Source organism: Terribacillus saccharophilus (assembly GCF_002272075.1).
GTDB lineage: Bacteria > Bacillota > Bacilli > Bacillales > Amphibacillaceae > Terribacillus > Terribacillus saccharophilus_A.
The window spans coordinates 55,838-219,036 of sequence record NZ_NPBJ01000023.1 but is presented as its reverse complement, the minus strand read 5'-3'; the positions used below and the strand labels follow the sequence as shown (position 1 = coordinate 219,036).

At 43.1% G+C, this 163,199-nt stretch carries 155 protein-coding genes, 2 pseudogenes and 1 riboswitch (1 of these 158 cut by a window edge); of the genes and pseudogenes, 119 read left to right on the top strand and 38 right to left on the bottom strand.

The window, feature by feature from the left end:
• Positions 1 to 83 precede the first annotated feature (83 nt).
• The gene (locus CHH48_RS13285; protein ID WP_095219634.1) at positions 84 to 1,334 is read right to left on the bottom strand and encodes a hypothetical protein; all 1,251 of its coding nucleotides are present in this window, start codon (positions 1,332 to 1,334) and stop codon (positions 84 to 86) included.
• Positions 1,335 to 1,509: 175 nt separating this feature from the next.
• Here CHH48_RS13285 and CHH48_RS13280 point away from each other — a divergent pair, with 175 nt between their 5' ends.
• The 4 genes from CHH48_RS13280 to CHH48_RS13265 all read left to right on the top strand — a co-directional run bounded on the left by CHH48_RS13280 (position 1,510) and on the right by CHH48_RS13265 (position 5,139).
• Positions 1,510 to 2,055 (top strand): hypothetical protein, encoded by a 546-nt coding sequence (locus tag CHH48_RS13280; RefSeq protein WP_428848886.1) that lies wholly within the window; start codon positions 1,510 to 1,512, stop codon positions 2,053 to 2,055.
• Between the two features lie 99 nt (positions 2,056 to 2,154).
• Positions 2,155 to 3,039, top strand: coding sequence for a pyridoxal 5'-phosphate synthase lyase subunit PdxS (pdxS, locus tag CHH48_RS13275; RefSeq protein WP_095219632.1), 885 nt, complete (start codon positions 2,155 to 2,157; stop codon positions 3,037 to 3,039).
• Between the two features lie 19 nt (positions 3,040 to 3,058).
• The gene (gene pdxT / locus CHH48_RS13270) at positions 3,059 to 3,640 is read left to right on the top strand and encodes a pyridoxal 5'-phosphate synthase glutaminase subunit PdxT (RefSeq protein ID WP_095219631.1); all 582 of its coding nucleotides are present in this window, start codon (positions 3,059 to 3,061) and stop codon (positions 3,638 to 3,640) included.
• Between the two features lie 203 nt (positions 3,641 to 3,843).
• Complete coding sequence (locus tag CHH48_RS13265; protein WP_095219630.1) at positions 3,844 to 5,139, top strand: aldehyde dehydrogenase; 1,296 nt, start codon at positions 3,844 to 3,846, stop codon at positions 5,137 to 5,139.
• Between the two features lie 72 nt (positions 5,140 to 5,211).
• Here CHH48_RS13265 and CHH48_RS13260 read toward each other — a convergent pair whose 3' ends face one another.
• Complete coding sequence (locus CHH48_RS13260; RefSeq protein ID WP_095219629.1) at positions 5,212 to 5,586, bottom strand: hypothetical protein; 375 nt, start codon at positions 5,584 to 5,586, stop codon at positions 5,212 to 5,214.
• A 119-nt stretch (positions 5,587 to 5,705) separates the two neighbouring features.
• On the opposite strand from CHH48_RS13260, the gene CHH48_RS13255 reads away from it, so the two are divergent.
• Entirely contained in the window at positions 5,706 to 5,909 is a 204-nt protein-coding gene (locus tag CHH48_RS13255) for a zinc ribbon domain-containing protein (protein WP_095219628.1), read from the top strand.
• 52 nt (positions 5,910 to 5,961) lie between these two features.
• On the opposite strand, the gene pdxR is transcribed toward CHH48_RS13255, so the two are convergent.
• Complete coding sequence (gene pdxR, locus CHH48_RS13250) at positions 5,962 to 7,422, bottom strand: MocR-like pyridoxine biosynthesis transcription factor PdxR (protein ID WP_095231847.1); 1,461 nt, start codon at positions 7,420 to 7,422, stop codon at positions 5,962 to 5,964.
• 101 nt (positions 7,423 to 7,523) lie between these two features.
• On the opposite strand from pdxR, the gene CHH48_RS13245 reads away from it, so the two are divergent.
• Positions 7,524 to 8,048, top strand: a complete 525-nt coding sequence (locus tag CHH48_RS13245; RefSeq protein ID WP_095219613.1) for a hypothetical protein — start codon at positions 7,524 to 7,526, stop codon at positions 8,046 to 8,048.
• 6 nt (positions 8,049 to 8,054) lie between these two features.
• Here the strand turns inward: CHH48_RS13245 and CHH48_RS13240 are convergent, their stop codons facing one another.
• Both CHH48_RS13240 and CHH48_RS13235 read right to left on the bottom strand, forming a co-directional pair.
• Positions 8,055 to 8,348 carry an HPr family phosphocarrier protein gene (locus CHH48_RS13240; protein ID WP_095219612.1) on the bottom strand — a complete coding sequence of 98 codons (294 nt, stop codon included), beginning with the start codon at positions 8,346 to 8,348 and terminating at the stop codon, positions 8,055 to 8,057.
• A gap of 70 nt (positions 8,349 to 8,418) precedes the next feature.
• Positions 8,419 to 9,405: an aldo/keto reductase gene (locus CHH48_RS13235; RefSeq protein ID WP_176466442.1), complete on the bottom strand. Its 987-nt coding sequence runs from the start codon at positions 9,403 to 9,405 to the stop codon at positions 8,419 to 8,421.
• A 159-nt stretch (positions 9,406 to 9,564) separates the two neighbouring features.
• Here CHH48_RS13235 and CHH48_RS13230 point away from each other — a divergent pair, with 159 nt between their 5' ends.
• Positions 9,565 to 10,467: an AraC family transcriptional regulator gene (locus CHH48_RS13230; RefSeq protein WP_095219611.1), complete on the top strand. Its 903-nt coding sequence runs from the start codon at positions 9,565 to 9,567 to the stop codon at positions 10,465 to 10,467.
• A 101-nt stretch (positions 10,468 to 10,568) separates the two neighbouring features.
• On the opposite strand, the gene CHH48_RS13225 is transcribed toward CHH48_RS13230, so the two are convergent.
• On the bottom strand, positions 10,569 to 11,111 hold the full coding sequence (locus tag CHH48_RS13225) for a TetR/AcrR family transcriptional regulator (RefSeq protein ID WP_095219610.1): 543 nt from the start codon (positions 11,109 to 11,111) through the stop codon (positions 10,569 to 10,571).
• 225 nt (positions 11,112 to 11,336) lie between these two features.
• On the opposite strand from CHH48_RS13225, the gene CHH48_RS13220 reads away from it, so the two are divergent.
• Positions 11,337 to 13,517: an MMPL family transporter gene (locus tag CHH48_RS13220; protein ID WP_176466443.1), complete on the top strand. Its 2,181-nt coding sequence runs from the start codon at positions 11,337 to 11,339 to the stop codon at positions 13,515 to 13,517.
• Between the two features lie 176 nt (positions 13,518 to 13,693).
• The gene (locus CHH48_RS13215; RefSeq protein WP_095219608.1) at positions 13,694 to 14,458 is read left to right on the top strand and encodes a GTP pyrophosphokinase; all 765 of its coding nucleotides are present in this window, start codon (positions 13,694 to 13,696) and stop codon (positions 14,456 to 14,458) included.
• A 55-nt stretch (positions 14,459 to 14,513) separates the two neighbouring features.
• Here the strand turns inward: CHH48_RS13215 and CHH48_RS13210 are convergent, their stop codons facing one another.
• Complete coding sequence (locus CHH48_RS13210; protein ID WP_095219607.1) at positions 14,514 to 15,341, bottom strand: dihydrodipicolinate synthase family protein; 828 nt, start codon at positions 15,339 to 15,341, stop codon at positions 14,514 to 14,516.
• Positions 15,342 to 15,531: 190 nt separating this feature from the next.
• Between CHH48_RS13210 and celB the strand changes: the two genes are divergently transcribed.
• The 5 genes from celB (at position 15,532) to CHH48_RS13190 (ending at position 18,831) form a co-directional block, all read left to right on the top strand.
• Positions 15,532 to 16,845, top strand: coding sequence for a PTS cellobiose transporter subunit IIC (gene celB, locus CHH48_RS13205; protein ID WP_095219606.1), 1,314 nt, complete (start codon positions 15,532 to 15,534; stop codon positions 16,843 to 16,845).
• Between the two features lie 167 nt (positions 16,846 to 17,012).
• Entirely contained in the window at positions 17,013 to 17,597 is a 585-nt protein-coding gene (locus CHH48_RS13200; RefSeq protein ID WP_095219605.1) for a hypothetical protein, read from the top strand.
• 82 nt (positions 17,598 to 17,679) lie between these two features.
• A complete protein-coding gene (locus tag CHH48_RS13195; protein ID WP_095219604.1) occupies positions 17,680 to 17,970 on the top strand; it encodes a hypothetical protein in 291 nt (96 codons plus the stop codon).
• Positions 17,971 to 18,193: 223 nt separating this feature from the next.
• On the top strand, positions 18,194 to 18,355 hold the full coding sequence (locus CHH48_RS19595) for a hypothetical protein (protein ID WP_175074413.1): 162 nt from the start codon (positions 18,194 to 18,196) through the stop codon (positions 18,353 to 18,355).
• The gene (locus CHH48_RS13190) at positions 18,352 to 18,831 is read left to right on the top strand and encodes a GNAT family N-acetyltransferase (RefSeq protein WP_095219603.1); all 480 of its coding nucleotides are present in this window, start codon (positions 18,352 to 18,354) and stop codon (positions 18,829 to 18,831) included. The genes CHH48_RS19595 and CHH48_RS13190 overlap by 4 nt, the downstream gene beginning before the upstream one ends.
• A gap of 23 nt (positions 18,832 to 18,854) precedes the next feature.
• Here CHH48_RS13190 and CHH48_RS13185 read toward each other — a convergent pair whose 3' ends face one another.
• Positions 18,855 to 19,865 carry an STAS domain-containing protein gene (locus tag CHH48_RS13185; RefSeq protein WP_095219602.1) on the bottom strand — a complete coding sequence of 337 codons (1,011 nt, stop codon included), beginning with the start codon at positions 19,863 to 19,865 and terminating at the stop codon, positions 18,855 to 18,857.
• Positions 19,866 to 20,135: 270 nt separating this feature from the next.
• On the bottom strand, positions 20,136 to 20,984 hold the full coding sequence (locus CHH48_RS13180) for a YitT family protein (RefSeq protein WP_095219601.1): 849 nt from the start codon (positions 20,982 to 20,984) through the stop codon (positions 20,136 to 20,138).
• Positions 20,985 to 21,215: 231 nt separating this feature from the next.
• Here CHH48_RS13180 and CHH48_RS13175 point away from each other — a divergent pair, with 231 nt between their 5' ends.
• From CHH48_RS13175 to CHH48_RS13115, 14 genes are all read left to right on the top strand, one after another.
• The gene (locus CHH48_RS13175; RefSeq protein ID WP_095219600.1) at positions 21,216 to 22,214 is read left to right on the top strand and encodes an acrylyl-CoA reductase family protein; all 999 of its coding nucleotides are present in this window, start codon (positions 21,216 to 21,218) and stop codon (positions 22,212 to 22,214) included.
• 126 nt (positions 22,215 to 22,340) lie between these two features.
• Entirely contained in the window at positions 22,341 to 22,481 is a 141-nt protein-coding gene (locus CHH48_RS19590; RefSeq protein WP_175074410.1) for a hypothetical protein, read from the top strand.
• 139 nt (positions 22,482 to 22,620) lie between these two features.
• Positions 22,621 to 23,490, top strand: a complete 870-nt coding sequence (locus tag CHH48_RS13170; RefSeq protein ID WP_095219626.1) for a GAF domain-containing protein — start codon at positions 22,621 to 22,623, stop codon at positions 23,488 to 23,490.
• A gap of 289 nt (positions 23,491 to 23,779) precedes the next feature.
• Positions 23,780 to 24,577 carry an alpha/beta hydrolase family protein gene (locus tag CHH48_RS13165; RefSeq protein ID WP_095219599.1) on the top strand — a complete coding sequence of 266 codons (798 nt, stop codon included), beginning with the start codon at positions 23,780 to 23,782 and terminating at the stop codon, positions 24,575 to 24,577.
• Positions 24,555 to 24,971, top strand: coding sequence for a GNAT family N-acetyltransferase (locus CHH48_RS13160; RefSeq protein WP_095219598.1), 417 nt, complete (start codon positions 24,555 to 24,557; stop codon positions 24,969 to 24,971). Before CHH48_RS13165 ends, CHH48_RS13160 begins: the two co-directional genes overlap by 23 nt.
• Before the next feature lie 49 nt (positions 24,972 to 25,020).
• Positions 25,021 to 25,203 (top strand): DUF4177 domain-containing protein, encoded by a 183-nt coding sequence (locus CHH48_RS13155; RefSeq protein ID WP_095219597.1) that lies wholly within the window; start codon positions 25,021 to 25,023, stop codon positions 25,201 to 25,203.
• An 11-nt stretch (positions 25,204 to 25,214) separates the two neighbouring features.
• Positions 25,215 to 25,685, top strand: coding sequence for a GNAT family N-acetyltransferase (locus CHH48_RS13150; protein ID WP_095219596.1), 471 nt, complete (start codon positions 25,215 to 25,217; stop codon positions 25,683 to 25,685).
• A 23-nt stretch (positions 25,686 to 25,708) separates the two neighbouring features.
• Entirely contained in the window at positions 25,709 to 26,242 is a 534-nt protein-coding gene (locus CHH48_RS13145) for a hypothetical protein (protein WP_095219595.1), read from the top strand.
• Positions 26,243 to 26,473: 231 nt separating this feature from the next.
• A complete protein-coding gene (locus CHH48_RS13140) occupies positions 26,474 to 27,874 on the top strand; it encodes a cytochrome ubiquinol oxidase subunit I (RefSeq protein ID WP_095219594.1) in 1,401 nt (466 codons plus the stop codon).
• A complete protein-coding gene (gene cydB / locus CHH48_RS13135) occupies positions 27,861 to 28,877 on the top strand; it encodes a cytochrome d ubiquinol oxidase subunit II (RefSeq protein WP_095219593.1) in 1,017 nt (338 codons plus the stop codon). Before CHH48_RS13140 ends, cydB begins: the two co-directional genes overlap by 14 nt.
• Positions 28,877 to 30,598, top strand: a complete 1,722-nt coding sequence (cydD, locus tag CHH48_RS13130) for a thiol reductant ABC exporter subunit CydD (protein ID WP_095219592.1) — start codon at positions 28,877 to 28,879, stop codon at positions 30,596 to 30,598. The genes cydB and cydD overlap by 1 nt, the downstream gene beginning before the upstream one ends.
• A complete protein-coding gene (gene cydC, locus CHH48_RS13125; RefSeq protein ID WP_245840382.1) occupies positions 30,585 to 32,318 on the top strand; it encodes a thiol reductant ABC exporter subunit CydC in 1,734 nt (577 codons plus the stop codon). The genes cydD and cydC overlap by 14 nt, the downstream gene beginning before the upstream one ends.
• Before the next feature lie 94 nt (positions 32,319 to 32,412).
• Positions 32,413 to 33,273 (top strand): GRP family sugar transporter, encoded by an 861-nt coding sequence (locus CHH48_RS13120; RefSeq protein WP_095219591.1) that lies wholly within the window; start codon positions 32,413 to 32,415, stop codon positions 33,271 to 33,273.
• A 17-nt stretch (positions 33,274 to 33,290) separates the two neighbouring features.
• Positions 33,291 to 34,076 carry an SDR family oxidoreductase gene (locus CHH48_RS13115; RefSeq protein WP_095219590.1) on the top strand — a complete coding sequence of 262 codons (786 nt, stop codon included), beginning with the start codon at positions 33,291 to 33,293 and terminating at the stop codon, positions 34,074 to 34,076.
• Between the two features lie 36 nt (positions 34,077 to 34,112).
• Here CHH48_RS13115 and CHH48_RS13110 read toward each other — a convergent pair whose 3' ends face one another.
• From CHH48_RS13110 to murA, 3 genes are all read right to left on the bottom strand, one after another.
• Positions 34,113 to 34,853 (bottom strand): glucose 1-dehydrogenase, encoded by a 741-nt coding sequence (locus CHH48_RS13110; RefSeq protein ID WP_095219589.1) that lies wholly within the window; start codon positions 34,851 to 34,853, stop codon positions 34,113 to 34,115.
• A 5-nt stretch (positions 34,854 to 34,858) separates the two neighbouring features.
• Positions 34,859 to 35,365, bottom strand: coding sequence for a metallophosphoesterase family protein (locus CHH48_RS13105; protein WP_095219588.1), 507 nt, complete (start codon positions 35,363 to 35,365; stop codon positions 34,859 to 34,861).
• A gap of 93 nt (positions 35,366 to 35,458) precedes the next feature.
• Positions 35,459 to 36,739, bottom strand: a complete 1,281-nt coding sequence (gene murA / locus CHH48_RS13100) for a UDP-N-acetylglucosamine 1-carboxyvinyltransferase (protein ID WP_095219587.1) — start codon at positions 36,737 to 36,739, stop codon at positions 35,459 to 35,461.
• A gap of 319 nt (positions 36,740 to 37,058) precedes the next feature.
• Between murA and CHH48_RS13095 the strand changes: the two genes are divergently transcribed.
• The 4 genes from CHH48_RS13095 to CHH48_RS13080 all read left to right on the top strand — a co-directional run bounded on the left by CHH48_RS13095 (position 37,059) and on the right by CHH48_RS13080 (position 41,095).
• Positions 37,059 to 37,700 carry a TVP38/TMEM64 family protein gene (locus CHH48_RS13095; RefSeq protein WP_095219586.1) on the top strand — a complete coding sequence of 214 codons (642 nt, stop codon included), beginning with the start codon at positions 37,059 to 37,061 and terminating at the stop codon, positions 37,698 to 37,700.
• A 97-nt stretch (positions 37,701 to 37,797) separates the two neighbouring features.
• Positions 37,798 to 38,745 (top strand): AAA family ATPase, encoded by a 948-nt coding sequence (locus tag CHH48_RS13090; RefSeq protein WP_095219585.1) that lies wholly within the window; start codon positions 37,798 to 37,800, stop codon positions 38,743 to 38,745.
• Positions 38,745 to 39,929 carry a DUF58 domain-containing protein gene (locus tag CHH48_RS13085; RefSeq protein ID WP_095219584.1) on the top strand — a complete coding sequence of 395 codons (1,185 nt, stop codon included), beginning with the start codon at positions 38,745 to 38,747 and terminating at the stop codon, positions 39,927 to 39,929. The genes CHH48_RS13090 and CHH48_RS13085 overlap by 1 nt, the downstream gene beginning before the upstream one ends.
• Complete coding sequence (locus CHH48_RS13080) at positions 39,926 to 41,095, top strand: hypothetical protein (RefSeq protein ID WP_095219583.1); 1,170 nt, start codon at positions 39,926 to 39,928, stop codon at positions 41,093 to 41,095. Before CHH48_RS13085 ends, CHH48_RS13080 begins: the two co-directional genes overlap by 4 nt.
• Positions 41,096 to 41,128: 33 nt before the next feature.
• On the opposite strand, the gene dat is transcribed toward CHH48_RS13080, so the two are convergent.
• Positions 41,129 to 41,992 carry a D-amino-acid transaminase gene (gene dat / locus CHH48_RS13075; RefSeq protein WP_095219582.1) on the bottom strand — a complete coding sequence of 288 codons (864 nt, stop codon included), beginning with the start codon at positions 41,990 to 41,992 and terminating at the stop codon, positions 41,129 to 41,131.
• Positions 41,993 to 42,265: 273 nt separating this feature from the next.
• Here dat and queG point away from each other — a divergent pair, with 273 nt between their 5' ends.
• Both queG and CHH48_RS19890 read left to right on the top strand, forming a co-directional pair.
• The gene (gene queG / locus CHH48_RS13070; protein ID WP_095219581.1) at positions 42,266 to 43,414 is read left to right on the top strand and encodes a tRNA epoxyqueuosine(34) reductase QueG; all 1,149 of its coding nucleotides are present in this window, start codon (positions 42,266 to 42,268) and stop codon (positions 43,412 to 43,414) included.
• Positions 43,415 to 43,594: 180 nt separating this feature from the next.
• Positions 43,595 to 44,419, top strand: coding sequence for a methyl-accepting chemotaxis protein (locus CHH48_RS19890; RefSeq protein ID WP_095219580.1), 825 nt, complete (start codon positions 43,595 to 43,597; stop codon positions 44,417 to 44,419).
• 26 nt (positions 44,420 to 44,445) lie between these two features.
• Here CHH48_RS19890 and nfsA read toward each other — a convergent pair whose 3' ends face one another.
• Complete coding sequence (nfsA, locus tag CHH48_RS13060; protein ID WP_095219579.1) at positions 44,446 to 45,195, bottom strand: oxygen-insensitive NADPH nitroreductase; 750 nt, start codon at positions 45,193 to 45,195, stop codon at positions 44,446 to 44,448.
• Positions 45,196 to 45,440: 245 nt separating this feature from the next.
• Here nfsA and CHH48_RS13055 point away from each other — a divergent pair, with 245 nt between their 5' ends.
• The 5 genes and pseudogenes from CHH48_RS13055 to CHH48_RS13035 all read left to right on the top strand — a co-directional run bounded on the left by CHH48_RS13055 (position 45,441) and on the right by CHH48_RS13035 (position 50,420).
• The gene (locus CHH48_RS13055) at positions 45,441 to 46,292 is read left to right on the top strand and encodes an amidase domain-containing protein (protein ID WP_245840381.1); all 852 of its coding nucleotides are present in this window, start codon (positions 45,441 to 45,443) and stop codon (positions 46,290 to 46,292) included.
• Between the two features lie 55 nt (positions 46,293 to 46,347).
• On the top strand, positions 46,348 to 46,821 hold the full coding sequence (gene trmL, locus CHH48_RS13050; RefSeq protein ID WP_095219578.1) for a tRNA (uridine(34)/cytosine(34)/5-carboxymethylaminomethyluridine(34)-2'-O)-methyltransferase TrmL: 474 nt from the start codon (positions 46,348 to 46,350) through the stop codon (positions 46,819 to 46,821).
• 145 nt (positions 46,822 to 46,966) lie between these two features.
• Positions 46,967 to 47,182, top strand: a pseudogene (locus CHH48_RS13045) (helix-turn-helix domain-containing protein); the annotation flags it as partial.
• A gap of 77 nt (positions 47,183 to 47,259) precedes the next feature.
• Positions 47,260 to 47,345, top strand: a riboswitch (cyclic di-GMP riboswitch).
• A 58-nt stretch (positions 47,346 to 47,403) separates the two neighbouring features.
• Positions 47,404 to 48,426: an HD-GYP domain-containing protein gene (locus CHH48_RS13040; RefSeq protein WP_176466441.1), complete on the top strand. Its 1,023-nt coding sequence runs from the start codon at positions 47,404 to 47,406 to the stop codon at positions 48,424 to 48,426.
• A gap of 98 nt (positions 48,427 to 48,524) precedes the next feature.
• Entirely contained in the window at positions 48,525 to 50,420 is a 1,896-nt protein-coding gene (locus CHH48_RS13035) for a PrkA family serine protein kinase (protein WP_095219623.1), read from the top strand.
• A gap of 38 nt (positions 50,421 to 50,458) precedes the next feature.
• Here CHH48_RS13035 and CHH48_RS13030 read toward each other — a convergent pair whose 3' ends face one another.
• On the bottom strand, positions 50,459 to 51,229 hold the full coding sequence (locus tag CHH48_RS13030) for a sulfite exporter TauE/SafE family protein (RefSeq protein ID WP_342747550.1): 771 nt from the start codon (positions 51,227 to 51,229) through the stop codon (positions 50,459 to 50,461).
• A gap of 106 nt (positions 51,230 to 51,335) precedes the next feature.
• Between CHH48_RS13030 and CHH48_RS13025 the strand changes: the two genes are divergently transcribed.
• The 9 genes from CHH48_RS13025 to CHH48_RS12985 all read left to right on the top strand — a co-directional run bounded on the left by CHH48_RS13025 (position 51,336) and on the right by CHH48_RS12985 (position 68,936).
• A complete protein-coding gene (locus tag CHH48_RS13025) occupies positions 51,336 to 52,220 on the top strand; it encodes a LysR family transcriptional regulator (RefSeq protein WP_175074397.1) in 885 nt (294 codons plus the stop codon).
• A gap of 157 nt (positions 52,221 to 52,377) precedes the next feature.
• A complete protein-coding gene (locus CHH48_RS13020) occupies positions 52,378 to 58,155 on the top strand; it encodes a lamin tail domain-containing protein (protein WP_095219574.1) in 5,778 nt (1,925 codons plus the stop codon).
• Between the two features lie 307 nt (positions 58,156 to 58,462).
• Positions 58,463 to 61,309 (top strand): 2-oxoglutarate dehydrogenase E1 component, encoded by a 2,847-nt coding sequence (locus tag CHH48_RS13015; RefSeq protein ID WP_095219573.1) that lies wholly within the window; start codon positions 58,463 to 58,465, stop codon positions 61,307 to 61,309.
• The gene (gene odhB, locus CHH48_RS13010) at positions 61,306 to 62,571 is read left to right on the top strand and encodes a 2-oxoglutarate dehydrogenase complex dihydrolipoyllysine-residue succinyltransferase (protein WP_095219572.1); all 1,266 of its coding nucleotides are present in this window, start codon (positions 61,306 to 61,308) and stop codon (positions 62,569 to 62,571) included. The genes CHH48_RS13015 and odhB overlap by 4 nt, the downstream gene beginning before the upstream one ends.
• Positions 62,572 to 62,692: 121 nt before the next feature.
• Positions 62,693 to 64,183: a spore germination protein gene (locus CHH48_RS13005; protein ID WP_175074394.1), complete on the top strand. Its 1,491-nt coding sequence runs from the start codon at positions 62,693 to 62,695 to the stop codon at positions 64,181 to 64,183.
• Entirely contained in the window at positions 64,176 to 65,285 is a 1,110-nt protein-coding gene (locus CHH48_RS13000) for a GerAB/ArcD/ProY family transporter (protein ID WP_176466439.1), read from the top strand. The genes CHH48_RS13005 and CHH48_RS13000 overlap by 8 nt, the downstream gene beginning before the upstream one ends.
• Positions 65,282 to 66,400 (top strand): Ger(x)C family spore germination protein, encoded by a 1,119-nt coding sequence (locus tag CHH48_RS12995; RefSeq protein ID WP_095219569.1) that lies wholly within the window; start codon positions 65,282 to 65,284, stop codon positions 66,398 to 66,400. Before CHH48_RS13000 ends, CHH48_RS12995 begins: the two co-directional genes overlap by 4 nt.
• 81 nt (positions 66,401 to 66,481) lie before the next feature.
• A complete protein-coding gene (gene yhbH / locus CHH48_RS12990) occupies positions 66,482 to 67,645 on the top strand; it encodes a sporulation protein YhbH (protein WP_095219568.1) in 1,164 nt (387 codons plus the stop codon).
• 211 nt (positions 67,646 to 67,856) lie between these two features.
• The gene (locus tag CHH48_RS12985; protein WP_095219622.1) at positions 67,857 to 68,936 is read left to right on the top strand and encodes an undecaprenyldiphospho-muramoylpentapeptide beta-N-acetylglucosaminyltransferase; all 1,080 of its coding nucleotides are present in this window, start codon (positions 67,857 to 67,859) and stop codon (positions 68,934 to 68,936) included.
• Between the two features lie 7 nt (positions 68,937 to 68,943).
• On the opposite strand, the gene CHH48_RS12980 is transcribed toward CHH48_RS12985, so the two are convergent.
• Entirely contained in the window at positions 68,944 to 69,510 is a 567-nt protein-coding gene (locus CHH48_RS12980) for a beta-class carbonic anhydrase (protein WP_095219567.1), read from the bottom strand.
• A gap of 510 nt (positions 69,511 to 70,020) precedes the next feature.
• Here CHH48_RS12980 and CHH48_RS12975 point away from each other — a divergent pair.
• The 5 genes from CHH48_RS12975 (at position 70,021) to CHH48_RS12955 (ending at position 77,765) form a co-directional block, all read left to right on the top strand.
• Complete coding sequence (locus CHH48_RS12975) at positions 70,021 to 71,772, top strand: ABC transporter ATP-binding protein (protein WP_095219566.1); 1,752 nt, start codon at positions 70,021 to 70,023, stop codon at positions 71,770 to 71,772.
• Positions 71,769 to 73,802, top strand: a complete 2,034-nt coding sequence (locus CHH48_RS12970) for an ABC transporter ATP-binding protein (protein ID WP_095219565.1) — start codon at positions 71,769 to 71,771, stop codon at positions 73,800 to 73,802. The genes CHH48_RS12975 and CHH48_RS12970 overlap by 4 nt, the downstream gene beginning before the upstream one ends.
• Before the next feature lie 265 nt (positions 73,803 to 74,067).
• Positions 74,068 to 74,799: an RNA polymerase sigma-I factor gene (gene sigI / locus CHH48_RS12965; protein WP_245840379.1), complete on the top strand. Its 732-nt coding sequence runs from the start codon at positions 74,068 to 74,070 to the stop codon at positions 74,797 to 74,799.
• Positions 74,799 to 76,064, top strand: coding sequence for an anti-sigma factor domain-containing protein (locus tag CHH48_RS12960; protein ID WP_095219564.1), 1,266 nt, complete (start codon positions 74,799 to 74,801; stop codon positions 76,062 to 76,064). Before sigI ends, CHH48_RS12960 begins: the two co-directional genes overlap by 1 nt.
• A 138-nt stretch (positions 76,065 to 76,202) precedes the next feature.
• Positions 76,203 to 77,765: a bifunctional GNAT family N-acetyltransferase/carbon-nitrogen hydrolase family protein gene (locus CHH48_RS12955; protein ID WP_095219563.1), complete on the top strand. Its 1,563-nt coding sequence runs from the start codon at positions 76,203 to 76,205 to the stop codon at positions 77,763 to 77,765.
• Positions 77,766 to 77,805: 40 nt separating this feature from the next.
• On the opposite strand, the gene CHH48_RS12950 is transcribed toward CHH48_RS12955, so the two are convergent.
• Positions 77,806 to 78,042, bottom strand: coding sequence for a YhdB family protein (locus CHH48_RS12950; RefSeq protein ID WP_038559122.1), 237 nt, complete (start codon positions 78,040 to 78,042; stop codon positions 77,806 to 77,808).
• 155 nt (positions 78,043 to 78,197) lie between these two features.
• Between CHH48_RS12950 and CHH48_RS12945 the strand changes: the two genes are divergently transcribed.
• A complete protein-coding gene (locus CHH48_RS12945; protein ID WP_095219562.1) occupies positions 78,198 to 78,788 on the top strand; it encodes a YhcN/YlaJ family sporulation lipoprotein in 591 nt (196 codons plus the stop codon).
• A 29-nt stretch (positions 78,789 to 78,817) separates the two neighbouring features.
• On the opposite strand, the gene ltaE is transcribed toward CHH48_RS12945, so the two are convergent.
• The gene (ltaE, locus tag CHH48_RS12940) at positions 78,818 to 79,849 is read right to left on the bottom strand and encodes a low-specificity L-threonine aldolase (RefSeq protein ID WP_095219561.1); all 1,032 of its coding nucleotides are present in this window, start codon (positions 79,847 to 79,849) and stop codon (positions 78,818 to 78,820) included.
• A 219-nt stretch (positions 79,850 to 80,068) separates the two neighbouring features.
• Here ltaE and CHH48_RS12935 point away from each other — a divergent pair, with 219 nt between their 5' ends.
• The 4 genes from CHH48_RS12935 to CHH48_RS12920 are packed head-to-tail and all read left to right on the top strand — an operon-like array spanning position 80,069 to position 83,254.
• The gene (locus tag CHH48_RS12935) at positions 80,069 to 80,707 is read left to right on the top strand and encodes a class I SAM-dependent DNA methyltransferase (protein ID WP_095219560.1); all 639 of its coding nucleotides are present in this window, start codon (positions 80,069 to 80,071) and stop codon (positions 80,705 to 80,707) included.
• 13 nt (positions 80,708 to 80,720) lie between these two features.
• Complete coding sequence (locus tag CHH48_RS12930; protein WP_095219559.1) at positions 80,721 to 81,185, top strand: S-ribosylhomocysteine lyase; 465 nt, start codon at positions 80,721 to 80,723, stop codon at positions 81,183 to 81,185.
• A 9-nt stretch (positions 81,186 to 81,194) separates the two neighbouring features.
• The gene (locus CHH48_RS12925; protein WP_095219558.1) at positions 81,195 to 82,121 is read left to right on the top strand and encodes a PLP-dependent cysteine synthase family protein; all 927 of its coding nucleotides are present in this window, start codon (positions 81,195 to 81,197) and stop codon (positions 82,119 to 82,121) included.
• The gene (locus CHH48_RS12920; RefSeq protein ID WP_095219557.1) at positions 82,118 to 83,254 is read left to right on the top strand and encodes a bifunctional cystathionine gamma-lyase/homocysteine desulfhydrase; all 1,137 of its coding nucleotides are present in this window, start codon (positions 82,118 to 82,120) and stop codon (positions 83,252 to 83,254) included. Before CHH48_RS12925 ends, CHH48_RS12920 begins: the two co-directional genes overlap by 4 nt.
• 16 nt (positions 83,255 to 83,270) lie before the next feature.
• Here CHH48_RS12920 and CHH48_RS12915 read toward each other — a convergent pair whose 3' ends face one another.
• Positions 83,271 to 84,041, bottom strand: coding sequence for a type 1 glutamine amidotransferase domain-containing protein (locus tag CHH48_RS12915; protein ID WP_095219556.1), 771 nt, complete (start codon positions 84,039 to 84,041; stop codon positions 83,271 to 83,273).
• A 116-nt stretch (positions 84,042 to 84,157) separates the two neighbouring features.
• Here CHH48_RS12915 and CHH48_RS12910 point away from each other — a divergent pair, with 116 nt between their 5' ends.
• From CHH48_RS12910 to CHH48_RS12880, 7 genes are all read left to right on the top strand, one after another.
• A complete protein-coding gene (locus tag CHH48_RS12910; RefSeq protein WP_095219555.1) occupies positions 84,158 to 85,525 on the top strand; it encodes a dipeptidase in 1,368 nt (455 codons plus the stop codon).
• Between the two features lie 397 nt (positions 85,526 to 85,922).
• On the top strand, positions 85,923 to 86,798 hold the full coding sequence (locus CHH48_RS12905) for a DUF4097 family beta strand repeat-containing protein (RefSeq protein ID WP_095219554.1): 876 nt from the start codon (positions 85,923 to 85,925) through the stop codon (positions 86,796 to 86,798).
• 169 nt (positions 86,799 to 86,967) lie between these two features.
• A complete protein-coding gene (locus CHH48_RS12900; RefSeq protein WP_095219553.1) occupies positions 86,968 to 87,894 on the top strand; it encodes an ABC transporter ATP-binding protein in 927 nt (308 codons plus the stop codon).
• 45 nt (positions 87,895 to 87,939) lie between these two features.
• A complete protein-coding gene (locus tag CHH48_RS12895; protein ID WP_095219552.1) occupies positions 87,940 to 88,644 on the top strand; it encodes an ABC transporter permease in 705 nt (234 codons plus the stop codon).
• 164 nt (positions 88,645 to 88,808) lie between these two features.
• Positions 88,809 to 89,501, top strand: a complete 693-nt coding sequence (locus CHH48_RS12890; RefSeq protein ID WP_095219551.1) for a response regulator transcription factor — start codon at positions 88,809 to 88,811, stop codon at positions 89,499 to 89,501.
• A gap of 2 nt (positions 89,502 to 89,503) precedes the next feature.
• Positions 89,504 to 90,436: a sensor histidine kinase gene (locus CHH48_RS12885; protein ID WP_095219550.1), complete on the top strand. Its 933-nt coding sequence runs from the start codon at positions 89,504 to 89,506 to the stop codon at positions 90,434 to 90,436.
• 108 nt (positions 90,437 to 90,544) lie between these two features.
• A complete protein-coding gene (locus CHH48_RS12880) occupies positions 90,545 to 91,951 on the top strand; it encodes a SpoVR family protein (RefSeq protein WP_095219549.1) in 1,407 nt (468 codons plus the stop codon).
• A gap of 28 nt (positions 91,952 to 91,979) precedes the next feature.
• Here CHH48_RS12880 and CHH48_RS12875 read toward each other — a convergent pair whose 3' ends face one another.
• Positions 91,980 to 92,345 (bottom strand): thiol-disulfide oxidoreductase DCC family protein, encoded by a 366-nt coding sequence (locus CHH48_RS12875; protein WP_095219548.1) that lies wholly within the window; start codon positions 92,343 to 92,345, stop codon positions 91,980 to 91,982.
• A gap of 170 nt (positions 92,346 to 92,515) precedes the next feature.
• Here CHH48_RS12875 and CHH48_RS12870 point away from each other — a divergent pair, with 170 nt between their 5' ends.
• The 5 genes from CHH48_RS12870 to CHH48_RS12850 all read left to right on the top strand — a co-directional run bounded on the left by CHH48_RS12870 (position 92,516) and on the right by CHH48_RS12850 (position 95,539).
• Positions 92,516 to 92,821, top strand: a complete 306-nt coding sequence (locus CHH48_RS12870) for an MGMT family protein (protein ID WP_095219547.1) — start codon at positions 92,516 to 92,518, stop codon at positions 92,819 to 92,821.
• The gene (locus CHH48_RS12865; RefSeq protein WP_176466438.1) at positions 92,808 to 93,647 is read left to right on the top strand and encodes an alpha/beta hydrolase; all 840 of its coding nucleotides are present in this window, start codon (positions 92,808 to 92,810) and stop codon (positions 93,645 to 93,647) included. The genes CHH48_RS12870 and CHH48_RS12865 overlap by 14 nt, the downstream gene beginning before the upstream one ends.
• Positions 93,640 to 94,203, top strand: coding sequence for a nucleotidyltransferase family protein (locus CHH48_RS12860; protein WP_095219545.1), 564 nt, complete (start codon positions 93,640 to 93,642; stop codon positions 94,201 to 94,203). The genes CHH48_RS12865 and CHH48_RS12860 overlap by 8 nt, the downstream gene beginning before the upstream one ends.
• Positions 94,203 to 94,721 carry a GNAT family N-acetyltransferase gene (locus tag CHH48_RS12855; protein ID WP_428848885.1) on the top strand — a complete coding sequence of 173 codons (519 nt, stop codon included), beginning with the start codon at positions 94,203 to 94,205 and terminating at the stop codon, positions 94,719 to 94,721. The genes CHH48_RS12860 and CHH48_RS12855 overlap by 1 nt, the downstream gene beginning before the upstream one ends.
• 158 nt (positions 94,722 to 94,879) lie before the next feature.
• A complete protein-coding gene (locus CHH48_RS12850; RefSeq protein WP_095219543.1) occupies positions 94,880 to 95,539 on the top strand; it encodes a class I SAM-dependent methyltransferase in 660 nt (219 codons plus the stop codon).
• 28 nt (positions 95,540 to 95,567) lie between these two features.
• On the opposite strand, the gene CHH48_RS19350 is transcribed toward CHH48_RS12850, so the two are convergent.
• The gene (locus tag CHH48_RS19350) at positions 95,568 to 95,702 is read right to left on the bottom strand and encodes a small, acid-soluble spore protein L (RefSeq protein ID WP_141230074.1); all 135 of its coding nucleotides are present in this window, start codon (positions 95,700 to 95,702) and stop codon (positions 95,568 to 95,570) included.
• Positions 95,703 to 95,838: 136 nt separating this feature from the next.
• On the opposite strand from CHH48_RS19350, the gene CHH48_RS12845 reads away from it, so the two are divergent.
• The 4 genes from CHH48_RS12845 (at position 95,839) to CHH48_RS12830 (ending at position 98,146) form a co-directional block, all read left to right on the top strand.
• Positions 95,839 to 96,591 carry a C39 family peptidase gene (locus tag CHH48_RS12845; RefSeq protein ID WP_245840378.1) on the top strand — a complete coding sequence of 251 codons (753 nt, stop codon included), beginning with the start codon at positions 95,839 to 95,841 and terminating at the stop codon, positions 96,589 to 96,591.
• Positions 96,592 to 96,671: 80 nt separating this feature from the next.
• Positions 96,672 to 97,199 carry a mismatch-specific DNA-glycosylase gene (locus CHH48_RS12840; RefSeq protein WP_095219542.1) on the top strand — a complete coding sequence of 176 codons (528 nt, stop codon included), beginning with the start codon at positions 96,672 to 96,674 and terminating at the stop codon, positions 97,197 to 97,199.
• A complete protein-coding gene (locus tag CHH48_RS12835; protein ID WP_095219541.1) occupies positions 97,196 to 97,951 on the top strand; it encodes an SDR family NAD(P)-dependent oxidoreductase in 756 nt (251 codons plus the stop codon). Before CHH48_RS12840 ends, CHH48_RS12835 begins: the two co-directional genes overlap by 4 nt.
• A 78-nt stretch (positions 97,952 to 98,029) precedes the next feature.
• Positions 98,030 to 98,146, top strand: a complete 117-nt coding sequence (locus CHH48_RS12830) for a YjcZ family sporulation protein (RefSeq protein WP_095219540.1) — start codon at positions 98,030 to 98,032, stop codon at positions 98,144 to 98,146.
• 44 nt (positions 98,147 to 98,190) lie between these two features.
• Here the strand turns inward: CHH48_RS12830 and CHH48_RS12825 are convergent, their stop codons facing one another.
• Entirely contained in the window at positions 98,191 to 99,825 is a 1,635-nt protein-coding gene (locus CHH48_RS12825) for a hypothetical protein (RefSeq protein WP_095219539.1), read from the bottom strand.
• Positions 99,818 to 100,540 (bottom strand): ABC transporter ATP-binding protein, encoded by a 723-nt coding sequence (locus tag CHH48_RS12820; RefSeq protein ID WP_095219538.1) that lies wholly within the window; start codon positions 100,538 to 100,540, stop codon positions 99,818 to 99,820. The genes CHH48_RS12825 and CHH48_RS12820 overlap by 8 nt, the downstream gene beginning before the upstream one ends.
• 145 nt (positions 100,541 to 100,685) lie before the next feature.
• Here CHH48_RS12820 and psiE point away from each other — a divergent pair, with 145 nt between their 5' ends.
• Together psiE and map are read left to right on the top strand one after the other, a co-directional pair.
• Positions 100,686 to 101,108 carry a phosphate-starvation-inducible protein PsiE gene (gene psiE, locus CHH48_RS12815; RefSeq protein WP_095219537.1) on the top strand — a complete coding sequence of 141 codons (423 nt, stop codon included), beginning with the start codon at positions 100,686 to 100,688 and terminating at the stop codon, positions 101,106 to 101,108.
• A gap of 97 nt (positions 101,109 to 101,205) precedes the next feature.
• Entirely contained in the window at positions 101,206 to 101,961 is a 756-nt protein-coding gene (gene map, locus CHH48_RS12810; protein ID WP_095219536.1) for a type I methionyl aminopeptidase, read from the top strand.
• Positions 101,962 to 101,997: 36 nt separating this feature from the next.
• Here the strand turns inward: map and CHH48_RS12805 are convergent, their stop codons facing one another.
• Complete coding sequence (locus tag CHH48_RS12805) at positions 101,998 to 102,858, bottom strand: cation diffusion facilitator family transporter (protein WP_095219535.1); 861 nt, start codon at positions 102,856 to 102,858, stop codon at positions 101,998 to 102,000.
• Between the two features lie 43 nt (positions 102,859 to 102,901).
• Here CHH48_RS12805 and CHH48_RS12800 point away from each other — a divergent pair, with 43 nt between their 5' ends.
• The 6 genes from CHH48_RS12800 to CHH48_RS12775 all read left to right on the top strand — a co-directional run bounded on the left by CHH48_RS12800 (position 102,902) and on the right by CHH48_RS12775 (position 107,816).
• Positions 102,902 to 103,201: a hypothetical protein gene (locus tag CHH48_RS12800; protein WP_141230073.1), complete on the top strand. Its 300-nt coding sequence runs from the start codon at positions 102,902 to 102,904 to the stop codon at positions 103,199 to 103,201.
• A gap of 89 nt (positions 103,202 to 103,290) precedes the next feature.
• A complete protein-coding gene (locus CHH48_RS12795) occupies positions 103,291 to 104,550 on the top strand; it encodes an MFS transporter (protein ID WP_095219533.1) in 1,260 nt (419 codons plus the stop codon).
• Between the two features lie 82 nt (positions 104,551 to 104,632).
• A complete protein-coding gene (locus CHH48_RS12790; protein WP_095219532.1) occupies positions 104,633 to 104,872 on the top strand; it encodes an IDEAL domain-containing protein in 240 nt (79 codons plus the stop codon).
• A 121-nt stretch (positions 104,873 to 104,993) separates the two neighbouring features.
• Positions 104,994 to 105,833 (top strand): M15 family metallopeptidase, encoded by an 840-nt coding sequence (locus CHH48_RS12785; protein WP_095219531.1) that lies wholly within the window; start codon positions 104,994 to 104,996, stop codon positions 105,831 to 105,833.
• A 315-nt stretch (positions 105,834 to 106,148) separates the two neighbouring features.
• The gene (fumC, locus tag CHH48_RS12780) at positions 106,149 to 107,534 is read left to right on the top strand and encodes a class II fumarate hydratase (RefSeq protein ID WP_095219530.1); all 1,386 of its coding nucleotides are present in this window, start codon (positions 106,149 to 106,151) and stop codon (positions 107,532 to 107,534) included.
• Positions 107,535 to 107,621: 87 nt separating this feature from the next.
• Entirely contained in the window at positions 107,622 to 107,816 is a 195-nt protein-coding gene (locus tag CHH48_RS12775; RefSeq protein ID WP_095219529.1) for an alpha/beta-type small acid-soluble spore protein, read from the top strand.
• A 45-nt stretch (positions 107,817 to 107,861) separates the two neighbouring features.
• Here CHH48_RS12775 and CHH48_RS12770 read toward each other — a convergent pair whose 3' ends face one another.
• Positions 107,862 to 108,743, bottom strand: coding sequence for a PucR family transcriptional regulator (locus CHH48_RS12770; RefSeq protein WP_095219528.1), 882 nt, complete (start codon positions 108,741 to 108,743; stop codon positions 107,862 to 107,864).
• An 88-nt stretch (positions 108,744 to 108,831) separates the two neighbouring features.
• On the opposite strand from CHH48_RS12770, the gene CHH48_RS12765 reads away from it, so the two are divergent.
• The 8 genes from CHH48_RS12765 (at position 108,832) to CHH48_RS19945 (ending at position 117,743) form a co-directional block, all read left to right on the top strand.
• On the top strand, positions 108,832 to 109,959 hold the full coding sequence (locus CHH48_RS12765) for a DUF445 domain-containing protein (protein WP_095219527.1): 1,128 nt from the start codon (positions 108,832 to 108,834) through the stop codon (positions 109,957 to 109,959).
• Between the two features lie 72 nt (positions 109,960 to 110,031).
• Complete coding sequence (locus CHH48_RS12760) at positions 110,032 to 110,382, top strand: YlbF family regulator (RefSeq protein ID WP_095219526.1); 351 nt, start codon at positions 110,032 to 110,034, stop codon at positions 110,380 to 110,382.
• A gap of 114 nt (positions 110,383 to 110,496) precedes the next feature.
• Positions 110,497 to 111,726, top strand: coding sequence for a metallophosphoesterase family protein (locus CHH48_RS12755; RefSeq protein WP_095219525.1), 1,230 nt, complete (start codon positions 110,497 to 110,499; stop codon positions 111,724 to 111,726).
• Positions 111,723 to 114,548: an AAA family ATPase gene (locus tag CHH48_RS12750; RefSeq protein WP_095219524.1), complete on the top strand. Its 2,826-nt coding sequence runs from the start codon at positions 111,723 to 111,725 to the stop codon at positions 114,546 to 114,548. The genes CHH48_RS12755 and CHH48_RS12750 overlap by 4 nt, the downstream gene beginning before the upstream one ends.
• An 84-nt stretch (positions 114,549 to 114,632) precedes the next feature.
• Positions 114,633 to 115,181: a GbsR/MarR family transcriptional regulator gene (locus CHH48_RS12745; protein WP_095219523.1), complete on the top strand. Its 549-nt coding sequence runs from the start codon at positions 114,633 to 114,635 to the stop codon at positions 115,179 to 115,181.
• Between the two features lie 66 nt (positions 115,182 to 115,247).
• On the top strand, positions 115,248 to 116,195 hold the full coding sequence (yhaM, locus tag CHH48_RS12740) for a 3'-5' exoribonuclease YhaM (RefSeq protein ID WP_095219522.1): 948 nt from the start codon (positions 115,248 to 115,250) through the stop codon (positions 116,193 to 116,195).
• Positions 116,196 to 116,233: 38 nt separating this feature from the next.
• On the top strand, positions 116,234 to 117,499 hold the full coding sequence (locus tag CHH48_RS12735) for an MDR family MFS transporter (RefSeq protein ID WP_095219521.1): 1,266 nt from the start codon (positions 116,234 to 116,236) through the stop codon (positions 117,497 to 117,499).
• Positions 117,500 to 117,563: 64 nt separating this feature from the next.
• Positions 117,564 to 117,743, top strand: coding sequence for a sporulation YhaL family protein (locus CHH48_RS19945; protein WP_095219520.1), 180 nt, complete (start codon positions 117,564 to 117,566; stop codon positions 117,741 to 117,743).
• Positions 117,744 to 117,995: 252 nt separating this feature from the next.
• Here CHH48_RS19945 and CHH48_RS19940 read toward each other — a convergent pair.
• Both CHH48_RS19940 and CHH48_RS12720 read right to left on the bottom strand, forming a co-directional pair.
• A pseudogene (locus CHH48_RS19940) lies at positions 117,996 to 118,505 on the bottom strand (peptidylprolyl isomerase); the annotation flags it as partial.
• 314 nt (positions 118,506 to 118,819) lie between these two features.
• Complete coding sequence (locus CHH48_RS12720) at positions 118,820 to 119,356, bottom strand: DUF3267 domain-containing protein (protein WP_095219518.1); 537 nt, start codon at positions 119,354 to 119,356, stop codon at positions 118,820 to 118,822.
• A gap of 174 nt (positions 119,357 to 119,530) precedes the next feature.
• Here CHH48_RS12720 and CHH48_RS12715 point away from each other — a divergent pair, with 174 nt between their 5' ends.
• On the top strand, positions 119,531 to 119,878 hold the full coding sequence (locus tag CHH48_RS12715) for a DUF1878 family protein (protein ID WP_038565632.1): 348 nt from the start codon (positions 119,531 to 119,533) through the stop codon (positions 119,876 to 119,878).
• On the opposite strand, the gene CHH48_RS12710 is transcribed toward CHH48_RS12715, so the two are convergent.
• The gene (locus CHH48_RS12710; protein ID WP_141230072.1) at positions 119,875 to 120,348 is read right to left on the bottom strand and encodes a GbsR/MarR family transcriptional regulator; all 474 of its coding nucleotides are present in this window, start codon (positions 120,346 to 120,348) and stop codon (positions 119,875 to 119,877) included. The two genes, CHH48_RS12715 and CHH48_RS12710, sit on opposite strands and share 4 nt — an antisense overlap.
• A 308-nt stretch (positions 120,349 to 120,656) precedes the next feature.
• On the opposite strand from CHH48_RS12710, the gene CHH48_RS12705 reads away from it, so the two are divergent.
• From CHH48_RS12705 to CHH48_RS12695, 3 genes are read left to right on the top strand one after another with little or no spacing between them, the layout of a single operon-like run.
• Positions 120,657 to 121,853: a quaternary amine ABC transporter ATP-binding protein gene (locus CHH48_RS12705; protein ID WP_095219516.1), complete on the top strand. Its 1,197-nt coding sequence runs from the start codon at positions 120,657 to 120,659 to the stop codon at positions 121,851 to 121,853.
• Complete coding sequence (locus tag CHH48_RS12700; protein ID WP_095219515.1) at positions 121,846 to 122,697, top strand: ABC transporter permease; 852 nt, start codon at positions 121,846 to 121,848, stop codon at positions 122,695 to 122,697. The genes CHH48_RS12705 and CHH48_RS12700 overlap by 8 nt, the downstream gene beginning before the upstream one ends.
• 55 nt (positions 122,698 to 122,752) lie before the next feature.
• Positions 122,753 to 123,640 (top strand): glycine betaine ABC transporter substrate-binding protein, encoded by an 888-nt coding sequence (locus CHH48_RS12695; protein ID WP_095219514.1) that lies wholly within the window; start codon positions 122,753 to 122,755, stop codon positions 123,638 to 123,640.
• 264 nt (positions 123,641 to 123,904) lie between these two features.
• Here CHH48_RS12695 and CHH48_RS12690 read toward each other — a convergent pair whose 3' ends face one another.
• Both CHH48_RS12690 and CHH48_RS12685 read right to left on the bottom strand, forming a co-directional pair.
• Positions 123,905 to 124,276 carry a YtxH domain-containing protein gene (locus tag CHH48_RS12690; RefSeq protein ID WP_095219513.1) on the bottom strand — a complete coding sequence of 124 codons (372 nt, stop codon included), beginning with the start codon at positions 124,274 to 124,276 and terminating at the stop codon, positions 123,905 to 123,907.
• Positions 124,277 to 124,348: 72 nt separating this feature from the next.
• Positions 124,349 to 124,774 carry an HIT family protein gene (locus CHH48_RS12685; protein WP_095219512.1) on the bottom strand — a complete coding sequence of 142 codons (426 nt, stop codon included), beginning with the start codon at positions 124,772 to 124,774 and terminating at the stop codon, positions 124,349 to 124,351.
• Between the two features lie 441 nt (positions 124,775 to 125,215).
• Between CHH48_RS12685 and CHH48_RS12680 the strand changes: the two genes are divergently transcribed.
• Genes CHH48_RS12680 through CHH48_RS12670 form a run of 3 tightly spaced genes read left to right on the top strand, consistent with a single transcriptional unit; the run spans position 125,216 to position 127,894 of the window.
• A complete protein-coding gene (locus tag CHH48_RS12680) occupies positions 125,216 to 125,962 on the top strand; it encodes an ABC transporter ATP-binding protein (protein WP_095219511.1) in 747 nt (248 codons plus the stop codon).
• Positions 125,955 to 127,169: an ABC transporter permease gene (locus CHH48_RS12675; protein ID WP_095219510.1), complete on the top strand. Its 1,215-nt coding sequence runs from the start codon at positions 125,955 to 125,957 to the stop codon at positions 127,167 to 127,169. Before CHH48_RS12680 ends, CHH48_RS12675 begins: the two co-directional genes overlap by 8 nt.
• An 11-nt stretch (positions 127,170 to 127,180) precedes the next feature.
• Positions 127,181 to 127,894 (top strand): EcsC family protein, encoded by a 714-nt coding sequence (locus tag CHH48_RS12670; RefSeq protein ID WP_095219509.1) that lies wholly within the window; start codon positions 127,181 to 127,183, stop codon positions 127,892 to 127,894.
• Positions 127,895 to 127,929: 35 nt separating this feature from the next.
• On the opposite strand, the gene CHH48_RS12665 is transcribed toward CHH48_RS12670, so the two are convergent.
• A complete protein-coding gene (locus tag CHH48_RS12665; protein ID WP_095219508.1) occupies positions 127,930 to 129,093 on the bottom strand; it encodes a M20 family metallopeptidase in 1,164 nt (387 codons plus the stop codon).
• A gap of 124 nt (positions 129,094 to 129,217) precedes the next feature.
• Complete coding sequence (locus CHH48_RS12660) at positions 129,218 to 129,676, bottom strand: ferritin-like domain-containing protein (RefSeq protein WP_095219507.1); 459 nt, start codon at positions 129,674 to 129,676, stop codon at positions 129,218 to 129,220.
• A gap of 97 nt (positions 129,677 to 129,773) precedes the next feature.
• Between CHH48_RS12660 and CHH48_RS12655 the strand changes: the two genes are divergently transcribed.
• Positions 129,774 to 130,430, top strand: a complete 657-nt coding sequence (locus tag CHH48_RS12655; protein ID WP_095219506.1) for a phosphatase PAP2 family protein — start codon at positions 129,774 to 129,776, stop codon at positions 130,428 to 130,430.
• Positions 130,431 to 130,475: 45 nt separating this feature from the next.
• Here CHH48_RS12655 and CHH48_RS12650 read toward each other — a convergent pair whose 3' ends face one another.
• On the bottom strand, positions 130,476 to 130,970 hold the full coding sequence (locus CHH48_RS12650) for an antibiotic biosynthesis monooxygenase family protein (RefSeq protein ID WP_095219505.1): 495 nt from the start codon (positions 130,968 to 130,970) through the stop codon (positions 130,476 to 130,478).
• 167 nt (positions 130,971 to 131,137) lie between these two features.
• On the opposite strand from CHH48_RS12650, the gene CHH48_RS12645 reads away from it, so the two are divergent.
• The 4 genes from CHH48_RS12645 to hemY all read left to right on the top strand — a co-directional run bounded on the left by CHH48_RS12645 (position 131,138) and on the right by hemY (position 136,871).
• Positions 131,138 to 133,321 (top strand): transglycosylase domain-containing protein, encoded by a 2,184-nt coding sequence (locus tag CHH48_RS12645; RefSeq protein ID WP_095219504.1) that lies wholly within the window; start codon positions 131,138 to 131,140, stop codon positions 133,319 to 133,321.
• Positions 133,322 to 133,444: 123 nt separating this feature from the next.
• Positions 133,445 to 134,494, top strand: coding sequence for a uroporphyrinogen decarboxylase (gene hemE, locus CHH48_RS12640; RefSeq protein WP_175074363.1), 1,050 nt, complete (start codon positions 133,445 to 133,447; stop codon positions 134,492 to 134,494).
• A 15-nt stretch (positions 134,495 to 134,509) separates the two neighbouring features.
• Positions 134,510 to 135,457: a ferrochelatase gene (hemH, locus tag CHH48_RS12635; RefSeq protein ID WP_095219503.1), complete on the top strand. Its 948-nt coding sequence runs from the start codon at positions 134,510 to 134,512 to the stop codon at positions 135,455 to 135,457.
• The gene (gene hemY, locus CHH48_RS12630) at positions 135,450 to 136,871 is read left to right on the top strand and encodes a protoporphyrinogen oxidase (RefSeq protein ID WP_095219502.1); all 1,422 of its coding nucleotides are present in this window, start codon (positions 135,450 to 135,452) and stop codon (positions 136,869 to 136,871) included. The genes hemH and hemY overlap by 8 nt, the downstream gene beginning before the upstream one ends.
• Positions 136,872 to 136,982: 111 nt before the next feature.
• Here hemY and CHH48_RS12625 read toward each other — a convergent pair whose 3' ends face one another.
• Positions 136,983 to 137,540, bottom strand: coding sequence for a DUF6434 domain-containing protein (locus CHH48_RS12625; RefSeq protein ID WP_095219501.1), 558 nt, complete (start codon positions 137,538 to 137,540; stop codon positions 136,983 to 136,985).
• Positions 137,541 to 137,698: 158 nt separating this feature from the next.
• On the opposite strand from CHH48_RS12625, the gene CHH48_RS12620 reads away from it, so the two are divergent.
• The 4 genes from CHH48_RS12620 (at position 137,699) to CHH48_RS12605 (ending at position 141,393) form a co-directional block, all read left to right on the top strand.
• Positions 137,699 to 138,430, top strand: coding sequence for an MBL fold metallo-hydrolase (locus CHH48_RS12620; protein ID WP_095219500.1), 732 nt, complete (start codon positions 137,699 to 137,701; stop codon positions 138,428 to 138,430).
• 91 nt (positions 138,431 to 138,521) lie between these two features.
• Entirely contained in the window at positions 138,522 to 139,517 is a 996-nt protein-coding gene (locus tag CHH48_RS12615) for a lipoate--protein ligase (protein ID WP_095219499.1), read from the top strand.
• Between the two features lie 54 nt (positions 139,518 to 139,571).
• On the top strand, positions 139,572 to 140,741 hold the full coding sequence (locus CHH48_RS12610; protein ID WP_095219498.1) for a M48 family metalloprotease: 1,170 nt from the start codon (positions 139,572 to 139,574) through the stop codon (positions 140,739 to 140,741).
• A gap of 127 nt (positions 140,742 to 140,868) precedes the next feature.
• Positions 140,869 to 141,393: a competence protein ComK gene (locus CHH48_RS12605; protein WP_095219497.1), complete on the top strand. Its 525-nt coding sequence runs from the start codon at positions 140,869 to 140,871 to the stop codon at positions 141,391 to 141,393.
• Here the strand turns inward: CHH48_RS12605 and CHH48_RS12600 are convergent.
• Complete coding sequence (locus CHH48_RS12600) at positions 141,341 to 141,730, bottom strand: hypothetical protein (protein WP_095219496.1); 390 nt, start codon at positions 141,728 to 141,730, stop codon at positions 141,341 to 141,343. The two genes, CHH48_RS12605 and CHH48_RS12600, sit on opposite strands and share 53 nt — an antisense overlap.
• Positions 141,731 to 141,931: 201 nt before the next feature.
• Between CHH48_RS12600 and CHH48_RS12595 the strand changes: the two genes are divergently transcribed.
• The 4 genes from CHH48_RS12595 (at position 141,932) to addA (ending at position 150,517) form a co-directional block, all read left to right on the top strand.
• Entirely contained in the window at positions 141,932 to 142,579 is a 648-nt protein-coding gene (locus CHH48_RS12595; RefSeq protein WP_095219495.1) for a TVP38/TMEM64 family protein, read from the top strand.
• Positions 142,580 to 142,633: 54 nt separating this feature from the next.
• Complete coding sequence (gene lepB / locus CHH48_RS12590) at positions 142,634 to 143,176, top strand: signal peptidase I (RefSeq protein WP_095219494.1); 543 nt, start codon at positions 142,634 to 142,636, stop codon at positions 143,174 to 143,176.
• Between the two features lie 128 nt (positions 143,177 to 143,304).
• Positions 143,305 to 146,808, top strand: coding sequence for a helicase-exonuclease AddAB subunit AddB (gene addB / locus CHH48_RS12585; RefSeq protein WP_095219493.1), 3,504 nt, complete (start codon positions 143,305 to 143,307; stop codon positions 146,806 to 146,808).
• Positions 146,792 to 150,517 carry a helicase-exonuclease AddAB subunit AddA gene (addA, locus tag CHH48_RS12580; protein ID WP_095219492.1) on the top strand — a complete coding sequence of 1,242 codons (3,726 nt, stop codon included), beginning with the start codon at positions 146,792 to 146,794 and terminating at the stop codon, positions 150,515 to 150,517. Before addB ends, addA begins: the two co-directional genes overlap by 17 nt.
• Before the next feature lie 33 nt (positions 150,518 to 150,550).
• Here the strand turns inward: addA and CHH48_RS12575 are convergent, their stop codons facing one another.
• The gene (locus CHH48_RS12575; protein WP_175074357.1) at positions 150,551 to 151,870 is read right to left on the bottom strand and encodes a DUF2254 domain-containing protein; all 1,320 of its coding nucleotides are present in this window, start codon (positions 151,868 to 151,870) and stop codon (positions 150,551 to 150,553) included.
• Positions 151,871 to 152,044: 174 nt separating this feature from the next.
• On the opposite strand from CHH48_RS12575, the gene CHH48_RS12570 reads away from it, so the two are divergent.
• On the top strand, positions 152,045 to 152,320 hold the full coding sequence (locus CHH48_RS12570; protein ID WP_038559312.1) for a GNAT family N-acetyltransferase: 276 nt from the start codon (positions 152,045 to 152,047) through the stop codon (positions 152,318 to 152,320).
• 33 nt (positions 152,321 to 152,353) lie between these two features.
• On the opposite strand, the gene CHH48_RS12565 is transcribed toward CHH48_RS12570, so the two are convergent.
• Positions 152,354 to 152,968 (bottom strand): PH domain-containing protein, encoded by a 615-nt coding sequence (locus tag CHH48_RS12565; protein ID WP_038559315.1) that lies wholly within the window; start codon positions 152,966 to 152,968, stop codon positions 152,354 to 152,356.
• 116 nt (positions 152,969 to 153,084) lie between these two features.
• Between CHH48_RS12565 and CHH48_RS12560 the strand changes: the two genes are divergently transcribed.
• From CHH48_RS12560 to CHH48_RS12545, 4 genes are all read left to right on the top strand, one after another.
• A complete protein-coding gene (locus tag CHH48_RS12560) occupies positions 153,085 to 154,290 on the top strand; it encodes a DUF418 domain-containing protein (protein WP_095219490.1) in 1,206 nt (401 codons plus the stop codon).
• Between the two features lie 59 nt (positions 154,291 to 154,349).
• Entirely contained in the window at positions 154,350 to 154,730 is a 381-nt protein-coding gene (locus CHH48_RS12555; protein WP_245840377.1) for a DUF1516 family protein, read from the top strand.
• 116 nt (positions 154,731 to 154,846) lie between these two features.
• On the top strand, positions 154,847 to 156,694 hold the full coding sequence (gene asnB / locus CHH48_RS12550; RefSeq protein WP_095219489.1) for an asparagine synthase (glutamine-hydrolyzing): 1,848 nt from the start codon (positions 154,847 to 154,849) through the stop codon (positions 156,692 to 156,694).
• Positions 156,695 to 156,843: 149 nt separating this feature from the next.
• On the top strand, positions 156,844 to 157,692 hold the full coding sequence (locus tag CHH48_RS12545) for a YitT family protein (protein WP_038559323.1): 849 nt from the start codon (positions 156,844 to 156,846) through the stop codon (positions 157,690 to 157,692).
• A 33-nt stretch (positions 157,693 to 157,725) separates the two neighbouring features.
• On the opposite strand, the gene CHH48_RS12540 is transcribed toward CHH48_RS12545, so the two are convergent.
• Positions 157,726 to 157,989 (bottom strand): NifU N-terminal domain-containing protein, encoded by a 264-nt coding sequence (locus CHH48_RS12540; protein ID WP_095219488.1) that lies wholly within the window; start codon positions 157,987 to 157,989, stop codon positions 157,726 to 157,728.
• A gap of 129 nt (positions 157,990 to 158,118) precedes the next feature.
• Between CHH48_RS12540 and CHH48_RS12535 the strand changes: the two genes are divergently transcribed.
• The 4 genes from CHH48_RS12535 to CHH48_RS12520 form a co-directional block, all read left to right on the top strand.
• Positions 158,119 to 158,559: a hypothetical protein gene (locus CHH48_RS12535; RefSeq protein ID WP_095219487.1), complete on the top strand. Its 441-nt coding sequence runs from the start codon at positions 158,119 to 158,121 to the stop codon at positions 158,557 to 158,559.
• A gap of 84 nt (positions 158,560 to 158,643) precedes the next feature.
• Positions 158,644 to 160,212: a GGDEF domain-containing response regulator gene (locus CHH48_RS12530; RefSeq protein WP_095219486.1), complete on the top strand. Its 1,569-nt coding sequence runs from the start codon at positions 158,644 to 158,646 to the stop codon at positions 160,210 to 160,212.
• A 14-nt stretch (positions 160,213 to 160,226) separates the two neighbouring features.
• Positions 160,227 to 160,589 carry a response regulator transcription factor gene (locus tag CHH48_RS12525; protein ID WP_095219485.1) on the top strand — a complete coding sequence of 121 codons (363 nt, stop codon included), beginning with the start codon at positions 160,227 to 160,229 and terminating at the stop codon, positions 160,587 to 160,589.
• Positions 160,582 to 163,199, top strand: the 5' portion of a protein-coding gene (locus CHH48_RS12520) for an ATP-binding protein (RefSeq protein WP_095219484.1). 586 nt of this gene lie beyond the right edge of the window; the window shows 2,618 of its 3,204 coding nt (coding positions 1–2,618); it begins with the start codon at positions 160,582 to 160,584; the stop codon falls past the right edge of the window. The genes CHH48_RS12525 and CHH48_RS12520 overlap by 8 nt, the downstream gene beginning before the upstream one ends.

Genomic DNA, 163,199 nt, shown 5'->3' with positions numbered 1-163,199 from the left:
TCGAAGCGGTGCTCTAGAATAATATTCGGTTTTAAGCAATGGGAATTTAGTTATGTCCCAGTCTCTATTTGTAATTGAATTATTTAATTAGGATACAACACATGTGTACCATCAAAGAACATCCAGAAAGGATTTTCTCCCTTTTGTGTTAACTCTGTAGTAACCGTTATTTGGCCATCACCAAATACGAAGTGGATATCTCCCTGGTTGCCTTGACCGTCCTCATCATAATGGAGTGCAGCCTGGTTATCAGTGATCGTAATTGTTCCATCTACAGATGCCATGCGGATAGCGTTTGGTGGTTGGTCTGATGTAACCATCACCTGAGCTGTATTTTCATCCATTGCTTCAAAATTCATGTAAGGTGATCCATCGTTATTACCTGTGCTCCAGAAACCATTGTAGTCGGAAAGATTTATTGTAGTTTCTGATGCTGGCTCAGCAGTTTCTGCTTGTGTATCAGGTTCTTTCGCTTCTTCCGCATTCCCCAGAGTATTATCTTCTTCTGTTTCGGTTTCATTAGATACTTCTTCAACTGGCTCTTCCTCTGTTTCTTGATCTTCTGAAACAGTTGAATCACTTGCAGCAGCATCAGCATCAGTAGTCTCTTGTTCAGCAGTACTTTGTGTAAGCATACCGTTAACAGAGTTGACGCCTATCTCCCAATTGGTGCTATTAGTGAAAACATAAATCTTGTCTTCTTCTGCATCATATTCCGATATATTCTCAAAGTCATCTTCATATGTTGCTTGCAGAAGTGCTGCTGCTTCATCAGAAGTCAATTTAAGATTCTCTGTGGGTTGTTCGGATGACCAATCATCTAATTTTAACTCGTTCTTGTCATTAACTAGTTTTATCGTGTAGACATATGCATTATTGTCCATATCATTTCCAGCCGCTATTGCTGTCACAATATAGTTCTCATTTTCTTTTGTAATCTCTACCCGTGAATCGAAAGCGAGGTGTGGTTTGGGATTTGCATCACATTCACAATAGGTTGCTTCGGCTAATTCTGGCATTTTATCTTCTAAGAAACTTTCAGTTGCGATAGGTTGGATAATCTCTTTTAATTTCTCTATATCATAATTGCCTTTTACAAAATCATATTCTTCTTGTCCTTTTAGCAGTGCGGCATAAACCAGCTCCACACTTTTCTCTGCTGCTTCTTTAACTTCATCATCTGTGAATTCTTTTACTTTTTCTTCTTCTTTAGGAGCTGGTGTTTCTGCTGCAGCTTCCTTTTTTTCAGGGTTAATAATTTTTGTGTAAGTGTAATAACCGCCTGTACTAAGCACTGCAGCTGCTATTATTACAGTCAATATTTTTGTGAACATGCGTCTTTTATCCCTCTCCATTTCGTTTTTGGTCCATAATACCTACCTATTATAATGGGAAACATTTAATTAAAGTAAATAATTTTCCTTTTTTAATTAAAATTAGTAGATAATGAGTGCATGTATGCTCTGTACTGAATGAATAATAAATAGGAAAATATGGGGGGAGAAGAATATAACTACTCTTAACTTCAAGATGGAAACACAATATTGGCTTTCCAATGAGGAAGAAGATTTATGCTCACATGGACAAATTCATTTGGAAGTGGACGGGACAATTATTACACAAGCTGGCAAGGGAGAAGAATGGGGGATTAGTGAATCAGCGCTAGCATTACTTCGTACACTGGATGTGGACTATATAAGTAATCCAGAGTGCAAGGAAGGGTTAATCCTCCATGGATGTGGGATAATGCTGATGTCTGGGTGCCCAATCTCTATTCACTGGTCAGTTCAGCACAAAAGCGATGAAGTATTTTTGTCAGACTTTGTTAAATTTACAAGCACTAGTCTGGCAGAAGGAAAGATCGTATATCCAGATGTAAGTGTATCTGTTAAAAAGATTCAGTATGAACAACAGATCCTGCAATTTGCAAAACAAGCAAAAGCATTTTACGAGATTTCGAAAACGAAAAAGATTGAAGACGATTTCGACCAAGAAATGTATACAGAATTCTGGCAGGAATATAACTATCTCCTGCAAAAGCATACAATAGAATAAGTTGTTATACTCTAACCTTGCGTGTTATACCCCGATCCTATGTACAATACTCCTATCAAACTTTTCCGACAACGGGAAAGAAAAGCAGGAGGAGTCAACATGGCGAAAACAGGAACAGATTTAGTAAAACGTGGTATGGCGGAAATGCAAAAGGGCGGTGTCATCATGGATGTCGTGAATGCAGAGCAGGCAAAGATTGCGGAAGAGGCGGGCGCAGTAGCGGTTATGGCGCTTGAGCGTGTCCCTTCTGATATTCGTGCTGCCGGTGGTGTTGCGCGGATGGCGGATCCGACAATTACAGAAGAGGTATTGAATGCTGTTTCTATCCCGGTCATGGCTAAGGCTCGAATTGGACATATTGTGGAAGCACGGGTGCTGGAATCTATGGGTGTCGATTACATAGATGAAAGTGAAGTGCTGACCCCAGCGGATGAAGAATATCATTTGAACAAAAGTGAATTTACGGTACCGTTCGTCTGCGGAAGCCGAGATCTTGGTGAAGCTGCCCGTCGCATCGGGGAAGGTGCTTCCATGCTCCGGACGAAAGGAGAGCCAGGAACAGGTAATATCGTGGAAGCTGTACGACATATGCGTAAGGTGCAGTCCCAAGTACGCAAACTAATCTCCATGGATTTGGATGAAGTGATGACATTTGCTAAAGATCTTGGTGCACCATACGACGTATTGCTTCAGATTCGTGAAGCTGGCAAGCTTCCAGTTGTAAACTTCGCTGCCGGTGGTGTGGCGACTCCAGCAGATGCTGCACTAATGATGCAGCTTGGAGCGGATGGAGTGTTCGTTGGTTCTGGTATCTTTAAATCTGATAACCCAGCGAAGTTTGCTAAAGCTATTGTTGAAGCGACAACGCATTATCAGGATTACAAGCTGATTGCAGAACTTTCCAAAGGACTTGGCACGCCGATGAAAGGAATCGACATAGCAAGTCTATCTCCAGAAAACAGAATGCAAGAACGTGGTTGGTAAGGGAAGGGAGATCTGCTCTATGAAAATCGGTGTATTAGCACTTCAAGGTGCGGTGGTTGAGCATGCACGGACAGTAGAAGCTGTCGGAGCAGAAGCTATCCTAGTCAAGCGCGTGGAGCAGCTTGCTGAATTGGATGGACTGATTTTGCCAGGAGGCGAGAGTACGGCAATGCGCAGGCTTATCGATCGGTATGATTTCCTGGAGTCGTTAAGAGCTTTTGGCGCAGCTGGAAAACCAATCTTCGGTACTTGTGCAGGGATGATTCTGCTGGCAAAAAGAATTAACAACCAGCAGACGAGTCATCTTGGTTTGATGGATGTGACTGTGGAACGAAATGCTTTCGGCCGTCAGGTAGACAGCTTTGAAACAGAGCTTGAAATCAAAGGTGTGGCACAAGATTTCCCTGCAGTATTCATCCGTGCGCCTTATATTATCGAGGCAGGACCAGGTGTTGAAGTGCTGAGTGAAGATACAGGACGTATTGTAGCAGCAAGAGATGGACACTATTTGGCGACTGCTTTTCATCCGGAGCTTACTGCAGATACTAGATTGATGGGATATTTTGTTGAGATGGTAAAAGAAGCTGCTGTAAAAGCTTAAATAGTATTCTCACTGAAAAGAAGATCATTTTATGATCTTCTTTTTTGCATGCTATGTGGATTATTTTCCCTTTCTATCTTCAATTCGTATCTCTTGCAATCTAGTCTTTTGTGTATTATATTTTTCATCGTTGAATATTTGATACGTCAACTAATTGTATGCAATTTAATGAAACATCTCAAAATTGCAAAGGAGATTTTAAAATGGAGAACTATCAAGACCTTTTGATGAAACAGCGTACTTTCTTCAGAAGCGGACAAACGAAGGATGTACAATTTCGTATAGATACACTAAATAGATTGAAAGATTTAATCCAGAAGCATGAACAAAGCATTCTGGACGCAGTGAAGCAGGATTTGAACAAATCTGAATTGGAAGCTAAACGGGCCGAGGTAGGTCTTGTATTAGCTGAAATTAACTTCACTTTAGAGAATTTGGAGTCTTGGGCTGAAACGAAGGAAGTACCTACAGCAGCTTCGCATGAAGGAGCAAAAAGCTTCATCAAGCCAGAACCTTATGGGGCTGCACTCGTAATCGCACCATGGAACTACCCATTCCAGCTGGCGGTATCCCCACTGGTAGGAGCAATTGCTGGTGGAAATACTGCTGTATTGAAACCATCTGAATTGACGCCGAAAACGTCAGCAATACTTTCAACCATATTCAATGATAACTTCCCAGAAGAATATCTGAGTGTTGTTGAAGGGGAAGTGGAAACAAGTACTGCATTGCTCAAAGAAGACTTTGACTACATCTTCTTCACAGGCAGCACTGGCGTCGGTAAGATTGTGGCAGAAGCTGCAGCGAAGCATTTGACGCCAATGACACTGGAGCTTGGTGGTAAAAGTCCGACAATAGTCCATAAGGATGCGAATCTGGATGAAGCAGCTCAGCGAATCGCTCGTGGGAAATTCGCCAATGCTGGGCAGACATGTGTTGCGCCAGATTACCTTCTTGTTCATAGCAGTGTAAAAGAAACACTGTTGGAAAAACTGATAGACGTCATTACTGCAACATATGGAGACAACGTCGTCCAAAATCCAAACTTCGGACATGTGGTCAGTGAAAGACATTTTGATCGTCTGGCAGGCTTCCTGAACAACGGAACAATTGCAGCAGGCGGAAAATCCGACCGCTCCCAGCTAATAATAGAGCCGACAATTCTTGATTCTATTTCATGGGATGATCCAATTATGCAGGATGAAATCTTCGGACCAATCCTACCGGTTATCACTTATGATGATCAAGCTGATATCATTGATCAAATTGTGAGACGACCAAAACCACTAGCACTTTACCTGTTCTCTGAAGATGAAAACTTCCAGGATGAAATATTAAACAGGATTTCATTCGGCGGTGGTGCAATCAACGATACAATCAGCCAGATGACTTCCCACTACCTTCCATTCGGAGGAGTTGGTGCAAGCGGTATGGGAGCATATCACGGTAAAGCCAGCTTTGATACTTTTTCTCATTACAAGAGCATCTTAAAGCGTTGAAGTAAATAAAGGAAAGAGGAGTCAGTCAAAGGACTGACTCCTCTTTTTTTTTGTTTAATATGTATGGAAAATTCAACCTTTAACTCTATCTCTATCTTTTAGTTTTTTAGCTAACCGCATAGCAAATAACTGAGGAACCAAAAACAAAACACTAGCAAAGATTAATAATTGGTTTGGAGTGAGAGGCTTAAAATAGCCGCCCCATTCTTCATTCCAAGACATTTCATTTATGAAATAAAATGAAATTATAACCGATATTATGTTACCAATAATAAGATAGATTGAACTACTAAAGAGTTTTCCTAAAAAAGCAAGAAGTAAAGTCGCCATCAGCATAAGTAAATAGCCAAGCATAGAACGGTTTGCAAAATCCTGATACATGGAATTATAAACAAAAGGAAAACAGTACAAGCAGACTATTAAAATACCAACAATTATTTTTTTCATATATTGTCACCTCTTTTTGTATTTTACAATAGAAGGAATATATTGGTGACTTAATAAATTATTGAAACCTGTATTATGTTATCTACGTATGTTAGAAAAAGATAAAGGAAGTGACGTACATGAATGAGAAAGGCTGTCTGAAATGCGGTGGTACGGAGGTTTCACAAAAGGAAGTTGCGATGACAGGAACTGGTCTGTCTAAATTATTTGATGTCCAGCACAATCAATTTCTAGTAATTTCATGTACGCAGTGTGGTTATTCGGAATTATATAATAAACAATCTTCACAAGGTAGTAATCTACTGGACTTATTTTTTGGTTAAAAGCTATCCGATTAGGATAGCTTTTTTGTTAGGTCTGGGAAGGGTGTTTTCTTTAAAAAGTAGGCGAAGAAGCGCTTGAAGGCTGCATCGCCTGCATAATGTCGCAGAGAATCATGACGCCTTCCTGTAATAGCTTTTCATTCGCGTACGAATAGCTGAGCCGGAATGTGCTATGTTCATTTTCAATGGCAAAGCAAGCTGATCCTGTTAAGAAGGAAACATGCCGTTTTGTCGCTTCATACAGGAGGACATTGCTGTCCAGCCAAGCGGGAAGCTGAATCCAGACATTCAAGCCGCCCTTTGGAATATGCCATGTAACGCCTGAAGGCGCCTGCTTTGACAGTACTGCCAGCACGGTATCCCGGCGGCTCTTCAGTGCAGCCCGCAGTCGTTTCAAATGCTGCTCCATCTTGGTAGAATCTACTAACGGAAGAATTACCTTCTGCGGCAGGAGCGGGCTGCCCAAATCCATGTTCGCTTTTGCTGCATACAGCCGTTTAAAGATTGATCCTGAAGCTGCAATTAGTCCAATCCTGCATCCTGGTGCGATTGTTTTGCTTAATCCTTTTAAATAAATAACATGCCCTGTTTTATCCATACTTTTGATCGGAAGCGGGGGCTTACGGTCAAAATAGATATCACTGAATGGATCATCCTCCATAACAAGGCAATGATGGCTTTCAGCGATATCGAGCAGTACTTTTCGCCGCTGCAGCGGCATAATAGTTCCGGTCGGATTATGGAATGTTGGTGTTGTATAAATCAGCTTTGGTTTATGCTTCTCGCATAAGCTATGCAGCATATCTACGCGCATGCCATCTTCATCAACTGGAACGGTAAGGATGGTTGCACCACGGCTGCGGAAAACATCAATGGCGCCAGGATAAGTCGGTGCTTCCATGATCACGACATCACCAGGACCGATGAAAGTCCGGGCAACAAGGTCGATACCTTGCTGGGATCCGCTTGTAATGAGCAGATTTTCTGGTGTGGTGGTGATTTTTGATTTCTCCATGTTTTGGGCCATTTTCTCCCGTAATGCAAGATCTCCTTGAATGCCGCCATATTGCGAGAGAATACGGGGATTTTGCATGAATACTTGTGCAATCAGCTGATCCATATATTGATTCGGGAACAAAGCCGGATCAATCATTGAAGAGGAGAAATGGTAACTCGCATCCGAATCCTGAAAACGAGCATATTGGGAACGGTGCAAATAATCAGGAATGCTCAGCTGCCAATCAAGATCCTGTCCTGATTTACTTGGTTCTGGCTGCTGCTGCGTTTTCACATACGTGCCTTTTCCCTTGCTCAATTCAAGGAATCCATCTTCTTCTAGCTGTTTGTATGCTTTCATTACAGTGACGAGACTAACCTCGATGTCTTTTGCAAGCTGTCTGACTGTCGGCAGCTTCGTTCCGCCTGTCAGTAAGCCGGATCGAATTTTATCGACGAAAGAAACATATATTTGCTTGGAAAGCGGAATAGCTTCATTTTTATTGATTGTAATCATCTATACTGCCCCTATGTGTTATAGCTTGTTATAGTGTTCTGTTAGTATAGCATGTTTCCAGTATACTAGGTGATAGATGAGCGAAAGAACAGGTGAATGACATGACGGAAAAACATTATCTGGTTGCTAATAAAAGACTCAAGCAAGGTGAATATGGAAGCAACCCATTTTGGGTTCTAGCTGAAGAAATAGATGAAAGTGAGCTGAAAAACGTATATTTTAGACAGATGCATGAGTGGAAGGGACAAAAATACTGGCTTATATATAAGACCAAAAATGATTGTCATGGTATTAAGATTGAGCGCAGGAGGGATCTAGCGATACCGCATGTTGCTAACAAGTTTATCTATGAATTGGATTGTCCCGATGAAAGGCTTGCTTACGAAGCTCTTTTCCGATTTGTCGAAGAGCAGCTATGGTTTGGGGATAAGATAGAGCTGTACACTTGCTTAGATGGTGAAGAAGATGCTGCCCGCCGTACAGCTTGTAATACTGTTATTCATTTGGATGCCGGTCTATACATATCTGGAGGAGCATCTTTTCCGATTAGCAAGGAAAATCAGGTGGCTGATCTGGCTCGAAAATTCAGGTGGTATGATCGCCAATATGCTGTGATACAGCGCTGAAAAACATCACCTTTTATTAACGATTGCATGCATCGTATTCAGATTCATTAAATGGTCAGTTATTTCATCTATGGCCTGAGCTTCATCTGTCCCATCTGCGTTCACTGTAAATGAACTATGCTTATTAATACCAAGATTCATGACCTGCATGATACATTCAGGAGCATTCTTTAGATCAACGGATTGCCCTTTATACAAAATGTTTATGCTGGAAGAGAAATTTCCCGCAATGCTGACTAATCTAGCAGCATACCGCGCAAATCCGGTTTCGATGGTTACATAAAAGTTTTTTTCAAGCATTCTCAGTACTCCTATAAAATAGTAAATGATAGTCAGAGCCCAAAGAAAGGGCTCTGATAATCTTTGTATCTTACAAACCTGTTCTTTTCTCGAGTTCTTCTGGGTAGCGTGCTCCCAACAGTTCTATTTTTGAAGCCGCTGTACTAATTTGGCTTAATTCATCGGCAGATAAATCAATAGCTGCAGCTCCCAGGTTTTCAGTCAGTCGTTCTCTTTTGGTTGTACCTGGAATCGGTACGATCCAATCTTTCTGAGCCAAAAGCCAGGTAAGAGCGATTTGTGCTGGTGTAGCATTCTTCTGTTGGGCTACATCTTCAAGCAGTACCACCATAGATTGATTTGCTTCCAATGCTTCTGGTGTAAATCGCGGCAGGATATTGCGCAGATCATTTTCGGCAAAGGTAGCGTCAGCTTTGAATCGGCCTGTCAGGTACCCTTTGCCTAAAGGACTGAATGGGACGAATCCAATTCCGAGTTCTTCCAGAGTTGGCAGCAATGCTTCTTCCGGACGACGCCACCAAAGAGAATATTCACTCTGGACTGCTGCCAGCGGATGTACATCATGTGCCCTGCGTATTGTCTGAACGCCTGCTTCCGACAATCCCCAATGCTTCACTTTGCCTTCCTGAATCAAATCCTTTACAGCACCAGCAACTTCCTCGATCGGTACATCCGGATCGACGCGATGCTGATAATAGAGATCGATTGCGTCTAATTTAAGCCGCTTAAGAGATTGTTCTACTACTTGTTTAATATGTTCGGGACGGCTGTTCATGCCGGATTGTTTGCCATCCTGGATATCGAAACCGAATTTCGTGGCGATAACAACATCATTTTGGTACGGAAGCAAGGCTTCTCCGACTAGCTCTTCATTTATATATGGGCCGTATACTTCTGCTGTATCAAAGAAGGTCACACCTTGTTCCACTGCGTTCCTTATAACAGCAATCATCTCATTCCGGTCGGATGCCGGACCATATCCATAACTCATTCCCATGCAGCCAAGTCCGATAGCTGAAATTTCGATACCGCTGTTTCCAAGTTTGCGCTTCTGCAATGTATATCTTCCTTTCCTGATTCATATTGTCCGTTTTATTATGCAGGGAATCTGCAAAGGAGTGTTATCCAATTCATATCATATACATGCCTAATCATGTCATCAGCACAGAATTGATTTATACTATTACTATGATGAAGTGGAGAAGGAGGAGGTTTCATGACAGAAGCAACGTCAGAAAAGCAATCTATACTCGCCGGAGTGATTGATAAATTTGCTCCGAGAGAGGGGGTTGGCGAAACCAATATCCCGTCCTTATTTTTCATTCACCATACGAGTACCTACGGGCCAGTGCGCGGAGTCTATAAACCTTCTGTCTGTATTATCGTACAAGGGGAGAAAGAGATTCTATTAGGCCAGGAGCGCTTGCTTTATGGTCCAAATCATTATCTGGTCGCTTCGGTGGATTTGCCTGTTTCCGGACAAATTCTGGAAGCCTCTGCTTCTGCTCCTTATTTGGCTATGAAACTGGAATTTACACCAGCTGAAATATTGGAGGTAATGAAGGAGGCTGCTATACAGATCGTTTCTGGAGAGGATCCAAAACGAGGTATGTATGTGAATGAAATTGAAGCACCAATATTGGATGTGGCTGTCCGTTTAGCTAGTTTGCTGGAGAAGCCAGAGGATATCCCTGTGCTTGCACCGTTAGTTAAGAAAGAGATACTTTATCGTCTACTGCAAGGAAAACACGGTAGTGCCTTAGCGCAAATGGCTGTACAAGGCAGTTACACCCAGCGTATCCGTGATGTGATCGATCATATAAGAAATCACTATGATCAATCCTTCCGAATAGAGGAGCTTGCTGAAATTGCAGGAATGAGTGTATCAACGCTTCACCGTCATTTCCGTGAAGTTACCGCTATGAGTCCAATCCAATTCCAGAAACAAATAAGGCTGCAGGAAGCGCGACACCTTTTGTTATATGATGATGCAGACACAACAGATGCAGCATTGCAGGTAGGATATGAAAGTGTCTCTCAATTCAGCAGGGAGTATGCAAGGATGTTTGGTTTTCCTCCGCGCAGAGATATTAATCGTTTGAAAGAGGATTGGATGTAACCAGTCAAAGAATAAAGCTCTTGGAGAACATCTCTAATATTCGTATATACAATGAAAAAAGAGAAAGGGAGTAACCTTTCTCTTTTTTCATTTAATGTATTTTATTGCTTCAAAGCTGAACTTGGGAGCACATCTGTTATCATTGCCGCAACGGACTGTGGGGACTCTTGCAAGTCATTCTTGAACCAATGGGTGATGATGCTGAACATGCCGCCTGCTATAAATAACACCTCTGCCTGGTTCAGCTTTTTGGTGAAGACTGTATCAGCTTGCGAAAGGCGGCTAATTGCGTGAACAAAATACTCAAGCACCACGCCGTGTGTATTAGAGTTAATCTGGCGTTGTAGCGATGTAGGGCTGGCAGCTATCCTTGCTATTATGTCTGCAAGCACATCTTGTATATTGTCTTGAGGGTTTATGTTAGAAAGCTGCTCGATAGCGCTTTTTATACTAACTTCTACAGATGCATTCAACACATCATAAATTGTGTGATAGTACTTGTAAAAAGTAACCCTGGCAACTCCTGCTTTTTTGCAAATCTCCGTTATCGTGATATCTTCCAGGTGATTTTCTTCCAATAATTGATCTAGAGCTTCCATGATATATTGCTGCGAATACAAACTATCCTGTCTCGATTTCCTCAAAAGCTAACACTTCTCCTTGTTTTGTTCGTTTTATGCTCAATTTATCACATTATTATTGAAAGATATTAATACGTTAGTATACTTACAAATGTAAGTACAAACGTTAGCTTTAATGATGATGCAAGTTTAGCCGATTGTGAAAGCAGAGTCAACATGAACTGTGTTCACAGCATCTTTATTTCTAAACACGATCGTACGCAATAGATGACATTGGAGGAGATTACAATAGCGAAACTTTTATATAAGTTAGGAAAATGGGCTGTAAACTATAAAAAAAGCGTTGTTTTCGGGGCGTTAGCTCTTCTTATCGCTTTAGCTGTCGTAACTATTAGTTTAGGAACGGCATTTAATGAAGACTTGAGTATTCCGAATACACCTGCTGAAGAAGCCAATGATTTGCTGAAGGATGCATTCCCTGATTCAGAATCAGGAGCACAAGTGCAGGTTGTGTTCAAAGCATCGGAGGGTGAGACACTCGATTCCGAAGCATCTAATAAAGTTATTACAGATATGCTAAACAGTATTCAAGAAGATGATTCGGACGTTGTCTCCGTAGCAACACCAGTTCAGCTTCAGAATTTGAATGAAGATAGAACGGTCGGTTACGGTACAGTTATTTTCAAGGATGAAGCAGCAGAAGTAACGCAAGAGTCAATTGATAATGTGACAGAGAAAGTCGAAGAGACACGCGATGCTGGAATTCAAACTGAATTAACTGGTGACGTAGAATTCTCTGGCATGCATTTGGGGGCAGGCGAGATTATCGGGATTATTGTTGCCTTCCTCGTGCTCGCAGTGACGTTCACTAGCTTCCTGGCAGCAGGTATGCCAATTTTATCTGCGTTAATTGGACTTGGAATAAGCTTGCTGACAATCGTGATCGGTTCCAACTTCTTCGAAATGCAAAATGTATCGTTGACTTTGGCAGCAATGCTGGGTATTGCAGTAGGAATAGATTACGCTTTGTTCATCATGACACGATTCAGACAGCAGCTGGCTGAGGGTCATTCCGTTAAAGAATCGGTGGCAATTGCAACTGGTACTTCCGGGAGCGCTGTTGTATTCGCAGGATTGACAGTTATTATAGGCCTGTTGGGTCTTGCTGTAACTGGAATTCCGTTCCTGACAGTAATGGGTGTAGCGGCTTCTATCAGTATTCTATTGTCTGTAATAGTATCAATTACGGTACTACCGGCAATTCTAGGGATGCTTGGCCACCGAATTTCTCCTTCTAAAGGAAATCGATTCCTGAAGAAAATCACTCGGACTACGGAAGGAAAGCCTAGCAAAAACAGATGGGGTAAATTTGTTACGCGACGTCCATTGCTTGTTACGTTCCTTTCTGTAGCAATACTTTTGGTTATTGCTATTCCATTCACTCATATGAATTTAGGTCTGCCGGATGATGGAACAGCGAAACAAGAGGACACAACAGAACGGAAAGCATACGATATACTGGCGGATGCTTATGGAGAAGGGTTCCATTCTACTTTAGTCGTTGCAGCTAAAATCGATGCGAATGAAAATCCAGAAGCAGTTCAGCAGGATTTACAAGCTGTCAGCCAGGACATCAGTGAACTAGATGATGTGAAAACTGTTACTCCAGCAATGCCGAATGAAGCTGGGGATGTATTTATCATCAGTGTGACACCGGTAACTGGACCAAATGACCAGGAAACAAAAGATATCGTAAATGAAATCAGAGATATATCCAATGAAGATACGGAATTGCTTGTTACAGGTACTGCCGCAGTCAATATTGATATTGCACAAAAACTGAATGATGCGCTGCCAATATTTGCATTACTAATCGTTGGGCTTGCATATGTCCTTCTTGTATTAGTATTCAGATCTATCCTTCTGCCGCTTAAGGCAGTTTTAGGATTCCTGCTTTCCATCGGCGCAACATTAGGGTTTGTTACGTTTGTTGTGCAGGACGGGAATATGATCAACCTGTTCGGATTCCCAGGAGAAAGCCCGATACTGGCATTCCTGCCGATCATTGCGATCGGTATCCTATTCGGTTTGGCGATGGACTATGAAGTATTCCTCGTAAGCCGTATGCGGGAAATATATTCCCAAACTCGTGATCCAAAAGAAGCGATACTCGCGGGTATGCGTGATAGCGGTAAAGTTGTCGTTGCAGCAGGATTGATCATGATGTCGGTATTCGTCGGCTTTATGGTAACGCCTGATGCGATGATTAAATCAATCGGGATGGCGCTGACATTTGGGGTCCTATTCGATGCCTTCGTAGTTCGTATGACAATTGTTCCAGCTGTTATGTCCTTAATGGGCAATGCAGCATGGTATATGCCAAAGTGGCTCGATAAGATTTTGCCGAACATTGACATAGAAGGGGAAGCACTCCTTCATGAGAAAGAAAAAGAAAGAAAAACAAGCTGAGTGTAAAAAGAGACGTTCTCACGGGAGAGCGTCTCTTTTCTTATAGAAGCCAAGCTCAAAATTGCTGAGGGAAAATTGAATTACTGATAAAATGAGAGTAGGGCGGTGATTAATTCGCCTTTTGCTGCCCATTTTAATGAAAATATTCCGTGCAGCTAGTAGAAAGGAACTTTAATATGCAGTCACTGACACATGAGAATTTAACGCAGCTTAAAGAACTGAAGACAGAACTTACGAGATTTACCGCCGTATACAAATTCGCTCTGGATGAAGTGAATACGAAAATCAATATCTTAAATGAAGAATTTTCTTATATTCACGATTATAATCCAATTGAACACTGCAGTTCCCGATTGAAATCACCAGAAAGCATTTTAAAGAAAATCTTTAAGAAGAATATTGATTTTTCATTGGATGCTATTAAGGAAAATATCAAGGATATCGCTGGTATCAGAATTACCTGCTCATTTAAATCGGATATCTACGCAATAAGCGATATGATCGAGAAGCAAAAAGATATCGAACTTATCGATAGGAAAGATTATATAAAGAACCCGAAACCAAATGGCTACCAGAGCCTGCACCTAATTGTGAAAGTACCCGTATTTTTGTCTGATAGGGAAGAAAGCGTGTGTGTGGAGATTCAAATCAGGACGATAGCGATGGATTTTTGGGCCAGTCTGGAACATAAAATCTATTATAAATATGATAAAGCAATACCGAATCGGCTGGCGAATGAATTAAAAGCAGCTGCTGATTCTGCATCCGCGTTGGATGATAAGATGGAAAAAATTCATAATGAAGTAAAAGAGCTAAAGAATGAAAGTTTAAATGAACAACTCGATGAAGTTCTCGACGTGAGCAGCATGACTGCAACTCGGGACAAGATAATGCAGGGTATACTTCAGCAGCTAATAGACAAGCCGAAGAGACTTGAATAAAAATTTGAAATGAAGAACCGTTCCTGCATTTTTTTGAACGGTTCTATTTCATTCACTAACTGTTTCCGAGAGGTTTTCTGCATCTACCTAAGTCAACACCTTCATGACTCAACTCTCTTTTTAGATTAACAATAGGCGAACCGTTGTAAATTGTTTCTAGGACGTCATTAATACAATCAATCTCTTTTTGTTCTATCATGTTTCCAGATAACAGACCTTCAAACCATGATTGTATTCTAATAGGAGCAATATTGCCGGCAATAGAAGATAAACGTGAAAAGCCATATTGAATTTTCTGCAACAGGTCCCGCTCTCCTCCAGCATAAATATAAAATACACCATCTGATACGTTCCTCAATATATCGGAAGCTTTGCTTGAATTTCCTGCTTCTTTTAAGCCAATAACCGAATCTGATTTTGCAAGTTCAAGTACGCTTTCAACAGATAAATCAAAGCCTGTGCGAGCCGGGTTATTGTATAAGATTACTGGTTTCTTGACCAAAGAAATAATACTTTTTGAATATATCAATGCTTCGTTCTGAGTAGGTAAGAGGTAGGGGGGATAGCCTAAGAGAATTGCGGCAATATTGGTCTTACTGATTTCTTTAGCAAGTACTTCAGCTTCAGATTGTCTGATCGCTGAAACACCGAAGATAATTTCCATATCGCTAACGAGCAATTCTTCCTCTTCTAAAGCTGTTAGCAGCTCCACTTTTTCCTTTAAACTAAGGCTATGCTGCTCCCCGGTTGAACCGCAAACTAGTACAGATCGAATACCTTGGTTATATAGTTGTCTTATGTGATCTAGAGTATGCTTTGTATCGAGTGCCTCGTTGTCTTGAAAAGCAGTAGGTACAGCGATATGATAAATTTCTTTCAACATGAGCTTAACTCCTTCGTGAAAATTTATTTGCTGACCACTTAAGAATCAGTTGCTCTAAAGCCGTGTGTATGTAGTACTCACCATAACCTAGTTTAACAAGAATTGTATAGAAAATAATTGGGCTGGAAAAACCTCATCACAATGAAAGCGTTTACATAAAATGCTGTAAATCCGCTGAGGAGGTACAGTCATGAGTAAAGTGAATCAGTTCCTAGAGGAGAAAGTAATGCCTGTCGCCGCGAAGGTAGCGCAGCAGCGACACTTGAATGCACTCCGTGATGGACTAATTTTATCAATGCCACTCATCATCATAGGTTCTTTCTTTTTAATTCTAGCCAATTTTCCGATCCAGTCGTATATGGATTTCCTTGCTGAACGGCCGCAGCTCAAGGAGAGTTTGCTATATCCATATCGCGGCACGTTTGAACTAATGACCTTGATTGCCGTTTTTGGAATCGGTTATCGTTTGGCTGAGTCATATAAGGTTGATCCACTTGCGGCTGGTGCTGTATCTTTATCGGCTTATTTCGTCGGCACGCCATATGTAACGTATATCATCGGCAAGACACCAGAAGGCGTGGATATCACAGAAACAGCTTATCAGACAGCGATGTTCACAAGTAAAGGGCTTTTTGTCGGGATGCTGATTGCGCTTCTGTGTACTGAAATATATCGGTTGATTGTACAGCGTAATTTAGTCATCAAACTGCCTGACGGTGTACCGCCAGCTGTTGCTCGCTCTTTTACCGCCCTGATACCAGGATTTTTTGCAATCATTGCAATCTGGGTCATTCGTTTGCTAGTAGAGAACGTCGGTACTTTTGGCAGTATCCATAATGTCATCACAGTGCTCCTGCAAAAGCCGCTCACATCTATCGGAACGAGTCTTGCTGGTACAATGATTATTTTTCTGTTAATCACATTGCTTTGGAGTACTGGTTTACATGGATCGACGATTGTTGGAGCTGTAACAGGACCGATTTGGCTGACGTTGACAGCGGAGAACGCTAAATCCTTTGAGCTTGGCGAGCCCGTGCAGCATATCGTTACAAATGAAATAAATGATATCGTCTTTATAGGAGGTTCTGGAACAACACTGGGCCTTGTGCTGGCAATGTTATTATTTGCGAAAAGTCAGCAGATGAAGCAGCTTGGAAGGCTGAGTATCGGACCAGGTATATTCAATATCAATGAACCGGTACTATTCGGAATGCCTATTGTCATGAACCCGCTCTTGATCGTGCCCTTCATTTTCACACCGCTTATTTCGGTACTGATTACGTATCTGGCTATGGACTGGGGAATCGTTGCGAAGCCTATAGGAATAGTGCCACCTTGGACAATGCCGCCTATATTACAAGGCTATCTAATTACAGGCAGCATATCAGGGGCAATTCTTCAGATTGTCATTCTTGTCCTATCATTCCTTATTTATTACCCTTTTTTCCGGCTATGGGATAAACAAAAAGCAAAGGAAGAAGCGGCAGGAGGAGAAGAGCAGTAATCTGCTCTTCTTTCTACATAGAAAACCTTAAATTAAAGAAGGTGTGAAAAGATAAGGATAGTGGAATGTTAATATAGATAATCTTTCAATATAGAAAAATTGAAAACTTTGCAGGAAATAGCACAAACAATCGAGAAACAAATAGAAAAAGCTATGGGAGGGGAATTATGACGACGTCGTACGAGGCATTAGTAGCAGAAATGGAACGTATTTCGACAGTGATACAGAAGTTTCCGGAAAATCTGCAAGGCAAGGTTTTCGACATAATGGTAAAGAGCTATCTTGGTGAGCAGGGTTATGGCTATGAGGCGGCGGCAGCAGAGGAGCCAGAAACAGAAACAGTACAGCACATTTCGGTTGTCGACTCCAATCGAGTTCAATCAATCAAGAAGCGTCCGATCCGCCGGAATAAGGACTCCTATAGCATGGTGAAAGACCTTGATTTACTAGGCAAAAGCGGTGTGGAACCATTCCGTGATTTCCTGGAGCGATATGAAGTGAATTCCAATATAAAATTCAATACAGTGGCTGTCTACTATTTAAAAAATATCCTGCATATACCTGATGTGACAATTGATCATATTTATACATGCTACAAAAATGGCGAGCGCAAGGTGCCAGGCAATCTAAGACAAAGTATTACAGATACCTCCAGCTCCAAATATGGCTACATCAACATGAGTGACAATCATATTACTCTTAGTGTCCTTGGGGAGAATCTAGTGGAGTTCGAGCTGAAGCAGGAAGCTTAATTTTAGTTTAGAGAAAGCGCAAACAAGGAATATAGAATTTAGAGCGTTACTGAATCATCACAAATGAGTGGAGGGAAGTAACATGATGAAGAAAACGAATATCGGATTGATCGCAGGAGGAACAGTCGCAATAGCCGCAGCAGCAGGTACCTTTTCTTATTTGAAACGCAAGAAGGATGATCCGAATGTGACAGGGTCGAATTTGCAGGATAAAGAGCGGGAGGACAAGATGCCTAGTCCGGAAGCGGATTTTGAAAAAGAGGAAAGAGGCCTGAGTGCGCTGGATCATGCGTACCGGGAAGAATGGGTGGCAAATACAATTACACCGACTGAAGAAGAGATTAAAGCGGCGGAAGAAAAAGTGAATAAATAATTTGAAACCGGCTATAAAATATACTTTATAGCCGGTTTTTTATGGGCATTTTCATATTAGTGAGACTTTGAGTAAAGATATGTGTAATTGGTGTGCAGTCTTTTCTTGTAATCTTCTAGAGCAATTCGTATGGAGTAAGCAGTATTTGTAAAAAGTATTCCTAGTTTTCCATTTGTTTTCTATCTATAATGGAATTAATAAAAAAAGAGGGAGTAACAATCTCATGACGGCATTATCCTTTTACACCGTTGCCATCGTTGCACTTATTTTGCTAATTGTGTTAGGTGTTATCATCGGAATCTATCTAGTATTTAGAACGTACAACCGAAGACGCCAGCAGACATATATGGCTGAATGGCAAGCAGATCGGAGGCAACGAGAATGACAATGTACCAGATTGTACCTATGACGCAGTCACAGGCTGAACTTATTGCGAACACATGGAGATATGAAGGCATCTATGCTTTCTATGATATGGACCAAGATGAAGAGGACTTGGCTGAATTCCTTGACCCAGAAGCGAGAAAAGGAAATGTTTATGCGGTGACACAGATGGAAGAGGTGATTGGCTTTTGCAGTATACAATCAGAAAATGATGAAGTCGAAATAGGATTTGGTATGCGTCCAGATTTGACTGGCAAAGGCTTTGGACAGGAATTTGTGTCATTTCTGGTAGAACACATCATAAAAACATATCACCCAGAAAAAATTTCCCTTGCTGTAGCTTCATTCAATAAGCGGGCTATTACGTTGTACGAACGAATTGGTTTCCGTCTTACTGAATGTTTCGATCAGCAAACAAACGGGGCGGTGTATCCTTTTATTCGCATGGTGCTAGATGTAAAAAGCCTCTCCAGCTAGATAGATGGAGAGGTTGGTTATTTTCAGATGATTTGTTTACCCATTTGTCCAAGAGCATAATGGATTCCGTGCTGCAGTGTCTGGAAACAATCGAAGGAGGCAAGCGAGATCCCAGAGTTGGATATCTGCAAGCCGAGCTCTGGTGAAATACCGACGAGTAATGTCTTCGTGCCGATTAAGGATGAAGCAGATCCAACCTTGCTGATCAGGTTCGCCGTATATTGGCTGACATCCTTATCCAGGCCTGTCAAATCGAGAAGCAGGTATCTTGCTTTATAGGCCGGCAAGTTTTCCAGCGTCTTGAATAGAAGCTCCTCTGACCGTTCTTCATCATATTTCCCGATTAAGGGAACGACAACGACATGATCAAGAACAGGTATGATCGGGGAGGATAGATCACGCACCAGCTTTTTCAATTCCCTGGTCTTATCCTCGACTGTTGCTTCCAGTTCCAAAATTTGCTGTGATTCTTTTTTCCGGGCCAGCTGGTGGATATTCTCCGAAACTGTAACTTCTGAAGGGAAGTAATGGATGATAGTACTTTCGTAGCCTTCCAATTGATAATGCTCTACCTTATACCATATATTTGTTCCGAACATGCCGCTGAAGATGCCCGCATAATGGGCTGGCAAGAAACGGCCTCCTTCAGTTTTGCCTTGAGAAATATTTATCTTATGTTCCCAGCTGTCAACCAATTCTGCTGTCAACGTATGTTTTTCTGGATCAAGATTCTTTATTGTAGTTCTTCCCCAGCCTGCAGAAGCATACGTATTCGTAATCAGTTCCGCAGCTTTATGGATGCCAACGTCAGGTTTGTTTTGGAAATATTCGCCGACAACAGTGCCTTGCCGATATCCCGTTGTTTCGAAAACAAGATTGGAAACCTCTTCTCCAGAAATCTCCTCTATCGTGTCAAAAAATTCACGCATAGCACTGGAAATCCAAAAAAGAACTGAATCCTGATCTTCATATATAAATCTGCCTTTATCCAGTTCCCAAGCAAACTGGAGGCCGCCAATTTCTATCTTATCCAATGGTTCCGTTCCCCTTTTTCGTGCGTTTTATAGTCTAAATATCATTATAAATATTATCCAGATACAATGCCAGTTCTTTGCGGGCCGCAGTAAGTCTTATCTATCATTTCTCTAAATTATTCCTTTATACCAACCATAGCACATAATACAGTTAGATGATGGAATGCAATCTAAAAAATTCAATATGTTCTTAACTTGTTAATGTGCATAATTTACAGCTAGTGAGGCATTAAATAAAACAGAAGCGTACCAAACTGGTACGCTTCTGTTTTATTTTGTAATATCCATAAATCCTTCACCAAATACATCGCGCACATCGTATAACGTGATGAATGCTTTTGTATCGATAGAACGGACTATTTTTTTTAATGGGAGCAGTTCTTGCTTATTGATGACTACATACAGAATTTCCTTCTGGTTCTGTGTATAATATCCGCGTCCTTCCAGCAGCGTAACACCTCTGTCAAGCTGCGTGGAGATTGTCTTGGCAATCGTATCCTTTTGGTTGGAAATGATGAAGACAGCTTTCTTCGGATTCAATCCTTCAATAACAAATTCCATTACCTTCGTTGCGATGTATAGCATAATCACAGTAATTAGAAGCTTTTCTGTGCCGATGATGAACCAAGAAGCTGCTACTACAATCAAATCAAAGAACAATAAGGCAAAGCTTGTATTCCAATCGAGATACTTATTCGCAAGCCGGGCAAGAATAGCAGTACCAGCTGTCGTACCGCCTACTTTAAGTACAAGTCCGATGCCGACACCAGCAAATAAGCCACCAAAGACTGCGTTTACTAGTACTTGATCCGAAGCTATCTCCCAGCTTTCCGTTAAATGAAGGAAGAAAGAATTAAGTATGACGACAATGATTGTATAAAAAACGGTCTGCTTGTCTAGGAATCGGTATCCTATGATAATTAAAAGACCATTCAAAATAAGGTTCATTATACTCGGAGCCCAGCCAAGCGCATAAAATAAAATAATAGTAACACCTGTTACGCCGCCTTCGCCAAGTTCACTCGGAATAGCGAAAATATTCACTGCCAGGGCGAATAGAAAGGATCCAGCCATGAGGAATACCAGGTCTCTGAGGAAGTTCTGCTTTATCTGTTTCATCTGATAACCCCCTTTTAATATGTTGTTTCTTCTCTGATAGACCACGAGATTATATCACACTGCATTATAGCTTGCCATATTACTTGACAAGATTTTGAAAGAATATCTTCCTGTTTTGCAGAAGAGACAGAAAGGGTATTAACATACGGAGAATGATTTCTTAGAAAAATGCGCATAAATTGTGTCTGATTATGAAAAAGATTAGTATGTAAATAGTAGGAGGGTATGTAGATGAGTGATACATTTAAAGCATTAATTGCAGATAAACAAGGAGAAGATTTCTCTGTTCAAGTGAAAGAAATGGCCGTTGACCAGTTGCCGGAGGGAGAAGTATTGATCAAGGTTCACTACTCTGGTGTCAACTATAAAGATAGCCTAGCGACGATACCAAATGGAAATGTAGTGAAGTCTTACCCTATAGTTCCAGGTATAGATTTAGCTGGAGAAGTTGTATCTTCCGAGGATGAGCGCTTTCAGCCGGGAGATCATGTCATTGCCACGAGCTATGAAATCGGAGTTGCTCGTCATGGTGGATACAGCGAGTACGCGAGAGTGCCAGCTGATTATATCGTACCAGTGCCGGAAGGAATGACGACGAGAGAAGCAATGATTATCGGTACAGCAGGGTTTACAGCTGCACTATCCGTTCAGCGTTTGTTGGAGAACGGATTGGATAAAGAGAATGGCCCAGTACTTGTTACCGGAGCAACCGGAGGAGTCGGCAGTTTTGCAGTAGCTATTTTGTACAAGCTTGGCTTCGAAGTGGAAGCGAGTACAGGCAAACAAGAGGAGCACGAATATCTTAAGGAGCTTGGAGCTACTCGTATCATTTCGCGCGACGAGGTGTATGATGGTAATCTTAAGCAGATTGCAAGCCAGAGATGGGCAGCAGCAGTCGATCCGGTCGGCGGGGAACCGCTCGCATCAGTTCTCAGCCAGCTCAAGTATAACGGATCCGCTGCAGTGAGCGGATTAACTGCCGGAGGCAAAGTCCCGACTAGTGTATTCCCATTCATTCTTCGCGGAATCAACTTACTTGGTATCGACTCCGTTTATTGTCCGAAACCAACACGTGATAAAGTTTGGTTGCAACTGGCAACTGCCTTCAATCCAGGAGACTTGGAACGTTTCGTTATAGAAGAATTGACACTGGAACAATTGCCGGAGGCATTACCTAAGTTATTGCAAGGTCATGCTCGCGGCAGATATCTTGTCCGTATCGGCGAATAAAGTGAAATAATGTGACATTAGTGTGTCGGTGAAATTTGAACTGTTTGTGAACAACGTCACAAATTGTTTTCCTAAGCGTTCAACCATGGCATAATCATAATCAAATGACTATGTGAGGTGCACAAAATGATTTATCTTTTAATTGTGTTCGCAGTAGCTTGTGTTGTTGGCTGTTTTGCAGCTTGGTTGAAAATGGTCAAGCAAGACGAAGAGCAATTTGCAAGTGTGACGGAAACTCAGACAGAAACATATAAAAAAGCTAACTAAATGATATTAGCGTGCTGCCCTGGCAGCACGCTTTTTTTATATGCCAATAAACTTTTCTTCAGAAAATGTGTTATAACCTTACTTAATTAGGGTAAAGGTATGGTATTCGAATTTTGAGTAAGGAGAAAGGTACTTGGAAATGAAAACATTTGCAGAGATGACCAAAAGTGTAAGTGCTTTTGCTAATTTCGATGAAGCGGCACAGGGTGTGCTGAATATTATCAGTGAATTCGTGAAGATTAATACATTATTTATCGCTAAAAATGACAACGTTCATAATAAAATCATTAAAGTTGTTAATCAAAAAGAAAATCTCCTCCAGGAAGGAGAAAAGCTTCCTTTTAATGAGACATTATGCAAGCTTAGTGTCGATCATGGGAGAGAAATACTAATTATCCCAGACTTAGCGAAGAGCGAACTATCTCAATCACTTGAAGTAGCAAATAACCTCGGGGGCGGTAGTTTTATCGGGATTCCGATCTATTTTGAGAACGGAGAGAATTACGGAACTATTTGCGGACTTGATTCGAAATCATTTCCGTTTACGGAAGAGCATATTCGTTTATTCGAAACGATGGCATCACTTTTGACGTTTGTGCTAGAGCTTGAGAACGCCAACAAACAGATACAAAATCTATCGGCACCATTCGTTCCGATTACTGCTGGGGTTGCGGTGCTTCCGATTATTGGGTTCATACATGAGGACAGAGCTGAAAAAATCATTCAGCTATCTTTGCAGAAGAGCCAGGAGTTGAATTTGGATTACCTAGTCATTGACTTATCGGGTATCTCTCAGATTGATCATGTTGTAAGCAATTCGTTATTAAAGATAGCTACTTTATTGAAGCTTATTGGTGTAAAACCAATTCTGACCGGATTCCATCCGGATTTAGCATTAAAAGCTTTATCGTTGCAGATGGAATTAAAAGACATAATAATAGAGGCCAATTTAGAGCGTGCATTGAATAAGATCGGATTAAAATTAGAGAAGCGTGATGATAGCTTTTAAAACCAGACAGAGATAACTGTCTGGTTTTTTGTTTAGGTTTGGTCCGGAGTGGTAATGGGTTATCATCTGATAGAGAGGAAGAAGTATCGTGCTGTTAACAAGTTTCGCGTTTGTTTGTCTTTTCGCTGTGATTTATTTTTTATCTGCAGACCTCGATTCTATCTGCCAGCATACACTATCGGGTGCATGCAGGAAAAAGGAAATTTAGCAGCGTTATTGTATTTCTGTATCCCTGGTATTTTCTACACAATCATCTGGGGAATGGTAAAATAAGGAGGAACAACTTAAAATGAAGAAATCGCTCGTTTATAAACATAAGGGTACACTGCTGCAAGGTTCTGTACATATTCCCGAAGGCAAGGGACCGTTTCCGGCAATACTCATGCTACATGGATTCGCTTCTAACCGGATGGGGAACCAGGACAGCTTTGTGCGCATGGGGTATCGACTGGTGGCGGCCGGTTTTGCCGTGTTCCGCTTTGATTTCAGTGGCTGTGGGGAGAGTGAAGGAGATTTCTTTGACTTGACGGTGACGAGAGAAATAGAAGAAGCAATAGCGCTCATTCATTTTTGCCGCCAGCAATCTGAGGTCGATCCAGATCAATTCCATTTACTTGGGATGAGTCTTGGAAGTGTCGTAGCCAGTATGGCTGCGGGTAAGCATCCCGAGCTGATCAAGTCGCTTTGCTTATGGTCACCGGCTGCTGTCATTGTGGATGAAATCACGAAACAAGGCACCATACAGGGGAAGCCCGTAGATATCATCAGAAAACAAGGGTTTATGGACATTCGCGGAAGAAAACTTGGATCAGCTTTAATAGAAGATGTAAAGACATTGGACATTTATGAGACAGCTAAAAGTTACCAAGGGTTAGTAAAGATTATCCATGGTGATGCAGATGATATCGCCCCTATTGAGTATGCGGAGAAATATATGGTGATTTATCCAGAATCAGCGGAGCTTGTAACAGTGACTGGAGCAGATCATGGCTGGGCGAACCTTGAAGATAGGGGTATCTTATTTGACGAAACCGAGCGGTTTTTCCTGAAAGGCGGAAATGAAGATGAAGATACGACAGGAGAGTAATGAAGAAGCAAGGGAATATATCCGAGAGAAAGTAATTGCGTATAATATGGAACAATTGCCTGAAGAAAGAGGAGCCAAAAAGGAATCCACAGCATTCACGGTTCGTGATGACACAGGCAACATTATTGGCGGTATCACCTGCATGCTTTTTTGGCAGCATCTGCATATTGATTTTCTTTGGGTAGAAGAATCGAAGCGAAAAGCTGGGTTTGGAGAGAGGCTGTTAGCTGAGGCTGAAAATTATGCCAGACAAAACAATGCAAGGCTTATTAAATTGGACAGCTTCAGCTTCCAGGCACCTGCTTTTTATCAGAAGCATGGGTATACAGTATTCGGAAAAGTAAAGGATCATCCAGCCGGGCATACTCAATATTATTTGGTTAAGAAGTTGTAGAAACCTTTTAGAGTTGATTAACGTTGGAATGTAAAAGGGGCAATAAAGTATGATGACATACGCATTTGAAACGATTGAGATGAAGGCTTTTTCCGGCAAAATGAAGACAGACTATCGGAAAGTTGTGCAGGAATATGCAAGAAACGGCTGGCGTTTACATAGTATGAACCCGATACCAGGTCATGACGGGATGGCTCTTAGTATTGAGCTGATTTTCGAGAGAGAAGCGTAAGAGGTGGAAGTATGCAAATTAGAGAAATAGAAGAAAAAGACAATCAACCAGTCGAGCAGCTCATTCGAACATGCTTGAAGGAATTTGGTGCTGATAAGCCTGGAACAGCCTGGAGTGATCCAGATCTTGGCCGTTTCTATTCTTTGTATCAGCAGCCTGGTTCAAAGTATTGGGTTGTAGAACAGGAAGGTACGATTGTTGCGGGCTGCGGAATTGGACCTGTCGAGGGACATCCAGAAGTTTGTGAGCTGCAGAAGATGTATGCAGCTGAGAATATGCGCGGAACAGGTGTAGCCCACGAGTTACTGCTGACAGCTCTTGCTTTTGCTAAGCAGCATTATAGTCGATGTTACTTGGAGACGCTGAGCAATATGGCTGCTGCAAATCGTTTTTATATAAAGCAAGGCTTTCATCTTTTGGACAAGCCTTTGAGTGAAACGGAACATTACGCTTGTGATGTTTGGTATATCAAGGATTTATAATGTAATGGAGGGAAGGCGAACTGTTGCATTTCAAACCAATTGTGATGTTGCTGGAAGCAAATGAGATTGAATATGCAGTAGGGGGTTCGCTGCTGCTGTATTTAAAAGGGCTGTCTGTTAGTCCAAACGATGTCGATATACTAGTAGAGCCTTGGCAGTTTTCCATAGCAAAGGAAGTACTTCAAAACAGAGCAGTTAAATCCGAGGACAAGCTGCCACAGGGCCGATTCAAAACGAAGTCGTGTACAACCTTCACTATGTCAGATGGGTTGCAAGTGGATTTGATGACTGGTTTTGCAGTTTCCTATGCTAATAGTGTTTTTGAGATGCCCTTCTCTGCCGTCAGGGAACAAACAAGAGCTGGTGCATTGCCGCTGGCTAGTATGGAGGCGTGGTATATCATGTATTGGCTGTTACCCGGAAAAGAAGATAAGCGCTCTATAATGGAACATTATTTCCGCAGCTGCGGCCTGAAAGACCGGCATTATTTGCAGCAAGCGTTCGAACTTGAACTACCAGAAGGTGCATCTGACGCGTTACGTGTGTTATTAGCGTAAATAAGAAGCAATGCTCAACTCAATGTCAAAATAATTTCATATTAACTACTTGAAAATCCCTTTCTTAAGGGATTTTTTTATTTGTTAACAAAGCTGTTACGATTACGCCACAAATTGTTCAATATTTCACAAACTTAAATAGGAAAGCAGGAGTATACTAAATGCAACAGGACATTGTGACTAATTTCACAAAGTTTCCGATAAAATTATGAAAAGAAAGAAGGCGGCAAAATGGATGTTGTAGAGCTTTCGCGTATCCAGTTTGCATCAACGACGTTGTTCCACTTCCTATTCGTTCCGTTAAGTATAGGATTGGCATTCATCATTGCAATCATGGAAACGATGTACGTTGTCAAAAAAGATGATAAATATAAAAAAATGGCGAAGTTCTGGGGACATATATTCCTGATTAACTTCGCAGTCGGTGTTGTCACCGGTATATTACAGGAATTCCAATTCGGGATGAACTGGTCGGAATACTCCCGTTTTGTAGGGGACGTTTTCGGTGCACCGCTTGCTATTGAAGCGCTGCTAGCATTCTTTTTGGAGTCCACTTTCCTTGGTTTGTGGATTTTCGGTTGGGATCGCTTACCGAAATGGGTACATGCATTATGTATTTGGCTTGTGTCTCTAGGTACGATTTTCTCCGCATTCTTCATTCTGTCTGCGAACTCATTCATGCAGCATCCAGTCGGAGAAGTATTGCAAAATGGCAGACTTGAAATGAATGACTTCTTAGCAATCATGACAAATGGTCAGCTTTGGGTCGAATTCCCGCATACAGTCTTCGGATCGTTTGCGACTGGTGCATTATTCATCGTAGGTATTAGTGCTATTGCGCTTTTACGCAAGAAACATGTGGCGTTCTATAAAGGTTCCTTTAAGGTAGCTATTGTTGTCGCTTTGATCAGTGGTATTGGTATTGCATTATCTGGTCATGAGCAGGCATTATATCTTGTTGAAACACAGCCAATGAAAATGGCTGCAAGTGAAGGTCTGTGGGAAGACAGTGCCGATCCTGCACCTTGGACAGTATTTGCCAATATCGATACAGAAGCGAAAGAAAATTCGGGTGAGCTTAAAATCCCTTATGTACTAAGTTTCTTATCTTACGGTGAGTTCAGCGGTTCAGTCGAAGGGATGAATTCGTTGCAGGAACGTTATACAGAGCTATATGGTCCTGGTAATTACATCCCGCCGGTTAAGACAACATTCTGGAGTTTCCGTGTCATGACGGTTTTAGGCGGAGCAGTTCTTGCTTTATCTATCTGGGGTGCTTACCTTTATGCACGTAAAAAACTTGTTACTAGCAAATGGTATTTGCGCATCATGATTGTTGCTATCAGCTTCCCGTTCATCGGCAACTCTGCCGGTTGGATTATGACTGAAATCGGTCGTCAGCCTTGGGTTGTATTCGGTTATATGAAAACAGAGGATGCGGTCAGTGCCGGTGTAACAGCAGGAGAAGTTCTTTTCTCCCTTATCACGTTCTCGGCTCTGTATTTGATTCTGTTCGCGGTCATGATTACTTTGTTTGTCCGTGAAATCAAAAAAGGACCGGAGCACGATATTGAAGAAACAGAACCAATCGCAGATCCATTCACGAAGGAGGGTCAACATGCTTTCTCTTAATGAATTTTGGTTCATCCTCGTCGCAGTTTTGTTCGTTGGCTTCTTCTTCCTGGAAGGCTTCGATTTCGGCGTCGGGATTGCAAGTAAATTTGTAGCTAAAGATGATTTGGAAAGACGAGCGTTCATCAATTCCATCGGTCCATATTGGGATGCGAATGAGGTATGGCTGATTACAGCTATTGGTGCGATGTTCGCAGCCTTCCCTAACTGGTATGCGTCGATGCTGAGCGGTTTTTATCTTTGCTTTGCTTTCATTTTGTTCGGGCTGATCGGCCGCGGGGTAGCATTCGAGTTCCGCGGTAAAGCAGACCATCCGACATGGCGCAAGACTTGGGATTGGGTGATACTCTTCGGCAGTATTATTCCGCCGCTTGTTTTCGGTATTATGTTCACTGCATTGATCCAAGGTGTACCAATTGATGAGAATATGCATATGCATGCTGGCATATCCGATGTCATCAACGTCTATACAGTACTTGGCGGAGTGACATTGACAATGCTTTGCGTATGGCATGGTCTTATCTTCGGAACACTACGGTTGATGGACACATTACGTGAACGCTGCCGTCGAGCAGCGAAAAGTTTGCTGCCGATTAACGCAATTTTATTGGTGGCATTCCTTGGAATGACATTCTTTAAAACAGATATGTTCAGTGTACATGGCAATATTTTAGAGTATCTATTCATGGTCGGTATTCTTGTTTATATCGCATCTGGCTATTTCATTACACGTAAACGTGATGGCTGGGCATTCCTGATGTCTGGTTTAATCATGATTCTGCTGATTGCTTCCGTATTTATTGGTCTATTCCCACGGGTAATGATCAGTTCCATCAGTGAAGCTTACAGCTTAACTGTACAGTCAGCATCATCAGGAGATTATTCTTTAAAAGTCATGACCTATATCAGTTTGGCGTTGCTGCCATTCGTATTAGGCTATCAAATTTGGAGCTACTACGTTTTCCGTAAACGTGTAGATCATAAGGAGCATATGGAATACTAATGGGCAGAAATTTAATGGCTTATAAAGGAATAAAAACGGTGCTGCTAGGGCTATCCGCATTAACGCTGCTGCAAGCTGTGGCCATTATCTTTCAAGCGAAATGGCTGGCGGAAGCCATCACGCACCTATTCCATGGGGAAAGCTTCCCTTCCCAAATACCACTTATAGGCTGCTTTATAGCAGCCTTTCTTGCTAGGCAGCTTTTGCAGCTTATCATTAAAAAAATATGTTATCGCTTCGCAGAAGCAACTGTTGAGGATATGCGGAAATCATTTTTGGAAAGTGTATTCAAGCTGGGACCACGCTACACTAGACAGGAAGGAACCGGGAATCTGGTTACCTTCTTGCTGGAGGGAGCAGGTAAGCTGCGGGACTATCTGGAGCTGTTCCTGCCAAAGCTTGTTTCCAATATGATTACGCCATGGCTTGTACTAGTTTATATCTGGCTGCACGATGATATCTCGGCTGTCATTTTATTGGTTACCATTCCTATTTTGGTTGCATTTATGATTTTGCTTGGCTTAGCTGCACAGAAGAAAATGGACAGTCAGTGGAAGGCATACCGTATGCTTTCCAATCACTTTGTTGATTCGTTAAGAGGATTGGAAACATTAAAATTCCTAGGTCGCAGCAAGGAGCATGGCGAGACGATTGAAAAGGTAAGCGGACAGTATCGTAAATCTACGTTAGGTACATTGCGAATCGCGTTTCTTTCCTCATTTGCGCTGGACTTATTCACACAGCTTGCAATTGCTTTCGTTGCTGTTACGCTTGGTCTCAGATTGATTGATGGGACACTTTTGCTGGAGCCAGCATTGATGATCCTGCTGCTTGCACCAGAGTACTTCCTTCCGATTCGTGAGGTAGGGAATGATTATCATGCTACATTGGATGGTAAGGATGCAGGTGATCAGATGCTTGCAGTTATCAAGCTTGCAGAAGAGAAGCATAAAGGAAATCAAGCAGGGATTTGGAGAGAAGACAGTGAGCTTGTCTTAAACGATGTGACGGTTACGTACGACAATGACCGTCCTGCTTTGTCAGAGATAAAGCTAAGTATCAAAGGGAATCAGAAGGTCGGTTTGATTGGAGCAAGTGGTGCCGGCAAATCAACTTTCATTGATTTACTCAGTGGCTTTATCGATCCTGTTTCTGGTGAAATGGAGCTGGACGGGAAGCCTCTAGATTTCTCAGCTGAAGCATGGCAGAAACAGACAGCATACATTCCGCAGCATCCATTTATTTTCCAAGGCAGCATCAAGGACAATGTAAGATTCTATGCGCCGGAAGCCTCTGATGAACGAGTAGAAAAAGCGATTGATCATGCTGGGCTAAGAGAAGTTGTCGAAAGACTTCCAGAGGGCTCTGACACTTTGATTGGGGAAGGGGCCCGCAGCTTAAGCGGTGGTCAAGCACAGCGTGTAGTCCTGGCACGGGCATTCTTGAGCGATCGTTCGATTGTCCTGCTGGATGAACCAACAGCACAGCTTGATATTGAAACGGAATATGAATTGAAAGAAGTAATCGATGAACTTGCTGCAGATAAACTGTTGTTCTTCGCATCCCATCGGCTTCATTGGATGCAGGAAATGGATCTGATTGTCGTCATGGATAACGGCAGAATAGCAGAGTGTGGCACGCATGAACAATTAATGGCGAACCGCGGCTTATATGTCCGTTTGCTTGAAGCACAAATGGGGGATAATCATGAAGCATCGTGACTGGATCATGCCATATGTTAAAAGATATAAATATCGCATGCTGACCATATTGCTGCTAAGTATGCTGACAGTGGGATCAGCTGCGGCACTGATGTTCACATCTGGCTTCTTGATTTCTAAATCATCACTTCGGCCGGAGAACATCCTGCTTGTGTATGTGCCAATTGTGCTCGTTCGGGCATTCGGACTTGGACGCTCAGTATTCCGTTATTCCGAACGACTGGTAAGTCATGATTTCATTCTCCGTGTGCTGGCTAAGATGCGGACTAGGCTTTATCATCTAGTAGAACCCAAAGCAGCAACGAGCAAATCGATGAAAACCGGAGAAGTGCTCGGTATATTGGCTGAGGATATCGAGAGCCTGCAAGATTTGTACCTGCGTACGATTCTGCCGACTGCATCCGCGGTTCTTCTATACGTTATCAGTATCTGTGTACTTGGTTACTTTAGTATTGGATTTGCTTTTCTTATGGCGATATACTTCTTCGTGCTGGTTGTTGTTATGCCGATTTTCTCGCTGTTGCATATGCGAGCAGCCAATCAGGCTTACAAGAAGGACAAGGATAAGCTTTATCAATATGTGACAGATGGTTTCCTTGGCATCCATGACTGGCTGCTGAGCGGACAAAAACAGCATTTCTTCAGTCGCTTTTTCAAGCGCCAGGAAACACAGGATAAAGCTGACAAACGGTCGAAGAACTGGTCTTATTATCGTGAATTCATCGGGCAGGTCGTTGTTGCGGCCATGCTGGTAACAATGCTTGCTTTCGGTGCTAGTTTGTTTACGGATGGAAGAATAACAGATGTATTCATTGCTGCTTTTGTTCTTGTCATCATTCCTCTGTCAGAGGCGATTTTACCTGTATCGAATGCTGTGGAAAAGTATCCTCGGTATGAGGAGTCACTTAACCGTGTCACCGAACTGGAATTAAATCAGGAAACAATCGTTCAAGCGGTCTCCTATGAAGGTTCGTTTGAGAATGTTCAGCTGACTATGGATGATGTAGGTTTTGGTTATGAGGAACAGGAAAGTGTTATCAAGAACTTATCACTCGAGCTGACACAAGGTAAAAAAATTGCCATTATCGGTAAGAGTGGTGCGGGTAAATCAACATTGCTAAAGCTTCTGCAAGGGATGCTGGTTCCAGATTCCGGTTCTGTACGAATCAATGGTTATGAAGCATCATCCATTCGTTCGGATATGACAAACCTGGTCTCTGTATTGAATCAAAATCCTTATCTTTTCTATACAAGTGTGGCGAATAACCTACTGCTGGCGAATGAATCTGCGACTGAAGCAGAAGTGAAAGCTATTATGAAACAAGTCAAATTACATGATTTAGTAGCCAGTCAGCCAGAAGGATATCAGACATCGATGCAAGAAACCGGACAGCGTTTCTCCGGCGGGGAGCGTCAGCGTATTGCTCTGGCGCGGGTTCTGCTCCAGAATACGCCGATCGTCATGCTAGATGAACCGACTGTAGGACTTGATCCAATCACAGAACGTGATTTGCTGAAGACGATTTTCGATAGCCTGGCCGGAAAATCCTTGCTTTGGGTAACACACCACCTTGTAGGGATGGAACAGATGGATGAAATTATTTTCCTTGAGGAAGGGAAAATCAAAATGCGCGGGACGCATGCGCAATTGCTGAAGGAGTCCCCGCATTACAGAAAACTATATGAGCTGGACCGCCCGGCGGCACTCCAGCGTATTTGATCCAAAGCTATATAGCTTTGGATCTTTTTTTATGCATAAATCAATAGAAAACGCATCATAATACCCGTAAGCATATTGGAAATGGAGTGACGTGATGGATATACTTCTTGCCGTTCTGCCTGCATTGTTTTGGGGCAGTATCGTGTTATTCAATGTCAAGCTTGGAGGGAGCCCTTATCACCAGATTCTTGGTACGACTATCGGTGCTCTGTTGCTTTCGATTGTACTGTATTTCTTCGTACGGCCCGAACTGACCGGCTTTATCTTTTTGATCGGTTTCTTGTCTGGGGTGTTTTGGTCACTTGGACAAACTTTCCAGCTGAAAAGTGTCCATGCAATCGGTGTTTCTAGAACAATGCCTATCTCGACCGGAGCACAGCTTGTTTCCACTTCTCTTTTCGGTGTGATTGTGTTCGGAGAATGGAATACAACCAGAGCGGTCATTCTTGGAATCCTGGCATTATTGTTGATAATCGTCGGTGCAATCCTGACTTCCAGACGAGCAAAAGGAGAGGGGGGCGATGAAGAGAGTCGTGGTGCTTTCCGTAAAGGTCTAATTTACATTGCAATCTCGACAGTCGGCTATCTCGTTTATGTTGTTATCGCCAGACTATTCGGTGTCGATGGGTGGACTGCTTTATTCCCACAGGCTGTCGGCATGGTGGCAGGCGGAATAATATTGACAGTGAAATACCGACCATATGATTTCTATACCATAAAAAATATACTTCCTGGTTTGATATGGGCTGCGGGGAATATGTTCCTATTTATTTCGCAGCCGCGTGTAGGGGTTGCAACGAGTTTCTCTTTATCTCAAATGGGCATCGTCATTTCCACACTAGGCGGTATTTTCATTTTAGGTGAGAAGAAAACGAAGGGACAGTTAATCAGCATAAGTATTGGTATTGTCCTAATCGTACTTGCCGGTTTCCTCTTAGGCTATACAAAATCATGATAAAAGGAGAGTTTCTAATGTATCCAAGTTTGCAAGGAAAAGTAGTCGTCATTACAGGTTCATCTACTGGTCTCGGGAGAGCTATGGCTTTACGCTTTGGGCAAGAAGGTGCCAAAGTAGTCGTTAATTATTACAACAATAGCGAAAAGGCCGATGAGGTAGTCCAAGAAATTAAAAACAGCGGCAGTGATGCAGTAGCCATACAAGGAAATGTAATGGTGGAAGAGGACGTTAAAAAACTTGTTCAGACAGCTATCGATTCATTTGGTAAATTAGATATCATGATTAATAACGCTGGCGTCGAAAATCCGGTACCTTCTCATGAATTGTCGCTAAAGGATTGGGATCGTGTTATCGGAACGAATTTGACAGGTGCCTTCTTAGGTTCGCGTGAAGCATTGAAGTATTTTGTTGAAAATAATGTAAAAGGAAACATTATCAATATGTCCAGTGTACATGAAATGATTCCTTGGCCATTATTTGCACATTATGCAGCTAGTAAAGGCGGGGTAAAGCTATTGACCGAAACATTAGCTCTTGAATATGCTCCGAAACAGATTCGTGTGAACAATATCGGGCCAGGAGCAATCAACACGCCAATCAATGCTGAAAAATTCGCAGATCCAAAACAAAAAGCAGATGTAGAGAGTATGATTCCAATGGGTTATATCGGAAAGCCAGAAGAAATTGCAGCTGTCGCTGTCTGGCTTGCTTCTGATGAATCCAGCTACGTTACAGGTATTACATTATTTGCAGATGGCGGTATGACCAAGTATCCAAGCTTCCAAGCAGGAAGAGGCTGAAAAAAGAAGACAATGCCCCCGCGGGCATTGTCTTTTTTAGTGTTCATAAATCATTTTGCGTGTCATGCCGCCATCTATAACAATATTTTCACCATTGATGAAATTATTTTCAGCTGATGTCAGGAAAACGCATGCTCTGGCGATATCTGATGGTGTTCCTACGCGCTTGGAAGGGTGCTGATCATGATCGACAGGACGAAGGCTGTCATATTCCTTCGTTTCGATCCAGCCTGGACTAATGCTGTTTACCGTAATGTAGTCATCCTGTAATGACATGGAAAGTGCATGCGTAAGAGCGACGATCCCGCCTTTGGTTGCAGCGTATGCCTCGGTATCAGGTTCCGACATAGTTGCACGAGTCGATGCAATGTTTACAATCGAGCCGCCTTTTCCGCTGTGCTTCATATATCCGGCGGCTTCTCTGCTGGCTAGGAAAGTTCCGCGCAAATTCGTGTTGATAATGCTATCCCATTCTTCGACAGCTAGTTCAAACATATTCTTAAACGCACTAATACCAGCATTGTTAATCAAAATATCTATTTGCCCAAAATGGTCAAAGGCTTGTTTCATAAAGTCAGTCACTTGTGTGTGTTGCCGCATGTCTGCTTGGAGGGCAAGTCCTTCTCCTGCCATTTCCTGTACAGTTTGTTCGACTGCTTCTAGATCCATATCAACTGCGGCTACTTTCGCTCCTTTAGCAGCGTACTGAAGGGCAACCGCCTTTCCAATTCCGTTTCCTGCTCCAGTAACGACAACTACTTTGCCTGAGAATTCCATTACATTCATCCTTTCTTATCGCTATAGAAAATATGTTTTAGAGACCATGTGCCATTCTTTTGAACAATCAATTCGCCAAATGAGAATTGCTCCTGCCGCCGCTTATCTGTTGGAGATCCGGGGTTGAATAGAACAAGACCTGCTTCTTCTTTATGAACAGGAATATGTGAGTGTCCGAAGATGAGCAAATCTAGGTATTCGCCTTCAAATGCCAGCTTCGCTCGTTTTTCAGTGGTTTTTCCCTTTCCGTGTCCATGTGTTAACCCAATTCTTAATCCATGAAAGGTAAGGAGCTGTTTTTTTGGTAAGTTATCAATCAGCTCGGGACTGTCTATATTTCCTGAGACAGCTGTAACTGGAGCGAAAGATGCAAGTGAATCAAGAACTCGGCTGTCCTGAAGATCACCAGCATGGATAATATGGTCAGCTTGCTCTAGATAGGGAAGCAGCGCAGCTGGCCAAACCTTTGCCATACGCGGCATATGTGTATCAGCTAAAATAATGATTCGCATCAGCTTCTCCTCCAATCAATCTCATATTACCCTAAAGCATGTTTCAGCAATCATAAAAAAACCGCTCACCTACAAGTAGGGGAGCGGTTGATGTTAGATTTGAGTCTGATGCTCTGGCTGATGCAACGTGATATTTGCCCCAAGCTGTGTGAACAGCCCGACGATATCCTCATAACCACGCTGAATATGCTTAACATCCGTGATTTTGGTTACGCCATCAGCTGCAAGGCCAGCCAAAATCAAAGAAGTACCAGCGCGAACGTCATGTGCTTTTACTGTTGCGCCCGTTAGTTTAGCAACGCCATGAATTAGGATCTGATGATCAACTACTTCGATGTCAGCACCAAGCTTCTTCAGCTCAGCAACATGCCCATTACGGTTTGGATATACTTTGTCCAAAATCGTACTAGAGCCAGCTGCTAACGTGAGCAGCGTAGTAAGAGGCTGCTGCAAATCAGTTGCAAGTTCTGGATACATGCCTGTCTGGATGCGAGCACCTTGCAGCGCAGTTCCTGAAGCTGTCATCGAGTCATCGTCTTCTGTAATTGTCATACCTAGCTCAATCAGTTTGTTCGTACAGCTTGCTAAGTGCTCAGGAATGACATTTTTAACTGTAATCCGGCCATTCGTCACACCTGCTGCCATCAAAAATGCACCAGCAATCAAACGATCCGGAATTACTGTGTGTTCGATTCCACCATGAAGAGACTCCACGCCGTCAATCGTAATCTTCTCTGTACCGGCACCTTTGATTTTTGCTCCCATTAAGTTCAGGAGGTTCGCTAAATCAACTACTTCCGGATCTTTTGCAGCATTATGCAGTGTTGTGCGTCCTTCAGCTTTTGCTGCTGCGAGCATAGCGTTGATGGTAGCACCTGATGTAATCACATCAAATGTAATCTCCGCACCTGTCAATTTCTCGCTAGTTACTTCATAATACTGCTGCTTGAAATCAAATGTTGCTCCAAGTGCAGAAAGAGCCTTCACATGTTGATCAATTGGACGGGAACCGAAGTCATCTCCGCCTGGATAACCGATTTGCACGGTTTTGACTTTATGCAGCAAAGCTCCGACAAAGTAATACGACGCGCGGAAATCCGATGTCTTGGCTAAATCAAGTTTTCCGGAAGTAATATGTCTACCAGTAAGCTCATACGTATTTTTCTCTTTTTCATTCATATGCAAGCCGATATCCTCGGCAAGTTCTTTTATCAATAAGATATCCCGGATAGCGGGAATATCATGAATTGTGATTGTCTCATCTGTCAAACAGCCTGCTACAACCAGTGCAAGCGCACTGTTCTTGGCACCTGGAATGGTAACTTCTCCGGTTAGCGGGCCGCTTTTTCTGACTTCAAACCATGCATTGTCCACTCTATTACGCTCCTTGTCTAATTACAGCGCCTGAAAGGTCAGAAACAAAAGGAATTAAGAAAATAGGAATATACCTAGCTTCTTTGTATAATCCAGTATTTCTGAACAGCCTTTAGCGCTTTTTATCTGCTCTCATATGCACATAAATTTCATTTTACCATTAATCAGCTAAGAAGTAGATAGGGAATAAGTATTCCTGTATGCAGTTTTTACCTATATCTTCGAACCCCTAAGGTAAGAGTTTCATATACTAGCGGTAACAGACTTTTGTGCTACAATAAAAAGGACTGGACTATACCAAAAGAAAGGCAGGCTCATCATGAAAGGAAAAAAGGTTATCAAGGGCACGGCTATCGGGCTGCTTGTTCTTTTTCTGTTTTGGTTCGTCCGGGAACATATTAAACTGTCACCTGAGGATATCCAAGGGTGGATTGTTTCATTTGGGATCGTATCTCCATTAATCTACATGGGAATCTATGCGGTTAAACCCGTCATATTTTTTCCTTCCTCTGTATTATCGATTGCTGGTGGTTTAGCGTTCGGCTTTGTTAAAGGGACTATCTTCATTTTAATTGGTTCTGCGGGTGCTGCTATCGTCGCATATTTTCTAGCTCACTTTTTCTCCGAGCGATTCGGGGATAAGGATTTAGGTGAAAGAGTGGAGAAAATCAAGCAGAAATTGCATGACGAAGGTTTCTTTTATGTATTAGTCATGCGGGTGCTGCCGGTTTTCAATTATGATCTGGTCAGTTATGTTGCCGGTCTGACACGTGTTAAGTTCAAGCAATATATGGCCGCCAGTGTATTAGGCGTGCTTCCGGGGACGATGACTTATGCACTTGTCGGGTCAAGTATCGTATCCTTAAACTATACGTATATCGCTATTATTCTATTGATTATATTGATTTGTGCTCTGATAGGCTTTTGGAAAAGAGACAAGATAAAAGAAATACTGACATAAGACAGCTGAGGCTGTCTTTTTTTATTTTCTTTAGAATGTAAGAGTTATGCTATGATGAGATAATTGAAAGAATATTCCAAATGGAGGTGATGTGTGCATGGAGGATAAAAAACAGTCTTTACGACGCAGCATACAATATGTAAAACGAGAAATTATCGGCCAAGATCAAGCAGTTGAACTTTTATTTGTAGCATTACTGGCAAATGGTCATGTGCTATTAGAGAGCGTGCCAGGGACGGGTAAAACAAAACTTGCCAAAACGGTAGCAGCTGTCTATGGCGGACAATTCCGCCGTGTTCAGTTCACACCCGATGTTTTGCCAAGTGACGTAACTGGAATTCAATTTTTCAATCCGAAGAAACAGGAATTCGAGATCAGGTACGGTCCTGCATTTACGAATCTGCTGCTTGCTGATGAAATCAACCGGGCTGCGCCGAAAACACAATCCAGTTTGCTGGAGGTAATGGAAGAGCAGCAGCTTACAATTGATGGTGAGACACTGCCCGTTCCTGTTCCATTTACGGTTATTGCTACGCAAAATCCTGTTGAACAAGGGCAAGGAACTTATCCACTGCCTGAAGCACAGCTGGATCGTTTTTTACTGCGTATCCAGCTTGATTATCCAGAGCTGGAGGATGAAAGGAACATTCTCAATACATATAAGCAAGTTGGAATTAGTAATGAAGCGATATTGAATCCAGAGACAGTGCTTCAGCTGCAGCAGGAAGTAAACAGTATCCATATTACAGATGATGTAAAGGATTATTTGTTATCCATCATTCACGCCAGTCGAAATCATCCTGAAGTTCGGCTTGGAGCAAGTACGCGGGCGGCACTTGCATGGCTGAAAGCGGGACAGGCGTATGCTCTTTTGGATGGTAGAGACTTCGTTTCACCTCAAGATATCAAGCTATTAGCCAAGTTCATACTGGGACATCGGATCATGCTGACCATGGAGGGAGCCATCCGGAAAACAAAGCAGGAAATCGTGGAAGAGATCTTAGCTAATACTACTGTTCCTGTCGAGTCAGGGAGTCAGTCCTGATGTTATGGAGAAGGGAAATGCCGGAAGATCGTTTTTCTGATCTGCTGTCTTTTTTGGCTATTATTGTATTCCTTCTCGGCTTATGGGTTGGTATCAGGGCTTTCTTTATCCTAGCAGGAGTAATTGCTGCGATCATTCTTGTCCAGCGGTATTACGATAAGTGCCTTGGTCGTCATCTGGATTTGCAAAGTGAACGGAAAACAATTCGGCTTTTTCCTGGGGAAAGAGCAGTCATTAACTTCCGGTTCGAAAATAAGGGAAACCTGTCTCTTCCTAATGCTAATCTTAAATTCCAAGTAAAAGATGCTCTTGCAGCTGACAGCCTGCGGGGAAAGCCGATAGTTGGATCAGATGCACAGCTATATGAGACATCGTTTCATATACCAAAAAAACAAGCGCTCGAAGTCAGTTTTCCATTTATTGCCGTGAAAAGAGGAATAGCAGCACCATCTAGTATCATGCTTTATTTACCGCTGTTCAGGATGCAGCTTCTTCAGCTGACATACCTAGGCAGATACCAGACGAGTGTAATCGTTTATCCCACCCAGGAGTTGGTTCACGGAGTGGAAAAATTTTTCAGTCAGCAAGCTGGTCATGTTCTAGCAGATCTTGCCCTGACAGAGGATCCGCTCCAAATTAAGTCAATCAGGGATTATCTACCGACAGATGATTTCCGTCGTATCCATTGGAAGGCCAGTGTAAGAAAAAATATGCTGCAGACAAAAGTTTTAGAGCGCACTTATGATATGACAATTACGCTTATCTTGAATATTAGTACAACAAGCAGACTGGGTAATGCGTATGTCTCTCCGGAACTAGAGAGAATTCTATCTTGTGCTGCTTTTATCATCTACCAAGCAGCTGAGAACGGATATCCGATTGATATGCACATAAATCTGCGGGCAAAAGGGCAGACGCATATCTATACAGAAAGTGCAGGGCAGGCCGAAACAGATGTGAAAAATGCCCTCGATCTGCTGGCAAGCGTACATGCTGAGGATGGTATGACTGAAATCACCTCTGTGCTGCATCACTTGAAAATGAGAAGGAATCAAACCGTTTCTATTTTGATAGGCGAATTACCGACTTCCCTGCATGGGATGAACGGTAGATTGTACCACGTCGACCCAATAAAGGCTGTTCTGGAGGAAGTAACTTTGAACCGGGAATGGGTGAGAGCATGAGGTATGCAGCAGGGTTTACTTATCTGTTAGAGGGATTTTTCCTTTATCTGCTCTGTGTGCCGTTTCTGATACGATTCGAGCAGTCGCTTTTCTTCGGTTATCACTTTTTGCTCGTATCCATGCTCCTTGTCTTTTGGGTAATGAATCGATATATTCGCAGTCAGCTGCTGATTGTACCGCTTCTTTCGACCGGCATTCTCATTGGCAGTGTGGTGCTCGGATGGCCGATTTGGTTCACTATCATTGTTGCAGGCATTCTTTATTGGAGACTCACCGTTCAGGAGACAGAGGCAGAACCTGCTTATGGATATGTTTACCTCATGCTTTATCTCTCCTTATTGATAACGATCTTGCTCTTCTTCTATCGAACAGAGCTGGTTGCAGCAGGTTTAACGACAATCATCATATTTTTTGCAGGCTATTGGATTTATCATACCCAAGGTCAAGAACCTAAAGGGATGCTTGAGACACCTGTCGTTCTTTTTCTGTTAGCCGCTATTTCTACAGGAGGGCTGGCATGGCTTCTTTATCCTGTTGTTCAAGCAATTGCAGGAGCGATGTTCAGTTCAGTTTTCCGCTATGCAGGAAATGGACTGGAATGGGCGCTGACAAGATTTGGGGTTGGTGATCAGTTTATCGAGTCTTCCTCCACGACAGCCGAGGAGCAAGGAAACAATATGGTTCAGATTCCAGATTTGCCGCCGTTATTTAGGACGGAAAAAGTAGAAGAAACGGTCAGCGTGGGTAGTACTTGGGTTTGGATTGCTGTTGGCGGAGTTCTGTTGATCCTGCTCGTAATTTGGCTTTACAAAAGGCAAAGGCTCGATGGAATCAGCATTGATGATGGTGCAATGCAAGCAGAACAGCAGATGATTTTTACACCACTTGCTGACAAATCGGAAGAAAATCAGTCGGTTCGGATTATGCCGCCGGTGCAGCTAGTTCGCAAGCATGTGTTCCAGCTGGAACGCTACGCCAATAGGCATAAGAAAGGGAGGAGAAGCTCGGAGACTTGGCAAGAATGGCTCACCCGCATCGGTATCCCCGACACTAGTCTCTCAATTTATGAGAAAGTAAGGTATGGAGAAGCAGAAATTTCTAAGAAAGAATTGCAAGCTTTTGAGCAGGATATCCGAGAGGCTAAGAAACAAATAAAAGACCAATAGGATGGGACAGTCCCAATCCTATTGGTCTTTTATTCATACAAATGCTGTAGTTTGAATTCCGCTTTCTTTTTCATAGGCAAGTTGGAGAGTGCGCGTGTCGCTGCCCGGCTTCCCATTACCGATAAGACTCCCCTCAATTTCGATGACGGGCATGATTTCACTGGTCGTACTGGTGATGAATACCTCATCTGCCTGGAGCAGCTGGTCAGTTGTAAAGGCTGTCTCCTTCACTTGCAATCCTGCTTTTAGTGCAAGTGCCAATACTCTGCTGCGGACACAGCCATGCAGGATGTTTTCTGCAGCAGGATGTGTGAAAAGAATCTTATCCTTAATGATGAATACATTGGAGGATGATCCTTCTGTAACAGTGCCATTTTTGTGGAGAATAGCTTCAAAAGCTCCTTTTTCCTTGGCAGTTTGCTTGGCTAGTATATTTGGCAGCAAATTCAGACTTTTGATGTAGCATAAATCCCATCTGATATCATCTGCCAAAACAGCACGTACGCCTTGCTGAAGCGGAGACACAGGCCTTTCACTAGGTTCCATATAAGCATAGAAATTACTCGGCACATCTGGAAAACTATGCTCTCGTGGTGCAGAACCGCGAGTGATTTGCAGATAAAGCTTTGCATCTGTTTGTACATCATTCTTCTCTGACAGTTGATGGAGAGAAGCAATCAATGCATCTTTAGCAAATGGAACTTCCAGCCGAATCGCTTCAGCGGAACGATAAAGCCGATCGATATGTTCCTCCAGCAAATCAAATGTCCCTTGATATATACGGATGACCTCGTAAACACCGTCCCCGAATTGCAAACCTCTTTCTTCAAAGGGATATAAAAGTGATTCTTTGGTGATTATCCCATCTTGCGTTAGTAAGTAATCGTACAAGCTCATATCCTTACCTCCCTCTTGTTAAAATCCAGTATAGCAGAGGTGAAAGCAGAGGCGAGAAAAAAATTTGTCGAATTATGTTTAGAATGTTGCGTGCATGTAAAAACCTTGTTATACTACTTAACATACTATTTATAAACCGGGGTAATCATTTCGCTTGTCATGCACTTGTTTACTACCCCTGAGCCAACGCAGTGTCTCGTTTTAAACGTAACGAGGCATTGCGTTTTTACTATGTATATTATGGAAATAATGATAAAGAAAGGAGGCCGTATAATGGATGCAGAACAGCTGAAGCAGGAGCTGATTGCCTACAGCAAGGAGATCGGTGTAGATAAAATCAGGTTCACAACGGCGGATGTCTTTCAGGAGCTGAAGGAAAGATTAAAACAGCAGCAAGAAAACAATTATCAGTCAGGTTTTGAGAAAGGTACAATCGAGGAACGGACTGAACCGAAGAAGCTTATGCCTTCTGCTCAATCCATTATCGCAATAGCGCTCGCGTATCCTTCCAGATTGCCTAATGCACCAAAAAGTACGAAGGAAGAACCGCGCGGATTGTTCTGTCGGGCCTCCTGGGGAATGGATTATCATGAAGTGCTGCGCGATCGAATGAATAAACTGACTGCTTTTCTTTCAGAAAGGGTAGAAGGATTTACCTATCGTTCAATGGTTGATACAGGTGAGTTATCTGATCGAGCTGTAGCTGAGCGAGCGGGGATCGGTTTCAGTGCTAAAAACAGTTTTGTCATTACGCCCGAATTCGGATCGTATGTGTATCTTGGTGAAGTGATTACCAACATTCCATTCTTACCGGATGAAGCTGTAGAGGATAGTTGCGGAACATGCACAAAATGCATTGACTCCTGTCCCACAGGGGCCCTTGTCCAAGGCGGCCAGCTGAATGCTCAGCGTTGTATTGCCTATCTTACGCAGACGAAAGATTTCCTGCCAGACGAATTTCGTTCAAAAATCGGAAACCGTATCTATGGCTGTGATACATGCCAGCTGGTTTGTCCAAAGAACAAAGGCATGGATTTCCACCTTCATGAAGAAATGGAGCCAGATCCAGAGGTCGTGAAACCGCTGCTGAAACCGTTACTCAAGATGTCGAATAAAGAATTCAAAGCAAAATTCGGCCTGATCTCCGGTTCTTGGCGAGGAAAGAAACCGATTCAGCGCAATGCAATACTAGCCATTGCACATTATAAGACTACATCAGCCGTACCGGATTTGATTGAGCTGATGGAGCAAGATCCAAGACCTGTTATTCGTGGGACAGCCGCTTGGGCCATTGGTAAGATTGGGTTACCGGAAGGTTTCGATGCAGTAAGGAAAGCGATGGATAAAGAGCAGGACGATCAAGTACTTGAAGAAATGCGTAAAGGACTACAGTTCGAAGAGGAATATGCAGAATCACACTGAAAAGGGGCATAAATTAAATGCTCCTTTTTTTATATCTCATAGTTTAGCTGTTTAAAAGACTGGGTATATAGTAATAAGATGGAATACAAGGATATTTTTTTGTGATTTAAGTGGTATGAAATACCTAAAATTATTGTCCTTTTGCTATCAAATAAGTGTACAAGAAACGAAGGGATCATAATGGAATTATTACATAACCTAGTCGAGTCGGCAGAAGATCTGCAAAAAATAATCGGTACCGATACGATGATTGGAATTACAGATAGAGAAAAGTTCTTGAGTTATCTGCCTACTACAAAGGTCGATTTTGGGATTCATGTGGGAAGCCCTATACCAGTCGGAGATAAAAACTTAGAAGCCGCATTAGCGGGCCGATATGGTTCGGTTTTATTGCCGCGGGAAGTATATGGTATTCCTCTGTATGCGAAGTCCTTTCCAATTCGAAACGACAATAAAGAGGTAGTTGGAGCTTTCGCAATTGCGGTCCCTCTGGATGCGCAAGAAAAAATGGAAGGGTACATAGAGAACCTGCGTCAAATAATTGATGGCCTCCAGGATAAATTGCACACTGTTTCAGCCCATTCAGAAGAACTTGCGGCGTCCAGCGAGGAAATCGCAGCCCAGTCACAGGAATCCATGCTTCTGACAGAAACAACAGTTGGATCAATAAGTGAGATTTCCCAAATTCAGCAGCAGACCAACATCCTAGGTTTGAATGCATCAATTGAGGCAGCTCGAGCTGGAAAAGCTGGTGCAGGATTTGCTGTTGTTGCAAGTGAGGTCAGGAAACTGTCTTCCCAAACAACGGATGTTACGAAAAGTATGAGCGTCTCTCTAGAGAATATTAAAAATAATATTACTGCTCTATCCGGAAGTGTGGAGCAAATTCGGAATGCATCCGGTGAGCAAGCAGATCTAGTAAATAACTTCAGCCAGCTTATCGATCAATTGCATCTTTTAGGCGAAGATATGGAATCATTCTTTAAATCAGTAACATCCTCATAAAATAGGGCCGCTGCAGCGGCCCTATTTTAATGCTTTGCCCAACCCTTTTGCGTTATGAAATCTTTCATATAAACACGTTTCGGGATGCGGAGATTATCTGTAGCCTGCTCGGTCCAGGTTGTCTTCCGAGTGTTTTCAATCCGATCCACATAATATGACTGGATGGTACGGTCATATTCCTCCAACTGAGCATTCAGCAAACCTTTATCCACGTTATATCTGTTTTCATGATAAACACTTCCGAACGGCAGCCGCGGTTTCTTTTCATTCACTTTTTCGGGATAGCCAACAGCAATCCCGAACAGCGGTAATACTTGAGCAGGTACGCCAAGGCTTGCAGAAACACCGGCCAGATTATTTCGAAGACCGCCTATGTAACAAATGCCCAGCCCCATCGATTCTGCTGCAATGGCAAGATTTTGAGCAGCGAGCGAAGCATCAATTGTACCGATCAGCAAAGCTTCTGTTCCTTGAATTGTTTCAGAAATGTCTGCCCGCAGATTGCTTGCCATTTCCTTATGGCGGTAGAAATCAGCACAAAAAACAAAGAAGTGGCCATTGTTCACGACATATTCCTGGCTGCCTGCATAAGTGCTAAGCTCTTTTTTCACCAAAGGATCGCTAACACCGATGATGGAGTACGCCTGGAGGAAGCTCGACGTGGATGCTGCTTGAGCAGCGGAAACGAGTTCCTTGATCTGTTCCTCTGTAAGGCGCTCGGAAGTAAATGATCTTACTGATTTGTGGCTAAGGATAGTTTGCAAAACATCAGACATCGTATTCTCCCCCTTTTTTATAAGGATACACAAAATTGTCACATTTGTAACTAAAAATGTTTGCGCTTTCATTGATGGGATGAGACAAGCTGATGAAGCATATACTGTCATGATTCTACATACATACAAGTGAGGTGGGAGCATGGAGACATTCATGACTGTTTTATCTGTATTCGTCGTAGGAGGCTTGCTCCTCCTACGAGGATATGCCATGTCATATCGAAGAAAGAACAGGAGGGATAGAGATGGGGAAGAGTGAACAGCTGGCAGATTATTGGATGCAGAGAGTTGATGGGAAGAAGGATGAGAATTGGCTCGTCAACCGGATTGTTTTTCATGAAAAAGACGGGGCGAAGGTTGCGCAGATTCGAGGAGAAGGAATAATTCTGAGCGAGGAACACGAAGGGGAGGAAGACATCATTACCTATCGCTTGTGCGCAACTTTTCTCGTGCATAAGCAGCATGCAACGTATCATGAAGAAGAAGTGCATACGCATAGAGCTCGTATGCGAGCTGGACAAATCATTCATGATGAGCGAGTTGAGGACGCTGTCCAGCCTCATGTACAAGGGCTTGTCGTCTTTGAGAGCAACGATCAGGATTTTGACCGGCAATTCACCTATGATAGACGGGCAGCTGTTCAGTATGCCGAACGATGGTGGAATGATTATAATCCTGCTTACAAGAAATTTGAAGTCGATTGCACAAATTATGTCTCCCAGTGCTTACGGGCAGGCGGGGCGCCAATGCGGGGGGAACCAGACAGGAATTCAGGGTGGTGGTTCAATGGTGAAAACTGGAGCTATAGTTTCACAGTAGCTAATGCCTTGCGGTGGTATTTGAGCGGATCGACACAAGGCTTACGCGGTAAGGAAGTAGCGGATGCGAGGCTGCTGAGGCCTGGCGATGTGATTTGCTATGATTTTGAGGGTGATGGGAACTATAATCACAATACGATAGTGGTAGCCCGGAACGCACAGGGTGAGCCGTTGGTCAATGCCCATACTGCTAACAGCAGAATGCGTCATTGGGCTTACGTTGACTCTCCGGCTTATACAGAGAACGTTGTGTATAAATTTTTCCAGATTGGGCTATGATCTCTGCTGTGCTATACTGGTAAGGTTGAAAGTTGAAAAGCAGAGGTGAAAGTATATGCCAAGACATATCGTACTATTCCAACCAGAAATCCCAGCTAATACAGGGAATATTGCTCGTACCTGCCTTGCGACAGATACGGCTTTGCATCTAATTCGTCCGCTTGGTTTCTCAACGGATGACAAAATGCTGAGAAGATCAGGATTGGACTATTGGCATGACGTGGATATTCATTACTACGATAGTATAGAAGAGTTATATGAAAAATTTCCGGAAGGTGTCTTTTATTATATAGAGAACTTCGGTACCAAGCATTATTCAGATTATGATTTCAGCAATACAGATCAAGATCTGCTATTCGTTTTTGGTCGAGAGTCGACTGGCATTCCGAAAGATTTGCTTGTAGGGAAAGAGGAGCAATGTCTTCGTATTCATATGACAGATAAAGTCCGATCTTTAAATCTATCGAATACGGCAGCAATTATTATTTATGAAGCTCTTCGTCAGCAGCGCTTCGATGGGTTATCCTAAACTGCACCTAGTGTGCAGTTTATTTTTTTATAGTTGTTTAGACATGCATAAAATGGGACAAAAATAGTACTTTCCCCAGTTTTATTTGGTAGCATTATACTAATGTAACTTATATCCGGTGGATTTGCTGGTGTGGCAAGGTATAATGGAGTGCATGAATAATATGAGAGATTACACGCTATTGCTTCGGGCATTTGGAGATAAGCTTCGTTATCTGAGAAAAAAACAGATGCTGACACAGGAAGAATTGGCTGGCATGGCGGGTTTTAATCGATCGTACTACTCCGATATTGAAAACGGGAAGCGGAATATTTCTTTTGTTGGCATCAGTAAATTGGCGATAGCGCTAGATGTGGAAATGTGTGAGCTGCTGCCGGCAAAAGAGGACTATCATCAGCTGCTTGATTCGGAAGCAAAACACAACCAGGAAACAATTACATACATATACGGCAGCACTGTTGAAAGGCAGTTACGCAAAACTTGAGGGGCTAAGGGATGAGATTCTATGCCAGCCAGGTGCGAACGAAGAGGGATTCTCAGGCTGCCAGACATGGCAGCTTTTTTTGAAAAAGGAGAATGAAATTGATTTTAAAACGTAAACGCATCCAAGACATACTACTAGGTGATTATTTGGGCAGTGATATTGTCCTGGCAGACAAGACAAAATTAAATAAAGGGACAGTCGTCACTGCAGCTTTACTGGAACAGCTGAAGCATAACAGAGTGCCTTCGGTCGTCGTTGAAACCGAGGAAGAGGAAACTACTGATCTATTTAGCAAGACAGATCGCCTCCAGCAGATGATTCAGCAGCTGCTGGAGAAAGAAACTGATCATCAAGCAACATATAAGCGGAGTATGGAAAAGCATTTTTACACAAATTTGTCTTATATCGCTTTTGAGTACCGCTATGGAAAACTACTTTATGAGGAAGAAAGCATTCGTTTCTTGAAGGATTTGTACATCAAAAGCCTGAAGACAATGGGGAGGAGCAGTCTTTGGCATATGCTTGAGCAAAGAGATCCCTATGCTTTTATTCATTCTTTAGATGTTTTTGTAATCGGTACAATGCTCGCTTACCATATGAATGTCGTCCAGTTGGATCTTTGTGCAACAGGGTATTTATTCCACGATATCGGAAAGCTTGAAATTCCTCGCGAAATCCTCGATAAAACATCTACACTGACAAAAGAGGAATATGAAATTGTACAAACGCATACGGTCAAAGGAGAGACACTCCTGCACCAGACAGGTGAACCTTTACTAGGTCGCTATGCGCGAAGTCATCACGAACGGCTGAATCGTAAAGGCTATCCAGATGGTGCTTATTTACCAGAGCTAGGGATGGATCTGCAGATTTTAGCTGTGGTCGATACGTTTTCAGCTTTGACACTTTCCCGTACTTATCGGGAAGTATTGCCAGCAACAGAAGCTATTCAGCTGATGCTGGAGATGTCGGAAGCATATCCGAAGAAGATCGTGAAGAAGCTGGCGCAGCTGATGCATATTTTCCCTAACGATAAAAAAACACTTCAGCTTGATGATGTCATGCTGGATAAATTTACGAACGAATCATACATGGAAATTGGATGGAAGCAGAAGCCGTAAGCAGACGTGAAATGGATTTGCTGGCATTATAGCCAAACCCTGGGCATACATTAAGGTAATCGCCTTTTGTTTAACAATGCCTGGGAGGTTAATGAATGATGAATATATTGGATAAGGTACAGCAGTATCGCCAGGAACAAGAGAAGCTCCACTGGGAAGGAACGCTCGCTGATTATCTGCGTTTGTTGAAAGACCGGCCTTATCTTGCTCAATCTGCACATTCCCGTGTATATAACATGATCAAGCATAAAGGCATTGAAGAAGAAGATGGAGTGAAGAACTATAGCTTCTTCAAGGACTCGTTATTCGGTTTGGAAGAACCGCTTGAAAAGCTAGTGGAAGAATACTTCCATCCGGCTGCTCGGAGACTGGATGTACGCAAACGAATTCTCCTGCTCATGGGACCAGTAAGTGGAGGGAAATCCACGCTTGTCAGTTTGCTCAAACGAGGGCTGGAGGAATATACACTGACGGATGAAGGTGCAGTTTATGCCATAAAAGGCTGCCCAATGCATGAGGATCCGCTTCATCTGATTCCAGCACATCTTCGCAAGGATTTCGAAGACGAGTATGGAATCCGGATTGAGGGGAATCTCTCTCCATTAAACGTAATGCGCTTGGAAGAAGAGTATGATGGAAGAATCGAGGATGTTGTTGTTGAACGAATTTTCTTTTCCGAAGATAAACGATCAGGAATTGGTACGTTCAGCCCTTCTGATCCTAAATCGCAGGATATTGCAGACCTGACGGGTTCCATCGATTTCTCCACCATCGCGGAATATGGATCAGAATCGGATCCTAGGGCTTATCGCTTTGATGGGGAGCTTAATAAAGCCAACCGTGGACTGATGGAATTTCAGGAAATGCTGAAATGTGATGAGAAGTTTCTTTGGCATCTGCTTTCCTTGACGCAGGAAGGTAATTTCAAAGCCGGCCGCTTTGCCTTAATCAGTGCGGATGAATTGATCGTGGCACATACGAACGAATCAGAGTATCGTTCATTCATTTCGAATAAGAAGAATGAAGCATTGCATTCCCGGATGATCGTCATGCCGGTTCCTTATAATCTTAAGGTTGATGAAGAAGAGAAAATCTATCAAAAAATGATATCGGAAAGCGATATCAAAGATGTCCATATCGCTCCGCATACACTGAAGATTGCAGCGATGTTCACCATTCTTACAAGATTGAAAGAATCGAACCAAGGCGGCATCAGTTTGCTGAAGAAGATGCATCTCTATAATGGGAGGCAGCTGGAAGGCTTCAGTGACGCAGATATCCAAGAACTTAAAAAAGAACACAGCGATGAAGGAATGAGCGGAATTGATCCGCGCTATGTAATCAACCGAATTTCCAGTACGATCATTAAAAAAGAAATGCGTTCCATTAATGCATTGGACGTACTCCGTTCTTTAAAGGATGGCCTTAGCAGTCATGCATCCATTTCGAAGGAAGACCGGGAGCGCTATTTGAACTACATCGCTGTAGCAAGGAAAGAATATGATGAAATCGCGAAGAAGGAAGTGCAGAAAGCATTCGTCTATGCTTATGAAGAATCTGCTAAAACGTTGATGGATAATTATCTAGATAATGTCGAAGCTTATTGCAATAAGACAAAGCTGCATGATCCATTAACAGGGGATGAAATGCCTTCTGATGAAAAGCTTATGCGTTCCATTGAGGAGCAAATTGGGATTTCGGAGAATGCGAAGAAGGCTTTCCGTGAAGAGATCCTTATCCGAATCTCGGCGTATGCACGTAAAGGGAAGAAGTTCGATTATCAATCTCATGAACGGCTGCGGGAAGCAATCCAGAAAAAGCTATTTTCCGATCTGAAGGATGTAGTGAAAATCACAACGTCCATCAAAACTCCAGATGAGCAGCAGTTAAAGAAAATGAATGAAGTAGTCGCAACATTGATTGATGAATATGATTATAACTCCACATCGGCAAACGACCTGCTCCGCTATGTAGGAAGTTTGTTGAACAGATAAAAATAAGCCGCCGGGATCCCGGCGGCTTATTTATGTGTTTAGGCAGATAATAGTAAAAATCCTGCAAATATCGGAAGCAGTACCATCGCTGTCTTCAAGTAAACAGGGCGAACGCGTTTTGTGAATTTCGCTCCAATATAAGAACCAATCATCGTTCCTGCAACTACTTCGAGAAGTAATTTGATATCAAGGAAGCCGAGCTGTGCATAGCCGACTCCGCCAGCCAAGGCGATTGGAATGATAATCATCATTGTCGTACCTGCAGATTGCTGCGCAGACAGTCCGAGCAAGATAAGCAGTCCGATTTGGATGAATGGAGCGGAACCGATCCCGAACAATCCGGATAGTGCCCCGGTTAAGATGCCGAGCAGTGCAGCTGAAATAAAATAGATAACTTTGTTTTGGTAGATGAATGCACTAATTGTAGTCCCTTTGTCTGAAGGCTTGCCCATCAGCAGAAGACGAATGCAAAGAACTACCCCAGATAGGACAAGCATACCAGCCGTAAGATAATTTAAGATATCTTCTGGGATGAATCCGGAAAAATGGGAACTGATGAAAGCGCCAACCGCCCCAAAGATTCCAATGATTAAACCGGCCCGTAATGTCACGTTTCCTTCGCGGTAGTGGCTGACTGCACCCGAAAACGAGGAGAATAGCATGGATGCCAGAGCAGTGCCTAATGCCACGTGAATGGGGAAACCGAACAGCACTGTCAGAATGCTGATGATGAAACCAGATCCTCCAGCCCCGACAAAGCCGACGATAAGACCGGCGGCAATCATAATAAGGATAATTTCAATAGCCATAATAATTCCCTCATTTCTTGTTGTACTTTTAGTTAACCATAATGAAATGATATTGTATAATGCATAAATAACATATAAAAGATGCAGAAAAGGTATGGGTGAGCTTATGGAGTGGCAACAGTTAGTTTATTTTAAGGAAGTGGCGGAGCGAGAGCATTATCTTCAAGCAGCAAAGGCTCTGGCTATCTCTCAGCCTGCCTTGAGCCGTTCGATTCAGAAGCTGGAAGAGCAGCTGGGAGTGCCGCTTTTTGAGAAAAGGGGACGAGGAATTGTTCGGAGCAGTTACGGGGATGCTTTCTATACACATGCCGTCAAAATATTAGAGGAAATGGAGAAGGCAGAAAAACACATACGGAAGATGAAGGATCCACAGTATGGGGAAATAACACTTGGATTTATGAGGTCGCAAGGACTGCAGCATATACCCCGACTGTTAAAACAGTACAAGGAGATTTATCCTTCCGTCGAGTTCTCCCTGAACCAAGGCTCGACAGAAGAGCTAATCAATCAGTTAAGAGAAGGTAAGCTTGATTTATGTATCTGTAATATGGATCAGGGGGTGGAAGGCCTAACTTGGCGAAAGCTGTGGACAGATCAGCTTTATGTATATGTATCAGATACACATCCGCTTGCAAATGAAGAGCAGCTGGCATTACATCAGATAGAAGAAGAGCCCTTCCTGCTTATTCGCCCAGGCTATAGTGCCCGGGTAATGTTTGAACAGATAGTCGAAAAATATGGACTGGAACCGAAAGTAGCGTTCGAAAGTGAGGATATGATGACAATTCTGGGATTTGTCGCGGCGGGACAGGGCATTGCTCTGCTTCCATCCTTGGAAACACTTCAAATGTCCCATGTCAGGAGTATTCCTCTTATCGAACCGACAGAAAGGCAAATTGGTGTAGCTTGGCGGGAAGGCAGTGTACGCTCTCCAGCCAGTGATCATTTTATTGAACAGCTTGTCACTTACTCAACAAAATTTGGAGAATAAAGCGGCTTTATGTTGCTTTATTTTTTTCTGGTTAATACTTTAGGATATTTTGTCGAAGTATTATGACAACAATTTACAATCTCTTTATTGGTTCTTAATACATAAATTCTAGAATTAATGCGGGAGGACAATCCCGATAAAAGATAGGGGGAGCTATATGAAGCGTTCATATCGAATGGCTGCTGGTCTCAGCGCATGTTTGCTGCTCATGCAGACAGTTGTACCTGCATCCATTCCAGTCGTAAATGCAGAGGAAAAGCTTCGGGAAGACAAGGTTTCTATTACAGAAGTCTATGGCAGCGAGAAACAAGGTGCTGATGGTTTATCTTTTATTGAAATACATAATGGAACAGAGGAAGCGAAATCCTGGAAGGACATCGGAATCACATACAAAACTGACCAGGAAGAAAAGCTTGTAATCCAAGAGCAAGAGGAGCAAATCCCAGCAGGCGGATATGCAGTGCTTGCTTTGAACAATGAGACCACAGTAGAAACTTTTAATAGTCATTTCGGAACTGAATTGACAGATGCAGCATTCACCAACGTAACAGAACCTTACATATTCCAAGATGATGAACAACAGCTTTCCATCACTGATACAACGACTGAGCAGACCTCCGTTTCTGTTTTCCACTTCCAAGACGTGGAACAGGCAGAAAGTATCCACTTTGCAAATGATCAAAAAACACCAACCATTCTGGCAGCGCCGTCACCAGGGTCCGAAAAGATAGAGCAAGCTGAACAAGAGAAATCAGCGGAAGACTCGCAGCAGGAGACCCCAGGGGACGATGTGAAGGAAGCACCTGCTGTAGACGAACAAGAGTCGGATTCAGCGTCTGAGTCAGAGACAGAAAATCAGGGCCAAGAAGAACAAGCTGATGTTGCAGACGAGGAGCAGCCAGTTGAAGAGAATAAAGAGCAGTCCGAAAAAAGTGAACAGGAAAAAACAGCAGAAACAGATGAGCCAGCCCAAGAGGAACAACTTGAGCAGCCTGCACTCGTTCACGAAGCAATCACCAATGCGGAAGGCAGCGAGGACCTTACCATCTCTGCATCTATAGAAAACGGAAAAGCAGAATCCGCCGTTTTCACATACGTTACTGCTCCTGGTATGAGCGAACAAAAGGTGGACATGACAGACAAAGGTGATGGCAATTGGGAAGCTGTCGTTCCAAAAGAAGTGCTATGGAGCCCGTCTTTCCAATACAGCATTGATGTGTTTAGCGGAGATACGCAGCTGCGTTTTCCTGATAATGGGCTTCAAAGTATACAGGTAGCAATTACCGAGCCTGATCCGCAGACACAGCCGCCGGTCCTTATCACGGAAATAGTTCCAGATAGTGATAATATCAGCGGTGCTGACGCGTATGAGTTCATCGAAGTTTATAACAACTCTGATCAATCGATGGATTTAAAGGATTACAAACTTTCCTATCAATATCCTGATGGAAGACAGACAGATTGGGATATCGATCGATCTGTTACGTTGGAGCCTATGGGGAAGGCTGTAATTTGGATCAAGAATGGTGCGAACCAATCGCTTGAGCTAGCTGATTTTAACAGCCATTATCAGACTGACTTGACAGAAGACCAAGTAATTGAAATCAGCAATGACGGTATGGCAAATGGATCAGCCCGTACGATTGCATTCCAGACTGACAGCGGTGCTCAGCTTGCTGCAGCAAGCTACAATGACTCAGAAGGAATCGATGATACGTATCCAAATCAAGGAATTACGTACAAAGCTTCTGGTACCGCACAGATGACGAAGGTAGGACTGCAGCTGAAAGCTTCTCCTGGCGCTTTGATTGATGGACAAGTTCCAGCAGAAACCGTTAAGGTCGAAAAAGACGAAACTGCTCCGGAAATTAGTCATGAGCCAGTGAAAACAGTCACCATTCCTGCTCCTCTTCAAATTGAAGCTGCAATAAAAGATGAGAATTTCATTCAGCATGTGACGCTTTATATTAAGAAAGAGGGCACAGATGAATTCGAGCAATACAGCATGCAGCACACAGGAGAATTGTATAAAGCTGAGATTCCTACTGCTGAGCTGGAAGCTGGGACGCTTGAATATTATATTGAAACTTCCGATGGGTTCAACAGTTCCAAAACAGAGACTTTTAAAGTGGAAGTTAAACAGCCGGATACCGATTTTTCTGCGCTTCCATCTCTACTAGTGACAGAATTGGTCCCTGACTCTTCTAATGTGAATGGGGCAGACGGATATGAATTCATCGAGATTTACAACAATACGTCAGCTCCGGTCGACATGCAGGATTATGATTTGACGTACATGTATCCAGATACGAGGGTGACCAATTGGAAGCCGGACGAAAGTCCAATCATCCAGCCGGGAGAGGCTGCTGTATTCTGGATTATCAATGGCTCCAATAATGATTTGACTGCTGAGGATTTCAATAAAAATTACAGTACGAATCTAACCCTTGGTGAAAACTTGTTCAAAATACAGTCAGGTGGGATGGCCAACGGCGACCAGCGAGGAGTCGGGGTTGCCACGAAAGCTGGCAGTGCAATTACAATGGCGACTTATAATGAGGTATCGGGCGTCAAAGATACGGTTGCTAATATGGGAATCAACTTTAAATATCCGCTTGATGGCTCGACGAGTATGTTGAAGCTGAATGCTGGTACAATCCTTGGTACTCCTGGAAGTGTCACGACTGATCAAGTTCCAGGCGAACCTGTTCAAGTGGAAGATGATAGCGTGGCACCGGAAGTGAAGGATCTGACGGATAAAGATATCGTTAATCAAACGGAAGATCTGCAGATTACTGTTGAAGCTTCTGATGATAAAGGTGTCAAACGCGTATCCGTATTCTATCGTACAGATGGCACCAGTGACTTTAAACGAGTTGATCTAACTAAAAATGAACAGACAGGCTACTACCATCATACGGTTTATACTCCAGAGCTGATTGCAAAGGACTATGTGGAATATTACGCAGCTGCTACAGATGGCTTCAATGAAACGAAAACAGAAACAAAACGAGTAAGTATTGAACGCGATCAGAAAGAGTCCAGTCCTCGGTTGAATGTGAAAGATGGACAGCTGATTTCTGGAACATATAAGCTAAAAGCGACTTCTGATACGACAGATCAAGAAACTTCATTACTGATTGACGGAAAAGAAGTCAAGCAGACAGACAAAGCATTGGAAACAGAAGCTTATTTCGCGTTTGATGTGAATGGAATCAATACGTATTTCCAAAATGCAGTTGTACAGGATGGGGAAGTGCTGCGTATATTCGATGACTGGATCGATACGTACACGACTATTACTGTTCCAGTTGACCCGGATACGTTGAAGGAAGGACAGAATACAATCAGTATCCATGCCGGAAACAAAGCTTCTCCGTTCCAGTTGGAATCACCGGAAAACCGAGATGACTTTGATGCGAAGAATGTTCGGCTTGTTTTAGGAGATGGTACTGTCTTGTATGATCCGGCGTTTGCTGATCCAAATCAAGTAATTGATATTGGAGATAACGGTAATTATCGTCCAGTTCAAGACTTTACTTTCACTATCCAGCCGGAGAAATTCCGGGCAAATGCATATGACTGGGATACGACGGAAACAGCAGATGGTACACACACGATTGAAGCTAAGGATGAAGAAGCATCAGACAAAGTCTCCGTAACAGTCGACAATACTGTTCCTGTCCTTGAAACATCAATGGAAGATGGAAAATCATACAAAGGTCCATTCACGATTGAGGCAAGTGCAGAAGATGCTTTAAGCGGTCTTGATAGCCTTACGGCAGAACTGGATGGAGAAGAAATTCAGCTTCCTTATGAGACTTCTTCTGCAGCCTTATCTGCCGGTGATCATCGACTTGTGCTGCGAGCGGCGGATAAAGCCGGAAATGAAGAAGTTCGTACAATTAACTTCTCCACCCCTGAAGAGCAGCCTGTTGCTCCAGAATTGATCAAGCCGGAAGATGAAGCGGGTAATGTCGGGAAGAATCCAGAGCTTGAAGTGAAAGTAACAGATCCTACGGGAGATGATATGGACGTTACTTTCTATCAAGGACATAAATATAAAGTCAGCCAAGATAGTGAAATTAAAGCTTACAAGAATGCAGCTGATTATGAGCCGCCGTCCGACTATGCACCAGAAGGGGAAGAAGCATTCAGCAACGAAGATATTGATAAGGTTGCGGATGTAGATGACAAGTATTTGATTAACGACAGCGAAACGCAGTTCCCTTACCATCGATTTGAGGTTCCTGTTTCCAAGGATGTTGACGATAAGAATATCGTCGAAGTCAATTGGAGTGGTAATTCCCTGCCAGGACGAAAGGTTTCCATGTATGCGTGGAATCATCAAGAAGAAGATTGGCAGCTAATCGATTACAAGGTAGCAGGAGATGAAGACTTTGATTTGCAAGGTTCTGTAAATGTTGATGAGTTTGTAAAAGACTACAAGATCAATGTTCTCATTCAGGATGAGATTGCAATCGAGGATGAAGATTATGATTATTCCTTCGTCTGGATGTCTGATACACAGTATTATTCTGAGAGTTACCCGCATATCTACGATAAACAAGTGAATTGGATAGCGGAAAACAAGGATAAACTCAACATTGATTATGTATTCCATACAGGTGATTTGGTGAACTTCTCAGACCAGGAATACCAATGGGAAGTCGCAGATAAAGCGATGCAGGTGCTAGATGATGCAGGCGTGCCTTACGGTGTATTGGCCGGTAACCATGATGTGGAGCAAAAGAGTAATGACTATACAGATTATTACCGTTATTTCGGAGAGGATCGTTTCAAAGATAAACCTTGGTATGGCGGTTCTTATAAGAATAACAGAGGACATTATGATTTGATTTCCTCTAACGGCAATGACTATATTATGGTCTATCTTGGCTGGGGCATCGATGATGAAGGTATTGCATGGGCAGATGAGGTTCTAAAAGCACATCCGGATCGGAAGGCGATTCTGAACTTCCATGAGTATCTGCTGTCATCCGGAAACCGTCATCCAGTGGGTGAAAAGCTATATCAGGAGCTTGTACTGGATAATGAAAATGTGTTCGCTGTCCTATGCGGTCACTATCATGCTGCAGATATGCTTGTCGATGAAATCGACGACGATGGCGATGGCGTAACCGATCGTAAAGTCTATCAAATGCTTGCCGATTACCAGGCAGGTCCTGAGGGCGGACAAGGCTATATGCGTATCTTGCTCTTTGATGCCGAGACAGATCAAATAAAAGTAAAAACGTATTCTCCATATATGGATGATTACAACTATTATGATGAAGAAGAATTCCCGGGAACAGATGAGTTCTCTATTGGGCTTGAATTGGATGCTCAAAAGAAACGTGTTGCCACTAACTATGTGGAAGTGAATGTTTTCGGTACAAAGGAAATCGGTAAGAAAGAAGATGTTAAAAGTGGAGAAACTGCTTCTGTGACATGGGAAGGATTGACCTCTGACCATGAATATGGCTGGTATGCTGTCGCAGAGGATGACCATGGCGGCAAGACGAAATCCGGTCTATGGACATTCACTACGGGCGGGGGAGCTCCCGCCCCTGGAGACAATGGCAACGAACCGCCTGCTGAAGATCCGTCAGGAAATGATGGGGCCGGCGACGGGCAAGAAGACCCGATAATCGATGGAGGAGAGAATCCACCGGCTGATCCAGGAGAGAAACCTGACGGTAACAATCAAGATGGAAATACGAATATTCCAGTGAATCAAACACAACCATCTGGTGACAATACAGCGAAGACTGTATCGCATGTACCTGGGGATTCTAAAAAATCGACACCATTCGGCGGAATCCTCCCTGATACAGCAAGTCAGCTATTCAATTACCTGTTGGCTGGCGCTGCACTGCTGGTGTTAGGTGGGGTGTTGTATTGGTTTAATAAAAGAAGAACAGCGGACAAATAAAGATGGAGGATAATTGGAAAATAACTTTCCGATTATCCTTTTTTTAACTTAAAAAAGCAATGATTTTTTCTTGCTGAAACAAAAATGTAAAAACGCTTTCAAAATGTTGATATTTATGAAGTGGTATTATATAAACCCTTATATATCAATGAAGAAAGCGTTTTAAAAAATTTCTTGTTTTAGTTGTAAGTTTTGTCTCGTTACGGTATATTGGGAATGTGAAAACGTATTAAGCCACTTAAAATAATTTCCAATTTCTAAGCCTTTACTATTTTAAAAAAAGTTACTTCTATTGGGGGGAACAGTCGTGGGACAAAAGGAATCTAGCGAAAGATTCTGGGAGAACTTCCATGGACCGAATATGGGTTATGTGGAAGAGCAATACGACAAATACAGGCAAGATCCGGAATCAGTGGAAGCATCATTAAAGGAACTATTCGATACGCATGGAGAGCCAAGGGTGATGCAGCGTCGAGGGGAAGACGCTCCATCAACAGGAATGTCCGAAGCATCCATTAAGAAAATCACGGCAGCGATTCAGCTTGTAGAAGCAATTCGCCGCTATGGACATTTAGAAGCAGATATTTATCCAGTAGGCAAAGAGCATGCGGAAACTATGGTGCTGACCAAAATGGAAGATTATCAGCTGACTGAATCTGACTTGCGGGATATACCGGCAAGCTTTGTATGGGGAGACGCTCCGAAGAATGTACATACGGCCCTGGATGCCGTGCAGCTATTGAAGGAAAGGTATGCAGGCACTACTTCCTTCGAGTATGATCATGTCGGCAATCATGAAGAGCGAAAATGGCTACAAGACCAAATTGAGACTGCATCCTATATTCCTGGGTGGAGTGAATCTGATAAAAAGGAAATTTTGAAACGGCTTACAGATGTAGAAGGCTTTGAATCATTCTTAGCTCGTACTTTCGTCGGTCAGAAGCGTTTCTCCATCGAAGGTCTTGAAGCGATGGTTCCGATGCTGGATTCTATCATTAAAGAAGCGTGTCTCGCTGATACAGATGAAGTGATGCTTGGTATGGCACATAGAGGAAGGCTATCCGTACTGGCACATGTATTAGGCAAGCCTTTCGATCTTATCTTCTCTGAATTCAATCATACGGGTGAGAAAGAATTGCTTCCTTCAGAAGGATCAGGTGGGCTGCATGGCGGCTGGACTGGTGATGTGAAGTACCATTTCGGAGCTGTAGCAGAACATCATGAAGGGCAAGAAAAGCATACAACCATCACATTGGCTAACAACCCGTCCCACTTGGAATTTGTGAATCCGATTGTAGAAGGATTTACAAGAGCGGCGCAGGATAATACCTCACATGCAGGGTATCCGGATCAAGACCCATCAAAAGCGCTTAGTATCCTCATCCATGGAGATGCTGCTTTTATCGGAGAAGGAGTTGTAGCTGAAACGCTTAACCTAGGTGATTTACCGGGTTATTCGACTGCTGGCTCAGTGCATATTATTGCAAACAACCAGGTCGGCTTTACAACGAATCGCCGGGATGGACGTTCTACTCGATACGCAAGTGATTTAGCAAAAGGTTTCGAAATTCCAATTGTTCATGTAAACGCTGACGACCCACTTGCATGTGTGGCAGCAGCATTGCTTGCTTTCCGTTACCGCCAGCGTTTCCATAAGAGTATCCTGATTGATCTTGTCGGCTACCGCCGATATGGACATAACGAGATGGATGAACCGCGTTCGACACAGCCGATCCTGTATCAAGATATCGATGCACATGATACGGTAGCGAAAATCTTCTCTGCGAAACTGGAAGAAGAAAAAGTTATCACAGGACAAGAAGGCTACGATTCTCTTAGTGCGCAAGTCGGTGAACATCTGAAGGATATCTTCCAAAATATGAAGGAAGAAGATGCGAAGGAGAAGCTGCCGAAGCCAGAACCGGAAGCTTTGAAATGTGATCTGCCCAATATCAAAACTAGTGTCCCAGCAGATACACTGTTCTCCCTTAATAGACAGCTTCAAAAAAGGCCGGAAGGATTCCAAGTCTTTAAAAAGTTAATCAAGATTATTTCGAAGCGGCACCAGGCTTTTGAAGAAGAAGGCAAAGCAGACTGGGCTGTCGGTGAGATTTTGGCTTATGCTAGCATCTTGCAGGACGGCACGCCAATACGTCTGACGGGTCAGGATTCAGAACGAGGCACATTTGCCCATCGACATGCCGTGCTGCATGATGTCGAAACAGACGCGACATATTCACCGCTGCATGGGTTAGATGAAGCAAAATCATTTGCTCTTCATAATAGTCCGCTATCAGAAGCGGGTGTTATCGGCTTTGAGTATGGCTATAGCGTACACAATCCAAATGCTTTCGTACTTTGGGAAGCGCAATTCGGTGACTTTGCTAATACAGGACAGGTTCTTTTCGATCAGTTTATTGCAGCTGGTCGTGCAAAATGGGGCGAAAAGTCCAATATGGCTATGTTGCTGCCGCATGGATACGAAGGGCAAGGTCCGGAGCATTCAAGCGGCCGGGTGGAAAGATTCCTTCAGCTTGCAGCAGAGAATAATTTGATTATCGCAAATGTAACAAGTTCCGCCCAGCTGTTTCACCTGCTTCGCAGACAAGCAAAACTTGGGGGAAGGGAAGAGGCAAGGCCTCTTGTACTCATGACGCCGAAAAGCTTGATGCGGAGTGCTCGTCTGGCAAGTAAGCTGGAAGAATTCACAGAAGGAAGCTTTTCGTCCTTGCGTGTTCAGCCTAACAACGAGGCGACATCTGAAACAGCTAAAACACTCGTATTAGGAAGCGGAAAAGTGATGGTGGACCTGGAAGAAGCAATGGAAAAAGAAGCGGGTGCATTTGAAGAACTCCATATCGTCCGTCTGGAGCAGCTTTATCCATTCCCTGCCCAAAAAATCAAACAAATCCTAGAAGATTACCCTTCTATCAGTGAAGTAAGATGGGTGCAGGAAGAACCACGTAATATGGGAGCCTGGACATTCGTCCGTGACAGAATTGAAGCAATCCTTTCAGAAGATCAGACGCTTGAGTATATCGGCCGTCCGGATCGCGCTTCACCTGCAGTAGGAAAGCCTGCTGTCCATAAAACAGAACAAAAGCAGATCATCAATCAAGCCTTAAAGCTGTCCAAGGGAGGAGTTAGCGTATGAAGGAACTAAAAGTACCAGAGCTGGCAGAATCAATTACAGAGGGAACAATCTCCGAGTGGTTAGTCAATCCAGGTGACCATGTTGAGAAGGGGGATCCTGTTCTTGAATTGGAAACAGATAAGGTAAATGTGGAAGTCAATGCTGAATATAGCGGTGTGGTGAAGGAACTGCTAAAGGAAGCTGGAGATGATGTAGAAGTAGGCGATATCATTGCGACAGTTGACGAGAATGGAGAAGCTGGCGGTGAAGCGGACACTTCTGCAGCAGAAGAGACGAAAGCAGAAGCGGCAGCTGTAGCAGAAGCACCGGCTGAAGAGAAGAAGGAAGAGACCAAAGTAGAAGCAGCAGAACCTGCTGCGGCTAATAAAAATACGCTAGCAACTCCGGCAGCTCGTAAACGTGCTCGTGAGTTAGGTATCAGCCTGGATGAGATCTCAGCACGTGACCCATTTGGAAGAGTTCGGCCAGAAGATGTCGAGGAAGCAGCGAAACCGAAAGCAAAGCCTGCCAAGCAGGCCAAAGATGATAAATCGAAGCAATCTGCAAAGACAGAGTTTGAAAAACCAGTCGAGCGTGTAAAAATGACTCGCCGCCGTCAAACGATTGCGAACAGGCTCGTGGAAGCACAGCACACGTCCGCAATGCTCACCACTTTCAATGAAGTCGATATGACAGCAGTCATGCAGCTACGCAGTGAACGGAAAGATAAATTCCTTGAAAAACATGATGTGAAGCTTGGATTTATGTCCTTCTTCACGAAAGCAGTTGTAGGTGCATTGAAGGAGTTCCCTTACATCAATGCAGAGATTCAGGATAATGAAATTGTTCTGAAGAAATTCTATGATGTTGGAATCGCTGTATCTACCGACGATGGACTAGTTGTTCCAGTCGTCCGAGACGCTGATCGACTTGACTTTGCAGGCATTGAAAGTGAGATTTCCCGATTAGGCAAAAAGGCTCGTAACAAAGAGCTTAGCTTGGATGAATTGAACGGTGGTTCATTCACGATTACAAATGGCGGTATCTTCGGTTCACTCGTTTCCACACCGATTCTGAACACACCGCAAGTTGGTATCCTGGGAATGCATACAATCCAGAAACGTCCGATTGCCATGCCGGATGATACAATTCAAATTCGTCCGATGATGTACCTTGCATTGTCTTACGATCACCGTATTGTAGATGGAAAAGATGCGGTCCAGTTCCTTGTACGTATCAAGCAATTGCTTGAAGATCCGTACGATTTACTATTAGAAGGTTAAATCTATACGAAGAACCGCCCTCTGTAAAAATGAGGGTGGTTTTTTTGTGTGCTCAATTTCCTACATATCTTTCCTGTACCTGCACAAACTAACGGAAATGAAACTGGAAAGGTGCGTCGCCATGGGTTTTTTCAAACAGAAAAAGAACCAGCCGGTACAGGAAAAAGTTATTCGGGAAGACAAGATGCCACCGCATCAATCCACAGCATCACTGGAGAAGAATATTCAATATATGAAAGAGGAATTACGAAATTCGACAGATCTTAAGATTCGTCTGCTTCCAGGGAATAAACAGGCACTGGTCTATTTGGATGATATTACGGATCCAGATAAAATGCAGCGTTATATATTCGAGCCGCTGCTCAAGACGGACGGTGATATAAAGAAGATAAAAGATCGGGAAGAAAATGATGATCTTAATAAAGCAGTGTCTTCCCTGCTTGCAGGCAAGGCTGTCTATATGATTGAAGGGAATGCCACTTTCTACCTCTTTAATGTTCAGCAGAATGTGACCCGGGCGATCACGGAACCTGTGAATGAAAAAGTTATCAAAGGATCGCATGATGGATTCAATGAGGATATCAAGCAGAATATCAACCTTATTCGGCGCCGTATCCAGCATCGCAGTCTTACGATAAAGAAGCTGACAGTTGGTGATTATACAGAGTCTGAAATTGCTTTAGTTTATGTGGAGGGTATAGTCAATCCAGGTGTAGTGAAGGAACTGGAAAAAAGGGTGAAAAATATCAGCAATGATTCCTTATTAAGCGCAGGAGCGTTCAGTGAATACATCGAGGATCGCACTTATAGTATCTTCCCGCAGTTCTTGAGTACGGAAAGACCGGATAAAACTGTTTCGCAGCTTATGGAGGGGAGGATTGCTATTTTATTCGCGAACAATCCTACTTGTTTGATTGCACCGGTTACATTTTATGCTTTCTATCAATCGCCGGATGATTATAACACTCGCTGGCTCGTGGCAACTTATCTTCGATTTATTCGTCTGTTCAGTTTTATTCTGGCTATCACGCTGCCATCCTTTTATATTGCAGTAGTCGGCTTTCACTTCGAAGTGATTCCGGAAGCACTTATTTCTCCTGTATTAGGGTCTATTCGGGATATTGCTTACCCGCCTATTGTAGAAGCAATTCTCATGGTTATTGTCATAGAGCTAATTCGGGAATCTGGTATCCGGCTACCGTCTCCAATCGGTTCAACAATTGGTATTGTCGGAGGTCTTGTTATCGGGGATGCGATAGTGACAGCTGGATTGGTCTCTAATTTGATGGTAATCGTTATTGCCCTCACATCACTCGCATCATTTGTTGTGCCATCGAATGAAATGAGCGATTCGTTGCGGATATTGACTTTCCCACTGATTATCCTTAGCTCAGTACTTGGCTTCATCGGTATTGCTTTCGGTTTACTGATGGTTTTGATTCATCTGTGCCGGGTGGAATCTTTGGGTCTTAGTTACTTTACACCAATCCAATTCCGGGATTTAAAAGATACCATAATACGGGTACCGCAATTTCTAATGAAGCGCCGGCCAGAGCAATTAGCATCACCGCGCCCATATAAGTCAAATGAACTGAGTGATGAAAATGACTAAAAGTGACACGAAGCAGAAAATCACCCTATCTCAGCTTGCTTATATCTTTATCCAGAGTCAAATCGGTGTGGATATCCTGAATCTCCCGACAGTGCTCCATAGAGAAGTGGGTGCAGATGGTTGGATTTCGTTGCTTATCGGCGGTGTGATTTCTATTTTCTTTGTACTGATGATAGTGCATATTAGCAGATGCTTTCCTGGAGAAGGTCTATTCGATATCATGAAAAGTATTTTTGGTAAGACGTTGGGAAGTGTTGCGGGGTTTGGCTATTATGTTTATTTTCTTGTTGTTGCGATCTACCTTCTTACATCCTTCGGCGAATTAATTAACGAATGGCTGCTTCCAGAGACACCGATTCTTGTGTTATACGCATTAATGCTCATTTGTGCAGTCTACACCATTTCGGGGGGGCTGACACTAATAGCTAAGGTGTTCACCTTTTTCGCAGTCATCTTGTTCCTTATTTCCGTTTTATTCCTTTTTGGATTTGTAGATGCGAAGTTCATTTATATGCTTCCGATAGGTCAGGCATCCTTTTCCGATTATATAGAAGGAATACGGGTCACTCTCTATTCGCTTAGCAGTTATGTCTTGCTATTGTTATTTCTGCCTTATGCTCAAGGCTCCTATAAAAAGCAAACACGGACGTTGGTCGGTGCCAACTTAATCGTTATCTTCTTCTATCTATATACAGTTATTGTTTCTTTTGCTCATTTCGGATCTGATCAGATCGATCATGTGTCCCAGCCCGTTCTATATATGCTACGCACTGCTGATTCTGTCATTATCACGAGGATTGATATATTTGTCCTTTCGTTGTGGACGGTTTTTGCCATGACGGCTTTCGCTGCGTACTTGTATGGTGCAGAAAGGGCTTTTGCTAAGATCCCGAAATCTAAGAAAAAGATGCTGAATGTGTATACGGCTGCCATTATCGTGCTCGCTGTTTCTTATTGGAGTGGACTTAATGAGAAAAATTTCAGAGTGATTATTGATTTCCAAGATAAGATAACGGAATACTTCACTGTACTTATTCCGATTCTATTATTCCTGCTATCTTTTCTGCGCAGAAAAGATAAGAAAAAGGAGGCAGTACAATGAAAAAGCTGATTATCATATTGATAAGCTGCATACTGCTTTTGTCTGGCTGCTGGGATACCCGGGAATTTAAGGAAGTGAAGCTTGGCATTACGGCAGCCTATGATATGACAGAAGATGGTGTCTATAAAAACACGATTCTCATCCCGAATGTACAAAATAGTGCGCAGGGACCTGGGAAAGAATCAACACAATTTCTTACAGCTACCGGAAATACGCCTTCTGAAGCACGCACGAATATTGATAGACGGCTATCGTCCACCTATAGTCCGGCGCAACTCGATGTCCTTTTATTCGGATCGAATCTTGCCAAACAGGATATTTATCCGTATGTCGATGCTTATTACCGTGATCCTAGGATGCATCTTGATGTCGTCCCGGCGGTAGTGAAGGGCAGTGCGGAACAAGCGCTGAAAGTAGTCCCAAAATCAGAGTTACGTCCGAGTGAATATATAGAAGGCATACTTGACTCTGAAGTAGATACTACAAACTCATTTGAGAGCAGTTTGCAAGCAATTGGATCAGAGCTATATGAAGAGGGGGAAGACTTTGCTTTGCCTCTATTGCAGGTTGGAGATGGCGGGAAGACAGTATCTTATGACGGGTTAGCATTATTTCATAAATCAAGTTATACGGGGAAGGATATTGCATTCGAACATACCACTCTGTTCCTGTTGATGAAGAAACAAAAAGGGAAGGTAGCCAGAATCACTGCTAAGATATTTGATGGGAAGAACCCGGAACCAGTTAACTATACGACGATTAATATAGAAGACTTTTCCAGCAAAATTAAGTCCCGACCAGATAAACAGAACAAAGTCAGGACTGATATCAAATTGGATTTAACGGTAATGATCCAAGAATACCCACAAGACCACCTCTCATTGAATGAATTGCCTAAAGTTAAGAAAAAACTGGAGCAGGCATTGACCGACCAGGCCAATGAGACAATCAGCACAATTCAAGAAGCAAATAGCGACGTATTCGGAATCGGTCGAAGTATCTATGGACATTATCCTTCCTATTGGAAAAAACTCGATTGGGAAAAGGATTTTAAAGAGATTGAAATAGTACCTCATATCAATGTAAACATCCGTTCGCGTGGAATTTTCAGATAATTTAACACTTTTCTATAGTTTGTTTAATCAATACCAGCACTCCCGCATAAGATAGACTAATTATCTTAAGGAGGCTGGCGAATGAGTGATTCCAATCATTTTGCAGTGTCAGAAGAAGACTGGTCCCTCCATCGAAAAGGATATGATGATCAAAAGCGGCATCAGGAGAAGGTCCAGGAAGTATTGAAGAACAAGCTGCCCGATTTGATCACAGAAGAAAATATTATCATGTCTAATGGAAAAGATCTGATCAAAATACCGATTAGATCATTGGATGAATACAAAATCCGCTATAGCCAAGACAAGAATAAACATGCCGGCCAAGGAAAAGGCGGCAGTAAAGTAGGAGATGTGCTGGGGCGTGCTGGCGGTCAGCAGAAGGCACCTGGAAAAGGGCAAGGGGAAGCTGGAGATCATCCTGGTCAAGACTACTATGAAGCGGAAGTATCTTTTGAAGAACTGGAAGAGAATTTTTACAGTCAGCTGGAGCTGCCGAATCTGGAGCAAAAAGATGAACAACAAATGATTGTAACGGATATTGCGTTCCATGACATCCGTAAAACAGGACTTGTCGGTAATATCGACAAAAAACGAACAATGCTGGAGGCGTTCAAACGAAATGCTTTAAGTGGCACTGCCGCATTCGCTCCGATTTATCCGGAAGATGTACGTTACAAAACATGGGACGCGATTGAAAAACCGGATTCAAAGGCTGTCGTACTTGCTATGCTTGACACGAGCGGCAGTATGGGGAATTGGGAGAAATATGTGGCAAGAAGCTTCTTCTTTTGGATGACGAGATTCTTGCGAACGAAATACGAAACAGTCGAAATTGAGTTTATTGCCCATCATACAGAAGCAAATGTTGTCGATGAAGAGTCCTTTTTCTCAAAAGGAGAAAGCGGCGGTACAATCTGTTCCTCAGCTTACAGGAAAGCATTGCAGTTAATAGATGAGAAGTATCCACCATCGGCTTATAATATTTACCCGTTCCATTTTTCAGATGGCGACAACCTTACTTCTGATAATAGTCGCTGCATTGGTTTAATCAACCAGCTTATCGAGAAATCAAGTATGTTCGGCTACGGAGAGGTCAACCAGTATAACCGTCATTCTACATTGATGCAGATTTTCCGTAAGATGGATCATCCGAAATTCCGTTATTACGTACTGCGAAAGAAAACCGATGTCTTCTATGCAATGCATCGCTTCTTCTCGAACGAAGAAGCAGAAGTTCCCGTCTGAACAGCAGTGTTTTCACTGCTGTTTTTTCTGTTTTTTTGGAAAGAATAGGCTTGAAAAAGCATATATTAGTCATATGCCAAAAAGCCCTTTCTTTTTTTTGTGATATACTTTAGGATAGAGAAGGCGATAAAATGTTTCGTTTATATTACAAATAAATTACAGATATATTAAATAGAGAAGTGCTTTAATGGGAAAGGGAAGGATTTACAACATGAAGGAAAAACGGATTCTATTTACGGGGGGCGGCACTGCCGGCCATGTAATCGTGAACGTGGCCTTGATTCCTGTATTCAGGCAGGAAGGATGGAAGATCGATTACATTGGTTCAAAAAATGGAATAGAGCGTGACCTGATTGAACCGATGGAAGGCGTGACCTATCATAGTATCTCAACAGGAAAACTGAGAAGGTACATGTCTAAAGAGAATTTCAAAGATCCTTTCAAAGTAATGAAAGGTACGATGCAGGCGTATCGAATCATGGGTAAAGTGAAGCCACATGTGATTTTCTCCAAAGGTGGATTTGTTTCGGTGCCGGTGTTGTTTGCATCTTGGCTCCGTCATATTCCAGCTGTCATTCATGAATCAGATATCACACCGGGACTTGCGAATAAGCTTGCAATGCCATTCGCAAAGAAGATCGTGACGACATTTGCAGAAACGGTATCACATGTTTCTGCCAAGAAAGCAGAATGGGTTGGAGCAGTTGTACGGGATGAGCTAATTCAAGGTAATCGCCGGGTCGGTTTGGAGCAACTCGGTTTTGCTCCTGAAAAAGCTGTGCTGTTTATCATGGGAGGAAGCGGTGGCTCCCAATTGATAAACGAAGCTGTTCGTTCCAGCTTGGATACACTTCTAAAAGAATTCCAAATAGTTCATATCTGCGGAAAAAATCAAATGGATGATACAATCAAGCGAGATGGATACGTACAATTTGAATATGTGAACGAAGGACTGAACGATTTGTTTGCAGCTTCTGATTTTGTCTTGTCACGAGCAGGTTCAAATGCGATTTTTGAATTTTTGGCTCTGCGCAAGCCGATGCTGCTGGTTCCGTTATCTCGTAAAGCCAGCCGAGGCGATCAACTGCTTAATGCAAGCTCCTTCAAGAAACAAGGCTATGCCGATGTACTGGAAGAAGAAGATCTGACAAGTGCTACCTTAATTCAGCATTTACAGGATCTCAAGGAACATAAAAACGAAATTCTACGAAACATGAGTCATTATGAAAGCCAAGAAGCGAAACAACGTGTAATTGAAATCATAAAAGAACATTCAAAAAAAACCAACTGACAAATTGTCAGTTGGTTTTTTCGTATCCGTTACGGATGACAGTCAGTTCACCAGTTGCAGGATCAATTACGAGCGCATGCACTGGAACCTGTTTTGGAAGCAATGGATGATTAGCAATCAAGGTAGCACTGCTTTCTACTGACTCTTCCACGCTATTGAACCCATCGAACCATGTATTTGCAATATCTTCGCTAGATGATTGACGCAAATACGTCTCAACATCTCCACCTTGTTTGCTGATTTGTTGCAGCATGTCAGAGCCGTGCAGATGATGCATACCGCAGTCTTTGTGACCTATTACGAAGACTTCTTCGCCCTTTAAGGCATGAATGGCTACTAAAATGCTTTTCATGGCACTGTCAGAAGTGTCAACGAGCATTGCGCCAGCATTCTGAATGATTTTTGCATCTCCATTCTTCAAATTAACTGCTTTTGGCAGCAATTCAAGCAAGCGGGCATCCATACAAGTTAGAATGACAGCTTTCTTGGAAGGAAACTTGTCTGTTTCATACTGTGCATATGCTTTGTCTTCTACGAATTTTTGGTTATGAACCAAGATGTCATCTAATAACATAGATCGTGACACTCCTTTTTTAGTTATCTTCTTTAGTTTACCATATCAGGACAAATGTTTACATATTGCTTATTGATCAAATTATTTGAAAATTACATTGACCTTTTTGAACCGGTATGTATATACTTATTATGCATAAAATAACAATTGAAAGGAGGAACTCACAATGAATAACCGGAAAATAGTTTTTTTCAGCCAATTTCATAATGGGCAGCTCCTCCTTTGTTCGGAATCTTTACAAGGATAAATTATCTGGACGGAGTCTGCCGCATATCGCTTGCTGCTTACTTCTAAGAACGTGTACGTCTGCGGGCGTGCGCGTTTTTTTTATGCGCAAATTCAAGGGATAGTTGATACAAGCCGGAGTTCCCTTTCGGCTTTTTATCATAACTAGAAAACAAGGAGGAAAGGTTATGCTGAACGTTCAGACGAAACAATGGGGAGAAGATTGGAATGATGATGGCTAGCTGAACGGCTGAGACAAATTCGAGAGAGAAGGTTGGGGAAAGTATGTTTGATGTATTGAAGAAGTTAGATTGGTTTTTCCTGAAATATTGGAAGCGATACACGGTTGCAATTATCGCACTTATTATAGCAAGCTTGATCGGGTTAATTCCGCCGATGCTGATCGGCCAGACCATTGATGAGATTAATTATAACTCGCTTACGTCGGAGAGGCTTTGGCAAGTCATCGGTCTGTTTGCGGTGCTGATCGTCTTACACTACGTCATTTCTTATGTATGGGATTACACACTGTTCAGTGGTTCCGCAATTCTTGAGAGATTGATGCGTTCCAAGCTGATGGGGCATTTCTTCCGTATGACGCCTACGTTCTTTGACAAGAAAAAAGTAGGTGATTTGATGGCCCAAGGAACGAATGACTTAAGGGCCATTTACATGACAAGCGGTTTCGGAGTGCTGACATTGGTTGACTCGAGCATTTTCATGCTGATGATTATCGGAATCATGGGTTTTTCAATCAGCTGGGAACTGACATTAGTCGCTCTTATCCCGATGCCTATCATGGCTATTGTAATGCATAAATACGGTGAAGCAATCAATGAGCGCTTCACAGAAGCTCAGGAAGCTTTCGGGAACCTGAATAACGACGTATTGGAATCAATTCGCGGCATTCGTGTCACCCGAGCGTTCGTTCAAGAAAAACAAGATGAGCAGCGATTCCAGGCTATGACGGAGGATGTCTATCAAAAGAATATAAAGGTTGCCAAGATTGATGCATTGTTCGAACCTACAATGAAAATTCTTGTCGGGCTTTCCTATACGATTGGTATTGGTTATGGCGCCTTGCTTGTCTTTCGAAATGAGATCACGCTAGGAAATTTAGTGTCATTCAATATGTATCTCGGCATGCTGATTTGGCCGATGTTTGCAGTTGGTGAACTGATCAATGTCCTGCAGCGGGGGAATGCCTCCTTGGATCGTGTCAATACGACACTCGATTATCCTGCCGATGTAACAGATCCTGGAAGGCCCGCTGACAAGGAAAAGCCAGGGGATATCATGTTCGATTCTGTGAGCTTCCGCTATCCAGGGAATGATACAGAACGTCTTCATAACATCACCTTGGAAATCAAGCAAGGAACAACACTTGGTGTTGTTGGAAAGACTGGTGCCGGAAAGTCGACGCTATTCAAGCAGTTACTTCGGCAATATCCCCCAGGAGAAGGCCGATTGCTCCTTGGAGGTATTCCAATCGAGCAGTTTACATTGGAAAAGACACGCAGTTGGATTGGTTATGTGCCGCAGGAACAGATTCTCTTCTCTAAGTCGATTAGGGAGAACATCCAATATGGCAAACATGATGCAACCGATGAAGAGATATTCCGCGTAATGGAACTAGCACACTTTCTTACAGATATTCAGAGCTTGCCAGAAGGACTGGATACAAAAGTGGGCGAGAGCGGCGTAACGCTTTCTGGAGGCCAGAAGCAGCGCGTAGCTCTGGCACGTGCCTTTGTAAAAAATCCGGAGGTATTGATCCTGGATGATTCGATGAGTGCCGTCGACGGTAAGACTGAAGCGAATATTATCGAACATTTGAAAACAGAGCGCCAGGATAAAACAACAATCATTGCAGCTCACCGTCTTTCAGCTGTTAAGCACGCGGAACAGATCATCGTGCTGGATGCCGGCGGGATTAAAGAACAGGGTACACATGAAGAACTTTTAGCCGCAAACGGCTGGTATGCAAGTCAGTATTACTTGCAACAGCTAGAGGATAAGGAGGTTATCTCCTCATGAAGAAAAACACGACGGAACGAAGACTGTTCCGATACGCTTTAAGCAATAAAAAAACCATCAATATCGGTCTTGTCTGTCTGCTGATCGCAGTAGTATTGGAGCTGGCAGGTCCTTTAATTGCCGCTAGAATTATCGATCATCACATCCTTGGTATCGAAGCTACTTGGTACGAGGTCGAAGGTAAAACAGATAAAACAGTAGATTATGAAGGAAAGACCTATGTACGGTCTGATGAAATACAAACGAAAGAAGATGCAGTTGGAGAAGCAACGATATTGCAGATTGGCAGGCATTTTTATTTTACGGATGCGGTTTTGCCTTTGGATGGTTCCAGAACGTTTGGGGACGGAATTATCACGGTTGACAGTCCTGGAGGGATAGAAGAAGCGGAAGGTACAAGACTTTCAGCAAGTGAACTGTATGAATTTTTCAGTCCGCAGTTCCAGCCGATAATCATCCTTTTGATTATCTATGCAGCGCTTCTGTTTATCGCAGCTATATTCCAGTTTTGGAAGACATTCCTGCTACAACAGGCATCCAATAAAATTGTCCGCACGATGCGGAATGACATTTTTGCCCACACACAGCGCGTTCCGATCAATTATTATGTGGATCGGCCAGCCGGTACAATCGTAGCTCGCATCACCAATGATACGGAGGCAATCCGTGATTTATATGAAAGGGTACTAGCAACCTTTGTAACGAGTTTCGTGTACATGGCCGGAATTTTCGTAGCGATGTTCTTCTTGAATGCTCGGCTTGCTGCTATCTGCTTGCTCGTAATTCCTATTTTCTGGGCTTGGATGAAAGTTTATAAGTATTTCGGTACCAAATATAATAAAGTTGTCCGAAAAACAGTAAGTGAGATTAACGGCAGTATCAATGAATCAATCCAGGGCATGCCGATTATTCAGGCGTTCAACCGCGAAAAAGAGACAAAAGCGGAATTCGAAGTGCTGAATACGCGAAACTTCACATATCAGCGTAAGCTGATGAAGCTTAGCGCTTTAACCTCGCATAACTTAGTGACGGTTCTTCGTAATTTAGCTTTTGTTGCATTCATCTGGTATTTCGGCGGCGCTGCTGTAACTGGTGGCTCAATCGTTACCGTCGGTGTACTATATGCTTTTGTTGATTACTTGAACCGCTTATTTAATCCTGTTACAGATGCTGTGAACCAGCTGCCGCTACTGGAGCAGGCACGTGTTGCTGCTTCCCGGGTGTTCCAGCTGCTTGATCAGCCGGGTGAAGATGTGGATTCAGGAGCTAGACGGGAGAAGAACCGCGGAGAGATAGCTTTCGAAAATGTAAGCTTCGCTTATAATGACAAAGATTATGTCCTTAAAGATCTTAGCTTTAAGGTAAAAAGTGGCCAGACGGCAGCCTTTGTTGGTCATACTGGTTCTGGAAAAAGTTCAATTATGAATTTACTATTCCGGTTTTATGATCATCAGAAAGGTAAAATAACGATTGATGGTATCGATACAAAAGAAATGTCACGTCAGCAGGTTCGCAGCAGTATGGGTATCGTACTACAGGATCCGTTCCTTTTCACAGGCACTATTTTGACGAATGTGACGATGAACAATCCGGGTATTTCTCGGGAAATGGCTATCCAGGCATTGCAAGCTGTAGGAGCGGATCAATTCATCTCCAAGCTTCCAAAGCAATATGATGAACCAGTCAAGGAAGGCGGATCCACGCTTTCCATGGGAGAGCGCCAGCTAGTCTCATTTGCGAGAGCATTGGCTTTCAATCCTTCTATTTTAATCCTGGATGAAGCAACAGCCAATATAGATACGGAAACTGAAGCTATTATCCAACGAGCTTTGGATGTATTGAAACAGGGCAGGACAACATTGGTTATTGCACATCGGCTTTCGACGATTATGCATGCCGACCAGATTTTAGTCCTGGATCATGGGAAGATATTGGAACAAGGCAATCATATGTCCCTATTGGAGAAACAGGGACAATATTATCAGATGTACTTGATGCAGCAAAGTGGCATCAAACGTTCTGCCGGTTAATAAAAAGCCGTCCTGATTTATACAGGACGGCTTTTTTATGGGGGTCATTGTTGCAGAGATTTAATTTTTTTGTAATTATTTTGAGAAGCGGCTTTCACTCTAAGTGTTGTATGATAGGCATATTGGTTAAGTATTGGAGTAAGTCATATGTCATATATAAAAAATACGAATGAATTTATACGAAATTTACAATTGAATTTAGCTTGTTACACCCGAAAATTACAATTATGTTACGAAAAATATAGAAGGCTGGAGGTGATAGGTCTTGTATCTACGCCAGTCTAATGATCCTAACCGCGGAAAATTAGAAGAACAGATCAAAAAAGTGCAGGCCGGAAATACCGAGATGCAGAATGAACTGATTGAGAGTTATCAGCCTTTCATAGCAAAATCTGTTTCCGAGGTTTGCCGCAGATTTATTGATCCTTCAAAGGATGAAGAATTCAGTATTGGCCTTTCTGCTTTCAATGAAGCGATGCTGGCCTATGCAGATGACAAAGGGAGCTCTTTCCTTTCATTTGCAAAGCTTGTGATCAAACGTAAGACGATCGATTATATCAGACGTGAACGGATCCGCCTTCCTGCTGCTTCGCTGGATGAGCTGTATGAAGATGACAGCGAGAATCCGCGGGAAGCTGAAGCTGCGCAGACAGCTTATAATCAGGAAACAGAAGCGTGGTATCGTCGTGCTGAAATCGAGGAGTACGATAAGAAACTGAAGGAATATAAGCTTTCCTTTCAGGAGCTGATCCAAGTTGCGCCAAAGCATCGTGATGCAAGGGAATCGGCAATCGAAGCAGCCAAGATTCTTCATAAGGATTATGAGCTGCGGGATTATGTGATAAGAAAAAAGAAAATCCCGATTAAGCAGCTTGTCGAAAAGGTAACAGTAAGCAAGAAGACGTTAGAAAGGAACAGGAAGTATATTCTCGCTATTTTCATTATACTGAGTGAGGATTATATCTACCTGAAGGACTACATGAAGGGGGTGAGTTAGTGAAGAGAGGAGTCGTCGTGAAGCAAAGCCGCCGGAGCACGATTGTACTGACCAGTGAAGGCACATTCCTGGAAATCAGTGCACAAGGGCAGGCAGAGATCGGGCAAGAAGTCGAATTCAGTGCACAGGAACTGGTTCGGAGAACAAGAATCACGCATTGGACACCTTCCATGAAGAATTTCATGCGGGTTGCCGTATTAGTGCTTGTATTTGTTCTGGCATTGTTTCCGGTTTATTCCTGGTTTAATGGCAACAAGGCATACGCTTATGTCAGTTTGGATTTTAATCCGAGTATTGAATTAAAAGTGAATAATCGTATGGATGTCGTATCTGTGGCAGCTTTGAACGAAGATGCGAAAACGGTCCTCGCTAATCTGGATGATTGGCAGGATGAGGATGTTAAGACAGTCGCGGCTAGTATTTTGCGAATATCGAGTGACTTAGGTCTTTTGGCTGACTCGGAAAGTATTATAATTGGTGTGAATTATATTGATACCAAGCAAGAAGACAAGCAGCTGACAAATATTTTGGAGGGGTCAATCAACGGATTTAACAACACATTACATATTGCTTCCTATCAAGTACCTGATAAGGTACGCGAAACAGCACAGGACGAGCAAAAATCCATGAATGAAATCATGGCTGAGTCCATACTTGAAGGAAATGCATCCAAGTCTGTACCTGCTCTTACACAATCAGATTCAGCTATTATTAAAGATTTTTATAAAGATGATGTGGAGGAAGAAGGAGCAGAAGCGGAAGAGACTTCCCTTCAAACCAATGAGGATCCAGAGCCTGTGTATGCTGTTACAAACTCCGCAGAAAAGAGAGAGAAAGCGGATCAACAAGCAGATATAGTGAAAACAGAGGCGGAACAGGCAGAAGCCAAACCGCTTAAAGCACCAGTTGAACAGAAGAAGAAAGAAAAAGCTGTGCGTTCAAGAGAATCAATGAAAGAAGATAAAGAAAAAGCAAAAGAAGCAGAAAAACAAAGCAAAGATGAAAAAAAGCGAGCAAAAGAAGCTGAAAAGCAGTTGAGAGAAGCTCAGAAGGAATCTAGAGAAAAAGAAAAGCAACAGGCAAAAGATGAGTCGAAGAAACAAAAAGAAAATCAATCAAATCATCATGATAATAAAAGCAGGGACCACGAAGAAAATAAACATTCTTCTGAGAGAGAGCAAGGAAATAAAAAAGATAATGACTATAAAAGGGATTATCGGGATGATATGTACGATGAAAGACATAGAGAAAATAACGACCACTAAGCATTTTTAGATTCGAAGTAGGTATTCCGAGCAGGGAAGCATCAATTCTAGCCAGACTTTTAGCACATAATAGGACTACATGTATATTGGTAAGGGTAAAACAGTAGTGAACTTTGCTGAATAGAGAGGATACCTACTATGTCTGAACTTGATTTGTCGCAGTTTGAGAAAAAGGTTGTTTTACGTAATATTACGGAAGCAGATATTGATCAAATCCTGGACATGCAGAAAGTATGCTTTCCGGGTATGGAGCCATGGAAGAAAAGCCACTTAAAAAGTCATATCGACATATTCCCAGAAGGTCAATTTTGTGTGGAAGTTGACGGCAAGATCATTGGCAGCTGCTCCAGCTTGATTGTCAATTTCAATGAATACGATGATCATCATACATGGGATGATATCACCGATGAAGGATATATCACTAATCATAATCCAGATGGGTTTAATTTGTATGGCATTGAGGTCATGGTCCATCCGGATTATCGCGGTATGAAGATAGGGAAGCGTCTTTATGAGGCGAGGAGGGAACTGGCCGCAGAGATGAACCTGAAAAGCATCATCATCGGCGGAAGAATCCCGAATTACCATAAGTACAAGCATGAAATGACACCTCGGCAGTATGTCGAGGAGGTAGAAGCACAGAATATCTATGATCCCGTACTTACTTTCCAAATGATGAACGGATTCCGTGTGATGCGGATTAATCGCGACTATTTGCCTGATGACAAACAATCCGCTACTTTCGCTACCTTGATGGAGTGGAATAATATTGAGTATCATGCAAAGTCAAAACGTCATTTCAAGACGTCTTATCCGGTTCGAATTACGGTGATTCAATATATGATGAAGCAAATCGAATCCTTTGAAGAATTTGCACGGCAAGTGGAATATTATGTGGATGTTGCTTACGATTTTGGATCTGATTTTGCTGTATTTCCAGAAATCTTTACAACCCAGCTCATGAGCTTCTTAGAGGAGAAAGTGCCTTCTCAAGCGGTTCGTAAATTATCTGAATTCACGGAGCAATATATCGAGTTATTCACAAGTCTGGCTGTCCGCTACAATGTCAATATTGTCGGAGGCTCACACTTTGTGGAAGAGGACGATCATATTTATAATATTGCCTATTTATTCCGTCGGGATGGCACAATTGAGAAGCAGTACAAGATACATGTCACTCCGAACGAGAGGAAATGGTGGGGCATACAGCCTGGTGACACAGTAAAGGTATTTGATACAGATTGCGGGCGTATTGCAATACAGATTTGTTATGATATCGAATTCCCAGAGCTGGCGCGCTATGCCGTTGATCAAGGGGCAAATATCATTTTCGTACCATTCTGTACGGATGATCGCCAGGGATACTTACGAGTGCGCTATTGTGCACAGGCGCGCGCTGTCGAAAATCAAGTGTATACTGTAATAGCAGGAACTGTCGGTAACTTGACCCAAGTAGAAAATATGGATATTCAATATGCCCAATCCGGTATTTTCACGCCTTCTGACTTTGAATTTGCGCGGGACGGCATTGTTGGAGAATGTCCGCCGAATATCGAGACAGTCGTTGTCGGCGATGTTGATTTGGAGATTTTGCAGCGACAGCGTAAGACGGGGACTGTACGTCATTTGCATGATCGCCGCAAAGACTTATTCGAATTAAAGTTCAAAAATCTGGAGAGCGAAACGCCGGAAGATCAGTGAGTGAATGAATAAGACTCGAGCTAAGTGCCCGAGTCTTATTTTACATGTCCAAAGCATACAGAGTTGTATGACCTAAAGCATGATCGATATATTGAATTAACTCTTCATGTGATTTCACGACGGTGTGCTGTTCGGAGGGATAATGAAAGGCGTGCAGGAAGATTTCAATCCGCTTGGAAAGCAGATCATCCTTCGTGCGTACCATGAGGACAAGCAGATCATCCCACTGTCCCCAAATCGTAAATAGCAGTGCTTTTTCGTAATCCTGGACTTTCATTGCGCTATCCCCTTCCTGTCAGGGTATAGATAGTATCTCTCCAATCAGCAGGAACATTGCTGGCAGATATAAGCAGCCACGCTTCCTCCTTTGTATAGGGTTAAAAAATCCGTACATACTAAGCGCAGTATGGCAAATCAAAGGAGGAAACACCAATGAAAAAATGGAAATTAATCAGCATGGCTGCCCTTGCTGCCATTACGCTTACAGCTTGTCAAAATAATGACGACAAAGATAATGGCATGGGTAATGTAGAACCGACTAGATACAATAATACCGACAATAACTTGGTGCACCGGAATAGTGACAACACGATGGATGTTGATGACCGCCAGAAAAATGGTGACGATCAGCAGCCGCGTTACCAAGTTGCGGATGATGTAGCTAAAAAAGTAAAAGAAGTTGAAGGTGTAGATGATGCATATGTATTTACAACTGACAACAATGCTTTTGTAGCCGTTGATATGAAGAACGATAATGACAATTCAGGAAACAATGGTATGGGAAACACAGCAACTGGTGATAACAATAACAACGAAGTAACAGACAAGATGAAAAAAGATGTAGAAAAAGCAGTGAAATCAGTTGATGAAGATATCGACAACGTATACGTGTCTGCAGATCCAGATTTTCTGGGAATGGCAGAGGACTACAACAACAAAATTGATGAAGGTCAGCCAGTAAAAGGCTTCTTCCTTGAATTCGGCAATATGCTGAATCGTGTCTTCCCGAATAACGAAAGATAAAAGAGAGGCTCCCACGTGGGAGCCTCTCTTTAATTTGGCTGTTTCGAAAGTGATGAAGCAACTGCCAAAGCTTTCTTAATTGCCCCTTTACCAACGTCATAATGTGTAACAAAACGAACACTATAAGGGCCGAAAGCATTTGCCAATACCTGCTGTTCCTTGAGCAGCTGTACATAAGCGTCCGCTGTCATACCAGTACCTTGTACATCAGCAAGTACAATATTCGTTTCGACTTTATTCAATATTTCAATACCGTCGATCTCAGCAAGACCATCTGCTAATAGCTTAGCATTTTCGTGATCATCTGCAAGACGCTCAATATTTTCACGCAGTGCAACAAGACCAGGTGCTGCCAGAATACCGGCTTGTCGCATGCCGCCCCCAAGACGTTTTCTCCATTTTCTAGCTTTATTAATGAATAGTTCAGACCCTGCCAGAACAGAACCGACAGGCGCTCCTAAGCCTTTAGATAAACAAACCTGGACAGTATCTGTTAGCTGCGCATACTTTGCTACACTAATACCGGAAGCTACAGAGGCATTAAACAAACGCGCGCCATCCAAGTGAATTGGAATTCGATGTTCACGTGCTATTTGGGCAATTACCATCATATTTTCAATTGGGATGACAGCTCCGCCTGCTTTGTTATGCGTATTTTCCAAGCAAATTAAGCCTGTTTCCGGAAAATGAATATCGTCCTTGCGAATCGCAGCAGCTAATCCTTCTGGACATATCGCGCCGCGTTGACCTTTCAGTGTACGTGTCTGCACACCTGCAAAAATGGATGTAGCTGCTCCTTCATAGAGGAAGATATGAGATTCCTCTTCAAGGATGATTTCATTACCAGGGTTGCAATGAGATAGTACTGCGATTTGATTCCCCTGAGTACCGCTTGGTACGAATAGTGCGGCTTCCTTTCCAAGTAAATCGGCAACCGTTTCCTCTAGCTCATTTACAGCTGGATCCTCTCCATAGACATCATCTCCGACTTCTGCTTCATAAGCAGCTTTTCGCATCGCTTCTGATGGCTTGGTGACCGTATCGCTACGCAGATCGATCATAACGACCACTCCTCTCCTCCTTATTATATAGTATGAATTTGTAACTTTTCCACTATTTTTATAGTTGTGATCTTGTATTCCTAAAAAGGGGAATATATGACTGACATCATAACTTTTCATTGAATAAACTGGGGTACTATGGTATCCTTCTGTCATAAACATGATAATCCTTATTCGTTTACTTGGATATGTAAGAGATATTACACTTGAGGTGATGAAATGGGCCGCGAATTTATCGATATGTTCGATGAATGGGCAGAAACGTATGATGATACGGTTACTGGTCAGGATCCACAATATAAAGAAGTATTTGATAAATACAACGAAATTCTGCAAACAGTCGCAGATGCTGCAGAAGGAAACACACTGGAATTCGGTGTCGGAACAGGCAATCTTTCCGAAAAGCTGTTAGCAAAAGGACTGAATGTTACTGGAATAGAACCATCTAAAGAGATGCGGGAGCATGCATCCCGAAAATTTCCGCAGCTCCAAATAGTGGACGGTGATTTTCTTTCCTTTCCTGAGCCTCATCATGAGGTTTCAGCCATTGTCAGTACATGGGCCTTCCACCATCTGACAGACGAGGAGAAGGAGCAGGCAATCTCTAGGTATGCAAAGCTGCTGCCTAAAGGCGGGAAAGTAATATTTGCTGATACGGTATTCTCAAGTGAAGAGGGCCGTGACCAGCTGATTCAAGAAGAGAAGGATAAGGGCTATGACAGACTTGTCCAGGATTTGACGACAGAATATTATACGACGATGCAAGTGCTTCGTAACATTTTCCAAACGAATGGATTTCATGTTACATTTAAGCAAATGAACCGCTTCGTCTACTTGATCACAGCAGAAAAAGCGTAAGGGAGAGATAATCATGACAAAGAAAATGAACGTAGAGAGCTTCAACCTTGACCATACTAAAGTTGCTGCACCTTATGTACGTTTAGTTGGGATTACAGAGGGAGCGCACGATAAAGTGTACAAATACGATATCCGCTTCAAGCAGCCAAACAAAGAGTATATGGAAATGCCAGGTTTGCATTCTTTGGAACATTTGATGGCAGAAAACATCCGTAACAATATCGAAAATATCCTTGATATCGGTCCTATGGGCTGCCAGACTGGATTCTATGTTTCTATCTTGAACAATGACAGCTATGATGACATCCTTACAGCTTTAGAAAAAACATTGCAAGATGTGCTCGATGCTACAGAAGTTCCTGCTTGCAATGAAGTGCAATGCGGCTGGGCAGCTAACCACAGCCTGGAAGGCGCGCAGGAGATTGCGAAAGAAATGCTTTCCAAAAAAGATGAATGGCGTCAAGTTTTCGCTGAATAGAGGGAGAAAATGGCTGTTTATAATTCAGTACATGAACTGATTGGGAATACACCGATTGTACAAATAACGAACTTTTCTCTTCCAGAGGGAGTTCGTTTATTTGCGAAACTGGAGTTTTATAACCCTGGAGGAAGTGTGAAGGATCGGCTTGGTGTCAATTTGATAGACGAAGCGTTCCGGACGGGGAAACTGAAGGAAAACGGTACGATCATTGAACCAACAGCGGGTAATACGGGCATTGGTATTGCACTTGCTGCTTTGAAACGCAAGGTTTCCGTAATCTTCTGCGTACCAGAGAAATTCAGCCAGGAAAAACAAGAGCTGATGCGTGCGCTTGGAGCTAAGGTAATCAATACACCGACATCCGATGGGATGACAGGTGCCATCAAAAAGGCGAAAGAGCTTCTGGATGAAATTCCTGACAGCTATTGCCCGCAGCAATTTGCTAACCCTGCAAACCCAGAGACATACTATAAGACGCTTGGTCCGGAGATATGGCGTGACCTCGAAGGTAATGTTGATATCTTCGTTGCCGGCGGCGGCACAGGCGGTACGTTCATGGGAACCGCGCGTTATTTAAAGGATCAGAATCCGGAAGTGAAGACAGTCATTGTTGAGCCGGAGGGTTCCATCCTGAATGGAGGAAATCCAGGTTCGCACCGGACAGAAGGTATAGGCATGGAATTTTTACCGGATTATATGGATACTGCATATTTTGATGCGATCCATACCATTACAGATGACGATGCGTTTTATTACGTAAAAGAACTGGCTGCCAAAGAAGGGCTGCTTGTCGGGAGCTCCTCAGGATCTGCTTTTACTGCAGCACTTAAAGAAGCAGAGCATGCGAAGCCGGGAACGACGATTGTCACCATCTTCCCAGACAGCAGTGAGCGCTACCTCAGCCAGCAGATATACAAAGGAGGATTAGGATGAGACGTAAAACAAAAATGATTCACGGTGGAATTACATCGGACGAAAAAACGGGTGCAGTCAGTGTGCCAATCTACCAAGTAAGTACGTATAAACAACCTGGACCTGGTGAACATACAGGATATGAATATTCCCGTACAGGCAATCCAACGCGGCATGCATTGGAAGAAACAATTGCAGCATTGGAAAACGGAAAAGCTGGTTTTGCTTTCAGTTCCGGTATGGCAGCCATCACTTCTGTTATGATGCTGTTTGAAGCGGGCAGTCACGTTGTCATGACTGACGACGTATACGGCGGCAGCTACCGTCTTGCGACAAAGGTGCTGACACGCTATCAGCTTGGGCACACATTTGTTGATACAAGTTCACCAGAAGCTGTTGAACAGGCAATCAAACCAGAAACAAAAGCGATTTATGTTGAGACACCAACTAATCCGTTATTGAAGATTACAGATATCAAGAAGATGGCAGAAATCGCGAAGAAGCACGACTTGCTGCTGATTGTTGATAATACATTCGCTACACCTTATTGGCAGAATCCGATTGATTTAGGAGCAGATATTGTTCTCCACAGTGCTACGAAATATATCGGCGGTCATAGCGATGTCGTATCGGGCCTTGTAGCCGTAAACGATGATAAGCTAGCCGAAGAGCTGCACTTCATCCAGAATTCAGCTGGTGCTGTACTTGGACCTCAGGACAGTTGGCTGCTTCTTCGTGGCATCAAGACACTTGGTATCCGGATGGAAGCGATCGAGAAGAACAGTGCCAAGTTAGTCGATTTCCTGAAATCTCATCCAGGAGTGAGTACGATTTATTATCCTGGTCTGCCTGAACATAAAGGGCACGACATTGCTGCGAGCCAAGCAGAAGGCTTTGGCGGTATGATCTCCTTTGATGTAGGAAGTGCTGAAAAAGCAGATCAAGTACTGCGTAAAACGAAATATTTCATTTTGGCGGAGAGCCTCGGCGCAGTAGAAAGTCTTATTTCCCTTCCCGCTAAAATGACGCATGCATCCATTCCGCAGGAACGCAGAGCAGAATTGGGAATTACAGATGGTTTGATCCGAATCAGTGTCGGTATTGAAGATAGCGAAGATTTGATTGAAGATTTGAAGCAAGCAATGGAAGATTGATTAAAGCCAGCTCCGATTACGGAGCTGGCTTTCTTCTTAGGATCTGTTCTTCTTCTGGAATTCGCAGTACAGCGCGGAAGGAACGAGGATGATCGGCAAATTCTTTTTGTTCGATTCGCTTGATGACCGCTGTTGCAACATCTTTGACACTGGCTGGATTTTGGCCGGTAATCAGTCTGTCATCAGCTTCTATATGTCCTTTGAAAGGCACTTTTGCTTTATGGTAAGTAAGTGCCCGTATTTTAAGCTGCTCTTCCAAGCTATAGGGAATTTCGTGCTTGTTCAGACTAGCTGTTTCTTCACGGTCGGAATAGCCTGTGACTGTCTTATCTTGCAATAAGTAAGTCCCGTCAGACAATTTTACATTCAGCAATGCAGCGGGGCCATGACAAACTGCGGCAACAATACCACCATTTTCATAGATATCCCTTGTTATCTGCTGCAACTCTTTATTTTCAGGGAAATCCCACATCGTACCGTGTCCTCCAGTGAAATAAATGGCATCATAATCAGCAGCATTTACTTCTTTTGGGGAAAGGCTGTTCTCCAATAATCTTCTGAACCCCGGAGCCCGGTAGTACTTACGCAGCTTATGGCTTTTGAACAAACCTGTGAGGCTGCGATGATCTATAGGTATATTACCACCTTTTGGACTGATAACTGTCATTATATGACGTGTCTTTAGCTTATCGTAAAAATTCGTCAGTTCACTGAACCAGAGTCCTGTTGTATGAGGTGTCTGTTTCAGGCTGTCGTGGTTTGTTGCAACAATCAATACATTACCCATTGTTCTCCTCCTGACGTAACTGTGTATTTCTTGTTTAGTTTCCACCGGCAGGTACAAGCTAAACAAGAAACAGCCGATTTATGCTACACTAGTAAGAAAAGGAAAGGGTGGCATATATGACGAATCAAGTTGTCGCTTATTTACAGGAAAATCGGGAGAAATTGCTGGAGAAGCTTTATACATATCTTCGGATCCCCAGTATCAGCACAGATAGTACATATAAGGAAGATGTTGCAAAGACAGCGGGCTTTACGGCTGACTATTTGAAGGAAATCGGCTTTGATAAGGTAACCATCCAAGAGACAGAGCGTCATCCTATCGTGACAGGTGAATGGCTTGGTGCAGGTCCAGATAAACCGACTGCACTTTTTTACGGACATTATGATGTCCAGCCAGCAGATCCGCTTCCGCTTTGGGACAGCGAGCCATTCGAACCGACAGAACGAAATGGACGGATTTATGCCCGAGGCGTGAGTGATGACAAAGGTCAAGTATTCATGCATCTAGCAGTGTTCGAAGCTTTTATGAAAACAGAAGGCGCGCTGCCGATCAATGTAAAAGTATGTATCGAAGGTGAAGAAGAAATCGGAAGTACGAATTTGCATGCAGTATTACATGAGCAGACAGAACAATTCCAAGCCGATTTTGCCATCATCAGCGATTCGGGCATGGTCGAATCAGGGCAGCCAACGATGCTTTATGGCTTGAAAGGTGCAGCTGCACTTGAATTCTCTGTGTACGGACCAGATCGTGATTTGCATTCCGGTATGTATGGTGGTGCTGTCCGTAATCCGCTGCAGGCATTGGCACATATCCTAAGTTCCTTGAAGGATGAAGAAGAAGTTGTTCAAGTAGAAGGTTTCTATGATGGTGTAGAGGAATTGCCTGAAGAAGAACGTAAACTGATGGCTCAAGCACCAGGTGAAGATTTTGTTCAGACAGTCGGTGTACCAGAAGCTGTTTCTGAAAAAGGATACACAGCCAAGGAGCATACAATGGCTCGTCCGACTTTGGAAATTAACGGTATGTACGGCGGTTACCAAGGAGAAGGCACGAAAACAATCATCCCGGCTGAGGCAACAGCGAAAATTACCAGCCGTCTCGTACCTGGACAAGATCCAGTGGATATCGTGGAGAAAATTACAGCACATATCGAGAAGTATGCGCCTGCTGGCGTGCGTGTTGAAGTGAGACCGGAGCCTTTCAAAGCGAAAGCATATAAAGTAGATCCGAATCATCCGCTGATCCAAAAAGCTGCGGAAAGCTTGACCCAAGCTTTTGGTAAGGAAACTGTCTTCGTCCGTATGGGCGGATCGATTCCTGTTGTAGAATGGATTGATACGGTTTATCAGATGCCAGTAGTTCTGCTTGGCTTCGGTACACCTGAGGACAGACTGCACTCACCGAATGAAAGCTTCCCGCTTGAGAGCTTTGATAAAGGGATGGAGACGCTTGTTTATTATTACCAAAAAGTAAGTGAATAAGGATTATTAAATTCCGGCAGTGGGTGAATTAGAAGGAGCATATTTTTGTTTCTTCTTTTGCCTGCAGGTCTGGTTTGGAAAGCAATAAAAATAAGCAGTCTTCCTATTTTGAAGGCTGCTTATTTTTTTTACCTTTAACTAAAGAACAAAGTGGATGTAATCCTGTTATCTCCTCTCTCACTACACAAATTAACTTAAGAAAGTATTAAGAAATTAGTAAGAGGAAAGAAAACTTTATCTTATAGAATAAGGTAGATAAATTGAGAGGAGTAAGCAAATGGAGGAGATACATAGGTAATTCACCATAATCACTACTATATTTTGTTCATTCGAAAATTAATTGATCGCCCTTCTTATTTTGTTCTTACTTTAAATCCATAATTCAGGAGGAAGAGAATTGAAGAAAATTATATCGACTTCAGTAGCGCTCGTTGTAATTGGAGGACTTGCTTTTAGTGCCTATAACTATAGTGCAAAGGAAAAAAGTTTTGAAAAGAATAAGTCTTATAACACAGATAATATTGAAAGTTTGAAAGTAGATAGTGATTCGTGGGAGGTAAGCTTTAAAAAGAGTGATTCAAATGAGTTAACTATTTCTGCTGAAGGAAAGCAAATAGATGATAACCCTGTTACATTCATGAGAGAAGGAGAAGCATTAGTAATCAAACAAAACGAGCAGGAACAGAATGGCTTTCTTGGAGGGTTTACTTTTGGTAAGAAAGGCAGTATCCATATAAATGTACCTGAATCAGGAGTGAATAATATAGAAATGACGAGTGAAGATGGAAATATAGCAATGAGTGAAATCTCAGCAGATCATATTGTTGTGGAAAGCAATGCGGGTGATGGGAAATTTGAAGGTGTTTCAGCTGATACAGGAAAGTTTGCATCTAAGGATGGAATGATAAGTGTTGAAGATAGTTCTATTGATGAGTTAGATATAACTTCTACTAGTGGAGATAACTACATGAAAAATGTAAATAGTTCTGAGGCAAAAGTTACTTCTGTAGATGGAGTAATATCAATCAAAGAAATAAATGAAGGGAAATCTTTAGAAGTGAATACGGAAGCAGGTGACATCGAAGTTTCTTATAGAAAAGCTCCGACTTCCCTATCAGTAACAGCGAAGAGTGTATCTTCTCATATAGCTCTTGATATAAAAGGACTGAAGAAAAGCAAAGATACTGAAAACCTTAAGAAGGGAGAGGTTGGTCAGGGTACTAACGAGTTAAATCTAACAAGTGAAGATGGGCAAATAAATGTAACTGATTAGTCATGCGTTCAAGTTAACAAAAGGTCATCATATGGATGTGACCATTTGTTTTTTTGGTGAAAGTGAGTTATCAACAAAAACATAATTTAAGGAAGAATTAAGGATTTAGTAAGGGAAAAGAAAAGTCCGATTTGTATAATAGTTGTAGAAACAGAGAGGAGAGACCGAGATGACATACATCTTGCAAACAAATCAACTAACCAAATTGTACAATGGCAAACAAGTAGTTTCGGGCGTGGATATGCATGTGAAACAAGGAGAGATTTATGGATTTTTAGGACCCAATGGTGCGGGAAAGACGACCATTATGAGAATGATAACGAATCTAATAAAACCTACAAGTGGAGAGATTGAGATATTTGGAAGCAAGCTGACGGACACTTCTGTAGAGGTATTGAAAAGGATGGGCACTATCATCGAGTATCCTATTTTCTATGAGCGGCTGAATGCCCGGGAGAATTTGGAATTACACTGTGAATACATGGGATATTACGATGAAAAGGCAATTGAAGAAGCTTTGGAGCTCGTTAAACTACATACTATAGACAACAAAAAAGTTAAGGATTTTTCTTTAGGAATGAAGCAAAGACTAGGAATTGCGAGAGCAATTTCTACAAAACCTGAGCTGCTTGTATTGGATGAGCCGATCAATGGTCTCGACCCAGTAGGCATTAAAGATTTAAGGGAACTATTCAAATTGCTTTGCCGGGAGTATGGCGTCACATTGATTGTGTCGAGTCATATCCTGGCTGAGATGGAGCAGATGGCGGATACAATAGGTATCATCCAACATGGAAAATTGATAAAAGAAGTAACAATGAAAAGTATCAATGGCGAACAAACAGAATATATTGAAGTCGCGGTACAAGATGTTAAAAAGGCAGTTTACGTACTCGAGGAGAAGTTGAAGGTGCATAACTATAAGGTATTCGGCGAGCAGACAATTAGGATCTATGATGTTGATTTGACCCAGTCGCAATTATCGAAAGCTTTTGTATTACATGATATTGGGATTGACAGTATCAATAAGAAACATAGTTCATTGGAAGAGTACTTCTTGAACACAATGAATGAAAAGGACATACAGATTTCATAAGTATCATCTCGAGCCTTTTAAACTATGAACGGAGGAATTTGAACCTTGTTTAAGTTAATGAAACTAGAGTATAAAAAACATAAATTAGCTGGCTATGTTCCGGGGATCATGATTTGTATTATCATGATATTTACTGTAGTGGGGCTTATGGGGTGGGGCTCCAGAAATGAAGTCGAATCTATGTTTCCAGATTATCAATCATTTATGTCACTAGCTGATATATTCATCAGGACTGTTTTCTTGATTTTTGCAGGTGTTATTCTTTCGCGTATCGTAATTGAAGAATACAGATCAGGTACCATTCATCTATTATTCACTTATCCGATACAGCGTAAGAAATTGATGAAAGCAAAATTGATTATCGTGTTTGCCTTCTGCTTCTTTAGTATTATATTTGCTACAGTCGTGACAAACATAATGATTTATTTAATAAGTCCACATGTATACCTTTTTGAAGCACCAGTTAATAGGGATGACATGGTATCTGCTTTTCCAATGACGCTTGTAAACGCATTGATGACTGCTGGAGTCAGCTTGATTCCGTTGTTTTTCGGCATGAGAAAGAAATCGACTGCTGCAACTATTACATGGTCTGTCCTAATTGGTGTTTTAATCAACGGGACGGTATCGAATGGTGATAGTACGATGAGCTTATTCGAATTCATATGGGTGCCTCTTGCGCTTTGCATATTCGGTCTGCTTATTGCTTATTTCTCTTATCACCATATCGATAAACGAGATATTGCCTAATAGAAAAAGAACTAGAGAATGCTGTCCCAAATCAGGGGCAGCATTTTTGCTTGCTATAGATAATTTCAATATTCCCTATTGCTTCTGATAACAGCTTTAGCCTCTGAACATATGGTATAAAAAAGATAGATTTCCTTATTTTTCTTAAGTATAGGGGTGGCGTATTGAATCAGAAAGTATTGATTGTGGAAGATGATATGTATATTAGCAAAATGGTGACAGAGAGTTTAGCAAAAGAGGGCTATGGAGTTACAGCAGCATATGATGGAGAGGAAGCGTTGATTCGCTTTAGCATGAATAGGTATGATGTTATTCTGCTTGATTTGATGCTACCGAAAATAGATGGCTTTGAGTGCTTAAAAAAGATACGAGAGAATAGTATGGTCCCTGTCCTGATTATGTCGGCTAAAGGGGAGGAAACGGATAAAGTAATCGGTTTGGGATTAGGGGCCGATGATTATATTGCCAAGCCATTCTCCGTATTGGAACTGACAGCCAGGATCAAAGCAATCATGCGGAGAGAAAAGCATTATTTAGCCTCAGCGGAGAGTAAAAGACTGGTGCAGATTGGTGATTTGACAATCGATGTCGATAATTTTGCTATAAGGAAATTTAATAAAGAGATCAACCTTACGGCAAAGGAATTCAGCATTTTGAAATTATTCATCTTGAATCCATCCAATGTATATACGAAGTCTCAGCTCTATCATGCCATTTGGCGAGAAGAATATCATGGCGATGAGAATGTGATCAATGTGCATATCAGGCGTCTTAGGGAGAAGATTGAAGACGATCCATCCAATCCGAAGTATATCAAAACGTTGTGGGGAATCGGATATAAGTTAGGAGAGTTATGAATATGGCTTTTCTTTTTTTATTTTTATTCCTGCTATCACTGGTGTTGAATGTAATCCTTTTTAAAAGTAAGAGAAAAGTTCTTACAGACCTGACTTACATAGAAGATAAGCTGAACCATATTGCAGATACAAACGGCAATGAAAGGATATTGCTTCATACTGATGTGAAACAAGTGCAAAGTCTTTTGATCAAATTAAATCTACTGCTCGACAGGAGGCATCAAGTAGCTGCTGACTATACCAATATAGAACGTTCCATGAGAAAGATGCTGTCTAATATATCGCATGACCTGAAAACGCCTCTTACAGTTATATTAGGTTATATCGAGATCGCGGAAAATGAAAAAGATCTAAGCGAAGAAAAACTAGTGGGGATGCTGCATACACTGAAGATCAAATCAGCAGAAGTCCTAGATTTGATCAATCGTTTTTTTGAACTGGCAAAGCTTGAGTCGGGCGATAAAGAACTAGAACTTGGAAAACTGGATATCTGTGAATTATCACGAAAAGTCATCTTGGACTTTTCAAGTATCTTGCAGAATGAAGCGTTTGACATAGCAATCGATATTCCTGAGTTTCCGATCCATGTAATGGGTAATGAAGAGGCAATCATCAGAGTTTTGAATAACCTTGTTTCGAATGCAATCTCCTATGGCTTTGAAGGGAAATTGATTGGTTTAAAGTTAAGCAAAACAGAAGGTACGGCTTATATAGAAGTTTACGATAAAGGCAGAGGTATAAGTGAATCGCAGCAGGATCATGTGTTTGAGCGAATGTATACGATGGAAGACTCAAGAAATAAGCAATACCAAGGAAGCGGATTAGGCTTGACCATTACAAAAAGACTGGTTGAACAGATGGATGGCTCTATTTCATTACAAAGCACTCCGTACGTAAAAACAAGCTTCAAAATCGGTTTTAAGTGCATGAATTAAGGAATCAAACAATACAGCCATTGTTGTAATAAAGAGCAGGTAAGAAGTCTTTTTTCTGCCTTCATAGCATATGTATGAGTACTATTACGTACAAAGGGGAGAAAGCCCGTGCTGCAATCCGACACACACGCATTGGAAAGGGCAATTGGGGAAATAACGGAAATCGCTAAGGGCTTCGGTCTGGATTTCTACCCGATGCGCTACGAAATATGTCCTGCTGACATCATTTATACATTCGGTGCTTATGGGATGCCGACGAGATTCACGCATTGGAGCTTCGGGAAACAGTTTCATAAGATGAAGCTGCAATATGACCTTGGTTTGAGTAAGATTTATGAGCTTGTTATCAATAGCAATCCTTGTTATGCCTTCTTATTAAATTCCAATAGTCTTGTTCAGAATAAATTGATTGTTGCTCATGTGCTTGCCCATTGTGATTTCTTTAAAAATAATGTCCGATTCCAGAATACAAATCGGAATATGGTCGATAGTATGGCAGCTACTGCAGAAAGAGTTGCTGCATACGAAAAAGAATTCGGCAAGAAAGAAGTGGAGGATTTCCTCGATGCCGTGCTGGCAATACAGGAGCATATCGATCCGTCCTTGCTGCGCCCGAAGCTTGGTTGGGAAGCCGGCGATGAGGCAGAAGAAAGTCCGGAGAGAGCGACGGAATATGATGATATTTGGTTTGTTGACCGAGGTAAATCAAAAGATAAAAATGAAAGAAAACGTAAAGCATTTCCGCCTCGTCCAGAAAAAGATATTCTTCTGTTCATAGAGGAATACAGCCGAACTTTAGAAGACTGGCAGCGGGATATCCTGACCATGATGCGGGAGGAAATGCTGTATTTCTGGCCGCAGCTCGAGACAAAGATCATGAATGAAGGCTGGGCTTCCTACTGGCATGCTCGCATTCTCCGTGAGATGGATCTGACAAGTGATGAAGCAATCGAGTATGCAAAGCTCAATGCTGGTGTTGTGCAGCCGTCTCCATCCCAGATTAATCCATATTATCTTGGCATCAAGATTTTTGAAGATATCGAAGAGCGGTACGACAATCCAACCGAAGAAATGAAACGATATGGTGTGAAGCCAGGCTCCGGCAGGGAGAAGATGTTTGAGGTTCGGGAGATAGAATCGGATATCTCCTTCCTGCGAAATTACCTGACTAAAGATCTTGTATACCGGGAAGATATGTATTTGTTCCAGAAACAAGGCAATGAATATAAAATCACCGATAAAGACTGGGAAGCGGTACGCGATCAGCTGATCACGATGCGGGTGAATGGAGGTTTTCCTTATTTGACCGTAACAGATGGCGATTACATGTCTAATGGTGAGCTGTATCTGAAGCATCATTATGAAGGTGTCGAATTGGATTTGACGTATCTTGAGCGGACATTGCCTTACTTTTATCAGCTATGGGGACGGTTCGTTCATATGGAGACGTATATCGAGGGAAAACATGTGTTATTCAGCTATGAAGGAAAACGAGTATTGAAGAAGTACCTGTAAAAAAAGAAGGGGCGGCTGCCCCTTCTTTTTAAATTGCTTTTAGTTGTTTTGTGCCGAACCAGTCATGGCGGTTATCAGACACCCATTTATATAGGGATTCCAAATAAGGGTCAAGGAACGGAAGATGCAGAATCCATCCTAACACTGCGGTAACAGGCAGCAGTGTCAAAACCTTTTTCACAGTTTCATGTCCTTTGTAGATATCACCTTTGAAAGACATCATATGAATACGGTCATACACATCCCCTTTGGCAAGGAAACGGAAACGCTCGTAATTCTCGATATTTTGTGCCGGAATCCATTTCACATTATCTAACCAGTCTAATTTTTGAATTACTTGCTTTGCAGTTGAACAAAGTGGACAGCTTGCGTCAAAAAATACAATATGCTTCATCACACATTCTCCTCTCGTTTACTACATAGCCCTTCCAGCAAGATGTTAAACAGAAGTTGACCTACTTAGACTATTCAGATAGAGTCTATCATATTTCCGTGTGAATTTCACAGCAGCTGGAAGTTTGCTATAATAATTGACAGATAGTTCTAAAAAAAGGAGGGTATATAATGGATCCCTTCACCGAGAATGTGATTGGTATCATCAAGTCGATACCAAATGGAAAAGTAATGACCTACGGCCAAATCGGTGCAGCGGCAGGAAAAGCACGCGGAGCTAGGCAAGTATCACGAATATTACATAGCATGAGCAGGAAACATGATCTTCCGTGGCATCGCGTCATCAGTGCCGATGGAAAGCTAAAGATACAAGACGAAGAGACACGAAACGAACAGCTGGAGAGATTGTATGAAGAAGGCCTGGAAATCTTGAATGGCCGTGTCGATTTGGAGGTGTATCGGTATGAGCCTGAATAAAATACATGCTGAGATAATAGGGGAGGGCAAACCAGTATTGTTTTTGCCTAGTGCAGACTTTACTGGAAATCAGGGGCAGCAATTGGCTGATCAATTGGAGGAAGGATATGCTGTTCATTTACTTGATCTTCCAGGACTTGGTCAAAGTGATGGAATCGAGAAGTCAATTTCTGTGAAGAAGCTCGCTGAGTGGGTGAAAAGTTACGCAGATGCACAACGCTTAGAGAGATTATCCATCATTGGTCATTCATTAGGAGGACTTGCTGCCATATCTTTTGCACTGCACAATCCAGAAAAGATAGACAAGCTTATACTCCTTGATGCTGGACATAAGGCACTTGGCACTTTTCCAGTAAGTGAATTCGGAGTGCTGGGGTTGGTACTGCCCTTCATTTCCCTCGTACATAGATTTTTACCTGCACCTACTAATGGTCGATTAGCAAAACTTTTCCGCAGTCCAAACGATACGAGGGAATTATTGCATCGTTTTTGTGAAACTCATCAGACAGATCCAAATCAGTATATCAAGCAAATGTTTGATAATATGCCAACTATATCTGATGCAGCAATCAATCTATACATGCTTTATTACCGTACGAATTTACCTAAGCTGACTCATGAGTTAAAGGTTAGTACATTACTCATTTGGGCAGATTTTGCAGGTATAGACGAAAAGGAAGCAATCAGAAGTCAAAAGGCAGCAGAAGCAAAGCATAACGAGCATGTACTGCTCAAAAAAGTATCAGGAACTCACTTTGTCCAATTCCGAGAGGATACCCATCAATATATTGCCGCTTATCTAAAGAGGAACGCGTCTTATGCTTAAAACAGAAGCAGATGTACTAAAAGCAATCAGACAAGACAAATGGATGATGGAAGTACTCGGAGCGGCAGCAAGGTTACAACTGCCTGATTTCTGTATAAGTGCCGGTTTTGTCAGATCAAAGGTTTGGGATGTCCAACTTGGGTATACGCGGCGTACTCCGCTTCCGGATGTAGATGTCGTGTATTTTGATGCTTCTGATACAGATGAAGTGACAGAAAAGAAATATGAAAATATGCTGCTGCAAATGTTACCAGATGTACCGTGGTCAGTGAAAAACCAGGCAAGAATGCATGAAGTCAATAGGATGCCTGCTTTTCGAGATACGGAGCATGCTATTGCATGTTATCCGGAAACAGCTACCAGCATTGGTGTAACTTTTGAGGTAGGGAAGCTGCGTTTACTTGCGCCATATGGAGTGGAGGATTTACTAGCTTGCCGTATTGCGCCGACTCCATTATACGTGAAGGGCGCAAGCTATCATCCTATCTATCTGAAAAGAGTAAAACAGAAAAACTGGCAGCGGCTGTGGCCGCATGTTCGAGTGGAGGATAAATGATGACTAATGTTAAAATCAGACCAGCGAGAGAAGAAGACGGACCGATTCTTTGGGAGCTGAAATATGGAGAAAAAGAGCCAGAGTGGAAAAAATGGGATGCACCTTATTTCCCGTTAGTTCACGTCCCAAAGGAAGAGTTTTTGGCTACCTATCGCTTTGGAGAAAACGCTCCGGGTCAATGGGTGGTTGAAACAGATGGAACTATCATTGGGACGGTAGGATATTACTGGGAACATGAGCCTTCCAAGTGGCTGGAGATGGGCATCACAATCTATGTTCCTGCTTATTGGAATGGAGGGTACGGAACAGCGGCACTCCGGCAATGGATTACACATCTATTCCACACGCTTCCAATTGCGAGGGTAGGCTATACAACTTGGTCAGGGAATAAGCGGATGGTGAGGCTAGGAGAAAAACTTGGTATGACGATGGAAGCCCGTATGAGAAAATGCAGATATTATAATGGGAAGTATTATGATTCTATTCGGATGGGACTGCTTCGGGAAGAGTGGGAATAAGTGAAGAAATGCACAAATTGTAGTAATTATTTCTTTACAATCTTTTTTGAAAATAACCCTTTCAACCTTGTCCAAAAATGTTACACTATGCTTAGTAAATTCTTTGTAAAATAATTTACCGAAAGTATATATAACTCTATGCTGGGGGAAATGGCGCTATGAGTATGATGTTACAAACATATTGGAATAGTCGTTTTGAAGCAGGGGACATTTGGGGAACGGAAGCAACACCATCAGCTGTGATGGCTTATCCATATTTTGCGGCGGATCAAGCGAAGCAGTTATTCGTACCTGGATGCGGATATGGAAGGAATAGCAACTTCTTTGGAGAATATGCATTTGAAGTGACAGCTTGTGACATATCTGAAGTGGCGATCGAGCGTGCCAGCAGTCATGCAAAGGCAGTGGGATTAGCCAATGTAAATCATTTTGTCGGGGATTATTTGAATCTACCGTTTCCTTCGACTGAAAGATTCGACGGCATTTATCTATCGAATATACTTCATATGTATACAGAAGAAGAAAGACAACAATTACTTACCCATTTCACATCACTATTGCGCAAGGATGGATTGTTGATTTTCTCTTGCCTGTCGGCAAGGGATGAGAAGCTGTATGGTACAGGAGTGGAAATTGAGAAGGATACATTCCTCGTGCATGAGCGGATTGCGCATTTCTTCCAGGAAGAAGAATTGTTTGGGATGCTTGAGGATCAATATCAAGTTGTCGAGATGACACTTCATAAACAGCGAATAGATTTTAAAGCAGGTGCGGAACAAGATGCCCAGCTTTGGTTCGTCGTAGCACGGAAAAAATGAAAAACAGCCTCTAGTGAGGCTGTTTTTCTTATATCTTCGTGTTCTTCTTTTTAGCACGCTGCTCTAGCTGGCTTTTCGGTTCCTGATTTGCTGCGTCTTCAGTCAATCCTTGTCTATTTACACTAGTAGCCGCTTTTTCATTCTGGCTTTTTTTTCTGCTCATTTCCAATCACCTCCTGATTAGTATGGCATTTGTCCTAAATCTTATTAAAATAATCATGTGTATTGTAATCGTTAGCTTGGCTACTTTATAATTAGTGTCATGATTTCTAACTAGCCATCAAATTGGAGAGAAATGTATGAAGAATATATATGTAGCAATCTTAGTGAGCATGGCAGCAATTACTCTTGTCTTGGCAGTTCTTACTTACCAGAACCGTTCGGATGATTTACGGGCGGAATCAGGGACTGCTACGAGAAAAACAGAGGTTACAAAAAAAGAAGATACACCACAGATATCAGCTGTAGAGGAAGGTCCGTTGGATGTACCGCTGCTCAATCAAATGGATGCACCACGATTATATAATGGCTGTGAGGTAACGAGTTTGGCGATGGTCCTGCTGTATGCAGGATACGATGTGACAAAGAATGACTTGGCCGATCAAATTGCAAACGTTCCGCTGAATTATGACAACGGTCTTCATGGCGATCCAAATGAGGGGTTTGTCGGAGACATGCCGAATGGACCAGGACTTGGCGTTTATCATGGGCCAGTCATGGATGTAGCAAAAGAAGTAGCCGGTGATAAAGCAGTCGATATGACTGGGAAATCGGTCGAAGATGCTATTTACAAACCATTGGACAATGGCAATCCAGTCTGGATCATTACAACTGCAAATCTGGCTCCGGTTAATGACATGGAAACATGGGACACACCAAATGGAGAGGTAGACGTAACCTACAGTGTTCATAGCGTTGCAGTCACAGGTTATACAGAAGATACTGTATTCGTCAATAATCCATATGGCCAGAAAGATCAGGAAGTGGACCGGGAAAATTTCGAAAAGGCTTGGGAGCAGCTTGGCAGCCAAGCAATTTATATCGAAAACTGAGAAAAGCACAGCTGAAACTGTGCTTTTTTTGCGTCTTTAGGACCCTCAAGCTACAATGTAAGAAGAGCGGAGGTGCTGAAATGGGACTTGAACCAATACCAGATCATATAGAAAAAGGACTGCGACTTTTGTTCATCGGGTTTAATCCGAGTGTACGCTCAAGCGAAACTGGTCATCACTACGCAAATCGGAATAACCGTTTCTGGAATATCCTGTATCAAGCAGGCATTACTGAACGGAAATGTGAACCTTTTGAAGATCAGGATCTGCTAGGTAAGGGAATAGGATTTACGAATATAGTGGCAAGGCCGACTAAGGCTGCAGCAGATATAACCAAGGAAGAATACATAGAAGGGGCGCAGCTGCTTCGTGAGAAACTGGCTTGTTATCGTCCGCAAGTGGCTTGTTTTGTCGGCAAAGGTGTTTACCAACAATACAGTAAGGTGAAACAGACAGGCTGGGGAATTCAGGAGTCTTCGGTGACGCAAGATGTAATAGAATTTGTTGCGCCGTCTTCAAGCGGACTGGTACGAATGCCGATAAAAGAAATCGTCAGTATCTATGCAGAAATCCCAGCTATATTAGAGGAATTGGAGGAGAGAAAATGAAAACAGCAGTAGTGACAGGGGCTTCTCGCGGGTTAGGGGAAGCAATCGCCAAGCAAATGATGGAAAAAGGAATTCAAGTAATTGGAGTTGCAAGGAAGAATAGTGACAATCTGCCTTCTTATGAAGGAAAGGATAATGCCAGTTATACATACCGTTATGGTGACTTACAGGATACAGCTGCTTGTGCGAAGGCTTTTGAGGAATTGGCAGCAGACATTTTCACAAAAGCCGATGATACTGTCTACTTGATTAACAATGCAGGTGTGGTTGGCCCGATTGCTACTGCTGATGCATACAGTCTAGCCGAATGGGAAGCGCATATGGCCATCAATTTAACTGCGCCGATGCTGGCGTGCTCCATTTTTTTGAAATATGCTAAAACGCATAACATCCCGCTTGTTATCGTAAATGTTACTTCCGGTGCAGCGGAACGCTCTGTGCATGGCTGGAGTGCTTATAGTACATCGAAAGCTGGTCTGAACCGCTACACGGAAACAGTAGCTCTTGAAGAGGCAGAAGCTGGTACCAATAATATCGCTATCGCTTATAATCCCGGCATCATGGACACGGATATGCAGGCAGATATACGTTCAAGCGAACCGGAACAATTCCAAGACGTACAGAAGTTCAAGGATTATGTAAAGAACAAGTCGCTTAGGGATCCGATGTTTGTCGCGGGTGTACTAGCCGATGTCCTAACTGGAAGTGAAATCGAAAACGGGAAACGTTATGCAGTGAAGGATTTTGTTTAAGTAGTTTAGGTATGCGCCCTTTCCTTTTTGGGTTCTGCACATACAATGCATTATCCTGTAAGAAAAGGGGGAAGTAAAATGTCTAAAGGGAATGAGGGAGGCTTCGGCTTCGCATTTTTGGTTGTATTATTCATCCTTTTAATCATTGTCGGTTCATCTTATGTAGGTGGCAACGATTACGGTTACGGCTATTAATTTATAAATGAAGAAGCTTTGCACAAATCGTGCAAAGCTTCTTTTTATCTGGAGAGACTTGTTCGGTCGGCAGTCTTCAGCAGCCTGCTGACAATATAGAGTAAGAGAACAATCATCGCACTGATGTAAAGCAAGGTGACAATAAACGAAACGACCATCGACATTTTCAGGATGAGCAGCAAAGCTAACAGGAAAGCGAATGCCCCTGCTGAAATTACAATGGAGATTAGATTTGCGAGCCTGTTCTGAAATAGCTCTGTCTCTTCTGTCCAGCCAAGCTTCGGATAAAGTAAATCGCTGACCATTCCGATGACTGTGACCGCCGCATTAACAAACAATGCAATGATCACCCATAGCAAGGCTTCCCATAGATTCATCTGTATCACAGGCACAGCTATCACAAATAAAACGGTAAGCGGGAGCAAATTGATCAGGAACGCAGCTTGCAGCTTGGAAAGGACAATCTGCCGCATGGTTAATGGCAGAAACAGATGCGCTTCCCAGCTCTGCCCATCTTTTGAGAAGCTGACGATGCTGATCGGGTTTAGTCCGACCGAGAAGACATTCGCGAAAAGGATGACCACAAATAACATGCTGCCGCTTATTCCTTCAATCATGGTTGTAGCAGAAGCGAAATCCCCCATGAAAAAGATAACGATCAATAGTGCAGGCATGACAAAAGCGCCAGCGACACATTGCAGGAAGAATGTCGGTGTCCGGAAGATAGTCTGTAATTCTTTTGTGCGGTATGTACTGATAATCGACCGTGGTTTACGGTGCAGACCTTTACCACTGTATACTTTGCCTGAACCAGTATTAAGGCCTAATGCCCCTTTTAAATAAAATTTCTGTGCAGCTGCAAAGAATATCAGCCCCGCAAAAAGTGCAAGCAGCAATACGATGACAAAGTAAAGCAGGCTTTGCCAAGATCCTGCGCTTGTAAGTATATGTGACATCAGCGATGCAGGCGGGTAATACAGTGTGGCCATCTGCAGCAGTCCGCCTTTTTCAGCACTGTCTGCAATTACCTGAGCAATTTGCTCTGGATCTTGCTGTAACCGTAAGACGACATTTAATAAGATGATTAAAACAAATCCAATAATACCGCCGATAACCTTACTTCTATCTTTGTTCTTTCCTTTATTGACGAACTGCATAGCGAACATGACCACAGCAGCTGCCAATGCATAAGGTATGGTCGGAATCAGGAAGAAGAGGAGAAGAACATAGACGTAATACATCAAATCAGCACCACTTAATATGCCATAGTAAATACTGACAGGTAAATACATGGCCGCTGTAAGCAAATAAACATAAATCAGCGGATTCAGCGATTTGGCGATAAGCAGCTGGTAAGAATGGACAGGCAGATGAAGGAATGACGTAATATCCTCCGTGAAATAGAACGTATTCATGATCAGCATCAACGATAGGATGAAAATGAGGAAGAAATTCATCAAGAATAACGACCCTAATATCACATTGGTATTACCGGACGGTTCCAGCAAGCCGTACATAACATCAATGATTTGCAGCATATACCCGCCGAACATCATGCCTAGAAAAAGGAGTCCGATTATCCCGAATACCAAACCGATAACTACACTAGGTTTCTGGAATACGTTGGCATACTGCATTTTCAGCTGAATACGGATGAGCGAGCAGATCGGCTTATGCATCCTGAGTCAGCTCCAGGAAAATATGCTCCAAGCTATCATCTGATTGGAATTTCTCCCTCATTTCCGTTAAAGTACCTTGGAAAAGAAGCTCACCCTTCCGAATAATGGCCACTTCATCACAAAGCTGTTCCACAACCTCTAACACATGAGAGGAGAAAAAGACCGTATGGCCGTTCGCAGCATGATTTCGCATTAGTTCCTTCAGTTGATAAGAAGATTTCGGATCTAATCCAGTCATTGGCTCATCCAGAATCCAGACAGATGGCTGCTGTACGAGCATTCCGGTTATAAACAGCTTCTGCCGCATTCCATGCGAATATGTTTTAATCTGATCTCCTAATGCTTCGTAGATACTGAACATCTTGCTGTATTCCTCAATTCTTGCTTCTCTCACATCGGCGGCAATCCCATAAATATCACTTAGGAAATGAAGATAATCCAAGCCTTTTAGCCGTAGAAATAGATCTGGACTATCCGGAACGTAGCCGAATTCCTGTTTTGCAGCGATTGTATCCGACGTGATGTCCTTCCCATTAACGGTGATTGTTCCTGAATCAACTGGCAGGATACCAGTCACCATTTTAATCGTGGTGGACTTACCTGCACCATTTGGTCCCAGAAAACCGAATATCTTTCCGGTAGGGACTGTCAGACTCACGTCGCTCACAGCCTTCTTATTTCCATATTGCTTATGTACATGAACGATTTGAATCACTGCATGACCTCCTTGTATGTTACTTCCATTCTGGCCTTTCCTTTCCAATTATTCAAGGGTATCTTGTATAAAAAAAGCCTATACCTTCGACGCATATAATTTTGCTAACACCAGTATATTTAAGACAAGCATAGGAGGGAGAAAAATGCGGGAACTGCAAAAGAAAACGGCGTTTATCGCTGGATTTCTGCAAACGATATTAAATATCACTTTGACCATCCTTGCGATGATCCTTGTGGTCTTTCTGTTAAAGAAAACAGTATTCATTTTTGATGTACTGCTTATCCGTAATGAAGAGGTAGGCTATTTTTATTTGGCGGAAGGTATCATCGTCTATTTTCTCTATTTCGAGTTCATCAGTTTAATCATCAAGTACTTTACGCATGACTATCATTTTCCCCTTCGCTATTTTATCTACATAGGAATTACAGCAATCATTCGGCTCATTATCATTGACCACGAAAATCCTCTCACTATCCTTCTGTATGCGTTGGCGATAGTCTTGCTTGTATTTGCTTTGCTGATTGCCAACCATTCTAATATAAAGGACAATGAACCGTTGGATTGAATAAAGTAAACAGCGTAACGATTTAAACGATTTGGCATAATATGATACACTCTATAGTGGAAAAGTAAGCTTTGCCGTCAGAAAGGAAGAGAAACAAATGATTAATCGCAAAAGTGAGCGTGAGATAGAAATGATGCGGGCAGCAGGTCAGTTGCTTGCCGATATTCATAAAGAAATCCGTAACATGATCAAGCCAGGAATCACAACAATGGAAATCGATTCATTCGTGGAAGATTACTTGGCCAAGCATGGCGCAACAGCTGAGCAGAAGGGCTACAATGGCTATGCATTTGCAACTTGTGCTTCTCTCAATGATGAAATCTGCCACGGATTCCCAAGAAATGAGCCTTTGAAAAATGGAGATATTGTAACAATCGATATGGTTGTTAACTTAAATGGAGGTCTAGCTGATTCTGCTTGGACTTATGGTGTCGGCGAAATCAGTGGAGCAGCACAGCGTTTGCTGGAAGTAACGAAGGAATCTTTGTACAAAGGAATTGAAAAAGCACAACCTGGCGCCAGAATTGGTGATATCGGCCATGCAATTCAACAATTTGCAGAAGCAGAAGGCTATTCTGTTGTACGTGATTTCACAGGACACGGAATTGGCCCAACTATCCATGAAGAACCGCATATTCCTCATTTCGGTTTGCCGAATAAAGGACCTCGTTTGAAAGAAGGTATGGTCATAACAATCGAACCGATGCTTAATATCGGCGAATGGGGCAGCCAGATGGATGATAATAATTGGACTGCTCGAACGGTGGACGGTTCTTTGTCTGCTCAATATGAACATACAATCGTTATCACAAAAGATGGACCAGTCATCCTGACAAATCAAGACGAAGAATAAAGAGAAGCCTATACCACGCTTGGTATAGGCTTTTTTCTATGGCTCAATATGGATAAAAGTATGAAAGATGTCATGCTTCTTGGTGAGGAGCTTTTCCAATCTTTCCGTGATGGCATGGCTTTCTTTCACATTGAGGGATGCATCCACCCGGATGATGACATCAACGAGTGATTGATTGCCGTGCAGTCTTGCTTTGATTTCGACTACCTCCAGAACATCTTTATCCTCGAGAATACTGTGACGGATCTTCAATAACCTGTCCACATCATAACCATCGGTAAGCGCATACGTTGCATCATAGAAAATATCCCATGCTGTCTTACAGATCAATATTCCAACGACGAATCCTGCCAGCGGATCAAGCCAATAATAGCCGAACTGAGCCCCGAAGATTCCGACGAAAGCACCTATACTGACCATTCCGTCAGAACGATTATCTTGTGCAGCAGCCATAAGGGCAGGGCTTTGAATTCGTTTGGCCAGGGCATAGTTGTAACGGTATACCAGCATCATAACGAAAGCTGATCCTAAGGCAGTCCAACCTGTCAGCATATCAGGCTGGACATAATCTGGCTCCATTAAACGCTCAAGTGTATCGAATAAGACATGAAGTCCAACCGAGATCATAATAAAAGCAGCAACAAGTGATGCAATGGTCTCCGCTCGGAAATGCCCATATCTATGGTCGGGGTCAGGAGGTTTGCGGGAGATGCGCAGTCCGACCAGCACGGCAACAGAGGCTACGACATCCGTTGTATTGTTCAGCCCGTCGGCAAGCAAGGCATCTGAATCTCCAATGTAGGCGACAAGCAATTTGATAAAGGATAACAGCAAATAAGCTGCGATGCTAAGCAAAGCTCCTTTCTCACCAGCTTTCAGATTATCGTACTGGCCCATATGTAAAGTTTCCTCCGATCTAATTCTGGAGCAGGAACGGTTAGTGCGTGTCCAGAATGGGTACAAGATAGTACATTATATTCTTCTGTTTGATCATTATACGAAGGGGTTGAAAAAAATGAGCCAGGAAAAGATCATTATTGAAGGCAGCTTGGAAGGGGTACGGTTTTACAAGGAACTGGATATCGTGATCGGCCCCGAGGCAGAGACGCCCGAACGAGCGATCATCCGTTTTTACGGAAGCGACGCAGAGAACTTCGAGAAGCTGGCCCGAGAACAAGGCTGGCGCAATTGTTATTGGACTTATGCAGATATTCCAGCCCTGCTGCAGCAGGCAAATTAATCCCAGATAAGTCTGGGATTTTTTCATTGGATAAAAACCTCCTGCTTTGCAAAAAATGAAAGTAGTATGTGAAAGGCAGGAGACGACATATGGGTGAAAAGAATACATCATCAGGTAAATCACCAAAGGAAATGCGCGGGGCAATTATAGCTTTGGCTTCCATTCCCTTAATAATGACACTTGGGAACAGCATGCTGCTGCCTGTGCTTCCGTTGATGGAAGAGGAATTGGATATAACGAAACTGCAATCAAGTTTTATCATTACATTCTATTCCATTGTAGCCATCATATTCATTCCGATTGCTGGCTTTCTATCAGATCGATTTGGACGAAAAGCAGTAATTCTGCCCTCACTGGTCATTGCTGGAGCCGGTGGACTGATTGCCGGGATATTCTCAGTCGGTAGTGAAAGTCCTTACCTTTGGATCCTAATTGGAAGGATTCTTCAAGGGATAGGTGTTGCAGGTGCAGCACCAGTTGTGCTCCCACTTGTTGGCGATATGTTCGAAAAAGAGGAAGATGTAAGTGCCACACTTGGTCTCGTCGAAACGGCCAATACTTTCGGGAAAGTGTTAAGTCCTGTGCTCGGAGCGCTGCTTGCGGGGTTTCTCTGGTATTTGCCGTTTTACGCAATCCCTGTTTTTTGTGCGATTTCCTTCTTATTGGTCCTATTCCTTATCAAAAAGCCTAAAGACGATAAAAAGGGTAATGATTTCAAGACATTTATGAAGAACACGAAGGCAACTTTCCATGAACATGGCGGCTGGCTGACAGCTACCTTCCTGATCGGGGCCATTCTTATGTTTCTTCTTTTCGGCATCCTATTCTACTTGAGTACAGTGTTGGAAGAAAAGTATGGTATGCACGGCATACTGAAGGGAGCGGTTTTAGCCATACCGCTTGCAGCTTTGTGCCTAGCATCTTATTTGACGGGTAAATGGATTAAAAACAACGGTAAACTGATGAAATGGATTATTTTTACAGGAGTAGTTGTTGCGGGTGTCGTAACTATCGCACTCTATTTTTCAAAAGGAATTTTCTTCATGATGGCAGTATTCCTTGTTGCCGGTGTAGGAATCGGAGCGGGACTTCCTTGCTTGGATTCGTTGGTTACGAGCAATATGGAAAAGGATGTCCGCGGGACAATCACATCATTATTAAGTGCAATGCGTTATGTCGGCGTTGCAGCTGGACCGCCTGCAGTTGCCATTTTATTAAAAGTAGATTTTATCTGGCTGATTGTTACATTTGCAGGTGCTGCCTTTATTGCAGCTTTACTCACATTGAAGTTTGTTAAACCGCCAGATCCGGATGATCAAAAGCATCACCCTATTCCGCATTTACATTAATTTAACGAACAAATCAGAAAATTGTTGCAAAGTTAATGTGAATCCAGCATAATGGAAAAAAGGAACCAGGGGGAATCGTTCCATGAAAAAGCATAAAGTTGTCTATCGTCTGCAAAGAACGAAGAGGAAGCGTGCTTATGTTACTGCTAAACGGGAGATTTCGTTTGAAGTGAAGCTGGCCACAAGACTTATGCTGGATGAATTTTATTTTACCTGGAACAAGAATAGACTGGAAGCCCAAATCAATGAGTGTATTGACCAAAAAGACGCGGAACGATTCAAGGAGTTAAGTGCAGCTTACCGCCCCTATACTTTCGAATAACATAAAATTTTACAGGATCTGTTTTGTCATGGGACAAGGCAGGTCTTTTTACGTGCGAAAAAAATTGGCACCTATGCTATAATATCCTCAAAACTACATGAACGAAGAGGAGATTTTAGAAATGAAGCGTTTGATGCTGTTTGCTGCGCTTAGCGCTGTGTTAGTTGCAGCTGGATGTCAAAACCAGCAAACAAGCCAGAATCAAGACACAAATGAAAATAAGACTGCTGATAAGCAGACGGAGAACCAGCAGGCAGAACAGTCGCTAGAAGAAGATACTGCTGCTGAGGAGCAGACAGCTGAGACAAAGCCTAATCAGCATCAGGAAGAAGCGGAAGATGTGGTAGGCTCAATCGAGAAACCCGTGACGGTTGATAATCCGGATAGTATCGAAGTTGTTGTAAACAAAACCAGAAAGTTTCCGGATGGCTGGGAACCGAAGGACCTAGTAGAGCCAGACGTAGCGTTTTACTTCAGTGAGCATCTAGAGAAGCGGAAAATGCGTAAAGAAGCAGCTGAAGCATTGGAAGATTTGTTCGCCGCTTCCCAGAAGGACGGGATGGAACTGGTAGCTGCAAGCGGGTACCGATCGGAAGCAAGACAAAAAGAGATTTATGAGAATAACGTAGCGACCCAAGGGCAGGAAGAAACGGATAAAGTATCGTCCAGACCTGGCCGGAGTGAGCATCAAACAGGGCTTGCTATTGATTTGACATCTGCAGAGATGGCATTAGCGCTGGAGGAAACGTTCATCGAAACAGATGAAGGAAAATGGTTGGCGGAACATGCACATGAATATGGCTATATTATTCGATATCCGGAAGGAAAATCCGACATTACCGGATACAGCTATGAGCCGTGGCACATCCGCTATGTTGGAAAAGATTTGGCGAAGCAAATATATGAAGAAGATACAACGTTGGAAGAACACTTCCAAATGGAGTCTGATCTTAAGAGCTGAAAAAGAGCCACTGTCCTAATGGGCAGTGGCTCCAATTTATGTGATGGGAGGTCACATACAGATTTAGCGGCATAACTAGTATGCCAAAGACTTACTTGTTCAGATGTGCTTATAGATGCTGCACGAACCAAATTGATTGATTATTAACTCAACTCGATTCTAACATATTGTAAACAGGAAAGGTAGCGAAATTATTAAATTTTTTCAAAAATGAAAAGATGGCCAACCTTCCAAAGATGATAGCCGCAAAAGAGGAGATTATTTGTTACAATAAAGATGCCTTATCAAATGAAGACTTTGGAGAGGGGAAGTAAAATGGAATTTCGTGTAGAGAAAGATACAATTGGGGAAATTCAGGTACCTGCAGACAAGTTTTGGGGAGCGCAAACTCAGCGCAGCAGAGAGAATTTTCCGATTGGTTCAGAAAGAATGCCGAAAGAAATTGTATACGCTTTCGCTTTGCTTAAGAAAAGTGCTGCAAAAGCCAATCATGATTTAGGTTTGCTGGAAAAAGATAAAAGTGAAGCTATCGGCTATGCCGCAGATCGAATTACAAGCGGTGAGCTGGATGATCATTTTCCGCTAGTTGTCTGGCAGACAGGCAGTGGGACACAATCGAATATGAATGTTAATGAAGTTATCGCCTTTGTCGGAAACAAGTGGCTTGAGGAACAAGGGAAAGAAGTGCGTTTGCATCCGAATGATGATGTCAACAAGTCTCAAAGCTCCAATGACACTTACCCGACAGCTCTACATATAGCTGCTGTTACACAGCTGGAAGATGTGGTATTGCCTGCTTTGAATCAGCTTAAAACAACGCTGAAGGAGAAATCCGATGCGTATCATGATATCGTGAAAATAGGTCGTACTCATTTACAGGACGCAACACCACTTACGCTCGGCCAGGAAATTAGTGGCTGGCATCGTATGCTGGAAAAATCGGAACAGATGATTAGGACAAGCATCCCCTTTGTCCAGGAGTTGGCAATTGGCGGAACAGCAGTCGGAACAGGCTTGAATGCTCATCCTGATTTCTCTGAGAAGGTTTGTCAGGAACTATCCGAGGCTACTGGTAAAGAATTCAGTTCAGCAGTGAATAAGTTTCATGCTCTGACAAGTCATGATGAGATCGTATATGCTCATGGTGCGCTGAAGGGTCTTGCTGCAGATATGATGAAGATCGCCAATGATGTGCGCTGGCTGGCAAGCGGACCACGCTGTGGAATTGGTGAAATTGAGATACCAGCTAACGAACCTGGCAGCTCCATTATGCCTGGTAAAGTCAATCCTACTCAGAGCGAAGCAGTTACTATGGTAGCAGTTCAAGTAATGGGAAATGATGCTGCAATTGGATTTGCAGCAAGCCAAGGGAATTTCGAGTTGAATGTTTTTAAACCGGTTATTGCTTATAACTTTATTCAATCTGCGCAGCTTTTGGCGGATAGTATGCTGTCCTTCAATGATCGCTGTGCTGTTGGGATTGAACCGAACCGAGAAAAGATTGCAAAGAATCTTCAGGATTCCTTAATGCTTGTTACAGCTTTAAATCCGCATATCGGTTATGAAAATGCTGCTAAGATTGCTAAAACAGCATTTGCTGAAAATACAACACTAAAAGAAGCAGCAATTGCTAGCGGGTTGCTGACTGAAGAACAATTCGATTCGTATATTAAACCTGAGGAAATGACCTATCCGAAGTGATTACCAAGTTTGACCAGCAGTTCCAATAACTAAGCGTGATAAAAAGCACCTTCTTGCCCAAACTATAGGCATAGGAGGTGAACAAACATGGCGAACACAAACGATTTGGTAGTACCAGGCGTACAACAAGCAATTGATCAAATGAAATACGAAATCGCACAAGAATTCGGTGTTTCTCTAGGCGGTAACGAAACTTCCCGTGCTAACGGTTCTGTTGGTGGAGAGATCACAAAACGTCTTGTAGCTTCTGCACAGTCTCAGCTTGGCGGAGGTCAATTCTAATTTCATATCGATGGCAAGAGAGGCACCGTTTCGGTGCCTCTTTCTTTATGGAAGGTTATGAAGCGCCAAATAAAGCGCAAAAGCATCCTGGAATTTCCGAATGTCGAGACCAGTTTTCTCTGTTAGTTTTTCCAAACGATAATTCAAGCTATTGCGGTGTATGTACAGCTTTTTCGCTGTAAGAGTGAGATTTTGATTGCAAGAGAAATACATACGAACTGTACGCAGCAGTTCTTCATCCTTATTCAACCCTTGAAGGATGTGATGCGTGATGTACTTTCGGTCGGTCTCCGGTAGCAGTATACTGAGCAACTGCGGTACAGCATCGTGGAAATACAGCACATGTTTGGCTGAATGGGAAGGAACCTGTCTGTACGCTTTAAGTAGCCATTCATATTGTTCTGATGCGTCCTTTACAGAATGCAGCCAAGGACTTACAAATAGTCGGAGCGGGACAGATAAATCATACATAAGCATGTCGACAATTTCTTCATATAAGATAGATTCGGCATGACGGCTTTCAACCAGCAAGCCTGTCTGTTTCGTGAACCACAGACATGCAAGCGGATGATCGGTCAAACTATCCATTGCTTCCCTGAACACCTCTGGTTTAACATGCCCTTCTATGGTAAAGAAGATGAAGCGGCAGCCGAAATCATATAATGGATTCTCAGTTAATTCAGTCGTCATGTTTTCACCGTGAAGCAGCTGATCCCAGGCTGTATCTGTACTGCTTCCAGTTGGTATAGTAATTGGTGAACCAATATGATGAAGTAAGGCAAGCTCGCGTTCGTTTAGCTGATTGGCGGGCAAACCGATAATCTCGCCATCCTCCAATCGAAACCAATGATGTGTTTTCATATCGAGTCCATTAAGGCTGGCTGCCGTTTTGATACCCGAAAATAGTTTTTCCAGTTCCTCCAGCATACGCACTTCTCCTATCCAATCTGTTTCTTTGTAATTGGTGTTAATTGTATTATACTAAAACCCAAGTAAACAGAAAGGTCGATACAACATGAATAGTGGAGATATTTGGTTGATTTTATCCATGGCGCTTATTGGTGCCTTGATTGGCGGTATCACGAATCACTTGGCAATAAAGATGCTGTTTAAGCCCCATCGTGCTATATATATAGGTAAATGGCGGCTCCCATTTACCCCTGGATTAATTCCTAAACGCAGGAGTGACTTGGCACGTTCGCTCGGCAAAACGGTTGTTGATCATTTACTCACCCCAAAGGGCATGCAAGCAAGATTGATTGATGATAACTTTCAAATGAAGGTCAATACGTGGGCGAAGCGCGAATTGTTTCGATTTCTTCGTTCGGAGCGAACACCTCGGCAGCTGTTGTCTGATTTGAATATCACTGTGGCGGCAGATGATCTTCATACAAAGACTGCGTCATTATTAAAAACACAGCTGGAAAAACAGTCAGAGAAGGAACTGGGCAGCTTGCTTCCAGACGAATTAAAACAAAGGACAGAAGCTGCAGCTGATAAAGCCGCTTCACATATTCAGCAGATGCTCGTAACTTATGTGGATAGCTATGATGGAAGGCGGAAAATACAGGATCTTGTCCAAAGCTTTCTGCAAGGCAGAGGTTTTCTTGGGAGTATGCTGTCCTCCTTTATGGATCCTAGCAGTGCTGTCGATAAAATTCAGCCTGTTATTATAGAATCGGTCGGTGCAGAAGGCACACGTCGCTGGCTGCATCAGCTGCTTGCAGATGAGCTGAATAAATTGATGAACAAGAAAGTAGGCCAAGTGACCGAATCAATCGGCCAAGATACGCTAGACGAGGTGATCCAGCAAGTAGTTAGGAAGTCGATACCATTTGATGAGATGCTAGACACACCGATCCAAGTGTATATGAAAGATCTACAAGACGATGTAATTGAGAGGAAATTGACTCCACTGGTGGGACAAGTCCTTCAACGTCTCTCTGAGCAGATTCCGGTCATCATGGAACAGCTGGAGCTGGCCAAAATGGTTGAAAAAGAAGTATCCGGCTTCCCTCTGGAACGAGTCGAAGAACTAGTCTTGGCTATCTCCAACAAGGAATTCAAGCTGATTACATATCTCGGCTTCCTTTTGGGAGGTATCATTGGAATCGTTCAAGGAATTATCGCACTCTTTATCTGATAGCTCGAACTATACAGCGCTCTATCGGTTTGTTATAGTGGAACTTGAGTAAAAATGAGGAGGTACGTACCCATGGCTAATATGTACGATCATGCGTATGACTTAGAAAAAGCAATCCGTGAAAGTGAAGAATTCAAAGGCTTGAAAGCCGCTTATGATACGGTAATGAACGATCCGTCTTCCAAAGAGATGTTCGAAAACTTCCGTAACATCCAGCTTGAATTGCAGCAAAAGCAAATGCAAGGACAAGAAATTTCAGAAGAAGAAGTTCAAAAGGCACAAAGCGTAGTCCAAGTCGTTCAGCAGGACGAACAGATTGCGAAATTGATGGAACAAGAACAGCGTCTGAACATTGCAATCAACGATATCAGCCGAATCATCACAAAACCTTTGGAAGAGCTTTACGGTCAGCCGGAGGAGTAAGCAATAACCTCTTTGCCATTTGGCAAAGGGGTTTTCTTTTATTTTTAAACCGAACGTGCATTCGTAAAGCGTGCATGCTACTATAGAAGCAAACGACTATAGGAAGGAAATGTTATGCTGCCTAAACTAACATTCATACATGCTGCTGATCTTCATCTGGATAGCCAAATGGAAGGGTTGACTGCTGCGTATCCTGCGATGAAAAGCCGTTTGCAGGACAGCACATTTCAATCCTTGAAACAGCTTGTACAGTGTGCAATTACAAATAAAGTGGATTTTGTCTTACTGGCAGGAGATATCTTCGATTCCAACAGACAATCTCTTAAAGCACTCGTTGCCTTGCGTGAAGCCTTTAAAGAACTGCAGAAACACAGTATTGATGTGTACATGCAGTACGGAAATCACGATTTTACTGGAAAAAAACCAATGATGAAATACACGAACAATGTACATATTTTTCAATCTGAAAAAGTGGATACCTTCTTCTATGAAAAGAATGGCGAGCCAGCAGCAGCAATCCATGGCTTTAGTTATACGACGAGACATATTAAATCAAGAAAGGCGCTGGAATACCAATCTAAAGGAGATGGGATTTACCAGATAGGCATGCTTCATGGCAGTCTGGGTACAGGAAGTGCTGCTGATGTTTATGCTCCTTTCAGCGTAGATGAGCTAAAACAAGCTAGTTTTGATTATTGGGCGTTGGGGCACATCCATAAGCGTGAAGTATTGTCCGAGCAGCCGCCAATTGTCTACTCAGGAAATATCCAGGGCAGACATCGTAAAGAGTCTGGAGAAAAAGGCTGTTATTTGGTGGAATTGGAGGGGCAATCCTGTGCAATGACGTTTCTTCCCCTGCAGGATATCCGTTTTGAAACAGTGGACGTGGAAGTCAAAGAAGGAACAGCGTTATATGAAGTGGAACAGGCCGTGCTGGACAGCTGTATTAATTGGGAGGATGCGTTTGGAGAGGCTGTGCTCCATGTGATTTTCCATGGTCCTGCACATCTGTTGATGCGATGGAGCCAAGAGGAACGTTTGGAGGAGTTACTTGAGATCATCAATGAGCAGCAACAGAATCTTGGCAGCCAGCTAATACTTGCTGGTTTTTCTGTTCAGGCAACCATAGATATGAAGGAAGAGCTGCTTCTGGAGCGTAATGATTTCACTGCTGCGCTGTACACAACTACCTATTCAGAGAATGAAATGACACATAGTTTGGAGGAGCTTATGGGAAATCGTCAATTCCGTAAAATCAAGCAGTCTTATTCTCAGGAAGAATTACAGGAGATGCTGGAGGAAGCGAAACAACTGCTGCTCCAAACTTTATTGGAGGTAGAATGACAGTGCAAATTAGCGGCGGACATATTTATGATTTCGGTAAATGGCATGATTATACTTTCGATTTCCAACACAGCTCATTTGTTATCATCCAGGGAGAGAATGAGGCTGGTAAATCTACTTTAAAAGCCTTTCTTATTTACATTTTATTCGGAATGCGTTCACGGGAACTTGAATCATATAAACCAAGGACTGGCGGTACTCCAGGTGGACGACTCAACCTACGTTTTCCTGATGGAGAAGTAGTTGTCGAACGGATCCTGGACCAGCATAATGGACAAGCTATTTGCTATATAGGCTCTGAGCAAAAAGATCAGCAGTGGCTGGAGGATCAGTTTGACGGTATGGATGCTTCTGTATTTCGCCAAGTTTTTACATTGGATACGGAAGCACTTGTTTCCTTGCAACTGACAGACAAGGAGCATTTGGGGAAAGTTCTATTGGATGCGGGGCAGACAGGATCAGCCGACGTCCATAAGCTGGAGAAAAAGCTTCAGCAGGAATTGCAGCAGCTTTTCCGACCTCAGGGAAGAAAGCCGAAAATCAATACAATGCTGCATACCTTCTCTGAACAGGAACGCCTTGTTCAGGAGCTGACTGATAGGGAAGCGGCTTATCTTCCGGACAAAGAAAAATTGCGGGAAATACTAGAAAAAACGGATGAGCTGCAGAAGAGGAAAGCAGAACTGCGCGCACAGATCAGTGTCCAGAAACAAGTATTGCAAGCTATTCCGTGGCAAAAGAAAGCGGCTTACACAAAGGAACGGCTAAAGCAACTGTCAAGTGTGGAGGCATTCCCTACTGATGGATTTTCTCAGCTGCAGCAAATCGAGCACCAGCTGCAGCCTTTGGAAGCTCAATTTCATGTTCACAGGAAGGAATCTGTTTTGATCAATAAGGATTTGATTTCAGCAGAAGATCAGCTGTTGAAGGATGAATTGTACAAAGAATTATATGAACTGGCAGCTAGGACAGATTGGACAGCTGATGTGAAACGTACACAGCTATTGGTGGAGGAACGTTATAAACTCCAAAATCAACTAGCTAGTGTACATCTAAGCTATCCTTATCCGGAGGAATTCACTTGGGACTCATATATCGCAGAAGCTGCCGGAGAATGGCGTTCGCTTCAGGAACAAATGATGATCTTGGATGCAGAGAGTGAGCGTATTCAACAGTCTATTGCTGCGAAGAGACAGGAAATAGATAAAATTGATCATCTGCAGGAAAGAATTCACCAGAGTTTAATTTCAGAAAAGGAATATCGGGAACTTCACAACAAGAAGGACATAAAACGTGCAGAAAAAGATTTATCTAAAAGAGTAATTTCTCCTATTGTTCTCTTGCTAGTTTTTGCGGTGTTATTAAGTGGTATCGGTATTCTAACTGCAAATTGGCTTTTAGCTGGAAGTGGAATCTTTCTGCTGGTTGGTGCTCTATTGAATTGGCGCTTTGGACATCAGCCTGACAGTCAGCTTGAGAGTTCTTCCTATGCTTCCGAAAAACTGGCAGAACAGCAGGAACTGCGAGTCCGCTGGCGTCAATTGGAGGAGCAGCGTCACCCTTTGGAAGTACAGCTTATGGAATTACAGCAGGATCATTCTAAGCAGGAAATAAGGAGAGAGAAACTTGAGCAGAAGACAGCTATGCAGATTGAGAAGTTTTCTTTCTTAACAGATGTACCGCTCATGCATTGGGAGAAAGCCGTCTTAGAGTGGAAAGCAAAAGAGCAGCTGGCGGGTATGCTGAACAAGGTAAATCAAGAGCATGAAGAACAGCAGCTGCGCTATAGGATTACTATTGATCGACTGCTTGACATATTGAATTTGCCGATGGATTTACCACCAGAGAAAACAATTGAACAAGCAGAATATGTCATCGAGACTCAGCAAAAGCTAAGGCATGCGAAGGAGCAGATGCTTGATCGACAACAGGAGATTCAGCAGCACATACAAGGGTTGGATAAGCAGCTCAAGCCTTTGCAGGAGCAAAAGGCAAGTCTGTTTGAAAGTGCTGGAGCCAAAGATGACAAACAGTTCCTGTATTTAGCTGAGCAATATCGGATAAGAACGCAGCTTATGGAAGAATTAGAGCACTATCGATTGCAGTTACGAGCCATTTTGCCAAGCGGGGAGTTTTCAGCAGAAGAAATGGAGTACAAACAGGATAAAGTGGAGCAAGTGATTGCCAGTCTAGAAACGGAACAAAAGTTTGTGGAAGAAGAGCTGGATAATTGTCGGCAGCGTGCCGCCACACTGCAAGTCAAGCTGGCTGATCTTGAGTCGGATACAACAGCTTCGGCGGCTTATCATGAGCTGCAGCGGCAGAAGCAAATGCTAACTGCAGCTGGACGGAAGTGGGCTGTACGGAAACTTGCTTATGATATGCTCTTGCAAACAAAAAGAACGTTTCAGGAAGAAAGATTCCCAAGAGTCCTAAGTGAAGCGAGCAGTTTATTTTCAAAGGTGGCAGATCAGTATAGCGGGCTGGCGCTGACAGAGGCAGGAAGCTTGGTTGTAAAAGATCTGTACAGCAGAAATATTGCTGTAGAGCAGCTCTCCAGGGGTACGATTGAACAGCTTTATCTTTGTCTGCGGCTGGCACTCTCCCGACATCTTGGGGTACAGCAGAGCTTTCCGTTATTGATTGACGATGCATTCAGCCATACAGACTTTGAAAGAAGGGAACGCTTTCTTCCAATACTGCGGACAGCTGCAGACGTGCAACAGATCATTTTGTTCACCTGGGAAGAACCGACACCTGAATGGACTCGCCAGTCTAAATTGCTTCAGCTTGAAAAAACGCAGAAAACTAGTTCATGGTAGCGTTTTAGCATTCGCAAAAAGGTAACAATAATGGTAAACTGGATAAGATAAAAATTGGATTATTGTAAGCTGGAGGGTCGGGCAGTGCCGAGTAACGAAGAAAATTGGGCTAAATACGAGGAATCTATAGAAAAATTCATACAGGTTATTGCCAAGAATATGAATTTATATGGTATTACCTCATCTGTTGGCCGACTATATGGTGCGCTTTATTTTGCGGATCAACCAATGACATTGGATGATATGAGAGATGCTTTGGAAATGAGTAAAACGAGTATGTCCACAGGTGTCAGAGCATTAGCCGATATGAAAATGGTAGAAACTGCATACAAGAAAGGTATGCGGAAGGATCTATATAAATCGGAGGAAGATTGGTACAAATCGTTTACATCAATCTTCGGGAATAAGTGGGAGAAAAGCACCCAATCGAATTTAGAGGAAGCTGATGAGACGATTGAGGAGCTTAAGCAGCTGAAGGAAGATGTCAACGATTCGGAGTTGATTGAAAGAATTGACAAAGACATTGACCGGCTTCAGTACGCTCGCGATTATTATACGTGGCTCCTGCAGTTCATCCATGTGGTCGAATCAGGAGAAATATTCAAATACGTTCCAAAGCCGCCAAAAAGATAAAGGGCTTGGAGCATGATGCCCTTGCTAGCATAGTAAGGGCTGTATTTATGAGGGAGGAGAATAGCGTTGAAAAAAGGAATTGGGTATTTCCAGGTAGGAGATAAATTTGATAGCTTTCTGTTGATCAAACAAGCAGACAAAGCTATTGCAAGTAATGGAAAAGCTTTTATGACATTGATATTAGGTGATGATACTGGAGATATCGAGGCGAAGCTATGGGATGCATCACCTGCAGATGAACAGCGATATCATGCCGATCAAGTAATTAAAGTCCAAGGTGAGGTGAACGCATTCCGCGGCCGGCTGCAGCTTAAAATACAAGCTATTCGGGTGGCAGAACCAAATGATGGGGTACATGCGCATGACTTTGTTAAGCGGGCGCCGCTTTCAAAGGAACAGCTATTGGAAGAATTGACATCATTCATTTTTGAGATGGAAAATCCGAATTTGCAACGGATTACGCGGTATTTTCTATCCAATTATCAGGAGCAGCTACTTGTTTTCCCGGCAGCAGTACGTAATCACCACGAGTTTGTTTCCGGGCTTGCGTTCCACGTCGTATCAATGCTGCGGATTGCTCGCGAATTAAAAAATCTTTATCCGGAGATCAATAAGGACTTGCTTTATGCAGGAATCATTCTCCATGATATCGGTAAATTACGGGAGCTGTCCGGTGCTACGAGTCCTACCTACACGGTGGAAGGGAAACTGCTCGGTCACATTTCCATCATGTCAGATGAAATTGCACAGGCCGCCAGAGAATTGCAAATCGAAGCTGAAGAAGTAATGATTTTGCAGCATATGATTTTAAGCCACCATGGTAAAGGGGAATGGGGCAGTCCGAAGCCGCCACTCGTACGTGAAGCAGAGCTCCTGCATATGATTGACATGATTGATGCGAAGATGAATACCCTGCAGCGTGTGATGGATAAAGTAGCGCCTGGAGATTTTTCAGAGCGAGTCTTTTCCTTGGAGAACCGCAGCTTCTATAAGCCTACTTTTGAGCAGGAATGAAAGAAATAGACAGAGAAAAATAGAATAGAGGGAATTATATGAGATGGAAGGATTGGGACCGTAATCTGAAGATCCGATTGCTTGGGGAAGCGATGATGAATTTCCTGTTCTGGGCCTACTTCCCGTTTATGACGATCTTTTTCCAAGACGCCTTTGGAAAGGACAGAGCGGGATGGCTGCTTATGTTATCCCAAGTGCTATCCGTACTGGCAAGTTTAGTAGGTGGGTATTGTGCAGACCGTTTTGGTCGGAGAAGGATGATGAGTATTGCGGTTGCCGGTCAATCCGTCACCTTCCTCGTGTTTGCATACGCGAATTCACCGTGGCTGACGTCATCAGCCCTGACTTTCCTTGCGTTTAGCTTCCTAGGTATTTGGAGTGCATTGTATTGGCCAGCATCACATGCGATGGTAGCTGATGTGGTTAAGGAGAAAGATCGGGCTTCTGTTTTCGCTGTCTTCTATACAAGCCTTAATATAGCTGTAGTGGTTGGGCCGTTGATCGGAACCGTTTTATTTTATTCGTTCCGTTTTCAAATGCTGCTGGCTGGCTTCCTGCTTACTGCTATACTATTTGTTATCATGCAAGTCTTCATTCGGGAAACAGTGCCGGAGAAGAAACAGGAAAAAGCAGATCATGCAGCATGGTACAAAGCTGTCTGGAAAGAACTTCAGACATATCGCATCATTGCCAAAGATCGTACTTTCCTGCTTTTCATCGTGGCAGGCGTGCTGGTAGCGCAAACGTTCATGCAGCTGGATATACTGATAGCTGTTTATACGAGCGAAGTTATTACCAACCAAACCGTTTTTGCACTCGGTGATTTCCGTATTGAAGTGGATGGAAAACAAGCGTTTTCACTTATCCTGGCTTTAAATGGATTATTAGTAGCTATATTTACGGTATTCACAACAAAGTTTGTCACCAAATTCCGGATTGCCCGTGTGTTCGTTGCTTCCAGCATTGCCTATGCTGCGGGTATATGGCTCTACGGGTTGACAGAAAGCTTCTGGATATTTGTAGTTGCAATTATTCTTTTCACAATCGGAGAGCTTATGGTAGTCGGCTTACAGGAAAGCTTTGTCGCGACATTGGCTTCAGAAGAAAGCCGCGGGCAATATTTTTCAGCAGCTAGTCTGCGTTTCACGCTGGGGAAGGTGCTTGCACCGCTCAGCCTAGTGCTCGTAAGCTATATGAGCTATCAGCTCACATTTACTATCTTGGCTTTGTTAGCTCTTGTGAGTGCCTTCGTCTATAACATGATGTTTAAACGCTATCATAAAGAACAGCGAGCAGCATCATAATATCCGTCATGAATTCTTGTCCACTAGCATAGATATTACACAACAAGGACAAGGGGGTATTACAATGCCGGAGATACCATTGTGGGTCATGCTTATTTTCCTCTGCATGATCGGCAGCGGCTTCATGGCATTCCGGACGCAGCGGCATGATTATCAAACAGAGAAGCAGTTCATCGAGCGAGAAGGAAATGTATATATGGAGCGTATCGAGGAAGAAAAAGCGAGACGTGCAGATAAAAAGTAATAAGAAAAAAGACCGAAACGAATTCGTTTCGGTCTTTTTTCTTTTATCAACCGGAAGTTGTTGATGTGATGTCATATTATCGATTAAATCTTTGTATTCATCGATTTTGATATCAAAGTCTGCATCTTTTAGTATTTTGTTGATTTTCTCTTGCTGCTCAGTTGAATCTACTTTCTGGATAGCTAGTTCTGTCTTGATTTGATCACGTTCGTCCTCAAGGGAACCAACTTCCTGTTCAGTATCACGAGTGTCATCCAAACGGATGATGTGCCAGCCAAAGCTGGATTCTACTGGATCACTGATTTCACCTTTTTTCAGCTTGTAAGCTGCATCTTCAAATGCTGCGTCCATTGTACCAGCAGTGAACCAATCTAGAGAGCCTTTAGCTTCCACTGTACCAGTATCTGTGGAATATTCTTCTACAAGCTTGTCCCAATCTTCTCCGTCATCCAGCTTCTTTTTAACTTCTTTCGCTGTATCTTCATCGGCAACTAGGATATGGCTTGCATTTAGATCTGTTTTCATGTGATCGTAACGAGTTTGGATTTCTTCATCGGAAACATCCACGCCGTCTGCAATCGCCTGTTGCTGAAGAAGGCTTGTATTCACTGATTCACGAAAAGCATCTTCATCTGCATAGCCGGCTTGCTGCAGAACAGATTCGAAAGTATCTCCATACTGATCTTTCAATTTGTCCACCTGTTCGTCAATTTGTTCCTTGTCCACATCATATTTATCGTCAAGGGCCTTTTCCAGAACCATTGTCTGCAATACTTGAGAACCGTATTTGTCACTTAATTCCTGATAGTAATCTTCTTTAGAAATATCTCCAGCTTTTGATTCTACCACTGTCTCACCGGAACCACATGCTGATAGTGCGACAACGCTTGTCGCGAATACTGCAGCGATAGCTAGTTTCTTCATGAAAACAAACACTCCTAATCCACTTATATTTGATTGGCGGCTTGCCCGCCGTTTCCCCATAAGACAATATATCACATATTCAAGGGTAAAAGGCAACCTGTGGAGGCAATTCCACAGTTTTTCCATATGTAAAAACGCTCCAGGACGGAGCGTCATTTAACCAAAATATCGTAACTTTTATCTGTCCCTGCAATGACACATTTTCGCGGTGCCTGCAATAAATTGGAAAGATAGAAGCCATCTGAGAAGGTCATGCCTGCATTTACGCTGACGAGAAGGATATAATAAATGGGCATTGTATCCATGAAAATCGCAGCTACAAGCAAGGGTAAAGTAATCAAAACAGTTGGCATAACTAATGAAATGAACGGTATAAAACGGCTTGTTTCATTTCTAACCTTGAAATGCAGGTATGGAATAAATTGTCCGAGCCAGTGCAGTTTATATTCACAGCGCTTCCCTGTTATCCAAAAAGGAATCAAATGAGTGATTCCATGGATGAATGGAAGTATATATAGAGAAATTAATACAAGTATTAGTCCTGTTTCTTCAATTTTCATTTTTGGATGGATCAGCGTCAGCATCGGATAAAGAATGATGAAAGTCAGGATTCCGATCATCGAGGAAATAAGGCATATCCGATTGGTACCGAGATCTTTCTTCGCATCGACACTTCTCCAGCAATTCATGTCCGGGGGCTCCCTTCTGTTGACTTAAAAATAGGGTGAGCTTTCTTCACTTAAGAGATAATAGTACGTTTGAACGGGAAAATCAATAGCTTTCCTGGAAATTTTACTTTAAAATATAAGAACAAGATCCGTTTGTATGAAACGGTCAGTTTGAAAGGCAAAGGAAGCGTTTTTATGGAGGAAGAAAAAAAGAGTACGCTGTCTTTTCATCTGCATTTGATTGCAGAGACTGGAGTGTTGGATAAATATCCTTTCCGTAAGCTCCTCATTGAACGGAATATAAATGAGGAGGAGTATGCTGCTGTCCTGAAAATGCTTCAGCGGCTTAACCGCTTATACAAGGAGCAGAAGGAAGAAGGATTGCTTGATTACACGTCGCTGCTGCTGGAATTCGTTGGTATGATGCCCGAGAAGCTGTATTATTGGGATGTATTGCTGGCACTTCGTGAAGAAAAACAGGACGATACATATAAAGGTCTGGTGGATGAACTGATTTTACTGGATATGAAAAACCGCTATTAGCATGAGCTGATAGCGGTTATTTTTTTAATTATTGCTGCTGCCTGTTTATGGAACTGCAGGCTGCTGGAGACTTGTTTCTGCATGGATAAGAATTCAGGATCATTGTCTGAAATAGATTTTTCCATATATTGCATGATTTCGACCTGCCGGTTAGTTTGTGCTCTCCATTGCTCGATTTGTGATGTCATCAATTTCTTGTATACATTACTGACACTTGTATAAAAATCCTTCCTCGCACCTTTTACCCACACGCGATCCACAAGCTCCTGGTGGGATAAATTCCGGATAGCTATATGGACTGAGGTTTTACTTTTGCCAATTAAATCTCCCATCTGCTCCAGGGTAATTGGACGGTTTTCTACATATAATATGGCCAGCAGCCGAGCCTCCGTTGCAGAAAGACGGAACAACTCTCCTGTCCTCGTCAATTCTGACACCAGTGTTTCGTATATTGAGGTCCTGTCATTCACTTGTTCTAGTCCGCCCCTTTTGCTTCTATTAAATAAACGTTATATAAAGCTTACATGATTCATTTATGGAACGAAAATCCTCCTTCACATAGCATTCGGAAGTATTTCGGAGGAAATAGAAGTAAAAGAAACGTTTAGTACGTACAGTATATTCTGTACGTACTAAACGTTCAGATATAACGATTCATGTCGTTTGATTTGTTTGTATTTTATGTTTAGTATTAATAGGGTCGAAACAACGTGATAGGAAAATGTTCCTGATTATTACAGACAGGTTACAGAAGACTAGTGAAAAAGAGGTGAATACTGTGCCGATTATTAAAGTAGAAAATCTCTCTAAGGTGTTTGGAAAAAACACGAAGGCTGCGCTGCAATTAGCAGAAGCTGGTAAGACAAAAGAGGAGATACTAAAAGAAACAGGAAGCACAGTTGGTGTCAATCGTGCATCATTTGAAGTAGAAGCAGGTGAGATCTTCGTTATCATGGGTCTCTCGGGTAGTGGTAAATCCACACTGGTTCGTCTGATTAACCGACTGATCGAACCAACAACAGGCGATGTTTACATTGACGGAGAAAACTTAGCGAAGATGGATAAGAAGGAACTTCGCCGTGTACGTCGACAAAAGCTGAGTATGGTATTCCAGCGATTCGGATTATTCCCGAACAGAACGATAATGCAGAATGCTGAATATGGACTCGAAGTGCAAGGAATGAGTAAAGAAGAAAGAGCCAAGAAAGCGAAGGAATCCCTGGAGCTTGTCGGCCTTGGAAGCTATCTGGATCAGTATCCAGGTCAATTGTCCGGTGGTATGCAGCAGCGGGTCGGGCTGGCACGAGCGCTAGCAAACGATCCGGAAGTCATGCTCATGGATGAAGCATTTTCAGCTCTCGATCCGCTTATCCGCAAAGATATGCAGGATGAATTATTGGATCTGCAGGAATCGATGAAAAAGACAATTTTGTTCATCACACATGATTTGGATGAAGCGCTCCGTATCGGTGACCGCATAGCATTGATGAAAGACGGAAACATCGTTCAGATCGGTACACCTGAGGAAATTCTCATGAATCCAGCTAACAGCTATGTCGAGAAATTCGTAGAAGATGTCGATCGTGCAAAAGTACTTACTGCACATCAGATAATGAAACGTCCGGAAACTGTCAACATAGATAAACATGGTCCGCGTGTTGCATTGGAACGGATGAGGGAAGCTGGTCTATCAAGTATCTTTGTCGTAGATAGCAAACGCGTCCTGCAAGGCATTATTACTGCTGATGCAGCGAACGAAGCCAGAAAGAATGAAGTGAAAAACCTATCGGAAATCATCCAGCGTGATGTGCCGACAGTAGAGAAGGATACACAGCTGCATGATTTGTTCGCAGTCATCCATGATTCTCCGGTTCCATTAGCAGTTACGGAAAACGGAAAACTGTTAGGAATTATTGTCAGAGGTGCAGTTATCGGTGCGCTGGCTGGTGAGGGTGAGGTGAACGAGAATGCTTAATTTCATGGAAAACGTAGAGGCTTTGCCTGTAGCAGATTGGACAGCTAATTTTGTCGAATGGCTTACAGATACATTCGCTTTCTTGTTCGATCCAATTAAGGACGGACTTGGCGATTTAATGGATATGATTACATCAGGCCTTGATGCTATTCCTCCTGTCATTTTTATTTTGCTAGTTGCAATATTAGCCTTTTTCATGACAGGAAAGAAATTTGGATTAGCAGTATTCAGTATTGTCGGCTTGCTGTTCATTTGGAACCAAGGATTATGGGATCAGTTGATTGATACGTTCACACTTGTACTGACATCCAGTATTTTGTGTATCATCATCGGTATTCCGATTGGTATCCTAATGTCCAAAAGCAAAATTGCACAAACAATCATTACACCGATTCTAGACTTCATGCAGACGATGCCTGCCTTCGTTTACTTAATTCCGGCAGTAGCATTCTTCAGCATCGGGGTTGTACCAGGTATCTTTGCTTCCTTGATCTTTGCAACACCGCCAACTGTACGTTTCACGAATCTTGGTATCCGTCAAGTTTCCGAGGAACTGGTAGAAGCGGCTGATGCCTTCGGTTCAACTGGACCGCAAAAGCTATTTAAAGTGGAATTACCGATGGCTAAGTATACAATTATGGCTGGTATCAACCAAACAGTCATGCTGGCACTTTCCATGGTCGTAATCGCATCCATGATCGGTGCACCAGGTCTAGGCCGAGAAGTATTATCTTCCTTGCAGCGAGCGCAAGTTGGTCCAGGTTTCGTAGCCGGTCTGAGTATCGTTGTACTTGCAATCATTATTGACCGTTTTACACAAAATATTTATAAAGATAGAAAATGAGCGATGTAGCCTGAAATAGGCTTCCAATAAATTAGTAAAAGGGGAGTTCAATTACATGAAAAAGTGGAAAACATTAGGTGCAGCAGCCGGACTAGCATTGACATTAGTAGCAGCAGGGTGCGGTAATGACAGCTCTAGCTCAGACAGCTTCAGCGAACAAGTGGATTACACAATTACTGGTATCGAAGCTGGTGCGGGTGTCATGAGTGCGACAGAAAAAGCAATCGAAGATTATGATCAGCTGAATGGCTGGACATTGCAGCCATCTTCCAGCGGTGCAATGGCAACTGCCCTTGGTGATGCAATCAAGGATGAAGAGCCAATCATCATCACAGGCTGGACACCGCATTGGATGTTCAGTAAATATGATCTGAAGTATCTGGAAGATCCGAAGGGTTCATTCGGAAGTGAAGAAACCATCAACACTATGACTCGCCAAGGATTTGCTGATGAAGTACCGGGTGCTAACACAGTGCTTGATCAATTTAATTGGTCTACAGACGATATGGGAGAAGTTATGCTGGAAGTAAGTGACGGTACAGACCCTGCTGAAGCAGCACGCAATTGGGTGGACGGTCATGCGGATCAAGTAGCTGAGTGGACTGAAGGAGCAGAGGAAGGTAATGGTCAGGAAGTCAGCCTTACGTATGTAGAGTGGGATTCTGAAGTTGCTTCTACGAATGTCATGAAAGTTGTACTTGATGATCTAGGATACAATGCGAAAATCACTCCTCTTGATAACGCAGTTATGTGGCAGTCTGTAGCGAATAGTGAAGCTGATGCCATGGTAGCAGCTTGGCTGCCGACTACACACGGTGATTTGTATGAGCAGTACAAAGATCAAGTTGTCGATCTAGGACCTAACTTGGAAGGTGCGAAAACTGGTTTAGTTGTTCCTAGCTATGTAGATGCGGATTCTATTGAGGATCTTGAAGCAAAATAACCGAATTATAGGAGAAGCCTCTTCCCTTGGGAAGAGGTTTTTCTAATAATACTGCAGCGCATCAAAATTCTCGCAATCCGTCTCGATGTTACTGCCCTACCGAAGGGGAACTGGAGAGCGAGTATAGCTAGCTACTTTTGCAAGGAAGTATTATAATGAAGGATCAGGATACAACGTCTGCAGTGACACCAGTCAATATAAAGAACAAAAATCCCAAGTGACAGAAGTGAAATAAAAAATGCTCTCCATTATGGAGAGCATTTTTTATTCGTTGCCTTTTTTCTGATTCGCTTTTTCTTCCAAGTCTTTTAAGCTTTTCTCAATCTGAGCCAAGCTTTTCTGGATATTTTTCTGATGCGGTTCAACCGTACGTTTCCAGCTGTCGATGGAAGTTTTTACATCAGCTGATAGTTCTTTGAACATAACAGCGCCTTCCTTGGAAGTTTTTGTGATCTGTTCTTTCAGCTGTGTTCCTTCATTCTTTAAGTTATTGAATGTGACCTTCCATTCGTCGCTGCGCTGTTTAGCATCTGCGCGCAACTCCCTGCCGGAGGATGGTGCTGTCAGCAATGTGATTACAGCGCTGACTGTGCTACCTACGAGTATACCAACTGCGATTGATTTGCCACTTGCCATCATCTCCACTCCTTCCTACTTCATTATACTATTTTCTCTTCCTATGTAGCAGTGAAACCTATTGAGACAATCTTACTGGATTTTACTGCTGATTTTTTCCGCCAATTCACCAAGGTGTTCGCTGGCAATATTGTCATGTTGTTCAAAGGTAGCGTGGAAGCCATCATTTTTTCCGTATCTCGGAATAAGATGCACATGCAGATGGAATACAGTTTGGCCTGCAACAGCTTCCGTATTACTCAATACGTTCAATCCAGCCGGCTGGAACGCTTCCTTAATTGCATTCGCAATCCGTGGTACACGAGCAAATACTTCTTGGGCTACTTCGGGCGGTGTTTCGTATATATTCTTCGTATGTGTTTTGGGGATGATGAGGGTGTGCCCCTTCGTCACCTGTCCGATATCCATAAAAGCAAGTACGTGGTCATCCTCATATACTTTCGCAGATGGCAGTTCACCAGCAACTATTTTACAGAAGATACAATCCTTTTCGTGCATACGATCACTCCTTTAACGTGTATACATATTGTATAAAGGAATGGACATGCTTGTAAAGTAAGTCGAATAAAATAGGCAGACATCCCGTAACGGCCGGAATATTGGAATTCTTCGCGTTTTGGGAGTGTCTGCCTTTGAAGCAAGGTTGCCAAGAGTAAAACCATTTCGAACTGTACAGCGGCTTACGATGTTTGCGCCAGTACACTTTCAGCTTGCTTACAAATGTAAATCAGCTTACTTTCGGACGTAGCGGTCTGTATCTCCAACCAACACCTCATTTTTTAATGAATGGGTACTGCTCTCGGAAACCTCTTGGCAACTTCTTTGCTTCGAAATTAGTATGTGCAGACTGACGGATGTTATAACCGTTTTATTTTGGCAAATACGGCGGGCTTTGGTAAACTTTTAGCAGAAGCGTGCTTTTAGAAAGGGGAAAGGGTAATGCAACCTTTATTACATATTGATTCTCTGACCGGTGGGTATACACATAAAAATGTCCTGCATGATATATCGTTTCAAGTAGATGCGGGTGAAATTGTCGGGCTGATTGGACTTAACGGGGCAGGGAAAAGTACGACAATCAAACATATCATCGGTCTTATGCAGCCGAAGGGAGGCAGTATCCAGATCAATGGAAGCACGTTTGCTGCTTCACCTGAAACATATCGGAGCAATTTCTCCTATATTCCTGAAATGCCGGTACTGTATGATGAATTGACTTTATATGACCATCTTCGTCTTACTGCACAAGCATATGATTTGTCAAAGGAGGAGTTTGATAAACGCCTTCCGCCTTTGCTGAAGGAATTCCGCCTTGAAAAGAAACTGAAGATGTTTCCTGTCCATTTTTCAAAAGGGATGCGTCAGAAAGTAATGATTATGTGTTCTTTTCTTGTTGAACCTGACCTATACATCGTGGACGAGCCATTCGTTGGACTCGATCCTCTCGGTATTCAATCCTACTTGCAGCTGATGAACCAGGCGAAGGATAATGGAGCAGGCGTATTGATGTCCACGCATATTCTGGCGACTGCGGAACGTTATTGCGACCGCATTGTCATACTGCATGATGGAAAGCTGCGGGCAGCTGGTACGATGGAAGAGCTGCGTAATGAATTCGACATGCAACATGCCACGCTGGATGATTTATATGTACAGCTGACGAAAGAAGAAGACAGCCATGTTTAATGCAGAAACATTTTTCAAACAGCGGCTTACCGAGCATATGAAGGAAATGAATCGCTATTTGCGGTACATATTTAACCAGCATCTTATGATAGCAATGCTGTTCCTAATCTCGGGGCTTGCTTATTATTATCAGCAGTGGCTAGAGGGATTAACTCCGGACTTTCCTGCTGCGCTTTTAATTGGTGCTGTGTTCGGCCTATTGGCCAGCTACAGCCCTGTGCGGACATTATTGAAAGAAGCAGATATGATATTCATGCTGCCGCTTGAGCCAAAGCTGCACCGCTATTTCAAATTAACCATTGGCTATAGCTTCTTTACGCAGCTTTACTTATTAATATTAGCTGCTGCGGCACTAGCGCCGTTGTTCTTTGCAGCAGACTTAGGAGAAGGATTTTTATCTTATCTGCTTGTCTTTCTTGTTCTGCTGGTTTTCAAGCTGTGGAATCTTCATATGAATTGGTGGATGCTGAAGATACGGAATGTCAACATAAGAAGAACCGAGCAAACGCTCCGGCTGGTGCTGAACGTCGGAAGCTTTTGGCTGTTTTTACGAGGTAATCTTATTGCAGCGGCAGTTTTGACGGTTCTATTCGTCGTACTTCTTTTTGTGGACTATACCATCACCCGGAAGCAGGGCGGTTTGGCTTGGGATTTGCTGATTGAAAAAGATCAAGCACGAATGCAGGCATTCTACCGAATTGCAAACCAATTTGCTGATGTACCTCACTTGAAGACGAAAGTCCATAAACGGCAGTCTATCGTCAATCTCTTCACTAGACGAGTTCCGTTCGAACAGAAACATACATATGATTATCTGTTCCGAATAACTTTTGTCAGAGGTGGCGATTATTTCGGGCTCTTTCTGCGATTGACTATTTTAGCTGGAGTTATCATCTACTTTATCCCAAATCTTTGGGTGCAGTTGGCGTTTGCTTTGTTGTTCCTTTATTTGACGGGCTTCCAGCTTATCGGAATGTGGAAGCATCACCGGACAATCGCCTGGATGGATCTTTATCCGGTAGCAGGCGACACTCGAAAACGTGCATTATTGTCCCTTCTTCAGCAGCTGGCCATTATACAAGCTGTGCTGCTGAGTCTCGTGTTCCTTCTCCGTGTCGATGTAGTTGGTTTTGTTTTGGCACTTGTTGCCGGACTTGCCTTCGGTCTCGGATTTGTCCGTATGTATGTACCGAAACGGTTAAAATAGGAGGGATTCAGATGGAGGAAGACTATTATAAGGTAAGAAAACTGAAGGAAGCGATGTTTTATTATCATTCCCTTCAGCGGCGCGGCGGCAAGTTTCAGCGGCTTTCTAAAGGTACACAGGATACAATCACCGATAAAATTCCGGCAGCTGTGCACACCACAATTACGACAGCTATTCGCCAAATGATAGAACTCAGCCTGACGTCTTCTAACTACATCTATCCAATTAAGATCGATCATAAATGGAGTTTTGAGCAACGTGAGAAAGAAGTTCGGAAGGTCATCAATCGTTATAAAACAACAGCAAGATTGGAAGGTGCCGGCACTGGTGCTGGAGGTATTATTTTAGGTATGGCCGATTTTCCGCTTCTTCTTAGCATCAAGATGAAATGCTTATTCGATATTGGCAGAATTTATGGTTTTGATGTTACGGCATTCAGCGAACGTGTTTTCCTGCTGCAAATTTTCAGTGCTACTTTCTCAAGCAGTGAAACGAGGGTCAAGCTGTGGGAAGAAATCCGTCATTGGAATAATGTTACCGGCGCAATCGAAGATGTGAATTGGAGGGTGCTCCAGCAGGAATACCGTGATCATATTGATTTAATCAAAATGATACAGATGCTGCCGGGTGTCGGAGCCTTCGTCGGAGCCATTATCAACGGCAAGTTTCTCGAACAGTTAGGTACAGCTGCCATGCATGCATATCGGATCCGCATGTTAACATAAAAAAAGATCAGCGTGAAAAATCACGCTGATCTTTTTTATTGGTAAGCAATACACGCGCTGAGTAATGTCTTAGCGGCGATGCTCATTGCTCTTTCATCAAAATCAAATTTCGGATGGTGGTGCGGATAATAATGATCTTCTTTCTTAGCGCCGGTGAAGAAGAAAGCTCCCGGCTTGTCATGCAGATAATAAGAGAAATCCTCGCCAGTCATCGTAGGCAGCACCTTATTCGCTTCCTGAACTTCTGCAACTTGCTTCGAGGCATCAAGTACCAATTGTGCTTCAGCAGGGTGGTTGATTACTGGTGGATATCCTTCTATATAGTCATACGTGTAGTCTGCATCATTAGCAATTGTAATACCCTTTAATACATTTTCGATTTCTACTTTAATCTGTTCCTGTACAGCAGTATCGAATGTACGAACTGTTCCTGTCAGCTTCGCTGTTCCGGCAACTACGTTGAATGCTGCGCCAGCCTCGAAAGTACCTACAGTGATGACAGCAGTTGACAATGGATCCAAGCGGCGGCTGATAATTTGCTGAAGCGCTGTTACGACTTGAGATCCGATTAGAACGGCATCCTTCGTCTGGTGTGGCTGTGCTCCGTGTCCGCCTTTGCCGATGATTTCAATTTCGAAGCGATCTGCTCCTGCCATGAATTCTTTATCTGCAGTTTCAATTGTGCCAAGCGGCGTGTTCGACCAGAGGTGAGTTCCGAATACAGCATCCACGTCATCAAGGATACCAGTTTCAATAATCGGCTTCGCTCCGCCTGGAGCATATTCTTCTGCATGCTGGTGGACGAAAACAAGCGTTCCTGGTAGTTCATCCTGCAATGCTTTGGCTGCTTTGGCAATGCCAAGCAGTGTTGCTGTGTGTCCATCATGACCGCATGCATGCATAACATTTGGTACTGTGGATTTATAAGGGACATCATTTTCTTCTTGGATTGGCAACGCATCGAAATCTGCTCGCAAGGCAATCTTTTTACCAGGTTTTCCGCCTTGGAGAGTGGCAACTACACCGTTACCTCCGACATTCTTTTCGTAGGGAATACCAAGTTCTTCATATGTATTTGCAATGTAGGCAGCTGTCTTTTCTTCTTTAAAGGACAGTTCTGGATGCTGATGAAGGTATCTTCTTGTCTCAACCATGTCTTCATAAAGTTCATCTACTTTGGTGAATAATTTCTCTAGCATACTGCACCAGCCTCCTTATTAATATGAAATAAGACCAGTATAGCATATTTCTTGTTAATAATTATTGGTTTATTCAGAAAAATATATAGAAAAACCCATAACCATTAGGTTATGGGTTTAATAATTATAGGCGAGAGTCACTCAAAAGACGGTTGAGTTCGTCACGGTGATTTGTCTCATCCGAAATTAAATCTTCCAGCTTAGTTGCAAGCTCTGTCAAGTTAAGATCTTCAGCCTGCTTTCTGCGTTTTTCATAACGGTCAATCGTATCCTGTTCCGCATCTCGTGCTGCCGTTAGCATTTTCTTTACATCAGTGTGATACGGTACTTCAGCTGGAACAGTAGTTGGTACGCCGCCGAGTGTTACAATCTTATCTGCCAAATATTTTGCATGTCCGATTTCGTCCGTAATTTCATCCTCGAAAAATGGTTTTAGATACGCACGATATAGACCTGAAACAGCGGAGCTGTATGTTGTATACATGATGGAAGCGGCATATTCATTTGCCAAGTCTACGTTCAAGCCATCAATCAATTCCTGTAATTGAGAATCGTCTTTGATTTTTCTAACATTGTCTGCCATGTTTATCATCCTTTCTAATTGGCTATCTGTAATGTATATTCCCCAGGTGTTTGTTTTCTAAACAAGTGCCATAGTACAATCAATTAGAGGTGAAAAGATGGAACTCCCGCATAGAAAAAGATATATAGTGCTATTTACGATTGCAATTATCGTAGCAACTATATTTACAATTGACGTCAGACTGCACACAGATCCGCTGCTGGATCAATGGACAGCTCCTTTTGCGGAATCCTTGCAGGAGACATTTTGGTATGATGTATTCCGTTGGATTACCGAGCTGGGTTCGAGCATTGTTCTAAGTGTGCTTGCATTTTTATTTGGTTTATACTTGGCAGCAGGGAAACGAGATTTAATTGGAGCAGGTATTGTATTTACTGCTACAGCCCTAGGTTATCAGTTCAATTTTTTCATTAAACAATTGGTAGAAAGGGAACGTCCGACCATTCTGGCATTAGTGGATGGCGAGGGATTCAGCTTCCCATCGGGTCATTCGATGGTGTCCTTTATTACATATGGCATCATCCTTTATTTCCTTTGGCATTATCTCAAAGGCAGTAAGCGGTATATTGCTGCATCCTTGGCGATACTTATTGTCCTGCTGGTTGGGTTTAGTCGCTATGTTCTCAGGGTCCACTATTTGACTGATGTGCTGGCTGGCTTTGCTTATGGGCTGATCTTTCTTGTCATTTGGATTTTGTTATATAAATGGCTGCAGTATAAGCTAGGGAAAAGAGAAAAGGTGCGCGCCTACTGATTAGGCAGAAAAGGGCCTGTCCGTGAATCGGACAGGCCCTTTTCTTTATTCGTTATCGATATGATACGTGGTGACATATGCTGGTCCAGCGCTGAATGGTGTTTTTTTCGGCTGATTGGAATCTTTTTTATGAGCATGCTGAAATGCTTCTGATTTTTTCCAATCCTCGAAATGCGACTTGGATTCCCATGCTGTCAGCACAAGATATGTGTTGCCAGATTTAGGACGAAGCACGCGGAGGGCTTTAAAACCGGGTGTTTGATCGATTTTTCCTGCTCGACGTTTGAATACATCTTCAAATATTGGGCGACCTTCGTCTGTAACGGGAATGTTATTAATTGCGATATAACCTTCATCAGGAAGGTCGCCAGTACCCGTTACACGTTCATATGTACGAGGTGTTGTAAAGTTTGCTGCATCTGGTTCCTCTGTATAAGCCAGAGCGCCCTCGGCCCCTTCGAACACCCAGATTTTTGCTTGTTCTTTTGCCTTCAGCTGGCGAAGGAATTCAGTCGTACCACTGGTGAAGTGTGCGGTCATTTGTATTCAACCTCCTGGCAGTATGTTACAGTCAGTGTAGCAATTACGCATAGTGTAATGCAAGCTAGGACTCCAATCGATAGAAAGATGGGTAAATGGCATTTTTTGTCGTATAATAAAGGTTATAGAATGAACATGGGGGATTCGTAAGAGGTGAAAGAAACGTTATGAAACGATCAGAACTTAAGCAGCATAAAAGGATGCGCAGGAAGACTCTATATCTCCTCGGGACTGGTATCATATTGGCGGGCATAACCGCTGTCTATATCCTGTTATTTTTCGGGGGAAGACTCGTAATTGATAAAGATGATTTGACATTGAAGGCTGCTTCAACAGTCGAGAATCAAGATGGAGAAGTAATTGCGGAATTCTATGAAGAAAACCGGGAACCTGTCAAATTCGATGAGATTTCCGAACATGTGAAAAACGCTTTTGTTTCCATAGAAGACGCTCGGTTCTATAAGCACCATGGTATCGATCTTAGGGCGACAGCACGAGCTTTATACCGTGATATTCTGGCGATGAGTAAAGTGGAGGGCGGAAGTACGATTACACAGCAGACCGCCAAAAATCTCTTTTTCAAAAATGATAAGACCTTCACCCGGAAAGCGAAGGAAGCGATGGCTGCTATTTACTTGGAGAAACAGTACACGAAGAAGCAGATCCTCGAATATTATCTGAATGAAATTTATTTTGCGCACGGTCTTTATGGAATTGAGTCCGCTGCTAATTATTACTTCAATAAGAGTGCGAGCGATCTGACTCTTTCGGAAAGTGCAATGCTTGCGGCACTGTCAAAAGCACCGAATACGTACTCGCCGAATAATAATCCAGATCTGGCGAAAGAAAGACGTAATCTCGTGCTGGATGAAATGGAGGAGCAAGGCTATATCACAGCCGAAGAGAAGGAAGCTGCTCAAGCGGAGGAACTTGGTGTGACTCAACCGGAAGAGGAGCAAGAGCGTCCTTGGATTGAAAGCTATATCGATTTGGTAGCAGAAGAAGCACAGGAGAAATATGATTTATCTTTGGAAAATCTGCGTACAGGCGGTTACCGGATTGTGGTGAATGTGGATGAAGATATCCAGCGCACAGCTTACAATACGATGCAGGAAGATACGTATTTCGATGGCTCGACAGATAGCATTGAAGGTGCCTTTGTCATGCTTGACCAGAATTCCGGTAAGATCGTAGCAGCTGTCGGGGCGCGTGAATTCCAATACGGGGACATAAACCGTGTGACAGTGCAGAGACAGCCGGGATCGGTCATGAAGCCGCTCGCGGTCTATGGGCCAGCATTGGATAGTGGGGATTACAATGCGTATAGTGAGCTGCCGGATGAGAAAAAGACATATAACGATGGAAAGTACACTGTATCTAACCACAACGATCAGTATGAGGGCGATATCACGATGTATGAGGCCGTGCAGGAATCGAAGAATACGACAGCTGTTTGGCTGCTTGATCAAATCGGCATCAAAACAAGCAAATCGTATTTAGAGAAAATGCATATCGAATTGCCGGACGACAAAGGTCTGTCGATTGCCCTTGGCGGCTTGAAGGAAGGGTTGACACCGCTGCAAATCGCGGAAGGCTTCCGAACCTTTGCCCATGAAGGACAGTGGATCGAATCTCAGTCCATCAACGCAATTTATGACCGAAACGGGGAAGCTGCCTTCAAAGCAGAACCGCAAACAGAAGACGTATTCTCGGAACAGACTGCCTGGGATATGACACGCATGCTGCAAGGAGTCATTACTGGCGGTACCGGAACTGCTGGTACCTACTATGGAGCACTGGCTGGAAAGACAGGAACGACACAGCATCCGACTGTAGATGATGCAGATAAGGATGCCTGGTTCGCTGGATACACACCAGAATATGTCGCAGTTAGCTGGATGGGTTATGACAAAACGAACGATGAAAACTATCTGGAGAGCGGCAGTTCAATGCCTACTGCCCTCACGAAATCAATTTTGCGGCAAGTTTCCCAATATCGGACCATGTCGACGAGCTTCGAGAAGCCGGAAAATGCAGAAGATATTGGTGGACCAGTTGAATTGCCGACAATTACGGATGCTTCTATCTCATATGGATTCGGTGGCCTTCGGATCGTTAATGCTGATTTGACTTGGACAGCAAGTGATGACAAGCGAATCATCTATCATATTTACAAAGAAACAAACGATGGTGCAGAGAAAATCGGGGAAGTGCAAGGGAAAGGATCCTTTACAGTGGATAAAGTTAATCCGCTGAAAGACGCCACTTATTATGTAGTTCCATTCAATCCGCTGACAGATGAAAGCGGCGCTGAATCCAACCATACCGTCCTATCCGGATTCGGATTCTGACGATTTTCACGACTCTGACACAATTCATCAAAAAATGGGGTTTTTATGAGTCAAATGCTATACAAATACTCATGAAATTTCGTATAGTGGGAACGGATAATGAGGAGACGAAGGAGAACGATTATGCCTAACATCAAAAACGATACAATACTGCGTGCATTTCGTGGGGAAGCAACGGATTACACGCCGGTGTGGTATATGCGCCAAGCAGGGAGATCGCAAAAAGAATACCGCGAACTCAAAGAGAAATATTCTCTGTTTGAAATTACCCATCAGCCTGAGCTTGCGGCCTATGTGACAAGACTTCCGGTCGAACAGTATAATGTCGATGCAGCAATTTTATATAAAGATATCATGACACCACTGCCAGGCATTGGCGTGGATGTTGATATCAAGTCAGGAATCGGTCCGGTGATCGCCAACCCTATCCGCAGCATTCAGGATGTGGAGAAGCTTGGCACCCTAGATCCAAAGCGTGACGTTCCATACATTCTGGACACGATCAAGCTCCTGACAGAGGAACAGCTGGAAATACCGTTGATTGGTTTTTCTGGTGCACCGTTTACATTGGCTAGCTACATGATTGAAGGCGGACCATCCAGAAACTATCATAAGACAAAGTCACTTATGTATAGTGATCCTGCTGCATGGTTCGCATTGATGGATAAGCTTGCAGAAGTATCTATCACTTATGCGAAAGCGCAAGTGGCAGCCGGAGCATCAGCTATTCAGATTTTCGATTCATGGGTAGGGGCTTTGAATGCAGCGGATTACCGTATGTACATCAAACCGACAATGGAGCGTATATTCAACGAACTGCGTGAAACAAATGTTCCGCTTATCCTATTCGGTGTAGGAGCAAGTCATCTGATCATGGAATGGAATGATCTGCCGGTGGATGTCATCGGACTTGACTGGAGACTTTCCATTAAGGAAGCAAGAGATAAGGGTATTACAAAGACGCTTCAAGGCAATCTTGACCCAGCATTCCTTACAAGTGATTGGAGTGTGCTGGAAGAGAGGGCTAAATCGATTCTGGATCAAGGCCGGGAAGCTGGACCGCATGTGTTTAACCTTGGCCACGGTGTAACGCCGGAAATAAGCCCAAGTGTGCTGAAGAAGCTGACTGCCTTCATCCATTCGTATTCCGCTAAACAAAACTCAATTTTATAACCCGAGGTGTAAGACATGACAAAGAAAAAGGTTGGTTTACTAGTTATGGCGTACGGCACGCCTTATAAAGAAGAAGACATTGAACGTTATTATACTGATATCCGGCATGGACGTAAGCCTACACCGGAAATGCTGGAGGATTTAACTGGCCGATATAAAGCAATCGGCGGTATTTCTCCGCTTGCACGCATTACGAAGGAACAAGCTGATGCAATTGAAGCAGCTTTAAATAGCTCTCAGGATGCTATCGAATTCAAAGCTTATCTTGGCCTAAAGCATATTGAGCCTTCCATTGAAGACGGTGTTGCTGAAATGGCAAAAGACGGTATTACAGAAGCTATCTCACTTGTATTGGCACCGCATTACAGCACATTCAGTGTAAAATCCTACAACGAGCGTGCGCATAAAGCCGCTGCAGAAGCTGGAAATCTTCAAATTACGTCTGTAGAAAGCTGGTACGACGAACCAGGTTTCATCAAATATTGGTCAGATAATATTTCTGAAATCTTCGCTGGCATGGACAAGGAAGAGCGTGATAAAGCAGCGCTGATCGTATCTGCGCATAGTCTTCCGGAGAAAATCCTTCAAAATGGAGATCCATACCCAGATCAACTGAAACGTACAGCAGATTTGATCCAAGAACAGACAGGCATCAAGAATGTGGAGCTTGGCTGGCAGAGTGAAGGTAATACACCAGATCCATGGCTTGGACCGGATGTACAAGATCTTACTCGTGAGCTTTACGAGAAAAAAGGCTATCGTTCTTTCGTTTATGCACCAGTCGGCTTCATTGCGGACCACTTGGAAGTACTTTATGATAATGACTATGAATGTAAGGTTGTTTGTGACGAATTAGGCGCAAAATACTATCGTCCGGCAATGCCGAACACGGACCAGCAGTTCATTGATACATTGGCGAAGGTGGTATTGGAGCAGCAAGCGCGAGTTGAGCGTCATGGCTGAGAAGAAACAGATTGCAATCGTCGGGGGCGGTATTGCCGGTCTGACGACTGCTTATTACCTTCAGAAGCAGATTCGCGCCTATCGTCTGGATTATGAAGTAAAGTTGTTTGAGGCCTCCAGCCATCTTGGTGGAAAGATTGACACCCTGAAAAAAGATGGATTCTTGATTGAACGCGGTCCTGATTCCTTTTTAGCGCGTAAGGAATCAGCATCTCGTCTGATTCATGACATCGGCATGGAAAAGGATCTTGTCCGGAACAATACAGGACAATCCTATATCCTAGCTGGCAAGAAGCTACATAAAATGCCGAAACGAGCCTTTATGGGTGTGCCGACAGAATTAAAGCCGTTTTATCAGTCTCGTCTGCTTTCTACTAAGGCGAAAGCGCGTATCAGTGTTGAACCGATGCTGCCGAAAGGAAAAGAAGCTCAGGATCAATCTATGGGATTATTCTTCCGCCGTCGCTTCGGCGATGAACTGGTAGAGAATGTGCTTGAGCCGCTTCTATCAGGTGTATATGCAGGTGAAATCGATGAGTTAAGTCTGATGGCCACGTATCCAAAGTTCTATGAAGTAGAACAGCAGTATGGAAGTGTGATTAAAGGACTGCAGGCGACGATGCCGAAGCCATCGAAACAGAAGAAAGATGTGAAGCCTCCAGGTGCATTCCTTTCATTGAGGAACGGATTGCAATCATTGGTAGATGGTCTGGAAGCAAAGCTTGATCCAGGCACTGTCCACTTGGAAACAAGTGTGGATCATATCGAACGCAAAGAAGACCATTATCACTTGCTGCTCGGTAACGGAGAGGTATTCCGAGCCGACGCTGCAGTGCTTGCTTCACCTTTCTTTGCGGTTCAGCGTATGCTGAGCCAATATGATTTCATGGAACAGCTTAAAGAGATGAAGGCGACATCTGTTGCTACGGTTGCGATGACATTCGATGCTTCTGCTATCAAGAAGGATATCGATGGTACAGGCTTTGTGATCTCCCGCAACAGTAAATATCGAATTACAGCATGTACATGGACACATAAAAAGTGGGAAGGCACGACACCAGAAGGCAAAGTCATGCTCCGCTGCTACGTCGGAAGACCTGACGATAGCGGTATAGTGGATTTATCCGATGAGGAAATCGTCCGGATCGCTTTAAAAGATTTGAATAAAATCATGAAAATAAAAAGCAAGCCGCTATTTTCAGTGGTTAGCCGCTGGAAAAAAGCGATGCCGCAATACGTTGTCGGCCATCTGCAGCGTGTCGCTAATGTGCGCGCCAATATGGCCATCAACCTTCCAGGTGTATTCCTTGCGGGTGGTTCATACGATGGGATTGGTATTCCGGATTGTATCGATAGTGGTGAACAAGCCGTTCAAAACGTACTTGCTTACTTGCGTGAAAAAAGCTTCTCCTAAGGGAGAAGCTTTTTTTTGTAACTTGTTATTTATTATTTTTGATCTCGACAGCTTATTTGGTATCTGTCGGAAAGTTCCTGTATATGTAAGCAATTATCATTTTTGTAGCTGTCAGGAACTATGGGAATACGGCTTGCTTTTTTTCTTGTTCCAAGCCTCGATAGCTTGACTGCGCGTCTTTCCTTTGTTTACAGGTTTAGAGAAAAACTCACGGATGAATCGGTTATACTCGAACTGAGGGGCAATATCTTTCTGGTAACCAGGATCCTGCTTGCGGGTTTCTTCTTCATGCCAAGCATTGATGGCATCTTCGTATGTTTTGCCGATGTTTGCACGGAAGTAGTTTTGTATATAAGTCGAGAAATGAAAATGCTCTCCGATTTCCTGCTTAAAGAATGTTCTTACGTCCTGGCTGCATCGATGGCCTTCCGTAATGATGGTAGAACGGCTGAGCGGTTCTTTGGATTTCTTCTTTCTGCGTGATTGTTTTTGTTTCGGTTTTTCTATGAGACCATTCAGAAGGAAGCTTTCAATTCTTGCTGTAATCTCCATCTTGGAACCCGAGACAGGCAGTTCATTATCTCGGCAGAATTGGACAAGTTCTTCTTTCAGCCAATAATAATCCAAAAAAGCATCTGCTTTTGTTTTTCTTGTCAATTCTGGTCTCATTACATATCCCCCATATACGTTTTTTTCTCTTTTTGTTATATTATGTCACATATTTAAAGAGGAGACTAGCTCTTGACTGGAGAACCCTTGAAAAAGGAATCAGGTTTATCTAATGGAAATTCGGTAATGGTAAGATTAGAAGGAGAGGTGCACAAAGTATGAAATTGACAGTAATAGGATTTTGGGGAGCATATCCTGGCAGAGAAAGTGCCAGCTCTTGTTATTTAGTGGAGAAGGACGGATATTCCTTGCTTTTGGATTGCGGAAGCGGTGCGTTATCGCGGATGCCAGCTTTTATTGATCCGAAGGAACTGGATGCGGTGGTCGTAAGTCACTATCATCCGGATCACATAGCAGATATTGGCGCCCTGCAACATGTTTGGCAAGTGCAGAACAGCTTGAAAGGTACAGAAGACGTGCTGCCGATATATGGTCACGAAGAAGATGAGGAAGGCTTTAAGAACTTGACTCATAAATTTACCGATGGGATTGGCTACAAGCCGGATGAAATTCTGAGCATAGGGCCTTTTGCCATAACATTTATGAAAACGAAGCATCCAGTACCATGCTATGGTATGCGTATCTCAGACGGTGTCTCCGATATTGTTTATACAGCTGATTCTAGTTATTTGGAGGAGTGGGCGGAGTTCAGTAAGGATGCTGACCTGCTTATAACCGATTGTAATTTTTATCAGCATCAGGATGGAGAATCTGCCGGTCATATGAATAGTCTGCAGGTAGGCGGCATTGCGGAGCAGGCTGGTGTGAAAAAGCTCTTCCTCAGTCATCTGCCGCATTTTGGAGAACATAGGCAGCTGCTGGAGGAAGCAAGCAGTGTCTACAGTGGACAAGTAAAACTAGCATATGAGGGGCTGACATGGGAAGGGTAAAACCTTCCCGTTTTGTCTGAATTGCTATCATGCTGAGGATTCGGTAGAATATTACTAGGATAAACAATTTTTGACACTGGGGGTCTTTATTTTGCGATTTATCGATAATGAAGGTATTACAGATCCAAGGATCAACCTTGCGATCGAGGAGTATGTCCTGAAAAATTTCGGCAAAGACGATACATATTTGCTTTTCTATATCAATGAACCATCCATCATCATCGGCCGGAATCAGAACACGATTGAAGAAATAAATACGAAGTACGTTGACGATAACGGCATCAAGGTTGTACGCCGCTTATCCGGAGGCGGAGCTGTATACCATGACATGGGGAATTTAAATTTCAGCTTTATCACACAAGATGACGGTGACAGCTTCCAAGATTTCGCCAAATTCACAAAGCCGGTTACGGATGCATTGAACAAACTCGGTGTACCAGCAGAATTAAAAGGCCGAAATGATTTACTTGTCGGTGAACGCAAGATTTCTGGAAATGCACAATTCTCAACACGTGGTTTGATGTTCAGTCACGGTACACTAATGTACGATTCGGAGATCGAACACGTTGTATCAGCTTTGAAGGTGAAGAAAGAGAAAATCGAATCCAAAGGGATCAAATCTATTCGCAGCCGTGTAGCAAATATCTCAGAATTCATGGATAACAAAATTCCGATGGAAGAATTCAAGGAAATCCTGCTGCGTTATATCTTCGATGTAGAAGATACGAAGGATGTACCGCGTTACAAGCTGACAGAAGAAGATTGGAAAGCAATCCATAAAATCAGTGAAGAACGATACCAGAAATGGGAGTGGAACTACGGTAAATCGCCGAGCTTCAATATCCAGCAAACGCATAAATTCCCTTCAGGTAATGTTGATGTCCGTCTGGATGTGAAAAGCGGTATTATTGAGCAGATCCGTGTCTTCGGTGATTACTTCGGAGTCGGCGAAGTCGGGGAGCTTGAAGAAAAACTGAAAGGTGTCCGTTATGAGCGCGAGTCGATTCAAAAAGCACTAGCGGATGTGAACGTAAGCCACTACCTAGGTAAGATCGAGAAAGATGACTTTATTGATCTTATGTACTGATTGATTATCTATGAGACGACCTCCGGGCCGTCTCTTTTTTACAGGAGGAATCGGATGAAACGGGTACTTCTTGCTTATATGATCTATCTTTTGGCAATCTGGATTTTCTTTCCGTTTTTCTATACAGAATGGAATGATGATGTAAGCACATACGCAAGTATTGGTCATGCCGTCTACTTTTCCAGACTGCCGTTATTGCCGCTATTTCTTTATGTGGTTTGGAAGAACGATAAACTGCAAAAAATCGCTGCTGCCATGGAAAATAGACTGCCTAAACTAGTCGCAACTGCCAGCTATATGCTTTTATTTACTACCGTATACGGTATCGTTCAGCTGCCATTCCGATTGGCGGGGTATTGGAATGCGCGTCAAGCACAGATCAGTGTCCAGAATTTTTGGGATTGGGCAGGGGAATACGTGCTAAGCTTATTTCTCTTTTATTTGGCCGTCACAGCAGTTGTTTTGATATCGCAGTATCTAATGAAAAGATTCCGAAAAAACTGGTGGATACTTCTTTGGGTCCTGCTTGTACCGAGTGCAATTTTCTTCGTCTATGTCCAGCCAATGTGGATTGATCCGCTTTATGAAGATTTCTATCACCTTCCTGACGGGGAGTTACGTACGGAAATCGAGCAGCTGACTAGTGAGGCAGGAATTCCCGATGCAACACTTCTGGAAGTGGATAAAAGTGCTAAAACAGTAACGTATAATGCATATGTAACAGGGCTGTTCGGCAGTGCTCGTGTAGTGCTGTATGATACAACAGTCGACGGCTTGGCCCAAGATGAGATTTTGTTCATCGTCGCCCATGAAATCGGTCATTATGTGCTGCATCATGTGTATTGGGGGACAGCTGGTTTTCTGGTTCTAGGATTTGTCCTCCTTTGGGTAACCAAAAAATTATCAGATAAGTTATTGGCTAAAAGACAGATAAGTGCTCATCAGCTGAGAGCAGTACCACTCTTCCTGCTTATCCTTAGCTCGCTGCAATTTGCGAGCGAGCCTGTTTCACTTTATGTGTCGCGAGAAATGGAGCGGCAGGCAGATGCTTATGCGCTGGAACACGCACCTGATACAGAAGCAGGCATTCACATGTTCCGGAATATGCAGCAGGTCTCAAAAGGCGATCCGAATCCTTGGCCGCTATTTGAATGGCTGCGTTCCACGCATCCATCTAACCAGGAGCGTATCGAAACAATAGAATCTTATCAAGAAAACAGGTAGAAGCATGAGTTCTACCTGTTTTTGTAAGGATTCTATTAAGAAAATGGTATTCTCCTGTTTTCATGCCTGAAATTTTGCTATTGTAGAATCAATCCCTCTTTTCCTGCATCAGAAAGGATGTTTTAAGATGCAGCAGATAGAACAAAATCCAACCATGGCAGAACTTACGCCGCTTACAATGGCTGTACTTCCGAAGCTCCTCGAAAACGGTCAGCCAGGCTGTGAGGTAATCGAGACAGAAGATAGTTTTACCTTTCGCACCCCTCCGAGCAGATTCATTGATTTGGCCTGCAAGTTTTATGGAAGCAGTTTAAAAGGAAGACAGGCAGGTGTGAAAGACATATGCGGTATCACTCATAAGGCCCCGATATCGATTGACCCTGTCAGCGGTATGTATTTCTTTCCCACCTCTTCACCACTCTCCCATGCTTGCTCCTGGATTTCTCATTCCCACATCAAGCGGATTGAAGCCGCCCCGCATCAGCGAACAACCCTTATATTCAAGAATGGCTACACACTTACCCTTGATGTTTCGTATGGATCGATGATGAATCAGGTGCAGCGTACTGCACAATACAGATTCCTGCTGGATAAGCGAATCAGGCATTTGTGGAAGTATGGCGGGGATCAGATTGCGGAGCCTTTTGTGTAAGCTCCATCAGGATTGCCTCGACTTTCTTCCGAATCGCTGGATTGAAATAATTCCGCTTTTCCTCACACTCCTTCGTGATGAACAGGAAAGTGGTGAAGGCGTCGTTTTTCTCTGCTGTAACAACCTGCAAATTATGCTGACGAAGCTGAATGCGCAGCTGTTGTCGTTCCTCCAATGCACGCTTCTCCATCGATTGTAATGTATGTAACAGATGCGCCTTTATCTTATGCTTTCCTTCTTCTACAATCCGGATATCCTGCTGCAGGACAACAATGGCCATTGATAGAAATAGAAAGCGGGACCCCAGCTTATATTCCGACTCACTAAGACAACGCATATGCCTTTCCTCCTAGTACGAACGTATGTTCTAGTATACCCTATTGTATGCAAAGTGAAAACAGGATACTACAGGTAATTTTCAAAAAAATACTAACCAAATGCAGGAAAAGAAGGGATAATCCTGTCAGACTTTGCATGCTTGGGCTTTTCGTTTAGAATAGTAAAAAGATGTTTTTGCTGGGAATAGGAGAATGGTTAGATGGTCTTAGGCTTTGGATGGAACGATTTGATGGAAATGTTCCGCAATGGAACATGGGACGATTATGTGAAGTCCCTGCTTGATCGATATGAGAATCTGGGTCCTATACCCGGCATTTTGCTTCCTTACTTGGAAGCTTTCCTGCCGTTTCTGCCGCTTGTTGTCTTCGTACTGACGAACACTGTGGCGTACGGCCTGCTATGGGGCTTCCTATATTCGTGGATTGGTACGTCGCTTGGAGCAATCACTGTGTTCTGGCTGATACGGCGGTACCGACATACACGTATAATCAATTGGCTGCGGCATAACAAACAAGTAAAGCGAATAACTGAATGGTTGGATCGTCATGGTTTTGGTCCATTATTCATTCTTTTATGCTTTCCATTTTCGCCCTCGGCTATCATCAATGTGGTCGCAGGATTATCGAGAATCAGTGTGCAGCAATTCGCTTTGGCGGTATTTCTCGGGAAAGCGCTGATGATCTTCTCTATTGCATACGTCGGTGAAAGTTTGACTTCCTTTGCAGAAAACCCGATTAAAACGGTGGTTGTAGCTGTTGCAATCATCCTATTCTGGACGGTAGGTAAATACGTAGAAGGAAGATTGAAGAAGAAGAACGGAAAGCAGGAGCAGTCACATAAGGATTAAAGCTATTCAAGCCGGGGTAAAGTGTTGCAAAACACTTACACCGGGGGAAGGCGCATGAAAAAGAAAAAACGTTGGAAGTTTTTCTTCTTGTTTGCCGGCATCGTGCTTTTGATCTTCTGTTCCAGAGAATTAATCTTTGCGGATTATCGAGTGGAAGGGGAGTCAATGGAGCCGACCTTACAGGACGGTAACTTCCTGATGGTGAACAAGTTCATGAACGACGCAGATAGTATCCAGCGTTTTGATGTCATCGTTTTTCACGCAACAGAGGATGAGGATTATGTGAAACGTGTCATTGGAATGCCAGGGGATGCAGTGGAAGTTAGAAATGACAGACTGTTTGTAAACGGTGAATACAGACCGGAGCATTATCTGGAAACGTATAAGGATGATGTCGATGGTCAGCTGACGTATGATTTCACGTTGAAAGACGTTACTGGGAGAACGACAGTGCCCGAAGGAATGCTGTTCGTAATGGGTGATAATCGAAGGGACAGCCTTGATAGCCGCTCTTTTGGCTTCATCCCGATTGAACAAGTTGTCGGGAAGGTGGATGCCCAATTCTGGCCAATGTCCGCATCTGGACTTGGAGTTTAGCTCCTTATCTTTGATAAGGGGCTTTTCCAGTATATACAAGCGAACAAACGTGCGCATCTGTTTTCCCTAAACCCGTGTAACATGATAGAATAAGATTACTAGTTTGGAAGACAGGAGTGGAGCTTAAAATGGGTGTACGTTTTATCATCGGCCGGTCTGGAGCGGGAAAAAGCCGTGCATGTCTCGATGAGATTGCAGCTAAATTAAAAAGTGATCCAATGGGTTCGAATATATTTTATCTGGTTCCGGACCAGATGACCTTTCAGCAGGAGCAAGCGCTGATCAGGCAAACCGGTGTAGAAGGAAGTATCCGTGCACAGGTATACAGTCTATCGCGGCTGGCTTGGTATATCCTGCAGGAGACAGGCGGTGCGACCAAGCAGTTCATTACCTCAACAGGTGTTCAGATGATGCTCCGGAAGATTACCGAGGAACGTAAATCTGACTGGAATGTCTTCCAGAAAGCGATCGAGAAGAACGGCTTTATGGGGCAGCTGGAAAGCATGATCACAGAGCTGAAGCGCTATCGTGTTACGCCAGAGCTTCTTCATGCTCAAATCCGGGAAATGGAGCAGTTTCAACAGCAGCATTCCCCTGAAGTTACACTTCGGGATAAGTTGGAGGATATCAGCTATATTTACGATCGCTTGACCGCGCTTTTACGGGATAAGTATATTGACAGCGAGGATCAGCTGCAAATGCTTGCGTCTAAAATACCATTGTCGCGTTCTGTTAAAGGATCGGAGATTTACCTGGACGGGTTTCACCAGTTCACGCCGCAGGAGCTGGAGGTAATCGGTGCACTGATGACAGAAGCCGATCAAGTAACAGTGACACTTACATTGGACGGTGCAAACCGTCAGGATGTTGACGAGCTGGATTTGTTTGCGCGCACACATGATACATTCCTTCAGATTAAACAGACGGCGCAAGAAAGGAATGTGCCGATCACTTCAATCGAGCAGCTCAATCCTGCCGATGGGCGCTTTGGGCATAACCCAGCTTTCCTTCATTTAGAGAAGCACTTGGAGACACGTCCAGCTCCAATGTTGAAGCAGGAAGTACCAATCACCTTGGCGCAGGCAGTCCACCCAAGAGCGGAGGTCGAAGGTGCGGCGCAGGAGATTGTTAAGCTTGTACGGGAGAAAGGTTACCGTTATCAGGATATTGCTTTGCTTCTCAGACAGGCGGATGTATATCATGAGCTGATCGAAACAGTATTTGCGGATTATCATATTCCTGTTTTCATTGACCAGAAAAAGCCGATGATTCATCACCCGCTGCTGGAACTGATTCGATCAGGGATGGAAGTCGTTGATGGTAATTGGCGATATGAAGCTGTTTTCCGCGTATTGAAGACAGGTTTCATCCCATCGACTGATGAAGTTTATCCACTGACAGAAGAAGCAATTGATGAATTAGAGAACTATTGTCTCGAGTATGGTATTCGTTCCAGGGATCGCTGGCTGCAGAAAGAAGACTGGATTTTCCAGCGGTTCCGCGGATTTGATACAACACGGCAAACTGATAAGGAATTGGAAACCCAGAAACGGATCAATCATTATCGCCGTCAAGTTGCGGATGCGATGAAGAAATTTGATCGAAAGCTGCGGGAAGGTAAGACATTCCGTGAGCGCTCGATTGCTGTTTACAATTGGCTGGAACAGCTGCAAGTACCGCAGCGCCTTGAGGGAATGCAAGTTATTTTCGACGATCGTGGTGAGCTGGAAAGAGCAAGAGAGCAGGACCAAGTGTGGGATAGTGTACTTCAGCTGTTGGATGAAGCAGTGGAGATTGTTGGGGACGAACGCGTTTCCTTGCAAGTTTTCCGCCACACAATGGAGACGGGTTTTGAATCGCTTGAATTCGCTCATATCCCGCCAAGCTTAGATCAAGTGATTGTCGGAACGATCGACCATAGTAAGGTAAGCGGACTGAAATGTGCTTTCCTGCTTGGTGTCAACGAAGGCGTATGGCCAATGAAACCGAAGCCCGATGGACTTATCAGCGAGGAGGACCGGGAAGTACTGGCCGTATACGGCTTACAGCTTGCGGCCGGAAGCAAGCGCCAGCTGCTGGATGAGAGCTTTTATATGTACCTTGCATTCACGGCAGCAAGTGAACAGCTTTGGGTAAGCTATCCAATCAGTGATCAAGAAGGAAAGGCGAAGATGGCTTCTTCACTCGTGCAGCGCATGAAAGATTTATTCGACTGGTGCTGTGACGAGCGCATGCTTCAGGATCCGGAGGACAGTCTGGATACGGCTCGTTTTGTTGCTACTATCGATCAGAGTCGTTCTGCTCTTACGACTCAGCTGGCCCGTAAAATGCGGGGTTATCCAGTTCATCCTGTCTGGGATAGTGTACTGAACTGGTTCATCAGCCATGAGAGCGAGGATGAGCTGACAGGGAGGATACTGCAAAGCCTCTTCTATCGGAATGAAACAGAGGATTTGGCGGAAGAGACAAAGGAGCAGCTTTTCCCGAAAAAGGTGAAAGCAAGTGTGTCACGCTTGGAAACCTACTACCGCTGTTCTTATCAGCATTTTGCTAAGTACAGTCTTGGGTTGGAAAACAGACGGACTTACAAGCTGGATGCGCCGGATATCGGACAGCTTTTCCATGAAGCATTGAAGCAGATTACAGATTGGGTACAGCTGGATGGCCGGAATTATACGCAGCTTAACCGGGAAGATGCAACAGGATATGCGAAACGAGCGATGGGCAACCTCGCACCTGTACTGCAGAATCAGATTCTCCATAGCTCCAACAGGTTTAAGTATATCCAGCAAAAGCTTCAGGAAATTATCGCACGTGCTGCCTACACGCTGAGTGAACAGGCACGGCAAAGCAAGTTCTCTCCAGTTGGGCTTGAGCTTGACTTCGGGGAAAATCAGACACTGCCGCCGATTGAGATCACGCTGCCAAATGGCTATGAAGTACAGCTAAGAGGACGTATCGACCGCGTCGACAAAGCAATCGATCAGGAAGATCTGTTTCTTCGTATTATCGATTATAAATCCAGCAGCAAAGCGCTGAACCTGACAGAAGTCTACTATGGTCTCGCGCTCCAGATGCTCGCTTATCTGGATGTTGTTCTGTCTCATTCGGAGCAGTGGCTCGGTCTCCAGGCGACCCCGGCAGGTGTATTATACTTCCATGTGCATAATCCGCTGATTTCGCAATCGAGCAGATCACAGGTGGATATTGAGGACGAGATATTCAAGAAGTTCAAGATGCAAGGCATGCTGCTGGAAAACGAATCTGTTGCCCGTATGATGGACACGTCACTGGAATCAGGTATGAGTAAGATCATTCCGGCAGGCCTGAAAAAAGATGGTGCATTCCGAGCTGGTTCCCAGACGGCAGATCAAGACACTTTCCATGCTTTGCAGCAGCATACTAGATTTTTAATGGAGCAAGCTGGACTGGATATAACAAATGGCGGAGTGCATTTGAATCCTTATCGCCATCATGATAGAAGTGCTTGTACGTTTTGTGATTTCAAGGCAGTGTGTCAATTCGACGCATCACTTGCCGGTAATAAATATCGTGCAATAAAAGATATGAAGGATGAAGATGTACTGAATAGCATCAAGAAGGAGGTGGAACGACATGGTAATGTGGACTGACGAACAACAGCTGGCTATTGATGCCAAAGGACATGATATCTTAGTCGCAGCTGCAGCAGGTTCAGGTAAGACGGCTGTTCTTGTTGAACGAATTATCCAAAAGCTTGTAAATCAAAACGATCCGGTTGATATCGATCAGCTGCTAGTCGTGACTTTCACGAATGCAGCTGCACAAGAGATGCGCAGCCGGATTGGAACAGCTCTTGAAAAGGCTTTGGAGGCAAACCCTTCTTCTCAGCATCTTCGTAAGCAGTTGTCATTGCTGCAGAATGCGTCTATTTCCACGCTCCACTCGTTCTGCCTGGATGTTGTACGCAAATATGCGTATATGCTGGATTTGGATCCAGGTTTCCGTATTGCAGATGACTTGGAAGCGGATCTGATTCGCCAAGAAGTAATTGGGGAGCTGCTGGAAGAATGGTACGGTAAGGAAGGCGAGGAGCAAGCAGCTTTCTTTGGCGTAGTTGATCGTTTCAGTAATGACCGCAATGACCTGGAAGTGGAAGATCTTATTCTGAAGTTATATGATTTCGCTACCCAGAATCCATATCCGGAGGCTTGGCTGGATCAGATGGCAGAACTGTATAATGTGTCTGCTATCCAGGATGAGAATGAACTGCCATGGCTGCAAGTATTGAAACGTGAAGCAAATGATCAGCTGCAGGCGATGCTGCAGGAAGCAGATCAAGGTCTTGCTCTGACACGCGAACCTGATGGGCCGCATCATTACGCAGAAACCTTCGAGGCTGAAAGGAAGTTCATTGCCGAAGCGAAGCACCTTGTGGAAGGCAGCTGGAATGATGCTGTAAGTTTCATAAAAGAGCAATCGTTCGGCAGACTTTCCGGCAAAAAGGTTGAATGTGATGACATGAAAAAATCGCAGGCAAAAGCACTGCGTGATTCTTATAAAAAGAGATGGGGCAAGCTTTCCGGCGATTGGTTTGCTCGAAAGCTTGAAGTCTATTTAACGGATATGCTGGAGCTTTATCCGTCGATCCAACAGCTCGCGTTGCTAGTCAAGCAATTCCGCAGCCGTTATCAATTGGAGAAACGGGAACGGGCATTAGTCGATTTCTCAGATCTGGAGCATTTTTGTCTTGAGGTGCTGATCGATGAAAACAGTACACCGGAACAGATCATTCCCTCAAACATTGCCGAAAGCTATCAGAACCGTTTCAAGGAATTATTATTAGATGAATACCAGGATACAAACCTCGTGCAGGAAACACTTGTTACATTGATTTCTGACCGTTCAGGAAGTGGCAATATGTTTATGGTTGGAGATGTAAAACAGAGCATCTATCGCTTCCGTCATGCTGAACCGACATTATTCTTGAATAAATATAAGGCTTTTTCTGATCCAGAACATCCAGCTATGCGCATTGATTTAGCCAGCAACTTCCGCAGCCGGCAGCAAGTGCTCGACGGAGCAAACTATATTTTTCGACAGCTTTTCTCAGAAGATGTTGGGGAAATGCAGTACGAAAAAGAAGCAGAACTCATCTATGCAAACAAAATGTATGATGACCTGAGACAAGATGATACCGACGTTGAGCTAGTTATTATCAATCGCGACGGTACGGAGGAAGCAGAAGATGCTGACACCGACACCGAAATGGTGGAGGATCTGGAGAAAGCACAGCTGGAAGGGCGAGCATACAGCAGGATGATTCAGCAATGGATCGGTCACGATGGCCACGATGCAATGAAGGTTGTCGATAAATCCACACAGCAGCAACGCGATATTCAATATCGGGATATTGTCATACTGCTGCGCTCCATGACGTGGGCACCGGCAATTGTAGAGGAACTGAAGCAGCAAGGCATTCCAGTATACGCAGAGCTTTCGACAGGTTATCTGGAGGCAATTGAAATAAAAGTGATGATGAGTGTACTGAAAATCATTGATAATCCGCTACAGGACATACCATTTGCTGCTGTTTTGCGATCACCTATCATTGGTCTGAAGGAAGATGACCTTGCCAAAGTAAGACTAGCAGATCAGCGAAGCAGCTATTACGAAGCTGCGAGAGTCTATGTTCGAACGGCGAATGATGAGATCTCTATCAAAATTGAACGCCTGCTGGAGTGGCTGCGCTCCTGGAGAATGGAAGCAAGACAGGGGGCGTTATCAGCATTAATTTGGTCGATCATGAGGGAAACAGGCTACTACGACTTTGTTGGCGGTATACCAGGCGGTCGGCAGCGTCAGGCGAACCTGCGTGCTCTTTATGATCGTGCCCGAAACTACGAGAATACATCATTCCGCGGACTGTTCCGCTTCGTGAAGTTCATTGAACGTATGGAGGAACGAGGAGACGATCTTGGAGCCGCTAAGGCTTTAGGTGAACAGGAAGACGTTGTTCGGATCATGACCATTCATAAAAGTAAGGGACTAGAGTTTCCTGTTGTCATCACCGGTGCGATGGATAAAACGTTCAATCAGCAGGATCTTCGCAACCGCTATTTGCTGCATAAAGATCTAGGATTTGGTAGTAAATATATCGATCCATTGAAACGGCTAATGTATCCAACTTTGATCTACCATGCATTAAAGGCAGAGAAACAGCGGGAAGCACTAGCGGAAGAAATGCGGGTCCTTTATGTTGCTTTGACACGTGCAAAGGAAAAACTCGTCATGGTCGGTAATGTCGCATCATTGGAGAAGAAACTGCAAAAGTGGCGTCAAATTGCTGAGCACCCGTCATGGGTGCTGCCTTCGCATTATCGACTGGAAGCAACATCCTATTTGGATTGGGTGGCACCTGCATTGCTGCGGCATGAACAAGCAACGGAACTGAGAGCTGAGGAGCTATCCCAGCAGCTGCCGACAGAAATCACGGCGGACAGTTCTCAGTGGCGAATTCGTCTCCAAGAAAGCAGAGACTATCTAACTTCTGATGAACAGGAAGAAGAAGCAAACCAAGAGCTGCTTCAACGTATTACTGATTGGTATCCAGGTGAAGAAAATCCAGATTGGAAGGAAGAAGTGGAAAACCGTCTGACTTATCATTACCTGCATACAGAAGCGACAAAGTTCCGGGCAAAGCAGACTGTGACTGAAATTAAGCGTCAGCGGGAAATACGGGACAGCTACAGTGATAGTGGTATAATGAACCGTATTCAGCAAAGAGCTCCGATTGCCAGCAGACCACGTTTCCTGCAAGAATCAAAGGAACTTACACCAGCAGAACGAGGCAGTGCAGTCCATGCTGTTTTGCAGCAGCTCGATATCCGAAAGAAATGGGATAAGAAGAAGCTGGAGGAGTTCCTGCTAGAATTGGTAGATAAGGAATTTTTACAGCAGGATGCTGCAGCATCAATTGACGTGGAGCGGATACTTGATTTCCTAGAGTCTTCAATAGCAGATCGCATACGCCAAGCTGAACACTTCTATCGGGAAACTCCTTTTACACTGGCACTGCCTGCGAACGAACTGTACAACGACTGGACAGGTGCAGCTTCTGACAAGGTAGTCGTTCAGGGAGTGGTCGATCAGATTCTAGTGGAGGAAGATGGACTTGTGCTCCTGGATTACAAAACGGATACACTTTACGGAGAAGATCCGAATAGGAGAGCAGAAATTCTCACAGAGAAGTACCGGGTTCAGATTGAACTTTACGCTAAGGCAATTGAACGGATTTGGAAGAAACCGGTCAAGGAAAGCTATCTATACTTCTTTGATAAAGGCCTCTTGCGACGAGTATAAGAAAAGGAGACAGCAACATTGCTGTCTCCTTTTTCATTTTGGTTGGAGATGTCTTTCCAGCGGGTAATAATCTTTTGCATGGCCGGTAACTTCTGCTAATTGTTTTAGATATTCCAGTAAGCGAATCCGGTCTGCCTGGAAGAAAGCAGAATCTGAGATATGGAGAATTGTGTCTTGGGCGAACTCCCATATTATAGGGAAGTTCTTTTCAGATATAGTATCAGTCATCCGGATGAAAACTTGGATCATTTCCACTATCAAGAGATAATCTTTTTGAGTATAGTGCCGAATCCGTCCGAAACCTTCATGTAGATACGTAGAAAAAGTGACGGTATTATAAACGACTCTTGTCTGTTCCTCTTCATCCTGCAAATAAGGGTGGAGTGTGGTAGATGCATCGATGTTAATCATCAGATCTGCCATTTGATGAAACGTATTGATAGCGGAGGTTGGATCATCATTTCCAATCGACTTGATGGCAATTTCACTTAGTTTGTTCATACTCATATCTACATCTTGTATCTCGGATCGTTTATGCCCGATTTGGATGAGTTTGCTGTACTTCTCGATTTGCACATCCTGCGCTCCGGGTCCGCGATAGCTGAACAAACGATTGCCTTTCAACACGAAGTCACCTGCTTTGGCATCCATCCTTATGACGACATCATCTTTCTTTGCCTGTTTGATCATATCCACAAAGTTAATCAGCTGTATATAACCGGAATTAGATGCTTTGCAAGTGTATCCTGTGTAATCCTCAAATGTATAACCAGGTTCATCACAGCGGTACGGCTCCAGCTCATCAATTAAAGTCGATTGGATGATCCTTTCCGACTCGCTTTTCATGGCATCCACAATATTGTGCAGTTGCATCCATGTTGTTGTATGGTTTACAAATAAAGCAAAACCGATAACTGCCGCCAGTGTGACAAGCGTACACGCGATCGGCACAGCCGTAAAATAATCGCGGGAACTGTTCGTGACAAACAGGAAGGAAATGAGCATAAACACAAAGCTTCCATAAAAAAGCCCAAGAATATGCTGTGTCGTCCTATCGGAGATAAAATTGAAAAGCATGCGCGGCGAATACTCTGAACTGAAACTTGTTAAGACTACTAAAATCGAGTTCAAAGTATAAGCTGCCAAAAGCAGTGTACCGCTGACTAATACACTCACGAGAGTACCAGTATTCGAAGCAGAAGCATTGAAGAATCCCGTTGTTTTAGTTGGTAAATCAAAATATAGATCCAACAGCAGTGGAATCGCTACGAGAAGAAGCGTTCCTGCGATATAGATTGTCGGCATCATCCAAAGATTAAGCTGCGCCTCATGCTTGCGCTGACGCTTTGTCATATGTAGATATTTTCGTAAAGGTCTTGGTAAAAGTTTGATAAGCATATAGGACGCCTTTCTACTTGAGTTTGATCATTGCATTTTACCCTACATTTAGAAGCGGCAAACACCAGGTTTCCATATGAATACCTAGCTGATCATGCGGGTAGAGTAAGGAAAGGAAGGAGTGGTACGATGGCTGACATCAAACAAGAAAAAGGGAGATTTTATATCGGAAATAGTGACCAGCCTGATGCAGAGGTGACATTCACAGAATCTGATGATATTGTCATTGAACATACTATGGTAATAGAGGATAAGCAGGGCGCAGGTATTGGAAAACAATTGATAGATCGAGTCGTAGATTATGCAAGAGAACAAGAGAAACAAATTGTGCCGGTATGTACATTTGCACATGAGATATTGAGTACTGACAAAAAATACGACGGGGTTTGGGAAGGCCCGCTATAAAAAGAGTGGCTCGCATAGTGCGAGTCACTCTTTTTAGTTGTTGATATATTTTTCGTAAACTGCGCCGAAATCATGTGCATGATATTTATGTTTGGTAGATGTCAGCCATTCGAAGCCGAATTCAGTCAATTTCTTGTACGTTTCATCCAGCGTGCCGTCTGTATAACGTGATTGCTGGAGAATGGCTGCTGCTTTATCCAGACTTGTATGTGCCATATCTGTAAATAAGCTGTTTTCATAATTGATCTCTGCAATGCGCAGCAAAGCTTTATATAAATCTTTAAGCTGATCGATCTGGTCTTTCTTAACGTCGATACTGATTACCTGATTATCGATGGAAAATTTAATTTCGATATCCAAATCCACTTTACCGGCTGTTTCCAAATACACGTTGCTGATGCGATGCTGCATATATGGGTAACGGCGAAGAGTACGTTTGGAAGAAACGGCGCTTTCACCGTCAACATGGATGATGGAGAGATTTGTAAAGCAATACTCATCCTGTTTCGTTTTAATCAAAAAGTAGATTTTTTCGTTATCTTCATTCATGACATAATCATCAGCATCCGTCTTATCGTAATCACTTGGAGGAATGATCTTGCCGATATCAGAGAGACCTAGAGCATCAGAAGCTAGTTTCTTAAACATAATTTAACCCTTTCCGCTATGTAGCATGTGATATACTAATTTTAGCAATTTTGACAGAGAGCATCCATATTAATTTTGTGAATGATGCATCTGGACTAAGCGAGAGGCGGAATGAGATGAAAGAAAAAATAAGACCTTTGCCACAGACAAAACGGCTGCATTGGATCGACGCAGCAAGAGGGGCAGCTATACTCGGTATCTTCATGGTAAATGCACCTTCATTCGGTTCTCCCTATTATATGCCAGGAATTGATTCACCTGAATGGGATTCGCCACTTGATACCTTTCTGCTAGGCGGCATCGATATATTCTTTCAAGCTAGTTTCTACACGTTATTTTCCATATTATTCGGTTTCGGCATGCAGCTTATTTTCGATAGCCGGAAACGCGACGGCATTAAACCCGGCTGGTTCCTAAGCAGAAGGATGTTAGTGCTGCTGGGACTTGGAGCAATCCATGCATTTCTTATTTGGCATGGCGATATTCTTTTTACATATGCGATTATTGGATTATTGCTTATTCCATTCCTTTACACACCGAGATGGGTTTTGCTGACGATGATTCCGGTTTTGCTTGTTCCTGTGGTTCTGCTGCTTACGGTTTCAACTCTGGCATTATCAATGCTTGGAGAAGGAATGGATGAAATGCTGTCCAGCACGATGGATATAACAAGCAAGCTGACTGCTTATGGCAATGGAACATACACTGACATCCTGCAGCAGAACATCGCGGACTGGTCAATGTCGAACGGAGTCGGGGGCATAATCGTAGGTATATTTATGCTGCTGCCATTAATGCTTCTAGGTGCATATCTTGCGCGCACGAAGCTGCTTCATGACCCTTCAGCAAACCGACGCAAGCTCATTTGGTTCACTATTATTACTGGATTCCTTTTTCTTGTTCTTAAAGCAGGGCCATACTTAATTGGTGCTCCGCTTTGGCTGAGTTATGCTCAGGATTATATCGGCGGTCCAGCGTGTGCACTTTTTTACCTTTCTTTGATAACGCTACTATCAAATCTCCCTGTATTCAGCTGGATTGCACGTCAGTTAAGCTATGTCGGGCGCATGTCTTTGTCCAATTACTTATTCCAGTCTGTATTGATGTTCGTTTTGTTCTACGGTATCGGCTTCGGCTTATATGCAGAATTTTCCCTGCTAGGCTTTGTTTGCTTTGTTATTGGCGTCTTTGTAATTCAAGTTGTGCTAAGCCGTGTATGGTTCCGTTATTTCACCTTTGGACCTATTGAATGGCTTTGGCGGATACTGACATATGGGAAAATTCAGCCGCTTCGGAAGAAAAACGAACAGCGTGTGTCTTGATGCGGCATTAATGGGAAACATGGTATGATGTACGGGTACATAATAAAAGGAGGCGCACCATGGACGGAATGATACTTACACATATAATAGGCTGGGGACTTGGTCTTCTGCTCTTCTTCTTTGCACTTGTTCTTTATAGCGAGAAGAAAGTAAAGCAGGCAACAATTCCGCATATGATTCTGCGGCTTGATTATCTGCTCATCCTTTATACTGGATTTGTTCTATTATGGAGATATTTTGACGCATCTGGATCATCCTTTACTGTCCAGGCGGTCATTAAGGGAATTGCAGGGCTGATCGTCATCGTCTGCATGGAGATGATTCTCGTGAAACTGAAGAAGGAAAAGTCCGCAAAAGCTTGGTGGATTATCTTCTTCATCGCGCTAGTCATTACATTATTGCTTGGCTTCGGTATCCTTCCGATGGGATTCCTGCCATAAACCTGCCTACTAAGGCAGGTTTTTTTCTTTTGCTCACGTTTAGCGCCACTTTTCATATGTTGTAGAAGTAACGGCTTAATATATGACTTAGGCGAGAAAAGGAGTAGAGCGGGCATATGTGCGGTATAACCGGGTGGGTTAATTTCAAACGTAATCTGGAGCAGGAGAAACCTGTGATCCAAAAAATGGCTCAGACATTATCGAAACGGGGTCCGGATGAGTACAACGATTGGGGAGCACCACATGTCCTGTTCGGTCACCGGCGACTGATTGTAGTAGATGCTGCAGGAGGCAAACAGCCGATGCAGTATACTGATGAGCGCGGGACTTATACATTGATTTATAATGGTGAGCTTTACAACACAGAAGATATTCGGAAGGAATTGAAGCAGCGTGGATGGTCCTTTCAAGGGCATTCTGACACGGAAGTGCTGCTTAAGAGCTATGTTGAGTGGCGGGAAGCGTGTGTCGAGAAATTCAATGGGATATTTGCATTCGCTATTTGGCACGACAAAACGGAAACCCTCTTTTTTGCAAGAGATAGATTAGGTGTAAAACCACTCTTCTATATGGAACAGGATGGCGGGCTGTTGATCGGTTCAGAACTGAAAGCGATTCTTGCTCATCCAGAAGTGGAAGCAGTGCTTGACAATGAGGGGGTTTCAGAGATCTTGGCGCTCGGTCCGTCTCGGACACCTGGGCATGGTGTTTTCAAAGGCATAAAGGAATTGCGGGCAGCTCACATAGGGAAATTCGATCGGAACGGTTTGAAGCTGACTCGGTATTGGAATGTGGAAAGTAGAGAGCATACAGATTCTATAGAAGAAACTGCTGCAAAAGTAAGGGAATTACTTACAGATTCTGTCATACGGCAGCTTGTATCGGATGTACCGCTCGGCACCTTTCTTTCAGGCGGAGTTGATTCTAGCGCAATAACCGCTATTGCAGCGAATCACTATAAGGAAACAGGCAAAGGGCAACTTTCGACATTCTCGATCGATTTTGATGGAAACGATACGTTTTTCAAGAAAAGCGATTTCCAGCCGGCTAGTGACCAGACATATGTTATGAAAATGCAAAAAGCATTTGGTACGAATCATAAGACACATGTGATGGATAATCTATTATTAGCTGGCTCATTAAAAGAAGCGACTATTCTCCGTGATCTGCCTGGTATGGCGGATGTCGACGCCTCTTTATTTTGGTTCTGTGAACGAATCAAGGAGAATGTGACGGTGGCATTATCAGGCGAATGCGCAGATGAAATCTTCGGCGGCTACCCGTGGTTTTACAGAGAGGATGACTTGAACAGAGAAGGCTTCCCTTGGATTCGCTCGGCCCAAGTTCGTAACAGTCTGCTAAAGAAAGAATGGCAGCATGACCTTGATTTGCATGGCTATATGCTTGATAGATATCAAGATACAATTGATGAAACACCACTGCTGCCAGGTGAGGAAGCGGAAGCAGCAAAACGGAGGCAGATGTTTTATTTGAATATGCATTGGTTCATGCCGACATTGCTCGATCGAAAGGACCGGATGAGCATGGGAGCAAGTTTTGAAGCCCGAGTTCCGTTTAGTGATCATCGATTGGTGGAATATGTTTGGAACATCCCTTGGGAAATAAAGACGTATGGCAATAAGGAAAAGGGCATACTTCGAAAAGCACTCGAAGGAATTTTGCCGGATGAAGTACTTTATCGGAAGAAAAGTCCATATCCAAAAACACATAATCCGGTTTATACGGCTGCTGTCGTTCAGTGGATGGAAGAAATCCTTCGGGATGATGATGCGCGGCTATTTGACTTATTTGACCGGAAATCCATTGAGGCACTTGTCAAAAGTAAAGGTCAGGATGTGACTGCTCCGTGGTTCGGTCAATTGATGACCGGTCCGCAGTTGCTTGCGCATCTAGGACAGATTGACTTTTGGCTGCGGCATCATGATGTGAAGATTCGTGTATGACTTTAGGGGCTATATTAGCTCCTTACATAATAAAACTATTTTCATCCAGAGTGATTTCGGCTATAATGATTCGCGGGCTTAGCGCAGGAATAGCTTTCAGCCGTTCTGCGCAAGCTTTTTAATGTATGGGACTTTAAGGAGGTACATAATTGTTCTATTTTGAAGTGAAACGTATTGTGGTAGTTATATTCGGAGCCTTGCTCAATGCGGTGGCACTGAATTTCTTCCTGATACCTGCAAGTGTATATGGCAGCGGCTTTACCGGAGCTGCACAGCTCTTATTCGATTTCTTTGCCCAAGTTCTTGGCATCACCTCAATCGGTACAGGGATCTGGCTTTTCTTATTGAATATCCCCGTAGCGATTCTAGGATGGATGAAAGTGGGCAAAGGCTTTACCATTTATAGTCTCTTTTCAGTTGCTTGTATGACAGTTATGCTTGAGCTGCTTCCGATTCATGCTCTATCGGATGATATTATCCTGAATGCTGTATTCGGCGGCGTTATTGCTGGTGTCGGTGTTGGACTGACATTAAAATGGGGTGCTTCTACTGGAGGAATGGATATTGTCGTCATGATTCTGTCTCGTCTGAAGGATAGACCTGTTGGCACGTATTTCCTACTGTTGAACGGGATCATCATCATTTTGGCAGGTGTCCTCAATGAACCGGCGAATGCCTTGTATACGCTAGTCACCCTGTATGTCTCGACTCGAGTAATCGATGCGATTCATACCCGCTATGAGAAGGTGACTGCAATGATTGTCACAACAAAGGCGGACGAGCTATCTAAAGCGATTTATAATAAAATGGTACGAGGTATTACGATTATTCCAGTCCGAGGTGGTTACACACAGCAGGATAAAAATATGCTGATGCTCGTTATCACCCGATATGAATTGTATGATTTGGAACATATTATTAAAGAAGTGGATCCATCAGCTTTCATGAACGTTGTAGAGACAGCTGGTATCTATGGATTCTTCCGTAAAGATAAATAAAAGCTGAGGAGCATTCTGGCTCCTCAGCTTTTTTTAATAGCCTGCTTCTTCCATGACAGCGACGACTTTCGCAGAAAGCTCGTCCCAATCTGCGTTTGGCAGCTTGTTAATTGTAATGAAATTTTGGAAGCCGAAAACATTATCGACACCTTCCACTGTCATTAGCTGATTCATGATAGCGTACTCGCTCGTTTGTCCAGGCATGACAGACACACTGCCGTTGCCTTCAAAGATAATTTTATCAGTAGTGAATTTCTTCGCATTCGGATTCGGGGTATTTTCCACTCTTATACTCATGCTATTGGCCTCCTAGCGTCCATACTTACCACTATCATAGCAGATAGAGAACGATTTAAAAAGTGGGAAATAACTTGCTTAAGCAGAAACGGGGTTGGGTAGTGAATAGGTAAAGAGGAGGAATATTCGATGGTGATTCGTATTTTATGCATTGGTGGTATAGCTGGTATTGCGCTGTCAGCCTGGATGTATCTTTGGCAGCAAATAACGGCTATTAAGGTTTATACACTATTGTTTAATGTCGATTTTATCCCTTTTATTCGACAGGTGGATTGGAATGATTATATGCTCAATCTCTTTCACATTATTATTTCCTGGGCAATTGTCCTAGTTTACTTCTTGTCGAAAAAGAAACTAGGGAGAAACAGATGGATAATCGGTATTGGTTTAAGTCTCTGCACTGCCTGTGTTTATTTTCCCTTATCACTTCTAGCCAATCAGCCCGTACCAGCTGTGGATGATTGGTTGGCTATTATTATCTGGTTTTTCGGTCACTTACTATATGGTCTCCTGATAGTAAAACTTACTGATTTATTTTATAATAGTAAATTTTTAGGGAAACAAAGCTGAAGGTTTTTGTTGTGATATAATCAACCTGCAATCTTAGCTATTACACCAAGAGTTAAGTGCTTAATAAAGATAGAGGTGTACAGATTGAAGAAATACCAAGAGATATTTACGACGAAAATTAATGAAAGTTTTGCGATGTTCAAGCAGCAGGACACGATACGAAAAGGAGATTTGTATCAGCTAGTCCATCAAATGAAAGGCACAGGAGCATCTATAGGTCTGAATACCTTGTCTGAAGTTGCAGAAGCCCAGCTGATCCGCATAGCGGAAATAGAAGGAGAACGTCTGCCGAAAGATATTTGGATGCCAGTCATAGAGGCAATCGAGGCAGTATTACAGCAGCAGGCTGAACTTCCTGCTAGACCACGGGAACTTATCAGGCAGGAGCCTTTATTATTAATATCCAGCAATAATGACTGGCTCATGCGAGCGAGAGAGCGTATCGAGAAGGAGGGGCTTCAAGTTATTGTAGCTGCGGACAAAGAACGTGCAATTGCGCATCTTTATGAAGCACATCCACTTATAACACTGGTAGATGGCAGCTGGCGAGAGCATATTACTAAGGAAGATACTGTCTATGTTCAGCAGAAGATGTTTTCCTTTGTTATGTTTATTGGCGGAAATCTTAAATTTGAGGAAAAGCAGCGTTATTTTCGGAATGGCATCACAGATATAATTGATCAGCATGAAGTGGATGAGTTGGTAATCGAAATCATTTTTAATCGTTTGAAACTTTTAGATACGATGGAGCAGCAAGTCATTGTCGATCCACTAACACAAGTATATAACCGTTCATTCTTAGCTGGCTTCCCGGCTGGTCGTGATTTGGAGTTTACATGTGCCGTGCTTGATATCGATAATTTTAAACAAGTGAATGATACATATGGTCATGCTAGCGGTGATATTGTCCTGCGGAATTTTGCTGCCTATTTGAAAGGCGCTGTGAGAGAAGAGGATTATGTCATCAGATATGGAGGAGAAGAGTTTCTTCTGCTCATGCCAGGCGTTAAGGGCGAGCTGGCAGCAAGCCGCTTGCGCAAGATCCTAGAGGGCTACATACACCAGCCGCATGAGTTGGCTCAGACAACTATCTATACATCCTTTACAGCTGGAGTGGCATCAATAGTAAGTGATGAACAATTATTACTGGAGCAGCTGATCGAGCAAGCAGACCAAGCGCTGTATTTCGGGAAGCGTAACGGAAAGCAGCAAGTAAATGTTTACGAATCTTGTCATCATAATATGGGAGAAGAGCCTTACAAATCTCTTTATCTATCGGTAGTAGATGATGATACTATCATTCGTTCCTTGCTTCAGGACAATCTGGAAGGATTACATATGGATGGGTACCGTGCTCAGCTAAGGGCTTTTGCAGACGGGAGCTCTTTATTAAACTCCGATTGGATCAGACAGGCGGGCAAGCACATTGTTCTCCTTGATGGTGTTATGCCGGATATGGATGGACTCGAAGTGCTGTCAGCTTTACGTACATATTCAAACGAAAAGAATTTGTTCGTTATGATGCTGACAGGCAGGCAGGATAACCAGGATGTAGTGAAAGCGCTGGAGCTTGGAGCGGACGACTATATGACAAAGCCATTTCATGTCGAAGAAGTGGCAGCCAGAATCAAAAGACTGACGCTCCGCACCTAAGAGGGGGAAATAAGATGGCAAGAATATTAGTGGCTGACGATGAAGAGGTATTGCGTATGTTAATTACTGATACTTTGGAAGAAGAAGGTCATGAGATTGAGAATGCAGTTGATGGAAACGAAGCACTGCAAAAAATGCAATCAGAAATCTATGATTTGGTGATTCTGGATAATATGATGCCCGGCAAGACAGGAATCGAGGTAGCCCAGTCGCTTTCAGCAGATTGGAAACGGAAATGTCCGATCATTATGCTGACGGCCAAGACACAGCAGGCTGATATTGAAGAGACGAAAAGAGTGGGTATTCCTTATTATATGGCGAAACCGTTTAGTCCAGCTCAGCTGATTTTGTTAGTAGAGGACATACTTAATGCCTAATTACTTTCGAAAATCGATTAAGAGGCAGTTCCTTTATATTCTTTTCTTTGTTCTGCTGGCAACAATGATAGGCATTGCAGCCTTCTTTTATATGCATTATTCCACCAATAAGCAATATGAGAACGAGCGGAATGTTTTGGTAGAGAAGCGAGGCGTTCTGCAGAATATTAAATCCGACTTCAGTGACATGGTATTCCATATGCGTGGCTATGCTCTTTATACAAATGATCAGGAAAGACAAAATGCAGAGAACTCCCACATATCGCTAGAGGATAACCTGGCTAAGCTAAGAACATTTGATCTTTCCTTGCAAGAACGTGAGAATCTGGCACGTCTCCAGAGTTTTGAGGCTATCTATTGGGATACCTATTATCCAGAGCTGCAGGAAGCTATTGAGTCAGATAATTTGCAGGTCATTACAGGTGATGTAGCAGATGAGCGGATAGACGAAATCAATGGTATCCTGCGTGTTACAGAAAACTTGAGACAGCATAACGAGGATGCTGTAACCGAATTGCATGATGAATTCATGCGGGATAACACGTGGGAATCTTATATGCTGTTTCTCTTTGTCCTACTTATATTCGGTATATTGTTATTCTTTAACCGACAGTTCACTCGGAATATAGGAAAGCCTTTGTATGATCTATCCAATGCTTCCTATGACGTAGCACAAGGGAAAAATGTAACTATTGCGCCGCTTGAGCGAAATGATGAAATTGGTATTCTGTCGGATGCATTCCGGGATATGACGAAGCGTATTCGAAATCGGGAACAGAATCTTTCCGAAAAGAATACGAAACTCACTGAACAGCAAGAACAGCTGGAGAGCTTCGTCAATGATCTGCGTAATTTGAACTGGGCATTGAATGAATCTTCGATGGTAATCGTACTGGATAACAAAGGGATAGTTACGCAGGTTAATGAGAATTTCAGTTCCATTTCTCTGTATCCGGAGAAAGAGCTAATCGGAAGGAGTCTTCTTGGGATTATCGCGCATGAAGAGAATACGACAGACATCAGGACAGTTTTTCCTGAGCTGTTTAAGGGTCACGCTTGGAGTGGCACATTGGAACATCTGAAAAAAGATGGTTCAAGCTATTGGGTCCATGCAACAATTGTGCCGTATTCAGATGAAGACAAGGTGATAGAACAGCTTATCGTGATCGAACAGGACATTACTCGAATTGTAGAGACGGAGAAGATGCTCCGAGACTCGTTGCGCGAGACCGAGGAGACAAAGCAAGGTATCGAACGAATGAATCGCATGAATAATACTTTATCCGTTACGATGGAGAAACAGGCACTCCTGGATACGATCATGAAAGAGTTAGCTGCTCTTTACCGGTATGATCATGGAGTCATTTTCATGACAGAGACTCCTGAGTGGGCAGCAATTGGGATTGCAAAACAATTTGAAGAGCCGGTAGCTGCGCATTTCCAGACTGTGATTCAACGTCTGGAAGGAAATCCAGAACCATTTATACTTGAAAGGCAAGCAGACAAAGGGGAAGCAGGTTATCGAGAAAACGGAATTTGTGAGGACCTGCATATTCCAGTGCAGAACTCTGCTGGAGAGCTGGTTGCAGTATTTATCTGTACAAGGTTCCAGCGGCCATTCCATGAGTCAGAACAGAGAGAATTGAATTGGATACTGAGACGACTCAGCTTATTCCTAGATAAGATCGAATCCTATGAGCTGACTGAATATAATAGACAGCTTAATCAGGATATCATCGATAATGTGAATGAAGGAATCCAGTTTGTTAGCAATACAGGCGAGCTACTGCAGTATAACGCCAATTGGCAGGCATACCTGCAGCTTGATGCCGTGCAATCCCGCCGGGACGCTTGCAATGAATATACGAGTTGGATGGAGTATAGCAGTGTATATATCGAGAACAAGGAAGAATACGAAACATATGTGAAACAAGCCATCTTCGAGGGGGAGCAGCCAGCGGGCGGACTGCGGCTGCGTGTTAGCGGCATGCAGAACAAAATACTGTTGCTCTATCATGTATCTATTAAACGACATGATGAGAAAATCGGTACCCTTTTTGTTTACCGTGATATTACTGCGGAATATGAAGTAGATCAGATGAAATCAAATCTTGTTAGTACGGTCAGCCATGAACTAAGAACACCGCTGGCAAGTGTACTCGGCTATACAGAGCTGATGATCACCAAGGATCTGAAACCTGAGCGCCAAGCGAGATACTTGCAAACGATTCATCAGGAAGCGACAAGGCTGACGAACCTGATTAATGATTTTCTGGACTTGCAGCGAATGGAAGCAGGAAAGGAAGAATATGTGAAAGAAAAACAGCCTTTCACACCAATTGTAGAGCAGGTGATCGAGAACTTCCAATCTACAAACACCAATCATAATCTTGTTCTCCAGCAGAATAGCGCTTACGATCATGTGAGTGTTGATCGGGACAAAATGATCCAGGTGCTAACGAATCTGTTCAGTAATGCCATTAAGTTCTCTCCGGAAGGCGGAGATGTGGTCGTTTCTGTTCAGCAGCAGGAGCATCAGCTTTATGTCCATATTTCGGATGAAGGTATCGGCATACCGGATCAAGAACTGGGGCGACTGTTCCAGAAATT

What these genes read in the sequence shown, in the direction of transcription:
- CHH48_RS13285 (WP_095219634.1), bottom strand. Translation starts at nt 1,334, where the DNA reads ATGTTCACAAAAATATTGACTGTAATAATAGCAGCTGCAGTGCTTAGT.
- pdxS (WP_095219632.1), top strand. Translation starts at nt 2,155, where the DNA reads ATGGCGAAAACAGGAACAGATTTAGTAAAACGTGGTATGGCGGAAATG.
- pdxT (WP_095219631.1), top strand. Translation starts at nt 3,059, where the DNA reads ATGAAAATCGGTGTATTAGCACTTCAAGGTGCGGTGGTTGAGCATGCA.
- CHH48_RS13265 (WP_095219630.1), top strand. Translation starts at nt 3,844, where the DNA reads ATGGAGAACTATCAAGACCTTTTGATGAAACAGCGTACTTTCTTCAGA.
- CHH48_RS13260 (WP_095219629.1), bottom strand. Translation starts at nt 5,586, where the DNA reads ATGAAAAAAATAATTGTTGGTATTTTAATAGTCTGCTTGTACTGTTTT.
- CHH48_RS13255 (WP_095219628.1), top strand. Translation starts at nt 5,706, where the DNA reads ATGAATGAGAAAGGCTGTCTGAAATGCGGTGGTACGGAGGTTTCACAA.
- pdxR (WP_095231847.1), bottom strand. Translation starts at nt 7,422, where the DNA reads ATGATTACAATCAATAAAAATGAAGCTATTCCGCTTTCCAAGCAAATA.
- CHH48_RS13245 (WP_095219613.1), top strand. Translation starts at nt 7,524, where the DNA reads ATGACGGAAAAACATTATCTGGTTGCTAATAAAAGACTCAAGCAAGGT.
- CHH48_RS13240 (WP_095219612.1), bottom strand. Translation starts at nt 8,348, where the DNA reads ATGCTTGAAAAAAACTTTTATGTAACCATCGAAACCGGATTTGCGCGG.
- CHH48_RS13230 (WP_095219611.1), top strand. Translation starts at nt 9,565, where the DNA reads ATGACAGAAGCAACGTCAGAAAAGCAATCTATACTCGCCGGAGTGATT.
- CHH48_RS13215 (WP_095219608.1), top strand. Translation starts at nt 13,694, where the DNA reads ATGCAGTCACTGACACATGAGAATTTAACGCAGCTTAAAGAACTGAAG.
- CHH48_RS13210 (WP_095219607.1), bottom strand. Translation starts at nt 15,341, where the DNA reads ATGTTGAAAGAAATTTATCATATCGCTGTACCTACTGCTTTTCAAGAC.
- celB (WP_095219606.1), top strand. Translation starts at nt 15,532, where the DNA reads ATGAGTAAAGTGAATCAGTTCCTAGAGGAGAAAGTAATGCCTGTCGCC.
- CHH48_RS13200 (WP_095219605.1), top strand. Translation starts at nt 17,013, where the DNA reads ATGACGACGTCGTACGAGGCATTAGTAGCAGAAATGGAACGTATTTCG.
- CHH48_RS13195 (WP_095219604.1), top strand. Translation starts at nt 17,680, where the DNA reads ATGATGAAGAAAACGAATATCGGATTGATCGCAGGAGGAACAGTCGCA.
- CHH48_RS19595 (WP_175074413.1), top strand. Translation starts at nt 18,194, where the DNA reads ATGACGGCATTATCCTTTTACACCGTTGCCATCGTTGCACTTATTTTG.
- CHH48_RS13190 (WP_095219603.1), top strand. Translation starts at nt 18,352, where the DNA reads ATGACAATGTACCAGATTGTACCTATGACGCAGTCACAGGCTGAACTT.
- CHH48_RS13180 (WP_095219601.1), bottom strand. Translation starts at nt 20,984, where the DNA reads ATGAAACAGATAAAGCAGAACTTCCTCAGAGACCTGGTATTCCTCATG.
- CHH48_RS13175 (WP_095219600.1), top strand. Translation starts at nt 21,216, where the DNA reads ATGAGTGATACATTTAAAGCATTAATTGCAGATAAACAAGGAGAAGAT.
- CHH48_RS19590 (WP_175074410.1), top strand. Translation starts at nt 22,341, where the DNA reads ATGATTTATCTTTTAATTGTGTTCGCAGTAGCTTGTGTTGTTGGCTGT.
- CHH48_RS13170 (WP_095219626.1), top strand. Translation starts at nt 22,621, where the DNA reads ATGAAAACATTTGCAGAGATGACCAAAAGTGTAAGTGCTTTTGCTAAT.
- CHH48_RS13165 (WP_095219599.1), top strand. Translation starts at nt 23,780, where the DNA reads ATGAAGAAATCGCTCGTTTATAAACATAAGGGTACACTGCTGCAAGGT.
- CHH48_RS13160 (WP_095219598.1), top strand. Translation starts at nt 24,555, where the DNA reads ATGAAGATACGACAGGAGAGTAATGAAGAAGCAAGGGAATATATCCGA.
- CHH48_RS13155 (WP_095219597.1), top strand. Translation starts at nt 25,021, where the DNA reads ATGATGACATACGCATTTGAAACGATTGAGATGAAGGCTTTTTCCGGC.
- CHH48_RS13150 (WP_095219596.1), top strand. Translation starts at nt 25,215, where the DNA reads ATGCAAATTAGAGAAATAGAAGAAAAAGACAATCAACCAGTCGAGCAG.
- CHH48_RS13140 (WP_095219594.1), top strand. Translation starts at nt 26,474, where the DNA reads ATGGATGTTGTAGAGCTTTCGCGTATCCAGTTTGCATCAACGACGTTG.
- cydB (WP_095219593.1), top strand. Translation starts at nt 27,861, where the DNA reads ATGCTTTCTCTTAATGAATTTTGGTTCATCCTCGTCGCAGTTTTGTTC.
- cydD (WP_095219592.1), top strand. Translation starts at nt 28,877, where the DNA reads ATGGGCAGAAATTTAATGGCTTATAAAGGAATAAAAACGGTGCTGCTA.
- cydC (WP_245840382.1), top strand. Translation starts at nt 30,585, where the DNA reads ATGAAGCATCGTGACTGGATCATGCCATATGTTAAAAGATATAAATAT.
- CHH48_RS13120 (WP_095219591.1), top strand. Translation starts at nt 32,413, where the DNA reads ATGGATATACTTCTTGCCGTTCTGCCTGCATTGTTTTGGGGCAGTATC.
- CHH48_RS13115 (WP_095219590.1), top strand. Translation starts at nt 33,291, where the DNA reads ATGTATCCAAGTTTGCAAGGAAAAGTAGTCGTCATTACAGGTTCATCT.
- CHH48_RS13110 (WP_095219589.1), bottom strand. Translation starts at nt 34,853, where the DNA reads ATGGAATTCTCAGGCAAAGTAGTTGTCGTTACTGGAGCAGGAAACGGA.
- CHH48_RS13105 (WP_095219588.1), bottom strand. Translation starts at nt 35,365, where the DNA reads ATGCGAATCATTATTTTAGCTGATACACATATGCCGCGTATGGCAAAG.
- CHH48_RS13095 (WP_095219586.1), top strand. Translation starts at nt 37,059, where the DNA reads ATGAAAGGAAAAAAGGTTATCAAGGGCACGGCTATCGGGCTGCTTGTT.
- CHH48_RS13090 (WP_095219585.1), top strand. Translation starts at nt 37,798, where the DNA reads ATGGAGGATAAAAAACAGTCTTTACGACGCAGCATACAATATGTAAAA.
- CHH48_RS13085 (WP_095219584.1), top strand. Translation starts at nt 38,745, where the DNA reads ATGTTATGGAGAAGGGAAATGCCGGAAGATCGTTTTTCTGATCTGCTG.
- CHH48_RS13080 (WP_095219583.1), top strand. Translation starts at nt 39,926, where the DNA reads ATGAGGTATGCAGCAGGGTTTACTTATCTGTTAGAGGGATTTTTCCTT.
- dat (WP_095219582.1), bottom strand. Translation starts at nt 41,992, where the DNA reads ATGAGCTTGTACGATTACTTACTAACGCAAGATGGGATAATCACCAAA.
- queG (WP_095219581.1), top strand. Translation starts at nt 42,266, where the DNA reads ATGGATGCAGAACAGCTGAAGCAGGAGCTGATTGCCTACAGCAAGGAG.
- CHH48_RS19890 (WP_095219580.1), top strand. Translation starts at nt 43,595, where the DNA reads ATGGAATTATTACATAACCTAGTCGAGTCGGCAGAAGATCTGCAAAAA.
- nfsA (WP_095219579.1), bottom strand. Translation starts at nt 45,195, where the DNA reads ATGTCTGATGTTTTGCAAACTATCCTTAGCCACAAATCAGTAAGATCA.
- CHH48_RS13055 (WP_245840381.1), top strand. Translation starts at nt 45,441, where the DNA reads ATGGGGAAGAGTGAACAGCTGGCAGATTATTGGATGCAGAGAGTTGAT.
- trmL (WP_095219578.1), top strand. Translation starts at nt 46,348, where the DNA reads ATGCCAAGACATATCGTACTATTCCAACCAGAAATCCCAGCTAATACA.
- CHH48_RS13035 (WP_095219623.1), top strand. Translation starts at nt 48,525, where the DNA reads ATGAATATATTGGATAAGGTACAGCAGTATCGCCAGGAACAAGAGAAG.
- CHH48_RS13030 (WP_342747550.1), bottom strand. Translation starts at nt 51,229, where the DNA reads ATGGCTATTGAAATTATCCTTATTATGATTGCCGCCGGTCTTATCGTC.
- CHH48_RS13025 (WP_175074397.1), top strand. Translation starts at nt 51,336, where the DNA reads ATGGAGTGGCAACAGTTAGTTTATTTTAAGGAAGTGGCGGAGCGAGAG.
- CHH48_RS13020 (WP_095219574.1), top strand. Translation starts at nt 52,378, where the DNA reads ATGAAGCGTTCATATCGAATGGCTGCTGGTCTCAGCGCATGTTTGCTG.
- odhB (WP_095219572.1), top strand. Translation starts at nt 61,306, where the DNA reads ATGAAGGAACTAAAAGTACCAGAGCTGGCAGAATCAATTACAGAGGGA.
- CHH48_RS13005 (WP_175074394.1), top strand. Translation starts at nt 62,693, where the DNA reads ATGGGTTTTTTCAAACAGAAAAAGAACCAGCCGGTACAGGAAAAAGTT.
- CHH48_RS13000 (WP_176466439.1), top strand. Translation starts at nt 64,176, where the DNA reads ATGACTAAAAGTGACACGAAGCAGAAAATCACCCTATCTCAGCTTGCT.
- CHH48_RS12995 (WP_095219569.1), top strand. Translation starts at nt 65,282, where the DNA reads ATGAAAAAGCTGATTATCATATTGATAAGCTGCATACTGCTTTTGTCT.
- yhbH (WP_095219568.1), top strand. Translation starts at nt 66,482, where the DNA reads ATGAGTGATTCCAATCATTTTGCAGTGTCAGAAGAAGACTGGTCCCTC.
- CHH48_RS12985 (WP_095219622.1), top strand. Translation starts at nt 67,857, where the DNA reads ATGAAGGAAAAACGGATTCTATTTACGGGGGGCGGCACTGCCGGCCAT.
- CHH48_RS12980 (WP_095219567.1), bottom strand. Translation starts at nt 69,510, where the DNA reads ATGTTATTAGATGACATCTTGGTTCATAACCAAAAATTCGTAGAAGAC.
- CHH48_RS12975 (WP_095219566.1), top strand. Translation starts at nt 70,021, where the DNA reads ATGTTTGATGTATTGAAGAAGTTAGATTGGTTTTTCCTGAAATATTGG.
- CHH48_RS12970 (WP_095219565.1), top strand. Translation starts at nt 71,769, where the DNA reads ATGAAGAAAAACACGACGGAACGAAGACTGTTCCGATACGCTTTAAGC.
- CHH48_RS12955 (WP_095219563.1), top strand. Translation starts at nt 76,203, where the DNA reads ATGTCTGAACTTGATTTGTCGCAGTTTGAGAAAAAGGTTGTTTTACGT.
- CHH48_RS12950 (WP_038559122.1), bottom strand. Translation starts at nt 78,042, where the DNA reads ATGAAAGTCCAGGATTACGAAAAAGCACTGCTATTTACGATTTGGGGA.
- CHH48_RS12945 (WP_095219562.1), top strand. Translation starts at nt 78,198, where the DNA reads ATGAAAAAATGGAAATTAATCAGCATGGCTGCCCTTGCTGCCATTACG.
- ltaE (WP_095219561.1), bottom strand. Translation starts at nt 79,849, where the DNA reads ATGATCGATCTGCGTAGCGATACGGTCACCAAGCCATCAGAAGCGATG.
- CHH48_RS12935 (WP_095219560.1), top strand. Translation starts at nt 80,069, where the DNA reads ATGGGCCGCGAATTTATCGATATGTTCGATGAATGGGCAGAAACGTAT.
- CHH48_RS12930 (WP_095219559.1), top strand. Translation starts at nt 80,721, where the DNA reads ATGACAAAGAAAATGAACGTAGAGAGCTTCAACCTTGACCATACTAAA.
- CHH48_RS12925 (WP_095219558.1), top strand. Translation starts at nt 81,195, where the DNA reads ATGGCTGTTTATAATTCAGTACATGAACTGATTGGGAATACACCGATT.
- CHH48_RS12920 (WP_095219557.1), top strand. Translation starts at nt 82,118, where the DNA reads ATGAGACGTAAAACAAAAATGATTCACGGTGGAATTACATCGGACGAA.
- CHH48_RS12915 (WP_095219556.1), bottom strand. Translation starts at nt 84,041, where the DNA reads ATGGGTAATGTATTGATTGTTGCAACAAACCACGACAGCCTGAAACAG.
- CHH48_RS12910 (WP_095219555.1), top strand. Translation starts at nt 84,158, where the DNA reads ATGACGAATCAAGTTGTCGCTTATTTACAGGAAAATCGGGAGAAATTG.
- CHH48_RS12900 (WP_095219553.1), top strand. Translation starts at nt 86,968, where the DNA reads ATGACATACATCTTGCAAACAAATCAACTAACCAAATTGTACAATGGC.
- CHH48_RS12885 (WP_095219550.1), top strand. Translation starts at nt 89,504, where the DNA reads ATGGCTTTTCTTTTTTTATTTTTATTCCTGCTATCACTGGTGTTGAAT.
- CHH48_RS12875 (WP_095219548.1), bottom strand. Translation starts at nt 92,345, where the DNA reads ATGAAGCATATTGTATTTTTTGACGCAAGCTGTCCACTTTGTTCAACT.
- CHH48_RS12870 (WP_095219547.1), top strand. Translation starts at nt 92,516, where the DNA reads ATGGATCCCTTCACCGAGAATGTGATTGGTATCATCAAGTCGATACCA.
- CHH48_RS12865 (WP_176466438.1), top strand. Translation starts at nt 92,808, where the DNA reads ATGAGCCTGAATAAAATACATGCTGAGATAATAGGGGAGGGCAAACCA.
- CHH48_RS12860 (WP_095219545.1), top strand. Translation starts at nt 93,640, where the DNA reads ATGCTTAAAACAGAAGCAGATGTACTAAAAGCAATCAGACAAGACAAA.
- CHH48_RS12855 (WP_428848885.1), top strand. Translation starts at nt 94,203, where the DNA reads ATGACTAATGTTAAAATCAGACCAGCGAGAGAAGAAGACGGACCGATT.
- CHH48_RS12850 (WP_095219543.1), top strand. Translation starts at nt 94,880, where the DNA reads ATGAGTATGATGTTACAAACATATTGGAATAGTCGTTTTGAAGCAGGG.
- CHH48_RS19350 (WP_141230074.1), bottom strand. Translation starts at nt 95,702, where the DNA reads ATGAGCAGAAAAAAAAGCCAGAATGAAAAAGCGGCTACTAGTGTAAAT.
- CHH48_RS12845 (WP_245840378.1), top strand. Translation starts at nt 95,839, where the DNA reads ATGAAGAATATATATGTAGCAATCTTAGTGAGCATGGCAGCAATTACT.
- CHH48_RS12840 (WP_095219542.1), top strand. Translation starts at nt 96,672, where the DNA reads ATGGGACTTGAACCAATACCAGATCATATAGAAAAAGGACTGCGACTT.
- CHH48_RS12835 (WP_095219541.1), top strand. Translation starts at nt 97,196, where the DNA reads ATGAAAACAGCAGTAGTGACAGGGGCTTCTCGCGGGTTAGGGGAAGCA.
- CHH48_RS12830 (WP_095219540.1), top strand. Translation starts at nt 98,030, where the DNA reads ATGTCTAAAGGGAATGAGGGAGGCTTCGGCTTCGCATTTTTGGTTGTA.
- CHH48_RS12825 (WP_095219539.1), bottom strand. Translation starts at nt 99,825, where the DNA reads ATGCATAAGCCGATCTGCTCGCTCATCCGTATTCAGCTGAAAATGCAG.
- psiE (WP_095219537.1), top strand. Translation starts at nt 100,686, where the DNA reads ATGCGGGAACTGCAAAAGAAAACGGCGTTTATCGCTGGATTTCTGCAA.
- map (WP_095219536.1), top strand. Translation starts at nt 101,206, where the DNA reads ATGATTAATCGCAAAAGTGAGCGTGAGATAGAAATGATGCGGGCAGCA.
- CHH48_RS12805 (WP_095219535.1), bottom strand. Translation starts at nt 102,858, where the DNA reads ATGGGCCAGTACGATAATCTGAAAGCTGGTGAGAAAGGAGCTTTGCTT.
- CHH48_RS12795 (WP_095219533.1), top strand. Translation starts at nt 103,291, where the DNA reads ATGGGTGAAAAGAATACATCATCAGGTAAATCACCAAAGGAAATGCGC.
- CHH48_RS12790 (WP_095219532.1), top strand. Translation starts at nt 104,633, where the DNA reads ATGAAAAAGCATAAAGTTGTCTATCGTCTGCAAAGAACGAAGAGGAAG.
- CHH48_RS12785 (WP_095219531.1), top strand. Translation starts at nt 104,994, where the DNA reads ATGAAGCGTTTGATGCTGTTTGCTGCGCTTAGCGCTGTGTTAGTTGCA.
- fumC (WP_095219530.1), top strand. Translation starts at nt 106,149, where the DNA reads ATGGAATTTCGTGTAGAGAAAGATACAATTGGGGAAATTCAGGTACCT.
- CHH48_RS12775 (WP_095219529.1), top strand. Translation starts at nt 107,622, where the DNA reads ATGGCGAACACAAACGATTTGGTAGTACCAGGCGTACAACAAGCAATT.
- CHH48_RS12770 (WP_095219528.1), bottom strand. Translation starts at nt 108,743, where the DNA reads ATGCTGGAGGAACTGGAAAAACTATTTTCGGGTATCAAAACGGCAGCC.
- CHH48_RS12765 (WP_095219527.1), top strand. Translation starts at nt 108,832, where the DNA reads ATGAATAGTGGAGATATTTGGTTGATTTTATCCATGGCGCTTATTGGT.
- CHH48_RS12760 (WP_095219526.1), top strand. Translation starts at nt 110,032, where the DNA reads ATGGCTAATATGTACGATCATGCGTATGACTTAGAAAAAGCAATCCGT.
- CHH48_RS12755 (WP_095219525.1), top strand. Translation starts at nt 110,497, where the DNA reads ATGCTGCCTAAACTAACATTCATACATGCTGCTGATCTTCATCTGGAT.
- CHH48_RS12750 (WP_095219524.1), top strand. Translation starts at nt 111,723, where the DNA reads ATGACAGTGCAAATTAGCGGCGGACATATTTATGATTTCGGTAAATGG.
- CHH48_RS12735 (WP_095219521.1), top strand. Translation starts at nt 116,234, where the DNA reads ATGAGATGGAAGGATTGGGACCGTAATCTGAAGATCCGATTGCTTGGG.
- CHH48_RS19945 (WP_095219520.1), top strand. Translation starts at nt 117,564, where the DNA reads ATGCCGGAGATACCATTGTGGGTCATGCTTATTTTCCTCTGCATGATC.
- CHH48_RS12720 (WP_095219518.1), bottom strand. Translation starts at nt 119,356, where the DNA reads ATGAATTGCTGGAGAAGTGTCGATGCGAAGAAAGATCTCGGTACCAAT.
- CHH48_RS12715 (WP_038565632.1), top strand. Translation starts at nt 119,531, where the DNA reads ATGGAGGAAGAAAAAAAGAGTACGCTGTCTTTTCATCTGCATTTGATT.
- CHH48_RS12700 (WP_095219515.1), top strand. Translation starts at nt 121,846, where the DNA reads ATGCTTAATTTCATGGAAAACGTAGAGGCTTTGCCTGTAGCAGATTGG.
- CHH48_RS12695 (WP_095219514.1), top strand. Translation starts at nt 122,753, where the DNA reads ATGAAAAAGTGGAAAACATTAGGTGCAGCAGCCGGACTAGCATTGACA.
- CHH48_RS12690 (WP_095219513.1), bottom strand. Translation starts at nt 124,276, where the DNA reads ATGGCAAGTGGCAAATCAATCGCAGTTGGTATACTCGTAGGTAGCACA.
- CHH48_RS12685 (WP_095219512.1), bottom strand. Translation starts at nt 124,774, where the DNA reads ATGCACGAAAAGGATTGTATCTTCTGTAAAATAGTTGCTGGTGAACTG.
- CHH48_RS12680 (WP_095219511.1), top strand. Translation starts at nt 125,216, where the DNA reads ATGCAACCTTTATTACATATTGATTCTCTGACCGGTGGGTATACACAT.
- CHH48_RS12675 (WP_095219510.1), top strand. Translation starts at nt 125,955, where the DNA reads ATGTTTAATGCAGAAACATTTTTCAAACAGCGGCTTACCGAGCATATG.
- CHH48_RS12670 (WP_095219509.1), top strand. Translation starts at nt 127,181, where the DNA reads ATGGAGGAAGACTATTATAAGGTAAGAAAACTGAAGGAAGCGATGTTT.
- CHH48_RS12665 (WP_095219508.1), bottom strand. Translation starts at nt 129,093, where the DNA reads ATGCTAGAGAAATTATTCACCAAAGTAGATGAACTTTATGAAGACATG.
- CHH48_RS12660 (WP_095219507.1), bottom strand. Translation starts at nt 129,676, where the DNA reads ATGGCAGACAATGTTAGAAAAATCAAAGACGATTCTCAATTACAGGAA.
- CHH48_RS12655 (WP_095219506.1), top strand. Translation starts at nt 129,774, where the DNA reads ATGGAACTCCCGCATAGAAAAAGATATATAGTGCTATTTACGATTGCA.
- CHH48_RS12650 (WP_095219505.1), bottom strand. Translation starts at nt 130,970, where the DNA reads ATGACCGCACACTTCACCAGTGGTACGACTGAATTCCTTCGCCAGCTG.
- CHH48_RS12645 (WP_095219504.1), top strand. Translation starts at nt 131,138, where the DNA reads ATGAAACGATCAGAACTTAAGCAGCATAAAAGGATGCGCAGGAAGACT.
- hemE (WP_175074363.1), top strand. Translation starts at nt 133,445, where the DNA reads ATGCCTAACATCAAAAACGATACAATACTGCGTGCATTTCGTGGGGAA.
- hemH (WP_095219503.1), top strand. Translation starts at nt 134,510, where the DNA reads ATGACAAAGAAAAAGGTTGGTTTACTAGTTATGGCGTACGGCACGCCT.
- hemY (WP_095219502.1), top strand. Translation starts at nt 135,450, where the DNA reads ATGGCTGAGAAGAAACAGATTGCAATCGTCGGGGGCGGTATTGCCGGT.
- CHH48_RS12625 (WP_095219501.1), bottom strand. Translation starts at nt 137,540, where the DNA reads ATGAGACCAGAATTGACAAGAAAAACAAAAGCAGATGCTTTTTTGGAT.
- CHH48_RS12620 (WP_095219500.1), top strand. Translation starts at nt 137,699, where the DNA reads ATGAAATTGACAGTAATAGGATTTTGGGGAGCATATCCTGGCAGAGAA.
- CHH48_RS12610 (WP_095219498.1), top strand. Translation starts at nt 139,572, where the DNA reads ATGAAACGGGTACTTCTTGCTTATATGATCTATCTTTTGGCAATCTGG.
- CHH48_RS12605 (WP_095219497.1), top strand. Translation starts at nt 140,869, where the DNA reads ATGCAGCAGATAGAACAAAATCCAACCATGGCAGAACTTACGCCGCTT.
- CHH48_RS12600 (WP_095219496.1), bottom strand. Translation starts at nt 141,730, where the DNA reads ATGCGTTGTCTTAGTGAGTCGGAATATAAGCTGGGGTCCCGCTTTCTA.
- CHH48_RS12595 (WP_095219495.1), top strand. Translation starts at nt 141,932, where the DNA reads ATGGTCTTAGGCTTTGGATGGAACGATTTGATGGAAATGTTCCGCAAT.
- lepB (WP_095219494.1), top strand. Translation starts at nt 142,634, where the DNA reads ATGAAAAAGAAAAAACGTTGGAAGTTTTTCTTCTTGTTTGCCGGCATC.
- addB (WP_095219493.1), top strand. Translation starts at nt 143,305, where the DNA reads ATGGGTGTACGTTTTATCATCGGCCGGTCTGGAGCGGGAAAAAGCCGT.
- addA (WP_095219492.1), top strand. Translation starts at nt 146,792, where the DNA reads ATGGTAATGTGGACTGACGAACAACAGCTGGCTATTGATGCCAAAGGA.
- CHH48_RS12575 (WP_175074357.1), bottom strand. Translation starts at nt 151,870, where the DNA reads ATGACAAAGCGTCAGCGCAAGCATGAGGCGCAGCTTAATCTTTGGATG.
- CHH48_RS12570 (WP_038559312.1), top strand. Translation starts at nt 152,045, where the DNA reads ATGGCTGACATCAAACAAGAAAAAGGGAGATTTTATATCGGAAATAGT.
- CHH48_RS12565 (WP_038559315.1), bottom strand. Translation starts at nt 152,968, where the DNA reads ATGTTTAAGAAACTAGCTTCTGATGCTCTAGGTCTCTCTGATATCGGC.
- CHH48_RS12560 (WP_095219490.1), top strand. Translation starts at nt 153,085, where the DNA reads ATGAAAGAAAAAATAAGACCTTTGCCACAGACAAAACGGCTGCATTGG.
- CHH48_RS12555 (WP_245840377.1), top strand. Translation starts at nt 154,350, where the DNA reads ATGGACGGAATGATACTTACACATATAATAGGCTGGGGACTTGGTCTT.
- asnB (WP_095219489.1), top strand. Translation starts at nt 154,847, where the DNA reads ATGTGCGGTATAACCGGGTGGGTTAATTTCAAACGTAATCTGGAGCAG.
- CHH48_RS12540 (WP_095219488.1), bottom strand. Translation starts at nt 157,989, where the DNA reads ATGAGTATAAGAGTGGAAAATACCCCGAATCCGAATGCGAAGAAATTC.
- CHH48_RS12535 (WP_095219487.1), top strand. Translation starts at nt 158,119, where the DNA reads ATGGTGATTCGTATTTTATGCATTGGTGGTATAGCTGGTATTGCGCTG.
- CHH48_RS12525 (WP_095219485.1), top strand. Translation starts at nt 160,227, where the DNA reads ATGGCAAGAATATTAGTGGCTGACGATGAAGAGGTATTGCGTATGTTA.